Annotated in this window: 186 protein-coding genes, 1 tRNA gene and 1 riboswitch (1 of these 188 cut by a window edge); of the genes, 96 read left to right on the forward strand and 91 right to left on the reverse strand. The window is 50.5% G+C overall.

What is annotated here, in order from left to right:
- A partial coding sequence (locus JNJ77_00935) for a hypothetical protein (GenBank protein MBL8821120.1) occupies nt 1–1,360 on the forward strand: 1,360 nt, incomplete at its 5' end.
- A 70-nt stretch (nt 1,361–1,430) separates the two neighbouring features.
- Here the strand turns inward: JNJ77_00935 and JNJ77_00940 are convergent.
- Nucleotides 1,431–2,558, reverse strand: coding sequence for a lactonase family protein (locus JNJ77_00940; protein ID MBL8821121.1), 1,128 nt, complete (start codon nt 2,556–2,558; stop codon nt 1,431–1,433).
- Nucleotides 2,558–3,430 carry a methylenetetrahydrofolate reductase [NAD(P)H] gene (gene metF, locus JNJ77_00945; GenBank protein ID MBL8821122.1) on the reverse strand — a complete coding sequence of 291 codons (873 nt, stop codon included), beginning with the start codon at nt 3,428–3,430 and terminating at the stop codon, nt 2,558–2,560. Before metF ends, JNJ77_00940 begins: the two co-directional genes overlap by 1 nt.
- A gap of 335 nt (nt 3,431–3,765) precedes the next feature.
- On the opposite strand from metF, the gene JNJ77_00950 reads away from it, so the two are divergent.
- Nucleotides 3,766–5,343, forward strand: coding sequence for a protein kinase (locus JNJ77_00950; GenBank protein ID MBL8821123.1), 1,578 nt, complete (start codon nt 3,766–3,768; stop codon nt 5,341–5,343).
- A gap of 3 nt (nt 5,344–5,346) precedes the next feature.
- Here the strand turns inward: JNJ77_00950 and JNJ77_00955 are convergent, their stop codons facing one another.
- On the reverse strand, nt 5,347–6,678 hold the full coding sequence (locus JNJ77_00955; protein MBL8821124.1) for a DUF58 domain-containing protein: 1,332 nt from the start codon (nt 6,676–6,678) through the stop codon (nt 5,347–5,349).
- Nucleotides 6,675–7,640, reverse strand: coding sequence for a MoxR family ATPase (locus JNJ77_00960; protein ID MBL8821125.1), 966 nt, complete (start codon nt 7,638–7,640; stop codon nt 6,675–6,677). The genes JNJ77_00955 and JNJ77_00960 overlap by 4 nt, the downstream gene beginning before the upstream one ends.
- A 77-nt stretch (nt 7,641–7,717) precedes the next feature.
- Between JNJ77_00960 and JNJ77_00965 the strand changes: the two genes are divergently transcribed.
- Nucleotides 7,718–9,352: an iron ABC transporter permease gene (locus JNJ77_00965; protein MBL8821126.1), complete on the forward strand. Its 1,635-nt coding sequence runs from the start codon at nt 7,718–7,720 to the stop codon at nt 9,350–9,352.
- On the opposite strand, the gene JNJ77_00970 is transcribed toward JNJ77_00965, so the two are convergent.
- On the reverse strand, nt 9,290–9,745 hold the full coding sequence (locus JNJ77_00970) for a hypothetical protein (GenBank protein ID MBL8821127.1): 456 nt from the start codon (nt 9,743–9,745) through the stop codon (nt 9,290–9,292). The two genes, JNJ77_00965 and JNJ77_00970, sit on opposite strands and share 63 nt — an antisense overlap.
- Nucleotides 9,746–9,851: 106 nt before the next feature.
- A complete protein-coding gene (locus JNJ77_00975; protein ID MBL8821128.1) occupies nt 9,852–10,121 on the reverse strand; it encodes a small basic protein in 270 nt (89 codons plus the stop codon).
- A 133-nt stretch (nt 10,122–10,254) separates the two neighbouring features.
- Between JNJ77_00975 and JNJ77_00980 the strand changes: the two genes are divergently transcribed.
- On the forward strand, nt 10,255–10,701 hold the full coding sequence (locus tag JNJ77_00980) for a hypothetical protein (GenBank protein MBL8821129.1): 447 nt from the start codon (nt 10,255–10,257) through the stop codon (nt 10,699–10,701).
- 50 nt (nt 10,702–10,751) lie between these two features.
- Here JNJ77_00980 and JNJ77_00985 read toward each other — a convergent pair whose 3' ends face one another.
- The 4 genes from JNJ77_00985 to JNJ77_01000 all read right to left on the reverse strand — a co-directional run bounded on the left by JNJ77_00985 (nt 10,752) and on the right by JNJ77_01000 (nt 15,208).
- Complete coding sequence (locus JNJ77_00985) at nt 10,752–11,945, reverse strand: hypothetical protein (GenBank protein ID MBL8821130.1); 1,194 nt, start codon at nt 11,943–11,945, stop codon at nt 10,752–10,754.
- Between the two features lie 271 nt (nt 11,946–12,216).
- On the reverse strand, nt 12,217–13,044 hold the full coding sequence (locus JNJ77_00990) for an amidinotransferase (GenBank protein ID MBL8821131.1): 828 nt from the start codon (nt 13,042–13,044) through the stop codon (nt 12,217–12,219).
- Nucleotides 13,041–14,309 carry a TIGR00300 family protein gene (locus JNJ77_00995; protein MBL8821132.1) on the reverse strand — a complete coding sequence of 423 codons (1,269 nt, stop codon included), beginning with the start codon at nt 14,307–14,309 and terminating at the stop codon, nt 13,041–13,043. The genes JNJ77_00990 and JNJ77_00995 overlap by 4 nt, the downstream gene beginning before the upstream one ends.
- A gap of 95 nt (nt 14,310–14,404) precedes the next feature.
- Nucleotides 14,405–15,208, reverse strand: a complete 804-nt coding sequence (locus JNJ77_01000) for a hypothetical protein (GenBank protein ID MBL8821133.1) — start codon at nt 15,206–15,208, stop codon at nt 14,405–14,407.
- Between the two features lie 190 nt (nt 15,209–15,398).
- Between JNJ77_01000 and JNJ77_01005 the strand changes: the two genes are divergently transcribed.
- The 11 genes from JNJ77_01005 to JNJ77_01055 all read left to right on the forward strand — a co-directional run bounded on the left by JNJ77_01005 (nt 15,399) and on the right by JNJ77_01055 (nt 35,437).
- Nucleotides 15,399–16,127: a hypothetical protein gene (locus JNJ77_01005; protein MBL8821134.1), complete on the forward strand. Its 729-nt coding sequence runs from the start codon at nt 15,399–15,401 to the stop codon at nt 16,125–16,127.
- A gap of 180 nt (nt 16,128–16,307) precedes the next feature.
- Nucleotides 16,308–18,014 (forward strand): type II/IV secretion system protein, encoded by a 1,707-nt coding sequence (locus JNJ77_01010; GenBank protein ID MBL8821135.1) that lies wholly within the window; start codon nt 16,308–16,310, stop codon nt 18,012–18,014.
- Between the two features lie 263 nt (nt 18,015–18,277).
- Nucleotides 18,278–19,429 (forward strand): type IV pilus twitching motility protein PilT, encoded by a 1,152-nt coding sequence (locus tag JNJ77_01015; protein MBL8821136.1) that lies wholly within the window; start codon nt 18,278–18,280, stop codon nt 19,427–19,429.
- A 68-nt stretch (nt 19,430–19,497) separates the two neighbouring features.
- Complete coding sequence (gene tadA, locus JNJ77_01020; protein ID MBL8821137.1) at nt 19,498–21,474, forward strand: Flp pilus assembly complex ATPase component TadA; 1,977 nt, start codon at nt 19,498–19,500, stop codon at nt 21,472–21,474.
- An 11-nt stretch (nt 21,475–21,485) separates the two neighbouring features.
- The gene (locus JNJ77_01025; GenBank protein ID MBL8821138.1) at nt 21,486–22,739 is read left to right on the forward strand and encodes a type II secretion system F family protein; all 1,254 of its coding nucleotides are present in this window, start codon (nt 21,486–21,488) and stop codon (nt 22,737–22,739) included.
- Nucleotides 22,740–22,990: 251 nt separating this feature from the next.
- Nucleotides 22,991–24,058: a prepilin-type N-terminal cleavage/methylation domain-containing protein gene (locus JNJ77_01030; protein ID MBL8821139.1), complete on the forward strand. Its 1,068-nt coding sequence runs from the start codon at nt 22,991–22,993 to the stop codon at nt 24,056–24,058.
- Between the two features lie 87 nt (nt 24,059–24,145).
- A complete protein-coding gene (locus tag JNJ77_01035; GenBank protein MBL8821140.1) occupies nt 24,146–25,411 on the forward strand; it encodes a prepilin-type N-terminal cleavage/methylation domain-containing protein in 1,266 nt (421 codons plus the stop codon).
- 21 nt (nt 25,412–25,432) lie between these two features.
- Nucleotides 25,433–26,860 carry a prepilin-type N-terminal cleavage/methylation domain-containing protein gene (locus JNJ77_01040; protein MBL8821141.1) on the forward strand — a complete coding sequence of 476 codons (1,428 nt, stop codon included), beginning with the start codon at nt 25,433–25,435 and terminating at the stop codon, nt 26,858–26,860.
- Nucleotides 26,861–27,011: 151 nt separating this feature from the next.
- The gene (locus JNJ77_01045) at nt 27,012–28,307 is read left to right on the forward strand and encodes a hypothetical protein (protein MBL8821142.1); all 1,296 of its coding nucleotides are present in this window, start codon (nt 27,012–27,014) and stop codon (nt 28,305–28,307) included.
- Between the two features lie 100 nt (nt 28,308–28,407).
- Nucleotides 28,408–29,919, forward strand: coding sequence for a prepilin-type N-terminal cleavage/methylation domain-containing protein (locus JNJ77_01050; protein MBL8821143.1), 1,512 nt, complete (start codon nt 28,408–28,410; stop codon nt 29,917–29,919).
- A gap of 70 nt (nt 29,920–29,989) precedes the next feature.
- Nucleotides 29,990–35,437 carry a hypothetical protein gene (locus JNJ77_01055; protein MBL8821144.1) on the forward strand — a complete coding sequence of 1,816 codons (5,448 nt, stop codon included), beginning with the start codon at nt 29,990–29,992 and terminating at the stop codon, nt 35,435–35,437.
- Nucleotides 35,438–35,492: 55 nt separating this feature from the next.
- Here JNJ77_01055 and JNJ77_01060 read toward each other — a convergent pair whose 3' ends face one another.
- The 3 genes from JNJ77_01060 to tsaD form a co-directional block, all read right to left on the reverse strand.
- The gene (locus tag JNJ77_01060; GenBank protein MBL8821145.1) at nt 35,493–35,852 is read right to left on the reverse strand and encodes a hypothetical protein; all 360 of its coding nucleotides are present in this window, start codon (nt 35,850–35,852) and stop codon (nt 35,493–35,495) included.
- A gap of 69 nt (nt 35,853–35,921) precedes the next feature.
- Nucleotides 35,922–36,437, reverse strand: coding sequence for a 5-(carboxyamino)imidazole ribonucleotide mutase (gene purE / locus JNJ77_01065; protein MBL8821146.1), 516 nt, complete (start codon nt 36,435–36,437; stop codon nt 35,922–35,924).
- Between the two features lie 127 nt (nt 36,438–36,564).
- The gene (gene tsaD / locus JNJ77_01070) at nt 36,565–37,620 is read right to left on the reverse strand and encodes a tRNA (adenosine(37)-N6)-threonylcarbamoyltransferase complex transferase subunit TsaD (GenBank protein MBL8821147.1); all 1,056 of its coding nucleotides are present in this window, start codon (nt 37,618–37,620) and stop codon (nt 36,565–36,567) included.
- Nucleotides 37,621–37,764: 144 nt separating this feature from the next.
- Here tsaD and JNJ77_01075 point away from each other — a divergent pair.
- Both JNJ77_01075 and JNJ77_01080 read left to right on the forward strand, forming a co-directional pair.
- Nucleotides 37,765–37,847 (forward strand) — tRNA-Leu (locus JNJ77_01075).
- A gap of 139 nt (nt 37,848–37,986) precedes the next feature.
- On the forward strand, nt 37,987–38,811 hold the full coding sequence (locus JNJ77_01080; GenBank protein MBL8821148.1) for a PEP-CTERM sorting domain-containing protein: 825 nt from the start codon (nt 37,987–37,989) through the stop codon (nt 38,809–38,811).
- A gap of 76 nt (nt 38,812–38,887) precedes the next feature.
- Here JNJ77_01080 and JNJ77_01085 read toward each other — a convergent pair whose 3' ends face one another.
- Together JNJ77_01085 and JNJ77_01090 are read right to left on the reverse strand one after the other, a co-directional pair.
- Nucleotides 38,888–40,567 carry a sigma-70 family RNA polymerase sigma factor gene (locus tag JNJ77_01085; protein MBL8821149.1) on the reverse strand — a complete coding sequence of 560 codons (1,680 nt, stop codon included), beginning with the start codon at nt 40,565–40,567 and terminating at the stop codon, nt 38,888–38,890.
- Between the two features lie 200 nt (nt 40,568–40,767).
- Nucleotides 40,768–41,115: a hypothetical protein gene (locus JNJ77_01090; GenBank protein ID MBL8821150.1), complete on the reverse strand. Its 348-nt coding sequence runs from the start codon at nt 41,113–41,115 to the stop codon at nt 40,768–40,770.
- 42 nt (nt 41,116–41,157) lie between these two features.
- Between JNJ77_01090 and JNJ77_01095 the strand changes: the two genes are divergently transcribed.
- Nucleotides 41,158–42,408 (forward strand): hypothetical protein, encoded by a 1,251-nt coding sequence (locus tag JNJ77_01095; protein MBL8821151.1) that lies wholly within the window; start codon nt 41,158–41,160, stop codon nt 42,406–42,408.
- A gap of 23 nt (nt 42,409–42,431) precedes the next feature.
- Here JNJ77_01095 and JNJ77_01100 read toward each other — a convergent pair whose 3' ends face one another.
- From JNJ77_01100 to JNJ77_01110, 3 genes are all read right to left on the reverse strand, one after another.
- Complete coding sequence (locus JNJ77_01100) at nt 42,432–43,310, reverse strand: aminotransferase class IV (protein MBL8821152.1); 879 nt, start codon at nt 43,308–43,310, stop codon at nt 42,432–42,434.
- Nucleotides 43,311–43,402: 92 nt separating this feature from the next.
- Nucleotides 43,403–48,007 (reverse strand): tandem-95 repeat protein, encoded by a 4,605-nt coding sequence (locus tag JNJ77_01105; protein MBL8821153.1) that lies wholly within the window; start codon nt 48,005–48,007, stop codon nt 43,403–43,405.
- A 272-nt stretch (nt 48,008–48,279) separates the two neighbouring features.
- Entirely contained in the window at nt 48,280–49,179 is a 900-nt protein-coding gene (locus tag JNJ77_01110) for a phenylalanine 4-monooxygenase (protein MBL8821154.1), read from the reverse strand.
- Nucleotides 49,180–49,542: 363 nt separating this feature from the next.
- On the opposite strand from JNJ77_01110, the gene JNJ77_01115 reads away from it, so the two are divergent.
- From JNJ77_01115 to JNJ77_01125, 3 genes are read left to right on the forward strand one after another with little or no spacing between them, the layout of a single operon-like run.
- Complete coding sequence (locus JNJ77_01115) at nt 49,543–49,911, forward strand: VOC family protein (protein MBL8821155.1); 369 nt, start codon at nt 49,543–49,545, stop codon at nt 49,909–49,911.
- Nucleotides 49,908–50,813: an SPFH domain-containing protein gene (locus JNJ77_01120; protein ID MBL8821156.1), complete on the forward strand. Its 906-nt coding sequence runs from the start codon at nt 49,908–49,910 to the stop codon at nt 50,811–50,813. The genes JNJ77_01115 and JNJ77_01120 overlap by 4 nt, the downstream gene beginning before the upstream one ends.
- A 4-nt stretch (nt 50,814–50,817) precedes the next feature.
- A complete protein-coding gene (locus tag JNJ77_01125; protein MBL8821157.1) occupies nt 50,818–51,759 on the forward strand; it encodes a sugar kinase in 942 nt (313 codons plus the stop codon).
- A 34-nt stretch (nt 51,760–51,793) separates the two neighbouring features.
- Here JNJ77_01125 and JNJ77_01130 read toward each other — a convergent pair whose 3' ends face one another.
- On the reverse strand, nt 51,794–52,978 hold the full coding sequence (locus tag JNJ77_01130; GenBank protein MBL8821158.1) for a lactate 2-monooxygenase: 1,185 nt from the start codon (nt 52,976–52,978) through the stop codon (nt 51,794–51,796).
- Nucleotides 52,979–53,135: 157 nt separating this feature from the next.
- On the opposite strand from JNJ77_01130, the gene JNJ77_01135 reads away from it, so the two are divergent.
- Complete coding sequence (locus JNJ77_01135) at nt 53,136–53,807, forward strand: intradiol ring-cleavage dioxygenase (protein MBL8821159.1); 672 nt, start codon at nt 53,136–53,138, stop codon at nt 53,805–53,807.
- A gap of 68 nt (nt 53,808–53,875) precedes the next feature.
- Nucleotides 53,876–54,910: a class 1 fructose-bisphosphatase gene (fbp, locus tag JNJ77_01140; protein MBL8821160.1), complete on the forward strand. Its 1,035-nt coding sequence runs from the start codon at nt 53,876–53,878 to the stop codon at nt 54,908–54,910.
- Here fbp and JNJ77_01145 read toward each other — a convergent pair.
- A complete protein-coding gene (locus JNJ77_01145; GenBank protein MBL8821161.1) occupies nt 54,907–55,671 on the reverse strand; it encodes a class I SAM-dependent methyltransferase in 765 nt (254 codons plus the stop codon). The two genes, fbp and JNJ77_01145, sit on opposite strands and share 4 nt — an antisense overlap.
- Before the next feature lie 257 nt (nt 55,672–55,928).
- Here JNJ77_01145 and JNJ77_01150 point away from each other — a divergent pair, with 257 nt between their 5' ends.
- Both JNJ77_01150 and JNJ77_01155 read left to right on the forward strand, forming a co-directional pair.
- The gene (locus JNJ77_01150) at nt 55,929–57,317 is read left to right on the forward strand and encodes an alkaline phosphatase family protein (GenBank protein MBL8821162.1); all 1,389 of its coding nucleotides are present in this window, start codon (nt 55,929–55,931) and stop codon (nt 57,315–57,317) included.
- A 431-nt stretch (nt 57,318–57,748) separates the two neighbouring features.
- Entirely contained in the window at nt 57,749–59,824 is a 2,076-nt protein-coding gene (locus tag JNJ77_01155; protein ID MBL8821163.1) for a tetratricopeptide repeat protein, read from the forward strand.
- Nucleotides 59,825–59,837: 13 nt separating this feature from the next.
- Here the strand turns inward: JNJ77_01155 and JNJ77_01160 are convergent, their stop codons facing one another.
- A complete protein-coding gene (locus JNJ77_01160; GenBank protein ID MBL8821164.1) occupies nt 59,838–61,106 on the reverse strand; it encodes a DUF2029 domain-containing protein in 1,269 nt (422 codons plus the stop codon).
- Nucleotides 61,107–61,191: 85 nt separating this feature from the next.
- Nucleotides 61,192–61,833: a hypothetical protein gene (locus JNJ77_01165; GenBank protein ID MBL8821165.1), complete on the reverse strand. Its 642-nt coding sequence runs from the start codon at nt 61,831–61,833 to the stop codon at nt 61,192–61,194.
- A gap of 280 nt (nt 61,834–62,113) precedes the next feature.
- On the opposite strand from JNJ77_01165, the gene JNJ77_01170 reads away from it, so the two are divergent.
- The gene (locus JNJ77_01170) at nt 62,114–62,623 is read left to right on the forward strand and encodes a transposase (GenBank protein MBL8821166.1); all 510 of its coding nucleotides are present in this window, start codon (nt 62,114–62,116) and stop codon (nt 62,621–62,623) included.
- Nucleotides 62,624–62,650: 27 nt separating this feature from the next.
- Here the strand turns inward: JNJ77_01170 and JNJ77_01175 are convergent, their stop codons facing one another.
- Genes JNJ77_01175 through aroE form a run of 3 tightly spaced genes read right to left on the reverse strand, consistent with a single transcriptional unit; the run spans nt 62,651 to nt 65,949 of the window.
- Nucleotides 62,651–63,763, reverse strand: a complete 1,113-nt coding sequence (locus tag JNJ77_01175; protein ID MBL8821167.1) for a prepilin peptidase — start codon at nt 63,761–63,763, stop codon at nt 62,651–62,653.
- Nucleotides 63,764–63,821: 58 nt separating this feature from the next.
- Nucleotides 63,822–64,385: a shikimate kinase gene (locus tag JNJ77_01180; GenBank protein ID MBL8821168.1), complete on the reverse strand. Its 564-nt coding sequence runs from the start codon at nt 64,383–64,385 to the stop codon at nt 63,822–63,824.
- Nucleotides 64,378–65,949: a shikimate dehydrogenase gene (gene aroE / locus JNJ77_01185; protein MBL8821169.1), complete on the reverse strand. Its 1,572-nt coding sequence runs from the start codon at nt 65,947–65,949 to the stop codon at nt 64,378–64,380. Before aroE ends, JNJ77_01180 begins: the two co-directional genes overlap by 8 nt.
- 296 nt (nt 65,950–66,245) lie before the next feature.
- On the opposite strand from aroE, the gene JNJ77_01190 reads away from it, so the two are divergent.
- The 5 genes from JNJ77_01190 to JNJ77_01210 all read left to right on the forward strand — a co-directional run bounded on the left by JNJ77_01190 (nt 66,246) and on the right by JNJ77_01210 (nt 72,774).
- Entirely contained in the window at nt 66,246–67,229 is a 984-nt protein-coding gene (locus tag JNJ77_01190; protein ID MBL8821170.1) for an ATP-binding cassette domain-containing protein, read from the forward strand.
- 155 nt (nt 67,230–67,384) lie between these two features.
- Entirely contained in the window at nt 67,385–68,689 is a 1,305-nt protein-coding gene (locus tag JNJ77_01195) for a DUF1501 domain-containing protein (protein ID MBL8821171.1), read from the forward strand.
- A gap of 482 nt (nt 68,690–69,171) precedes the next feature.
- Complete coding sequence (locus JNJ77_01200; GenBank protein MBL8821172.1) at nt 69,172–69,639, forward strand: FHA domain-containing protein; 468 nt, start codon at nt 69,172–69,174, stop codon at nt 69,637–69,639.
- Entirely contained in the window at nt 69,636–71,015 is a 1,380-nt protein-coding gene (locus tag JNJ77_01205) for a PQQ-binding-like beta-propeller repeat protein (protein MBL8821173.1), read from the forward strand. The genes JNJ77_01200 and JNJ77_01205 overlap by 4 nt, the downstream gene beginning before the upstream one ends.
- A 166-nt stretch (nt 71,016–71,181) precedes the next feature.
- Nucleotides 71,182–72,774 carry a serine/threonine protein kinase gene (locus tag JNJ77_01210; GenBank protein MBL8821174.1) on the forward strand — a complete coding sequence of 531 codons (1,593 nt, stop codon included), beginning with the start codon at nt 71,182–71,184 and terminating at the stop codon, nt 72,772–72,774.
- 73 nt (nt 72,775–72,847) lie between these two features.
- Here the strand turns inward: JNJ77_01210 and JNJ77_01215 are convergent, their stop codons facing one another.
- The 20 genes from JNJ77_01215 to JNJ77_01310 form a co-directional block, all read right to left on the reverse strand.
- Complete coding sequence (locus tag JNJ77_01215) at nt 72,848–73,447, reverse strand: hypothetical protein (GenBank protein ID MBL8821175.1); 600 nt, start codon at nt 73,445–73,447, stop codon at nt 72,848–72,850.
- Nucleotides 73,448–73,591: 144 nt separating this feature from the next.
- The gene (locus JNJ77_01220) at nt 73,592–78,550 is read right to left on the reverse strand and encodes an exo-alpha-sialidase (protein ID MBL8821176.1); all 4,959 of its coding nucleotides are present in this window, start codon (nt 78,548–78,550) and stop codon (nt 73,592–73,594) included.
- Nucleotides 78,551–79,066: 516 nt separating this feature from the next.
- Entirely contained in the window at nt 79,067–79,447 is a 381-nt protein-coding gene (gene atpC, locus JNJ77_01225) for an ATP synthase F1 subunit epsilon (protein MBL8821177.1), read from the reverse strand.
- A 12-nt stretch (nt 79,448–79,459) separates the two neighbouring features.
- Nucleotides 79,460–80,905, reverse strand: a complete 1,446-nt coding sequence (atpD, locus tag JNJ77_01230) for a F0F1 ATP synthase subunit beta (protein ID MBL8821178.1) — start codon at nt 80,903–80,905, stop codon at nt 79,460–79,462.
- Nucleotides 80,906–81,017: 112 nt separating this feature from the next.
- Nucleotides 81,018–81,890, reverse strand: a complete 873-nt coding sequence (atpG, locus tag JNJ77_01235; protein MBL8821179.1) for an ATP synthase F1 subunit gamma — start codon at nt 81,888–81,890, stop codon at nt 81,018–81,020.
- Nucleotides 81,891–81,945: 55 nt separating this feature from the next.
- A complete protein-coding gene (locus tag JNJ77_01240; protein ID MBL8821180.1) occupies nt 81,946–83,658 on the reverse strand; it encodes a F0F1 ATP synthase subunit alpha in 1,713 nt (570 codons plus the stop codon).
- Nucleotides 83,618–84,247, reverse strand: coding sequence for an ATP synthase F1 subunit delta (gene atpH / locus JNJ77_01245; protein MBL8821181.1), 630 nt, complete (start codon nt 84,245–84,247; stop codon nt 83,618–83,620). The genes JNJ77_01240 and atpH overlap by 41 nt, the downstream gene beginning before the upstream one ends.
- 2 nt (nt 84,248–84,249) lie before the next feature.
- Entirely contained in the window at nt 84,250–85,005 is a 756-nt protein-coding gene (atpF, locus tag JNJ77_01250; GenBank protein ID MBL8821182.1) for a F0F1 ATP synthase subunit B, read from the reverse strand.
- A 46-nt stretch (nt 85,006–85,051) separates the two neighbouring features.
- Nucleotides 85,052–85,375, reverse strand: coding sequence for an ATP synthase subunit C (locus JNJ77_01255; protein ID MBL8821183.1), 324 nt, complete (start codon nt 85,373–85,375; stop codon nt 85,052–85,054).
- A gap of 136 nt (nt 85,376–85,511) precedes the next feature.
- Nucleotides 85,512–86,339 carry a F0F1 ATP synthase subunit A gene (gene atpB, locus JNJ77_01260; protein ID MBL8821184.1) on the reverse strand — a complete coding sequence of 276 codons (828 nt, stop codon included), beginning with the start codon at nt 86,337–86,339 and terminating at the stop codon, nt 85,512–85,514.
- On the reverse strand, nt 86,336–86,545 hold the full coding sequence (locus JNJ77_01265; GenBank protein ID MBL8821185.1) for a hypothetical protein: 210 nt from the start codon (nt 86,543–86,545) through the stop codon (nt 86,336–86,338). The genes atpB and JNJ77_01265 overlap by 4 nt, the downstream gene beginning before the upstream one ends.
- Nucleotides 86,546–86,712: 167 nt before the next feature.
- Nucleotides 86,713–86,943, reverse strand: coding sequence for an AtpZ/AtpI family protein (locus JNJ77_01270; protein ID MBL8821186.1), 231 nt, complete (start codon nt 86,941–86,943; stop codon nt 86,713–86,715).
- A 194-nt stretch (nt 86,944–87,137) separates the two neighbouring features.
- Nucleotides 87,138–88,616, reverse strand: coding sequence for a phenylacetate--CoA ligase family protein (locus JNJ77_01275; GenBank protein MBL8821187.1), 1,479 nt, complete (start codon nt 88,614–88,616; stop codon nt 87,138–87,140).
- Between the two features lie 183 nt (nt 88,617–88,799).
- Nucleotides 88,800–89,909 (reverse strand): membrane dipeptidase, encoded by a 1,110-nt coding sequence (locus JNJ77_01280; protein MBL8821188.1) that lies wholly within the window; start codon nt 89,907–89,909, stop codon nt 88,800–88,802.
- Nucleotides 89,906–91,255 carry an MFS transporter gene (locus JNJ77_01285; GenBank protein ID MBL8821189.1) on the reverse strand — a complete coding sequence of 450 codons (1,350 nt, stop codon included), beginning with the start codon at nt 91,253–91,255 and terminating at the stop codon, nt 89,906–89,908. The genes JNJ77_01280 and JNJ77_01285 overlap by 4 nt, the downstream gene beginning before the upstream one ends.
- On the reverse strand, nt 91,252–92,586 hold the full coding sequence (locus JNJ77_01290; GenBank protein MBL8821190.1) for a hypothetical protein: 1,335 nt from the start codon (nt 92,584–92,586) through the stop codon (nt 91,252–91,254). The genes JNJ77_01285 and JNJ77_01290 overlap by 4 nt, the downstream gene beginning before the upstream one ends.
- A 189-nt stretch (nt 92,587–92,775) precedes the next feature.
- Entirely contained in the window at nt 92,776–93,282 is a 507-nt protein-coding gene (locus JNJ77_01295; GenBank protein MBL8821191.1) for a hypothetical protein, read from the reverse strand.
- A gap of 298 nt (nt 93,283–93,580) precedes the next feature.
- Nucleotides 93,581–94,048 carry a hypothetical protein gene (locus JNJ77_01300; GenBank protein MBL8821192.1) on the reverse strand — a complete coding sequence of 156 codons (468 nt, stop codon included), beginning with the start codon at nt 94,046–94,048 and terminating at the stop codon, nt 93,581–93,583.
- A 293-nt stretch (nt 94,049–94,341) separates the two neighbouring features.
- Nucleotides 94,342–95,253, reverse strand: a complete 912-nt coding sequence (locus JNJ77_01305; protein MBL8821193.1) for a dihydrodipicolinate synthase family protein — start codon at nt 95,251–95,253, stop codon at nt 94,342–94,344.
- Nucleotides 95,254–95,263: 10 nt separating this feature from the next.
- The gene (locus JNJ77_01310) at nt 95,264–96,379 is read right to left on the reverse strand and encodes a serine/threonine protein kinase (GenBank protein ID MBL8821194.1); all 1,116 of its coding nucleotides are present in this window, start codon (nt 96,377–96,379) and stop codon (nt 95,264–95,266) included.
- Between the two features lie 135 nt (nt 96,380–96,514).
- On the opposite strand from JNJ77_01310, the gene JNJ77_01315 reads away from it, so the two are divergent.
- Nucleotides 96,515–98,656 carry a S9 family peptidase gene (locus JNJ77_01315; protein ID MBL8821195.1) on the forward strand — a complete coding sequence of 714 codons (2,142 nt, stop codon included), beginning with the start codon at nt 96,515–96,517 and terminating at the stop codon, nt 98,654–98,656.
- A 74-nt stretch (nt 98,657–98,730) separates the two neighbouring features.
- Here the strand turns inward: JNJ77_01315 and JNJ77_01320 are convergent, their stop codons facing one another.
- The 4 genes from JNJ77_01320 to JNJ77_01335 form a co-directional block, all read right to left on the reverse strand.
- Nucleotides 98,731–99,645 (reverse strand): hypothetical protein, encoded by a 915-nt coding sequence (locus tag JNJ77_01320; protein MBL8821196.1) that lies wholly within the window; start codon nt 99,643–99,645, stop codon nt 98,731–98,733.
- A gap of 45 nt (nt 99,646–99,690) precedes the next feature.
- Nucleotides 99,691–99,936 (reverse strand): hypothetical protein, encoded by a 246-nt coding sequence (locus JNJ77_01325; GenBank protein ID MBL8821197.1) that lies wholly within the window; start codon nt 99,934–99,936, stop codon nt 99,691–99,693.
- Between the two features lie 211 nt (nt 99,937–100,147).
- Nucleotides 100,148–101,038 carry a hypothetical protein gene (locus JNJ77_01330; protein MBL8821198.1) on the reverse strand — a complete coding sequence of 297 codons (891 nt, stop codon included), beginning with the start codon at nt 101,036–101,038 and terminating at the stop codon, nt 100,148–100,150.
- A 45-nt stretch (nt 101,039–101,083) separates the two neighbouring features.
- On the reverse strand, nt 101,084–102,313 hold the full coding sequence (locus JNJ77_01335; GenBank protein MBL8821199.1) for a sigma-70 family RNA polymerase sigma factor: 1,230 nt from the start codon (nt 102,311–102,313) through the stop codon (nt 101,084–101,086).
- Between the two features lie 202 nt (nt 102,314–102,515).
- On the opposite strand from JNJ77_01335, the gene JNJ77_01340 reads away from it, so the two are divergent.
- Nucleotides 102,516–104,033 carry a class I SAM-dependent methyltransferase gene (locus JNJ77_01340; GenBank protein ID MBL8821200.1) on the forward strand — a complete coding sequence of 506 codons (1,518 nt, stop codon included), beginning with the start codon at nt 102,516–102,518 and terminating at the stop codon, nt 104,031–104,033.
- 15 nt (nt 104,034–104,048) lie between these two features.
- On the opposite strand, the gene JNJ77_01345 is transcribed toward JNJ77_01340, so the two are convergent.
- Nucleotides 104,049–104,726 carry a methylated-DNA--[protein]-cysteine S-methyltransferase gene (locus JNJ77_01345; GenBank protein ID MBL8821201.1) on the reverse strand — a complete coding sequence of 226 codons (678 nt, stop codon included), beginning with the start codon at nt 104,724–104,726 and terminating at the stop codon, nt 104,049–104,051.
- A 303-nt stretch (nt 104,727–105,029) separates the two neighbouring features.
- Here JNJ77_01345 and JNJ77_01350 point away from each other — a divergent pair, with 303 nt between their 5' ends.
- A complete protein-coding gene (locus JNJ77_01350; protein MBL8821202.1) occupies nt 105,030–106,553 on the forward strand; it encodes an endo-1,4-beta-xylanase in 1,524 nt (507 codons plus the stop codon).
- On the opposite strand, the gene JNJ77_01355 is transcribed toward JNJ77_01350, so the two are convergent.
- Together JNJ77_01355 and JNJ77_01360 are read right to left on the reverse strand one after the other, a co-directional pair.
- A complete protein-coding gene (locus JNJ77_01355; protein ID MBL8821203.1) occupies nt 106,554–107,234 on the reverse strand; it encodes a serine/threonine protein phosphatase in 681 nt (226 codons plus the stop codon). It lies immediately after the preceding gene.
- Nucleotides 107,235–107,258: 24 nt separating this feature from the next.
- Nucleotides 107,259–108,557, reverse strand: coding sequence for a hypothetical protein (locus JNJ77_01360; GenBank protein MBL8821204.1), 1,299 nt, complete (start codon nt 108,555–108,557; stop codon nt 107,259–107,261).
- 116 nt (nt 108,558–108,673) lie between these two features.
- Here JNJ77_01360 and JNJ77_01365 point away from each other — a divergent pair, with 116 nt between their 5' ends.
- On the forward strand, nt 108,674–109,027 hold the full coding sequence (locus tag JNJ77_01365) for a hypothetical protein (GenBank protein MBL8821205.1): 354 nt from the start codon (nt 108,674–108,676) through the stop codon (nt 109,025–109,027).
- A gap of 13 nt (nt 109,028–109,040) precedes the next feature.
- On the opposite strand, the gene JNJ77_01370 is transcribed toward JNJ77_01365, so the two are convergent.
- On the reverse strand, nt 109,041–110,285 hold the full coding sequence (locus JNJ77_01370; GenBank protein ID MBL8821206.1) for a hypothetical protein: 1,245 nt from the start codon (nt 110,283–110,285) through the stop codon (nt 109,041–109,043).
- A 197-nt stretch (nt 110,286–110,482) separates the two neighbouring features.
- On the opposite strand from JNJ77_01370, the gene JNJ77_01375 reads away from it, so the two are divergent.
- The 3 genes from JNJ77_01375 to JNJ77_01385 all read left to right on the forward strand — a co-directional run bounded on the left by JNJ77_01375 (nt 110,483) and on the right by JNJ77_01385 (nt 115,495).
- Nucleotides 110,483–111,331 carry a hypothetical protein gene (locus tag JNJ77_01375; protein ID MBL8821207.1) on the forward strand — a complete coding sequence of 283 codons (849 nt, stop codon included), beginning with the start codon at nt 110,483–110,485 and terminating at the stop codon, nt 111,329–111,331.
- 128 nt (nt 111,332–111,459) lie between these two features.
- Nucleotides 111,460–112,836, forward strand: a complete 1,377-nt coding sequence (locus JNJ77_01380; GenBank protein ID MBL8821208.1) for an inorganic phosphate transporter — start codon at nt 111,460–111,462, stop codon at nt 112,834–112,836.
- 172 nt (nt 112,837–113,008) lie between these two features.
- Complete coding sequence (locus JNJ77_01385; protein ID MBL8821209.1) at nt 113,009–115,495, forward strand: DUF1553 domain-containing protein; 2,487 nt, start codon at nt 113,009–113,011, stop codon at nt 115,493–115,495.
- Nucleotides 115,496–115,568: 73 nt separating this feature from the next.
- On the opposite strand, the gene pncA is transcribed toward JNJ77_01385, so the two are convergent.
- Nucleotides 115,569–117,134 carry a bifunctional nicotinamidase/pyrazinamidase gene (pncA, locus tag JNJ77_01390; GenBank protein ID MBL8821210.1) on the reverse strand — a complete coding sequence of 522 codons (1,566 nt, stop codon included), beginning with the start codon at nt 117,132–117,134 and terminating at the stop codon, nt 115,569–115,571.
- A 281-nt stretch (nt 117,135–117,415) separates the two neighbouring features.
- Nucleotides 117,416–118,789, reverse strand: coding sequence for a BBP7 family outer membrane beta-barrel protein (locus tag JNJ77_01395; GenBank protein MBL8821211.1), 1,374 nt, complete (start codon nt 118,787–118,789; stop codon nt 117,416–117,418).
- Nucleotides 118,790–118,966: 177 nt separating this feature from the next.
- Between JNJ77_01395 and JNJ77_01400 the strand changes: the two genes are divergently transcribed.
- The 3 genes from JNJ77_01400 to JNJ77_01410 all read left to right on the forward strand — a co-directional run bounded on the left by JNJ77_01400 (nt 118,967) and on the right by JNJ77_01410 (nt 123,109).
- Nucleotides 118,967–121,423, forward strand: coding sequence for a hypothetical protein (locus JNJ77_01400; GenBank protein MBL8821212.1), 2,457 nt, complete (start codon nt 118,967–118,969; stop codon nt 121,421–121,423).
- Complete coding sequence (locus tag JNJ77_01405) at nt 121,420–122,094, forward strand: SMC-Scp complex subunit ScpB (GenBank protein ID MBL8821213.1); 675 nt, start codon at nt 121,420–121,422, stop codon at nt 122,092–122,094. The genes JNJ77_01400 and JNJ77_01405 overlap by 4 nt, the downstream gene beginning before the upstream one ends.
- Before the next feature lie 139 nt (nt 122,095–122,233).
- Entirely contained in the window at nt 122,234–123,109 is an 876-nt protein-coding gene (locus JNJ77_01410; protein ID MBL8821214.1) for an NAD(P)H-hydrate dehydratase, read from the forward strand.
- Between the two features lie 48 nt (nt 123,110–123,157).
- Here the strand turns inward: JNJ77_01410 and JNJ77_01415 are convergent, their stop codons facing one another.
- Nucleotides 123,158–124,300, reverse strand: coding sequence for a PQQ-binding-like beta-propeller repeat protein (locus JNJ77_01415; GenBank protein ID MBL8821215.1), 1,143 nt, complete (start codon nt 124,298–124,300; stop codon nt 123,158–123,160).
- Nucleotides 124,301–125,746: 1,446 nt separating this feature from the next.
- Here JNJ77_01415 and JNJ77_01420 point away from each other — a divergent pair.
- From JNJ77_01420 to JNJ77_01435, 4 genes are read left to right on the forward strand one after another with little or no spacing between them, the layout of a single operon-like run.
- Nucleotides 125,747–126,544: a DUF4198 domain-containing protein gene (locus JNJ77_01420; protein ID MBL8821216.1), complete on the forward strand. Its 798-nt coding sequence runs from the start codon at nt 125,747–125,749 to the stop codon at nt 126,542–126,544.
- A gap of 13 nt (nt 126,545–126,557) precedes the next feature.
- Nucleotides 126,558–127,316, forward strand: a complete 759-nt coding sequence (locus JNJ77_01425; GenBank protein MBL8821217.1) for a DJ-1/PfpI family protein — start codon at nt 126,558–126,560, stop codon at nt 127,314–127,316.
- A gap of 19 nt (nt 127,317–127,335) precedes the next feature.
- Complete coding sequence (locus JNJ77_01430; GenBank protein ID MBL8821218.1) at nt 127,336–128,481, forward strand: DUF1559 domain-containing protein; 1,146 nt, start codon at nt 127,336–127,338, stop codon at nt 128,479–128,481.
- A gap of 3 nt (nt 128,482–128,484) precedes the next feature.
- Complete coding sequence (locus tag JNJ77_01435; protein MBL8821219.1) at nt 128,485–128,631, forward strand: hypothetical protein; 147 nt, start codon at nt 128,485–128,487, stop codon at nt 128,629–128,631.
- Between the two features lie 45 nt (nt 128,632–128,676).
- Here JNJ77_01435 and JNJ77_01440 read toward each other — a convergent pair whose 3' ends face one another.
- Complete coding sequence (locus JNJ77_01440; GenBank protein MBL8821220.1) at nt 128,677–130,593, reverse strand: type IIA DNA topoisomerase subunit B; 1,917 nt, start codon at nt 130,591–130,593, stop codon at nt 128,677–128,679.
- A gap of 282 nt (nt 130,594–130,875) precedes the next feature.
- Here JNJ77_01440 and JNJ77_01445 point away from each other — a divergent pair, with 282 nt between their 5' ends.
- Together JNJ77_01445 and JNJ77_01450 are read left to right on the forward strand one after the other, a co-directional pair.
- A complete protein-coding gene (locus tag JNJ77_01445; protein MBL8821221.1) occupies nt 130,876–131,277 on the forward strand; it encodes a hypothetical protein in 402 nt (133 codons plus the stop codon).
- Nucleotides 131,278–131,606: 329 nt separating this feature from the next.
- A complete protein-coding gene (locus JNJ77_01450) occupies nt 131,607–132,329 on the forward strand; it encodes a hypothetical protein (protein MBL8821222.1) in 723 nt (240 codons plus the stop codon).
- Between the two features lie 73 nt (nt 132,330–132,402).
- Here JNJ77_01450 and JNJ77_01455 read toward each other — a convergent pair whose 3' ends face one another.
- The 4 genes from JNJ77_01455 to JNJ77_01470 form a co-directional block, all read right to left on the reverse strand.
- Nucleotides 132,403–133,503, reverse strand: coding sequence for an efflux RND transporter periplasmic adaptor subunit (locus JNJ77_01455; GenBank protein MBL8821223.1), 1,101 nt, complete (start codon nt 133,501–133,503; stop codon nt 132,403–132,405).
- An 18-nt stretch (nt 133,504–133,521) separates the two neighbouring features.
- A complete protein-coding gene (locus JNJ77_01460) occupies nt 133,522–134,283 on the reverse strand; it encodes an ABC transporter ATP-binding protein (GenBank protein ID MBL8821224.1) in 762 nt (253 codons plus the stop codon).
- Between the two features lie 244 nt (nt 134,284–134,527).
- A complete protein-coding gene (locus tag JNJ77_01465) occupies nt 134,528–135,670 on the reverse strand; it encodes an ABC transporter permease (GenBank protein ID MBL8821225.1) in 1,143 nt (380 codons plus the stop codon).
- Nucleotides 135,667–136,350: a CerR family C-terminal domain-containing protein gene (locus JNJ77_01470; GenBank protein MBL8821226.1), complete on the reverse strand. Its 684-nt coding sequence runs from the start codon at nt 136,348–136,350 to the stop codon at nt 135,667–135,669. Before JNJ77_01470 ends, JNJ77_01465 begins: the two co-directional genes overlap by 4 nt.
- A 582-nt stretch (nt 136,351–136,932) precedes the next feature.
- Here JNJ77_01470 and JNJ77_01475 point away from each other — a divergent pair.
- Together JNJ77_01475 and JNJ77_01480 are read left to right on the forward strand one after the other, a co-directional pair.
- Complete coding sequence (locus tag JNJ77_01475; GenBank protein ID MBL8821227.1) at nt 136,933–141,168, forward strand: PKD domain-containing protein; 4,236 nt, start codon at nt 136,933–136,935, stop codon at nt 141,166–141,168.
- A 93-nt stretch (nt 141,169–141,261) separates the two neighbouring features.
- Nucleotides 141,262–142,413, forward strand: coding sequence for a VWA domain-containing protein (locus tag JNJ77_01480; protein MBL8821228.1), 1,152 nt, complete (start codon nt 141,262–141,264; stop codon nt 142,411–142,413).
- Here the strand turns inward: JNJ77_01480 and JNJ77_01485 are convergent.
- On the reverse strand, nt 142,403–143,203 hold the full coding sequence (locus JNJ77_01485; GenBank protein ID MBL8821229.1) for a sugar phosphate isomerase/epimerase: 801 nt from the start codon (nt 143,201–143,203) through the stop codon (nt 142,403–142,405). The genes JNJ77_01480 and JNJ77_01485 overlap by 11 nt on opposite strands.
- A 141-nt stretch (nt 143,204–143,344) precedes the next feature.
- Between JNJ77_01485 and JNJ77_01490 the strand changes: the two genes are divergently transcribed.
- The gene (locus JNJ77_01490) at nt 143,345–143,992 is read left to right on the forward strand and encodes an MtnX-like HAD-IB family phosphatase (protein MBL8821230.1); all 648 of its coding nucleotides are present in this window, start codon (nt 143,345–143,347) and stop codon (nt 143,990–143,992) included.
- A 121-nt stretch (nt 143,993–144,113) separates the two neighbouring features.
- Nucleotides 144,114–145,157 carry a TlpA family protein disulfide reductase gene (locus tag JNJ77_01495; GenBank protein ID MBL8821231.1) on the forward strand — a complete coding sequence of 348 codons (1,044 nt, stop codon included), beginning with the start codon at nt 144,114–144,116 and terminating at the stop codon, nt 145,155–145,157.
- Nucleotides 145,158–145,203: 46 nt separating this feature from the next.
- Here the strand turns inward: JNJ77_01495 and JNJ77_01500 are convergent, their stop codons facing one another.
- The 4 genes from JNJ77_01500 to JNJ77_01515 all read right to left on the reverse strand — a co-directional run bounded on the left by JNJ77_01500 (nt 145,204) and on the right by JNJ77_01515 (nt 150,190).
- The gene (locus tag JNJ77_01500; GenBank protein MBL8821232.1) at nt 145,204–146,844 is read right to left on the reverse strand and encodes an RNA polymerase sigma factor; all 1,641 of its coding nucleotides are present in this window, start codon (nt 146,842–146,844) and stop codon (nt 145,204–145,206) included.
- Between the two features lie 156 nt (nt 146,845–147,000).
- The gene (locus JNJ77_01505; protein ID MBL8821233.1) at nt 147,001–147,735 is read right to left on the reverse strand and encodes a hypothetical protein; all 735 of its coding nucleotides are present in this window, start codon (nt 147,733–147,735) and stop codon (nt 147,001–147,003) included.
- 29 nt (nt 147,736–147,764) lie between these two features.
- The gene (locus tag JNJ77_01510; GenBank protein ID MBL8821234.1) at nt 147,765–148,886 is read right to left on the reverse strand and encodes a PIN domain-containing protein; all 1,122 of its coding nucleotides are present in this window, start codon (nt 148,884–148,886) and stop codon (nt 147,765–147,767) included.
- A gap of 125 nt (nt 148,887–149,011) precedes the next feature.
- On the reverse strand, nt 149,012–150,190 hold the full coding sequence (locus JNJ77_01515) for a deoxyguanosinetriphosphate triphosphohydrolase (GenBank protein ID MBL8821235.1): 1,179 nt from the start codon (nt 150,188–150,190) through the stop codon (nt 149,012–149,014).
- Nucleotides 150,191–150,364: 174 nt separating this feature from the next.
- Here JNJ77_01515 and JNJ77_01520 point away from each other — a divergent pair, with 174 nt between their 5' ends.
- From JNJ77_01520 to JNJ77_01535, 4 genes are read left to right on the forward strand one after another with little or no spacing between them, the layout of a single operon-like run.
- A complete protein-coding gene (locus tag JNJ77_01520) occupies nt 150,365–151,105 on the forward strand; it encodes a MotA/TolQ/ExbB proton channel family protein (GenBank protein MBL8821236.1) in 741 nt (246 codons plus the stop codon).
- Between the two features lie 27 nt (nt 151,106–151,132).
- On the forward strand, nt 151,133–151,837 hold the full coding sequence (locus tag JNJ77_01525) for a biopolymer transporter ExbD (protein ID MBL8821237.1): 705 nt from the start codon (nt 151,133–151,135) through the stop codon (nt 151,835–151,837).
- Nucleotides 151,838–151,891: 54 nt separating this feature from the next.
- Entirely contained in the window at nt 151,892–152,572 is a 681-nt protein-coding gene (locus JNJ77_01530; GenBank protein MBL8821238.1) for a biopolymer transporter ExbD, read from the forward strand.
- Between the two features lie 7 nt (nt 152,573–152,579).
- Nucleotides 152,580–153,353 carry a hypothetical protein gene (locus tag JNJ77_01535; GenBank protein MBL8821239.1) on the forward strand — a complete coding sequence of 258 codons (774 nt, stop codon included), beginning with the start codon at nt 152,580–152,582 and terminating at the stop codon, nt 153,351–153,353.
- Nucleotides 153,354–153,359: 6 nt separating this feature from the next.
- Here the strand turns inward: JNJ77_01535 and JNJ77_01540 are convergent, their stop codons facing one another.
- Both JNJ77_01540 and JNJ77_01545 read right to left on the reverse strand, forming a co-directional pair.
- Nucleotides 153,360–154,577, reverse strand: coding sequence for a threonine synthase (locus tag JNJ77_01540; GenBank protein ID MBL8821240.1), 1,218 nt, complete (start codon nt 154,575–154,577; stop codon nt 153,360–153,362).
- Between the two features lie 2 nt (nt 154,578–154,579).
- Nucleotides 154,580–155,842, reverse strand: coding sequence for a competence/damage-inducible protein A (locus JNJ77_01545; GenBank protein MBL8821241.1), 1,263 nt, complete (start codon nt 155,840–155,842; stop codon nt 154,580–154,582).
- A gap of 125 nt (nt 155,843–155,967) precedes the next feature.
- Between JNJ77_01545 and JNJ77_01550 the strand changes: the two genes are divergently transcribed.
- A complete protein-coding gene (locus JNJ77_01550) occupies nt 155,968–158,334 on the forward strand; it encodes a CehA/McbA family metallohydrolase (protein ID MBL8821242.1) in 2,367 nt (788 codons plus the stop codon).
- A 61-nt stretch (nt 158,335–158,395) separates the two neighbouring features.
- Here JNJ77_01550 and eno read toward each other — a convergent pair whose 3' ends face one another.
- The 6 genes from eno to JNJ77_01580 form a co-directional block, all read right to left on the reverse strand.
- Nucleotides 158,396–159,706, reverse strand: a complete 1,311-nt coding sequence (eno, locus tag JNJ77_01555; GenBank protein ID MBL8821243.1) for a phosphopyruvate hydratase — start codon at nt 159,704–159,706, stop codon at nt 158,396–158,398.
- A gap of 85 nt (nt 159,707–159,791) precedes the next feature.
- Nucleotides 159,792–160,007 (reverse strand): hypothetical protein, encoded by a 216-nt coding sequence (locus JNJ77_01560; GenBank protein MBL8821244.1) that lies wholly within the window; start codon nt 160,005–160,007, stop codon nt 159,792–159,794.
- Nucleotides 160,008–160,275: 268 nt separating this feature from the next.
- Nucleotides 160,276–161,403 (reverse strand): DUF1559 domain-containing protein, encoded by a 1,128-nt coding sequence (locus tag JNJ77_01565; protein ID MBL8821245.1) that lies wholly within the window; start codon nt 161,401–161,403, stop codon nt 160,276–160,278.
- A 194-nt stretch (nt 161,404–161,597) separates the two neighbouring features.
- A complete protein-coding gene (locus JNJ77_01570; protein ID MBL8821246.1) occupies nt 161,598–162,287 on the reverse strand; it encodes a CPBP family intramembrane metalloprotease in 690 nt (229 codons plus the stop codon).
- Between the two features lie 7 nt (nt 162,288–162,294).
- On the reverse strand, nt 162,295–163,503 hold the full coding sequence (locus JNJ77_01575) for an HD domain-containing protein (GenBank protein ID MBL8821247.1): 1,209 nt from the start codon (nt 163,501–163,503) through the stop codon (nt 162,295–162,297).
- Between the two features lie 154 nt (nt 163,504–163,657).
- Nucleotides 163,658–165,268 carry a hypothetical protein gene (locus tag JNJ77_01580; protein ID MBL8821248.1) on the reverse strand — a complete coding sequence of 537 codons (1,611 nt, stop codon included), beginning with the start codon at nt 165,266–165,268 and terminating at the stop codon, nt 163,658–163,660.
- 283 nt (nt 165,269–165,551) lie between these two features.
- Between JNJ77_01580 and JNJ77_01585 the strand changes: the two genes are divergently transcribed.
- The 6 genes from JNJ77_01585 to thiC all read left to right on the forward strand — a co-directional run bounded on the left by JNJ77_01585 (nt 165,552) and on the right by thiC (nt 172,630).
- Nucleotides 165,552–166,325, forward strand: coding sequence for a hypothetical protein (locus JNJ77_01585; GenBank protein ID MBL8821249.1), 774 nt, complete (start codon nt 165,552–165,554; stop codon nt 166,323–166,325).
- A 67-nt stretch (nt 166,326–166,392) separates the two neighbouring features.
- Nucleotides 166,393–166,833, forward strand: coding sequence for an NUDIX domain-containing protein (locus JNJ77_01590; protein MBL8821250.1), 441 nt, complete (start codon nt 166,393–166,395; stop codon nt 166,831–166,833).
- A gap of 134 nt (nt 166,834–166,967) precedes the next feature.
- The gene (locus tag JNJ77_01595; GenBank protein MBL8821251.1) at nt 166,968–168,995 is read left to right on the forward strand and encodes a thioredoxin domain-containing protein; all 2,028 of its coding nucleotides are present in this window, start codon (nt 166,968–166,970) and stop codon (nt 168,993–168,995) included.
- Between the two features lie 79 nt (nt 168,996–169,074).
- Complete coding sequence (locus JNJ77_01600; protein MBL8821252.1) at nt 169,075–170,025, forward strand: transporter; 951 nt, start codon at nt 169,075–169,077, stop codon at nt 170,023–170,025.
- A 77-nt stretch (nt 170,026–170,102) separates the two neighbouring features.
- On the forward strand, nt 170,103–171,089 hold the full coding sequence (locus JNJ77_01605) for a hypothetical protein (GenBank protein MBL8821253.1): 987 nt from the start codon (nt 170,103–170,105) through the stop codon (nt 171,087–171,089).
- Nucleotides 171,090–171,136: 47 nt separating this feature from the next.
- A riboswitch (TPP riboswitch) is annotated at nt 171,137–171,255 on the forward strand.
- A 46-nt stretch (nt 171,256–171,301) separates the two neighbouring features.
- Nucleotides 171,302–172,630, forward strand: a complete 1,329-nt coding sequence (gene thiC, locus JNJ77_01610) for a phosphomethylpyrimidine synthase ThiC (GenBank protein MBL8821254.1) — start codon at nt 171,302–171,304, stop codon at nt 172,628–172,630.
- A gap of 8 nt (nt 172,631–172,638) precedes the next feature.
- Here the strand turns inward: thiC and JNJ77_01615 are convergent, their stop codons facing one another.
- From JNJ77_01615 to JNJ77_01635, 5 genes are all read right to left on the reverse strand, one after another.
- Nucleotides 172,639–174,825 (reverse strand): GH32 C-terminal domain-containing protein, encoded by a 2,187-nt coding sequence (locus JNJ77_01615; GenBank protein ID MBL8821255.1) that lies wholly within the window; start codon nt 174,823–174,825, stop codon nt 172,639–172,641.
- A 77-nt stretch (nt 174,826–174,902) separates the two neighbouring features.
- Nucleotides 174,903–176,234 carry a FecR domain-containing protein gene (locus JNJ77_01620; protein ID MBL8821256.1) on the reverse strand — a complete coding sequence of 444 codons (1,332 nt, stop codon included), beginning with the start codon at nt 176,232–176,234 and terminating at the stop codon, nt 174,903–174,905.
- Nucleotides 176,231–176,779, reverse strand: a complete 549-nt coding sequence (locus JNJ77_01625; GenBank protein ID MBL8821257.1) for an RNA polymerase sigma factor — start codon at nt 176,777–176,779, stop codon at nt 176,231–176,233. Before JNJ77_01625 ends, JNJ77_01620 begins: the two co-directional genes overlap by 4 nt.
- A 127-nt stretch (nt 176,780–176,906) precedes the next feature.
- Complete coding sequence (locus JNJ77_01630) at nt 176,907–177,776, reverse strand: hypothetical protein (protein ID MBL8821258.1); 870 nt, start codon at nt 177,774–177,776, stop codon at nt 176,907–176,909.
- Nucleotides 177,773–178,615: a sugar phosphate isomerase/epimerase gene (locus tag JNJ77_01635; GenBank protein MBL8821259.1), complete on the reverse strand. Its 843-nt coding sequence runs from the start codon at nt 178,613–178,615 to the stop codon at nt 177,773–177,775. The genes JNJ77_01630 and JNJ77_01635 overlap by 4 nt, the downstream gene beginning before the upstream one ends.
- Nucleotides 178,616–178,799: 184 nt before the next feature.
- Between JNJ77_01635 and ispH the strand changes: the two genes are divergently transcribed.
- Both ispH and JNJ77_01645 read left to right on the forward strand, forming a co-directional pair.
- A complete protein-coding gene (gene ispH / locus JNJ77_01640) occupies nt 178,800–179,732 on the forward strand; it encodes a 4-hydroxy-3-methylbut-2-enyl diphosphate reductase (GenBank protein MBL8821260.1) in 933 nt (310 codons plus the stop codon).
- A 76-nt stretch (nt 179,733–179,808) separates the two neighbouring features.
- Nucleotides 179,809–180,990: a hypothetical protein gene (locus JNJ77_01645; GenBank protein MBL8821261.1), complete on the forward strand. Its 1,182-nt coding sequence runs from the start codon at nt 179,809–179,811 to the stop codon at nt 180,988–180,990.
- A gap of 3 nt (nt 180,991–180,993) precedes the next feature.
- Here the strand turns inward: JNJ77_01645 and JNJ77_01650 are convergent, their stop codons facing one another.
- Both JNJ77_01650 and JNJ77_01655 read right to left on the reverse strand, forming a co-directional pair.
- Nucleotides 180,994–182,799 carry a hypothetical protein gene (locus tag JNJ77_01650; GenBank protein ID MBL8821262.1) on the reverse strand — a complete coding sequence of 602 codons (1,806 nt, stop codon included), beginning with the start codon at nt 182,797–182,799 and terminating at the stop codon, nt 180,994–180,996.
- Between the two features lie 88 nt (nt 182,800–182,887).
- Nucleotides 182,888–183,862 (reverse strand): trypsin-like peptidase domain-containing protein, encoded by a 975-nt coding sequence (locus JNJ77_01655; protein MBL8821263.1) that lies wholly within the window; start codon nt 183,860–183,862, stop codon nt 182,888–182,890.
- A gap of 210 nt (nt 183,863–184,072) precedes the next feature.
- Between JNJ77_01655 and JNJ77_01660 the strand changes: the two genes are divergently transcribed.
- A complete protein-coding gene (locus JNJ77_01660) occupies nt 184,073–185,095 on the forward strand; it encodes a DUF1254 domain-containing protein (GenBank protein ID MBL8821264.1) in 1,023 nt (340 codons plus the stop codon).
- A gap of 202 nt (nt 185,096–185,297) precedes the next feature.
- On the opposite strand, the gene JNJ77_01665 is transcribed toward JNJ77_01660, so the two are convergent.
- A complete protein-coding gene (locus tag JNJ77_01665) occupies nt 185,298–185,813 on the reverse strand; it encodes a DUF1877 family protein (protein MBL8821265.1) in 516 nt (171 codons plus the stop codon).
- Nucleotides 185,814–186,260: 447 nt separating this feature from the next.
- On the opposite strand from JNJ77_01665, the gene rpmJ reads away from it, so the two are divergent.
- The 7 genes from rpmJ to JNJ77_01700 all read left to right on the forward strand — a co-directional run bounded on the left by rpmJ (nt 186,261) and on the right by JNJ77_01700 (nt 190,505).
- A complete protein-coding gene (gene rpmJ / locus JNJ77_01670) occupies nt 186,261–186,374 on the forward strand; it encodes a 50S ribosomal protein L36 (GenBank protein ID MBL8821266.1) in 114 nt (37 codons plus the stop codon).
- A gap of 12 nt (nt 186,375–186,386) precedes the next feature.
- The gene (gene rpsM / locus JNJ77_01675; GenBank protein MBL8821267.1) at nt 186,387–186,773 is read left to right on the forward strand and encodes a 30S ribosomal protein S13; all 387 of its coding nucleotides are present in this window, start codon (nt 186,387–186,389) and stop codon (nt 186,771–186,773) included.
- 169 nt (nt 186,774–186,942) lie between these two features.
- Nucleotides 186,943–187,323: a 30S ribosomal protein S11 gene (gene rpsK, locus JNJ77_01680; protein MBL8821268.1), complete on the forward strand. Its 381-nt coding sequence runs from the start codon at nt 186,943–186,945 to the stop codon at nt 187,321–187,323.
- 132 nt (nt 187,324–187,455) lie between these two features.
- Nucleotides 187,456–188,091, forward strand: a complete 636-nt coding sequence (rpsD, locus tag JNJ77_01685; protein ID MBL8821269.1) for a 30S ribosomal protein S4 — start codon at nt 187,456–187,458, stop codon at nt 188,089–188,091.
- Nucleotides 188,092–188,273: 182 nt separating this feature from the next.
- Nucleotides 188,274–189,269 carry a DNA-directed RNA polymerase subunit alpha gene (locus JNJ77_01690; protein ID MBL8821270.1) on the forward strand — a complete coding sequence of 332 codons (996 nt, stop codon included), beginning with the start codon at nt 188,274–188,276 and terminating at the stop codon, nt 189,267–189,269.
- A 106-nt stretch (nt 189,270–189,375) separates the two neighbouring features.
- Entirely contained in the window at nt 189,376–189,816 is a 441-nt protein-coding gene (gene rplQ, locus JNJ77_01695; GenBank protein ID MBL8821271.1) for a 50S ribosomal protein L17, read from the forward strand.
- Between the two features lie 125 nt (nt 189,817–189,941).
- Nucleotides 189,942–190,505 carry a Uma2 family endonuclease gene (locus JNJ77_01700; protein MBL8821272.1) on the forward strand — a complete coding sequence of 188 codons (564 nt, stop codon included), beginning with the start codon at nt 189,942–189,944 and terminating at the stop codon, nt 190,503–190,505.
- An 11-nt stretch (nt 190,506–190,516) separates the two neighbouring features.
- Here JNJ77_01700 and JNJ77_01705 read toward each other — a convergent pair whose 3' ends face one another.
- Nucleotides 190,517–191,197 (reverse strand): toll/interleukin-1 receptor domain-containing protein, encoded by a 681-nt coding sequence (locus JNJ77_01705; GenBank protein ID MBL8821273.1) that lies wholly within the window; start codon nt 191,195–191,197, stop codon nt 190,517–190,519.
- A gap of 315 nt (nt 191,198–191,512) precedes the next feature.
- On the opposite strand from JNJ77_01705, the gene recO reads away from it, so the two are divergent.
- The 5 genes from recO to JNJ77_01730 all read left to right on the forward strand — a co-directional run bounded on the left by recO (nt 191,513) and on the right by JNJ77_01730 (nt 194,595).
- Nucleotides 191,513–192,241 carry a DNA repair protein RecO gene (gene recO, locus JNJ77_01710; protein MBL8821274.1) on the forward strand — a complete coding sequence of 243 codons (729 nt, stop codon included), beginning with the start codon at nt 191,513–191,515 and terminating at the stop codon, nt 192,239–192,241.
- Nucleotides 192,242–192,283: 42 nt separating this feature from the next.
- The gene (gene bamD, locus JNJ77_01715; GenBank protein MBL8821275.1) at nt 192,284–193,396 is read left to right on the forward strand and encodes an outer membrane protein assembly factor BamD; all 1,113 of its coding nucleotides are present in this window, start codon (nt 192,284–192,286) and stop codon (nt 193,394–193,396) included.
- Between the two features lie 63 nt (nt 193,397–193,459).
- Nucleotides 193,460–194,077, forward strand: coding sequence for an LptE family protein (locus tag JNJ77_01720; GenBank protein MBL8821276.1), 618 nt, complete (start codon nt 193,460–193,462; stop codon nt 194,075–194,077).
- A 51-nt stretch (nt 194,078–194,128) separates the two neighbouring features.
- Nucleotides 194,129–194,410 carry a hypothetical protein gene (locus JNJ77_01725; protein MBL8821277.1) on the forward strand — a complete coding sequence of 94 codons (282 nt, stop codon included), beginning with the start codon at nt 194,129–194,131 and terminating at the stop codon, nt 194,408–194,410.
- Nucleotides 194,407–194,595, forward strand: coding sequence for a type II toxin-antitoxin system HicA family toxin (locus JNJ77_01730; GenBank protein ID MBL8821278.1), 189 nt, complete (start codon nt 194,407–194,409; stop codon nt 194,593–194,595). Before JNJ77_01725 ends, JNJ77_01730 begins: the two co-directional genes overlap by 4 nt.
- Before the next feature lie 70 nt (nt 194,596–194,665).
- On the opposite strand, the gene JNJ77_01735 is transcribed toward JNJ77_01730, so the two are convergent.
- From JNJ77_01735 to JNJ77_01745, 3 genes are all read right to left on the reverse strand, one after another.
- Complete coding sequence (locus tag JNJ77_01735; GenBank protein ID MBL8821279.1) at nt 194,666–196,351, reverse strand: M2 family metallopeptidase; 1,686 nt, start codon at nt 196,349–196,351, stop codon at nt 194,666–194,668.
- 109 nt (nt 196,352–196,460) lie between these two features.
- Nucleotides 196,461–199,727 carry a protein kinase gene (locus JNJ77_01740; GenBank protein MBL8821280.1) on the reverse strand — a complete coding sequence of 1,089 codons (3,267 nt, stop codon included), beginning with the start codon at nt 199,725–199,727 and terminating at the stop codon, nt 196,461–196,463.
- Between the two features lie 152 nt (nt 199,728–199,879).
- Nucleotides 199,880–201,466, reverse strand: coding sequence for a DUF1957 domain-containing protein (locus JNJ77_01745; protein MBL8821281.1), 1,587 nt, complete (start codon nt 201,464–201,466; stop codon nt 199,880–199,882).
- Nucleotides 201,467–201,840: 374 nt separating this feature from the next.
- Here JNJ77_01745 and JNJ77_01750 point away from each other — a divergent pair, with 374 nt between their 5' ends.
- The 3 genes from JNJ77_01750 to JNJ77_01760 all read left to right on the forward strand — a co-directional run bounded on the left by JNJ77_01750 (nt 201,841) and on the right by JNJ77_01760 (nt 204,593).
- Nucleotides 201,841–202,587 carry a metallophosphoesterase family protein gene (locus tag JNJ77_01750; GenBank protein ID MBL8821282.1) on the forward strand — a complete coding sequence of 249 codons (747 nt, stop codon included), beginning with the start codon at nt 201,841–201,843 and terminating at the stop codon, nt 202,585–202,587.
- Nucleotides 202,588–202,689: 102 nt separating this feature from the next.
- Complete coding sequence (locus JNJ77_01755; protein MBL8821283.1) at nt 202,690–203,376, forward strand: hypothetical protein; 687 nt, start codon at nt 202,690–202,692, stop codon at nt 203,374–203,376.
- 563 nt (nt 203,377–203,939) lie between these two features.
- Entirely contained in the window at nt 203,940–204,593 is a 654-nt protein-coding gene (locus tag JNJ77_01760) for a hypothetical protein (protein ID MBL8821284.1), read from the forward strand.
- A gap of 77 nt (nt 204,594–204,670) precedes the next feature.
- Here the strand turns inward: JNJ77_01760 and JNJ77_01765 are convergent, their stop codons facing one another.
- Together JNJ77_01765 and JNJ77_01770 are read right to left on the reverse strand one after the other, a co-directional pair.
- Complete coding sequence (locus JNJ77_01765) at nt 204,671–205,462, reverse strand: metal ABC transporter ATP-binding protein (protein MBL8821285.1); 792 nt, start codon at nt 205,460–205,462, stop codon at nt 204,671–204,673.
- A complete protein-coding gene (locus tag JNJ77_01770; protein ID MBL8821286.1) occupies nt 205,459–206,433 on the reverse strand; it encodes a zinc ABC transporter substrate-binding protein in 975 nt (324 codons plus the stop codon). Before JNJ77_01770 ends, JNJ77_01765 begins: the two co-directional genes overlap by 4 nt.
- Before the next feature lie 185 nt (nt 206,434–206,618).
- Between JNJ77_01770 and JNJ77_01775 the strand changes: the two genes are divergently transcribed.
- The 3 genes from JNJ77_01775 to JNJ77_01785 all read left to right on the forward strand — a co-directional run bounded on the left by JNJ77_01775 (nt 206,619) and on the right by JNJ77_01785 (nt 208,639).
- Nucleotides 206,619–206,996, forward strand: coding sequence for an STAS domain-containing protein (locus tag JNJ77_01775; GenBank protein ID MBL8821287.1), 378 nt, complete (start codon nt 206,619–206,621; stop codon nt 206,994–206,996).
- Nucleotides 206,980–207,510 carry a hypothetical protein gene (locus JNJ77_01780; protein MBL8821288.1) on the forward strand — a complete coding sequence of 177 codons (531 nt, stop codon included), beginning with the start codon at nt 206,980–206,982 and terminating at the stop codon, nt 207,508–207,510. The genes JNJ77_01775 and JNJ77_01780 overlap by 17 nt, the downstream gene beginning before the upstream one ends.
- A 148-nt stretch (nt 207,511–207,658) precedes the next feature.
- Entirely contained in the window at nt 207,659–208,639 is a 981-nt protein-coding gene (locus JNJ77_01785; protein ID MBL8821289.1) for an LOG family protein, read from the forward strand.
- A gap of 9 nt (nt 208,640–208,648) precedes the next feature.
- Here the strand turns inward: JNJ77_01785 and JNJ77_01790 are convergent, their stop codons facing one another.
- Nucleotides 208,649–210,136 (reverse strand): PQQ-dependent sugar dehydrogenase, encoded by a 1,488-nt coding sequence (locus JNJ77_01790; GenBank protein ID MBL8821290.1) that lies wholly within the window; start codon nt 210,134–210,136, stop codon nt 208,649–208,651.
- A 668-nt stretch (nt 210,137–210,804) separates the two neighbouring features.
- On the opposite strand from JNJ77_01790, the gene JNJ77_01795 reads away from it, so the two are divergent.
- The 10 genes from JNJ77_01795 (at nt 210,805) to JNJ77_01840 (ending at nt 226,490) form a co-directional block, all read left to right on the forward strand.
- On the forward strand, nt 210,805–213,909 hold the full coding sequence (locus JNJ77_01795) for a hypothetical protein (GenBank protein ID MBL8821291.1): 3,105 nt from the start codon (nt 210,805–210,807) through the stop codon (nt 213,907–213,909).
- Nucleotides 213,910–213,935: 26 nt separating this feature from the next.
- Nucleotides 213,936–214,805, forward strand: coding sequence for a DUF4185 domain-containing protein (locus JNJ77_01800; protein MBL8821292.1), 870 nt, complete (start codon nt 213,936–213,938; stop codon nt 214,803–214,805).
- An 870-nt stretch (nt 214,806–215,675) separates the two neighbouring features.
- Entirely contained in the window at nt 215,676–220,313 is a 4,638-nt protein-coding gene (locus JNJ77_01805; GenBank protein MBL8821293.1) for a VWA domain-containing protein, read from the forward strand.
- 117 nt (nt 220,314–220,430) lie between these two features.
- Nucleotides 220,431–220,763, forward strand: coding sequence for a PilZ domain-containing protein (locus JNJ77_01810; protein MBL8821294.1), 333 nt, complete (start codon nt 220,431–220,433; stop codon nt 220,761–220,763).
- A gap of 25 nt (nt 220,764–220,788) precedes the next feature.
- Nucleotides 220,789–221,094: a Dabb family protein gene (locus tag JNJ77_01815; protein MBL8821295.1), complete on the forward strand. Its 306-nt coding sequence runs from the start codon at nt 220,789–220,791 to the stop codon at nt 221,092–221,094.
- A 3-nt stretch (nt 221,095–221,097) separates the two neighbouring features.
- Entirely contained in the window at nt 221,098–221,520 is a 423-nt protein-coding gene (locus tag JNJ77_01820; GenBank protein ID MBL8821296.1) for a YjbQ family protein, read from the forward strand.
- 361 nt (nt 221,521–221,881) lie between these two features.
- On the forward strand, nt 221,882–223,459 hold the full coding sequence (gene rny, locus JNJ77_01825) for a ribonuclease Y (protein MBL8821297.1): 1,578 nt from the start codon (nt 221,882–221,884) through the stop codon (nt 223,457–223,459).
- A gap of 198 nt (nt 223,460–223,657) precedes the next feature.
- Nucleotides 223,658–224,308 (forward strand): ATP-dependent Clp protease proteolytic subunit, encoded by a 651-nt coding sequence (locus JNJ77_01830; protein MBL8821298.1) that lies wholly within the window; start codon nt 223,658–223,660, stop codon nt 224,306–224,308.
- A gap of 37 nt (nt 224,309–224,345) precedes the next feature.
- On the forward strand, nt 224,346–224,966 hold the full coding sequence (locus JNJ77_01835; protein ID MBL8821299.1) for an ATP-dependent Clp protease proteolytic subunit: 621 nt from the start codon (nt 224,346–224,348) through the stop codon (nt 224,964–224,966).
- 258 nt (nt 224,967–225,224) lie between these two features.
- Nucleotides 225,225–226,490 carry a hypothetical protein gene (locus JNJ77_01840; protein MBL8821300.1) on the forward strand — a complete coding sequence of 422 codons (1,266 nt, stop codon included), beginning with the start codon at nt 225,225–225,227 and terminating at the stop codon, nt 226,488–226,490.
- 7 nt (nt 226,491–226,497) lie between these two features.
- Here the strand turns inward: JNJ77_01840 and JNJ77_01845 are convergent, their stop codons facing one another.
- Nucleotides 226,498–227,760: a hypothetical protein gene (locus tag JNJ77_01845; protein ID MBL8821301.1), complete on the reverse strand. Its 1,263-nt coding sequence runs from the start codon at nt 227,758–227,760 to the stop codon at nt 226,498–226,500.
- Nucleotides 227,761–228,007: 247 nt separating this feature from the next.
- Between JNJ77_01845 and JNJ77_01850 the strand changes: the two genes are divergently transcribed.
- Together JNJ77_01850 and JNJ77_01855 are read left to right on the forward strand one after the other, a co-directional pair.
- Nucleotides 228,008–229,288, forward strand: coding sequence for a glucose-1-phosphate adenylyltransferase (locus JNJ77_01850; protein ID MBL8821302.1), 1,281 nt, complete (start codon nt 228,008–228,010; stop codon nt 229,286–229,288).
- The gene (locus JNJ77_01855; GenBank protein ID MBL8821303.1) at nt 229,272–230,189 is read left to right on the forward strand and encodes a hypothetical protein; all 918 of its coding nucleotides are present in this window, start codon (nt 229,272–229,274) and stop codon (nt 230,187–230,189) included. Before JNJ77_01850 ends, JNJ77_01855 begins: the two co-directional genes overlap by 17 nt.
- Here JNJ77_01855 and JNJ77_01860 read toward each other — a convergent pair whose 3' ends face one another.
- Nucleotides 230,190–230,588: a CoA-binding protein gene (locus tag JNJ77_01860; protein ID MBL8821304.1), complete on the reverse strand. Its 399-nt coding sequence runs from the start codon at nt 230,586–230,588 to the stop codon at nt 230,190–230,192. It lies immediately after the preceding gene.
- 70 nt (nt 230,589–230,658) lie between these two features.
- Between JNJ77_01860 and JNJ77_01865 the strand changes: the two genes are divergently transcribed.
- Nucleotides 230,659–230,686, forward strand: partial view of a hypothetical protein gene (locus JNJ77_01865; protein MBL8821305.1) — the beginning only. Its footprint extends 1,241 nt past the window's final position; 28 of the gene's 1,269 nt are visible here — the first part of the coding sequence; its start codon is at nt 230,659–230,661; its stop codon lies beyond the right edge, outside the window.

A 230,686-nucleotide genomic window follows, 5' to 3' on the forward strand; every position in this document is an offset into this window, starting at 1 on the left:
GGCCAAGCTTGGCCTCAGCATCGAAACGTGCAGCCAGGTTCAGGAACTCATTCACCAGATGGCCAAGGAACAAATCGATGCTGCCATCCGGGAGTTTCAACGCGATCTCGGCTTCGAAGCGAGCAAGCTCGACGTCCTGGCCCACCAGATGCTGCAAATCCATCGCATGCATTCCATTGGCGATTCGATGGCCCGCCGACTCAAGGAAGGTGACCTGCCCGCATCGTTCTACAACGCCTATCGTCACGTTGTCAAGGATACGTCAACGATGCTGTTGCAACTCGACGAGCAACGCATCAAGGAGAACCGCAAGACGTTTGTCTCGCCGGAAGATGCCGACGCCAAGCTCGCGGAAGAGCAGCGTTGGAATCACGTTCTGTACGCCTCATCGGAAATGAAAATCCGGAATGGCTACTATTACGATCCACGACGCGGCGTGGCGCAGCCTGCACTCGATCTGCCGATGGAGCAGGTCGCTGAGCGCGACATCATCCGCATGCGGTTTATGCCGAAAAGTCCGCGTGAGGATGCCAACATCGCCGATGCCTTGCTCGAAGTAGAAAATGAAGAAGCGGAAGCCTGGTACGAGAAAGTGAACAACATGGAGGTGCCGACCGATGCGCGGAAGTTCGACCCGGTGTTCAATGATGAACCCTACATGCAACACGCCAGGCATCGAGGCTACGTGACCACCGCGAAGAAGATCTTTCTGGAACGGCTACAACATTACAACGAAGTCTGGCAGAAGGCGGAAGAAAAAGTCGAAGGCCTGATGGAAGCCATCGGCATCAAGATTGGCTTCTGTCACGAATCAGTGGGTTTGCCGAGGAGTGTGCAAAAAGCAGCCGAGGGCGATGCGGAGGCGATCAAAGCGTTGAAGTCGGCAGTAAAAGAGATGCAGGCCAATAAGTCAAAGATCAAGAGTGAAGCAGAGAAGAAGGAACAGTTGGAATACGCACTCAACACGCCATACCACGTGCAGGCACTCGCGATTTTCCTGGCGTTCAGCAGTTTGTGGACGTGTACAAGCATGGTGTTTGCCGTGGGACACGTTTCCAACGTGTCATCGGGGATGAGTCGCCCAGGCATCGCAAGCCGCTGGCACGATACAATCGTGCCCCACGATGATGTGGAACAGGATTCCAATCCTGTTCGCGGTGACAATACGCTGTCACCGCTCGACGCTGTCAAGATTGGAATCTTGACCCACTACGGACTGCCAGGAGCAGGGGATGCTCACGAGATTCCGGACTTATTTTGCCACTTTTCTCCGCGCGGCCCCGCCCCGGGCTTAAAGAGCCCGGGGCTAAATAGAGTGTTTTTTCAGGGTTTTTCCCGTGTTTCCACTGACACCGGCTGATCGCCGTTTTGCTTCGAGTGGGACGAAATTCACCTTTTTCCCACTCAAATCAGCGGAGATGCTGCGCGCGTCACTTCACGAACAAAACACATACAGGCACGGAGACCTTGATGCTAGAACCAGTAGGCGACAATTTTCCAGTCGATTCATCAATGGCAAACGCAAACACATCGCCTGAATCCTGGTTGGCGGCGAGCAGATATTTGCCAAACAGATTGAAATTGCGAGGCGTTTTGCCTTCGGTACTGAAGTGTCCCTGGGGTGTCAGGGTGCCATCATCTTTCACCTTGAACAGAGCGATGCTGTTATGACCACGATTGGAAACATAAACAAACTGGCCACTCGGATGCACCCTGATCTCGGCAGTGCTGTTGCCTGCTACATCGTGAGGCAGCGTGGTGACAGTATCAAGCAGAGTCAGCTTGCCGATCTCAGCGTCATAACGATAGCTGCTGACGCTGGATGTCATCTCGTTGTTGGAATAGGCGAACTTGCCTTGTGGATGGAAAGCAAAATGTCGCGGCCCACCGCCGGGTGGCGTCTTGGTGGTGCCGTGTGGGGTCAGCGAAGCTTTCGTGGGATCGAGTTGATATACCAGCAGTTCATCAGTACCCAGGTCAGCAGCGATGGCGAACCGGTTGGCAGCATCGACATTAATCGAGTGAGCATGCGGGGCCTCCTGTCGCTGCTTGTTGACACTCTTGCCTTCGTGCTTGATGTACGAAACCACTTCACCCAGCGATCCATCGTCCTTGATGGGCAGCGACGAGACACTGCCTGCAGAATAGTTGGCGACCAAGACGCATTGGCCGGTCGCATCAACCGAAAGATGACACGGACCAGCGCCGCCACAAGGCTGGGAATTGATCCTGGTCAACAGGCCAGTGCCGGGTTCAATCTTGAAAGCAGTAACGCCTCCACCTTTCTTGCCTTCGCTCGTTGCCACTTCGCTGACTGCGTAGAGCAGGGGCTTGGTAGGATGCTTCGACAGGAAAGAAGGGTTCGTCACTTTGCCAGCCAACTGAGGCTGCGACAAATGCCCTGTTTTCAAGTCGAGTTCAGCCAGATAGATACCCTCACTGCCTCGGCCCGTGTAGGTGCCGAAGTAGACTCGCACTTTCTGATCATCTGCAGCGTGGAGCGTTGCAGCGGAAACGGACAAGGCGATTGCCAGTATGCGAAGCATATGAACTCCCATCAGATAACAGGGTGTTTGCCGATGTTGATCAGAATCTGTCTGACACTGTCAATGCGGTTGAGGACATAGAAATGAATGCCAGGCACACCAGCCAGAAGCAGACCTTCCAGTTGTCTGGTACAGTGAGCGATGCCGACCGCTACCTGACCAGCCGGGTCGTCTTCGTAGCGCTGCAGATCAGTCACCAGTTTCTGAGGCAGCTTGGCTTTGCACAAGGCGGTGATGCGCTGAACCTGTTTCAGACTCAACACCGGCAACAGGCCAGGAACCAGCGGAGCATCAATGCCACGCATCTGGCATTTATCTCGGAAGCGGAAGAAATCATCGTTGTCGTAAAAGAGCTGGGTGTAGATGACATCGCCACCCAGATCGATCTTGCGTTTGAGGTTATCGAGATCGCTGTCTGCAGAACTGGCTTCCGCATGCGTTTCAGGATAGCCTGCCACACCAATGCCAAACTGCGGAAATTCCGTTTTGATGAATTTCACCAGTTCGCTGGCATAGCGAAAGCCGTTAGCAGTCTGTTGAAATTGTGTCTGACCCTGAGGCGGGTCACCTCGCAGAGCCATGATGTTGCTGACCTTGGCATCGCGAGCATCGGCAAGCCATTGCCTGATGTCGTCAATGTTGGAACCGACACAAGTGAAGTGGGCGGTGACCGGTGGTTTGACGTCCTGTATCAACTTTCGGGCAATATCGAGCGATTGCGACCGGGTGCTGCCACCAGCGCCATAAGTAATGGAAAGAAAAACAGGGTTATAGCGAGCCAGTTGTCTGCTGGTTTCAAACAAGGCCGCTTGGGCAGCCTCGGTTTTGGGAGGGAAGATTTCAAACGACCAGCCTATCTGGCCTGGCCTGTAATACTGACGCATCGGCAGGTGTCTCTCATAAAGCTACTGTCTACTGCCATGTTAGTATCTTGGGAAATGACTTCTATGCAAATTCATGAGAACTATGCTCATAATTGGATGAGGGCGAATGATGAAAGATTCTGGTGGTTAACCCAGTTCCTTTAACTAAATTGAAGGTGTGAAGGCTATATCCCCCAGTTTTACATTGCTTTAGCGATTTATCGGGTTTTACCATCCTGTTTCACGAGTTCATGTGCTACAGTAGTAGTGCATCGCCGTTGCATCGGGAGCGAGAATTTAGAATGATGGATATTGCTTAAACCATCGTGAATTCTCGTCGGATTTAGAGTGTATTTATGGCTGCGCCGCTCAAAGGAACAGACCTGCTTGAACTGGTTCGGAAAAGCGGGTTGCTGGAGCAACCTCGTTTTGAAGGCTACGTTTCGACTTTGCAGCAGGATGGACCGGTGGAAGAAGATCCATCGCGGCTGGCTACACGTCTCGTAAAAGATGGCTTAATCACGATTTTCCAAGCCAGGCAGATGCTTCGTGGCCGATATCGAGGCTTTTTCCTGGGCAAATACAAAGTGCTTGAACCGATTGGTTCTGGTGGCATGGCGGACGTGTATCTTTGTGAACACACCACCATGAGGCACAAAGTTGCAGTTAAAATACTGCCTATTGACAGGTTGAAAGACCCCAGCCTGTTAGGTCGCTTCAAACGTGAAGCACAAGCCATTGCTACGCTGAATCACCCCAATGTCGTCCGTGCGTTTGACCTCGATAATGAAGGCAACCTGCATTACCTGGTTACCGAATATGTCGATGGCTGCAACATGCAGGACTTCATCAAGAAAAACGGGCCATTGCAGCCTGAACGAGCCGCGAATTACATCGCCCAGGCTGCTGCCGGTTTACAGCATATTCAGGAAGCTGAGCTGGTTCATCGTGATATCAAGCCCGGCAATTTGTTACTTGATCGCAGCGGTGTGGTCAAACTACTCGATCTTGGCCTGGCACGATTTAACGATATTGAACGACAGGATAACCTGACTCGTGATTTTGATGATGGCCGGGTTTTGGGAACTGCCGATTACATTGCACCCGAACAGGGCATCAAAGGCAGCGAAGTAGATATTCGGGCCGATATTTACAGCCTGGGAGCGACATTTTATTTCATGCTCAAGGGAGAGGCACCATTCGAGGGTGCAACGGTTACGCAAAAGCTGTTGTTCCATCAGATCAAGGAACCGCCTCCACTTCCAGATACCATTCCCGCTGAGATTGCTGAACTCGTCAGGCACATGATGGCCAAGAAACCCGCCGAGCGTGTTCAATCACCTGCAGAAGTGGTGGAAAGATTGTTGCCTTATGTGAACGAGCCAGTGCAGCCTCTGGAAGAAGAGATGCCGCCTCGCTCCTCGGTCTTTGCATCACAGTCGAAAGTAGCTGGTCCGAAGAGTTCGTCACGTCTGTCGGGTCGCCTGGCTATGACAGGCATTTCCCCATCACTTTCAGGCCCTGCTTCCGGACGAGTTTCTGGCCCACGTTCAGGGATTGACCCTGCTTTGCGTGCAACACCTCACGCCGGGGTGAACATTCCGACTGTTCCCAATCCCATTGTTACCCCGACGATTCCTGAACTGATTGAAGATGATGACGAAGTCCCGGATCGGTTGACCAGTGGCGATGATGACATTGCTGTTTCATTTGTAAATAGATACAAGTGGTATCTCATCGGCGGCGCAGTGGCGGTATTGCTCGGATGTGCCGTGCTGGTCTATACCTTGATCAGTTCTGTTTCCGGCAGCAAGATACCCATTAAATCGAGCAATTTCTCTGTTCTACCAGAGCAGAACGAAGAGGAATTAACCAAGCCTGCTTCCACTGCACCTGCTGGTGGCTCGAATAATTCCAAGACTCCAGGCAAGTGAGTATCATCGCATGGTCTGCCTGCGACAGATTTCCGCGATGGATGTTTCATCCATCAGATGACGGGCTTCAAGATTCTCGCTGGCCAGCAACTGTAACGCTGCTTCATGTGCATCGCGTTCCATCGTTATTAAAATGACTTCCACAGCATAGCCTCGTTGTTTGAGAGTACCAAGGGCAATGGCTGTTGCAGGTATAACCTGTGCCAGGATGGCTATAATCGTGGCATCACGCGGCATGTGACTTTCTGCTTCATCAATCAGATCAGGAAGTTCCAGGCCTTCGTTGAGTTCCAGTCGAGCCATCATTTCGCGAAGCAGTTGCAACTGTTCCGGTCCACGTCGTGTGGTCACGATCATAGGCTGTAGATGCGCCGTTTTCAGTTCGGTTGCAGCTTCAGCCAATGCAAGCCGTCGGCTGAGGAAGTCTGCCACGCCATCGTCCTCGTCCTTGTGCCAGCCTTCCAGACGAATGCGATCTGCAGCATCGCGACCATTGCTGACCAGGCCGATCTGCTGACCCAGCTGATACAGTGCATTGGCCAGGGATATCGCAGCAGTGACTGCCAGTTCTGATCGATAGGGTTCGCCTCGTTCATGGAATGACTGCTTGTGAAAATCGAGCAGGATGGTAGCGCCAGCGATGGTGCTTGGTTCATAAATCTTGCAGTGCAGCGATCCCAAGCGGGCCGTAGTGCGCCAATGTACGCGGTTCATGGCATCGCCAGCCTGATAGGCCCGAACACCTGCAATACGGGTGGGGTCTTCAAATAAACGATGTGTCAACCTGATCTCGCCCACTGGGCGTCGAGATGCAAGGTCGTAACCTTCCAAGGGAATAATGCGTGGGTAAACCAGCAGAAATTGTGGCGCCGCTGCTATGCGAAACCGACGATACAGACCAAATAGATCGCCACCTTCCAGAACCAGTGGTCCAAACTGGTAGAAGCCACGCATTTGCGGAGTAATCTCATACTTTAGCTTGCGGTCGCTGTTACCCCATAGAACCGTGATTCGCTGCCGTTTGCCTTCAATCTTCAGTCGCGGAGGTCTGGATCGCAGGTAGTGTTCAGGCTGATAATCCTCTGCAATGATCCAAGGAATCGGAATAGGGCCGCGGTTTCCCAGAGTAACTGAAACAGACGTCGTTTCGCCAATATCCATCTCTTTCAAGCTGGGTTTGCGGTCAGCATAAATGTTTTTACCCCATGTTAGAGCCAGGAACCGGCTGGTCAGTATCAAGCCGAGCAGGGCATACATAGAATAAGCAAGAAGTCCAAGTCCAAACAGCAGGGCTATGGCAAGAATTACCAGTGAAGCCAGTATCCAGCGGATCATGCAGTCTTCGCCTCGGTAGTAGGTACCGGAACCGCTGTCTCGCTCATGATGCTTTCGATTACTCGCGTAGCGGTGAGCTTGCGCAATCGGGCTTCAGGCTTCAGAATAATACGATGTGCCAGCACAGCGACGGCCAGTCGTTTGACATCGTCGGGTAGAACAAAGTTTCTTCCACGAATAGCAGCCAAAGCTTGGGAACTGCGGTAGAGAGCAATGCTGGCACGAGGGCTGCCTCCCAGCCTGATGTCGTCATGCGACCGGGTCTGGGTTACCAGATCAAGCATGTACTTTTTCACTTTGTCATCGACGAAAATTTCACGAACAGCTTTCTGGCAGCTTAACAGTTCTTTTTCAGAGCAGACTGGTTCCAGTTCATCGATGGGATGGCTTTTCTGAAAGCGATCCAGCATTTTGGACTCTTCATCGACGGCGGGGTAGCCCAGACTTAACCGCACCAGAAATCGATCTAGTTGTGCTTCAGGCAGTGGAAAGGTTCCTTCATGATCAATGGGGTTTTGCGTGGCAATGACCACAAACGGGCTTTTCAGTACATGGGTTTCGCCATCTACCGTTACTCGTCCTTCCGCCATCGCTTCCAGAAGTGCAGATTGTGTACGTGGCGTGGCACGGTTGATTTCATCAGATAAAACGATCTGGGCAAAGATCGGACCTGCCCGGAATTCAAACTCACCCGATTTCTGATTGTAGATAGAGGCTCCGGTTACATCGGTGGGGAGCAGATCGGGTGTGCATTGAATACGTTTGAAACTACATCCCACACTGCGAGCCAGGCTTCTTCCCAGCATGGTCTTGGCTACACCGGGTACATCCTCCAGAAGAATATGCCCTTCCGCAAAGGCTGCAACCACTGCAAGGACTACGGGTTGTCTTTTCCCAAAGATAACCTTCTCAATGTTGGCAATAATCCGGTTGGCCAGGGCGGCCACTTCTGCTTGTGCCATCGTTTATTCCAGATAATGTTAACCCATTACTATAGCTTAATGAATGCAGCAGGTGTTAGAAGCACTTTTGAGAAACTATGCTGGATAATCGTGAAAAAGGCTGGTGGTACTGGCGGACCGTGGCATGGTGCTTCGGTCTGCTTCTGATAATCCTTCCCGTCTGCATTCCGATCGCGGAACTGCTGCTTACTCGGTCTGCCTGGTCAGTTTGGAGTGAATCCAGCCGAATGGCCTGGCTGATTATTTCCACAGTTGGAATAGCGCTATCCAGCAGCTTACTGGCATTGGGGTTGGGATCAGTCACAGCATTTCTCCTGGTACGCACCAATCTGGTGGGGAAATCCATCTGGGGAATCCTGCTGGGAATGATCCTCTTTATTCCTTTACCGATGCTGTTGAGCGGCTGGTACATCATGATGCAAATGTGTGATGCAACCATGCCTGCATTATGGCCGGTTGAAGCACGATGGATGGGAACCATTCTGCTGCATGGTTTGCAGGGATTGCCTTGGGTAATACTGATTCTGGGAATAGGTTTGTTGTGGATAGAACCTGAGCTAGAAGAGGAAATGCGACTGGCAGCGCCTTTTCACCGAATATTTCATCGGGTGATCTTACCCCGCTGTTGGCCATTCGTTGGCATGTCTGTCTTGATGGTCAGTTGGATTACCTGGCATGAGATTGCTGTTACTGATTTCTTTCGCGTTCACACATTCGCAGAAGAAGTGTACCTGCAACTCAACAGTGGTGGCAAAGATCAATCTTCTCGTGCCATAGCTGCTACATTCCCCTGGTGCCTGGTTTTCGTCACAGTCACACTATGGTACATGAACTGGTGGAAACGTCGCTGCCCGCCTCAATGGCCCAGCCTCGGTAGGCTTCAACAGTTTTCATTATCTTCCAGACAAACGGCAGCGCAGTTGTGGATGCTGGGAATAATCTCGCTTTTGATTTTTGTACCTGTGGTTGGTTTGCTGTTTCGTATGGGGCATCAGTTGGATGGCAGTTGGTCGCTTGCACATTGCCTGTCCTGTTTCAGCCGGGTTTTTACTCAACAAGGCGGAGTATTGTTTCAAAGTTTGCTAATGGCAGGTTTAACCGGACTTATAACTGGTGTTACAGTGCTGATCCTGGCGTGGATTAGTCGCGGTTCCGCTCGCTGGGAAAACCTGACCTGGTGGGTCGCAGCTTTACTCTGGACACTCCCAGGTCCCATTCTGGGAATTGGATTGCTTGAGTACATCCTGTTTCTGATTCAGGTACCCGTTGGAGGATGGTTATCACCATGGCTCTACAGTGAGCCATCCCCCGTTCCAACGATGTGGGCTGCCTGGCTCCGTTTTCTGCCATTAGCATGGCTAGTGATTTGGCCTATGGTTCGAACGTTGCCACGCGAGTGGGATGATCTGGCTCGACTGGAAGGAGCAACACCCTGGCAACGATTTCGACTGCACGAGTTTGCAGTATTGCTAAAACCTGCGCTGGTTATTGCTTTTGGAATTGCATTATTAACACTTGGCGAAATCAGTGCTACCAAAATGGTCACAACCCCTGGTTACTTGCCTTTGTCGCACCTGGTATTTCAGCAATTGCATTCCGGTGCCGATGCAGAACTCGCTGCACTGTCACTCACCCTGATGATGCCTGCGTTATTTGCTGCATTTGTTACGGGCATGGTAATCCTGTTCAGATATCGTCGGCAAAGGAATTAAATCGGGTTCGACAAAGCTGGTTCGCGCTGATTCATGGAAAAGTGTCTCATGGCGATAATGCCGTAGTAGCGCTGATAACTTTCGATCGAAAAATTCCGGGAAATGCGATTTCAAATCATCAAGCTCACACGGCTTGTCAGGGCGATGAAGTTTCTTCCTTGCATCTGCAATCAAACAACAGAATGCAACTGTAATGGTTTCGTGATAGCCCATATCCTTCTTGAGGACAGCGTTATTGAATTTGTTGATTCCGTTACGAACGCGAATTACCGCCTCATCGTAAGGCAATCGTGTTACATAGAGCCAAGCCATGCGAACATGTGCTTCATGCGTCCAGGCTGCTGCAGGCAGGGTACACGTCTCAAATGCATTCAGGAATGAGTCATCGCTCATGGCTGGATCCTCCTGAGAAAGACAGGCACCTGCCGAACAATGTTCACCAAAACACAACGAGCGACATGAACTACATCATGCCGCTCGTGCGAAAAGTAACAAAAGACTATTTCTTCTTTTCGTCTTTCTTGGCAGCAGGTGCTGCAGCAGCTGCGCCGGCAGCGGGTGTTGCACCTTCTTCGCCTTCAGCAGCCTTGGCTTTCTTGGGCTTCTTGAGCACAATTTTCAAGACACGTGTTTTAGGAATGCCATAGGGGCTCATTCCCTCTTTCCACTTGTCTTCTTCTTTCATTTTGGTGATGCGTTCAACGCGTGTCAGCACACTGCGAACCTGAACGATACCGCTTTTACGTTTGAGGCTTTTGTCGATGGACATGAATGGATTTCCAGGCTAATTCTTACAGGCTAGTTAGATTAAGATAAACCGGTAAACAGGCAAGGGGCAATCATGAGAGAGGCTGATTTCCGTCCCATTTTACAGTAAGATATCACTTTACAAGGAGGTGATCGTGCAGCGAAAGAGCTTGTTTTTTTCACTGATGGCCTGCGTTGCATTGGCATGGACGGCCTGGCTTGCTTATTGGGTAGTAACTGCTGCTGATCCGGTGGTTGTATCTGCACCACAACTGCATTTTGCTTCCCTGGTAGTTGAAGGGGAAGTACAGGTTAAAGGTAACTTGGCCGAGGTCAAGATCATCAAAGTATTCAAGGACGACTTTCAGAAAACCAGACAACAGCCCTTACCCGAACTCATCCAGGTTGAATGGGAACCAGATTTTCACAAAGTAAGCAGTCAACGAATGTTGCTGGCCTGTCTAAAAAAACAGGGTAATGCAAACTCTTATTATGAGATTGCACCAATTCCGATGCCCAACGGCTTCCGCGATCCAAGGGTATACCCATTTACTGATAGTGTGAGAATTCAGACGGAACGAATTCTGGCACCTCGTAAATAAAGAAGCCGTGATGATTTCTCATCACGGCTCTGGGCGATAGTTTTATTGGCTTAGTAGCATTCAGGTACTCGGATTGCTACTTTCCGGCAGCGGGTCTCACAATAGGTGTGAGGCACCATCTGGCAGGTCGTGACTGGCACAGTGCGAGTGCACACTTCAGATACCATGCGGCAGGTGGTGACAGGAACCTGGCGTTCCATGACTTCCGGAACCATTTTGGTTCGCTGGCATTTGATCACCTGTTGACGAGGTTCAGAAACCATACGGCACGTAGTAACAGGTACTTGTTTACAGATCGTTTCAGAAACCATGCGGCAGCGGGTTTGGGTGACCATCTGTGTATGCTGTTCGCGTACCATGCGGCACGTGGTGTAGCAAACTTTGCGGGTGGTATGTACAGGCACCTGTTTGCAAACCTGGTAAGGAACCTGAACCATACGGCACTCAGTTACCATGCGGGTGCAGGGTACCTGTTCGCAAATCTGCTTGGGTACACAAACCGTTCGGTAGCAGGTGCGGGGAGGCATCTGGCAGGTAACGGTTCGGCATGCTGCAGACTTGGTGCATTTAGCGCCAGTTTTCGGATCGATGAAGCATTCACCAGGAATCTGTTCCACTCGGGTGAAACACTCGCCAGCAACGGTGTAAGGAACCTGATGGGTTTCATAAGTCATCTTGGATACAGTCACCATGTGCGTGACTGGTCGCTGATAATACTGAGGCACGGAGCGATAGCGTGTTTCTGACACGGTTTGATAGCGGCATTCCACGACATCGCGAGTATGTGTCTCATAAACAGGCTTGCACGTGGTATAGCAGTAGGGCACCTGGAACTGCTCATAAACAGGTCGGCAAACAACCTGGCGGTGTTCTACCATTTTAGTCTCATAAACCGGTTTGCAAACGGTGTAGTTCTGCACTACATCGTAGCATTCCACGACAGGTCGGCATACCGTGTACTTCTGCGTTACCATGTGTGTTTCATACACAGGCTTGCAGACCGTATAGTTCTGCTGAACATAGCAAGTAGAGTAACAAGGACGATAGACAGTGCGTGGCACTGATTCTACTACCGTCTCGTAACAGGTACGGTACCGTACCTTGGGATAACAGGTGACAGTCGGTGCACAACAGCTATTAAAAGCCGACGCCCCGCAGCCACCGAAGGCATTTGCCGTACTGGGAAGCAGCATCGCGCCCAGACTGACAACAGCAACGGCCCAACGACAGAGCGTGGACAACATGGCAGCATCTCCTCGTGAAGTGGTCCAACACAACATTGGAATCACACAGCTTGCTTCTGCAAACTGTTCTGCTGAAGTTTGCCTGATGTGATGCATCTGTCCAAATGCAGGAGCGCAATTTCCCTACACTCAGCCAATTACCTAAGCGGTACGCTCGGCAAGGTCGGATTGTTGATCAACGTCATTCATTGCAAATGTTGTGAAGTTGTAAAAGTTACAAGCAAAAAATAGAAACGAGACAATATTCCGAAGACAAAACAACGCATGACGCTTAATCCCAAACAGCGGCTTCTTCACCATCAACGCGTAACGTCAGGCATTTAGCGCTGCCGCCCGCTTTCAAGAATTCATCGAGTTCTACGCCAATTGGAAGATATCCTGCACATTCAAGAATCTGATGCAAGCCAGGACAGTTACTATTGGTTACGACTGATTTGCCTACTACTACAGCATTGCAGCCGAATCGAAATGCATCAGCTTCAGGAACGGGATACAACTTGGGCACATGCTGTTGCAGCACCTTTCTGCCATATGCGTCAAACGCATCAGGAAAATAAATCGCTTCACCGGGAGACAACGGACAGAAGCAGGTATCGAGATGATAAAACCGTGGATTAACTAGCTCCAATGGCAGCACACGCCGGTTAATGATCTTGCCGACTTCCTGATGAGCTAATGCATCGCTGCGGAAACGATACCCTGCAAACAAAATTGTGCCACAGAACAAGGCATCTCCTGCACCCTCAAAATACATTTCTTCAGGCAAATGCTCGACCTGATATTCGTTAGCCGCAAACCATGCATCGAAAAATGGTGTTTCACCAGCACGCTCGCCATGTTTGAAACGGCTGCTGATAAACTTTCGATGGAACATCAGTCCAGCATTGGCAGTGAATACCAGATCAGGTAATCCCTTTTGTGCTTCGATCAGACTGACCTTTACCCCAAGAGATACGAGCGTATCGTGTAGTTGTTTCCATTGCTGTTTTGCTTTGGGTTGGTCAGCAGGTTTTGAACGGTTCATCCATTCATTGATTTCATACTCGATGCCATAATGATCGGGCGGGCACATCAAAATATGCGGAGCAGACCGGCTCATGAGCCACTTCCTTTCCGCAGCTCGGTTACCAGTTCACGCAGGAAAGGTTCAACATCGGTTACAATACCAACCGTTTGACTGCTGCCACGATCCATGAGTTTGGTAACCGTTGCCGGATTAATATCGATACAAGCAACCTTAACACGTGCGGGTAGCAGGTTGCCGGTTGCAATCGAATGTAGTGCCGTTGCCACCATCAGGCAGAAGCCGACGTTGTCCCGCACATGCTCCCGCATCAACTCCTGGGCCTTGATGGTATCGGTGATGACATCGGTGAGAGGACCATCATCACGGATACTACCTGCGAGGATATACGAGATGTTGTGCTTGACACAGTCGTACATAATGCCTGATGTGAGAACGCCTTTCTCAACAGCAGGTTTAATGCCTCCAGCTCGGCGAATCTTATTAATAGCTCGTAAGTGATGCTCATGCCCTTCATCCATAGGCAAGCCTTTATCCATGGAAATGCCCAAGCTGGTACCGAACATGGATTGCTCGATGTCGTGAGTAGCCAGTGCATTGCCGGCAAAAAGTATGTCCAAGTAGCCCATCTGAATCAAGGCACATACATGCTCTACACCACCCGTATGAACAATCGCGGGCCCCAGTACTGCAAGTATCTTCTGTTTCGCCTTGCGTGCTGCTCGCATCGCGCCAGCTATCTCGCGGACTGTGACTCCCTTGGGTTTTTCACTGCTCACCGGGCTCGACATGAATTCGAACAGTCCTTTGTGGTGACCAGCTTCAGCGGCCTGAACACGAATCCCGCGATGGCCAACAACGATGGGCATCCCCTTTTTTACATCCAGCATGGGAATACATCGGGGCAATCCCGTGCTTGCATCAAGTGTTATTCCGCAGTCCATTTCCTGATCGGCAACATCAACCCATTTGTCGTTCATCCGAATTTGTGTGTGGTGATTTGTTGTACTGTAAAACGTCTCAGGAAATGCTCCATCCATATCAGCTGGTTCAATGGACGCATCTTCCTGGGTAATCGGCGTGGCGCCGTGATCGTGAATGACTTCAAGGATATCTTCCAGAACCTCGGTGCTTTTCGCCAGCACTTTGATCTTGGCGTAACTGGGATCCGTAGGCTTCACGCCCACATTGATCTGCTGTAATTCATATAGTCCGCCACGGGTGAGAATTTCATCCATGATCTTCGGAAGCAGCAGCGAATCAATGATATGCCCATTCAGTTCAACGATTTCTGCTACTGGAAAATCATTTGCCGTTGACTGTTGAGGTTTCACAGCCATAAGTCACCTGGAGAGAAATGATCCTCTCATTGTAGAAGCCAGGAGAGTGCTGCCAGTGGAAATGAAGGTTCATGCTGATAAAGAAATTGAAGTATCTACGCTACTTTGTGGAACAATGGTTCGTTGATTAGCTGGTAGAGTAATCGACCTGCAGACGCGTACGCTTCTAAAAGAGCAGCTTCGCCGGTAGCTGCTAATACGAACTGAGGCCTTCGGCTCATTTTTAGCAGTTGCTGTTGAAGCTCAGACCAGTTTACGTCTCCATGTCCCAGTGGTAGGCTGCGGAAGATCTCGTGACGACGCCGATCACGAAGTCTGATTTGCCCCAGACGGTGCTCTAATGTTATCAATTCGTGAAGAGGGTTGCGTCCTACAGCTATGCAATTGCCTGGATCAAAGCTAATAGATAGAGTTTTATCCATTTCTGCGAGGCTTAACGATAAATCAGCTGCCCAGTTGGTTTCCAGCGACACTTGAATATGGTACTGCTTCGCAATTTCCAATGCAGGGAGCAGATACTGATGAAAACGTCGCAGATCGCCTGGATTTTTCGGTGCAGCAGCTTCAAGCAGAGGCACATGCAGCAACGGGATTTTTAAAAAAGCTGCCGAGTGCACCAGGTCAGACAAGGCATCAACGCTGGTCAGATCAACTCGTCCTTTCCGATCAATCAGAGGCCATTCATAAGCAAACGTAGCAGAGAACGATTCCAGTGAAACGCCCATAGCCAAGGTAGTCTGATGCCAGCGAGAAATACCATCGGCGGAACTCAGCCAGCAACGGTCGCCTTGAAAAGATGGGCGAGACAATTCCAGTGCTGAAATGCCAAGCCCGTGAGCTTGTGCACACAACCGTGCATCCGTGGTTCGCAAATGATAATCGATGGCTGCCAGTTTCATATGCAGGTTCCCGCAACAGCACAAGTATGAAAGCTGGGGGAACCGGGTCAACTACAGCGGCGTGCTAAGTCAGCCGAGGATAGACAAGCCAGCGAATGATGAAGGGTTATAACGATTGCTCCAGGGTGGTTTCACCGTTTTGCTGCGAACTGCTATAACAGGTTTAACGTTACACGATGCCGAGTAAGCCATGAGTCAGGATTTCAGCCAGTACGATCAAAAGCCTCCATTTGATGGTGGTTTTCCTCAAACTGCAGCGCCAGTGCAGCAAAGAGGCAGCAGTGGCTGCGGAAAAGGATGCCTGATTGCATTGGTGATCCTGTTGATACTGGCAGGGGTTCTGGTCGGTGTCGGCATTTGGGTATTCAATCATGTAGCCAAGGGGATAACACAGAATCCAGAAGAAATTGCCCAGCGATTGAAGCAGCGTTTTGCCGGCGCGGTAATCCCTGAAGGTTACCGTGGATTGATAGGCATCAAGTTCGCGTTGGGTTTTGAGATGGATTTGATGATTTTTGGCAAAGAGAACGCGGATATTGATGAAGAGGGAAAGGTAGTCAGCGGAGATACTATGATGCTGTTCTCGTTTTCTGTTCCTGGCATGAAACAGGATGATTTGGAGGATGCGTTGCAATCAACCAACCAGAACGGCAAAGTCATTGAGAAACAGCCTTACACTGTGAAGGCTGGTGAGTACGAGTTTGAAGGATCCAAGCAAAAAGTTCAGAACCGTCGTGGCGAAGAACGGCAGACAGTGAATCAGATCATAGTTCCCCTTGGCAACAGTACCATGGTGGTAATGCAGAGCAATGAACAGGTAGACGAAGAATCATTGCAAGCGTTTCTGAAATCCGTTGCCAAGGAAAGTCCTTCAGCCAGAAAAACAGGAGAAAAGAAAGAAGAGAAAAATAAGGAATAGAAAAATCAAAGATAGGTTAGCTGAATTCACATGTATCAAACAAGGTGAATAGAATATACCAGATGCCAAATTATCAAAACCACGTACTTTGCGTTAATAAACCCTTGCAGTAACAGTGGTTAAGGATGTAGACTGTGCAGAAGACAGTCCGGCCCATTTTCTTTGAGTTAAGCACAAATCATGAGCAAAGGTCGTAGCGGAGAATTTACCGACATCCTCGTAAGAAAAGGGATCGTCGGTCGTGATCAATTGCAGGAAGCTCAGGCAGTTCAGAAATCTACGGGTGCAAAACTCGCCGATGCTTTAGTGAAGCTCGGATACTGTTCGTCCAATGATGTAATCACCGCTATGGCTGAACATCATGGATTGCAGGCAATCAATCTGGATGAAGTTACTGTACCCGCAGCAGTGGTAGAATTGGTTCCAGAATCAGTGGCTCGTGAAAACGTTGTACTGCCATTATCATCAGAAAATGGCATGCTCAAGATCATCATGAGCGACCCGATGGATCTGGACACTATCCAGAAACTCACATTCATATTGAATAAGGATATCCAGCCAGTCCTGGCGGCTCGTGAACAGATTGTCGAAGCCATCAATCGGTATTACGGCCAGTCTGAAACAGAATCAGTTGATTCGATGCTGGCGGAATTTACTGATACAGCCATTGATACTACCGAAACGGAAGCTCAGGCCGCTGCTGCAGATACCAATGAATCAGACGCTCCAATTGTGAAACTCGTTAACCTGATGATCCAGGAAGCTGTTCAATTGCGAGCTTCGGATATCCATGTAGAACCCTTCGCGGATCGAATTCGTGTCAGATACCGTATTGATGGTGTACTGGTTGAGCGAGACAGTCCTCCCAAACGCCTGCTTCCCGCCATGATGAGCCGCATCAAGATCATGGGAAGCATTGATATCAGCGAGAAACGTCGGCCTCAGGATGGCCGCATCAAGTTTCATATGGCTGGCAAGAATTATGATCTGCGCGTCAGCATCATTCCTACCAATCATGGACAGGGGGCATGTTTACGTATCCTGGATCGCGCCAATATTCAGGTGAACATTCGAGATTTGGGCTTTTCGGAAGAAGACTACACTAAGTTCCAGCAGATTATTAAGCGACCTAACGGCATCTTCCTGGTTACAGGTCCAACAGGATCTGGAAAGACGACAACTCTGTATTCAGCCTTGAACGAACTGAATCGACCTGATCGAAAAATCATTACGGCAGAAGACCCAGTTGAATACTATCTGCCTGGTATTAATCAGGTAGAAGTAAAGCACTCGATCGGACTTAATTTTGCACGAATTATTCGTGCTATGTTGCGGCAGGCACCCAACATTATTCTCGTCGGTGAAATCCGCGATGTGGAAACTGCGGAAATCGCTATCCAGGCATCATTAACTGGTCACTTGGTGTTTAGCACCCTTCATACCAACGATGCACCCAGCGCCATCACACGTTTGATCGACGTTGGCGTTCAGCCCTTCTTGGTCGCTTCGAGTTTGATTGCTGTTATGGCTCAGCGATTGGTAAGAGTCATTTGTCCGAAATGTAAGGAACCGGACATGCCAACCAAGGCTGAGTTACAAGCAGGGGGTATTACTCCAGATCAGGCAGCGAAAGCTACATTTATGAGAGGACGTGGTTGTGCCAATTGCAACCATACCGGTTATAGGGGACGTAAGGGAATCTTTGAAATGATGAAAATGAATGGTGCAATCCGCGAGATGACTTTTAAAAGAGAGTCATCAACTGTACTGCGTCGTCAAGCTCGATTAGGGGGCATGAGAACATTGCTGGAAGATGGTGTTCTCAAAGCTATGCGCGGAATGACCACCTTGGAAGAGGTGCTAAGCACTTGCCATCATGAAGGATGATAAAGTGTTGTTCAATAATGCTGCATGATAAAGATACACAATGCGTCATATTGCATAGGTGTATTTATATTTTGCGGATAATTATTTGTCATAAAACATAATGTCCAGGCAATCGTGGCGTGACATTTGTTTTTTCACACTATTTTCGAGCTAGATTTGCAAGTCGGCATGTCTCCAGCATAATGAATTAAGAGTTAGAGACTATTTGCCACTTGTCCATTTTGCTCAACGGCCAACAAAAGTAAGGGGGCGGAACAGTGGCTTTGCAGAATGTACTCATGGAAAAATTGCTGGAGACGGTATTTTCCGTCAAAGCGAGCGATTTACATATTGCAGTCGGTCAGCCGCCTGTATTAAGGGTCAACGGCCGTTTGCGTCGTCTCGAAGCGAAATTATTAGAACCTGACGATACTACTGCATTAATGAAAAGTATTACGCCTGATCGCTGCCAACAGGAATTGCAGGAGCGGGGTGGTACTGACTTTGGTTTTGCTTATGGCGATAAATGCCGTTTCCGAGTAGCGGTCTTCAAGCAAAAGGGAAGCATTGGTATTGTCTGCCGTAGAATTCCCAGTCAGTTTTTGACCTTTGAACAGCTTCGCATGCCGGATGCCATCCGCAGGCTGATTACCAGGCCTCGTGGTCTCTTGCTGGTTACTGGTCCGACCGGTTCGGGTAAAACAACCAGCCTTGCATCTATGATTAACTTTCTCAATGACAATTACGACAAGCACATCATTACCGTTGAAGATCCGATCGAGTATTATCACACACACAAGAAATCAACGGTAAATCAGCGTGAGATTGGCGTGGATGTTCCAGGCTTTGCTGAAGCGCTTAAACGCGCCTTGCGTATGGACCCCGATGTGATCCTCGTAGGTGAAATGCGTGATCTCGAAACGATTCATGCTGCATTGGAAGCTGCTGAAACCGGGCATTTGGTGTTCGGAACCCTTCATACCAGCGGTGCTGCAAGCACTATTAATCGAATCGTCGATGTGTTTCCCAAGGAGCAGCAGGATCAGATTAGAACTCAGCTTTCCACTGCACTCATTGGTGTGCTTTCCCAGGCGCTGCTACCTAAGAAGCCAGATGGCCTGGTGGCTGCTTACGAGATGATGGTAGTGACACCTGCTATTCAGAATCTCATTCGAGAAAACAAAGTTTACCGTATCGATTCAAGTATTCAGACGGGCCGTAAGCACGGCATGTTCCTTCTGGATGAAAGCTTGTTCCGTCTCTGGAAGGAAGGGATTTGCGAAAAGGAGGAAGTTCTGCAGCGGTCATCCAGACCGGCAGAACTCGCAGCCAAAATTGCCTTGGCAGAACGTGGCCAGTTGGAAGACGAAGAAGAAGAAGAGGATGAGGAAGAGGAGTACGAGGATGAAGATGAGGACGAGGAGGATGAAGAATAATGTGCTGCGATCAATCGCGAGCAGCAATTCTTGAAACTTCCAGTCAATGTCAGATTCAAAGGTGAAACATGTCAGGTCAGCCCAACCAGCCGCAGAAGCCTTCAACCCCTCCGACGGGTGCTACTCGCCCTGCGCCCAATGCACCCAAACCTGCTGCACCTGGTGCAAAGCCGGCACAACCTGCAGCTCGTGGTGCTGTCCCTCCTGCCAAGCCGGGAGCAGTTCCAGGCAAGCCTGGAACACCTGCAGGAAAAACACCCCCCAAACCAGTTGCAACCGGCAAAGGCCCAGCTAAGCCGCCACCTCCAGCTAAGAAAACAGGCCTGGCTTCCAGTGGCGGACGCAAGAAACTGGGACAAATCCTCATTGATCTAGGTCTACTGGAAGAAGATCAGCTATGGGAAGTCCTCAACGAAGCCCGCGACAATGCTCAACTACTGGGGCAGGCCGCACTTTCCCGTGGACTGGTAACTGAAGAGCAGTTGTACCAGGCTTTGGCTGAACAGTTTGGAATGAAGCTGATCAACCTGAGTGAAACGAAGTTTCAGCAGGAAGCAATCGAAAAAGTACCCGAAACGATGGCCACGGTGTATAAGGTCGTGCCCATCTCGCTGAAAGACGGCGTTTTGACTGTTGCCCTGGGTGATCCAAATCAACTGCCTGCTCTCGATGATTTGCGTAATTTCATCGGTGTCAAGGAAGTGCAAGCCATGCTTTCCTCGCCAAAGGCATTGGCGGAGGCACAGATTCGTTGCTATGCAGGCAAGCAGGAAAGCATTGTTGACATCATCAAGGAACTGGAAGCTAGCCCGGAACTGGGCAGGCTTACCAAAGAATCCTCGATCGATCTCGAAGCCCTCACCGAACTCCAGGACGCGGCACCTGTTCGTAAGTTGCTGAACATGGTGATGTTGCTCGGCATTAAGGATCGCGCTTCCGATATCCATTTCGAGCCGTTTGAAGACGAATACAAAATGCGCTATCGCTGCGATGGTGTGCTCTACGAAATGGTTCCGCCACCACGCCATCTTTCCATGGCGATCAGCAGCCGTATCAAGGTCATGTCCAATCTGGATATTGCTGAACGCCGTCTGCCTCAGGATGGCCGTATCGAACTGAATGTGGGTGGTAACCAGGTGGACATGCGTGTCTCGGTGCTTCCCACTATGTTTGGGGAAAGTGTCGTCATCCGCGTGTTGGATCGCACCGTAGTGCAGCTTGATCTCGATAAGATCGGCATGGAAGAAGACATGCTGGCGGAATTCCGCAAGCTGATCAAGAAGCCCAATGGAATCATTTTGATTACCGGACCAACGGGTGCAGGCAAAACTACCACTTTATACTCAGCACTCAATGAACTGAACGATATCACTGAAAAGATCATCACTACCGAAGACCCCGTCGAATATGACATCGATGGCATCGTGCAGATTCCCATCAATTCTGAAATTGATGTGACCTTCGCCAATGCTTTGAGAGCCATTCTCAGGCACGATCCAGACAAAATCCTCGTAGGAGAAATTCGCGATCTGGAGACAGCTCAGATCGCTGTGCAGGCATCCCTGACTGGGCACATCGTGTTCAGCACACTCCATACTAATGATGCAGCCAGTTCAGTTACCCGATTGCGGGATATGGGACTGGAGCCCTACCTCATCACCGCTACGGTTGAAGGCATCATGGCACAGCGATTGGTACGCAAGATCTGCATCGATTGTCGTACCGAGTATGAGCCATCACCAGAACAACTCATGGAACTTGGCCTGCACCCCAATGACGCCAAGGGAATCTCGTTCTTCTATGGCAGAGGATGTGATCGCTGCAATAACACCGGTTATCGCGGTCGTTCAGGCATCTACGAATTCCTGCCCATCAATGACGAAATCCGCGACTTGATCATGGCCAATGCTTCTTCGGAAGAGATCACGGTCTGCGGCAAGAAATATGGAATGAGCACACTGCGCGAAGCGGGTCTGCGTGCTCTCAATCGTGGATTGACCACGATTGACGAAGTCGCCCGCGAAACGGTAACCGATGATAGTTAGCGGAGCACCACATGCCGACCTATAAATTCGAAGCGATGTCTTCTCAGGGCGAGGAAGTCAAGGATACCATTGACGCCGCAACTGAGGAAGAAGCGCAACAGAAAATCAAGCAGATGGGCTACTTCGTCACCCGCATCCAGGAAGCGGGTGGACAGAAGAAAGGCGCTGCCAAGAAGAAGAAAGCTACCGGCAAGAAACGCAAGACCTTCGTGATCGGTGGCGTTTCTACCAAAATGCTTTGCACCTTCACCCGGCAGTTCTCCACCCTCCAGGATGCCGGTCTTCCCGTACTTCGCTCTCTGAAAATTCTCGAAGGCCAGCTCAAGCCCAGCGCCCTGAAAAACGCTCTCATCGATGTCGTCGATGACGTCGAATCAGGCTCTACGCTGAGTGAAGCGTTTGCCCGGCATCCCAAGTGCTTTGATCGCCTGTATGTCAATATGCTCAAGGCGGGGGAAGCGGGTGGTGCCCTCGAAGTCATCCTGCAGCGTCTGGCCGATTTCAAGGAAAAGGCTCAGTCGCTCAAACGCAAGATCATCGGCGCCATGGTCTACCCGATCGTGGTCATCCTGGTGGCCGTCGCCATCTTGAGCTTCATCCTGATTTACATCATTCCGAAGTTCAAGAAGATCTTTGCCGACTTCCAGATGAAGCTGCCTGCCATCACCGAACTGCTTCTCGATATCTCCGATTTCGTGCAGCACAACTGGTACGTCTTCCCGCTGATATTGATAGGCATCTGGCTCTTCATCAAGCTGGTCTGCCTGTTCAAGAAGGGGCGGTATGTGTGGGACTGGATCAAGCTCCACATTCCCATCGTCGGAGGTATCATCGAGAAAACGATTATTGCCCGAACGACGCGAACGCTCGGTACCCTGGTGAGTTCCGGCGTGCCTATTCTTGAAGCTCTGTCGATTGTGAAAGAGACCTGCAATAACGCAGTCTTCGAGTACATGTATCAGCGTGTCTATGAATCGATCCGTGAAGGTGAAACGATTGCAGCGCCCATGAAAGAAAGCCGCCTGGTCGACGATATGGTCGTCAACATGATCGACGTCGGCGAGGAGACAGGCGAACTCGACAAGATGCTCTACAAGATTGCTGAAGTCTACGAAGAAGAAGTCGACGTTCTGGTGGAAAGCTTGATCAGCTTGCTCGAACCGCTGATGGTCGTGTTCCTCGGAGTCTGCGTCGGCTTCATCGTGGTCGCCCTCTTCATGCCGATGCTCGCCATCCTGGAGAAACTGGGCGGCGGCGGTAAATAGTCAAGAGTTGGCTAGTAGCTAACAGTCTCCCCTCTCCCCCGGAGGGAGAGGGGTTGGGGGTGAGGGGGCAGCGGTGGACAGTGTTCTTGCTGCTTACCAGTCAAATAAACTCAAACGCAACTCTTGGCACAAGAGATGCACTAACAGGGCGGTTGACTCGAAAGCCCTGATTTTGACCAGATTTCTGCTGAAGTGAGGATATTATGCGTCTCTCCTGTGTACAAAATCGCAACATTCAGATGTCTTGGCGGATGTCCAGTGCCAAACAAAAAGGCTTCACTCTGGTGGAACTCTTGGTGGTCATTGCCATCATCGCCATTCTGATGGCGCTTTCACTGGGTGTTATCAGCAAGGTTTACCTTGCCATCGATGAGATGCGAACAGGCAGCGATATCGAAAAGCTCAGCGAATCGTGCAATTTGTTTAAGAGTACGTTTGGTCGGTATCCTCCGAGCAAGATCATTCTGTGCGAGAATCCTGCACATTATTCCTGGCTGATAACAAATGGCACAAACGGATTATCTCAGATTGCGACATATTCTTCAGAATATCTGAGTAATGTGTTCCCAGGTTCTCTTACGACAGGTAATCATATTGATTGGACCGGATTGTTACCCGGACTTAACACCACGCCAACCTCAAGTGGAACACCAACTCCAGGACCGTCGAACGGTTCTAGATTTTTTGTTCTTGAAGGTCATGAATGTTTAGTGTTCTTCCTGGGTGGAATCCGTCCGAACTCCGGTTCGGGGCCACGTTCTTTAGCAGGTTTCAATACTGATAAGAGCCGGCCATGCGTTATGTCCACAGGCCAGCGCTTGGGGCCATTTTACGAGTTCGATGCTGGTCGCCTGAAGGATACTACAAATCCATTCAGTCTAGGCCAATTCCAAGCCTATGACGATCACTATGGCAAACCCTACGCCTACTTTGCAGCGCGTACCCCAGGGATGAACAACTATATTCATCCGGGCTGTCCTTTGTTGGTTGGTCAGCCTGCATTGACCATTCAACACATGTCAGATTGCTACACTCTTACTTTGAACTATGTACCACTTTGGAAGAATGTTGTTGTAAACCCACCGCTTCCTCCAACGGGCATTACCTACCACAAGGCTGATACTTACCAGATTGTGTCTGCCGGCAAAGACAAACTTTACGGCTGTGGAGGTCGCTGGAACCAGGCAGATCCCGAAACCAGCGATTTTATGTACATGAACTGGCCAACTCCTAGCGTTGCTGCCACTCCAATCGAGGATAGGCAATACGTCTACGACAACATCACTAACGTGAGCAACGGCCGCGTGGTGCCCAAGTAATCACATTTAGCCCCCGGCTCTTCAAGCCGGGGGTGGGTTCGAGCGGATGTAAGTGTGTTCTGTCTGTGTGCAGTGGAGATGTGACCCATGCGACCGATCCCAAGCCAGAACCGACGCAGTGGCTTCACACTGATCGAACTGATCGTGGTGATGACGATCATCGTCGTAATCGCCTCCCTCACCCTGGGCGTGGTCAGCAAGGGCTTCGGCTGGGTCAAGCAGAAGAACACTGAACAGACGATGACGAAAGTCATGCAGCGATTACAGAATCGTTTAATGGCAAACATTCAAAAAGAAGTAGATGACTGGAGTGTGAATTCACCGGTCTATCAGCAAGCTGAGTTTAATGTTACTCGCGATAAGGTTTTGAAGATTAAGTATTTGACTAAATGGCACTTTCCAATGACCTATGCAGAGGCTTTCCACAATGTACAGGAAAGTCGTGTACTTTATGGGCCTTTGGGGTACGCTCCTGCAGTTGCAATTCTTAATAAATTACGACGCGGGGCAACCTTTATTCCTGATCCATTCTCAGTTCCATTTGCAAATCTATTAAACGATGCTGCAATACCAGCCGGACCCTATTGGCCCGGCGGGACAATTCCGGCCGCACAAGTCCCAAGCCAGAATGCAGCATGTCTGCTTGCAATTTTTGAAACAAGCTTTGGTAGTTCGGGCGATGAATTAACCTCAAACGAAATCTTTGTGGATAGTAGCGTTACATCAGGTGATACCAATCCAAGAATGACCGATGCATGGGGTACCCCCCTAATGTTTTTACGCTATGGCAATCTTTCACCTACTTGCACATTGGGAATGGTTGGAGCGGTTAATCCACTAACAGCACTTTTCGCTGATACTGGAACGCTCACATTGCCATTTAATTACTCAGCTACGCCACCAAACCAATGGAACTTGAACCTTGCAACTCGAACTTTAGTTATTAGGGCGCATAACGTATTTCCCGATATGCAAGCCAGGCTTGGTGGTGCTGGATCTCTTCCCGGTAAAGATCCAGATGATCCTGAAGCAACGTTAGTTACGGGGAGGTTTTTCACTGGAGTAGATACATATTACCCATTCCCTTCGCCAGCAGTTGCAGGTGTAGGTTGGTTATTATCACCTCCATGCCGATGGCTATCACCCTCAGTAGCAGGATTAACCAACGGGACGTATTTCCAAAGTACATTTGGGTATTCTCTCCCAATTGGTTTTCCAAATAACGCGGCTCGAAATTACTCAATCTATGCCCCACTGGTCATCATCTCTGCAGGCGGTGACAAATTGTGGAATACATGGGACGACAACCTCGATAGTTATCGTCTTAAGGTCAATACCAGTGGTCAACAGTAAGCAATTGAGTAGAGGCAAGTCATGAATAAGACCGCAAATCGCAATGGCTTTACCCTGGTTGAGATACTCATCGTCGTGGGTATCATCGTACTGGTGGCTGCCATCTTTGTGCCGGTGATTTTGAACCTTACTGATCGCAATCAGGTACCCAAGGGCGCCAGCCTGCTGGAAAATGCATTGTCCATTGCCAAGACAAAAGCAGTTGAATTGAAACGCCCGTACGGTGTTCGACTATTGGCAGCTGCGAATAATACCAGAGCAACTGCATCTGGGAGCATGATGGCCTGGTATAATCAACTGCAGTTTATTGAAAATCCACCTGAGTATTCAGAACGATGGGTTTGGACAAGTGTAGGCGAATCAAGCACAATGTTTATTCCATTTTGGAATACCAGATTCGCAGATCCTACATCTCCGCCTGCTGGTGTTGATTCGATCAACGCACCAAACTTAAGTGTCTCCTTACCAACTATTCCAGCTGCTATTCGAAATCAATTACAACTAACCTTTGGTGGCGGTCCCGCTCCACCCAATCCAGTCTATAACTATCGCAGACATGTATTGTTTTCACCAATAGTTACATCGACTGGTTGGTTTGGGAACGCCAATATAAATCGTTTTTCAGCGGCAACAAACTTTCAATACAACGATGGATCACCCGATCTGGTTTTTGCTGGCGATTACATTGAATTAAACGGTACTGGCCAAATCTACAAGATCATATTCGTAAGTACGGGGACTTTTCTACTTCCAATTACACCACTGCCTGGCAATAACGCAGCAAATGCTCGAGTCCACTACTTGATTTTGGATCGTCCATTACCAAATGAGATCGTTACTCCACTTAACGGACAAAGCAACTTTCGAATTGTACGGTCGCCACGAGTGGTTGCGAATATCCCCACCATTGATCTTCCACAAGATGTAGTTATTGATGCGAATCCTAGTTTTCTGGTTGGTGGGGTGAAGAATCCCGTAGATGTAAGCGGGAATATCTTCATGAGCGGTGTCGGTAATGGAAATGCAGTACCCAGTGCTATCGGTTCTGGAATAACTACATCCGAGATTACCGGACTGACAACAGTTACTGCTGCTCAAGCTGCACCTATGTTTATTGATATTTTGTTTTCGCCAACTGGAGAAGTACTTCCTACTTCTCAAACAAACGGTCTAGTTGCTCCGCAGGGGCAAAACGCAACTTTCTCCGTCGGTGCCTCTGGTCTGATTGCTCTCTGGGTGCATCAGCGGGGTGATCCGAACTTGTGGGCGGCCCGGCAGATTACTGCTGCCCAGGGCAATGCCGACAACCAGGCTCTGGTTGCCATCAATACTCGTACTGGATTCATTGGTTCCTATCCGATTAATCTCACGCCTGGCCCCAGCGGAGTAGACCCACTCTACAACGCTCGTGCCGGCAAAGTAAGAATCTCAGCGGATACGGGACCGTAGTTCGCAGGGGTGAGTGGTCAGAAGTCAGGGGTCAGAAATTTGTCTTGCTGATGACTGACGGCTGACAGCTTTCCGAAGGAGTGATGTGATGAAACTTTTATCCGAAGCCCGGTTATCGCAGCGAAGTGGCTTCACGCTGACCGAAGTACTGATGGCCATGTTTGTGATGGCTATTGGAATGATCTCCCTGCTGGCCTTATTCCCAGTAGGATTTTTGAACGCCCGCTGGGCGCTCGATGCCGAACAAGTCTCCCGCGGCGCCGCCAATGCCCAGGCGATGACGGAAATGCCGAGGGCTGCTGTGGACAATTCCTCTGGTTTTCCAGTGGTCAGCCAAACGCAGCAGAGTATTCGCAACGATGATAACTATCATCCGGAAGGCGCTACAGCATGGCAGGGGCTTCCCAATTTATCTACCACTCCTTTCGGTAGAGACGTTTTTTTAAAAGATGGCACAAGATGGACATTTATGTGGCGAAATATCAATGGATCGTTGCCAGGAATGCCCGGTGCGAAGTTCAAATTGCCCCCTGTGTTTGTTGATCCTTTCGTTGCATTTAATCCATTGTTAAAGGACACAGCTGTTACCAATCTTCCGTTTCACATTGGTGTTAACAGAGTCGATGACCCGGGTCGTATATTTGTTCCATTTGCACACAATGCCAATGCTCTTCCGGTACTTGCATCGAGTTTTAGACCTGCATGGTCTGTGGGCATTCCAAGGTTAAGTTTGTCGCAATACCAACGCGATCTTGGTGCCGTCAAGCTACGATTGCAGACAGAAACCTCCATGGGGGATGAGATAGACTTTGCATCTAATGGACAACCCAATGTAATTGCAGGTCAGTTTGGCGCTCAGCGACGGTTTACATGGGGCTACATGTGCCACTGGTATGACTACAACATGCCTAATGTATGTGATGTCTCGGCAGTGATTTTTAACAGTCGACCTGATGTCCCTTCGCAATTCCCTGTTGGTGAGGACAGCTACTCCAGCAACCCTGACGTTTTAACCCTAGAGCCCTTTGGACGCTTGTTTGTGAAGGGGTTGAATCAGGCGATTATTCCACTTCCCACGCCTGAACCCATGAAAGCAAAAGTGGGGGATTGGATACTTGATAACACGTTTATTTTGCCCGATTACGATTCAGCTTATCCTAATGAAGTGATGCCTTTTCTTGATCAGTTCGATCCGGCTTGGACTTATACCTATGTGGTATCAGCACAACTACCGGTAGTATCTGGTAATCCACTACGTCCAGGTTTGTGTGGCGGACACTTCTACAAGATTCTGGACATCAGCTCAGTTAGAAGTACTCCATCAGGCATGTTCTTCCAAACCATTACACTGGATCGCCCTGCTCGTTCCGATGGTTTTACTGCCTGCCTGATGCAGGGCATAGCAGATGTCATTGTGAAGGGTGTGGGCCAGTTGCCACAACGATAATTTTTCCTCGCTCCCCTGGAGGGAGAGGGGTTAGGGGTGAGGGGGAAGAGTAAACGGCGTTTGAAAATTGATCGCTGACAGTTTGAACGCCAGGAGCAGAATGATGAGATATCGAAGTACAACAACTGATCGACGCAAGGGGTTAACCCTGGTCGAAATGATGATTGCCCTGGCTCTCTCCATTTTCATCATGGCGATCCTCTCGGAAGCGTTCATCACAGGACTTAATGCGTTTGGTAACTTCAAAGCGCTGGCTGATCTCGATCAACGATTGCGTACGGCTGCCAATATCATCCGTCGTGATCTGAAAGCTCCCCACTTCGACGGCAGTAGGAAACTGAGTGAATGTACCGTGTCAGGAAGACCCATGCCGATGTTGGATGGACTAACGGGATTGCCAGCGGCAAACGGTATGCTGACAGCTGCACAAGCAACTGCTCTGCACCGTCAGTTAAGTCAATATCGGTTTAAATCTCCATTGGAAGGTTTTTTCTCTATTGAAGAATGGCCTAATAGACCGGTTGGAGCGACAATGGTCTTTGAAGGACAGGACTCAAGCGGTCGGCCTAGTTATCGCGATCAGCCAAGTGTAGATTCTACTGGCAATATTGTAAACTTTTCCGATGTCCTACACTTTACCTCCCGATTGGAGGGTAATGAACCTGATAAGTTCTTTTTTGGACGAATTCGAGGAGATGTACTTCCAGGTTTCCCCTCACCCTTACAAAACATTGGACTTTCAGGTGGTTCAACGCGATATGGTTCTCCAGGCCTCTATACTTCTCAGGCTGCAGAATTACTCTATTTTCTAGGATTAGATGGAACTGAAAGATTGCCCGGTGTAACAATTGCAGGTGGTCCAGTTCTTACATTTAACCTTTATCGACAGACATATCTGCTGGTTCCAGATCGCTTTAGTAATGGAGCGCAACCGCCAGATGATACATACTATGGCAACAATGCAGATAATTACTTTAACGGCGTAGTTGCTTCACCGACACTCACTGTTTCAGGCAATGATGTTAGCGCACATCCTACGACGACCCCAAGCATGGCATTCAACACGATGGGTTCAATTCAACACAGATTGAACCGTCGGGGATCACTTTCGTTTCGAATGCCTAAGCATCTGCCTTCGTTGCCTGCCGCATTAGAAGGCAGTGATCTTATGCTAACTAATGTCATCAGCTTTGATGTAAAGGTCTTTGATCCATTCGCATACAAAATACCAGTTAATGCGCTGAATCTTAATCCTTCACTGCCTACGCATGGTCCATTAACAGGTCGTGGTGCCTATGTTGATATCGGAGACGTACTTGGAACTACCGTACCTGGTGGGGTGAATCCTCATCCAACAGCCGCTGGGTTACCGGCAGATGGACTTCAGCCATTATTCGGTGGTCCTTTAAATCCTGCACCTGGTTCTGAACCAGTTGGATTCTTTGATACAGGCACATTACGTTTCGAAGGCCCTCCAGGCGGAACGACTTTAAGACCGCAAGATACTCCTGCAACCCATGCGTATCCGTTTCCATCGATCCAGATAACCATCCGCGTGTTTGAGCCTAAGAGCAGACAGACGCGGCAGATAACCATTATTCAGGACATGTAATTCCGCTGGTTTTATCCCGGGCATATTGCCCGACATACGCCCCCAGCGACACAGATTCTCGAGGTGAGTCATGTTATACCGCAATCACCAGCAACGGCCCCGGCAAGGTATCATCCTGCTGGTTGTGCTTGCCCTGCTCACACTGTTCGCCTCCATCGGCGTGGCCTTTGTTTATTTCTCGGAAGCGGAGGTCAACAAATCTGCCGGACAGAAGACCGGCGAAACCGTCAAGTTGCCCGATGCTGACCTGCTTTTTAACATCGTGCTGAAGCAGATCATCTTCCCGACGAATAACACCAGCTCGGCGTTATTTGCACAGAGTTTGCTTGAAAATATGTACGGGAGAACAACGCCGAATGGTCCAGCAAACATTAGTGCATTCAATGGTACGGGAAGACTACCTCTATTCGATCCAATTACTGGGCAAGATATGTTGTACCGTCTGAATTACCAAGGCGGAATTTATAATGAACAGATGCATGGCAGTTTGAATCCGACATATACCTATCCCGATCACAAGAATCCGTATTTGGGTGCTGTTGCAGCAAACTGGCGCCAGCCTGATTTTACAAACCATATTATCGGCATACCTCATGGTCCTGTGGCAATCGCCCGGTCGTTTGCACGGGAAATGAAATTCAGAATTGCTTTTACTACATCAACTGGTGCAGGTTTCCATGAGATCATTTTGAATCCATACTCTAACGCTGTTTTTCCGAGTGGTCTTCCACACGCCGCCTTCTGGTCCAGCACAGGGCCACTTCTCATTGGCGATTTGCCTAATGTTCCTGACCCTGGTATCCCCGATCCTCGAACCTATGTTCCAAACACCACTGTGACATGTGCTCCAGACGGAACCGGTGCACAACTGATAATCACGCCACAAACGGCGTTACAGCATTCACTTCGTCCGTCCCGTTATACCAATCCGCTGTTCCCCCCCCCTGGTGATCTGGGCGGTGATGTGAAGAACCTGCCCCCAGAAGTGAAGACCCTGGTGGGTTTCAATGGTACAACACCAGTCTTTGCCAATAACGACAGCTACTGGGTGGACTTTGGATTTCCTGCATTGCCCTGGTCGAACAACCGCAAGATTAAGCCGATGGCTGCTGTCTTCATCAAGGATAATGACGGTAATGTCAACCTCAACGTGGCCGGCAATATTCGCGGGCGAAGTGAACCTACGGTTCTTGATCCCAATGCGACTCGTCATGTTTCATCACATGGTTTGGGACCATGGGAAATCAATCTGCTGAAGCTGGGCATACCCATCTCTGAAGTCCGACAACTGATGGCGGGAGCACAAATTGGCTCAAGCTATATACGTGGCAGAGCAGGTATATCAACTGCCGATAACGATCCGATAACAATCACCAACGGCTATTGGCCATTAGTTCGTGGAGCGCCTCCCTACGCCTCTTATAATTTAGATGGCAGTAATGATGGGCCATTAGCAACAGATAATTGGCGAGAATCCAATCCATGGTTACTGGCAGGAGACGTATTGCCACCGAATGAACGCTTATTTCGTCGATTCCCATTCTTTTACAACCCTTTACCGCTACCTTATCTACCGCCTGCACTCACGGTCAATAACGGCTATAACTCCGGCGTTCAAGGAGAATACTACCGTAGCGGTTTCCCCCGCAGCCCGCTATTCATCTCCCCCTTTGCACCGCCCCAGGTAGTAAACAATCTAGCTTCATCGGGAGGCAATAGTCCGCAACGCCGCTTTGGCTTTCATAATCAAGAAAGCCTCTATCGCTTGAACGATACAGGCACCGACAAACTCGATGGTGAAATCCGCAAGCTGATGCCGACGGCCTTTTCTTCACCGCAGCAGCGCTGGCAGATGACGACAATTAGCAATGATATGAATGTAAGGGGATTATCACCATGGTTTAACAATCCAACTGGAGACTATACACTTTCAGCAAATCCACTTACGAATGGTGGTACAGGTCCTTCCCAGCAATTATTGACAGGAAACCAGGCAGAGTTTACGCCTAATCCACCATTTTGGCGATCTAAGTATGGTGGAATGACTCGACTCGATATTTCTAGACAATTACCAGATTATCCAATCCCGGCAGACAATAATACGCAGCTTGTTTATGCAACGGATCCTACTGTACAAGCCCGATATAAGATTGCACTTTATGCGCGGCAAAAAATGGCAGATGAAATTTATAATAATCTCCGTGAGTTAATGCATCCTGCTCCAGGTAACGAAGATGCATTTCGTTACCTGGGACAGATAGCTGTCAATATCGTTGATTATATTGACAACGATGATTACCCCACTTGGTTCCACGTACCTGATATCGGAGCAACTAATTCCACGTCGATTGTTTGGGGAACCGAACTGCCTCGATTAGTGCTCAATGAAGTTTACGTTGAAGCTGTCAATAATCCTGGTGATCCCTTGCCAATGAACCAAGCACAGAATGACTATGATGTCAGACATTGGGTAGAACTATACAACCCACTGATGAGTGGGGAATACCAGGGAATCTGGCCAAGATCAGCGGGTGCACCCTTACCACCAGCGGCAGATCCCAATGCATCAGAAGCGCGTCTGAATGTTGGTGGATCATCAGCTTATCGCTTGATAGTTGCTCGTAATTCTATCAGTGCTAATGTCACTAATATGCGTGCTAATGGCAATACTCTGGGTTATCCAACTGATTTATCAGATCCTCAAACCAAGGTAGTTTACTTTCCACCTGGATCAACTGTATTGCCTTCAGACACTAATTATGGAACTGGAGAAACTACAGCAAACAACGGCTTTTATCTAGTAGGGCCAGCGACTCCCAATCCAACACCTCCACCCGCATTTTTACCACAGCCACCCGATGGTGCTACAATTGGAGCTCCAGTACCTCCTACTGATCCATTAAATTTCCCAACACCACATCACAGTGATGTTGGAATGATTCAGTCTGAACGTATAGCAAAAACAAGTGGACGTTTTCCTGATGATGAAGTCAATCGCTCTGCGATTATCCTACAGCGATTAGCAAATCCTTATCTGCCACATAATCCGTTAAATGATCCTGCTGTTCAATTGACTGGTGAGATGCACGATAGTGGTTTGCCATACAATCCTTACATAACAATTGATTATGTTTCTCATATCCGCATCAATCATGCTGTTAGCCGTACTGATTCTGGATCGACAGCAGACTATGATCCTGTGGTAAACCGTACTTCGATTGGAAAGCATCAACCCTACACAAGTATGAATGAACCGTTAAATCCTGCTTCAAATAACATGCAGGGTTTTTGGATTACTCAACGTCCTGACCGCGATAATAATACCGCAAATGTACAACCATTAACCAATCAACCACAACATACCTTTTTACGGCATAACGGTGTAGAGACTGACAGGCCCAATGGCGCTATCATTCCTAATCCAACTCCCGACGCCAGCGGGTTGACCTACAACAATACACTTCGTTTACCATTTGATTGGTTGACTCACCTTGATCGTTCGCCTACCAGTCCGGCAGAACTGTTGCATGTTAGTGGGTTCAAACCGCACGAGTTAACACAACAGTTTAATAGGTTGACATTACTTAATGGAACCACGTATACACGTATAAATCCACCTGCGGCTCCTCCCCCCGATTTAGCCCCGGGAAATAAAGTCGAAATTACTGCGACAAAACCATTGTTACCAAATCCGAACACAAACAGTGCGTTTATAGGGACTGAAAAAGGCAGCCCCTATTCGCTTAAAGAAAATGATCTCGTCTTTGTCAACTGGCTCACTCCCACAGGAAATATATCTGAATGGGTACGTGTACTTTCGTTACTTGAAGACCCATTATCTCTCAATCATTATGCATCGAATACTACCAGTACATTCCGTGCTCTGACAAATGTTACAGCAACCGGAATTACCGGTGTTGAAGTTCGACTGATCGTACCGTTTGCGCATTACGCGCCATGGTACAGAGCACAACAGAATGTAGATGTTCAATCTACGAGCAGACTCTACCGATTCCTAGAGACTGTTGCAGTGCGCAATCCTGGTGTGGATATTGGTCAATACAGATTTACTGTCAATAACCCTGCCAACATTATTCCATCAGGTGATGGTTATTCAGTATGGCTACAACTTGATAGTGGTACAGGTATCCCAAGTAATAGCACAACCTATTTACTTTCTAAAAATGATGCAATTCTGAATGTAAAAGCAGGTGATGCAGCAGCACTAGTTACCAATGCAACTCTGCCACCAGCCATCGGAGAAACGCTAGTAGTCAACGCTAATGCTGGCAGTGAAGGTGACCGAGTTATGGTATTGGAGATCGACCCTTTAAACTCAAATCGAATCCGAGTGTTACTTAATAATCCATACCCATTGCCAACTGTCTTAAACCCGATGACTCTCGACTACACTTATGTAGCAGGTCGTCAACCAGGCAGAATCAACCTGAATACGATTTGGGATATCGAGACTTTCCAGGCATTGGCTGATGCGCAACCTATGAACTCGTTTTCGAACGTAACTATCCCCCCACTTCCAGCACCACCATATTTTGATGATAACAAAGTTGATAGTGTATTTCATCGACTACTTCAGCAACGTCAACCTCAGTACTTCTATGGCCCGCGATTGGTTGGTCATACTGGCAGTAATGGGCTTACGCCGGAAGACCGTCCTTTGCAGGGGATGGGAACTGGAGATATTGCTGCCTCGCCAGTAATTCCTCAACAGGGTATTGGCAATACCTTCTTGAGTGATCGTTACCAGGAAGCGGCTGGTGGATTCGTGCCATTGGCTGCAGGTGCACGATCTCTGGACATGAATTCGCCGATCGGCCCTGATATTGGCGACCCTCACCGTTTTACCCGCACGCTGTTTGAAGTCGGTGCACCGGGATTGGCACATCCGGCCCGTCGTTATGAGTTGCTTAGCAAGCTCTGGAACAATTCCACAGTTCGCAGCAATACATTCTCGGTCTGGATCACTATTGGTTTCTTCGAATATGATGAAGCCAACAACTCCATCGGTGCCGAACTCGGACAATTGCAAGGCAAGTACGTGCGTCACCGCTTCTTTGCGGTTGTTGATCGCAGTTCAATCGATAGTTGGCTCCAAAGCTGGAATCTTCATGCACCAAATGGTAGTCCTCAACCTGCTAGCATTAACTTGTTCATGAATTCCAACTTGTTCCCAACGCTTGACCCTCGGCATGAGACGTATCCGACGCTGAATATGTCGCCCAATGCGATGGCAGTAGGAGGAGCAGCAGTTCTGGTTTCGCCTGGAATTTATGATGTAACTGTGACCGGAACGAATCCATTCGCAGCTTCCGATGTGGGTCGATTGGTCCAGGTAGAAAGTGGCCCAGCAGTTGCACCAGTAACTGAAATTGGACAGATCATCTCGGTAGCAGGTACGATTATACGGGTACGCTTAACAACGCCTCCAGTAGATGTGGTTGTGATCCGTCCACTGCCCGTGCCTCCAACGGTACTGCATTGGTCGCAGTTGAAATAATGACAGTGAAGTTAACAACTCACGAACCCACAGACTTCGATCTGTGGGTTTTTGTTTATTCGTTGCTGTAAAGTCCGTTGACAAATTCTTCAGCCTGGGCGGCATTGGCTTTGGTGACTTCGAGTTCAATTTTGCCGTGTGTCATTCCAGGAATGTCTTTAAACGTTTCAAACGAGCTGGCCTGCATGACGACTTTCACACCCATCCAAGTGGTGCCCAGCCAGCCTTTGATTAATTGCACCGAGGTGATTTTCTGAACAGGTATTTTTACCTGTTTCACGGCACTTTTAATTATGCCGCTGATACTGTCCTTGATTTGATACTCAAACCGGAAATGATCGCCTTCGTCGTAGACGATACCGTGACATTGTCCCAGACCGAACAGCGATGGAATAGTAAAAGGGACAGATCGCACGGGTAGATCCTTTCTTGAACGCTGAGAGTGTATTCGCATTCTGCAAGCAATTATTTGTTCCTCTGGCTCTTAACTTCCACCTTCTGTTTCAGGAAGTGTTTGCCCCAATACCGTTTCCGTTTGCCAGCGACGATATTCCTCAAGAGCTAAACGGTAGGCAGGGTATTTATTGCCCAGAATGGCAATCGCCAGCAGTGCTGCATTGCCTGCGCCAGCAGTGCCGATTGCCAAGGTGCCCACTGGAATTCCCACTGGCATTTGCACAATAGATAGGAGGGAATCAACTCCCCGAAGAACTTTGGATTCAACAGGCACACCCAGCACGGGCAGTGAAGTCTTGGCTGCTGTCATGCCAGGTAGATGAGCTGCTCCGCCAGCCCCGGCGATCAACACTTCCAATCCACGAGGTGCTACATTACTGGCATATTCAAACAAGAGGTCAGGCGTTCGATGTGCTGAAACGATCCGGGTTTCAAAAGGCACTTCAAAACGCTGCAGCATCTGGGCAGCATGCTTCATGGTTTCCCAATCTGAAGAGGAACCCATGATGATGCCAACCAGGGGAAGTTCAGGAGGTGCAGCCATGTCGAGCTTCTCGTGATGAGGTGCATTACTCTAAGGTAATTATTAATGTAGACGATTTATTGTCACTTCAGAACAAGACATGACTTATTTTCACGTTGGATCAGTATTTTTTAACATTAAACCTGTTTCAATCCCTGTTTTGTCTGCGATTCGCTATCTTCCTGGCACTCCACTGAGGTTCCGCATCAAGGTCGAGACTGGCAAAATCACCCTGATAATAAGATTCGACTGCTAGCGCAGCCATCGCAGCGTTATCGGTACACCACTCCATGGGGGGGATTATTAGTTGGTAGCCGGCCTGGGTTGTCATATCGATCAGCGAGTTACGAAAAGACTGGTTGGCAGTGACCCCGCCGCCTACTGCCAGTGTCTTCAGGTTTTGCCGTTGAAGGGCCTGTTTGCACTTGGCTGTCAGGACATCGATAACGGCCCGTTGAAAACTGGCAGCAATGTCAGCGCGAACTTGAGCAGTTATTGTTGTTCCAGTAGTTTCCAGATCACGCAGGCAATATCTGACCGCGGTCTTCAGGCCTGAAAAGCTGAAATCAAGCCGTTCTTCCCTCAGGAAACTTCGGGGAAAGTTGTAGGCAGAGCTATTGCCCGATCTGGCAGCACGTTCCACGTTCGGACCACCCGGAAAGCCCAGTCCTAATAGTGCAGAGATCTTGTCGAATGCTTCGCCTGCAGCGTCGTCAATGGTGCCACCAAGGGGTCTACACTCCAGCGCGGAATCACATCGGAAAAGAGTGGTATGCCCACCACTGACAACCAGGCCGATACAGGGATAAATATTCCTTCGAGCAGCCAGGCGGCAGGCATAGAGATGTGCATCAATGTGACTCACTGCAATCAGGGGAATATTCAAAGACCATGCCAATGCCTTGGCAGCGGAGACACCTACCAGCAACGCACCGACCAGGCCAGGACGGTTCATAACCGCTACGGCTGAAATCTGTTGCAGTGAAACGCCTGCTTCCTGTAATGCTGCATTCAAGACTGGGAGGAGCTGCTTCAGATGTGAACGGGCTGCCACTTCTGGTACGACGCCCCCAAATCGAGCATGCAGCGGCATTTGGGAAGCCACTACACTCGAAAGTATGTTCGGCCCTGCTTCCGGAGTTCCTGCCTCAAAAATAGCAACAGCCGTTTCATCGCAGGAGGTTTCAAGGGATAGAAACAGCATGGGGATTTAGACAATTGATGTGTTGAAGACAAAGTACAGCATAGGAACCGCAAGAATCTGACACTATGCTTCTTGCTAACAGGGCGGTATTTTTCTATCGTTGGAAATATGAACATGACAATGGCTGAGGTGTCATAAAAGAATGCCGAAGTGGCGGAATGGCAGACGCGACGGATTCAAAATCCGTTACTCGCAAGAGTGTGTGGGTTCAAGTCCCTCCTTCGGCACTCAAAGCCCTGCAAATGATGCTGCAGGGCTTTGATTTTTTAAATTAAAGTTTCGAAGCAAGTTGAAGTTTTCTATTGCCTAGCCTTAAATATTGTTCTAATTTACTCTTGTCAGAATCAACTTGGAGATTAGTCTTTTATGCTCAAGCGTCTACTTCTTTCGCTCGGATTTGCTTTTGGGTTAGGTTCTGCATCTTTTGCACAAACCATTATCATTGATTCCTTTACTTCGGGCACTCTCCCGAACGGCTACAATTTCAATATCAGCCAGACAGGTTTAGGCAGTACCTCAGATAATCCAGGAGCTGTTCATGCAGCTTCGAGCGTGATCAATCCAATTGGAGGTGTTAACCAGGGGCAACGCATCGTTCGTGCTCACGTAACCGATGGTGACACCACACTGAATTTGAATAACAATATAGGCATTTCCAATCAGCTGAATGTTGCACTTGGTGCAGGTGCACAAGGACATTTTCATCTGTATTACGGTTACAGCAATTACAATCCCAACAATGCACCTAATGATCAAGCAGGAAATTATGCAGATCTTGGCAGGGATTTAACTGTGGGTGGCAATAATGTACTCCAGATTTCTGTTCTTGATCCAGATCATTCTGGCGCCATTGAAATCATGATTATGAGCCACCGCGGTAATAACGGTGGTACTGAAGCATTGGCATTTGTGAGCAAACCATACACTTTTGGGCCTGGTGTACAGGTATTGACCTTTAACTATTCCGATTTTGTAGGCGTTGATTTTACACAGGTCGATCAAATCATCGTTCAACCTCAAGGTGATTTGCAAAGTGCAGCAGATCTAGGCTTGGATACATTTATATCTACGATTGCAGTACCAGAGCCAACCACCTATGCCTTAATGGCTGGTGTGAGTCTCCTTGCTGGTGCAGGTTATTATCGTCGTCGTCAGATGGTGAAAAATGCATCGGAACAGGTGTTGGCATAATTTAACATTGAATTCATTATAAATGCCCGCGAACAACAGTTCGCGGGCTTTAATTTTTTGGTACTACTTTGCGAAATTACATTTCTCCAACGCCTTCTTCAGCCAGGTTTTTCAGTTTGAGCAGGCCGCGTGCTTCGATCTGTCGCACTCGTTCCTTGGTAATTCCTTCACGCTGTCCGACCTGTTCCAGAGTCATACCACGTTCGCCGTTGATGCCATAACGTAGTTGCATGATCCGTCTTTCCCGGTCGTCCAGACGATCCAGAAGTTCATGTACCTGCCTTTTCTTGCTTTCGGCAGTAATCATTTCCCGCTGCTCATCCGTGCGATTATCTGCCACTCCATCGAATATTTCGTCGGAACCGGTCAGGAATCGATCCCGTTTGGTCTTTTCGTCTGGCAGACTCCGAGCATAGTTTTTCATGATAGCCCAAGAGGCATAAGTTGAGAACTTATTGCCCCGGCTGTAATCAAACTTCTCAACAGCTTTAATCAGGCTGAGATTGCCATCAGATAGAAGTTCATAGAAGTTATCCGTGGGCCGAGCATGTTTTTTGGCAATGGAAGCAACCAGGCGCATGTTGGCATTGATCAATTGATCCTTCACCTTTTGTGCCTGCTTGAGCAGTTCTTCCAGGCGATCCATGTCGGATGCTCGTGCCTTGTCTGGATCAATACTCTTCTGTAACTGGCTTGCCTGATGTTTCAGGAAATTCATCTTGCGGAAAAGATGTTGTTCCTGTTCCTTTGAAAGCAATGGAGTTGAATACAGGGGAAGCAACTCGGCAGGTACGCCTGCATGGTTCTGAGCCAAGAGCTTAGCCTGAGCGAGCTGATATTCTGCCTGCTGAGGCATATTGCCCAGAATTTCAGATGCCTTTTTGGCATTTGCCTGTTCCAATTCCGGTGAGCTTATGTACGAGACTGGCTCCTTCAACAGGCGATGAGCACGTACTTCATTGACGATTCGCAAAACCGCAGTTCTGGTTCGCTGGAACTTGCTGGCCAGTGCTTCCACAGAGATGCCCCGTCGGAAGGAACTATAAATAGCTGAACGATCATCATCCTTGATCTGGGCTCGCTGCTGTGGAAAAACCTGATCAGGCTGAGTTTGATCATGACGTTTGATCGTGTAGCGCACCGCTTCGACCGAGCGACCAAACTTCTTGGCTACTCGTCGGCAGATATCCATGAAGCGGTTTGGATTAGCTTTGGCCAATCGGCGAGCACGATTCAGGATGGCTGAACGTTCTTCATCGGACATTTGTGAAAAGCGAGCGCCTTTTTCGACATCGTCCTTGTGCTGTTCCAGGAACCGGCTCAGCAGAGATTGTCGAACAGCAACTTTGCGACGACCGTTGCATAGAACCTTGCGAGTCACCAGACCTTTATCACGCCAGCGACTGACAGTCTTAGTGGAAACTTTGAGATTCTTGCTGACTTGGTCTAACGTCAACATCGGTTCGGAGAGATTATCCGCCGGTACTGGTGGAACCGTTTCGTTGAGATCTTCAATGAACAGATGCAGATCGTGTTCAAGTTCGGCACTGTCAATGAGCAATTGAGGATTGGCATCCGTTCGGAAACCGGTGATGCGGAAGCAAACGTATTGATAGGGGTATTGCTTGCCGGGAATGATTTCCGTCAGGAGTTTTTCAATGCGGTCGAGTTGTCCCAGCCGTTTTTCAACAGGTGCAAAACGTACCTGCTGATCTTTCAGTTGTCGAAGTGCAGGATGTCGATAGTCCTTCATCATGGGTTGAACCCTTTATAATAACGACGTCACTAGGGTGAGCGTCGGTTGAAATTGCAGCCAGAATAGCGAGAGACTTGTTGTTAGATGAGCCTGAGGGTATTGATATACCAGGCCCTAATAGTTATTCGTTCGAGGGCTAACAGGTTGCGCGATTCTCATCAAGTTTTCGGTATTGAGTTGCCGATACTTGTGGATCGCTTTCAGTTAGACACCAGAGTGCCAAAAAAGTTCTCTGAAACAGGTGCATCACGTAACTCCCGGTAGAATACAGGATTACGATCCCTGAACGATGCGTTGTCGGGTGAAATTCCCGCAGCACAATGAAATACAATGCAAGCTTCGCGCCAAATCATCCAAAACCACCCAGAAGCTGATTTTTCCAGCAGATCATGACCTGCCTGCATCAACAAGGCAAACTGTAACGGTTCTGATGCAGGACTTTTTCCGATGTCAATCGCAGAGTTGACTTGGCTGTGTATACTGGTGTGGACACTTTTACACTGACTGGTCATATTTTCAAAATCATGCTGCAATTCAAGTTCATTCATGCATCTGGTCGATATTGCACACTTGGTGTTGCAATGTGGTGCATGCTGCTGACGACCTTAAGCAAACTGCCAGAACAGGAAAAAATCACTCTACGTGAAAGTTATCGAGTGGGTGATTTGTACCAGGTAGAAACAGCAACTGAACAGACCGGTGTTCTTGATACCATCCCCGATCCTCAACAACCCAACCTGCCAAAACGGCTTGCCAAAACTGGCAAGGCAAAAAGTCAGTATGTTGAAAAGGTCTTATCACTTGATTCGGAGCGATTAGCCAGCAAAACCATTCGTCGCTATTCGATTCTCGAAGCGGAGCAGACTATAGGTTCTGACGTGACTCAAGCTCGATTACGTCGATCCATACAGCACATTGTGCTGGATCGTGGAAGTCAGGCGGTTACATTTTCACCTGATGGCCCGTTACTCCTGGGTGAGTTGGAACAGGCTCGGACCGATATCTACCTTCCACGTCTTGCCGGTCTGTTACCAAACTCGACAGTCAGCCAAGGCGACTCATGGAAAGTCAGTAACCCAGCTATTCTGGAATTGACTGATCTACAGCAAATACAAACCGGTTCACTGGAATGTACTCTCACCAAGATTGAGGATGGCCAGGCAATAATCAGGTTTTCTGGTCAGGTATCGGGTACAACGCCGATGGGCAGCAATCAGCAGACGATTCAAGGGCATTATCGGTTTGATATCAAATTGCAGAAAATTATCTCGCTACAGTTTGAAGTTACCAGCCTGCTGAGAGATAAGCAGCAGAAACAGGTAGGAGACATTACAGCAAAGTTTCAATTAACCCGACAGTTTGCTGGCCTGCAAGAAATAGACGGATCACGCTTGAAGCTGGAACCTGACGAGGACAACACTCTGCTGCTGGTGCAAGAGCCACGACTGGGGCTGGAACTGGTTCACTCACGTCGATGGGTACCACGCCCGGTAAATGATAAATCGTGGATCATCGATGGGCCTTCAGGATCAGGATTAACCATTCAGTTTGAACCAGCTCAGAATATTCCCGCAGGAGAAAGTGTACGCAAACAGATTGAGTCAACGTTGATGCGTGCTGCAGATCGTCTCAAACCTCTGCCCGATCCGCCTTCGTTTGGAGATACTGTCCGTTACAGTTGGAGTGGATCACAGAACGGCAAGGAATTTGTATTCGAATACTACCTGTGGAAACAAGGCAGTCGTGGTGCAATCATCGCAGGTCGATATTTTGCTCCAGAAGCAGGACTTGCTATCAAGGATGCAGAACGAATGATTAAAAGTTTGAAACTTGCACAGTAATACAACGTAATGGTCACATTTTATTAATGCAGTACATATTCATCCCATGCTTGGCGAAGTTGAGTGAATATTGGCCCATGAAGTGGTAATGTTCTGTCTTCGAACAATCCAATCGGTGCAATGCCATAGGGGGTACTGGACAGGAAAGCTTCCTCTGCCTCTCCAATATCCTTTTCAGTTAGATCAGTTTCCTCAAAATGGATGCCACATAGCTGACAAAGTTCTTCAGTCACCTGCAGGCTGATGCCATGGAGTATGTTGTTTCGACGGGGTGAATAGACTTTGCCTTGACTAACCAATAACACGTTAGCGCTGGCTGTCTCGGTGAAATGCCCTTGTGAATCTAAAAGCAGTGCCTGAGCCTGTGGATGGCGGGATTTAATTTCGCGTTCAGCCATCCACCAATGGATTCTGCTACGTTGCTTGATCTGTGGCGAGATGACAGATGCTGGAACACTTTGCGTGGTACGAGATAGCATTACCGTTGCCCCCTGCGTGTAGTAAAGGGAAAATCGCTCCGTCTGTAATGGATAACTGTAAGCCAGGAAATGGGGCTGGGCTTCCATCAAACCACCTGGCCTACCAAGAAAATAACCAACATCGCCGGGAGTTAGCAACCAAGTGAGGGTCCATTCAGCCGCAGGAAGTTGTTTCCTGTTGCGTTCAAGAAGTTCTTGCAGGATCGCTCCGATTCTTTCGAAGGAATATGGGACCGGCATACCCACCAGGCTGGCACTTCGAAAGAATCGGTGAAGATGATCGTACAGTCGAAACGGCTTTTGACGATAGGTTCGACATTGATCGGTGATAGTTGCACCGAAGGTAAAACCAGCATCAGCGGGACTCAGTATAACCTGATCCAAGGGCAGAAAATGATCATGTTCAAATGCCCAGAACGTCATGTGAATGCAACGGGAAGTACATTGAAAACACAAACCCACAGACCAAATCTATGGGTGGTCTGTGGGTTTGTTGTATGAACTGTTTTCAGGCATTAGAATGGAGGTGGAACGACTAATCCTTTCTTAGCCAGAGCTGCAGTGAACAAGCCACCTTTGAAGTCGTTACCATAGTTGAAATCACTGGTACCGAACATCTCGAGCAGCGTTGTCGCATCATATATACGTGCTCTACTATTCAAACTGGTATTGGAGTTGGCAATACCTACAACAATGTCGAGTACCCCGTCGCCGTTAATATCACCAACAGCTACGCGTGCAGGGCCTGTGGTATTGGCAATCGTCAAATTCCGAGTAGGTTTGGACGTGTTGCCGTAGAAAATGCGTACTTGCCCATTTGCGTTGGCAGCTGCACCGGTTATGATGTCAGCCTTTCCATCACCATCCAAATCCCCCACTGCGACAAAGACACCGCCTGCAGGCATGGTGGTATAGGCATTAAAGCTGCGTAATCGTCCTGCAGTAGCAGTACTCGCGGCGGGGTTGTAAACCTGAACTACCGGCGTAGTAGAACCTCGCGAGACAATAATGTCATCGCGACCATCGCCGTTGACATCACCTGATGCAACGCGCACACCGCCCGTGAACGGTGTGAAGCCTCCTCGCCACCCAGCGAACTGTGCGCCGTTGATCCCGTTATAGGATCTGAACCAGGGCTGGCTTGATCCGGGATTGGCATCAGCGCCAGCAAGCAGATCCAGGGTACCATCTTTGTTGAGGTCGCCTACTGCAACATTAATTCCACCACGATATGTCGGGGCAAATGGCAGTATACCAGTTCCCAGAATTCCACTGAACTGATTTCCAGTAACGCCATCAAATACTCTAATTCCAGGTACTTCTCCTGAACCCGTATGGGGACCGGGTGCAGTGATGATATCGGGTATACCATCGCCATTCAGATCACCGGTTGCAACTCTTACACCGCCAGTGAAACTAGTCCCATACGGATTCAACGTAAATATTACCTGTCCCGTTTCGCCAGTCATCACTTTGAGTTCGCCACCATTATCCTGTCCAAGAATAATGCGACGTGCCGGGTTTGATGGAGGCGGAGGAGGCGAACCGACTGTAAGAGTTACGGTAGCGATGTTACTTAAAGCAATTCCGTCGCTGGCTCGATAGGTGAAGGAGTCCGTGCCCTGGAACCCTGGCAATGGTGTATAGCTGAAACTACCATTGGGATTGAGAAACAGAGAACCATTTAGCGGGCCAACAACCAATGATGCTGTCAGCAGGTTGCCATCAGGGTCACTATCATTCAGAAGAACGCCAGGTGCGCTCTGGAAGAAATTGATGTCTGAAGGCAGGCTATAAGCATCGTTGTTGGCAACAGGCGCTCGATTAAGCGAGAATACAGAAATGGTGACTGTGGCAGGTTCACTGAAACCAACACCATCACTTACTCGGTAGCTAAAAGAATCTACGCCGATGAAGCCATTGAATGCCGTATAAGTAAAACTGCCATCCGGATTGAGTTGTGCAGTGCCATTCAATGGTTGAGAAAGCAAAAGTGCAGTGAGCGGACCTGCATTTGGTGTAGAATCATTTGCCAGTACACCAGGCGCAAGCACATTGAGGGTTGGCTGGAATGTAGTGTACGAATCATCTAATGCATGTGGTGTATCTTGAACGGTGATGGTGACAGTAGACAGATTTCCGGTCAGCATACCGTCGAAGGAACGATAGGTAAATGAATCGATGCCTACAAAGCCAGGGTTGGGAACATATTTGATATAGCCATTTTCTGCAAAAGTAAGTGTGCCATTGGATGGGGAACTGACTAAATGAGCTTTGAGAACATCGCCAAACAATGGAGTATCAACATCGTAATCGTTTTGCAGAATACCAGGGTAAAAAAGTTCCAGGATGTTATTGCGGAGAATGGTGAAGTCATCCGGAACAGTAGTTGGCCGACGATCTACACGGATTGTTACGGTCCCAAGATTCCCGATTTGGTCAGGATTGCTTAAATTGAAGTACGGATCATTCCCACGGAATGTGAAAGAATCAATTCCAAAGAATCCTGGATTAGGCGTATAGGTGTAAGAACCATTGGGACTGAGGTTGAGAACTCCGTTGGTAGTTGAACTTACCAGGTTTGCTGTGAATACATCATTATCAAAGTCTGTTGCGCCACTTAGTGCATTCCCTGAAAGTGGAACACCGATTTCGGTAAAGACATTGGCACTTTGTACTACAGGTGGGGTATTTAACCGCAGATTGACTGTTGCCGGAGCACTGAAACCCTGTCCATCGTAAGTTCGGTATTGAAACGAATCGAGTCCTGAAGCGAGTGTGGGAAGGAAGGTAAAACTGCCGTTGGCACTAAGGTTCAAGGTGCCATAGTTGGGAGCGGACAGTAGCGAAGCGGTCAAGTTGCCAAAGGGTGTATCGACATCAAAATCATTACTCAATAAGCCAGGAGCATTTAGAGTAAAAAGGCGACCCGGTCGTGTGATGTAAATGCCATCATTGATGGCAGTTGGTGCATCATTCACAGAAGCGATGTTGATGTTTACCGTGGCCATGCTGGTACCGAATGAATTCGTGGCCATGTAGGTGAAACTATCGGAACCAAAAAAGTTGAGATCAGGTAAGTAAGTGAAAGAACCGGAAGGATTGAAGAATAGAGTACCATGGGAAACATTAGAAATTAGTTGTGCCGAAGTGGCGAATGCATCGTTGCCGAGCACACCCGGTGCATTGACAAAAAGTGGATTATCTTCGTTGATAAAGTAGTTATCGTTTGTGGCAACGGGAGGCGTTGCAAGGATTTCTCCGTAGAAATCGAGGCTGAATGAATTCAGCACTCCTTCGTCTAGGCCAACTGTATCAATGATCTGTAAAGTCCATGTCCCAACGGGGCTTTCACCCCAGTTGCGAACGGTCATGAATTTCCAATTAGACAAATCATCAATGCTGTCTGAAGGACGGGGTTCCACTACTGATACAGTTCCAGATGGTGACGTTAGAATGTACTTCAGATCACCGCGCCATGTATGTGAAACATCGACCGTGAATTCTACATGCTCAAGTATCATATCTTCAGTGGCATTAAAGGTAACCGTAATACCAGTGGGATCGGCATCTGGTATTGTGAGGCCTGAGAAGATAGTACCAGATGTTGCGGAAATCTGAGGGTCAACATGTTGCCAGTTAATAGCGGCATTGACTGCAGCCTCTGCATCGATCATTCCAAATCCATATTTATCATTGATCCAATAACCTGTTCCACCATTGTTTCGTGACCAGCCTGGATCAGTTGGATCTACTTGTCTAGCTGTTTCAGCAAGAATGTGTTGTACATCACGAGCAGTAAGATCTGGTCGTGCTTCGAGCATCAGAGCAATGACACCTGAAACAGCAGGAGTAGCAGATGAAGTGCCACCGAAGCTATTGGTATATCCTGGAACATTTGTACCAGCTGTTGTGGTGATACCCAGAGACCCGCCATCAGAAGGTGCGGAAATCAGGATATTTGCTCCACGTTCGCTGTAGAAGGAATGAATGCCATCGTTGGCTACGGCAGCTACACCAATGGCATAGCGAGAATTGGCAAAGCCATCATAATTCGAGTTATCTCTGTTGGGGCCGAAGAAATCACCATTTCCGCCAGCCCAAACATAGATAGAACCCAGCCCACCCCGACCATTTACATAATTATCTGCCATCGCAGCGAGCAGCAGAGGTCCGGGCCCGAATGCACTGGCACCATCATCAGTAGGCCCCCAGCTATTGGAATATATATCGGTGATATCACTGTGAAAAGAGAGAGCTGCAGCCATGGTTGCATCAGAAATACCACCTTCGATAAGGCGGATACCCATGATTTGAGCTAGAGGGGCTACGCCGCTGATTCCAACATTGTTATTTCCTCGACCTGCGGCAACACCTGCGACCGCAGTACCGTGATCGTCAAAGAGTGGCGTTGGATCATTGTCAGAATCGTTGAAATCCCAGCCGTACAAATCATCAACGAGTCCATTACCATCGTCATCGAGGCCGTTATTCAATTCACCAGGATTCACCCAGAAGTTTGGCTGTAAATCGGGATGAAGGAGTGTAACGCCCGTGTCAAGTACGGCAATCTGAACATTTTGACCCTGATAGGTATCCCAAACATTTACAACATTCATATCGATGCCAGGCTGCCCACCACCTTGACCGGTATTGAGCAGATGCCATTGGCTATTGAACAATGGGTCATTAGGGATGAATCGAGGTTGGTATTCGTGAGCCAGCAAAGGGTAGTAGAAATCGATCTGACCAGTATTTACACGTGATTGTAGCCAGCTTGAGATGACAGTAGGGGAGAGGTCATCCGAGAAAGTCCATTGAAAGGCATTTTCAATGATGCCGGTAGCACTAAATCCGGAAGTGCCTGCGGCGATGGAAAGTTGATGAGCATCTTGATTCTGATGCACTCCAACAATCCAATTTCCATCGTATCCACTGGATGCCGGTTGGCTAATTAGCCTTTGGAGTTCTGCAGACATCCACGAACGAGCAGATAAGTCAGGAATGTAAACACTGGCGGTCAGTAATGTTCGATCTTCCAGTGTTTCTAAACGAGGCTTAAAACGACGCAACGATAGGTCTAAATCCGCTGACTTGAAACGGCGATTCTGACGCAACATGGCAGCACTCCGGCGGGCGAGTCTTGTGAATAAATATGAAAATTGCGAGACTATAGAATCTCAGATTTGGAAGCTCGATGCAAGTATTTCAAATCTGTAATAGGCGAAAAATAGGTAAATATTATCGGTTGTAACGAGAAATCAGGGGCATAGTGCCACCATTTCATGCTGGTCGATGATTCAAAGAAAAATCCTAGTGCGAGTTGTAATAGAGATGCCATCGATAATGAAATCCGATGGTATTTATCATAATTAAGCGGTGAATAACGTTGTTACATCCCAGGAAGAACGGGAATGTTCAGTTTGCGGATGAGCTTTTCTATTTCCCTTCTCAGGAAGACAAAAGATGGGGCAATGAAGAGGTGATCCTGCATGCGCGAGGGGTCGTAATCGGTTTCGATTACTTTTTCTGTCACAAAGGGTTCGCGAATCACATCTTTGCCGAACAGCGAATTGGGGATTTCGCCAGTCGAGGAGAGTATGCCGGCTCCAAAGACTTTGGTTTCGCCCTGTTCTTCCATGAGGCCGAACTCGATACTGAACCAGCTGAATCTTTTCAGAAACAGCACATGGGCGGGATTCTTGGTGGTGGTAGCCGCTTTGCCGATGAGTGTCAGTAGCTCAGCATAGTCCTGATTCATGAGCGGAGGCACATGCCCCAGGCAGTCGTGAATCATGTCGGGTTCGGGTGTAAATTCCGGATGCGAACCATGGCGAATAAACTGAGTTACTGGAAAACCGCGCTCAGAGATGTAGCCATAAAAAGTTCGGTATGCAATGGGTCCCTCGGCAGGCACCAGGTGCATGTTCGTGACTTTTTTTACTTGATCGCTCAGCAATCGCAGTTGGGGGATTTCCGTTTCACTGATGCCCAGTTCACGTTTGGCCTTCAGGTAAATGGAACAGGCGTGCTTGACGTGGAGTTCACCCAGCAATGGGCTGACTTCCCGCCAGATGCGGGTTTCCTCGGGCGTGTATTCAATCATGGGTGGCCCAAGGTTCTGCAGTCGATGCTTGCGGCACAGGTCAAAGAGGTAATTACGTCGGGTAATGTAGTCCTGGTCATGTTCGCCTGGATGATTCGCTTCCAGTTCCAGAATGTCCGGATCGGGAGGCTCAATCATCTGATTGGCATCAATGACGACTCCATATTCGGTCAATGTTTCTTTCATGCTTACTTACCCGCAGAGGTCCCTAGACATGATACTAACCCGCAACAATAACTATGCGGCGAATTGGCACGGTTAGCGTGAGTACACGCAAACCGTGGCACCCGTTTCGCATGACTTCCTATGCGTGGGCACTTAGTAATATATTCATTCAATAACACAGTAGCCAGAAGTCTGACAGAGCAGTTTGTTCACTCATCTAAGTTAGTGTGCAAGAGTGACTATGCGAACTGCTTTAGAGCGTCTCGTAAACGTACACCCCTCACCCCAACACCTCTCCCTCTTGGGGAAAGGGTAGAGGTATTTCTATTTGTTTTCCATGTTCACCCTGATTAGACTCGATGGATACATTACCAGGACGTTGACATGTTCCTTGGCTTGCGAACCGCACTTTATCCTGCTCCTGATCTTGAACGAGGCAAAGCCTGGTACAGTAAAGTGCTTGGCGTCAAACCCTATTTTGATCAGCCTTTCTATGTTGGCTTTTCCGTTGCTGGATATGAACTAGGCTTGGTGCCTGATGCAGAACCAGGGATAACAGGCACACAGGCTTATTGGGGTGTAGCAGATGCGGAGAAAGAACTAGAACGGCTGATGAGCCTGGGAGCATTATTGCATGAGTCTCTCAAGGATGTGGGAGAGGGAATCAAGGTTGCATCCGTTCTTGATCCTTTTGGCAATGTTTTCAGCATCATTGAAAATCCGCACTTCAAATTAACTGAGGTTCGTCCATGATTCCCTACTTCAAAGGCCAGCCGACCGATTACATCCTCCGCTATTCCGGTGGTCGACTTAGTAATAGTGGACTTGGGTTGGCGTTCTTCTATTGGCGTTACAACACGCAAGTGGTTGCGGTTCCCACACAAAGCCAGGATGCCAGCTTTGTGTTTAATGAACTGACCAGCGATTTTCAGGAAGTTACGCTGCAGGGGCAAATTACTTTTCGCATCATCAATGCCAAGCTCACTGCTGAGCTGTTTAATTTCACCATTGATCCGATGAAGTATCGTTATCTGAGTGAAGATTACGACAAGCTGGGGAAGCGACTGACGAATCTGGTGCAGCTTGAGACCCGTGCAGAGGTTTCGCAAAGAACTCTGCAGGAATCGTTGCGTGATGCATCGAGACTCTCGAAAGTAGTGCTGGAGAAACTGCGATCTGGTTCGCTGCTTACCAATCTGGGCGTGGAGATGCTCAGTGCTGATTTCCTTTCGGTGCGTGCCAAGCCTGAAGTGGGTAAGGCTCTTGAAGCAGAGCTCCGGGAAGCATTGTTACGGAAAGCAGATGAAGCGATCTATGCACGGCGTGCTGCGGTGGTGGATGAGGAAAAGCACATCAAGGAAAAGGAGCTTGCTTCGGACAAGGCACTCGAAGATCAGCGTAAGGAACTGATTGCCTTGCAGGGAGCCAATGCGTTATCGGAAGCAGAGAACAATGCTCGCGCTCGCGAGGTTTCTGCCGAAGCAGAAGCCAAGGCAGCGGAAATGCAGATGGTTGTCTTCAAAGACATGGATCCCCGCAAGCTGTTAGCTTATGCGATCAAGGAAATGAGCCAAGCGAACATTGGGCAGTTGACTATCACTACTGAAGTTCTCGCCAACCTGTTGCAGGAAGCTCCAGGCAAGGCACAACGGTAACAACATGCCATTGGTGACCAGCTTTCAGAAAGTTGTTATCGTCACGCGCAAAACGCAGCTCGAGGAATTGATCGAGCAGCATGGCACGCGTGATCAGGCGGCATTTATCCTGCAGCGGCGCGGCCAGTCTATTAACGATGTGCTGGATTCCCATCACCGCTATTCCCAATCGCTGGCCCAGTTGAAAGCAGCGATACCGTCTCAAGTTCGGCAGCAGGTGATTGAGCGACAATTTCTACCTAATTTTCTGTTCGGTCCGCATGACTTGATCATGACACTGGGGCAGGACGGCGTCGTCGTCAACACTGCCAAGTATCTGCAGCAACAGCCTATTTTGGCGTTCAATCCCGATCCTGGAAGGATTGACGGCGTGCTGATTCCTTTCAAACTGGATCATGTTGAAGATGCTGTTATCAGTGCCCTGAGTGGCAAAATGCCTCACAAGTCCATTACTCTGGCTCGTGCCGAGTTGGAGGACGGCCAAACGCTTGAGGCAGTCAATGATCTGTTTATTGGAATACAAAGCCATGCATCTGCCCGCTATCAGATAGCGTTCAATCAGAAGAAAGAAGAACAGTCTTCGAGTGGCATCATCGTTTCCACCGGTGCTGGTTCAACCGGTTGGTATCGTTCCATTCTGACGGGAGCTTATGGAATCTCGCAGAATTCGAGGGGTGCGTTGAACTTTCAGGACAAATATCGGTTTGCGGTTGATGCGAGAGAGTTGCGGTTCAATGTCAGGGAGCCATTCATCAGTCAAACTTCACAAGCGAATCTCATTTCTGGTCGAATTACAGAAAAGCAATCGCTTGAAATTGTGTCGCGTATGCCTCAGCATGGGATCATTTTCAGCGATGGCATGGAAGCAGATTTCCTCAGGTTTGACAGTGGCATGCGGGCCAACATTCGAATTGCCGACCGTTCGGTGACGATGTTCTGGAAGTAAGTCTCGGACTTATTCGAACAGACTATCCTACTTGTCAACTGTTTCTTACTAGGTGATTGCGAGATAATTCTGACAAACTGGCACAACCCATCAGGCCAAGTGTCAGGTCGGTATCTGCCAGCAGATTCATCATGATATTCTGAATTCCTGATGCGCCATCGAGAGCCAGGCCATAACAATAAGGCCTGCCTACGAGAACAGCTTGCGCACCGAGTGCCATGGCTTTGATGACATCAGCACCGCGACGGATACCACTGTCAAAGAGCACAGGAATTTTTCCCTGTACCGCATCGACCACATTCGGAAGGGCATCGAGCGATGGGATAGCTCCATCGAGTTGACGGCCTCCATGATTGGAGACAACGATTCCGGACATTCCCAGATCGATAGCGCGACGGGCATCTTCCGGGTGCAGGACGCCTTTCAAAATAATTGGCAACTTGGTCTGTTGGCGAATCCACAGCAGATCATCCCAGGTAAGGGCAGGGTTCGAGAACACTTTCGCAAAAGTCAGTATGGCTTTACGAGGATCAGTTCGCGGGTCGCCCCCGACCAGCTTTTGGAATACTGGATCGCTGAAGTAATTGGCCAACCCAGCCCCTTTGAGAAAAGGGAGATAGGCTTGTTGCAGATCACGCTCGCGCCAGGCAAGCAGATATGTATCGAGAGTTATCACCAGTGCAGAATAGCCAGCCTGTTCGGCACGGTGGATCAAGCTGGCAGCCAGGTCGTTGGAAGCAGGCCAGTATAACTGAAACCAGCGCTGACCATTGCCCGAGGTCAGGGCCACCTGTTCAATCGGCTTGGATGAAACTGTGCTGAGCACAAATGGAATGCCCAAGGCGCCTGCAGCCTGGGCGACTGCGAGTTCCGCTTCGGGGTGAACAATTTCGAGCACTCCTACCGGGCCCAGGATGACTGGCCAAGGGTGGTGATGGCCCAGGAGTTGCACGCTAAGGTTTCTCTGCTGAACGTTACGTAGGAAACGAGGAACGATTCTCCACTTTTTGAATGCACCCACATTGGCACGGGCGGTATCTTCGCTACCTGCACTGCCTGCGACATACCCGAATGCTCCTGGATTCATTTTGGCCTGTGCCTGCTTTTCCAATTCTTCAAATGACAGAGGAATACTCGGCAGTTGTCCCTGTAAGCCCTGCTGGTATATCTGCATCTGCCTGTCTATTCCCCAGGATATTGGTGGAGTTGCTTCAGCCATGTACTTTCCTTTCAATGAACTTGCCTCCATGCTAACGCTCTATGCTGCAGGATCAATGAGATTTCGATGACTTTGTCATTCCAGTGACTGTGCCTCTATCCTTGCAGTGACTAACAGGTTACACTGCAAGATGTCCATCCCATCGAAAGGAATAGCCATGACTCCCATGTTTCCTCCTGTGCAACGTCGTCATTTCCTCGCTGGTTTGGGAGTTGCTGGGTTGGCACTGTTCACACCCGGGGTAATGGCGGATGAACTGACCAAGACGCCGAAGATGACAGAAGGTCCTTTCTATCCTGACAAGTTGCCTCTCGATACAGACAACGATCTCATTATCATCAATGACCAGTTGACCCCTGCTGTCGGGCAGATTACCCATCTCACAGGAAAGATTTTGTCTGCCAACGGCAGCCCACTGCGTAATGCAGTCGTGGAAATCTGGCAGGTTGATAATCACGGGGCTTACATCCATTTAGGTAGCAACAACGGCGGCAAGCGAGATAAGAACTTTCAAGGTTTTGGCAGATTTGTCACCAGTTCCACCGGCGAATACTATTTCCGCACCATCAAGCCGGTACCCTATCCGGGGCGTACGCCTCATATCCACATGATGGTGAAGGTCAAAGGACAGCCTAAGTTCTGCACGCAGTGTTTCATCAAGGGTGAACCACAAAATGATCGCGATGGTGTACTTCGAGGCATTCGCGATCCAAAGGCGAAGGAATCGGTCATTGTCGATTTTGCTACCGTTCCTGGTTCAAAACTGAATGAAGTGGCAGCCAGGTTTAATGTGGTTCTGGGATATACGCCGGAGGATAAGCACGGGTAGGCAATCTTCTCGCCACGCATGATGCAATCGGCTATCATAAGTTCGTCGTAGTTACATGGTATCGACCCATGGAAGCCATCACGCGCAAGTTCATATCCAATCCAGTTATCACGGTACAGCAGCACATCCTTCAGGAACAGATGCGTTTTCCTGAAGCGTCGGGTGAATTCTCCTGGCTGCTTTCCGGCATCACGTTGGCGACCAAACTCATTCAGGCCCGTATTCGGCGGGCAGGGCTTTCCGATATCCTTGGCGAGCATGGTAATACCAACGTGCAGGGAGAAATGCAGCAGAAGCTCGACATCTATGCTGATGAAGCCCTGATGCACAGTCTGGGTTGTCGTGGCAGCATTGGTGTGATGGCTTCTGAAGAAAACGAAAGCCCGATCATTCTCAAACAGCATAGTTCCCCTGAAGCCAAGTATGCGGTGATATTCGATCCACTCGATGGGTCTTCGAATATCGATGTCAATGTCAGCGTAGGTACGACGTTTTCCATTTTCCGCAAGCCTCACGATGGCCCTGGTGGTGATCCCGTCTCCTGGTTTCTGCAGCCTGGTTCCAAGCAGGTTGCTGCAGGTTATGTCGTGTATGGCTCATCCACCATTCTTGTTTACACTGCCGGCAAAGGGGTGCATGGCTTCACGCTCGACCCAGCCATCGGCGCGTATGTACTGAGCCACGAGAACATCAAGATGCCTAAGCAGGGCAGCTACTATTCGGTAAACGAAGCGAATCGCGAAGGTTTTCCCAAACCTTACCGAACATTTCTGGAAAACCTGCGACTGGGGAAACTGAACCGGAGCTATTCCACGCGGTACATCGGCTCGATGGTGCCTGACTTTCATCGCACTCTGCTCAAGGGTGGTATCTTCCTTTATCCACCCACGAAGAAACACCCCGATGGCAAATTGCGTTTGCTCTACGAAGCCGACCCGGTTGCGTTTATTGCAGAGCAGGCAGGGGGCATGGCAACAAATGGCTCGCAGCGCATACTGGACATCAACCCCAGCAGCATCCATCAGCGTACCAGTTTAGCGGTTGGCAGCGTGGTAGAGATGGAAGAATTGGCGAGGTGTATGCGGGAAGCAGTCAGTAGCTAGACGGCGATTCTTCCCCAGTGTATCCACACTTCTAAATCGAACTGTACTTTGCCATCGATGGCGTTTGCGTCAAAGAGTTGCTTCATCTCATTCATGAACGGTGCATAGTTGGCATCGGTGGGCTTGGGGATGTATGATGCGGATTGAATACGGGCATCGAAGTATTCCCAGTTGAGCTGCTGTGGGTTAGGCAGCGTGGCATCATGGTAGCCGTTGATGAAGAAATGAGCAGAACGCTCAGGGCTGCGGTAGAGTTCGGCGAGCTTGTGATATTCCGGGCAGTACTTTCTCAGGATAGCTTCGTAACCCTGGTGCAACGGTGATGCGTTATGGTTGCGGTGGTTCCACATGGCCACGAACCAGCCGGGCGGCTTCAGGATTCGCTGCATTTCGGTTCGCGTGGCATCGAGATCGAACCAGTGAAACGCCTGGGCAGCCATGGCGACGTTGACACTTTGGGCCGGCAGCGTGGTGGCAGTAGCGGTGCCTTTTACGGATTGAAAGTTCGTGTAGGTTTTCAGGAACGTATCCCCTTCGGCATGCATGGGATCATTGGGTTCAATACCAATCACCGAGTACCCTGCATGCAGAAAGGGGAGGGCAGACAAGCCAGTGCCGGAGCCGATGTCGGCAATGATGGAGCCGGGCTGAATGACGTGATGTTGCTGGAGGAAGGTGACAACCGAATCGGGATAGCGAGGCCTGGCCCTGGCGTAGACTTCGGCCTTGGTGCTGAAACGGGTGGTGGCGTCGGTGAACATGGGATAATGCACAGGTGAAAGTTCTTACGGCTATGAGGTTTATTCTATGGTTTGTAGTCCTCACGCTCCGTCGTGAGGACGCGGTGATGAGCGTACGTTGCATTAGAAACAAAACAGCACGCGGCAGCCACAGTTTCTGCAAGACGTTGAAGTATCAAGTTACTGACGCACACTATTGCACGTCCCGTCATCTCGACGGAGCGAGATGACTACAATCAATGGCGGATGAGTACAAATCGGTTTCATATTCTAATGGGATGAAATCGAATACGCCGCTGATCCTGATCAATGCCGTAGGACTGACACGTCGATGGCTTGATGATGCGCCGGTGCTGGCATCGCTCGCGGAATCAGGCTGGGTATCTACTCTGAAAGAAGTTCTGCCTGCGGTTACCTGCACGGCCCAGGCTTCCATCCTTACCGGCAAATCTCCTCAGGAGCATGGCATCGTTGCCAACGGCTGGCTGTTTCGCGACACCATGGAAGTGCGGTTCTGGCAACAGTCGAACCATCTCATGCAAGCGGAGCCGTTTTATGTGACCGCAAAAAAAGAGGCGGATAAAGAAGGTCGCCGTTTTCGATGTGCCAAGCTGTTCTGGTGGTTCAATCAGGGGGCGGATGTTGATTTCAGCATTACGCCCAAGCCACATTATGGTGCAGATGGCAACAAGGCATTCGGCATCAGTGGTCAGCCTGATGGTTTGTGTGAAGGCATTGAGCGGGCAATAGGCAAGTTTCCATTTCCGAGTTTCTGGGGGCCTAAATCCGGTATCAAAAGCACAGCATGGATTGCCCAGTGTGCAGCGAAGGTGGTGCGTGATCATCAGCCTGAATTGACACTCGTTTATTTGCCTCACCTGGATTATGAACCGCAACGGCGTGGGCCTTCAGGCTGCGACATGAAAGCTCAGGTCATGCAACTGGATGATAGTTTGCAGCCGCTAGTCGAGGCAGCGGGAAAGATTGGCGCACGCATCTGGGTGGTAAGTGAGTATGGCCACTGCGATGTGGATCGGCCTGTCTTTCTCAACCGGGAGTTGCGAAAAGCAGGTTGGTTGCAGGTCAGACTGGGGCCATTCGGTGAACAGCTCGAGACGTTTGCCAGCGATGCGATTGCAGTGTGTGATCATCAACTGGCTCATGTCTATATACGCAAGCCAGAGTTGGTAAGCACCATCCGTGACAGATTGGCGAGTATCGCTGGTGTTGATCGGGCCTTGATGGGTGCGGAGCGGGCAGCGATCGGGTTGGATCACCCGCGCTCCGGCGAGATCATTTTATTATCGAAGCCAAACGCCTGGTTTGCTTATCCGTTCTGGCTGGAGGATAAGCTCGCTCCCGACTATGCCCGTTGCATCGACATTCATCGCAAGCCGGGGTTCGATCCCTGTGAGTTGTTTTTTGATCCGAAACTGTTGTGGCCCATGGGGCGGGCCATGCGTCGATTAACACAGAAGAAGTTGGGGTTCCGAACATTGTTCGATGTGATTCCACTGGATGCAAGTTTAGTGCGGGGCAGTCATGGATTAGCTGCTGGGCATGAGTATGATCGGCCGGTGCTGATTGGCGATGGCCCTTCGCCCGGAAGTGAGATGTCGATGCTGGGGGTGCGAGAAGTCGTTCTGTCGGCGTTGCGGGACGGATAAAAAGAACCCCTCACCCCCAACTCCTCTCCCCTCCAGTGGAGTAGGGAGAATAGAAACAAACAGGTAAGCGGTACTGCCGCTTACCTGACGAGGTCCTGAGCGTAAAAAATCTTACTTGCGGTGCCTGATCTTGGCTCGCATACGTCTCTTTTTGCTGCCAACTTTTCGTCGGCCTTTGCCCCTTCGCCGTGCCATACGCTTTACTCCTGGTGATAAACCCTCATTTTCGAGGTTTATCCATCAATACAGACAAGATTATTGCGAAAGATCATGGTATCGAGTACGCCAACATTGACAATAGGTGCCTGGAAGTTGTCAGATAAAGTGGGAATTACGTGAGAGTGGCATTTAGCCCCTTCTCCCGCTCCGCTGCATGTTTTAGGATACAGGTTCACGGAGAAGTTGAAGAACGCTCACCGAAGGATAGATCGATGGCGCTTGATGCGTATAGTCCCTGTTTGTGTGGCAGCGGCAAAAAATTCAAATGGTGCTGTGCTCCCATTTTTGAGCAGGTCGAAAAAGCCTTCGCGCAGGAACACAACAAGCAGCATGCGGTGGCTCTCAGTCAGATGCAGCAGTTAACCACCCAGCATGGCAAAAACAGCGCTGTCTGGTGTTACCTGGCCGATCTGCTCATGATGCAGAATCAATTTGAAGAAGCAGCAAAAGCCCTGGAACAGGCTCTGCGTCTGGACAGTAATAATGCGAAGGCTCATTATCTTCAGGGAGCCTTGTTCCACGAAAAACAGCAGGTGTCTGAAGCGCTACATCATTATCGCCTGGCAGCTGATGCCTGCGACCCCGCTGCGTCGGAAATGATGGCAGACATTCATCTGGGTATCGCCCAGTGTGAAACCATCAGGCATCATCCATTTGCAGCCAAGGCTGCTCTCGATGTGGCTCACCGATGCATGCCCAGTAACGAAGCCATTCAGGATTATCTGAACCGTTACTATGGGGTGAAGAGCGAGTATCCTGCGATTGTTCGAAAGAATCATCCGTTCAAAAAGATGATCAAGAAGGATGCATTGCCCCTGGATGTGCAGCAGGCCACGCAAGGCGGCAAGCTCGGAAAACTGCATCAGTTGATGGAGGGCCTGGTTCAAAGGCTGTCTTACGATCCTGCGTTCTTTTATAACCTGGGACTCACCAGGGCCTGGGTTGGCGAGAACCAGGGCGCCATCGATGCCTTAGATGAATATGTTCGTCAGGCAAGTGATGAGCAGGAAGCCATTGAAGCGTGGTCGCTGGCGGAAGCCGTGCGACTGGATGGTGGTCAGGATGTTGCAAGTGACTATCCGCTGCACTTTATTCTGTATCAACTCAAGGATGCAAGACGATTTGTATCGAAAGTGCAGCATGACCAGCGTGTGGTCGATGCCAATCAGAATGAAATGATTGTGCAGTTCAATAGGTTAGATCGGCCTATGCCAGCTGTTTCCGAAAACCTGGCAACTTTTGATTTGCCGATTGTTACCCTGCGGTTTGTTTTTCACATTACCTCAGGCGTGTTGATGGCTTACAGCCTGGATGCCAAGTCACTGGAACTGGGCAGACAGGATTTTGAAGCAGAGTATGGCAGCCTGATTGAAGTGCAGAAAACTTTTGAGCAGCCTGGAACCTACCTGCATGTTACGCAAGGTATTTTCGATGTGCGTTTGCCGGAGGGACTGACACCAGAGCAGAGTGATCGCTTGCTCAAAGAGAAAATGCGGTCTTATTTTGAAGACAAGTGGTGCCAGCGTCCACTGCACTCGCTGAAAGGCAATACGCCGCTGGATGCTGTCGGGCATCCGGTGCTTCGCCGCAAAGTAGCGGGAAGTATCCTGCTGATTGAACAGTTGTTGAATACGCTCAGCGCTAAACTGCCATACACAATGGATGAACTCCGTCACAAGCTGGGGTTGGATCAGGCGCTAAATGGCGGGGATTTACCCGTTGTGACTTCCATTGGAAACATGAATGCTGCGGAGTTGTCGGGGTTATCGATAGAATCCATCAGCGATGAAGAATTGAAGCAGGCATTTACCGCAGCTAAGCGACTGGATGCCAACGAGCTGGCCACACGGTTTGCCCAGGAGTTGGTGAATCGTGGGACAAGCAATCCAGACATTGATTGTTTCATCTACGACCAGCACATTATTTTCCAACTGCTTGGTGAAGATCGTGTGGAGCGGGCCTATGCCAGTACTTTGAAGATGATCGACCGCGACGCGAAACAGAATGGCGGCAAGCGTTCGGCAGATTATCGCAAGTTGCGAGTGAAAGTGTTGCTGGCAGGGAAGCGGTTGCCTGAAGCACGGCATGAGCTGGACAAGTTGCTCTCTGAAAAAGGGGATGACCTCGATTTGCATGTTTTTGCTACCGAAGAACTGTTACGGTTCGGTCATAAGGAACTGGCCAGCAAATATGCTGGCGGGGGCAAAGCAGTGGCGGCCAGGAAACAAGATCGCGACAGGCTTGGATTCTTTGAAGATATTCAGAAAAGATACGGTGAGAAATCGTAACCTGCCAAAGGAATCAGGCTGCTCGTGCCAACGGAATGGTTTGCTGGGGTAAGTCAGTAGACTGCACCTGACGGTGCAATGTTCTAACCGACCAGATTTGCATCCCCCAGAGTAGTAATGCAGAAGCCAGGGGGATACTCGCTGTACCGGGTTGATTCACCACTAGGGAAAGTAACAGCCCGCTGCTGGTGAGCAACAAGCCAAGTAACCTCCAAGGTGTAACATTCATCAAAGAAATCATCATGGCGGGAAGGAACAGTAGCGCATGGTGTAGTTCATAAACCGGACTCGCCATAACCAGGATGATCAGCAGTGAACAGCCTGTCTGAAACAGTTGCAAAGATGATGGACGTACAGTACGCCATGACAGAAGAGTAATCGCTGTCAGCAGGCCAATCATGCCGAGGTGCGAAAACGAAAAGTAGTGTGGAGAGCCACTGTTGCCTAGTGTGCGAAGTAATCCAGCAGAGAGTGAAGCATTGGTACTACTGGTGGCAATGTGTTGTAATGGTTGCTCAATGCTCTTGAAATAGTGTTCATTGAGTCGGCTGGTTCGCTGGAAGCCGAAGAAAATACTGGGAAGCAGAATCAGGGACAATGCCAATCCAAGAGCGGTGCCGAGCGTCATCAAGCGGTCACGGCGATAGATAGCCAAGATCAGCAGATAAACGGGAAACAGCTTGATGGCAATGGCCCCGGCCAGCCAGCAACCCGATTGAAATGATCGATGCCCCACGGCTGCCAAAAGCCAGCCCGTCAGGAGGAAGAGCATAATAGCATCACTTTGAAATTGAGAGAGCGAGGCATAAATCGGCCCGGCACATAAGAGCATGGGAGTCAGGCGATGATGCCACCATGTGAAAGTGGTTGGTGATGCTTCCTGTTGTGATTCCAGATAACAGGCCAGCCGATGAAGAGTCAGGCATAGCGCAGTCGCCAGCAACAACAGCAACAGGAAGAGCGCGATTGGTCGGGGAAGAATTCCTTCCGTACTGGATTGTGCCGGTGGTTGCCCGAGGGGGGACAGCAGGATAGCAACCAGTGGGGCGCCGTGGAAAACTTCTCCATGATCATCGGAAACGTGATAGATGTTCTGATCAGCACGCACGGCCCAACCTGCACTCAAGGCAGAATTCAAAGATGGTGTAGCTGTGGCGTTGAAGTAGAGGATGCAGAACAGAAAAATCAGGCTGAGAATTGCCAGAACAGTGAGAAATACGTTGCGTATAGACCATGACAAACCGTAAAACGGCTGGTTCATCCAGCGAATGAGCGTTGTCACGGTGATGCACTGCTCCGGGAGAGTATCTACTTCTCTCTCGGCAAAACCCGTGCCCCATTTGAGTCTGTTTAACGAATCTCAGGAATTAGTGGGGCTTGTCCAGTTGTTCAACTATGGCAAGCAGCGCATCCGCTTCAGTCACGCCCTGGGCTTCAATGCGTCGCAGTTGATCAGGCTTGTCCGGTGTCGGGAAATGGCCTACTGCTTCCCATGAGCCGTTTCCTATGGGCTTGGTGCGTAGACCGACAACGCCATGTTGTATCATTCGCTGCTTGTATTCCTGAACGATCTGTGGATTGCTGGCAGGAACATACCCTTGGGCTGGTTGTACCTGGCTGTCCTGCACGGGTAGTGGCTTCACTTCTTTTACCTGGTTCGTCAGATTGGCAGTGCCTGGAGAGATGCCAGCAATCGGTTCAGTTGGTGGTGGAGATGATGGTTTCTGCTGGAAGTTAAGTGGCCCAATGCGTTCCGCGGAGGTCGGCTGACGTTGACCGGTTGGTGTAGCTGAAACCGGGTTTGTAGCACCAGGCGGAGCACCAACTGTGGGTTGAGCCTGGTTACTGGCTACAGCAGGTGGTGCAGACTGCCCGGCAGGTGGTTTGGAGGTTCCACTAAACAATGGATCAGGATTATCCACTGCAGTGGCAGGAATACGATCAGAATGGGGTGCCTGGCAGCCAATCATCAGCGACAGCATTATGCAGCCAGTAAACATGCGGGTCATGTGACCATCCCCGTGAATAAACTTCAAGCCGGGGGATATAGCCAGTCTGGCGAGTGTTGTCAATGTGGTTCGCTAAGCTCAAATTGGTTATCGAGATGGGTACAACGGTTTCGTCGTACTCTACGTAACCGTGCTGAGTTAACGTGGCGAGGTACACAAAGTCACAGCAAACTTGCATTGTTACGCTGAGTACAGCGAAACAATGAAGTTATAGGAAGCCGAGGCACCGGACGAGTAAAGCGAAGTTACCAAGCAACACCTCTCGTACGGAGTCCTCGGCATGGCTCATGCTTACATAGCTCTCGATACTCATTGTAGCACCACTGACATGGTAACTATCAATGCCTCTGGCAAAGTGATCAAGCAGGATCGATTCTCCACCACGATACCTTCCTTGCTGCAGATGATCACGTCGGTTCCCCGGCCACGGTCGGTGACCTTTGAAGAAGGCCCGCTGGCAGGTTGGCTGGCTCGTCATTTGCGTGGTGTGGTTGATGAACTGGTGGTCTGCGATCCGCGAAGCAATGCGTTGATTGCCAAAGACAGTGACAAGGACGATCCGCTGGACGCCATGAAACTGGCACAGCTCTTTCGTGGTGTTTACCTGAAGCCTGTTCATCAGGCGGCTACCGAGGAACGTGCTCTTTTGAAGCAACACGTAGCGCTCTATCACGACCGGGTGCGTGACCGCGTTCGACAAGGGCATCAGATCATTGCTCAACTGTGTCGTCATGGCGTGATGGCATCCATCGAGGAGGTCATCGAGGAATCTGCCCGTGGCACCCATTAAGCATGCCAATGGAGTGTTGCAGGTGCCCTACTTAGCGGTCGCAATCGGGCGAAAGGCCACGCGGAGGAATCTGATTACCATGCAGGCATTGAAGCACATGAACAGGAAAAAGAACACAGCTCCTGCGACATAGAGTGAATTGAAGAAATAGGGCTTGGACAAATCGTGCAGACGGACAAAGTCGAAGAGTACCAGCACCGCGCCGCCAGCCAGAGGTGGCCCAAAGGGCAGTTCACTGGTGCCTTTGAACAAAAATGAAACGAGAACGTAAATCAAACCAAGAATAATGGCATAGCCCATGACCATGACCAGCGCCTGCCAGCCCAGGAATGCCCCAATGAGCATCAGCAAATCAGCGTCACCGAGTCCCAAGGCTTCCTTTTCGTAGGCCCAGGAAAAGAGGCTGCGTAACACACGGATCAACGCTGTGCCAGCCAGCGCACCAATCAGTGAAGTCAGGAAACCAACGTACCATGCATAGGGCTCTGGTGTGCCAACGAATGGCAGCGTAATATCGGAAAGTGGTGCCCAGAATGGCCAATAATGTAACCCACCCATGAAAGTGGTCTGTACGGTTGGATTGTCAATGGCGAGCGGCCAGGGCCAGCCAACGAAACTGCCTCCGATAATTCCAATCGCGATACCCGGAACAGTAATACGGAGCGGAATTTCCCGATGATCAAAATCGGTGAATGTTGCAACGATCAGGAAACAAAGAAACGTAATGTGATAAAGCCACATCAGGAACAGCTTCATGGCAGCTACGCCACGATAGGGAGAGTCAGGAACAGTGGTGTTGCGCAGATCCAGGTACCAATAGAATGTGACAGCAAACAGAATGGCAGTGAAGAGTTCAATCCAGAAGTATCGGCTGGAGAACTTCACGCCGCACGACCGGCATTTGCCGCCCAGAATCCAGAAACTGAGCAGGGGTAAATTATCCGATTTGCGAACAGGTTGAAAACACCGGCTGCAACGAGAACCTGGCCACCACATGCTCTTTTCCAGAGGCATGCGGCAGATACAGACATTCAGCAGGCTCCCCACCATGGCTCCGAGGATAAAGATGAACGGCACAAGTACGATGGGGTATTCAAATGGCTTGGAAAAGAACAGATTGAATGAACTGTAAAGATCCATGCACTATGCCCTGTCAATTAATGTTGTGATTGCATTACTACTATGAAAATAACAGCAATTATGCACGGTGTATAGCGTTGTCGGTGGTTAAATAACTGATAACTTTTTCAGCCAGTTCATCCAGCGTGTGATGTTCAGTATCGAGCACCAGATGGGCTGTGGATTCATAATGTTTCTGCCGTTGTTTCAATAGAGTCGTAATTTCGTCAATCAAAGGCAATGATGTCAGGGCGGGGCGGAGTGTGGGATCCTGCTCAATGCGATGAACCAATGTCTGTGGACTTGCCTTGAGCCAGATGACAATCCCGGTGGATTGAAGCAATTGTCTGTTTGCTGGATCAAGGACAATGCCGCCGCCGGTGGATACCACCAGCGAATGATGGCTTGCAATATCAGCCAGCACTGCAGATTCCATTTTGCGAAAGGCTGATTCGCCTTGAGATTTGAAAATATCAGAGACGGAAATCCCTTCCAGGCTTTCAATGAGGTAATCCAGATCAACCCATTCACGGCCCAGTCGTTTGGCGATGAGTGGAGCAAGAGTCGTTTTCCCTGCTCCGCGATAGCCGATCAAGTAGAGATTTCCGGTTCCTAATGGAGAGTGTTTTTCAGTATTAGTCATCGAATTCAAGATAATCTGATTCAATGGATTCCAGTTCAGGTTCCGGTGGTTTCATGGGCAGTGCAGGGTTGGGTGAAACAGGGGAGATCTGTTTGCGCACTGCATCCGTCATCACTTCAATGGGGGCAGCCTGGCCAGTAAAGAGCTGGAACTGTTCAGCTGCCTGGCGGATGAACATTTCTACGCCGGAAACCACTCGACAGCCACGGTCGCGAGCTTCACGGATCATCATGGTTGTTTCTGGATGATAGACACAATCCATGACAACCAGGCCGGGGCGAAAGACGCTGGCATGCAACGGGCTTTCATCGACGTTGGGGTGTTGACCTATGGGAGTGCAGTTGATAATGATTTCACAATGCTGGGCATTGCGGGCGTTCCAATCAACCGCTCGGCAGCCGATTTCATCAGCCAGGCCCAGACCTTTTTCAAGCGTACGATTGGAGATGATGACCAGCGCGCCGGCCCGGTGCAACCCATGCGCCAGCGTTCGGGCAGTGCCTCCTGCTCCCAGAATCAGCACTTGTCGGCCATGAACCGAATCGCCTGATTCCATGGTAGCCATGGCATTGCGTAATGCAGCAAGTGCTGCTGGAAAATCAGTGTTGTAGGCTCGGAAGCCTCCAGGAATGGGAATCAGTGTGTTGCCTGCCTTGCATGCGGTAACGATTTCATCCCGCTCGTTGCTGAAATCATGCACCGCTTCCTTGTGCGGCATGGTAACGCTGTAACCACTGACAGGAATTTTGGAAAGGGCCTGCAGCGTATCAAGAAAATCGTTGCGAGGCACTTTCATCGGAACATATACGGCATTGATGCCCAGATGCTGAAAGGCGGCATTATGGGCCACCGGGCTCATGCTGTGCTCGATGGGATCACCCATCACGCCATATACTTTCGTCTCACGATTGATGTTGTCGTAGAAATAGACATCGCGCATTTCTTCAAACGAAAACATTCCAGGCGCAATCCCCCGTTCCTTGTTGAAGGCGGCGTAGGTAAATGGTGCACCATACTTCGCACCCAGAATGCGGCTCGGTAAACCATAATCACCCATGGCAATGGCTACTGTTGGGATTTTGCCATGCTTCATCAGGCGAATGACGCGCCAGACATCCTGGGGCTTATCGATCTTCACTGCGACTTTCAGAACATCTGCATCCTGGTGATGCATCTTCTCGAAAATCTCTTCCAGATTCTTGGGTATCTCGACGGGATTATGGTAGCTGACGATGCGTTTCACTTTGCCAAATCGTTTGACCTTGTCAGCAATGTCTGTTTCGATGTCGACCCAGTCAAAACCTCCGACGATGGCCAGGCGCATCAGCATCTGCCGTTCATCCTCTGTTTTCGACCATCGGCCACCATCTTCACGTCGCCGTATGGTAGCCACCATGGGACAGCGTTTTTCAGCCATCAGTCGCTTGAGATCAATAGACCGAGCCAGAAAATCCATACGCAGTTCAATCATCTGGGCACCAGCTTCAGCGGCCAGTTGACATTCCAGCATCATCATTTTGTGGCGAGTGCGTCCAATGCTGACGCAGATCATAATCTGCTCCATGCTCCATGAGTGTGGCTGATTATCAGCATAACTTAAGATTATCGAGTATTCATCAATGTTTTCACAATTGAAGCGTGAAAAAGCCAAGAGTAATGTCAGATAATTCCAACTATGACACTGTTTGTTGTGTGGAATGAATCATGCAGTGGAATAATTGCATTCACGCTGGGGTTGGCAAGGTTAGCGTGAGTACACGCAAACCATGCACCCGACCTGTCGTGGAACCCAAAAGGCAATGGTTTTCAGACCCCTCTCCGCTATATCAACTGGATACTCACGTTTCAGGTCGGAAAGATATGTCATTTTTGCACGTGCATCAGTTGTCGAAAATTTACAAGGTTTATCAGAAGAAAACAGGTTTACTGGGTGCCATGAAAGGGCTTTTTCACCGCGAACACAAGGAAGTGAAAGCGGTGGCGGATGTCAGCTTCACCATAGAACCGGGTGAAATGGTGGCTTTCCTTGGGCCAAACGGCGCTGGCAAAACGACGACACTCAAAATGCTGGCTGGATTGATCTATCCTACAACTGGCACGGCCCAGGTGATGGGGTTCACGCCGTGGGATCGAGTCGATGCTTTCCGCCGACAGTTTTCGCTGGTTATGGGGCAGAAAAACCAGTTGTGGTGGGATTTGCCCGCTGCAGACAGCTTTCAACTGCACCGTGAAATCTATTCGCTTGACAAGTCGGAATGCGACCAGACTATTGGTGAATTAACCGAACTGTTTGGAGTCAAGGAATTGACTCGCCAGCCTGTCAGAGAATTATCGCTTGGCGAGCGTATGAAAATGGAGTTGATAGCGGCACTGCTGCATAAACCCAAGCTGTTGTTGCTTGATGAGCCTACTATTGGCTTGGATGTGGTGGCCCAGGTCAAGATTCAGGATTGCCTGAAGGAGTACAATCGTACTCGTGGCGTGACCATGCTGCTGACCAGCCACTATATGCGCGATGTGGAAGCACTGTGCAAGCGGGTGTTGGTGATCAATCACGGGCAACTGGTCTTCGATGGCCCGCTGGCAGGCATCGTCGAACGCTTTGGTCAGGAAAAAATCATCAAGTTGCAGTTTCATGAGCATGTGCCTGATTCACTCAGTACATTCGGTTCGCTCTTGTCAAGCAAAGGGCCTACTGCAGAAATCAAGGTTCAACGAAGCAAAGTGGCTCAGGTTTTGAACAATGTGCTCGATCAGTTTGAAGTGGTTGATGTCAGCGTCACTGATCCACCTCTGGAACAGATGATCGCGCAGGTGTTTGCGGAAGGGGCTAAAGCCACGTGATCATAGGAATACAACTGTCGGGCAGAGCCAAAATGGCCGATTCTATGTTAATAATGAATTGACCCGTACCGGCCCAGCGTTATAGTAGATTATCCCTCCTGCTGCCGTTCGACTCGGTTGCAATTCCGCCAATTTACTTGATCGGTAAGTCAGTCATGTTCACACTATTCAATCAGCTGCGAAATCAAGCCTGTGATGGTTCGAGCCGTCGTGACTTCCTTAAGGTTGGCACCCTTGGGCTGAGTGGCATTGGTCTAGCTGATTTGCTCAAGAGCAAAGCCCATGCAGCGGAGTTGGGAAAATCTTCACCATCAAAATCAGTGATCTGGCTGTGGCTGGGCGGTGGCGCGAGCCATGTCGAAACGTTTGATCCCAAGATAGATGCACCCATCGAGTATCGCAGCGTGACGGGTGAATCCAAAACCAGAATCCCAGGCGTTTCTATTGGTGGTACGTTACCTCGCATTGCCAGTGTTGCGGACAAAATGATTTTTGTCAGGTCATTTAACCATAATAATGCTGGCCATGCTGGTGGCACTCACTGGGTGATGACCGGTTTCAATCACGCACCTGCTGATAATGGTGCTGCTCCGATTAAGCCGTCATTGGGTTCTGTGGTATCGCGTATGCGCGGGCCTAATAATGACCGAGGCATACCTACCTATGTCAGGCTGAATGGAATCTACGCAGACGGCCCGGCTTGGCTGGGTCATGCCTATGCGCCATTCGATACCAGTGGTCGGGCACGGAGCAACATGAACCTGAAGATGTCTGCTAGTCGATTGGAAGACCGCCAGTTGTTATTGAATTCACTGGATCAGATGGATCGAGACCTGGACAGTACAGGTTTGCTGGAAGGACTGGATAGTTTTGAAAGCCAGGCATTTCAATTGATCAAGAGCGGGGCACGCGAAGTCTTTAATCTGGAAAAGGAAACGCCAAAACTCCGAGAGCGCTATGGCCGGAGCAATCTGGGTACGCAACTCCTTTTGGCCCGTCGATTGTGTGAAGCAGGCTGTGGATTTGTTACCGTTCAGTATGGCGGTTGGGATATGCATACTGACATCAAGCGAGGCATGAACCGCACCAGCCCTGCACTCGATACCGCAGTATCAGCATTAATTGAAGATCTGACTGTTCGAGGCATGCTCGACAATGTCCTGCTGGTTATTACTGGTGAGTTTGGTCGCACGCCCCGCATCAATGCATCGGGTGGCCGCGATCACTGGTCGCGATTGAGTACACTGGCCTTGGCTGGTGGCGGCTTGAAGCTGGGGCAGGCTTACGGTGAATCAACCACGAAGGCTGAAGCGCCCCGCAGTAAACCTGTTTCTCCCGAAGATCTGATGGCAACGATTTGCCATGTCATGGGAATTAATCATCGTGAGCAATTCAAAGATCCTACAGGCCGTCCGGCTTATCTGGTTGAAACGGGTAAGATCATTGAAGGTATTGTTTAAACTGTAATCGATGCGTTAGGTTATCAGCCTGCACTATCTGGTGCAGGCTTTTTTTGGATGGCTACGAGTTATCAGTCCCAGATTGACAGACAGTTGAAATGCACTGACGCAGGAATTGAGCTGAGGTCATGCCCCGTTTTTGTGCCTGTTGCGCCAACAATGCAATCTGTTGACGGGATAGTAACAGTGAAACTTCTACGATATCGCTACCAACAACCTCATTGGATGCAGATGCACGGGACAGGCTGGAATTGATTAGGTTCATGGGAACATCCCTGAATGTGGGCGTTGCTGCCAAATGAGAGTGCAAAACAGATGCCGCAATGAATTGACATTGTGAAATCGTGCCAGGTTCATTGATATTTGGCTGTTTTTGCGTGCTTCTTGCCCGGCAATAGACTACAGTAACGAAAGAGAGTGCATATTTATAGGGCTATGCTCGCCTGCTTTGTAAGCGTTACCCACCTGGTTGGAATTCTTACATGACTCCTTTAACGCTGGTTTCATTAAACGGGGGCAAGCAGCATTCGCTGGCTAAAGACCTGATATTGGTCGGCAGACAGGAAGGCAGCGACATCCACATCGAACATAAAAGTGTTTCCAAGCAGCATTGTGTACTGCTCGTTCGTGATGAGAAACTCTGGCTGCGTGATCTTGGTAGTACCAATGGATGTCATGTCAACGGTAAGCGGGTGCGGCGCTCGCTGGTGAAACCGCACGACATTCTTGGTTTTGCTGGGTTTAATTTCCGCGTTACCAGTCCTGCGGATAAGAAGAAATCGAGAAAGCAGAGTGCTGGAACAGCCAAGCTCGATCAAGAAGAACTGAAACGTCTTGAGCAACGCATGAAAACCAGTGACCTGATTGCACCGAAGGAAGGAACGGTGGTGCAGGTCAATAAACTGCCAGATGAATACACGCCTGTTGCAGAGGATGATGAAGAAGCATGATGCGATTGATCTTGCTGCCTCTTATATTGATGCTGATGGGAACTGCTTCGGCAAGGATGCTGCCAAACCAATCTGCTGCTCAACGAGGCGTAGATTGGCCCCGATTTCTTGGGCCATCTGGGGATGGCAAGTCTACTGAAAAAGGTGTGAAGCCATGGCCGGCGGCAGGCCCGGAGCTGAAATGGACAATTCCGGTAGGAGAAGGATACTCAGCTCCTATTGTCGTTGAAGGCCGATGTTTGATTTTTGATCGCGCTGGTGGGCAGGTACGATGTCGATCACTTGACCGGGAAACGGGCAAGGAGCTATGGGCATTCCAATACTCTTCGAGTTATCAGGATAAGTACAATTACGACGGTGGGCCACGAGCATGCCCGGTTACCGATGGTGAATTGGTATACCTTTACGGCCCTGAAGGACTGCTTCATTGCATTACTCTGGCAGAGGGCAAGCTGGTTTGGAAACTAGATACCGTAGCTCAATTCGGTGTGGTACAGAACTTCTTTGGCGTGGGAAGTACGCCGATACTGTTCGGAAATAAACTGCTGGTTCATATCGGTGGCAGTCCGCCTGGCAGCGACAAGATTGAATTCGGAAGTCTTCCCAACAACGGCTCCTGCATGGCAGCATTTGACAAGAAGACCGGCAAACTGCTGTTTCAAACAGGAAATGACTTGGCCAGCTATGCTTCTCCTCAATTGGCAACGTTGAATAAGAAAGAGGTCTGTTTGATGGTTGCACGGGAAGGATTGCACGGTTTTGACCCTGAGCAGGGACAGGAACTGTTTCACCTTCCTTTCCGTGCGCGGATGCTCGAATCAGTGAACGTAAGTAATGCTGTAGTAGATGGTCAGGAACTGATGCTGACGGAATCCTATGCTGTTGGCTCGAAGCTACTCCGTGTCAAAAATGACTGGTCACTGGAAGAATGCTGGAATGCTGTGCCGCGTCGCCGAGATCAGGGTATTGCGGCACACATGAATACACCGATCAAAGTTGGCCAACACGTGTACGGCTGTACTGGCAGACAACCTAACGATGCGGAGTTGCGGTGTATTGAATGGGAAACGGGCAAGGTAACCTGGCGCGAGAAGCCTCAACTGGGTGACTATATCGCTGGCCGGGGTACTGCCACTTATGTGGATGGCTATCTACTCTATCTGGCTGAAGAAGGCGTGCTGTTTTTGATCAAAGCGAATCCTTTCAAATATGAACTGATATCAACCTGGGATGGCAGGCGAGGTATTAAAAATGGCCCGCCTTTACCCATGCTGCCTGAGCCTGCCTGGGCGGCGCCGGTGGTTTCATCAGGCTGCATTTATTTAAGAGGGCAAGGCAGGCTGGTTTGCCTATCCGCCTATGTGCCCCATCAATAACTTTCGCCTTGATACTTGCTGCATTCCTTTTAATGATCAATAAATAATGGCAAAATGCATGGGGAATACCCATTGATTACCCTACTAATATGCTATTATTCATGTTTGCACGGATCATCCATTTTATTCAACAATAACTTATTCGTGCTTTGCCGGAGTCAAACAGATGCCGCCATCACCTGACAAGGACGATCTTGATGCGATTGCAGAAGCAGCCAGTCAGGCTGACGATACGCACACAGGTGATAACCCACATACTGCCAATACTGAAACGGGAAAACATGCTCCGCAGAGTTCGCGGCCTTCTGGACCAGTCGATGCTTACACCCTTTTGAAAGAAGGTGCACAGCCGGTCACCCTGGGCGATTACCAGATGACCAAAAAGCTGGGGCAGGGTGGCATGGGAGCTGTGTTCAAAGCCAGGCAGATCAGTCTTGATAGAGATGTCGCTTTGAAAGTGCTGGCCAGGCACCTGGCAGATGATGAGAAGTTTGTCAGCCGATTTCAGCGTGAAGCGCGAGTGATGGCCAGGCTGGATCATCCCAACATCATTCGCTGTTACAGCGTCGGTATTGAAAATGGTCTGAATTACCTGGCGATGGAATTTGTGGATGGATGCAGCCTGCAGGATCTCATTGAAAAGCATGGCAAATTCTCCGTTGGAGACGCGCTTTTCGTCACACTGCGTGTTGCTGAGGCGCTGGAATATGCACATGGCTTGAACCTGGTGCATCGTGATATCAAGCCGGACAACGTGCTGGTGAACAAAAAAGGCGTCATCAAGCTGGCTGATCTTGGACTGGCCAAGCCCATGAATGATGACTTGTCCATGACAGCATCGGGAGTGGGTGCAGGCACGCCGCAGTACATGGCTCCGGAGCAGATGCGATCGGCCAAGGATGTGGATGGCCGAGCCGATATTTATGCACTGGGTGGCATGCTCTATGTCATGCTGACGGGCAAAAAACCGCATGATGGTGAAACGCTTGTCAAATTGCTGGAGCAGAAAGAAAAGGGACGCATTGAACCGGCACGCAAGTTGAACCCGAACGTGCCGGACAGGCTCGATCTGATGATCGATAAGATGCTGACCAAGAGCCTGACGGCCCGTTATCAGACCTGTTCCGAAGTTATTCGCGATCTGGCAGGCTTGGGAATTGCCAACGATTATCTGAGCGTGATGCACCCCGATGGGCCGCCCGTTGGCCTGGCTTCGAAGTCCAATATTCCTCCGATGAAAAGCCAGAAGCCTGCCAGCACACCTACTGCAGAAGTACCGGTGACGCCGCGTGTTCTTCCACAGCGGCGCGAATCGGATGTCCCCACAGGGGATGTTTGGTATCTTGCTGCTGGAGTAACGCGCGATGGGAAAAAGAAAGTTCGCAAGCTGACCTATGCCCAGATGAAAGAACTGATCAAGAGCAAGCAACTGGATTCCACTATGGAAGCCAGCAAACAACCTGGTACGGGCTATCGTGCACTGGCTACTTTCAAGGAATTCGAACTGCTCTTCCGTTCACAGGTTGCACAAAAGAAGCTGGAGCGCAAACAGGAAAAGCTGCAGGACAAGTTTGCTGAGATAGCAGCTGAGGTGGAAAGCTACGAGCGAAAGAAATGGTGGAGCCGGTTTTTTAACAGCGTTGGCGGCTGGGTAGCCCTGGTAATAGGTCTTGCGGCACTAGGCGGGTTAATCTTCCTTATTGTTAAGTTCGCTCCTGTTATCATGGACTTCTTCGCCAAGAAAGTTGGAGCCACTTAACTTGGTAATTAAACACCAACAGCCGCGTGATGAGTCATCACGCGGCTTTCTTGTTGGTGAATTGAAATGCAGACTAAGCTACCTGTGCCTTTCGAGCTAAAACTCGTCGGCGCAGATGCATGCCTGCTAGCCCCAAGGCGCCCATACCAGCCATGATAAAACCGGCGGGTACGGGAACGCAGACTGCTACGTCATCAATAAAGAAAAAATGAGGATCATTGCCAAAATTGAAACGGAGTTCTTGCGGAGAACCATCTCCGATTACCGTGAACACAAAATGTTCCCAATTCGGACCATCATCTGGTCGATCCGTTTCGGAATAAAGTAAAACTCCATCAAAATACACTTCAAAAAAATTGGATTCGGGATTGTCATCCCAGCAATTTAAGTAAAACGAAAGCTCATACTGAATACCAGCTTGGGTATTGATCATCTGCCAAAGTGAACCTGGGCCATCAGGAAGTCCTGTGGTTGAACCTAATGCCGCACTATAGGTACCAGTGTGCGGAAAAAAATCTGAGACACTGTTAAAAGGTCCAGAGACGTTCCAACCGGTAAAATCTCCCGTTTCAAAACCACCATTAGCAACGAGGTTGATTTCTCCAGCAGTTGCCTTGCCCGTCGCAAACAGGCATAGCACTGTGGCAAGTGAAGCTAACATCAGACTTCGCATAGCAAGCTCCTAACGAAAGAAGAACAACAGGATGCATCAGGGCGATGAATGCGGTTGTAAGTTTTGATAGATACCACCCTGGCTAGTAGCCAGGGTAATATTGGGGTTAATTCAGCACGAGGCAACTGAGCCCTATTGGCTTGTCTATGCCAGCGTGCGTGTGATCTTCAGCATGGCCTGGTCAGCCAGGCTCACGGCCAAGGCAGCATCACTGACGGAAGGCTTGTTCTTCTGCACGAAGAAGTGAGCCAGCGCTTTCTGGTCAAGACCGCCTGTCTTGCGGGCAGCAGTCGCCAGCAGGGCATCAGTCATCGCTTTGGATTGAGCAGTCTTCTTGCTGAGGGTAGAAGAACTTGTCAACAAGGCTGATGATGACTTGCCGCTGGAAGAAGTCAGCAGGCTTGGCACCAGTTGGCCACCGCTGGTGGATGGGCTAGTGGAGATTGCCGAGACGCTGGTTACTCGACCCGCATTGGCGATATTCACACCCATGAAGTAAACACCAGTGCTTCCACCCTCAGCCCTGACACGAGCACGGTAGGTGCCCGCGAGCGTAGTTTTAAGGATTTTTACAATTTCATTACGACCGTCAGCCAGATTAGCTCCAGCAACCAAGTTTCCATTGGGATCATAAACTTCCAAATCTGGATTGAGAAGAACCTGAGGCTCGCCGGGGCCATCGCCAGGTGTACTGGTATCGACTCGCAGATACTTGTTGGCATCCACGTAGAAGGAATACCAGTCTTCCGCAGGAGGCAGCGTCAGGCTGGTACTCTTGCCAGTACCCACAAAGGTGTTGCCACCGGGTACATTAAAGCCCAGCAGAACCCGGTTGGGTCCCTGGGTTCCTGCAGCCTTGATGCCCACCGTGGCGCTGCCACCGTTGTTGCCTGCTGCAGAGCCGGAGACCAGATCCTGGTAGTTAAACCTGACCGTGCCGTCAGCTGCGTACAGAACAGCCTGGAAAGTCAGGGTGTCGCCAGTTGTTCCACCCGAGAAGAAGGAAACCTGGTTCCACTGAACGACGAGTCGCTGAGTTGAGCCGGATCCCAATACCTGGAAGAACACATTGGAATTGGCTCCACCGCTGACAATCAGATCATCCCAGAACGGAGCAATGCCTGCCAGTGAAGGCGAAGTCGTAAGATCAGCATTAGTGAAGGAGGAATCACCACCACCAAATGTCATCAGACCATTGCTGCTGACAAATACGGTGTTTTGTGTGGTGTTGTAGAAAGAGAAATTGAACCCGATGGAAATTGAAGCTGATGCATCATCCTGACCGCTCAGTGCCGAGATCACGGTACCAGTGGAACTGATATCTTCAAATCCAAAGGTCAGTACGTTGGGTGTATACACCGTACTGCCGCTGGCAAAGATAGCACCCAAAGCACCTTTATTACCTGCAATGGGTTGTGCTGTTGCCAGCGTATCGTTGGCTTCACCATCGAATGCAGTATTGTTGCCAACTACTACACTATAAGGCACATTGCTGGCACCACCTACTCGCACATAGTAAGTACCAGTAGTGGTGATCTGATAGTTGCTGATCATACTGGTGACATTGGTGAAACCACCTGCACCAGTTGCCAGCACTGCATCAGCAGCATCACGCAATTCCACAGTGACATTGCTGGCTGTCAGGGCGGTAGCAGCAATGTTGGCGAACTGACCAGCCGTGAAATTCACAGCATAGTAATCGCCCGTGGGATTGGGAGGACTGATCAGCGTGCTCTGACCAGTTCCTACAAATGCATTCGGGCCGTTGTTGAAGGCCAGAAGCAGTCGGTTTGGTCCCTGCGTGCCTGCTGCCTTGATGCCTACCGAGGCGCTGGCGCCGTTGTTACCGGCAGCTCCGCCAGATGCCAGGTCGAGGTAGTTAAACCTTATTCTGCCATCCACGTAGATCTGGGCCTGGAAAGTTAGCGTATCGCCGGCAGTTCCACCCGAGAAGAAGCGGATGTTATTCCACTGCACCGTCAGGTGCTGATCGTTGCCAACGCCAGTTACCTGGAAAAATACATTGGAACCTGCCACGCCGCCCGCAGTATGCAGATCATCCCAGAATGGCATGATGGCAGCCTGCGTTGGTGCTGTGGTGAGATCAGTATTGGTGAATGAAGTATTGGCGGAACCAAATACCAGCGAACCATTGCTGCCAACAAACACGTTCGTATTGTTGGTGCCATAGAACGGGAAGCTGAATCCGATGGGGATGGATACGCTCGCGTCATCCACGCCGGTCAGCCCTGCAATGACAGTTCCAGTTCCACTGATGTTTTCAAAACCAAATGCCACTGCGGAAGCAGTGTAATTGGCATTGTCGGTAGTACCCAGTACAGCACCACGGGATGCGGTGGCAATGGTCGAGGTCAGATTAATGACGCTGCCGTTGATATCCTGTGCCGTGGCAACGGTATTGTTAAGCGCACCCACGACATTACCTTCGAGTTCAAAGGCAGCATTTAGGATCACTTCTACCGTGTAATTCCCAGTAGTTCCACCAACGCTGCTGACCTGGATGCGGTAGGTACCCCCTGCACTAATGGTCGTAGTCTGGAATCCAGTGATCTGACCAGGAGCAGGAGCTGAAGCAAACCCCATCGAGAAGTTAGCTGGATCAAACAGATCGACACGAGGTTGAAGTCCAGCACTGGTAGGTCTGACAATAATGGTCAGCTTCTGATTAGGATCAATATTGATCAGGAAGCTGTCGGTATCAGCAGCAAAGTTCACTGTTCCGCTGGCAATCGGATCATAAATGAGTGAGCCAAGCGGATTCTTGGGTGCCAATGGCGTTGGGTAGGGAACAACACCAATATCAACACCGTAGTTAGCAGAGAAATTGCTGCCAGGGTTATCGAACGAATCGGTAATGGCATTGGCAGCAATGCTAGCGGTCAACGTTCCTTCCTGGGTGATGCCACCGATGGTGAATCGCACCGTGGTATTGCCTGGAAGAACTACAGCACCTGTTACAACTGCACCTGGAATGCCGGCCAGGACCAGATCAGTGGTCTGTACTGATGCAGGATTGATCGGTTCGCTGAAAGTCACATCGTAGGTAAATGGTCCAGGGAGCGTGAAGATGCCGTTGGGGAACGGTGGATTGGTAGAAACCACGCTCATCAGGTTGGCATCGTACAGGAATGTGCCGTTGAATTCAAAGACGGGGTTGCCATCGGGGTCACGCAGAAATGCTCCTGCGTCAATGTGCATAGTCTGTACGCCTTGAGCAGTAACTGGCGAACTGTTGAAGGTAAAGATCAACTGCGTAGATGTATTCACTAATACACTGTCTGCAGGAATGCCATTCACTTCAAAGTCACTGGCATCTACCGTGCCGGCTTGCACAGGATCACTGGTGTTTACAGTAAACACTGTTGTCTGCGTGTTCTGAATACTTCCAACAGCGGGCACTGTTGTGGAAACTGCCAGACCTAGTGCAATCTTCTCGTAGTAAACATTGGGATCTTTGCGAGGTGCTCCACCGGGAAGGTCATTGCGATTATCTGACCAGATGACATGGAATGCACCTGGTGTAGCGACGGCAGTATCGTAATCACCCATGTAAACAGAATTGACTACTGCATCACGACCGAATTCCGGCAACGATGCGACATCACTGATGGCAAAACTCGGGGCAAAGTTTAAGGTGCCACCGGAGATGGTTGCAACACGGCCATAGTACTTGTACAAATTGTTAGCGGTGTCTTCCTGCCGACTGTAGTAGAAGATACCCAGTTTGCCACCGTCTGGTGTCACAGCCAGTGTTGGCTGCCATTGATCAGTAGTAGTGGCATCGTCATTGACTCTGGTAGGAGCGCTCCAGGTTGTGCCGCCATCAGTTGAAACAGTGACAAAAACGTCAGCCTTGTCGACACCAGCTGGATTGTTGGCAAAGGTTACATAGATGTGTCCACTGACTGGATTGACTACAGCGTGTGGGAATTCATTGCTGCGGAAACCGGAGAAGGTACCAGTACCTTGTCGTAGACCAGTCAACCCCAGATCGCCATTGGTTCCACCAACTAATCCGCTGGCCACTGTGATTGGAGAGCTGAAGGTGTTGCCAAAGTCTGTGGACCTCCTCATCTGGATAGTCGTGCCAGCATACCAATAGACCTGTATGGAGTGATCAGGAGCCACGGTAACAAATGCGCCTTGATTGCCAGTGACAATCAATGTTCCGCCGTTCGGTCCGAATGTAGCTCCACCATCAGTTGATTTGAAGAAGTAAATGCCAGGACCTGCTCCGAATCGACGTGAAACCATATAAACGTTGCCATTGCCTGCGCCAGCATAGTTGTCGACCGTGTGCCATTGCTTATCTTCCGAACTACCGCCTGGTGTTGCATTGGTCGGTGCCATCCAGGTAGCACCACCATCATCCGAACGGAACATCTGAATGGTGCCAGCACCACTGAAACCAAGTGTGGAGAAATAGATTCTACCTGTCGTATTGTCGCGAGCCAAGACAGGGTCGCCTGCATCACCTATTGCGCTGGTTGGAAGTGTTCCACCATCAGTAAATGTAGCACCGCCATCGGTGGATCGCGCCCATCCAGTGAACTTATTTGTTCCACCTGAGTTCGATCCAGAATCATTGAAACCAATTACAACATTGTTCCCCCAGGCGACCAGACTGGTTTCACTCTGGGTGAAGTTAGCTGTTCCAGTTGAACCTGTGTTATTATTACCGAGGGAATCGTACGGATCACCGTCAACCGTACCGCCATTGTCACCCCCATTATTTTTCAACTGACTCAGGTAGGTATCGTAGTCAAATGGGCCGTATAGATTTTGTGATCGTGCAGCGGCTGGTTGAATCTTGCGTAGAGTTGCAGGATCCTGAGCAATGTAATCTTCAACATGAGTAAAACCGGGTACTGTTTGAAGAGTATTGACAACTTGCGTTTGATTAAGACTGGGGTCAACTTTCACAAGATACGCGCCAGATAAATCCATCGCACTGTGGACTTCAACAGTGCTGTTGGAAACTCCACCCATCTGGAGCAGGCTTTGCCCTAGAATTCGTTGTTGCTCAACATTGCTGGCACCGGTCATGCCGCCGAAGTATGCCACCCACAGCCCATTGGCCATCAGGTTTCTATCCTCTAAGAGCTCCAGTAAAGGTCTGTACTTGCGTAAAGGTAGAGCGGATGAGTCTCGATCATGTCTGGCAAACCTTGCACGTAACATTGAAACACTCCTTCAGGTTCCCACTTTTAGAATGCATTGACGAAGAACATCGCCGTACTCGGGCTTGTAAGGCGTGCTCAATTTCTGCTTGACCTGTGGTCTTTCAGTGCCAGATAAAAGAAGGGCGATGAATCCGGCTTATGCTGAAATTCTCAGGTTGCGAGTCAATGTTGAATGAGAGTGCGGGCAACCCTCATTTAGGGCGGAGTGTAGTTCAAGAAAATTACGATTGCAACAAAAAACTGAAAATAATTTTCATTTTTGCGTTAACTTAGGATAAATATTCTGAAAATACGGCGTTTTTGAGAGAGATAATTATGTGAATTCTGGTTGTCTCAAAACAACTCAAAAAACTCCACAAACAAAAAAGGCCGTCTTCTGATGACCTTGGAAAATTCTTGAAACAGTTTAATTTGATCAGTGTGTGGCAGGTGCTTTTCCTGCTACATGCAATTGTGCTTTGGCTTTGGCTAGTGCACTTCCAGCAAGACCGCTGAGTTGAGATTCCAGTGCAGCAACCTTGATGTCACCAACAGCCACTGCTTTCGGCGTCAGAATACTGACAACATTGGATCGCACCTGAACGAATCCACCTTCGATGTAATAACGACTGGTTTTGCCGGAGTGCGTTGTACGGAGTTCACCAAAACCCAGGCGGCCTGTCATGGGGGCACGATCAGCCAGAATACCAAGTTCGCCATCGAACATGGGGACAGCAACAAACTCCACCGTCTCATCCAGCACTACACGTTCCGGAGTGACGATCATGCATTTCAGGCTTTTGGCGTTCGAATCCATAATCACCTCAGATTAGCCAGCGGCCAGTTTCTTCGCCTGTTCAACTGCCTCATCAATTCCGCCAACATACATGAAGGCGGCTTCGGGCAGAGTGTCGTGTTTGCCTTCGCAGATTTCCTGGAAGCTGCGGATGGTTTCAGCCAGCGGAGTGATCTTGCCTGGGCGGTTGGTGAACGCTTCAGCCACAATGAACGGCTGTGACAGGAATCGTTCGATACGGCGTGCTCGTGTCACCACCTTTTTGTCTTCTTCACTCAATTCATCAACACCCAGAATGGCGATGATGTCCTGCAGTTCGCGGTAACGCTGCAGGTAGCCTTGCACCATACGGGCAACGCGGTAGTGTTCATCACCCACCACCTGTGGATCAAGGATACGGCTGTTGGAGGCCAGTGGATCAATCGCAGGATAGATACCCTTTTCAGAGATCTTTCGTTCCAGATAGATGAACGCATCCAAGTGGGCAAACGTGTTGGCAGGAGCAGGATCGGTTGGATCATCAGCAGGCACATACACGGCTTGTACCGAAGTGATAGCACCTTTGCTGGTGGAGGTGATGCGTTCCTGCAGTTCACCCATTTCCGTGGCCAGCGTTGGCTGGTAACCCACGGCACTGGGCATACGTCCGAGCAAGGCGGATACTTCCGAACCTGCCTGCGAGAAACGGAAGACGTTATCTACGAAGAGCAGGGTATCTGCTCCGGTAACATCACGGAACCATTCGCACATGGTGAGTGCGGAGAGGGCGACTCGCAAACGGGCACCAGGCGGCTCGTTCATCTGGCCAAAGACCATCGCTGTCTGGCTTAACACCTGGCGGTCGGTCTTGCCAATCTTGGTTTCCTGCATTTCGAGCCAGAGATCGTTTCCTTCACGGGTACGTTCACCCACACCGGCGAACACCGAGTAGCCACCATGCTGGCTGGCAACACGGGCGATGAGTTCCTGCAAGATAACGGTCTTGCCCAGCCCAGCACCACCGAAGAGACCAGCTTTACCACCGCGAACCAGCGGGGTGAGAAGATCGATAACCTTGATGCCTGTTTCGAAGATTTCCGTCTTGGCGGAGAGATCGGCCAGCTTGGGTGGCTTCTGGTGAATGGGGCGGTTTTCCTTGGCATTGACTGGGCCACGGCCATCAATGGGCTGGCCAAGCAGATTAAACACGCGCCCCAGTGTTTCCTTACCTACAGGTACCGAAAGAGGAGCGCCGGTATCGACAGCATCGGTGCCTCGAACCAGACCATCGGTAGTGCCCAGGGCAACGCAGCGGACGCGGTTGCCACCGAGGTGCTGCTGTACTTCGCCCACCAGGTTGAACTTGATAGCCTTGGTGTCAATCTTCACATTGACGGCGTTGTAAATTTCAGGCAGGTGACCTTCGCCAAATTCGACATCGAAAGTGGAGCCGATAACCTGCACCACTTTGCCGGCGATTTGTTTTGCAGTTGCGACCATTTCGGGACCCTTCGTTCTTGCTTGACTTTTCAGTTCTGGTGAGTCCTGAGTGCTGAGTCCTGAGTGCTGAGAATGCAGGCAGGGTTCGCTCTTGGGACTATTGTGACTCGGCCTATTTCAATGCCTCTGAACCACCGATCAGTTCGGCAATTTCCTTGGTGATCTGTGCCTGGCGAGCACGGTTGTACTCCAGCGACAGGTCACGGATCATTTCTCCAGCGTTTTCCGTGGCGGCTTTCATGGCTACGCGACGGGCAATCTGTTCGCTGACCGCTGCATCGAGAAAACACTTGAACAGTCGTGCCTTGAAGGCAGCTGGTAACAATTCTGTCAGGATATCTGCTGCATCGGGCAGGTATTCGTATTCCAGTCGTGGCCCGCTGACTTTACCTTGAGCCGTCTCGGCATCGAGTGGCAGCAGTGTTTCAACAACGGGCGTCTGCCGGGCTGGATTGATGAATTTCATGTAGGCTACATCGATGCGATCTACCTCGCCTTTGATGTACATCTGCAGATACTTTTCAGCAATTTCATCTACCTGATCGAAACTTGGCTTGTCTTCAAACTGCGTGTAGGCAGCCTGGGTAGGAATGCCCTGAAATTTGAAGAAGGCGATGGCTCGCTTGCCGGAAAGCTCAACAGGATTGTTGCATCCAGCAGCCTTGATTTCCTTCATACGATTCTGGGCGATTCGGATGATCGAACCGTTGTATCCGCCGCACAAACCACGGTTGGCGCAGATAACCAGAAGAAGGTGATTCTTGATTTCCGAACGTTTCTCAAGAAGCGGATGGGATACTTCGCCGGCGCTGGCGGAAAGGTCTGCAGCCAGTTCGCCAATCTTGCGTGTATAGGCAGCAGCTTCGGTTGCCCGATCCATCGCTTTCTTGAAACGTGCCGTGGCAATCAGTTCCATCGTCCGCGTGATTTTGCGGATGTTTCGGATGGCCTTACGGCGATTGACCAGGAGTCGAAGATTTGCCATGTGTTATCGAGTTCCTCCGGCAGCAGTTGCCGCCGGCTCGTTTTAAGGGTTTTGATTAAACGTTGGTTGGTGTCTTGAATTGGGGGACGAACGTTTCGATCGCCCGGGTCAATTCCTTCTCCACTTCATCCGTCAGTTTCTTTTCCTTGATCACGAGGTTGCGGACTTCAGGAGTCTGTTCCTTGAAGAAGGTCAGGAACTGCTGTTCCCAGGCGTTGACGTACTTGCGATCCACCTTGTCGAGGTAGCCCTTGGCTCCAGCGAAGATGATCGCTACCTGATCGGCAACGTGCATGGGTTTGAACTGTCCCTGTTTCAGGATTTCCACCATGCGATAACCACGATCCAACTGCTGTTGAGTCGCTTTATCCAGTTCAGTACCGAGCTGTGCGAAAGCTTCCAATTCGCGGAAGGCAGCAAGATCGAGCTTCAGACTGCCTGCAATTTTCTTCATAGCAGCAGTCTGGGCATTGCCACCCACGCGGGAGACTGACACACCCACGTCAACCGCGGGACGTATGCCTGAGAAGAACAAGTTAGGCTGCAGATAGATCTGACCATCCGTGATGGAGATCACATTGGTCGGAATATAAGCCGAGACTTCGCCTTCGAGGGTTTCGATGATGGGCAGAGCGGTGAGTGATCCGCCTGTTCCAACCACCTTGGCCACTTTGGTGCCAGGAAATTTCTTGACGGTTTCTTCGGCTTCATGCTTATCGAGCGGGCCGACATAAACTTTGCAAGCTTCCTTGCCTTCCCGTTTCTTGTTGGGATCAGCAGCTGAATTGACACCCCAGTCTGCAGTGACTTTGGTAACGTCTGCAGTATCAGGAACGATGACCCACTTTTCAGCAAGCTTGGCGGAACGTTCCAGTAAGCGGCTGTGACAGTAGAACACGTCTCCAGGATAAGCTTCGCGGCCTGGAGGACGACGCATCAGCAGCGACAACTGGCGATACGCAGCAGCCTGCTTGCTTAAATCGTCATAAACACACAGTGTGTCGCGGCCTTTGTACATGAAGTACTCGGCCATGGCAGTGCCAGCGTAAGGGGCGATATATTGGAGAGGAGCAGAAGCAGCTGCGGAAGCTACAACAACAATGGTATAGTCCATCGCTCCGCTTTGGCGAAGTCGCTCAATGACAGTAGCAACCGTCGATTCCTTCTGACCCACAGCGACGTAGACGCAGATCACGTCTTCTTCACGCTGATTCAGAATGGTATCGATGGCGATGATGGTTTTACCCGTTTTGCGGTCACCGATGATGAGTTCACGCTGTCCGCGACCGACTGGGGTCATCGAATCGATGGCCTTGATACCAGTCTGGAGGGGCTGACGCACCGGTTGGCGTTCTGCCACGCCGGGAGCATTCGATTCAACCAGGCGGTATTCCGAAGCCAGGATCGGGCCTTTGCCATCGAGCGGGTTACCAAGTGGATCAACCACGCGGCCAATCATGGCATCGCCTACAGGCACGCTCAAGAGTTGACCTGTGCATTTGACTTCATCGCCTTCGCGGATGCCGAGGTAATCACCCAGGATGATGACACCAACGGAATTCTCTTCGAGATTGAAAGCCATGCCACGTACGCCAGCGCGGGTAAACTCGAGGAGTTCACCTGCCATGACGCTGGCCAGGCCGTAGACGCGGGCGATACCGTCGCCCACTTCGAGCACACGGCCTACTTCGCTGGCGGCCAACTGGCCCCGGTACTGGCTGATCTCGTTAGACAGTACAGAAACGATCTCGTCTGCCTTGAATTTCATGACTGCTTCTTTCCAGGAGCTGGTTCTTAAGCTGGTTGAGGCGGGCCTGAACGGTACCGTCGAATTGCCAATCGCGATAACGGACCAGGAACCCGCCAAGCAATTCCGGATCGACCTGTTCATCGAGCATCGGCTCGATATCGAACATGGCTTTCAATTGTTTCTTCAAGCTCGTGCGCTGGTTGTCTTCCAGAGGTACTGCCGACTTGACCACCACGCTCGCACGCTTGTTCTTTTCATCCACCAACTGCTGATAACCAGCAGCGATGGCGAACAGCAGATCGAGTCTGCCGTGATTGTTGATGACCTGCAGAAAATTGACCAGGGTTTCGCTACCTTTGCCACGAAAGTTCTTGTCGATAAACTCGGCTTTGACTTTCTTGTTGATGGTTCCTGAGGCAAAAAACTGAGCAAGAGACGGTTCCTTGCGGTATGCCAGCTCAACCAGTTCCCTGAGTTCTTCGTTCAGGGAATCGGCTTCACCCTTGGGAGCAGCATCAAAAAGCGCCTCAGCGTAAACGCGGGCAATACGTTCTGCGCTGACGTCGACTTTCTTGTGCAGCTTGGCATCCGCCAGTGGATTGCTCATGATCAGGCATTCCCCAGTTTGGCAGCTTTCATTTCCTGAAGCGTCTCATCGAAGAGCTTCTTGTGATCTTCCGGTCGCACTTCCCGTTTGATAGCCTTGCTGGAGAGCATGGCTGCCATCTGAGTTGATTGATTCCAGAGATCTAGCAATGCCTGGTCACGTGCGGTTTCGATTTCCCGTCGCATCCGGTCACGTTCTGTGCCGATTTCCTTCTTGGCTGCGCTGAGCATGTCTTCCTTAGCGCTCGTTGCGTCGCGGCGTGCTTCATCCATCATGGCGCGAATGTTGTCATTGGCCTTGGCCATTTCAGCAGCGAGTTCCTTCTGAATCCGTTCGGATTCGTTCTTGGCGTTCTCGGCAGCAGAGATGGCGTCAGCAATGTTCTGCTCGCGTTTCTTCAAACCATTCAACATGGCAGGCCATGCGGTCTTATTGAGTATGAACAGCAACAAACCGAATACAACAATGGTCCACAAGCCCAGATCCCAGCGAAGGGAAGCCATCTGTGTGACTGTCGGGATATGCTCCAGCTTTGCCTTTTGCACTTTCCCTGCAGCCATCAGCTTGTCGAAAGCCGCAACGTCTTCCTGCTTGGTAAAGTCGAAAACCTTGCTGGCCTCATGGCCATCTTCGTTGACGTACTCCACTTCATATTTGACGCCATGGCTGCCGCCATCTCTGGCCAGCGTATGACCAGGCAGGGCGCACAGCATCAGGAGAGCCAGACAGCTCATCCCCCAAGCCCAACCACGAGACATGGTAAATCTCCTCGAAGGATACAACCCGTACCAGGGCACAGGATGCTTAACCAATGAAGAGACCGAGCAGACAGAAGATCAAAGCGATAATGCCGGCACCTTCGAGCAACGCGGCAATGGTGATCATGTTCTGAGCCACCTTGTCGGAGACTTCAGGCTGACGCGCCATGCTTTCCAGGGCAGAGCCGCCAATGCGACCGAGACCCAGACCCAGGCCGAGAACGACCAGGCCGCAACCCAGGCCCACGCCAACTGCCTTGGGTACTTCGGCAAACAAGGCAGCGCCACTGGTGCCATCGGCTGCCGAAGCAGGCGCAGCGGTGAATGCCAAGGCAGCAAGAGCGATCCAGCAGAGATTCAGCACTTTCATGTTAAACACTTCTCCAGTTACGATGCCCGGCACAGGTGTCAGTCAGGAGCCAGCAGAGGCGGACCGGGCCGGGTGGGCCGCTTGCCAGGCAATGTCATTTATGTGTCAATCGCACGCACATCATCAGATTTATGGATCAATGATGTGGATGCAAAGCACTTCCCAGAAACAAACTGGTTAAAAACGTAAAGACATAGGCTTGCAGGAATCCGACAAAGATTTCCAGCAGACTTACGCCAATAACAATCAGAATGCTTCCTACAGTGATCGGTGCAAACAGGTACCAGCCCAGGAATTTGGACATGGCAATGAAGCCCAGAATACTGGACAACACCAGGTGACCTGCAAACATGTTTCCAAAAAGTCGAATAGCCAGTACCGCGCCTTTAATGAGTGCACTCAATACCTCAATCGCAGAGACCAGTACGGTTACCGGAATCGTTAAGCCAAATGGTAGATGACCCAGATGGGGCACATAACTGCGGCAATATCCTGCGAAACCAAGCTTGGCGATGGCACTGCCATGAATCAGCAGGAACGCGAACAGAGCCAGTACGCCAGTGACAGCGAGACTGCCGGTGGGCGAACCCAAACCAGGAATCATGCCTAACAAATTGCAGAACAGAACGAACAGGAAAATAGTCCAGAGAAATGACACATACTTATCAGCATCGTGTTCGCCAATCGTTGGCTTGGCGATTTTTTCACGTACGAAGGTAAGCAGTACTTCAAAGGTGTTCCACATGAACCCTTTGGGGGCGCCGCCATTTTTGGCTGATCTGGCAATAGGCAGATAAATGAGAAGAATCAGCAGGGCGGCAATCACTTCGAGCAGCATGTACTTGCTGAGCCAGGGTGGCAGATGAATTCCGAGAAATTCAAAATTCTCCAGCCAGCTAATGTGGTACCCATCCACCACATGGTGAAAGAGGTCGGCTGCAAAGAGTGGAGTCGCAAAACTCATACGTTTAATTCAGTTTTATGTGAATGAGACCTGATTTCCCGCACATGAAGCAGCAGGCCAGCCTGATAACAGGCTGCCAGGCTGAGCCAGAATGCTACTCCCCAATCTGGATAAGTCAGGCGAAACGCGAGAGCTGCCAGTACCAGGGTTAAGAGCATCCGCCACGCCATCAGGCGAAGCTGTTGCGATAACCAAGCAGTGCACATCTTAGAGACGCTGTGACCACTGGCAACTTTGAAAAATCGAGTTATCTGAAAAGTAATCAACACAATAAGGCCAGCCGCCAGACTGCTGAGGGCATCATTGACACTACCTAGGCAACCACTAAGAGTTACGCCGACTCCAATCGTGAAGAGCCAGACGAGAAAAGGAATCATTTTTTGGAAGAATTGGAATCAGCGGGTGGGTTCAGCAGAGACATCAAGTGAATAAATCCGAGAGTGGGGCCTAGCAATGCACCAATAATGGTGCACCAGGGCATGGTTCCCAGCCAGTAATCCAAGCCAACACCAACACCGACCGGGACAGCCATTTCCATCCCAATCTGGCTGAGTTGATAGTATCGAGTCAGTCTGCTGATCTCTTCCTTGCTAGGCTGGGTCATCTGTTTACAGTACGGTTTCCGTTGCACAAGTGGAGATGTGAGTCACATAAGCAAGCCTTACCATACTACTTGAATTCTTGGCACTCCTTGGCCTCTTGGCGGTTTATTTTTTTAACCGCCATGACGCCAAGAAGACGCCAAGAGATATTCGTCAATGTGTGTCAAATCGCTGTTTCAAGCGTGCCCTACCATAACTATGGAGCAGTAACCAGTTCTCGTTCTTCTCGCCTAACTGAGTGTGTTATGCGCGGTTGATCGAGATCGTCGGGAATGCCCACCTGGCTGATGACACGACGAAGTTTGCCGGTACGTGGATCCGGGCCGATGTGGTCAACGATTTCGATATCGACATGGATGATGTCAGTCAGTTCTTCGTATGCCAGCTCTCGATCTGCAACGGCTTCGACTTCTTCCATGTGGATATTCATATCGGGCCGGGGTTCCACTTTGAGAACAAAACGGTTGCGTTCGGGTTGATGCACCTGGAATTCTGCCACTGCAGGAGAGCCTGCTGCAATTTTCTTGAAGAAGAACATGGCAATTTCCTGGTAGCTGTTGCCTCGGCGATACCAGAGACGGTCGTTGCTGCGGCCTGCAATGTCTGCGACGAGTGGCAGTTGGCTGCCACAGGGGCAGGGAGTGCTGCTCATGGTGATGACATCATCCACTTCATAACGAATGAGTGGCTGAGTGAAGTTGAGCAGATTCGTCACCAGGACTTTATCGCCCGGTTTGCCTGGAGGTACGGGGCGGTATTGACGGTCTACCACTTCGAGAATTGCCAGATCAGGATTGAGATGTGCACCATGGCCTTCGGGGCAACCTAAGGTCAGACCCAGACACTCACCCATGGCATAGTGGTTGGCAATCGGCACGTTCCACGCACGGGTGATGTACTCACGTGCCATGTCGTTCATCGGCTCACTGATGCTGGTGACATGCTGCAGGCAGCCTGCTTGCCTGAGTTTGAGCTTACCCTGCAACTCGGCACGTGCCAGGTTTTCCAGCACATGGGCGTATGCCGTAATAATGTTGGGTTTGAATTCATTCAGCTGTGCCAGGTTTTCTTCGAACGGATCGTTGATGTTCAGTCGTTGGATGTTGGAGAGTTTCCGCAGCGCGTCCGGTACATTTTCAAAGGCTGCACCACTCGGAAAAAAGCTCTTTCGAAAAAGAACTACTGACATTCGCAGCTTGGATCCCGTCAGTTTCTTCCACAGGGTGGCCCAGCTTTTGGGCATTGAATGGCCTCTTGCGGCCTGCATCGCAAATGTCTTTTCGACGTCACTCATCGATTGAACCAGCAGAGCCGATTCACCCTGGCTGCCAGAGGTATGGCAGACGACATATTTCCCCAGATATTTTTTGCCAAGGTTACCGGGGTCCTGCATGAATTCATGCACTTCATCCCGTTTGATGTTCTTGTCGGTAACGATGGAATCGAAATGAGCGATGAATTCCCTCTTGGGCAATACGGGCAAGTCGCCGACGCAACATCGATCCAGGTTGAGATGTGCAAACTTCTCGCGATAGAACGGCGAATGTTCCGCGGCATGCTTAATCAATTTTCGAAAGCGGTGCTCCTGGACGGCATCCCGTTTGGCAGGAGAAGATAAACGAGCCAGCACATCCGATCGCCGGATGTGATAGATAAAGCGCAGGGTATCCAACATGAAAAAGCCCCAGGAGAAGGACTATTTTGAAAAGGCGAAGATAAAATCTACCATTCTACCTGGATTACTTAAACGTTATAGACTTCCTATTTATCCAGATTGACTTCGTAATAAACGGTATAAACGGACTAGTTTAACAGATTAAGGTGTTGAATGAATGACGTCTGAGTTGCAAGAGCCGATTTACCGAACTGATTTTTCGGCCCAGGCTCGCGATAACAGATCAATCCAGTTGCAATGAAAGATGCCTTCAATGGCTGATTCGGAGTACCCACGTCGTGTCAGAATTGGATGTAACTTCTGGAGATCGGCGATGGTATCCAGGTCGGATGGAGATTGCTCGGTACCGAAGCCACCATCAAGGTCTGATCCGATGCCACAATGTTTAGCTGAACCTGCAAGCTGGCAGATGTGATCAATGTGATTGGCGACATCTTCCAGCGTGGCAACCCTCCTGATATTGCCCGGCCCCTGGCCACAACCTGCATCGAGCATCCAGCAATCGCACACAACGCCGATGACGCCGTCACGCTTCACAATTTTCTGGATGTCGCTGTCACGCAGTTGCCTTTGTCGATCCACCAGCGCCCGGCAGTTGTGATGGCTTGCCAGCAGTGTTCCGCCAAACATGTCGAACACCTGATCCATAGCCTCATCGGCCAGATGGGTGACATCCAGGATCATGCCTTGTTGCTGCATAGCTTCGAGCAGCTTCGGTCCTGGTTCATTGAGCGGGCCGGGCGAACCGGTGCCATGGCTGTAGAGGCTGTTGCCGTAGTGTGACAGACTCACGATGCGCAAACCTGCATCCCACCAAGCGGGAACATCTTCTGGAGTCAGAATCGGATCGGCTCCTTCCATGCTGATAAGAAAGCCGAGTGGCGGAGCAGGTTGTTGAGTGTCTTTCAGATAACTTTGCCATTCGGTGACGTGTTGGTTGAGAGCCTGAGCATCTTTCAAAATGCGAATATGCCCATGCCGTTCGAGGGCGCGGTAATAGTTCAGTTGCCCCATCGCTGCTGCATAGGATGCTTCGGCAGAATCGTAACCAGACTTGGGAATGAAAGAGAGTTGCACGCCATCCTTGTCGTAACGGGCGAGCAAGGTGGCGGAGACGATGGCCAGTTGTCCTTTCCGCAGTGCAGGCAGGCTGACGGTGTTGCAGCCTCGGCCTGGACCTTGATATCCAGCTTGTCGTTCACGTTGACGGATTTCCTGCACCGGGAGTGTCAAGTTGCGGTTCCACTCCAATGCGTTCCATGCCAGGTCAAGGTGCATGTCTACCATCATCATGATTTGGCTTTCTCTCCACGTCGATGAAATGTCTGTGATGGATCAATCAAAAACCACATGGAGGCAGCGGCCAGGAACGCGCAGGCATAGACGACGAACAGTGGATTCCAGCCAAACGTTCCGAAAATCCATGCGCCGATGCGAGGCTGAATGGCATTCCCCATGTTGCCAAACATATTGATGAACCCTGCAGCGGTGCCTGCGTACAAACCGCCGATATCGACTATGCTGGCCCAAGTCGCCCCTTGTCCGAAATCGAATGCAGCCCCTGCTACACACATCAGAATGACAGCATCTTCCGGGTTGTCAACGTAAGGCACACAGAAGATGGCGATAGCTGCTGTCGTCAATCCACAAAGTGGAAAGATCGCCCGGCCAAGCCACTTGCGACCCGTGCGTCGAACCAGCCAATCGCTCAGCGTTCCACCCAGCAGGCAACTGATGCCGCCGTACAACAGGGGTTGTTTCCAAACACTCTCAGACAAATCAAAGGGGAATTGATGCACGTCTTTCAGATAGCGTGGCATCCAACTGACAAAGAATGACCAGCCAAAACTGCCAAACAGATAAAAGCCGATGATGGCGAGCAGGCTGCGATTGGCGAGCAGATCACGCCAGAGTTCTCGAAAGGGGACGTGGTGTGCAACATCTTTTTCCCGCCCAGTACGAATGAGTTGTAACTCTGCAGCATTCACCGATGATTTCTGTTCAGGAGTATCGCGGAACCAGAAGTAAAACCAGATGCACCAGATGAAGCCGATCAGCCCGGCGACACCGAAGCCGATCCGCCAACTGGATACGCCTTGCAGACCGGGAACGGCATCGAGCCAGGAGCGAACCGCAGCAGTATCAATCCAGCGGATGATGGCTGCAAACAGGAACGGACTGAACGCACCGCCCCAGCGTGCTGCCAGCCAGAGCCAGCCACCAGCCCGGCCACGCGCTTCTTTCGGCAGCCAGTTTGACTGCACCCGTGCCATGTTCGGAAATGCACCAGCTTCGCCAACACCAAACAGAAAGCGAATGACCAGAAGCGAAATGAAGCCAGTAGCAAAGCCGGTGAGTACGGTGAAAAGCGACCAGAAAAAAACAACGCGAGTGAGAGTCAGCCTGGCTCCAAAGCGGTCACCGAGCCAGCCTGCCGGTATTTCAAAGACTGAGTAAGCCAGCCAGAAAGCACCGAGAATATACCCCATCTGTTCATCAGTGACGAAAAGTTCGCGTTGAATCTCGCCTTGAACGCGGACGATGCAGACACGATCAAAATAAGTGAGAAATGACACAGCCAGCAGAAACGCCATCACCTGGTATCGGACATGCGTGGGAGATTGAGCGGGTGATCTCATCGCGCCTCCTTGCCCAGTCGATCCATACCCTTTGGCTCAACGGTCTGCTCGTTGACAAGTTTCCACGATGCTCCCATCTCGCGAAACGCCCGAAAGTCGATTGGCTGATACCGGATATTCAGATGCTCTGTTGGATAGGTGGTGTCTCCTGCGTGATGCGATTCAACCCCAGCAGCCACCATGCCGGTCGTGAGCAGTGTCCGTTCCACGGGGTATGGAGCTTTGCCTTGGCGAAAGAAAGCCTGAATGGCATGTGAGAGCGCTTTGAACAGGCAACGGTTGTTCCACGGGCCAACATAAAAACTGGTTGCCAGCGGCTTGGGATCATCAGCTTTCCGACAAGCGAAATGCCAGCGGGTTCCGTTTTGCCTGGTCCTGGCAACCATTGCTTTCAGGCCATCGCGATATTGAATATACAGTCCCCAATCGACAACGGTTTTCAACTTCTCGATGTCGATATTGCCTTCCGTCCGATCAGGCTCGGCATTCAGGGCAGCGATCAGAAGATCAGGTGACCATACACCCCGCTCAGCGGTTTGCCAGAGTACATCCTTGGCCATGTATTTGACGCTGGTTACACCTGTTTCGCCACCGGCTCGGTTTTCCACCATCGATTGCAACACTTCCAGACCGTGGAAATCGTATGAATCCAGTCCGCCACCATGCGTTGCCACTGCTTCCCTGAGTTCTGTTCCAGCAGGTAAATCCATAGGCGGTATTCGCTGTGCGAGTGGAACGGAACTGCCAGCCATGAAAGGAATCTTCAATTCCTGGGCGGTGTCATACATCTCCTTCGCCCAGTCCCAGCGGTAGGAAAGGTGTTTGTCGTTAAACACGGGTGCAACTTTGCCTGTCTGCCGAAAGACTTTGACTGTTTCATCAAAGAAACGTTTGCGGGGGTATTCACGCTGCCCTTTGGGGTTGAGTGGGTAGTTGCCGTGTTCGCCGATGCAGAGCACAGCGTCAACGGCAAGGGTGTTGCTGCCCATCGTGAGTGCTTCGTGAATCGTTGGACAAAGTTTAATGCCATAGTCTTTTGCGACTTGTCGAGCCATGTCACGCTTGTCAGGAAATTGGTCACAATACATGCTGACAACTTTGCAGTCTGAATGCGTCACCTGTCCGTTGAAGTAGTACGGCTCCAGAAAGTTTTCGAGAATGACATGAGCATGACTGCGATAGGTCATCTCGGTGATGATGGCTGCAACTTTGACTTGTCGTGGACCTTGAGCAAGGCCGCTCGAAAGATGGCATCCACCTGCCACCAGAGTTGCAGCAGTCTGCAGAAACTGTCGGCGATGGGGTTTGGAATGCGGATGGTGAAATTTCATGTGAACGCAACTGGCAGGGGATAAAGGCAGGATGTGCCTAGGTTACACGAAACGATTTGAGAAATGAATCAAATTCTGACAAGCATATCGCTGAGGTGCCACGGAAATGTCGTACTCGACTTTTCCGTGGAGGGTGGAGAGTAGCTGTACGTCGAACAGGGAGGTCATCAATCTTCCTAGCACGGCATACTAATAAATGATAAAGTTCCCATCGGCCAACTTCTTGCTGGTCCAGCCGCACGGGAAACGCCCCGATAGTATTAACTTAAATGCGGTTACAAAGAATGGACAATTGTATAAGTTTGAGAATTGCACATTCAGCAATGTATGCATGATGTACCATTGTATTTCTTCAGTCACATGTTGAGGAAAGTCCATTCCTGACTTTTCAATTACTTCCTCCCTTAGTTTTTCTGCCAATGGTAAGATTGTACGAGAGCATTTTAAAAAACTACCTTTGTAATCGGTAGTATTTACTTCCGGTTTGACTTTCTGCAATTCCTTCCACACATGCACTCTGACCTCATCTGTCAATTTCAGATAAGATCTCTTCTTAAAGTTTTTGAATGCATCTTCCCAAGAGTCAACAAGCTCAAAACACTCCTCTGTCTTGCGTAAAGGTTTTCCTGCTCTGGAAAACCAATTTGCATCGCGGAGTCGTTGCAAAGCATCCTTCGTCCTTTCAGCAAGAATCATTACTAAGCTCCTAATCCACGAGGGGGGAAGTCCTTCATTGCTGGAATACCATATGCCATTCTTTGCACTTGTTCCATTGTTTGGTGGTAGGTACGGCTAACTATGCTGGCTTGGCGAAACACTCTCGTCAACTTTCATCGCGTTTTTCTCCGTTATCAGAACAACGAAGTGTATTGCCTGATGATTCAGTCAGGAACTGTTCATGCAAACTTGTCTCGAAGGTTGGCCACTTACTTTGTGCGTGGCTCTAAAGCACTCCTGTTTCGCGACGCAAGCAGTGCCACCCACCGTTCGTATTTCACGGTTCCACTCCGAGCCAGAGTGGGTATTGCGGGTCGCCTTCTTCGAAGACGATCCAGACCGTGTCGCCGACGGAGGGCAGCGATCTTGGTCCGGGAACGCTCACTGCCCATGCAGTCTTGTCACCCGCAACGGTTGGCACTTTAACCTGAATCCGTGATTTCCCTGCAGGGTCCTGCGTACTCATGCAGATTCCAGCATAGACACCGATGTAATTCACGGTTGCTGCCGCGCGTTGTTCGAACCGCATCCAGACCGGGTAGTCGGCGTTTCCCCCTTCGAACATGACCCAGAGCCTATCTCCTACGGAGGGCATTACCACACTTCCCGTCGGCCAGACACAGGCTCTCGCCCACGAAGTCATTTCGCCCAACACTGCTGGCACCTTGACCTGTAACCGTGATCTGCCTGAGGAGTCTTTGTTGTTCTCGCAAATTCCAAGATAGCTGCCGTGGTATCGCGCCATGGATGACACTCACTTTCTTTTCTTCGCATTGCACACTGGAAGAAAGAGTATGGTGGGTCGAGCGATAAAGCATCGAAGCAATGGTGATCTCGTTGTATCAAGCTCGCCCCACCATACGATTGCAGCCGCTGGTGGGGCGAGCTTGGTTTTGCAAGCGACACATCGCTGGTTACTTAGCGCTCGACCCACCTTACTTTCACTTGGCCGGGCGAAGCACCCATTCTAACTTCTATCGCCCGCTTTTTCAGCATTATTCATTACGCAGGCCACTTACTTCGTGCGTGGCTCTTTCGTTAAAACTCACTTTCCTGCCTGAGTTCAGCGAGAGCATGTCGCAACTGTTCCCGTTGTTCGTTGTTCATGGGATGAAGTGGTTCCGCGAAATGTTCTTCGCACAAGCCCTGCAGTGCCAAGGCTGCTTTCAGCCCGACGAGCCAGCCGTTGGTGCGAGGCACCAAGCGCAGCACATGTTGATGGAACCAGTGCATCTTTTCCTGCAACTGGTTTTGTCGATTGATATCGTTGCTGCGAACCGCATGGTAAAGTTGCACCAGTAGCCTGGGATAGAGATTGGCTCCGCCGAGCACGCCGCCATGGCCGCCCCAGGTAAGGGCATCGACAAATAATTCTTCGGGCCCTACCATCACCGACCAGTCTTTGCGCTGCTCGCCCAGTTTCAAAAGCAGGCGAAGGTAAGAGCGATCTCCCGAGCTGTCTTTGATGCCCAGGATGCCTGGTTCCTGAATGGCTCGCTGCATCAGTTCCATGCCCAGGCTCACTTTCACATGGCTGGGCATGTTGTAAAGGTAAACAGGCAAGGGGAGTTGTTTCAGCAGGTTTTTCAGGTAGAGCCAGAGGTCTTCCTGATCGAGCGGAAAGTAATAGGGAGCGGTAACAACGAGTGCCGTGGCGCCTGCCTGTGCTGCCTTCTGAGCCAGCGTTACTGATTCCGTGATCGAAGTGTCACTGATATTCACCAGAACGGGAACGCGTCGATTGACGAAATGGCAGGAACGTTCGACCAGTTCCTGTTTGAGTGCATGACTGAGGCTTGGCCCTTCACCAGTGGTTCCCAACAGAAAGAATCCATGCACGCCTCCGTCAAGCTGATACTCAATCAACTTCTCGAGGTGAGCTGCGTCCAGCTTGCCCGGTTCCTGCAGCGGTGATATGAGTGGTGGAACGACGCCTGACAGCGGTGCCATGTGTGGGTTCCTAGCTTTTTTCACGCCAGAATGAAAACATGCGTTTCCACGGAGATGAAGGTGGATCCTGCTGTTCTTCAGTGGCGGATGTACTGACGGTTGATTCTGTTGGAAGTTCCGAGCCTGATTGGATTGCTTTAAGGCATGCAACGACATCATCCATGCTCTGGTATCTGTCAGCCTGTTCCTTGGCAACCATGCGCTGGTAGAGTTGTTCAATCGAAGCAGGCAGATCGGGAAGCGTGGTAAGCAGGCTGGGTGCAGGCTTTTTCTGATGTGCCAGCAACTGGTGCATGATCGTCTTTTCTGTGAACATCGCCTTGCCGGTCAGTGTGAAGTAGAGCGAACTGCCCAGGCTGTAAATATCTGAACGATGATCCGCATGGCGAATGCTTATGGCCTGCTCCGGCGACATGTAGGCTGCTGTGCCTCGCACGGTACCATCCAGGCTGCTCGCCATGTTGGAGATGCCTTTGAGAAACTTGACCAGCCCGAGGTCAAGGACTTTCACTTTGCCAGTTCGGCTGACCATAATGTTGCCTGGCTTCACATCTCGATGCACCATGCCGAGGCTATGGGCATGTGCTAGCCCCTTGGCAGCTTCCAGGTAGGTATGCAAAGCCTGCTCAACCGGGATTGGTCCTTCGCGTTCAACAATTTCCTGTACGTTCTTTCCGTCGATTAATTCCATGGACAGGAAGTAAGAACCGTGATGCTCACCAGCCTCGTAAGCCTTGATGATATTGGGATGATCAAGCTGGGCGGTGGCCTGGATTTCCCGGAGGAAGCGGGCATGGTTCTCGCTGCCATCGGCTTCGGGAACAAAGACTTTGAGAGCCGCCATTCTACCCATGATACGATGGCGCACCTTGTAGACCATGCCCATGCTGCCATGCCCGAGTTCATCGAGCACAACGTTTTGTCCGACCAGTAGAGCATCGCCACGACCGGCACTGAAATGTCCAGCCTGATAGGGTGTCAGCCAGCCTTGCTCTTCAAGTCGATTAGCGACTATCTCGACATTTTTTCGATGTTCAGCTGGCAGGGTGGAAAGCAATTCCTGCACCGCACCGGCATTTTGTCCGGTCAATGCAACAAGTAATTCGGGAGAGACGGATGCACTCATGGCAGAAATTGACCAGGTTCCATGATTTCCACTCCTCTAACATATTACAAAGTGGAACGAGTAACTTCTCTTCTTGCTCTTTCGCTTTTCCCCTGTTTAATGGGAGTATCACTTCCTGCTTGAGGATTCTCCCCGATGCGTATCCTCGTATCACTTGCACTGGCACTTATGTCTACTACGCTGGCTATCGCTGATGACAAACGCCCTATGACGATCGATGATCTATTCGCCTTCAAGCGAATCAGCGATCCGCAGATCAGCCCAGATGGAAAATGGGTTGCCTACGTTGTCACTACCGTTGATCTGCCTGGTAACAAGACCAGTTCAAACCTCTGGCTGGCAGCGGCTGATGCCAGTTCACCCTCCAGGCAATTGACCACAACGACCAAAAAGGATCGTCACCCACGCTGGAGTCCTGATGGCAAACGCATCCTGTTTGAATCGAGCCGTAGTGGTTCCAATCAACTCTGGATTATTGACCTGTCTGGTGGTGAAGCTCAGCAGATTACTACGATCAGCACCAGTGCCTCCAATGCCATTTGGTCGCCTGATGGTAAAAAAATCGCTTTTGTTTCTTCCGTGTTTCCTGAATTCAGCTCGTTGCCTTTTGCAGAGAGTGACAAAAAGAACCAGGAGAAACTGGATCAGATTGAAAAGAACCCCGTGAAGGCACGCGTTTTTAAGAAGCTCTTTTACCGTCACTGGGATGAATACGTTGAAGACAAGAGGCAGCATTTGTTTGTCTGCAATGCCGATGGCACTGATTGCAAAGATGTAACGCCAGGCGACCGCGATGCCAATCCAACTTCATCGACGTTCAGCGTGGGGGATGATTTTACCTTCAGCCCTGATGGCAGCCACCTGCTGTTCAGTGCGGTGCCAGCGAAAAATGAGGCCTGGAGCACCAATTACGATATCTGTAGGGTAAGCATCACGAACACCAGTACAGAATGGGAAACGCTGACACGCAACCCAGCTGCTGATGTCTATCCCCGGTTCAGCACAAATGGCAAGAAGTTAGCCTGGCGGGCACAAAAGCGGGCTGGATATGAGGCAGACAAGTGGGATATTCAGGTGGTGGACTGCAATCCGGATGGCAGCTTTGACCGTACTCCCAAAAACCTCACTGAAGGTAAAGATATTTCGGCAGGCGAATTCAACTGGACACCAGGTGAAGACATTGTTTTCGTTGCCGAAGAGAATGCTTCCAGTTCGTTCTACACCGTGAATCAACAAGGAAAGATCACCACGGGTTTGAAAATGGGGACTGGTGACAACTATGCATACCCCAAAGGAAGTGTTGGCCAGATTGGATCACTCAGCAGTGATACCAGCGGGCAGAACTGGGCTCATACTCTTGCACATCTTACCAGCCCGTCTGAAGTTCGCGGTGTCCGATTCATGAAAGGAACCGATGGCCCCACTGCGATTTTCTACTCCAGACTCAGCCTTTTCAATGAGGCACTGCTTTCCAAGCTGGATCGTCCACAGCCTGAATCGGTTCAGGTTGATGTGGAAGGCGGCAAGATGCAGATGTGGATATTGAAGCCGCCTGGGTTTGATCCCAGCAAGAAGTGGCCGGTGGCATATCTGGTGCATGGTGGTCCACAGGGTGCGTGGGAAGACAGTTGGTCCAATCGCTGGAACCCGATGTTATGGGCAGCACAAGGTTATGTCGTTGCACTGCCTAATCCGCGAGGCTCCACAGGTTTCGGGCAGAAATTTACCGATGAAATTTCAGGCGACTGGGGTGGCAGGTGTTTTCGTGATTTGATGGCTGGTGTCGATTTCGTCGAGAAGTTGCCCTACGTCGATAAGAATCGCATGGGCGCTGCAGGGGCCAGCTTCGGTGGCTACATGATGAACTGGTTTGCTGTCAGCACCGGAAGATTCAAGACGTTGATCACTCACTGCTCAGTCTGGAACTTCGAAAGCATGTGGGGAACCACGGAAGAACTCTGGTTTGATGAGTGGGAACATGGCGGTTTGCCTTGGGAGGTTCCAGGCAAGTACCGTGAATTTTCGCCTCACACCAAGGCTGCCAACATCGGCAAATTCAAAACGCCTATGCTGATTATTCACAACGATTATGATTTCCGTTGTCCTATCGGTCAGGGGCATGAACTCTTCAGCACACTGCAGCGTCAGGGAGTGCCTAGCCGGTTTGTCAACTTCCCCGATGAGGGGCACTGGGTGTTAAAACCTGCCAACAGCAAGTTCTGGCATGAAGAAGTATTCGGCTGGTTGAAACAGCATGTTCCACCAGGCGCGAAGTAACCCCCCTCACCCCCAACCCCTCTCCTTCCAGGGGAGAGGGGAGAAAGCATGGGAGTGGGGAGTAAGAATAATAGTTATTTCCCAGCACGTTTCAGATAGACTTCTTTCGCACGATCGTAGGCAGCCTGGATGACTTCGATCCTGCCTCCATGTAGTGGTGCGGAATAGTTGTCCAGTTCGGGGTTCTCGTAAGGCATGCCTTCATGTGCCGCTGCCAGGTAGCATCGCCTGGTGAGATGATCATCAGGCAGATTCTCGACAACCCAGCACCAGTGGTAATAAGCACTAGGCTTGTCTTCGAGAAAGTAGTACCCCACTCCAGCAAGGAAGTGCATTTCGCTCATCCGTTGCGATTGCGGGCAGGCCTTGATGGCATCCTCCAGAGATTTGCATAACTGGTCGTACTGTTTTCGGGCTTTCAGAATGTGTGCCTTCTCCGTGACCACGTCGGCATTGATCTGCAGTTGTGCAAAATTAGGCCTGGCAGCCAGCGATACACACAAGGCATCCAGTGCATCCCATTTCTTCTGATACTTCAGCATGCGAAGCAAACCACGCGATGCATCTGCGACAGCAGGAGTTGCCTTTTCTGCAGCAAGTATCCGTTCGTAGTATGGCCTGGCTTTGGCATACTGTCCGAGTTCTTCGTACAGTTTGCCTGCCTGCAACTGGGCTTGAGCATTGGCTGGCTGTTCCCTGGCTGATGCCAGAATCTTTTCTTCATCCGAAGTGAACCGGTTGAATTCAGGATTCTGCTCTAACAGGGCACACAGAAAATCGAAAACATTATCCTTGGATGAATAGACATCAGTCACACCCAACGGTTCTCCACGTGCCGAGAAGGCCGCGTAGAAGGCATATTTGTTTTTGACTTTGCCTTTGACAAATTCCTTGGCCAGCGGGTCTTTGCCCTGGTACTCTGGTTGAGGCGGTCCGGAATCGGTGTTGTAATAGAAGTTGATGAATCGGCGATTCAGAAGCTGAATCACGCGGGGCTCAGCGAAGCAACCTGCTCGCATGGGTTCAGCGCCCGGTCACCAGTAGCCCTTGGTGGCATTTTTGGCGCCGACATGATCAATGCCGAACGCAATGCCTTTGATCATGATCAAGCGTTGTTTCTGTTCTGCGAACTTGAGAGCCTGGTCAAACTCGCCGGGCAACACCCACTCAATGGCCAGTGTGTTTTGGCAGGTTTTCAAAGGTCCCTTTTCATCTGCGTCAAGCCGGCTTGCTGCAACAGTAGTCAGTGCAATGCAAGCCAGTAACAACATCGGTTTCATGTATTGCTCCTTCTTTGTGATTGCTGTGTGTGGAAAGGACTATTGTGGAGTAGCACTCAAGTTGGGTGCCACGGTTTCGTCGTACTCGACTTAACCGTGCTGGGTTACCATGGTGTGGAAGAAAGTTCGCATTATCAACAGCAAACTTGGCATTGTTACGCAGAGTACAGCGAAACAATGGCACCCATCACGGTTCAAGGCCAGGAAACACTTATCGAATGAGTGCCGGTGGCGGACCCCAGTAATCCATGTACTGTTTACGCTGGGATTTGGTCAAAATGCGATCCAGGCCGGCTCGCCACTTGTCATTCAGACTGGCGCCTTCTTCAATGTGTCCTTCGGTTTTCGCCTTCATCTTGGCGGTTGCGTCCTTCATCCATTTCTGCAGTTTGTCGAGATGTTCCTTCTGCTTGTCGCTCATTCCAAGCTGACTGAAAATGGCTTCATCTGTCTTCTTGGCTTTAGGATTGGGCTTGGTGACTTTGGGAGCTGGCCCGAGTTCTTCTTCAGTAGGAGTGGCGCCATAGAGCTTGAAGTATTGGGTGTATTGATCGCGTGTAAAAATCGCACGAAGGGATTTGCGCATCCACTGGTTCAGTTCCGTCCCCTTTTTGATCAGTTCCGGGGTAGGTGGTGTGTCCTGAAACTCCTTGGATTTTTCTTTCATCTCCTTCATCACAGCCTGGGCCAGTTCTTTCTGAAGTGGCGAAAGCAGAAGCTTGTCAAAGGCTTCTTCATCCGTTATCTGATCATCACGCGATAGAACAGTGGCTTTCTTGACCTGCATACTCGGCTTGGGAGTGGTTTGCGTGGAAGTCAGTTTCAAATGCCCTTTTTCATCCATCCATTTCCACGTAGTTTCGTAGGCTTTTTCATACTCAGTTTTGGTGCCTCGATAGAGCAAGGTATCGGGCGATCCATTTTCCGGGACATAAACACCATGGAAACCATGTTCTTTCAACTTGGCCATGAGGGCATCACGCTGCTCTGCTTTAACCTGAAACAAACCGATAAAGACTCGTTCATCGGCGATTAGAGGAGAGAAACATAATAGCCAGGCGAGTCCTGTGGTCAGGCTGAGTAGAAACCATCGACGTAGCATCTGCGCACTCCTTAAGAGGGTGTAAAGTGAAATGGGTTTGTTGGGTTAGCGCTTCATCGCGTAGTACGTGGGTTCGTGAGTAGCCCAGTAGGCACGGTACTGCTGATACTGTTCATCGGTGAAGATGCCTCGCAGTTCCTGGTTCCAGCAGGAGTTGAGCATTTGGCCACGTTCGACGAATCCTGTTTTCATCTGGTACATTTCCTCGCAGGCAGCTTTCATCATCGACTGTGCCCGCTGAAATGCTTCGAGTTGTTCGGTTGTCAGATTCAGCTGCGAGACGATTTCTTCTTCTGTGCCTGGGTTAACAGGTACTCTCATTCTCATTGGCGAAACTGCCCGACGTATTTTAGCATGAACAACTGCTTGTGCTTCTGTATTTTTGACAGGCCTTTCAGCAGAACTGATGAACACAGGTTTACTGTGGATATCAACAGATGGTGTAATCCAGTCATCAGAAGCGGCACCGGTGCCAAGAATACCTGCAAGGAGTGCGATCACTGCCAGTTTGCTGAGCGATGATTTCAAAGCATATTGCATCAGAAGTGCAACTTTGGTGGTGACCCCCGCTGTGATACCCGAAGCAACCTGACCTGCTGAAGAAGCTGTTTGACTGAGCGTTTCTAGAGGTATTGCATGGGCGAGAGCCTGTTGTGCCATGACAGTTGTCAAGATTGCAGTAGGCGCCTCGTACCCGCGCATTTTCAACCGACGTGCCAGTATGGCCCTTGCCCGCGACAATCCGCTGGCAACGGTGCCCGCGGGAATACCCATCAGCCTGGCGGTTTCCTGTCGCGTACGCTGCTGCAGATCACACAACACCACCATGCGACGATAACGTGCTGGCAGCTTTCTGATCTCTTCATCGAGCACGGACAGCCATTCGCTGTTCATCTCGTCCATAACAGCTTCGGAGCGGGCAACCTTCTCTTCTTTGCGACGTCGATGCGCTTTCATGGCTCGAGCTTTCAATGCCGTGTGATAGGCAACTCCGTGCAACCAATCGCCCACAATGGGACGGTGGCATAATTTTTCGGTTTTCTGTACCAGAACTAGGAAAGTTGCCTGGAATACATCATCCATATCCTGCGGGCAATGGAGGAGCCTGCGGCAGATTCCATAAACCATGCAACCATGTCGTTGCAAAAGTGTCGAAAAGGCGGATTGATCTCTTTCCTGTGAGAACCGGCGCAGGAGTTCGCCATCACCCAGTGTGTGCAGCCTGTGTTCCTGATGCTGATTCAGCAACATTCCGATCTTGCCTGACGTTGTCATGATTCCCATCCAGCACACTAGGTGCTTCTAAGTACATAGTTCCACGACGAGGCTGCTTTGGTTCCAGATGTTTGAAAAATAAAATAAAAATGTCGCAGACGAGAGTAGTGAAAATGGTCTGATTTCTTTCCAGTTGACTCGCACGGGGATTCTGTCACGATGTTTCATCAGGATTAAATTATTTCAAGGTAGTGAATCAGCTATGAGCGATATTAAACAGCAATACGAAACATTTCCCTACGATTCATATCCCTTCGCGCAGACCCATCCGGTGCATCTGGCAACGCGGGCACGACTGCATGGATTGACACCAGCGGATCCGCGCAAGTGCCGTTACCTCGAAATTGGCTGTTCGAATGCGCGAAATCTGATCGATATCGCCTGCGGTTTTCCCGAGAGTGAATTTGTGGGCATTGACCTGGCCGAAAACGCCATTGCTGAAGGTCAGAAAGTAGTAGACAGGCTTGGACTCAAGAATGTACAACTGATCGCTGGGGACTTAACGCATTATCCGCTGGATGACGCTCCTTTTGACTACATGGTTTCACACGGATTGTATTCGTGGATACCCACGCCGGTTCGGGAGTATCTCTGGCTGATGCACCAGAAACTGCTTGCCCCGCAGGGAATTATGTACCTGAGTTACAATGTGTACCCAGGCTGCTATCTTCGACGCATGTTGCGGGAGATGATGCTGTTCCATGTTCATCAATATGAATCGCCAAGGGAAAAAGTGGGTCAAGCAAATGCATTCTTGAGATTCCTGAACGACGCACTGGCGAGTCAGAAGGATGTTGGCCTTGATGCCCGCAAGGAAATTGACGAACTACTTCATCATCGTCGCGACAGTTCCATCTATCACGATGATTTGTCGCCGAACAATGAACCGATGTACTTTCATCAGGTAGTCGCCAAAGCGAATCAGTTCCAACTTCAGTTTTTATCAGAGGCAACATTTCTGGATTCCACCAGTATTTATTTCCCTGAGCCCATTCAGCAGCATTTACAGAATATTGAAACCACCAGTTATCTCATGAAGGAACAGTATCTCGATTTTCTCAAACTCCGGAGATTTCGGTCTAGCCTGTTCTGCCGTCATGGAAACAAGATTGATCACCATATTGCAATTGATCGACTGGTAACCATGTTCTTTTCTTCCAATGCCCAACATGAGGGCGAGTTAAAATGGGATAAAGAAACGGCACTCAGGATTGTTTCGCCCAACAGTGCAACTATCTCACTGAATCATCCTCTGAGCAAAGCAGCCATGTATTCGATGATGCAGACATTCCCGCGATACTGGTCGGTTGCGGAATTACGGACGCACGCTGAGGAGTTATTGAAGACTCAGGGTGTATTGGCAGAAGATGAACAGGAACTTCATCGAACGTTGAAAACCTGCTATGAAGTTGGGCTACTGGACGCTAAATGCATCAAGCCCAATGTTGCCAGCCAACTACCTTCTCGACCAAAGATATCAGCAAACATGCGAGATCAATTGTCGCGAGGTGAAACGGTTCTCACCAATCAACTGCATATACCGGTTGAATTTGATAAGTATATGATCGATTTTCTACTATTATGCGATGGTACACGAACCAGACGGGAATTGATTGATGCACCAATCACTTTACCCGATTTGGAGAATTTCTCCCATGAAGAAAAATTAGAACGCATGTTAAGTAAATTGATAACACTTGCTATCTTCGAGGCTGAATAGTTTCCCGGTCGCTGTCTATTTCTGCTGCTGTTCAAGATTCAGCAGCCATTCCTTGCGCCACATTCCACCGCCATAGCCGCCTAGTTGCCCATCCTTATTGATGACACGATGGCAGGGGATGATGATGGAAATGGGGTTAGCGCCATTCGCCAGGCCTACAGCACGGCTGGCAGTTGGCTGACCTATCCGAGTTGCAAGTTGTTCATAGCTCCAAGTAGAGCCAAATGGGATTTCCCGGAGAGCCTGCCAGACCTTTTCCTGAAAAGGAGTGCCGATGGCTTTCAGGGACACCGTGAATTCCTGTCTGTTGCCTGCAAAATAATCGCTGAGTTCTTCTTCGGCTTGTTCAAGCAGGCGATGAGGTGCAGCGCGAAGTGGCTTCTTCAACTGTTGCTGCAGGCGTAACAATTGCTCCATCAATCTTTCTGGCTGACCGAAATAAACGAATCGCAGCGATTGTTCCTGCACCCCCAGAAGCAGTGGTCCTACTGGGCTGGGCATACAGCTGATTTTAATTGTACCAGGCTGGTGATTATCGCTGCTGAGATTTTCGATCTCTTCCATAGTGCTGAGAAAGAGGTCAGAAATCGAAAGTTCAGTAGCAGCATAAGTGTCCGAAGCACTAAACAAACGGGGCTGAAGTACGGTGGACATGTTACGTCTCGCTCGTTGCTCATCTAGATGCGAGGTCATTGTCACAAATTGACTGTTGAAGTCCAAGGCTTTTCTCCTGAACTGTCAAGAATGACAGTCAATGATATTGCGAAAGGTAATGAAGGGTTGAAATATTCAGTTTACTCGTAAACTTCGGCCTGCCTTTCATTTTGAAATGACTGAATATTCATCTCAGAACGTGATTCCTTCTGGCAACTGAATCGTTTCTTGCTACACTTTCATGACAACGAGAAGCAGAGAATCAACAGCAGTGTGCTGTCCGAAGATTTCCTGTAAACAATGTGGTTGTTATACTCGTCGAGATGACATGACAGAGCGCACATGGGTCAACTGCGTTTTCAGATTCCTGCAACGTTAACACCTGAGATTCAGGCTGGCCTTTCCCAGGGTTACATCGCTGCTTTGCCTGATTTCATGCCTTGGCCAACACAGTGCCAGATTGAACAGGGTATGTACCAGGTGGAAAAGGAACCCGCTGAAAGTGGGTCGCTTTATGTACCCTGGCCCATCACTTTACCGAACCAATCCATTCCATGGCTCGGAGATCAGCAACATACTCTTGTCTGCGGAACAGCAACTCTTGGTGAACGTGCCCAGCCATACCATCTTTTGACCGAGCTGGCTCGAGGCAAGGTCAACCAGGTGCGTAACCAGGCAGCAGACTGGCAAAGTCTCGGTCTTTTGCTATCAGATGAAATGCTTCAATCGCTCAAGGCATCGAGCCTGGCTTTTGCTCATACCGTTTGTCAGCCTAATTCACAGGAAGATGCTGATCGTCTTGGTCTCCATGCCTTGACGACAGGTATCCAGACTGGTGAAGCGCTGATCGATACCTACCTGGAGCAAGTGCTGCAGACCCGCAAAGGCAACCAGGGCACCATTCCTTTTTACCTGAGTTGTGCACTGGATGCGCCTCTTTCCGGGCAGGCTGAAGAACTCTTCCTCTCTACTTTCAATTCAGTCCGCATTCCGTTTAACTGGAAGCTGATCGAACCGCGGGAATCATCTTACCAATGGGATCGGTACGATGCTCTCGTTTCCTGGGCGAGGCAGCACAGGTTGCAGATTGAAGGTGGTCCAGTGGTTGATCTGTCTCCATCGCGAATGCCTGGCTGGCTGGATCAGAACAAGGGGGATTCGCAAAGCCTGGCGAATCTCCTGCTTGATTATCTGGAAGCAACGCTGTTGCGATACAAAAGTGATATCGCTTTCTGGACCATTACCGCCAACGCTCACGATACCAGCCAGTTAGCCATTGATGATGAAGACCAGATATGGCTCAATGCACAGTTGCTATCTGCAGCTAAGCAGGTTCACCCTGATGGCCGTTTCTGTGTTTCACTCTCTCAGCCTTGGGCTGAACATCTGGCACGGGGCGACCGGATGTATTCGGCGTTCGTATTCTCTGATGCCTTGCTGAGAAGTCGCGTCGAGTTGACGGCACTCAACCTGGAATGTGTCATGGGCTGGAAAAAACGTGGCAGTTGGCTGCGTGATTTTATCGAAACCTCGCGTATGCTTGACCTGTATGCCCTGTTTGGCGTGCCGATCACCATCTATGCAGGTATACCATCGGGGCCTGCATCGCAGCAGACTTCAGATTTTGAATATGATGTAATGGATGATGGCAACCCCTGGTCGCCTGATTTCCAGGCTGCGTGGGCAACGCGGTTGCTGGCGCTTATGGTCTGCAAGCCCTACACGTTGAGCTATTCCTGGCTGCAATGGTCAGATACGTCCGATTCACTCTTTCCATTGAGTGGTATGATTGATGCCAATGGACAAGCTAAGCCAATACTGACAGCGTTACGGAAGTTTCGGAAAGAGCATTTGCGTACACCTTAGCTACTTTTCGAGTTGACCACGACGAACCTGTCCCTTCTGGTTGGCTTGAACATATTCATAGCTTCCCAATTCCAGAGCAGTCAGCCAGCCGGTGCCATACACCCAGGTATCAATGCAGATACTGTGTCCAACTGTAACGGGGATTCCACCCGGCTGATGTGTATGTCCGCAGATGACGATGTTGCCTGAACAGTGAGGCTGTGGATCATCCCATCGCTGCCAGCGCAGTTCGTTCCAATCCTGGTCTTCGAGTGGTTTCTCTGGATCAATGCCTCCGTGAATCATGATGTGGTTCTGTTCCAATACTGCATCTACCAGTCCGTCACGAAGAAATTGCCAGTGTTCAACCGGCACTGCCTGCGTCCAGCCAGGCTCAACACCATGTTTCCAGCCATACGATGCCAGAGTTTCCTTTCCACCGTATTGCTGCCAGGCTTTGGCGTAGCCCGGCAAGTCGCGGGAAATCAGCATCATCTCTTCATGATTGCCTTGCACGACATGAACCACACGAACCGCGCGCAATTCCAGAATACGATCAACGACACCGTGGCTGTCTGGTCCACGATCCACCAGGTCACCAAGAAAAATCAACTGGTCATCGGTTACCAGTTGCAGTGCATCAACCAGGGTATTCAGTGCTTTCAGGCAGCCATGTACATCGCCTATAACCCAGGTACGCATAAACCCGTTCTGTAGTTTACATGTTTAAAGATGGGCGAAACCAGCCTGATGCTGGGCGAGCAACTGTCGGCCAGCACGAATGTCTCGCACCTGGGGTGCGCGTGCATCGCCTCGAAATTCAAGCTCCCAACAACAGTGTAGTGCATAAATATCTTCGGGGGGCATCTTCGGGGAAGTTTCTCCCAGGAGCGAGAACGTGATGGAGCCTACCATGCCAACGCCTTGTTCGTATGGGTTGGCATGTAATTCCTCAGCCTCAGCGTCCACTGCATAACGATAAGCAAAAAGCCAGACCCGTCGGCGATCATTAGTTGGTGGCCAGTAGAGTTCACGCATATCAAATAAACGAATTTCATCAGGCGGATGGCCAAATTCCTCCGGGTGAGCCAGCCAGGCGACCAGTTCAGCCTGTGCAGCAAAGGCAGGATCAAGCACATCGTTCGGAATGGCTTCGGGCAAGTCCAGTTCACGTAGATATTGGCAAGCTTTCTTGCTGTATGCAGGATCTCGACACAGACGGGCGAGGATATTGACACCCGCAGCACTACCCAGCTTCGCTGAAGCCCAGGCACCTTCCATCTGCACATCCGTGCTGGCATGGTCTAGTGCCAACGCCAACAGCTCCTGCCGTGAAGCATCATGAAGGAAGGGCAGACTGGCCGCTGCACTTTGGGCATAGCTGTATCGCTGCGGGTCGGAATCTGTCAGATACTGCTTCAGAAGTTGTCGGCCGGAATCGGTATCAAAAGGATGAGCATCCAGCCTTTCAGCAAGACAGAAAGCATTGATCCAGTCGAGATATGCAACTGCTATAAATCCACCAGGTATTGGGTTACTTAATTCGTTCAGAATCAGTTCGCCGTATGGATGCTCCAGTTCCAATTGACGAAACACGATCGACCAGAATCTGCTGTCAGCATGCAGTCCATCGCGGGCGCCTTGGATAATCCTTTCACTGCCCTGCCTGTTCTGGTACAGGGCAAACAATTTGAGCAGATAGAGCAAATCCAGTTTGGTGGAACGCTCATCAAACAGACGGATGAGTTGCGGCAAGCCGTACAGTTGAAGCACATCAAACGCTTCGCGTGTTTCCACCTGCTGAAAGAGTGCAGCGAGCCAATCGAGAGCGGTGCGGGATGGAACAGGCAGTTCAGGCATTTCCGGTGGCAGTTCAATGAGCCGCGCTAATGCCAGGCAGATGGCATGGGCACTTGTTGCTGTACGAACTTTGTAATCACTGAGCTGGGCCAGTTCATGGATCAGGTCGCCATTGGGCGCTAGTCCACGAGCCAGTGCGGATTCCAGCTTGCCTGCTTCTGCCATCTTCTGGATAAACCTTGTGCCGGTAAATGAACTTTGCTTTGTTGTAGTTGTTCGATTTATAATTGGTTAGCCCAACTGATAATTAACTGTCGGGTAGTTCACTGGGAGATGAACCCATGATCCGCGGCATGCACGGCATGTTTTACACTTCAGAACCTGAAGCGCTGCGTGAATTTTTTCGAGACAAACTGGGCTTCACTGGTTTTGATGTTGGCGATGGCTGGCTGATCTTCAATATGACAGAAGCAGACCTGGGTTGTCATCCTGCTGAAGATAATACCGGCTGCCCTTCAGGTACACCCAGCATTTCCTTTTACTGTGACGATATTGAACAAACCGTCAATGAACTGAAGGGCAGAGGAGTTGAATTCATGGATGAAATTGCCAATCACGGATACGGGTTGGTGACTCACATGAAGGTGCCAGGCAACTTCAGCATCCAGCTTTATCAGCCGCTATATCAGAAGTAGTGACATGTTTCTGTCAACGTAACAGGCGTTGTATATCGATAGGCGTTGGTCGGTCTGACCCGGTCTGTTCACTCCACAGCCTGCTTTCGGCAGTCTTCTTCAGCGATTCCTGCAGATAATCTTCCAGGGCCTTGGGAACGTCCAGTGTGTCATTCATGAGGAGCTTTATTCCAGTCAGACTGGTCTTGAAAGTCTTTACGCCGGAATTCTTGTAGCGATATTTATCATTAGCCGGCTTCACCCAACTGCTGGCCTTGTTCCAGAAAGCAACGGATTCCTTATCATTGGCTCCGTACATCGCCATGGTAGCTACTTGCCGTTCACGCAAGAATGTGATCCATCGCTCCATGACAGCCAGGCTGATCGGCTCACTCAATCGGTTGGATGTGGAAATAGGGACGATGCAGACAATATCCTCACCTTCAAAGCGGGGGATGTTGCCTCCAGGGTTATTACCTTGATTGCCAAGGCCTTGATTCCCAAACCCCTGGTTTCCAAAACCGGTATTTCCGAAGTTGGGATTGTTGAATCCTCCGCCGGTGTTCAACATGGTGCGGTTGCGGCTGCGATAGTTGTCGGTATGTTCGTTGGCTGCCCAGGCCATAGCGATCAGCCCGGCTTGTTCCAAGCCAATGATACCTACGACATGTGAATTGCATTCCTTGGCATTGTTCTTGGTGTTGAGCCAGATTTTGAGTGCGGTCAGATCATACATCAACTCGAACAATTCGAGTGAGGTTGCATAATCTTTGGCTTCAATGACATCAAGAACCCTGGTTTTGGGTCGATGTGTATTCCAGAATTTAGATTCAACCGTTTTGCTTTTGCCGTAACCACGGAAATCGATGACTGCAACGGCATAGCCTTGTTGCTGCAGTTTGGCAGGCAACTTGTCAAAGTCGGCTCTGCTGGCATTAAAGTGTTTCGGCCCGACAGGATGGAGAAGGATCAGGCAAGGCGTGGTCTTTTCCTTGCCTTCTGGAGCAGGGTAGTAATCTCCTTCAATGCGTACGCCATCGAACGTGTACGTGACAATCGTTTCCGAAGTGCTGGCTGCTGGTTGAGTTTTGCGACTGGTCTCTGTTTTGGCAGGAGCGTTCTTTTCTGGTGCGGTGGCGGTCTTGCCTGGTGGCTGCGCAGTCTTATTGTTGGCAGGTGGTTGTGCAGCTTTTTTTGCAGGCGGTTGCTGGGAAATCAGTGAGCCAGCTGAAAAACATAACACAGCCATGAGTGTGCCGAGGCCGAGCGTGATCTTCATGCGATCACCTCCAAAAGGAATACCATTGCATCATAGTCGATAAGTTGCATTTCTAGCAAGCGACATCTGAAAACCCTGCGTTTCTCCAGTTTTTGTTGCATAGGTATGGGCTGAGCGTTATGATTGTCGAACGTCATGAAGTTGCCCAGCTATTTTTGAAATAAACTTGAATAATTGCCCTGCAGGAAGGTATGTCCATGCGTTCAATATTGGCAAGGTTAGCATTGATCATTACTGCATGTTTAACCGTATCTGCCTTGGCAGATGACAAAACTGCGTCCACCACCGAGGTTGCGAATAAACAATTTCAGGAGATGCTGGAATCCGAAAAAGGTAAAGTCCAAGCGGCGTTCGATCAATTGATTGCCTTGGCAGAGAAGGCGAAGAATGTAAATGCTGCAGATCGTGCCACGATCATCCTTGATTTGAAAGATGCAAAAAGTGCCTTCCAATCCAATGGCAAACTGACACCCATCATGGCAATGCAATCCTCCTATGGACAGTTCATAGTCAATGTCCGCAAGGCATTCTTTGGTAAAACGTTGCCGACATACGAAAAAGCAATCAAAGCACTTTCTGCAAATGATACGCAGCGAACGGCGTTGCAGAAAGAACTGAAAAACATGCTGGAAGAAATCAACAGTCTGGATGCACTTCAGGTTGGTAAAGTCTGGGAAGGTTACCGCAGTGATCTGAAACCACCTGCACAATTGAAATTTGATCCATTTGCCTGCAGGCGGTTTCGTATTCAGGTGGTGCAGCCTGCCGCTGCTACTGCTGAGTGTACTTTCATGGTAACCAAGCGCCAGGGTACCGCGATAGTGGGAGAGATATCACAAAATAAAGGGGCAGCTATCTGGGAGGTTGCTGGTACTTTTGACGGAATCAATCTTAAACTTAATACTCGCAAAATGATCAAGAACGTTGAACGCCATTTTCAATATCAGGGGCAGGTTATCGGTAATCTGGGATTTCTGAGAATGTGGGGATACAAGGCGGATAAAAACTACACCGAAGGGAATATTTTACTGGAAATCAAGGACTGATTGGTTTAGTTTTCCGTGACTTACTATACATCAGCTGTCTATTTTGTCAGGTTGGTGACCAGACAGTTCGACCATATATTAAGAATCGTTGAAGACGCTCTCTCCCCGTTCACGAGGCAGTTGCAGTAATGGCTTTCTGGGATGCGGTTAGTAGCCTGGCCACACCTCAGATGTGCTTCTTCTGTATTGCCATCATCATTGCGTTTGGCTTTGAATTCATCAACGGTTTCCACGATACCGCTAATGCAGTTACCACGGTCATCTACACGCGGAGCATGAGGCCGACGGCTTCGGTCGTCTATTCGGGTTTCATGAACTTTTTTGGCGTGCTGTTCGGTGGCACTGCGGTTGCATTCAGCATTGTGAACCTTTTGCCGGTCGATCTGCTGGTGGATGCCAAGTCAGCAGCTGCGCTCGAAATGGTGCTTTCGATTCTGCTTGCGGGAGTAATCTGGAACCTTGGCACCTGGTATTTCGGGCTACCTGTTTCCAGTTCCCATACCCTCATTGGTTCCATCCTCGGTGTAGGCCTTGCCAACAGTCTCTGGCAGGGCAATGGCATCATGGGCATCAACTGGGTGAAGGCTGGCGAAGTCGGGTTGGCTTTGCTCTTTTCGCCTCTCATTGGTTTCATTGCAGCAGGGTTGTTACTCCTGCTTATGAAATGGTTGATCCCGAACCGGAAACTGTATGAACCCCCGGTGGGAGAAGACAAACCGCCTACCTGGATTCGGGCAGTTCTGGTAACTACCTGTGGTGGTGTCAGCTTTGCACATGGCTCTAACGATGGCCAGAAAGGAATGGGTTTGCTGTTGCTGGTGCTGATCGGGTTTCTGCCGATGTACCATGCTCTCAATACCCGCAATCCTGAAAAGGCTCGTGATGTTCATGATGCAGCGGTGCAGATACGCAAAATCATTGGCGGAAACGATCAACGGCACAGCAAGCTGATCCACGATCTGGACTTTCTTGACGAACGACTGGAGAAGCTGTCTTCACTCGATGAAGTTGAGAAAGAGGACCGTTGGGAAGTCAGGCAAGCCATTTTCCGTGTAACACAATACCTGCATAAAACGCCTGAACTGAAAGAACTCGAAAACCAATGGAAGAAACCGCGTCAGCAGTTGTTGAGCGCGATTGAATATGTGCCTCTCTGGGTGGTGATTGGCACGGCATTGGCGTTGGGCATCGGTACCACGGTTGGCTACAAGCGCATTGTCGTAACGGTGGCAGAGAAAATTGGAAAGTCTCACCTGACCTACGCTCAGGGTGCTGCTGCGGAGTTGGTGGCAGCGCTTACCATCTTGCTGGCAACCTACACAAAGGCTCCTGTCAGCACGACACAAGTCCTCAGCAGTGGAGTGGCGGGCACCATGGTTGCCAACGGATCAGGCATTCAACCCGGCACCACCCGCCGCATTCTTCTTGCCTGGCTCATGACTCTGCCTGCCACCATGATGCTGGGCGGCTGCTTTTTCGTGTTAGGGAGGTATTTCGTGAAGTAAGTTTTCATTTTATCGTGCATCCAATCATTCCTTTCCGCTTGCATTTGGCTGTTGATCGAGTAAACTTTCCTTTGGTACAGGAAATGTCGCTGGCGACCTCTAGCCTACCTTGTCGCTGGCTTTTCCGAACACCAACTTAGTTCCCACCCGCTACCCGCCTAGGTACGCTGTAATGAAGTGGATGATTCCCCTTGCTGCATTAGCAGTCTTCACTGCATGTGTTCTGCCTGCACCCCAAACGCAGGCGAATGAAAAAACTGCCAACACGCTCGCTGTTTTTCCGCAGCGTATCTCCCTGACCGGCAGTGATGATTCCAGGCAACTCGTCATCACAGATCAGCAGCCCAACCTCGCATTGGATGTCACCAATAAGGTCAAGTACACCATTGGAAATCAGACCTTGGCCAAGGTGTTGCCCGATGGCCGTGTAATTCCCCTGGCCAATGGCAAAACTGAACTCATCGTGGAACTTGCAGGCCAGCAGCAGAACATACCTGTTGAAATTCAACATGTTGGCGACAACCTGCCAATCAATTTTCCAAATCAGATCGTTCCCATCTTCACCAAACTTGGATGTAACGCTGGTGGATGCCACGGCAAGGCGAGCGGGCAGAACGGCTTCCGTCTGTCATTGCTCGGCTTCGAACCTGACCTCGATTTTCAAACTCTAGTGAAGGAAGGACGCGGTCGCCGACTGTTTCCCGCTGCGCCCGATGAAAGTCTGTTGCTGAAAAAAGGCGCTGGCTTGATGCCACACGGCGGCGGCAAGAAACTGGAGAAGGATAGCGATGAATATAAAATGCTTCGTCGCTGGATTGCTGCCGGCATGCCGTATGGTGAAGAGAAAGATCCGACGGTCACGAAAATCTCTGTTCATCCAGAACAACGAGTAGTCAATCGCCAGGGTAGGCAGCAAATTGCTGTCATGGCCCATTATTCCAATGGAGCGGTGGAAGATGTCACTCGAAGGGCTCAGTTTGAAAGCAACGAAACCGAAATCGCCACGATTGATGCCAATGGCCTGGTGAATGTTGGCAATGCCAGCGGTGAAGCTGGCATCATGATTCGATACCAGGGCTTGGTCACGGTGTTTCGTGCCACAGTTCCACTGGGAGTCAAGATTCCTGATTATCAATTCCCCATCAACAACTTCATCGACACTCATGTGCTCAGGAAGTTCAAGCAACTGGGGTTGGTGCCTTCTGATCTGGCAAGCGATGCAGTATTCATTCGCAGGGTCAGTATTGATGTCACAGGCACGCTACCAACGCCTGCTGAAGTAGAACGGTTCGTGAATGACAAAGACCCGCAGAAACGGACCAAGCTGGTCGATCAGTTGCTGGAACGCCCGGAATATGCCTACACTTTTGCCAACAAGTGGGCTGATATTCTGAAAGTTAAACGCAACGGCGTACCAACCCGTGCCCCAGGCACACATGCTTTCCATGCCTGGATTATGCAGGCGATGGCCAGCGATATGCCTTACGACCAGTTTGTTCGATCAGTTATTTCCGCAACGGGCGATGAAACGACGCATCCGCCGGTGGTCTGGTACAAGGAAGAGCGAGACCTGGCTAATCTGGTGGATGACACATCGCAGGTGTTTCTGGGTCAGCGACTGGCCTGTGCCAACTGTCACCACCATCCCTTTGAAAAGTGGAGCCAGGATGATTACTGGGGCATGGCTTCCTTCTATGGTCGGGTAGCCCGCAAGAACATTCCCATTCCCGGTGCTCCCAATAACCGAGGCGACCAACTACTTCGCCTGTGGGTGAAGCAGGATGGTGCTGCGACCAACAAACGTACTAATAAGCCTGCTGCCATCAAGGCTCTCGATGCACCGGTTGCCAAGGTGGAGACTGGTGATGATCCCCGCAATCACCTAGTTGACTGGATGATCGATCCGAAGAACCCGTTTGTAGCCAAGGCTATTGTCAACCGTTACTGGGCACATTTCTTCGGCAGAGGAATTGTTGATCCTCTTGATGATATGCGTGTGACCAATCCGCCTACCAATCCTGAATTGCTCGATGCACTGGCTGAAGATTTCAAAGCCAACGGCATGAGCCTCAAGCGACTGGTTCGTACCCTGGTAACCAGCCGGGCATATCAGTTGAGCGCCATTCCGAATGAGTTTAACAAATCTGACAAACAGAACTTTACCCGGTTTTATCCACGTCGCCTGGGTGCAGAAGTATTGCTCGATGCTCTCAGCCAGGTTACCGACAGCCCCAGTACTTTTGCCGGCATGCCAACTGATACGCACGGGCCGCGGCGGGCACTCATGCTGCCTGATGAAAACCACGGCAGCTACTTCCTGGAAGTGTTCGGCAAGCCGGCCCGTACTTCGTCTTGTGAATGTGAGCGTACCAACGATGCCAATCTGGCCCAGGCACTGCATCTCTTGAACAGCGATGAGGTTCAGCAAAAGCTGGCTCGCGCCGGTGCCCGTGCTGACAAACTCGCTTCGGACAAGGCACGTGACGATGCTGCCAAGGTGAAAGAACTGTTCCTCTGGTGTTACGGCAGGCAGCCTACCGAACAACAGTTGAAAACGTCACTGGATCATATCAAGAAGATCGATACCAACCGCAAGCAGGCCTATGAAAACCTGTTGTGGGCACTGGTGAATACCAAAGAGTTTCTGTTTGTGCAGTGATCGAATAATTGCGTTTAACACCAGAATCCCTCACCTCCAGCCCCTCTCCCTTCAAGGGAGAATCGGTGTTTATTTACGCACGAATCACGCCAGCTTCTTCCATCTGAATCCAGGCGGCGGCTAGTGATCCTTCAACGTCAATACCTCTGCAGCCTGCTTCGATGACGGTGACTTCAAATCCGAGACGTCTGGCATCCAGGGCTGAATAGGCCACGCAGAAATCGGTGGCCAGTCCAACCAAAAACAGTCTGGTCAGTCCTCGCTCACGCAGATACCCGGCGAGGCCGGTTGGTGTCTGCCTGTCGTTTTCGAAGAATGCCGAGTAGGAATCGATCTCGCGATGGTATCCCTTACGAATCACCAGTTCGCAATGGGCGACATCGAGCTTCGGATGAAATGCTGCACCATCAGTGCTTTCGACGCAATGGTCAGGCCAGAGAATCTGGTCGCCATAGGGCAGTGTCACACGTTGCAGAGGTTTTTTGCCCGGATGGGATGATGCAAAGGAGAGATGATCTTCGCAGTGCCAGTCCTGCGTCATGATAACGTGAGCAAATCGCCGTGACAGTTTGTTAATCACCGGTACCACTTCGTCGCCGCCTGGTACTGCCAGTGCACCTTGCGGGCAGAAATCATTCTGAACATCTACCACCAGCAGAACACGGTTCTCAGTAGGTACCGCTGGGCGGATGTCCTGCCCTTTCGCTTTGATCCTGGGAATGATGGAGGTCTGTGAGATTCCACTGGTTGCGGTGGTTGATGCTGCCACATCGTGACGCACTGATTCTTCTGTTACTCCGAGAGATCGCTGACAACTTTGCAGGGCATCAATGAGTTGCGAATAGTTCTGGTATCTGTCGTCTGCGCGTTTGGACATCAGCTTTTCAATCACTGCCTGTACATCGCGAGGTGTGTGGTCGGGCAGGGGATCAGGATTGCCCTCTTCTACTGCCTTGAGCAGCTTCAACATGGTATCCCCCTCGAAAGGAGGTTTTCCTACCAGCATCTGGTAAAGCGTGGCGCCGAGTGAAAACATATCGGCGCGATGATCGACCTGACTGGCATCGGCAAACTGCTCGGGTGACATGTACTGCGGCGTGCCCATGGCGGTGCCCGCTGCTGTCTGTGCTGTGGTGGACTGATGATCGACCAGCTTGGCCAGCCCCAGGTCTGCCAGCTTGATGTGTCCGCTGCGGGTGATGAGGATGTTCGCAGGCTTGATGTCGCGATGAATCATGCCGATCTGATCTAGCGCTTCTTTCAAGGCACGGGCCACTTCTTCAGTAATCTGAAGCGCCCGGCTCACTGGCACTGTGGATCGCTCCTTCAAATGATCTTCCAGCGATTGGCCATCCACGTATTCCATCACGATGTAACACTGGTTTTCTTCGGTACCACAGTCGAATACCCGTACCATACCGGTTGACTGGAGCTTGGCTGCCAGGCGGGCTTCACGGATGAATCGTTCTGAAACCAGCGGTTTTTGAGCCAGATGATGATGAAGAAATTTGACAGCAACATCCAGATCGAGTTCCCGATGTCGGCCTCGATAGACAACGCCCATGCCACCTTCGCCGAGCCGGCCAGTCAATTCACATCGCCCGATGTTTTTCAGTTTCAGGTACGGATCATCTGCCATGGGAAGCCTGTTATCATCTGGTGCATGCTATTCCATTAAGTTTACCAAGCAGAACTTGGTGTGACATCACAACGCAAAAACTGAAACAGGCAAAAAGAAACAACCGGTGATGTTTTCACCGGTTGGCTGCTATCAGATTTGGAGCCTAAGTATGCCTGAACTGGTAACTATGCGGTGAATTGGCACGGTTAGCGTGCGTACACGCAAACCGTGGCACCCGGCTCGTATGATTCTGCAGGTCAAGTCCTCTCTCGGAGAGAGAGGACTACAATCATTCACATTTAGTAGCGTATTTCCAAACCCAGCGACAGAGTGTTCAAATAGAAGGTGCTTGTTTTGTTCAACGGTTCTGGCAGATTGGGGCCGCCGGTCTGGCCGTTGAAGATGTTGGGGTTGATGCGGTTATCAATCTGATCTCCCGGGCGCACCACGTTGGTCATAGCCATGAAGTTGTATCCCATGGTAAACCGCCAGTGATCCCAAAAATAATAGCCTAAGGCAATTTCAATTTCGGGAACTACGCCGAAGCGTATATCCGTAGTACGGCCTACATTACTAGCCTGAGCATACAAACCACCTCGTTCTGTATTAATGATGAACTGTGGAGGTACTGCAGTTTGCGTGTAGCCATCAATCGTGATCGTTCCACGCATAGCGCCCAAGCCCAGTTTGCCTGTGATGTCCAGCGACCAGGTGCTGCCAAAATACCACTGAGACCGTAGGCCCAGGTTCAAGCCGTAGAAATTGTTGGCGGTGCCGAAGTCATCCCAGACATGAGATTGTGCACCATTGACCTGTTGCTGGCGATAATCGGTGAATACGGTTTCATCTAGTTCGATCCAGCGGAAACCCCAGGTCCAGTCAAGCCGTGATCCCACTCTGCGTCGGATGTTGTGAATATTATTGAACTCAGCACCCTGAATTCTGCTATGGGTGCCAAAGTCGACAATGCCAATCAACTGGTCAAGTGATCCATCCTCCAGTTCCTCATTGGCAATGGGAATGGCACTCTGCTGGCCGGTGAGTGCATCAATATAAGGCGAAGCTAGCAACACGCCACCCTGCGAAAAGCGATGGTAATAAGTACTGCGGTTGGAAAAGAAGAAATAACTGCCTTCAAATCCCCAGGATTGCGTTGGATCCAGCCAGAACCCACCCGTGACTCTTGGTCCTAGATGTGTCTGCAGATCGATGTCACCACCAAAAAGAACACGAGTACCTGGCTGGCCAATGATGCCTCGCGATGTCTGTGGTGAACTAGTAGTGATAAGTGCAGGAGTACTGGCTTTCTTGAACCAGCCCCACATCAGATCAGCACGGAACCAGTAGGGATCTTCCAGATCGCTGGTCATCAGGTCGCCGTCAGAGTTGACGTAACCATCGAACCAGGAAAATGTCAGCGGTTTGAAGAGTGCTTCACGAAAACCAGCCATGCGTTCACCAAAGCTGGGAGTGTATTCGCCTTCCATGACAACGGCGCCGTCAACAGCGCCCATGTCAGCAGTTGCAGGCGGCAAGCCTGGTTCCACCTGCTTGGCCGGGACCAGTCGGCCCGTATCGGGAACCGAAGGAACTATGCGTGATTCCTGGGCGAGGAGTGTTGCAAAAGGCAATATCGCCAAAAGCAGCGCCAAGACCATACGACGACGATTCATCACCCTTCCCCCACTATGGAACGGGAGCGCACTCAGCCGACCCCGCCTCTTCTGTTAAATCGGCTAAACTGTGCAGGAACTTGCCGGATTTTCGGAACGTTCCGATTCTTCCAAGGTAAACTGGTCAAACTGGGTGAAACACCCACTTTCTCATCGTTTGAATTCAAGAAAACTCTCTTGACCAGACTTACACTTTCTGGCATGGCGACATGGTTCGTCGAATGGGGATATTATCGACGGCACAGGGGCAACGGGGGAAGCATGTTGCCGGGGCATCACAGCGGAGAACGTCCGTCACGCACCCGACAGCCTCGCTGGCGCGAGGTCTGGCAGATACCCTTGTTTCTATTGGGCCTCTTTTGTTGCATATCTGCCTGGTGGTGGTCACCAGTTTTCTGGCCTGATCATCAGGCGGCACGTGCCCGCTACCAACAGGTTCTTGATGCGATTGATCAGCACAATCTGGAAGCTGCAAAGCAGTTGATCACAGAGTTGAAACAGGGCAGTTATCCATTTCAGGAGTATGAATTTGCTTATCTAGAAGGCAATCTCTTTCTGGCCGAAGCACAACAGCTTGCCCCCATTGCGTCTGCTTCACCTCTCTCACGTGATGCTTACCTCAAAGCACAAACAGCATTTGATAAAGTTCTGAAGGTACAATTGAAAGACCCACCAGCCAGACTGCATTATCAGATGACACTGGCACGACTGGGCACGCAACCGCTGGATATTTCGTTGCTGACTGCCTTGGAACAAACGCTTGAGAATAATCGTCAGGATCGAATGGCTGGTTATTTGTTGCTCACGCAACTGCGCCTGAAATTGCAGCCACCCGATGATCCAGGTGCGCTGCGAACACTCGATCTTTACATCAATATGACAGAAAAGGCTCAGCAATATCCACAGCGTTTGCTGAAGGCTGAGATTCTCGCACGGCTTGAACGATGGGCGGAGATTCCCAAATCGCTTGCCCCTATTCCCCCGGAAGCGACCGAATACTGGCAGGCTGTGCATTGGCAGGCGCTGGCTGTGTATCACCTTAAACAATGGGGCGAAGCAGCAAGGCTTTGGGGCATGCTCCCACCCCGTAATCTGACTCCACAGGCCTTGCTGGCGTATGGAGACTGTCAACAACAACTCAAGAACCTGCCTGAAGCGCAACGGTTATGGGAGCGTGTCTGGAGAGAATATCTGCCAACGCCGGAAGCTTTGGTGGCTCAGAGCAGACTTGCTGAATTGGCTCTGGAACAGCAGCGCTGGCATGACGCTGTTCGCAGCCTGGTCACCTTACTCTCAGCAAAAAAAGCATTGATTGCTTCCGACTCCCAATTTACCCCAGCGCGTCTCGAAGAACAGGTCACACAGTTGGCTGGCAAGCTGATTCAATTGCGCCGCTGGGACGATTTACGCATGCTGGGTGAGGCGGCTGCAGCCTGGTCATTCAAGGGGAAATCAGATGACTGGCTCAGCCAGGCCTGGCATGCCCTGGCACAATCACAACCTCAGGATGGCCCGTTGCCCATTCCCAGCGCCAAGGCTTATTCACTGGCTGCTGAGTTTGCCTGGAAGGCGGCTCAACAATCGCCCAAATCAGACAAGGCACGATTGCTCTGGCAATCCGGTCAGGATGCCTTGCAGGCAAAATCCTGGCAACTGGCCCAACGTGCCCTGGGTGAATTGCTCAGTCTGAACCCGGCGGAGCCTGCCAGGCCTTTGATTCTACTCGGCCTGGCTGATGCGCTGCAACAACAGAGGCAACTGGTGTTTGCTGCAGATCGATTACGGGAGGCATTGCAGTCGCCCGGCCATCACGAGGCAGCGATCAGGTTCAGGCTGGCACAGTTGCTATTTCTGGATGATCGACACAGTGAAGAAGCAGGCAAGCAACTGGAACTGGCTGCTGGTCTGGTATCACGTCCAGACAGTGGGCCGGAAGCCCGGACAGCGTGTCATCAATTTGCTACTTATCTTTATAATGCTGTGATTATTCTGCGTAATATTCCAGCACTCCGAGCCATTCAGGCCTGCGAACGTGCATTACAGGTGGCTGTGCCTCATTCTGAAGCGGCACAAACGCGGTATATGCTGGCGGAATTACTACTGGCCGAAGGACGACCCTCTGCCGATCTGCAAATGAACCTGCAGGAACCATTGTTGCGCAGACAAGCCGACCAACTCTGGCAGGCCTGTAAGAACTTCCAGATTGCTGCTGAAGAACTTGGCAAGAAGGAGGTTCAATTCACGTCCATGTCTCAGCGTGAAAACTTCATTCGTTATGCCCGATTTGGGGAGGCGGAATGCTGGATGAATCTGGGTGTTCTCAAACCCTTGGCGCCTGCTGAAGTGCCTGCTTCGGAAATCTGCTGGCAGAAGGCGGCCGAATTGTACGAAGCGTTAATTGGTCATTCAACTCATCGTGTTGAAACACTGCATGCCTATCTGCTCCTGAGTAAAAGTTATGGTAAGCGAGGGCAGTTCCGTGAAATGCGGGAGACTCTCGAAGATGCGAGAGAGCAACTGAAGAAGTTGAGTGATGAAGAACTGGCATTGCCTTCGCGATTCACACCACTGAAGCGAAGCGAGTGGGAATCACTGTTGATTGGAACCAGCCTGACCGACCGGGGGCAGCCATGAACCATATGGATGAGGTTCAGGTAGCTCATGAGACGGTAATTCCTGAAAGCTGGCACCTGGACGTGGAACCTGAGTTGGAAACAGTCTCTACGACTGGTGAGCAGATCGAAACTGCAACTAATGCGGAACGGGTCAGTTTGCGGCCTGAAGCTGAAGCTCCACCCTCACTGGAGAGTATTCTTGAAGCTGTTTTCTTTGCAGCACGTGAGCCTTTGAGTGTGGAATTTATTTGCTCGCTGATACGCCGGATTGATTCCCATGCGGTGCTTGCATCGATTCGCAATCTCAACCATCGCTACCAAAGCCAGAATCGGCCTTATGCAATTATCCGTGAAAAGGAAACGTATCGACTGACACTCCACCAACGGCATCGGCACATTCTTGAATGGCTTTATGGTGGTGTGAAGGAAGCTCGATTATCTCAACAGGCTATCGAAACACTTTCGATTATTGCGTATCGTCAGCCTCTCACTCATTTTGAAATTGAAGGCATACTTGGCCAACCGTGTCTGACACCACTCAGACAACTGATCCGCCGTGGCATGGTATCGGTGCAAGGGTATAACGATGAAAAAGAGTCACTCTACGTAACCACTCAGCGGTTTCTTGAATTCTTTCATCTTTCCAAAATTGATGATTTACCCCGGGCCGACGATCTGGAACGCTTGTAAACCCGGCATAATCTCACCGACCGGACGATATCCATTCAGTCTGAGTTCTTTATCGGTTTGATTGACCCTGAATGCAGTTCTTAATCGTAGTACTGTAGTTGAGCCCGTAAATGCATGCACTTCGTTTGGGTGTAATTTCATGCTTCGCTCTGTTAGCAGCCTTCCGCGATTGCCTGTCAGACCTAAAGATGGTCATAAGGGAACTTTTGGAAAAGTATTAATCGTTGCGGGCAGCGTGGGGATGAGCGGAGCAGCGGTCCTTGCGGGAATGGGTGCATTGCGAAGTGGCGCCGGACTGGTGCAGGTGGCTTGTCCACAGTCTGTTCAGCTGGTAGTTGCTGCAGGCAATCCATGCTATCTTACTGCGAGCTTACCTTGTGCAGAGGATGGTTCACTGGCGGAAGGTGCCGGGCAGAATTTATCAACGCTGGCAGCTTCGGCATCCGTGGTAGCTTTTGGCCCTGGGCTGGGTACCACTCCGGCCATAGCTATCGTGCTGCAAGCTCTGTTAGCCAGCTACGAAGGACCTATCATCATTGATGCTGATGGCCTGATTGCCATGACAGAACTGCGACTGCAGGGCAAACTGCCTGACAGGCACATACCCCTGATCTGCACACCGCATCCAGGGGAATTGGCCCGGATGATGGGAACCACAGCACAGGTTGTTCAGACTGATCGCAAGCAGCACGCCATTCGATACCTGGGTGATCACAAGTGCATCCTTGTTCTCAAAGGTAAAGGCACCATTGTAACTGATGGTCAGCGAGTCTACGTCAATACCACCGGCAACGCTGGCATGGCCAAGGGAGGCAGTGGAGATGTGCTTACCGGCATGATCGCATCACTCATAGCCCAGGGCATGAACACCTTCGATGCAGCCCAGGTTGGAGTTCATCTGCATGGCCTGGCCGGCGACCTGGCTGCTTCCACGCTGGGTGAACAAGCCATGCTGCCTACTGATTTAGTAGATGCACTCACCGTGGCATTCAAGAAATATGTGCCAACGATTTGAAAAAGCCTGGGAGTATTACTCGCAGGCTGATTGAATGAAAAGGATACTCTACTGCTTGATGCAATAAACGTAATCCACACTTCGCAAGAACACGGCGCCATCAGCTACAGCAGGTGATGCCCAAAACATTTCATCCAGGGCATTCTTGCTGACCACTTTGAAATCAGGTCCGGCTTGCAGTACATGTGTGGTGCCGCCATCATCGAGGCAGTAGATTTTTCCGCTGCCCGCCCAGGGCGATGCCCAGAAACTCTTGGCTCCGGGGATACGTTCACGGTAAACCTGCTTGCCCGTCTTGGCATCCAGGCATGTGACGACTCCACCATTACGGCCCAGCACATACAAGTGGCCTTCGTAAACCAGTGGCGATGCCATTTCCACACCGCCACGTGCTACCGACCAGATCACGCCACTGCTGGTGGTCTCGCCAGCTTTCGGGCTGATATCTCCACTGGCTCCAGCTTTGATGGCAAACAGGGTGCCTGCAGAGCCACTTCCTCCGATGCTGCCTCGACCCTGACCTGGTAGACGGCCTTCTTCTCCTTCTTTGTTTTCTTCCTTATTACCGCCTCCACCACCCCCACCTGGGCCGCCACGCATGCCACCCCCGCCTCCACCCATATTGGGTGATGAGCCGACGTACAACACATCATGAGTGCCCACTGGTGTTGCGCAGCATCGACTGCCACCGTTATTGAGCTCCCAAAGCAGTTTACCATCGTCTGGGTTGTACGAGCGGATTTTCTTGCCACCCAGCGTGATCAGTTCGGTTCGCTGGCTGTTCTTCCAGACCATGGGTGTGCCCCAATTGGTCTTCTCGTCGCGCTCCACGCGCCACAGTTCTTTACCCGTCTTGCGATCCAGTGCCACGAGGAAAGACTTCTGTTCATTATCAATCTGAAGGAAGAGCTTCTCGCCTTCCAGCACCGGTGAACTGGCTGTGCCCCAGCCAGCCATCATCGGAAATGAACCGAGGTCTTTTTGCCACAGAAGTTTCCCATCCAGATCGTAGCAGAACACACCCATCATGCCGAAGTAGACATAGAGTCGTTCACCATCGCAGACCGGCGTTTCGGTAGCAAACGTGTTGGAACCATGCGTGGGAATACGAGGCTTGGCTTCGAGCGCCTGCTGTTTCCAGATTTCCTTGCCGGTTTTCTTATCGAGGCAAATCACTTGCCATTGATACAGAGCATTGGGTGGCTGAGGATTTCGGCCATAGCCACCCGGTCCGCCTTGCCCACCGCCGCCACCACGTTGGAAGCCACCCTTGTTCGGTGGCCCATTGCCTTGCTTGCCAGCTTCGCCTTGTTTGGTTGGCGGTCCACCAGAACCACCACGTCCACCACCGGGTCTGCCTCCTCCACCACCGCCCATGCCGCCACCCGATGGCTTGCGCTGATTCTCGGTGATGGCTGTGGTGATAAATACCTTATCGCCCCACACTATGGGCGATGACCAGGCTACGCCGGTGACCTTGGCTTTCCAAAGGATGTTCTTATCCTTGCCCCACTCCATCGGCACACTGACGCCAGTGGCCAGGCCTGAACTGTTTGGTCCGCGGAACTGAGGCCAATCTTCGGCTTGGGCCAATGAAAACAAACCAGTGCCCACCAATCCCAGTACTCCGACTTTGGTTAAGCATTGCATGAAAGTTTCTCCTGATAAATCGCATGACGCTAATCACAGTACCCGATCAACCATGAAGAAGGCATGAGAGTACGGCATAATCAAGGGCTCCAATATCGAACCCCGTAGTGCTGCATTTGTTTTCCTTAAGGGTTGTGGCAATACCCACTATTGGAAAAAGCATTGACTGATTAACTTCTTGCATACGGTATTGAATTTGCTAAGTTCATTGGTATGGCTGAAAGGATCATCTCATTGCCGAGATTGACACGACAGAGCATTGCTTTGGTCTGTCTTTTGTTGATGATGTTCATGGTCATCGGCTTGCCTGTCCCACCTTCCAATGGAAAAGACCTTAGTACGCCTTTTATCTGTATGGAATCCCGTTGCGGATGCATGACTGCAGAGCAATGTTGGAAATATTGTTGTTGTCATACGAACGAAGAAAAACTGGCTTGGGCCAGGCAACACAACCAGCCCGTCCCCGACTTTGTTGCCCAGGCAGACGTTCAGCTATCTGGTAAATGTGAATCCTGTGAACAGGAATCCAGGCACGAGAATTGTTGCGAAACAAAGAATGAATCGTGCAACTCGTCCTGTTGTGAGCATCAAAATACTTCTCAAACCTCCAGGCCATCAAAAAGTTTGAAATGGATTGTCATGATTCATGCCCACCAATGTCAGGGGCATGATGGCTGGAGCCTGCTTGCAAACACCATTGTTGTGCTTAAATGCGAATGCGCACTCGATCTGCTGGCCTGCTTGAATTCTGAAAATGTCGTTATCGCCCCATGCGAACTATGTTCACATCGTACCGCACCTGAATCGCCGCCTCCCAAGCATCTCTAGATCGTAAAAGTTGAAACAAGCACACGGGGACCAGGCACCTGCCCGGACTTACGTGCACATTATCTTCATTCATGGTGCAAGCACAGCATCGTTTAGCGTTGCGTGAGTGGTTATTGCACATTTCGTGATCAACAAGAATCAACACCTACGAGGGATGTGATGGCTCGTCTTTTTTGCGCCACGATTCTCGGCGTATTCGTGATATCTACTTTATCAGCCCACGATGTGTGGCTGCAAACCAATACCGCCATCGTTCGTACCGGCGAAGGCATCCATATCGACCTCATGCTCGGCAATCATGGCAATGATCACCGGGATTTCAAGCTGGCTTCCAAGATTGGTGTGGATAAGGTTCAGCACCTTCAAGTTATCTCGCCCCATGGAAGAAAAACTGATCTGAAACCACTGCTGACCGACCTGGGTTACACGCCCAAGGAAGGGTTTCACTCGGCACGTTTTGTTGCTGCAGAGCCAGGACTCTACACCGCAGCCATGTTTACTGATGGCATCGTCAACCATGGGAAAGCGGTACGTTCGGTTCGTAGCTCCAAGGCTTTCTTTCTTGCCAGCGAGAAGCTGGACAAACTTGGCGACTCATCTGGGTTCGACAAGCCACTGGGCCATGCCATCGAGATGGTGCCCCTCACCAATCCCATCACGCCGATGGGACCGGGTACTCCAGTCAAACTGCAGTTGTTGCTTCACGGCAAACCACTTGCAGGTGTGAAGGTCAGCTTCATTCCTCGCGGGGTCACTCTCAAGGAAGGACTCGATCAGGATTACGAACGCGTTTCTGATGCTCAGGGGCGTGTCAGCTATGAACCCAAACTCGGAGGCTACTACCTGATTGTGGCACACCACAAGACGGACGAGAAGTCTGCGAATTATGAACTCACTCAATACACCGCAACCATGTCGCTTCTCGTTCCAGAGAAGTGCCCCTGTTGCGATGAATAATCAGGAGATGACAATGAATCGACGCGAAGCGATTGCTGCGCTAGGTGCAGCAGTCACGGCAACTGCCGTTGCAAAGGATGATCCACCAGCGAAGAAGCCCACCCAGGCCTTGATGCTGGCATATCCCCAATTCACGTTGCTTGATCTGGTCGGCCCTCATTCGATACTTTCGATGGTGGCTGGAATTCAGGTCAAGATCGTGGCCAAGACCAAAGACCCGATTACGACAGATACCGGCGTGACCTTACTTCCACAGCAGACGCTGAAAGACACCACCGAAGAGCCACTGCTGATTTTTGTTCCAGGTGGCACTGCAGGTACGCTGCGAGCCATGGAAGATAAAGAAATCACTGAGTTTCTGAAGAGCCGTGGTTCGAAGGCCACCTATGTCACCAGTGTCTGCACCGGTTCCCTGGTGCTTGGTGCTGCGGGGCTTTTGAAAGGCTACCAGGCTACCACGCACTGGGCAGCCATGGACTTTCTCAAGCCGCTGGGAGCTATCCCGACAGCCAAGCGTGTCGTTGAAGATCGCAACCGCATCACCGGTGCTGGCGTGACTGCAGGCCTCGACTTCGGCTTGCGGCTGGCCGCCAAACTCAAGGACGACCGATACGCACAGAACGTTCAGTTAGCGATCGAATACGATCCAGAACCACCTTATAAGTGTGGCTCACCAGCATCAGCGAGTGCGGATCAGGTGAAGTATGCCCGCACGCACTTTTCCTTTTTTCTTAAACAGGCTGACACCGTGGTTAAACGGGTTGCTCAGTAATCACATACCGGAGATCAACATGAAGCTTTCACCACGACGGGCATTTACGCTCATTGAACTATTAGTTGTTATTGCCATCATCGCCTTGCTGATGGCTCTGCTACTACCTGCTATTCAGAAGGTTCGCGAAGCAGCGAACAAGATGCTCTGCGCATCGAACCTGCGACAAATCGCCACGGCTGCCCATAACTATCACAATGATTTCAGCAAACTTCCGCCTGGTTATTACGGTGCAGTGAGGGCGAATGGTGGCACTACGTTGCCGGTCGATTTCACTCGCGGCCCGAACATTGGCATCCTGGCTATCCTCTTGCCTTACTTGGAACAGGACAATCTCTTCAAGCAGTTAGCTACTCCACAGATGACATTCCCTGTGCTGGGGCCACCATCCGGAACAGGCATTCAGCCGTTGAACATTCGACTGGACTCCGAATATGCACCCTGGTGGACTGCCTTGCTGAATGTTCAACCCAACACAGCGCAGGCACAGTTCAAGATGTTTCAATGTCCGAGCGATCAGACGACGGAAGACAGTAGCTTTTCCGATCAGATTGGTATCTACGTGGCAAACGGTGTCTTTCGACACACACATTTCTTTTCAGGACTGCAGGTAAAGTGGGGCCGAACCAACTATGTGGGGGTAGCAGGCTGTGCCGGGCCATACGAAAGCCCATCACCAACTGATCAGGTATTCGCACAGTTTGAAGGTACTTTGTTCAATCGCTCCCAAGTGACTCTGGGACAGTTGACAGTTCAAGATGGCACCAGCAACACGTTGCTCTTCGGCGAAGGGTTGGGTGGCTTGTCATCCAATGGGGCGCTGAAAAGTGCAGCATGGACATGGATGGGTGTTGGTGCCATGGGTACTGGATATGGCGTAGGCCGAGGGAATGCATTCTCCGTAGGAGGGCCAATGCCACCTGCATTTGGTGTAGTTTTGACCAACGGTAACGTCGGCTGCAACTGGTATCGCTTTGGCAGTCGCCATGCTTCGGGTGCTCAGTTTGCCTTCGGTGATGGCTCGGTGCGAACCATTCGTTATGGCAACACGACGGTGCCCGATATTTCCAACAATGCCAATAACACGTCCGACTGGGCACTTCTGCAGCAACTGTCTGGACGCCGCGATGGACTCATCAACGATACTTCTTCCATTCTGGAGTAATACATGACTGCTAGATTGGTACTGTTAATGAGTGTAATGTTCATGTCTGGTTGTTCTGCCAAACCTGATATGGAACCCGGAACCGTGAAAATTACTTCAACGGCAGACCTGGGTGTTGCAGCAGGTACTGGCAAGCGGCCTGCAAAATAGATTTATCATCCCGGTGGTTTGACTTACCCACCGGGATTTCAATCGCTACACGTCGAGTTCTTCCATGGATGCCATCTCTGCTGAGTTCATGATGAAATCATAACGCAGGGATGGATCTTTCCCCATTAAACTGTTAAACGTCTGGTCGGCTGCCAGGGTATCGTTGATTTCTACCTGCAACAGGGTTCTACTGCGCGGGTTCAGTGTAGTTTCACCTAGCACCGCTGAATTCATTTCACCCAGTCCCTTGAACCGGGTTATTACCGGCTTGGCGTTGCTTTTGAGCGATTTCAGAATTTCTTCCTTGTGTACATCATCTCGAGCCCACTGAGCTTCCTTACCTACCACAATACGATACAGCGGAGGCTGAGCCAGGAACACACGGCCATCACGGATAAGTTGTGGAAGGTAACGGAAGAAAAAAGTCAAAAGTAGCGTGCTGATGTGATGACCATCGTAATCCGCATCCATCAGGAGTATGATTTTGCCGTAACGCAGTCGGTTGATATCAAACTTGTCGCCGATGCCAGTGCCGAGAGCTGCGAGCAGATTGCTGATTTCCTGGTTGAGGATCACTTTGGAAACCGGCAAACCTTCTGAATTGAGAATCTTGCCTCGCAGTGGCAAGATCGCCTGCGTCTTGCGGTTGCGTCCACCAATGGCTGAACCGCCTGCAGATTCACCTTCAACAATGAACAGCTCTGTTTCATCGAGATTGGTGGAGGTGCAATCAGCCAGTTTACCTGGAAGATTGAGCCGCCGTTCCGAAACGGATTTGCGTTTAATGTCTTGAACTGCAGCCCGCGAGGCTTCACGGGCGCGGGCCGCCAGGATGATGCGACCCACAATGCGATCTGCGGAAGCCTTGTTGGCATTGAGCCAGGCTTCCAGTGCAGGGCGAACCACGCCATCCACATGCGAAGTCATTTCTTCGTTGTTTAACCGCTCTTTGGTTTGTCCCTGAAACTTCGGCTCACGTACAAACACGGAGAGCAGTCCGACCACACCTTCGCGAATATCTTCCGCAGTAATTGATAGGCCCTTGATTTTGACATCGTGCGTCTCGATGTAATTGCGGATGGCTTTGACCATTGCTGCCTTGAAACCGTTCTCGTGCGTTCCGCCGCTGGGGGTGCGGATGCCATTTACGTAACTGCGGATCGATTCTTCGGTGCTCTCCGTCCACTGCAAGGCACATTCGACCTTGGCTTCACGCTCGCCACCTGTGCGGGGCAAGTGAAAGATGATGTCAGTGACAGCAGGCTTCTGGCTCTCTTTCACCAGATTTCCCAGAAACTCCTGCAACCCACCCTGATGCGTGAGGTCAAGAGTCTCATTCTTCTCCTGGTTGATGAAGATAACCTTCATGCCGCTGTGTATGTACGCCATCCCATCGAGGTGTTCGCGGATGGTGTCAGCATCGAAGGTCGTGGAACGGAATATTTCCGGATCAGGTTCGAAATAGATGTTGGTGCCATGCCCGCGTGCCGGGCCAACCTTCTTGATCGCACCTTGGGCTTTGCCTCGGGCAAAGGATTGCGTCCATTCATATCCATCCCGTTTGATGGTTGCTACCAGCTTTTTTGAAAGTGCATTCACCACGGAGGACCCGACGCCATGCAAACCACCTGAATGGAAGTAACTGTCGCCGTCGCCAAACTTCGCACCACTGTGCAAGGTACTCAGGATCAGTTCCAACGCCGATTTCTTGTGTTTGGGATGGATATCAACCGGAATGCCCCGACCGTTATCCTGCACGGTGACTGCATCACATTTCTTGTGCAGTGTTACGGTCACCGAGTCGCCATGCCCGTTCAGGTATTCATCAACACTGTTATCAACAATTTCCCATACCAGGTGGTGCAAACCCTTAACATCCACCCCGCCAATGTACATGGAAGGCCTGCGACGTACCGGCTCCAAGCCTTCCAGTACTTGAATATCCTTGGCTGTGTAGGTCATAACTTCCTCATAACTCCATGAGGGGATAGAGTATCAAGGAAACACCGATAAACCAGAAGTTATTCATGGAGATGTTAACAATCGCAAAGGATGAGTTTTTGCTTTGATACTTTCAACTTTTTCATTCGTATCAAAATTTCCGAGTATTAATCAGATGAGATTTGTGAGACCTGTTATTGTGAAGATTCGTGGTGCCGATTATAAATAATAGAGGTATATTTGAAGTACCAGTCAGCTCAGGCTGGTGTCAGTGGAGATTCGTCGATGCCACCACCCGATGGTGTGCCCCAATCGAGCTTGCAGAATGAAGGGTTGCAGGCTGCCTTGAAGCATCGCTGGATTGCCAGTGAGCAGGCAGGCCGTGACTTGGGCGAAGAGTGTATTCGCCGCTGGGTGCATGAGCACTGGAATGGTTTCCTCCGTGCCCGCTGGATGGAACATCTGCAAGGCAAAACCTACTGGATGGAACTCAATCGCAGCGATTTCGGTTTGTTGCTCAATGAATTCCAGCAGGATGAGCAATTGCTTGACCGCATCCTTGAACGGATGAAGGAAGGCAAGGAAAACCTAGACGTTATCCGCTGGGCGATGGACTGGGGTATTCCTTCTGATCGCGTTATCCATATCCTCGAAAGACTTGATGTCAATAGTTGCAGATTGAGTTGTCAGTTTTATCAGCAGTAAGTTTCATTTCTTCCACCTCCATCCTTTGACTTTCTTCCCCCTTTTCATGTGGATAAGATTCCCTGATTCAATGCGTTAGTTGACCACGATGGCTCCTTTGCCTTTTGAAAAGTTATCCATGCAACTTTGTATTACAACTTTCCATTTAACATCTGCAACTGGTCAGCCTTGACACTGAAGGTATCATCCGCGTTGAGCGCCAGTTCGCTATGTGTGTGCAAAAGATTTTCTGATGTTAAGTGGTCACATATCTAATTTGACGGAAATCTGTTACAGTATGGCACGGTTTGAAACCTGTTTGTGTCCATTTTCAAGTGTTGCAGACTGCCATGCCATCATCCACCTTTTATCAGAAGCGTTTTACCATCCTGCTGTTAATGCTGATCTGTTTCGTCCTGTTGACACCCATGTTATTGCAGACCACAGATAGCCCACATTCCCTGACGGTACGACTTCTCTGGTTTGCATTCTCAGTCTCCTGGGCGGCCTCTGCTACCTATGCTGTCAGTGGTGACCGACGGATTACCATGGTAGCTGTTCTGCTGATGACGCTTTCCTTAATGCTGGAACTCCTCACCGCTGTCATACTTTCGGATATTTCAGAACTGGTGTTCCACCTACTGCGCATTTTGTTTCTGAGCTTCATTATCTATCTGCTATTCAGGCAGATTTTTTCCCATGAGGCAATCACGTTTGATACCATCAGCGCCTCCATTTGTATTTATCTACTGCTGGGTGCCCTGTGGGCACATATCTACACCATACTGGAACTGGCTACTCCGGGTTCGATTGCATTTTCAGCAGCATCGCACCCACCATCGATTAAGGAAAGTGAACTGGCCAGGTCGTACCACATGCTCTATTTCAGTTTCGTGACGTTGAGTACGGTTGGATATGGGGATGCCGTGCCTACGACTCCAACTGCACGCATGTTTGCATCTGCTGAAGCATTGATCGGACAGATTTATCTGCTGGTGATGGTGTCCAGACTGGTAGGTCTGCAGATTTCACAGAGTATCAATTCGAAATCGGTGAATAAGCCAAGCGTTTAGCAAGAAGAACCCACTCATCCCCAACCTCTCTCCCTCCAGGGGAGAAGGGAGAAAAACACTTTTCTTAGTGCTCTTATCGGGATTGGGCCTGGGATACTTCTGCTTTGTCGCCGATATCAATGAAGACATCCACCTGCTGACCAACATAGAGACGTGGAGAATCCTGGCTGGCAGGCTGTACGGCGTAAATCACCTGCAGCACCCGAGTATCAATCCGTTCGGTGGTGTTACCTGTGAGTGATCGTTTAGGTACGACAAAAGGCTCGATGCGGACAAAGCGAAGCTGATGAAACTGGTTGGCATCGCCTCGCGGGTTGGCTCGAGCGATGGCCCCAGACTTAAACCGTGGAATATCGTGTTCATCAATATCCACACGCACATGCAGTTGATCGACATTGCCAATTACGACATACGACTGACCCTGGCCTGGTACGTTGCTGACATACTCACCGGGGCGAACATTGACCTGCAACACTTCGCCGGAAACAGAAGCACGAACGATGGTGCGTTCGATTTCCGTTTTGACCATGTCGAGTTGTGCTTGAGCTTGAGCGATCGTTGCACGAGCCACAGCTTTGTCGGCTTCCCATGCTCCAGCGAGAAGCAATTTCAAATCAGCCTGGGCAGCGAGTTCCTGCTGCTGTGCCATCTCGTAGGCCTGCCGTCGGCGGATGTACTCTTCTTCCGTGATCGCGCCTGATCGTCCGGCGGTTTCGTAGAGTCCTTTGGAGCGTTTCCACAATAATTCCTGATCAGACAGGTTTGCCTGGGCTTCGCGTAACTTGGCCTGTTTGACTGGTATTTCTTCGGGCCGGGGCATGGACATCAGTTTATCCAGTTGCGCCTGAGCTGAAAGAAGTTCCGATTCACGGGCTTTCTTCTGGGCTTCCAGATGGCGATTATCGACAGTGAACAGAGGTTGACCTTGCTGTACCTTCTGTCCCACTTTTACCTGCAGTGCATAAACCACCCCGGGAACCGCAGCGCCAATATTGATGTTTTCGGTGGTTGGCTCTACCAAGCCTGCAGCAGCCACGGTACTGCCATAAGGCGAACGGGCGGGTGGCACCGATGGATCAAGCTTGGGTGGAGTCTTCTGCATCCCCAATACATGAGAGATTGCAAACACCAGCAGCCCTGTTGCGAAAAGTGGCATTCCGTATTTACTGAGCATGGCAATACTCCTGTCAACTTAATGACCAATCAAATGCACTTCATCCCGGTTGTAAATCCGTTTCACCGCTCCGTCTTCCATTTCCACAATGCGGTCGCCAAAGGAAAACACGCGGCTGTCATGTGTCACCACGATGACAGCTCGGTTTGACTGCACTGCAACCTGGCGAAGTAGCTGCATCACCGTCTGTCCGGAGCGGGCATCGAGCGCTGCAGTTGGTTCATCACACACCAGCAGTTTGGGATTGATGACTAGCGAGCGGGCGATGGCCACACGCTGCTGTTGTCCACCGGATAACTGTGAGGGCAATGATCGTACTTTGTCAGACAAGCCGACCAGATCGAGACATTCCTTGGCTCGTGAGATAGCCTTCTTTCGCTCCCAACCCGATATCAGCAGCGGTACAGCAGCATTTTCAGCAGCATTCAACGCGGGTAGAAGATTGTATTGTTGAAATACAAATCCGACGTTTTCGCCTCGAAACCGAGTCTTGCATGAGTTGCCTATGGTATTGAGATCATAGTTGAGAACTTCAATGGTTCCCGCTGTGGGATTGAGAAGGCCGGCAATGATGCTGATCAATGTTGTCTTGCCACACCCGCTTGGCCCGATGAGCAAAGTCATTTCGCCATAGTTGACGTTCAGATCGACGCCACTGAGAGCAGTAACCTTGCTATCACCACTGCCGTAATCCTTGGTTAATGCATTGCAGCAGACTGCAAAGCGATCGAGAGATAGCTTTGTGGAGGCTGCAACAGGGGTTTCAAGCAAAGCTGACATGCACCATTCCAGCTGGAATCAATGGTTATCGGGTTCTAATTGCATCAAAAAGAACCCCCTCACCACCAAGCCCTCTCCCTCCAGGGGAGAGGGGAGAAATACATTCCTGCATAAGAATCATGGGCAAGGAGTTGTTTCCTGTGCGAGTCCAGATCAGTAATGAACGCTCTCCAATCCAAGACTGATTTGAGAATGTTTTCAGGAAACAACCCCTTACCCGCGACCCTCCAGCACGAATTCTGGTTCATTTGAAAACCACCGCTGGTTCCAGCAGCAGCACTTTGCGCATTGCCAGGAAACTGGCACAGATGGCGATGACCGAAACCGCAATGGCAACAATCACTGCAATCTGCCACATCAGATAGAACCCAGCCAGGTGCACCTGGTTCTTGGTTCCTTCAAAAAATGCTGCACAAAGGCCCATGCCAATCGCATATCCAATGATGGAGACAATCACCACCTGAAAAAGGATCATGGCAATAATGCGGAGGTTGCCTAATCCCATGGCTTTCAGAGAGCCAAATTGTTTCAGGTTCTCGATGACAAACAGGTAAAATGTCTGGCCGGCGATGGCTGCACCCACAAAGAAGCCGAGGAAAATCGTGATACCAAAGTTGATGGGAATGCCAGTTGATCGCAAGTAATACCCTATGGTTTTCCAGTACATGGAATCATCATCATTGGCGGATAAGCCAGTCTGGTCTTGGATGCGCTGACAAACCTCACTGCTGCTGACGCCATCTTCAGCGTGTGCAAGAATGGCGGAAAGCTGGTTGCGTTCTGGCGGTGCATATACTCTCGATTGGCTGTATCGCGTAAACAACACTGGCAATGTCTGAAAAGTGGGCAGACAATCGCATACGCCCACCAGCACTGCCCGTCGATCATTGATCTCGACAATCTTGCCTAACTGATACTGCCCCTTATCCTCAGGCCACAGGAAGGTGTAGCCAGCTTTGTCAACAATGAAGGCATCGGGTTTGCGCAAGTCTGCCAGGCTTCCTGCATACATGGTGGTTGGTGCACCAATCAATGTTGCATCATCGATACCGATCATGAGCACATTGCGGAACGACCCGTCACGGAAACGAATCTGAATCTGATTCTTCATATAGGGAACTGCCCAAGCCACGCCGGGCACGCCGCGCACGCGGTACAGGTAGGTATCAGGCATGGGCTTGAGTTCTTCGACGTAAATCACATTGGGTTGGGTCACCCAGATTTCTGCTTCCCGTACATCAACGATTCGCCCCGCGGTTCGCCGCATGATCCCGCAGAAGATGGACATCTGGTGTGCCATCAGCAAGCAGGCGAAGGCAATGCCGAAGATCAGGCCGAAGTATTTGGCCCGGTCGCCTGTCAGCATTTTCCAGGCTACCCAGTTCATAATCTTCGCTCCCTGGCAATGGCACGGCTGCGTGTATGAATGACTTTCTTGCCCGGATTGGACAACAAAGGAGGTGTCAGGCCTAGTGCGGCACCTGTGAAGTTGCAAATATGCTGAGCAATCACCTGCGGAGTGAGTGCACTGAATCGTTCTTTGCCCATGAGTTGTTCGCCAATAGGTCGGTTTTGCCGATAATAAAGACATTGCCCGACAATGCTGAAGCCGATGCAATAGAGTTGATCATCCACCACCGGTTTGTTCGACAGTTCTGCGAGTATGGATTTCAAAGTATCAGCGAGTGGTTGAACGTAGTCGCGAATCCACTCCAGGCATGCTGAGCTTGGTTGGGCCATTTCCCGCATGATGATCTGCGTTTGCCAGGGCTTGTTCTCTGGATCAGTCAGGCGATTGACGAAAGTAGTGATGAAATCCTGCAGCCTGTTCCATGCCGGTGTTTTTTCGGGCCATTGGGGCATGGGGTACTTAGTTGCTGATTTCTCACAGGCATATTTGACCGTTTCGGCATAAAGTCGCTCTTTATCGCCGAAGTAGTAATTGACGGAAGCGATATTAAGCCCGGCAGCCTGGCAGATATCCCTGACAGCAGCGCCAGCGAACCCCAGTTGAGCAAAGGCAGCACCTGCAGCATCCAGCAAGCGATATTTCGGTGAATCATCCATTAACTGTATTCCGTTCCGGTATTCAAACGATTGTTTAATACAACTATATCAAACAAACGTTTGAATAACAAGTGATTCTGTCATGCGGGTAGGTTTATTTCACCATTCTTCACATGAAATTCATGACGTTAACAGAAGGTACAGAGTGCTGCATTGGTGTGTCGTCATCTCGAAACGGTTCCATGTGGAGTTGATGGTTGAGATCAGGAGGCGGAGTCCAGATGCTATGGCAATCATGTTAATATTGGTAATTTGCATGCTCTGGTGATTATGTCGATGGCTCAGAAATCCTGCCCACAGTTGTAACATTGAAAAAGCGAAAAATCCTTCATTCGTTTTATTTGACACATCAATTGCAGAACCTATTGTTGCTCAACTCGGAACCATGTTGCCCACACTTCTTCATGGTGCGAGTTGATCGCAACCTGTTGATGTCGACCTCCTCCGCCAGGTCCTTCTACAACCTTTGCGTTCTGCTGATTTTTCAGCAGCCGCTGAGGGTGCGCCCAGGAAAGACGAATCCATGTTTGCACCTCATTATCAATCGTTGCATACATGCGATTCACAACCGGAGTTCACTGAATGTCGCGTAAGAAACAACAACAATCACTTTCATGGAAACCTGTGATTGAGGTGCTCGAAGATCGCTATGTGATGGATGCCTGGGGATTAGCGCTCGATTTTGGAACACCGACCTCACCGGTTGATCAACTTTTCGACCAGTACGGAACAGATGTCTTTACTGCTGATAAAGGCAAGGGCTGGGCCAGCGCAAACGGATTGCAGGCTTACGACACAGGAGTTGGCACGGATCTTACCCGCGATGGTGTTCGGGCTAAACGCAACACATTTGTCATGAAGGTACCCAATGGTACTTACAAGGTAACTGCTACTCTGGGCGACGGCATTACTGTATCTGATCGTATCAGCATTTATGTGAATGGCACCAAGGTCGTCAATTCGTTCACTAACACCAAAGAACAGATTACCAAAATCAGTTTTTCCGCCAAAATCACCAAGGGCGAGTTACGACTTACCTTTGCTGATGAAGGTGGCAAAAACCAGTATTTCTCGCTGGCCGATCTGGAAGTTCAGCAAGTTGTCAAACCAAACGTAAAACCGTTGGTTGCAAGTATTGAAGCTCCGTCCGTACTCGATGAAGGAACTCAAGCAGTTTTCAATGCCAAGGTGACTGGCGGGAAAGGCCCGTATAAATACTCCTGGAATTTTGGCGATGGGAGTGCAACAAGCAGTTCTGCAAACCCAGCATACACATTCAAGGATAATGGTACTTATAAAGTTCAACTCAGTGTGAAGGACGCCATTGGGAAGATCGTTCGACATACCACGGAAATAGTCGTTAACAATGTAGCTCCGAACGCCACCATAGGCGCGTCGAATAAGGATTCGAGAGACAACACCTTCACATTCAATTCAATAGTTAACGATCCGAGTCTCGTCGATCAGCAGGCAGGATTCACCTACCGTTGGAATTTCGGTGATGGTGGCACAAGTCAACTGGCCAATCCAAGCCATGCATTCAGTGCCCCTGGTACTTATACTGTTGCGTTGGTGGTAGCAGATAAAGACGGTGGTTCATCTACCTCCACTACCACAGTGCAGATAGACGGTAATTCAACGCTGACTGCATCCATTGTGCCCAGCGTGGCTAATCCATCTGAAGGTCAACCTGTTAACTTTACAGCCCAGGTTTCCGGCGGCGTTGCCCCTTACACCTACGTTTGGAATTTAAATGGCCAGGAAGCAACATATTCCAGCTCCTACAACTATACGTTTGATGACAATGGCAGCCGGACTATTTCACTTACAGTAACCGATAAGAACCAGGTATCCACAACAGTACAGTTGCCTGTCAATATTTCGAATGTTGCACCGACTGCTATTTTCACGGGAACTGTAACCGGTGCCGCTGATCGCAATACATCCCCCACGGGTTCCGTGGTATTTCAGAATGCAACCGATATCTCAGCAGCCGATCGTGCTGCGGGCTTCCGATACAGCTTTGATTTCAACAAAGATGGAATTTTTGAAGTTGTAGATTCGACATCAGCCACCGCCCAGGTGCCAGGCAGTTACCTGCTGCCTGGTAACAATACCGTGCGCGGGCGGATCAAAGACAAAGATAATGGGTTTACCGACTACAACGCTGTGCTGGTAATTCCAGGAACGGGTGGTGATACTCAGGCGCCCACCGTCAATCTGACAACACCAACACCTCAATCGACCGTGACTGGTGTTATTCAGATTGCAGCGCTGGCTACGGATAATGTCGGCGTGGTGGGCGTCAGATTCCTGCTGGATAATCAGCAGATCGGCGCTGAAGTGACATCTGCTCCCTTCACGATGTCGTGGAATTCTGCTCAGGTCGGCAATGGTACTCATACTCTGAAGGCAATCGCCCGCGACGCAGCAGGCAATACAACGACGTCCGCTGTGGTGCAGTTTACCGTCAATAATGTAACATCCGTCGATACGACGGCTCCGACGGTGAACCTGACATCACCTGCGCCTGGATCAACAGTCTCGGGCATCGTGAATATTACTGCCAACGCATCGGATAATGTTGGCGTGGTAGGCGTGCAATTCCTGCTTAATAATCAGCCACTGGGTGCGGTAGATACATCAGCACCATATTCGTTCTCGTGGAATTCATCTCAAGTGAGTAACGGCACACATACATTGAGTGCGGTAGCACGTGATGCAGCGGGGAATACGACGACTGCCAGTGTGGTGCAAGTGACTGTCAACAACCAGACGGACACTGTAGCGCCAACCATCACGTTGACTTCACCAACTCATCTGTCGACAGTGACGGGTACCATTAACATCGTTGCCAACGCCAGCGATAATATTGGTGTAACGGGCGTTCAGTTCATGCTGAACAACCAGCCGTTGGGAGTGATGCAGACATCCGGGAACTACACCTACTCCTGGAATACAGCATTGGTGACTAATGGTACCCACATGCTGACGGCAGTAGCTCGTGATGCTGCAGGCAATACGACAACTGCAGGGACCGTGATTGTGACAGTCAGCAATCCTGTGGACGACGATCCGATTAATAAGCCGCTTCTCAATCAGGGGGACTTTACCTATTTAGGGTCGTTTAATCTTCCCAGATCTGCAAATGGATGGAGTTCGGCGTATACGACGGGTGGCTTAACGCATCGCTATGTTAACGGAAATCTTCAGTTCTTGACAACTAGCCATGTGTATTCTGGAGGGCTGGTTTATGAATTCAACTATCCTGGAATTGCTCAGGGGACAACATTACCAAGAGCAACAGTTGTAAGAAACTGGGGTGATGTCTATACAGGCAACAAATGGGTTGGAAATGATGGAGGAACTTCACAAATATCTGCAGGAGCTCCCACCTATGGTTTATACTATGATCAGAATCTTGGCAGACTCTACTGGAATTACGGGCATTGGTATAACGCTACTCATCCAAACAATCCCAGCATGGGTTATTCAATTTTAAATGACACAACTGGAATAGCTACTGGCGTTGGTGCCTGGAGACTCGAGAATCGTCCAGAGAAATTCAGTCGCGGGGGTACGCTTCGAATCCCCCAATGGTTTGCAGATGAATACACCGATGGGAAATCGCTTGGTGTCGGTTTTGGTGGCTATTTTTCAATAATCAGTAGTGGTAGCTTTGGTCCGTCATTAGCTGCTGTAAATGATCCTGACATAAATGCCAATCCTAATCGTTCAGCATTAGAAAATACACCTCTTGCTGGATACCCGCATGGCGCACCTGCTCGTGGCGAACGAAATCCCAATTACTATAGTACATATGATGGTGGAGCCTGGAATCCTGAAAATGGAGTGGGACATTGGACATGGAGTGACATCATCTATGGTAGTGCGACCTGGATAGATAATTCCAATTATGGTGGATTACTCTATCTGGCGAAAACAGGAACTGGAAATGTCTACTACCAGAATTCAGACCGACATGCGAGTGGATTCGTTTATGAATGGATGATTTATAATCCAAAAGATCTAGCGGATGTTGCATCTGGAATTAAGCAGCAGTGGGAAATCCAACCTCAATATCGATGGGTAGATAACGTACTTCCAAGTAGTCAAAATCCATGGTCTGGAGATGGATTAAGCCAGGTTGGTGGTGTCACTTTTGACTCGACAACCAATAGACTTTACGTTCTTGTCAATGCAGTTGATCGGGATTTATATGAATCCTTTCCCCGTATGTACGTATACCAGGTCGGCTCCATCACTGCCCCTAGTGGCATCAGTGAAACCGTTCCTGAAAATGTGATGCAACCTGAAAAGGCTGTTCAGGCAGATGCATCGCTGGTAAACAGTCTGGTCAAGCCGGTTGAGCAAACAAAAGTTCAACATCGCTTCCAGTTCGGTCTCAGTGATGCACCGACCGTGGAAGGTTATCAAAAAGTCTCCAAAACCAGTACTTTTTCAACAGATGTTGGCTTTGGCTGGCTCACCAAGGATCTGTGGAATGTCAAAAATGGGTCAGGTGATTCATTTGCAACTCAGGGACTCGGCACATCGAACGGTACCTTTGCTGTGAATTTGCCTAATGGTGAATATCGAGTCACCATCAGATTGGGGCATCCAACTCAGGCACTCAGCAAGATGGGTGTCTATCTGCAGGGCAGCAAAGTTCTGGAAGCCAACACGGCTGCCGGACAAAGTACGCCACGAACCTTTTCGGTGAAAGTGCATGATGGCAAACTGATGCTCAAGCTGGCAAACCTCAGCAGCACCACGAAAAACGTTGTGATTCAGTCGCTCGATATCGTCAGCAAGTAACATTGTACTCCATTGATGATTCCAAGCCTGCTAAGGATTCAGCAGGCTTGTTTTTTTGGATACCTGAACAGAGGTTGCCACTACACTATCCCCATGAACGATGAAACACGCCTGCGGCGCTGGCGTTTGATATTGGGTAGTGATGCCGGACCTTCTTCCGGTGAAGGACTTGCAGTTACGCTTTCCGAATCAGAGAGCCAGATGGATCGCATTCTCCAGGCTCTTTACGATTCCGATCGCAAAGCGGGGTTGGGCAATTCTTCGCCTCATGTCAACCGCTGGCTGGGTGACATTCGCACCTACTTTCCCGCTTCAGTAGTTAGAGTCATGCAGCAGGATGCCTTGCAGCGGCTCAAACTCACACAGTTGCTGTTCGAAAAAGAAACGCTTGATACTATTGTGCCTGACATCCACTTGGTCAGCACGTTGTTAACTTTGAAGAATGTTATTCCCAATAAAACCAAAGCAACAGCCAGGCTGGTGGTTCTGAAAGTCGTTGATGAGCTACAACGGAAGCTGCAGCAACCTCTCATGCAGGCAGTGCATGGATCGCTTCATCGAGCCAGTCGCACCAATCGACCTCGAGACAACGAGATTGACTGGCACCGAACGATACGGAAGAACCTGCAACATTACCAGCCTGATTATCGCACGGTGATTGCAGAGAAATTGACAGGTTTTCGGCGGAGAGCATCTGCCTTGCAGGATGTCATTTTGTGTGTTGATCAAAGTGGTTCCATGGCGTCTTCCGTAGTGTATTCGAGCGTATGTGCTGCTGTGCTGGCTTCGTTGAAAACATTGGCCATCCGCCTGGTGTTCTTCGACACCGCGGTTCTGGATATGACTGAATCGCTGCACGATCCTGTCGATATTCTCTTTGGCGCCCAACTGGGTGGTGGCACCGATATTCATCGTGCAGTGGCCTACTGTCAGCAGCACATTACCCGACCTGCAAAAACCACGATGGTTCTGATAACCGATCTGGTAGAAGGAGGCGATCGGCAGCAATTGGTGCAGCGTATCAGAGAAACCGTGCAGAGCGGAGTCCTGGTCATCTGCCTGCTGGCGCTCAGCGACAGCGGTGCAGCCTGTCATGATGAAACACTGGCCAGTGCTTTCGCTTCACAGGGTGTTCCCTGCTTTGCCTGTACGCCAGACGTTTTTCCAGAACTGATGTCTCAAGCATTACAGCGGCGCGACATTTCACAGTGGGCAGCACGAGAAAAACTGGTGCTTAAGCAGTAAAGACGGTACCGACCCCGAGTTTTCGCAGGAAGTTGGCTGCTTCACGAGCTCCATGAACAGGTAGTTGTGTAGCAGTCTGGCGAATGGTCATCGCTCCCTGGTAGCCACTGGCCTGCAAGGTGCCAAGCCAACTGAGCCAATCGATATCGCCATGCCCAACTGGCACTTCGCGTGCCGGGCGATCAATGCGACGAGGCACCGCATCGCGGGCATAACTGTGCAGCAAATGACCGCGCGTTGCCAGCAGCGTTGATTCAATAGGCTGCTTTTCCATTAACAGAGTTGCAGGATCAATTGATATACCAACATTTCCAGCCTCCAAAGAACGAACCAGGCTCAGCAGTACCTGAATTGGCTCTAGGCCAGCATCAAGTGCAATTTGACAGCCGATGCGATCACTGAATTGAGAGAGTTCTTGCAACGCCGTTCGCATCCGCAATCGCACCGGAGCATCGTCCTCTGCTGGTACTTCACCAATCCCCAGTAGAATCAGACGAGCGCCGAGATCAAACGATAACTGCATGGCTTTGCGCAGTCGTTCTAATCGTTGTTCCAGCCCATCCAGTTCTTCCAGTCCTCGTCGCAAGGGGCATCGCAAAGCAAACAGCTTCAGCAGATGTGAACTGAGTAGATGTCTGACTTCTCGGCGTGCTGTATCGCCCAGTGCATCCGGCCCAAGTGGGCCGACAGCGTCAAACACCATTCCCTGCAAACCAGCCTGCGCTGCGGTGATGACTGCTTCGCGCAGAGGTTGACCGAGCGATTCCAGTGTTATGCCCAGTGAAAACATCGTGATTCCAACCCCCTCACCCCTGGTCCCTCTCCCTCCAGGGGAGAGGGGAAAAGTCTGATGTTGATATTATCCTACACCCAGTCAGCCTGTTCTGTATCCTACCCCAACAAAGACTTCAGGATTTATGCGCAGATCCCAATGCTCCTTATTACCGATTTCGATGGCACTCTGGCCCGGCAAGATTTCTATCAACTGGTTGTTGCACATCTCCTGCCAGCCAATGTCCCCAATTACTGGCAGGATTATCTGCAGAAAAAACTGACGCATTTCGAAGTGCTCAAAAGTTATTTCGCTGAGATTCGATGCAGCGAGGCCGAGGTGGATAAGCTGCTGCAACGGATGGAACTGGAGCCGGAACTACCTTCGCTGTTGCAGCAACTCCACGAGCAAGGCTGGGAGGTAGTCATCGCTTCAGCAGGGTGTGCCTGGTACATTCAGAAACTGCTCAGTCATCTGGAGAGAGTTCCACCCATCCATTCAAATCCTGGTCGGTTTGTCGAAGGGCAGGGGCTTCTGATGAGTTTGCCGCACGGCATGCCCTTTTTCTGCCCCATTAATGGCATTGATAAAGCTGCTATCGTCAAAGCTGGCATTGCTAAGGCAGGGCAAGCACATGTTGCATATGCTGGAGATGGATTGACTGATGTCATACCTTCACTATTGGTAGATGAAAAATATCGTTTTGCCCGCGGTGATTTGTCAAGAGTGCTGGATGATAAGGAACAGAGATATCATCCGTTTGATCGCTGGCGTGATGTAGTTGCCCAGCTTCTCAAGTCTAAATAGCCAAATACTTTGATGAAAATCGCTTCATGATAATGGTCTAAATCACCCGGCATCATGTAATGGTAGAAACAGAATGTTTCCATTTTAATCGTGGAAAATTCACAATGAACTTGGAGTTACCATGTTGCGTTATTGGCTGAGTCTGACCCTGGTAGCATTGTGCTGCCTGTCGCTTGCCGCACAGGAAAAAGCAGGCAAACCGGAAACAACATTGAACATTGGCGATCCCGCTCCGAAGCTGGCGATTACCAAGTGGATGAAAGGGGATGCAGTTCAGGCTTTCAAGCCTGGCAATGTGTATGTTGTTGAATTCTGGGCGACCTGGTGTGGGCCATGCATTGCCTCCATGCCTCACATTTCCGAATTGCAGTCTGAATATCGCAGCAAGGGCCTGACCATCATTGGTCTCACTTCCAAAGATCCCAACAATTCGGAAGAACAGGTCACTGACTTTGTCAAGAACCGTGGCGACATCATGCAGTATAACGTAGCCTGGTGCGAAGATCGAGCTACCAACGATGCTTACATGAAAGCTGCTGGACGCAATGGAATTCCCTGTTCATTCGTTATTGATAAGCAAGGCAACGTTGCTTTCATTGGTCACCCTATGATTCTCGACGAAGTGTTGCCCAAGGTCATTGATGGCACCTGGAACGCCAAGGCAGAAGCCAAGGCTTTGGAAGAGAAGCTCGAAGCCACTTTTGAGAAACTACAGAAGGCTGGCCAGGATAATGAAAAGGGCTTGGAAATTTTTGCCTCCATCGAGAAAGACACTCCTCGACTGGCAACTCAGTTCGGCGATTTCAAACTCATGCTGCTCTTAAAGAACAAAAAGAGCGCTGAAGCTGAAGCACTTTTCAAAACTCTCTTCGAAAAATCAGCCAAGAAGAAAGATGCCAACAAGCTGACTTCCATCAGTCGCATGTGGGGCAATACCAGCATGAACACGGAAAAATACAAACTGGAACTGGCTGTTGAAGCTGCTGAAGAAGCACAGAAGCTGGCAGGCCCCAAGGATATCGGCAGTCTGCTGGCTGCAGCCCAGGCTTACGATGCAGTAGGCAACAAAGCCAAAGCTTCTGAAGCTGCTGACAAAGCCATTACAGCAGCACCTGATCAACTGAAGGATCGGATCAAGCAGATGGTTGAGAAGTATAAGAAGTAAACTGAACGTTTTAATGATCATGCCCACGGACTGCGGTTCGTGGGCTTTATTTGTTTGTGACCGGAGTTAAGTTGAAAACGTGCTGCTTTCCCACATGGTACTTAAGCGTCAGGGTTAACGGCCTGTTTAATCGCAGGAACACATAGACATATTCCTTTTCTTGAATGACAGTGCGTTTTACCGCCAGCACTTCAATGTTATCCGCCAGTTTTTCTGTCTTGGATATCCCTTGTTCTGATTTTACTTCTACTTCAATTTTCAGTCGATCACCTTCCTTGATCTTACCAGCTCGTTCAACATCCAACTTGAGTCCATGGACGACATCGCCTGGTCGCAGCATCGCACTCAACTTATCTTCCAATTCATAGCTCAATTTCATGCGACGGAAAACGACAACTTTTTTTGCTTGCTGTGGCGAGAGAGGCAGAACCACTTCACGATTGGCAATTGGTTTCCCGTCACCATCCAGCTTATAGTGAATTTTGCCATCGAAAGTGATTTCCAGAGTTTCGCCTTGTTGGACATAGCTACCCATAAATCGTTCAACTAAATGAGTAGGCCACTCAGAAGGCTTATTCTCACCTTGGAGTAATGCTGCATCATTATTGTAATCAACCAGTTCGATGCGCTTCTGTTCAGGTAGAAGTTTGAACGTTTTCAGCTCAGTGACCTTGGGTTGAAATGATTTTGTCCCATCCATTTCCATCGGATGGTAACGCATGCGATAGGAATTTCCTTCAAAGATAATATCTTCTGCAGCTACAATCTTCCCCGTGACCTCGTTGAGAATGTGCCTGGTCCAGGCACCCTGCAGCTTGGCCAACTCTGCAGGTTCCTGTGTATGCAGTTCGTGAGTTATCGGAGAGATAATCATTGAATCGGCAGCAGGTTCTTCTTGAGCAAGCACTTTCCAGCCAACGACCAAGCCGCAGATCAGTAGTGCGACTGATACAACTATGATTGATCGGAAGGTAAACACCATTAGTATGGCTCCATGCGCCAATGTAATCACGGATGCAGAACTGCCTCCTTGAATGGCTTGAACAGTTCGTGAAATCAATCCTGCTGGCAGTGATGCATAGACTTCAGGTAGCAAAAGAGCATGCAGTGCTGCTGGAACGCAACCTTGCTTCATCAAGCGTGAACGTAACAAAGATTTGGCACGTGAAAGACGGCCAGCCACCGTCCCAACCGGCCAGCCCAGGATTCTGGCTGCCTGTTGGTGAGTTTGACCCTGCAAACAGCAGAGAATCAATGGATCACGATAATATTGCGGCAGATGATTGACCGCACTATCCAGTTCCTCGAAATCATTACCTGCGTTGTCGAAAACCGCTTCGGTGCGAGCTATTCTTTCTGCACGTTGCTTTTCACGAACTTGCGTGCGTTGAAGACGTTTTGCTATTCGCAACGTTATTCCATAGAGCCAGCATGCCAGTGAAGAACGTTGCTGAAATAATTTTCCCTGTTGACAGAGCACCAGAAAGACTGCCTGGAAGACATCTTCCGCATCAGCCTGACTGAGCCGCATCCGACGACAAACGCCCCAAACGAGCGGTCCGTGCCTCGAAAGTAGTAACGTGAATGAATACTCATCGCGTTTCGATAACCACAATGCAAGTAGTTCTGCATCAGTCGAGGTACGATGTCTTGAGATTGATTGAACAATGGTCGTGGTCAATGTCATAAACGGACTCATTCACGTTACGGATATGTAATAGTTCCCAAGAGTGTTGAGATGCATACACCAGTATTATCATTATTTTTGGGAGTAATAGATATCCAGAAATTAAACCCACGGACTGCGGTCCGTGGGCTTTTATTTGGGTGATGCACTTATTAACTACGGCGTCCCATTTCCCAATTCCATTAGTCGTTTGCGGGCTTCATCTTGCCGCTTCGGATCAGAAGTCCGGCTCATTTCCTCACGATATAACTGCACCGCTTTACTGCGATCATTCAGCGTCCGGTCATACAATCGGGCAGCTCGCAATCTCGCTTCATTCGTCGTCTGGGAGTTCCACTGGAAGCTGCGTTCGTAATACATCGCAGCCCGGCGGTATTGCTTGAATGAACGGCTTTCGTACACATCTCCCAGATGAAAAGCAGTTTCAGAAAGCTTATCACTCTGTGGATAAAGATTGATCAACTGTTGAAGCAGCAATTCAGCTCGACGGTAATTGTCATCAGATTCCTGCCCCCAGCCTTTCGACTTGAAAGCCACGGCCCGGCGGAAGAGTTCATTGGCTTCCGGGATATTCTGATTCGGAGTCAGAGTAGGAGGGGGAACATCGAGTTCCAATCGGTAAGCACGTTTGGAGATGCGATGGTAGCTGAGGAGTTCTTCTTCGACCTGTCGGACACGCTCAAAGTCTCCCATCTTGAGATAGAAAGCGCGCAGATCTTCCATGGAAGTCTGATATTCATGGCGGGCAGCGAGCAGACGTTTCACGGCAACTACATCATCGTTTGCCTGGTTGGCATTGGCTTCCTGGCCTGCTTTACGTTCCTGTGCCAGTAGCGCCAGCGGAGAAATTGCCAGCAATGTGAGGATAACAATACGTGAATGATACGTCATGATGCACAATCCCCGTAGCTGGGGCTGCATCATGTCGCTTTCACCTCTTCTGGTGCTCCCAATGCCGGGTGCGAGGTGGATGACAGCCCCGATTTACCATCCGTTCTGCCGAAGATCATACGACCGGCAGAAGTCTGTAGCACGCTGGTAACGGTCATGTGAACATCCTGGCCAATCAAGGCCCGGCCCTGTTCCACCACCACCATCGTGCCATCGTCCAGGTAACCTACGCCTTGGCCGATCTGGTCGCCTGGTTTAATGAGTTTGACCTTGAGCACTTCGCCGGGCAGAGCAACCGACTTCAGTGCATTGGCTAACTCATTAATGTTGATCACTTCCACGCCTTGCAACTGGGCTACCTTGTTCAGGTTGTAATCGTTAGTTACAACCCTGGCGCTCAGCGTCTTGGCGAGAACGACCAGCTTCTGATCAACTTCATGCACATCCTGCAGTTCCGGAATATTGCCTTCATGAATGATCAGGTCTACCTTGGGGTTGGCCTGCATTCGCTTGAGCATATCCATTCCGCGCCGACCACGGTTTCGCTTCAGCTTATCCGTCGAGTCAGCAACGTTCTGCAGTTCCTGCAGTACGAAGCGTGGCACAATCAGTCTTGTGTCGATAATCTTCGTATCGCTGATATCGGCAATGCGGCCATCAATAATGACACTGGTATCCAGTACCAGAGCCCTGCTGCCTTTGATCTGTTTGGAAAATTCCACGTAGGGAATGATAAACCGGAAATCATCTTTAGTCTGATAAAGCGTGCTGACACAGATGTAACAGAAAAACAGGGTAATCAGAATGCGCAGCGGGGTATTCAACCAGCGAGATGCGTCCGTTTCCACCAGTGGGAAAATGGCGGAACTGAACAGATGGCCAAATAACAAGCCTAGAAGCAGGCCGAAATAAATGGCTGAGATGGTGGTGATTTGCTTGTTCTTGATGATGATGTCGAGTGCGACAATGCCGATGCCCAGCAAAACGATCATGACTAGATAAATAAAGGGGATGGCATAGAAACCACCACCCGTTGCTTTGGGATCAACCTGGGAAGTGCCTTGTATGGCAAAACCGGTTGCAACTCCCAATATGCAAAGCAGAAATACGCCACGAATAATCCAGATAAGGATCGATCCGGGTTTCGTCATGGGACCCCCGTTATTTCATCCTGGAACAGACCATGCAACGTCCCTGCAAGCAGGGTAAGTAAAATAATGGTGTTCGTAAGGCTACGCTGCGAGTCTGTCGGTGGGATAAAAAGCCAGCCTCACGATCATATTACTATCTTATCCGATTTTTCATGAGATTGGTATAGTTTATGATATTCTGCCACAGCCAGTCGGTCCGTCATGCCAGCCAAATAGTCACTGACAGTACGATAGGTATTGCTTACTTTTGCTTTTTCTGCATGAAAAGAAGGCATTTGCGATGGATCAGCTGCATAGGCAGCAAAAAGCTGTTGAACGATAACCTTTCCCCGGCTTGCCATCTTCAATACCTGTGGATGATGGTAGACCTTTTCGTGTAGAAAATGCCTAAACTCATCGACCATGCTAGTGATTGCATCTCCTTCGCTGACGATAGGCTCAGCCAGTTGTTTGGCATCGTAAGGTGATTGAAGCCTGGCGTTGACAATGCGTTGTCGGGTTTGTTCCAGCATGGCTCGTTCACGTTGCGCAAGGAGGTTGCGAAGCACGGTGGGAATCAGTCGGTTGGCAGGGAGTTTACCAAACTGTTTTTCGACGTGTTCTTCGGCATCGCTCCAACATCTCAATTGCCTGATTTCATCCAGCGTGATCAGGTGCACGCCAAAGGCATCATCAATGTCGTGTATGTCATACACAATACTGTCCGCTGCATCGACCACCTGTGCTTCCAGTGTAGGTTGCCTTACCATTTCCGTTTGGGGTTGTGCGTGATGGTTTCGATACTGTGCCACCTGAGGCACCAAAGGACGCTTGCTATGGAAAGCGAGAGATTCACGCAGCTCCCATGTGAGGTTCAATCCTGGGAAGGTGGGGTATCGCTGTTCCAGTTCTTCTACAATCCGAAGGCCCTGCCAGTTGTGCTCAAAGCCACCATGCTCCTTCAGGCATGCATCCAGTGCAGCTTCGCCTGCGTGGCCAAAGGGTGGATGTCCCAGATCATGAGCCAGTGCAATGGCTTCGGTCAGGTCTTCATTCAGACGAAGTTCACGGGCAATGGTGCGACTGACTTGTGCAACCTCGAGCGTGTGTGTCAGTCGGGTGCGATGGTGATCATTCGTGCCCCAGACCAGCACCTGAGTCTTGGCTGTTAACCTTCGAAATGCAGAAGCATGCAGTATGCGATCACGATCACGTTGATAAAAACCCCGATACGGATGGCCAGGCTCATCATGAAGCCTGCCTAAAGAATCGGCTTCACGCATGGCATAGTTCGCCAGGTCTTTTTCATGTCTGGAATCACTCATATTGAAATCGTATCAAAACTTATCGGTCAGCAGTCTGTAAATCGTGTCTGAATGTAAGAAACCTGGCGAAAACGAACTGGAAAAATGCAAGTAAGACTGTTGCACGATGTCGCTGGTAAGATAGGATAAAGTATCAACCCTGTTTCAGAGTCTTATTTAGTTGGAACACCAACGATGCCCCATTCGTTTTTATTTGCAGAAAGTGCCTTCATCAAGTTTGTCACTCATGACACGCTCTTTGCAGTAATCCTGTTCGCAATGACCTTTATCGGTGCAACCTTGGTGGTCTGGCGACTTTGGCTGAATTATAACGCTAAGACTGATCTGAATCTGTTTCTCCCCAAGTTTCAGGAAATTCTGAACAAGGAAGGCATCGATGGAGCATTGAAGTTCTGCAAAGCTCAGCCCAAGAACGAACACATTCCCAGTACACTCTTTGTTGCTGGATTGGAAAAGCACAAAGAGGGTCTAGCAGCTATGCGTAAAGCCATGGCGAATGCTGTCGATCTGGAAATTATTCCCGCACTGAATTTCCTGCTTCCCACCATTCTGGCTTTTGCCAAGATTGCAACCATGGTTGGGTTGCTCTTTACCATTATCTCGATGATTGGAACCTTCTCGGCATTGGGTGAAGCCAGTGAGAAGGGGACCGGTGGACAGGCTCAGGCGAGTGCCGAAATCGGTTTGGCACTCTTTGCAACGATGCTGGGATTGCTCACTGCAATTCCACTGGTGTTCACTCACACGCTGTGCAAAGCCTGGACACACAAGTTCGAGATCAAGATGAAGAATGCCGGGCAGAAGTTACTGTTGCTGACCCAGGCAGCCAAGACCACGCCACCCATGCAGGGTGCTGCAGTGCCCATGGCGGCAGCGGTAGCCGGCCGGCCGATGGCTGCTCAAACGGTTCGCTAATCTTTCTCTTGCGAGTAATGCATCAAGATGCCCGCAGACACCCCCCGTTTCTTCAATGTCTGGCTTGTTCAGCCTAACACCGTCTATCGGGGTGTGCCTTTTTCTGTCGTCTGCGACTGGATACAGGAAGGCAGGCTACTTGGACGTGATTGTGTGCGTACTCCCGGTGCACCCGCCTGGGAATATCTCGATGCCCACCCGCTGTTTCAACCTTATTTTGGCCTAGGTGGGTTGCCCACAGCACAGGATGCTGCGGAAGCGCTTGAACCTATCGAGATCGATTTTGCAGCAGCCAAAAAACCGGAGGAAGAGGATGAAGATGTTGACATGATTCCGCTGATTGATATCAGCATGGTTCTCCTCGTGTTCTTCATGATGACGGCTCAGAATCTGATTACCGCTGCACCCTTCAAGATTCCGGCTGTCAAGATTTCGGAAATCTCTGACAGGCAAGGCAATGTCACCATCAGTGCCCGTCGCGATGTGGATGATGAAACTAAAATAGCTTATCACTTTAAGGAAAACTATACCGACAAATTCACTGAACAGGAAGTGCTGGACAAGGTGCGGGAGGAAAAGGCTGGTGCCGGTATGCAGTTGAAGATCGTACTGCAGGTTGAAGCTACATTACCTTTTGAAAAGGTACAGTCGCTGATGATGGGGCTGGAGCGTATGGGAATCAAGAATTATGTTGCCAAGGTTGCACCAGCAGCCCAGGCAGGTGGAGAATAGTCCCCGTGATTCATCGCGGGTTTTCGAACGGTTACGCTTTCAAGGAATAACGGCATGTCGTGGCGATTACGTCATGAAGGTTCACCGCAGCCGATTGCTCAGCCTCTCACCACTGAGCAGATCGTTGAAGGGCTGAAAGATGGCGTTTATGCCACGACCGATGAAGTGCGTGGCCCCAGCGATTCCAACTGGGTTCGTCTGGAAAATCATCCATATTTTGCAGAAGTCTCAGAAGTCATTCAGGACATCGAAAGCGAAGCTACGCACGAAGCGGATGATAACAACATCGATATGAATCCGCTGATCGACGTGTGTCTGGTATTGCTGGTGTTTTTCATTCTTGCCACCACCATGTCGGTCATGGAAAGGGTGATGCGTCTGCCTGCGAACCAGAAAAATGATCAGGAACCGCGTGTACTTCCACCCGAACTGACGCAGAAGTACATCATGCTCCGCGTTGAGAAAAAAGGGGCTGCCACCCAATTCAAAGTGAATGAATACGTGGCAGATGATGATGACAAATTGCTTCGCGAACTGGAACGGCTTGTCCGCGAAGGCAAAACGGAACTCATTCTGGATATTGGCCCTGGCGTTGATTTTGGCAGCTACACCAAGGCTGTTGAAAAAGCGGGTGAAGCTCGCGTGACGCGTATTCTCACGAAAGCGGTGGCGAAACCCGGGAAACGAGGCGCTGGTCCGCCGGCAAAAGCTGCTGCTCCGGCGCCAGCCAAGTAGGCTGTTCATGCCCGCTGTTGTTACGTTACGTCATCCCCTGATTTTAGTACATGGCCTGTTTGGCTTCGATTCTTTCCGAATCGCTGGCTGGCAGGCCATGAACTATTTTCGGGGCATCGGGGAAGCACTCAAAGCGAAAGGTCACCGTGTCACTGCGCCGCGGCTTAGTCCGATGGGTGGCGTGGCAGATCGTGCCAGGCAACTGACCGAGTTCATTCAACAGACACATCCCAACGAAAAAGTGCATCTGATGGCTCACAGCATGGGTGGGCTGGACTGCAGGTATGCAGTGACCTGCCTGGGGCTTGATCAACATGCTCTTTCACTTACCACCATCGGCACACCACACCAGGGCACCACTGCTGCAGATATTGGCGTCAGCAGGCTGGAAGGCTACATCAAGCCCTGGCTTCGCTATCTCAACATTCCGCACAATGCCTTTTACGATCTGATGACCGATCGCTGCCAGGCGTTTAACGAAAAAGTAATAGATGTTCCGAGTATACAGTACTATGCGGTGGCTGGTCGCAATTCTGGCGCCTGGCTCAGCCCCGAATGGTGGGTTTCCTACGGCATCGTAATGCTTCGCGAAGGTGCTAACGATGGCATCGTTTCCATCAAGTCTGCGGTGCATCACTATGAGCATGAAATCTGGGATGGTGACCATTTGAGCCTGGTCAACTGGCCGAATCCTCGAGCCATCGCCCAGGGCATCTGGCGAGCCAGGCAGGATCAGTATTTTGCGCTGGTGGATCGATTGTCGGATTTCGAAAATATGTAACCAGTATTACATCTTATTCCAATCCATCGCCTCATCCTTGTTCAACTTCGGCAACTTGAGCGGCACAGCTTCCAGGTACTTCTGGGCAGCACCAGTGTTGAAGACCACAACGTGTTCTGATGGGTCAATCAGACTCTCTTTCACCAATCGGTGTAATACATCGAGGCAGATAGCCGTTTCCGGACACAGGCTGATGCCTTCCAGCGAACCGGCCTGTTTCATCCAGTGGCCGATGCTGTCTTCTGTTCCCGTCAATGCTTGCCCACCACTGGCACGAATGGCATCCAGCATCATGAAATCTCCAACAGCTACCGGCACACGCAATCCGCTGGCTGCCGTGTGTGCATTGGGGAAAGGCTCTGCAAACCGTTCCCCCTTGGCAAAGGCAGTGGCGATTGGCGAACAGCCTTCACTCTGGCAACTGTACAATCGTGGAAGCTGTTCGCTCCGTAACCAGCCCAATTGTTTCAGTTCGTCAAACGCTTTCCACATGCCGATAAGGCCTGTACCGCCACCGGTTGGATAAAAGATGGATGCGGGCAACTTCCAGTCCATCTGCTCCGCCAGTTCCAGCCCCATTGTTTTCTTGCCTTCCAGCCGATAAGGCTCTTTGAGTGTGGATAAGTCGAACCAGCCCATAGGCTCTTTTCCCTGCTTGACGATCTTGCCACAATCGTTGATCAAACCATTGACGAGAAAAACACGCGCGCCCAGCAAAGCTGCTTCAAACTGGTTGACTTGCGGAGTGTCTTCAGGCATGAAGACGAATACTTCCATGCCTGCACGAGCACCATAGGCTGCTGCAGCGCCACCGGCGTTGCCTGCTGTGGGCAGGGCCACTCGGCGGATGCCAAGCGCTTTGGCCATGCTGATGGCTGCAGTCATTCCACGCGATTTGAATGAACCGGTAGGCAACTGCGATTCATCCTTGATCCACAATTGTTTAAGGCCAATTGCCTGGCCCAGTCGTGGGCAGGGCAGCAATGGTGACATACCTTCACCCAGCGTCACCGGTTCAAACTCACTTGGAAGCGGGAGCAGTTCACGGTATCGCCAGAGCGATGGTTCTCGCCGGGCTATCTCTGTGGTTGTTATCGCCCGTTTGATGGCAGGCAGATCGTATCGCACCCAGAGCGGCCGATCAGCATGCATTCCCAGAATCTGCATCGGCTCAAACCGGGTTCCATCGATCGCACTTTCCAGATGGGTGACAAAGCAAGACATGGTTATTCCTTGAGTAAAGCAAGTCGCAAGGCATTGAGTGCGACCTTGGCAACACGGTTCATTACGTCGAGCCGGCCATGAGCCAGGGCATTGACCTGGTGGCTGATGACGCCAAATGGCCCGGCAACACCGATGTAGGCCAGCCCCACGGGTTTGGTAGGTGTAGCACCGCCCGGTCCGGCAATGCCGGTGGTGCTCACCGCCCACTGAGCGGCAAATTGTTCGCGAGCACCATTCGCCATCGCCTCAGCTACTTCAGCACTGACTGCGCCATGCTGAGTAATTAACTCGGCTGGTACACCGAGTTGTTTAACCTTGGCATCATTGGCATAGGCCACGCAGCCTCCAAGAAAGAACTCGCTGATGCCAGGAATCTGGCACAGCCGGTTCATCACCAGGCCGCCGGTCAGACTTTCTGCAACAGAGAGCGTTGTCTTCTTCAGTGCCAGGAGATGAGCAACGGCGTGTTGCAGTTCTTCGTCTCCGGTGCCGAATACCATGTTGCCAAAGCGTTCACGAATGGTTGTTTCAACAGGGGCTATCTGTGCTAATGCTTCTGCTTCATCCTTCCCTGATCCGAAAATGCGTAGCGAAATGGTTGCATCACTCGCGGTAATACCCACTTCAGGCACATGTCCTCGTCGAGTGAGATCCATCACTTTCTCTTCGACTGCAGCTTCGCCCAGGCCGAAGAGGTTCAGCTTGCGTTCGAGAATGATGCCTGCGTGGTCTGTAAACTGCTCACTGATTAGCGGTTTAGCCTGCTCCTGAAACATTCGATGCATTTCACGAGGTACGCCGGGCATGGCGAGAAATACGGCAGGTGATTGATCCTGGCGAGGAACAGCAAGCCAGATACCAGGAGCTGTGCCGACCGGATTGGGCAACGGTTTGGCACCGCTCGGGAAATAGGCCTGAACGCGGTTTCGCTCGGTCATCTTTCGGCCAATTTTTTCAAACAACGCAGCGATGGCATCCAGGCAATTTTGATCGAGGACCAGTTCCACCCCTGCCACTGCAGCAAGCACTTCGCGAGTCAGGTCATCCTGTGTTGGTCCCAGTCCTCCCGTAATGACAATCAAATCTGCACGTTGCAGTGCCACACGAAACGCTGTAATGTTTTCATTCAGGTCGTCGGCGAGAGTTGTGTGAAAGCGGACAGGGATGCCCATCGCCTGCAGTTCGCGGCTTAGCCATTGTGAGTTGGTATCGAGATTGCGACCTGAGGTGATCTCGCTGCCAATAGAGATGATCTCTGCTTTCATGGTAATCTCGAACAGTGTTCTGTTGTGCCGTTTGCACTTTGGCGGGTTTTCTCATTACATCATAGCGTTTGCAGCGATATCACGTTAGACTTACTGAAATAGTCCCATGAAAAGAGAGGTGTTCCATGTTGTGGAGCATGAATGCATTACTTTGCTTACTGTTAGTCACTAGTGCGCCTGACATTATCCAGGATGTGGAGCCGCAACCCCTGTCGGCTCAGGTGGAACGACTGGTGCAGGCACTCGATTTTCTGGGCAAACCTCTCGATGCTGCCAGCAAGCCAAAGATTCTGAAGGCCATTACTGATCGTAATGTTGTCGCTTTGCAGGAAACGCTCGATCCCCATGCATTGCTGGTGGTAAACATTAATCCTGAAGCAAGAGTAAAAGTCGCTAGGGGTCCAGCGAGTGCTGTGTTACAACAATCGGGGTATACGCCAGTGCTTATCAAAGTTGTTAACGAAAGCACGGTGAAGAAGCCGCTACGCATCAGCAGTCCGCAGGCAGGTACCGTTTATTCCGGGGCAGGTCGTAATGAGCGAGCCCACGATGCTGATGCGAAAATCGTTCAGCGATTCGCAGAACTGGAAATGTACACCGCACCACCCATGACTGCAGAACTCAGTGGCTTGAAAGTGGAATACGCTTTGGCACTGATTTACAGCAGTGAAGCAGGCAAGAGGGAAATTACCATCAGTTTTGACATTGGACAGGGTACACAGGATCTGGGTTTTCGTGCTGAGGTTCCTGTTCTCTTTGACATCAAGCCTGCTGTTCCAGTCAGTATCAGAGTATCAGATGTGGATGGTTCTCCCACGGTAGGTCGATTCACCTTCAAAGACAAGCAAGGGCATATCTATCCGCCTCAAGCCAAGCGATTGCGGCCCGATCTGTTCTTCCAGCAGCAGATCTACCGTGCTGATGGTGGCACCGTTCTGCTCCCGCCCGGGGAGTTTCGAGTCGAATATGGCCGAGGGCCGGAGTACGATCTGAAAACCATGAATTTCACGGTGAAGGCAGACCAGGGCAAGCAGGAGTTAGCAGTCAAACTTTCACGATGGATCAACCCGGTTGATTTTGGCTATTACAGTGGCGATCATCACATTCATGCAGCAGGATGTGCTCATTACACGAATCCAACAGAAGGTATCTTCCCTGAAGACATGTTCCTGCATGTCAAAGGTGAAGCATTAAACGTAGGCTGCTGCCTCACCTGGGGGCCTTGCTACAACTTCCAGCGTCGATTCTTTGCTTCCGAGCCTTGGAAAAAGAGTGAGCCTTTCACGGTGCTGAAGTATGATGTGGAAGTGAGCGGGTTCGGATCGCAAGCCATGGGGCATGTTTGCCTGCTGAATCTGAAAGATCAGACGTATCCTGGATCCGAAGGCACCAAGACGCGAGGCTGGCCCACTTGGACCACTCCTCTGATGCGCTGGGCCAAGGCACAGGGTGGCGTGACCGGCTATGCGCACTCTGCAAACGGCTTGGGTGTGCACACGGAAAAATCTACCCGCCGACTCATGCAACTGCTTGATCAGAAGAAACAGGGGTACTTCACCAAGGCTGATGCGAGTTCCGTTCGCTGGCCATTACCAGAGGCTTTTGAAAAGGTCGATGCGGATGGTGATGGGCAGGTGATCGAACGGGAACTGATGCAGAGTACTCGCAGAACTTCGACGCAGTTGCCCAATCTGGTGATTCCCGAAATGAACGGCATCGGGGCACAGGAAATTTGTGTTACGACGTCACTGGGAGTCTGCGATTTTATTTCAGCGATGGATACCGAACGTGTGCCTGAATGGAACTGCTGGTATCATCTGCTTAATTGTGGCTTCCCTTTGAAGGTTTCAGGGGAAACCGATTTCCCCTGCATCAGCGGTGGCCGGGTAGGGCAGGGGCGTGTTTATGTCAACCTTGGCAAGGTCAGCAGTGTGAACTTCGCTGACTGGTGCCAGGGTATTGCCAAGGGGCAATCCTATGTTTCCGATGGCTACGCCCATGCCTTTGATTTTGAACTCGGTGGCGTTGCCTTGGGTGAGGGAGAAAAGCACATTGCATTCCCAGGCATTGTTCATGGCAAAGCGAAAGTCGCCTTCCAGGGCGATATGCCACTCGGTACTGCAGTCGGTGGTCGTGTAGCAAAGAGTTCAGAACGCACGGTTGAACTGATCGAAAATGGGCAAGTCATTGCAAAACATGTGGTTCCTGCAGATGGGAAGGTGCATGACGTGGCATTTGATATTCCGGTGAAAATGAGCAGTTGGTATGCACTTCGCTGCTATCCGCAACTGCACACCAATCCGATCAATGTCATCGTAGGCAAGAAGCCTATTCGGGCTTCCAAAGAAAGCGCCAAATGGTGCATCGGCGTCATTGAGCAGTTATGGGCTGTGCGTGAGAAGGATATCAGGGAAGAAGAACGACCCGCAGCGAGAAAAGCATTTGATGAGGCATTGGCGATATATCACAAGATAGTAGCCGAGGCAGAATAGTTCACGTTATCAAAAAAGCCTGCAGGTTGGTGCTGCAGGCTTTTCTAAATTCAAGTGGATTCTATCGTCCCCACAGCTCCGCGCCAAACCTCGCGGCACTTCCCAGATCATCTTCAATCCGCAGCAACTGGTTATATTTGGCGGTTCTATCTGTGCGGCTGGGTGCGCCGGTCTTGATCTGGCCGGCATTGGTAGCCACTGCAAGGTCGGCTATGGTAGTATCTTCGGTTTCGCCACTTCGATGGCTGCTGATTACGCCAAAGCTGTGTCGTTTGGCCAGTTCAATGGCTTCCAGAGTTTCGGTCAGGGTTCCGATCTGGTTCACCTTCACCAGGATGGCATTGGCGCTCTTCTCTTTGATGCCTCGTGCCAGCCGCTGCGGATTGGTGACGAACAGATCGTCGCCCACTAACTGAATCCGGCTGCCCAGTTTGCTGGTGAGTTTCTGCCAGCCTGTCCAGTCGTCTTCCGCCAGGCCGTCTTCAATGCTGCAGATGGGGAACTTGTCGCAGAGTTTCACCCAGAAATCAATCATTTCATCCGTGCTAATGACCTTGTCGGGTGCGCTCTTAAAGAAGCAGTAACCGGCCTTGCCCTTTTTCTTCGCTTCTTCAAACAGTTCTGTAGTAGCAGGGTCAAGTGCGAACTGAATCTGGTCACCCAGCTTATATCCTGCCTTCTCGGTGGCAACACTCAGCACTTCGAGTGCTTCTTCATTGGTTTTCAGGTTAGGGGCAAAGCCACCTTCATCACCTACGGCTGTTGAGTAGCCACGATCTTTCAAAACGTTCTTGAGATGATGGAAGATTTCCGTGCCCCAGCGAAGTGCTTCGCTGAAACTGCGGGCACCCAGCGGCATCACCATGAATTCCTGCAGATCGACGTTGTTGTCAGCGTGCTTGCCACCGTTCACCACGTTCATCATGGGGACGGGCAGCACGCGGGCGTTGGCACCACCCAGGTAGCGGTACAGGGGTATGTTCAGTGCATCAGCGGCGGCGTGGGCTGTTGCCAGCGACACACCCAGGATGGCATTAGCGCCGTACTTGCCCTTATTCGGTGTGCCATCGGCTTGCAGCATCTGCTGATCGATTGCAGTCTGGTCGAAAGCATTCTTGCCCACCAGGCTTGGGCCGAGGATGGTGTTCACATTCTTGACTGCAGTCTGCACGCTCTTGCCGAGGTATCGTTTCTTGTCGCTGGTGTCACGCAGTTCTACTGCTTCATGCTCACCGGTGCTGGCGCCGCTGGGCACTGCGGCCCGGCCAAAGGCTCCGCCTTGCAGTTTGATTTCCACTTCCAGTGTTGGGTTACCCCGGCTATCCAGAATTTCACGGGCATGAACATGTTGGATTGCTGTACAAATCGACATGTATTGTCAGTCTCCTATCGAAAAAAATGATCAAGCGTGTCTGACACCCTTGCCAGCACGTTACATGTCCATGTTTGATATAGCATTACTTGGACTTGCCAGGCTTAGCTGAAGGCGCCAGTCCACCTGATTTTGCTGCAGGTGCTGGGGCACCCATATCTGGAGTTTTCAATTTCGAGAGTTTTACATTAGGATCAACAGGAACTTCCCCGCCTTTTTCTACTTTACCTTTATTATCCCCACAACCTGAAAGAATCAGTAGCAGGAATGAGCTAATAAAAATGGCCATGGTGTAACGCATACGCAACTCCAATACGATACTAAGTACAGTTATACAATTATAACTAACTCAAGCTGAGCACTTTCAGAAGGAGAGCCTGTCTAAAAGGCGATTTACCATCATATTGATGTGGTTCGCATCGTTGGCAGAATAGTGCATTCCTTGCCGCAAACGCTTGTCACACTTACTGTTATGGAAAACCATCCGTCAGATTTTGCTCAGTTTGAGTAACTAACAAATAAGGGGAGGAATATCCTCCCCAAATAGGTGAATTACCATCGTCATGTGTTTAAGGTTCAAGATTGCTGATATTAATCTGCGCACCATCACGCCATCCCCCTAGAGATTGGAGCGTAAACCATTCAGTAGATCCGCTGATATAGGGGGGGGTGTTAAGAAAAGTTCCGCCATCATTAGTATTTTCAAATTTGAGAGTACGCACAGAATTGTCCCCAAAACAGAACTGTGATCCCGCAGTATGGGTGCTGCCAAATTTGTACCATTGTGATGCATCGTTTCCAGAACGTTTGGCACTACCATTTCCCCAGTAAGTCTGCAATGCACCGACACCAACCCACGACAGTGCAGTGTCACGACCAGCAGCTAGATTAGCTCCAATGGTTTCACCAAAAATAATCGTATTGCTCGTGCCATCTTTGTTCGAAATCTGACCTAGCGTTAAGCTGCTGCGATTGGTCAATACTCCAACGTACTTATTAGCGGCCAATGCGGACGAGTCAGAAGAAAGAGTAACTTCTCCCAATAAGCCTGCGCATCCAACATAGTTGGTTCGTCCTAAGGCTTCGCCTAGAGCGCCAGTCAGTGTATCTGCTTGTTTATAGACAAGTAAGTCTGCAGGATTATTGGTAGTTATTAGATACACTATAGTCCCATTGGTAGTTGTTTCTCTTACCGTATCCGATGGGCATTCAAACATTTTCATCTTGGCTTGAGCTGATAGTTGATTCGCCGCAAGCGTCCACCATGGCAAGCGCGCTTCATTGATGTTCAGATTCATCTGCGTGGTGCTTAACGGTACTGGCCCGACAGGTAGCGGAAACATTTTCTGGGTATCGAGAATGCTCGCACGAACAGAATCGAGTTCCAGATATGGAAGCAGTGTAACCAAGACACCAACATAAGGACCGCCATTGGCTAAATCAAAATTGGGGTAAGTAGGCATTCCTACCACAGAATTGTAACTGCCTGGAGGGCACTTCTTGGTATCGTTGTGGTAATTATGCATGGCCAAGCCGATTTGGCGAAGATTGTTGGCGCACAACATCGCGTTGGCTGCTTCGCGAACGCGCTGCACCGCAGGTAACAGCAGGGCCATCAATAAGCCGATGATGGCGATGACCACCAGTAATTCAATCAGTGTGAAAGCTGACCGTCGTGAAGATGAGGCATGCTTCATCCAATGTTCTCCCATAAAAATCGGTTCAAGATGATGCCATGTTACCCCGGCAACATTACCAGGTAAATACCTTTGCGAGCCAATTGCATCTTTATTGAATACCAAACCTTTAGTACGAAATAAACACACTGGCTCATTTTGCTGTTGCACTTTGATACCATTTGTGCAGTTACAGCTTCGATGAATCCAACGATTTATCCTAACAAACCAACCAACACATTGTAAGCACAATGTGTGCCAACTGCGATACCTAATCCGCGATAATGAAACAATAGTCCAAAATAAACACCACCCATGCTCCGAAACAGGCAGATTTTCCATTCCCATGCTTCCCCTTGTGGCCCCAGGCAATGGGCTGCTGCAAAACCAAATGCAGAAATCATCAAGGATAATACCAAGGCTGTACGATCCTGCACCACACTTTTGAACAGCCAGTAGAGCAATCCAAAGCCCAACAGTCTGAAGAGAATCTCTTCAAAAATACCACTGCCCATCAACGCCACAGCCTGCAAAGTGCGAGTGTTAATACTCAGATGGGACAATTGAGAAGTCACCACAACTCCCAGCCCCCAGAGAGCCAGGGATAAGGCCAGACTTTCCAGAAACATGCCCGCTACTAATGTCCACGATTCGGGAGGCGATCTGTCCCACTTCACAACCGCCCAGCCAATACCGATGACTGCTATCATCAGACTGGGTAAATACTCTGCGGGCATCTGGTTCTGTTTGCACAGGTTCGCGAGCCACTGGTCTATCCCTGCCCGGTATGGCTGCATTCCTTCCATGGTCTGGTACAGCATGCTGCCTTCGTAAATCACCAGCAAAGGCAGGATGAAGAGCAGGCATGGCCAGGGATGTCGGGTTGATGACCAGTAGAAATTCATGAAATGGTTACACCACCCTTATGATGTGTCTGTCGCGCACTACATCGAGGTCGAGAAATCTAAGAGATTCGTGGTTACTGCCCATGACGATGATCGGCTTCCAATCACCCGAAGTCGCCAACTGGTTCCAGGCAATGATCTTTCCGGTTGAACCATCCGCCAGTTCAACCAGACTACCCACGGGTGCACTGGCCCATGGCAACAAGAGCAATGCTGCAATCTGGTCCAGTCTTCCTTGCCTGGCCTCCTGCAACACCAACTGCACCGCTTTGCGTGTGGAATAGGCTTCACGATGAGGACGAGGCTGGCAAAGCGCTGCATAACTGTCTGCCACTGCCAATTGTCGTCCCAGATCAATCAATTCCTGCTGCTTCAGTTTCATGGGGTAACCACTGCCATCAAGCCGTTCGTGATGCTGAGCAATGGCGAGGGCTACATCAAATTCTTCAGGCTTCAAATAGGGTCGCAAACGTTCTGCCAGCCAGGGAGCGTGATGCCGCCATTGTTGACGGGTGGTGCTGTTGGTCTGTTCCTGGGCAGCCAGTACTTTCACGGGCAGCCTGGTCATACCTAAATCGTGAAGCAGCCCTGCGAGGATGGCATTCTGAATATGCCTGGACGAAAATCGCACGGGATGCAGCATCCGCTGCAATACCTGAGCTGTGTTCAACCCATGCGAAGCTGCCCAGAGAAATGGTTCATCGGGTGTCGCCTGGTACCACCACAGCGGCGGAGCCTGCAACAGATATTCCCGGTACAAATGATTGGCTAACTCTCTTACTCCATCGAGTGGCCAGATGTCTTTCTGAATGGCATTCTCGAACCATTCCGTGAGCTGGCTGCGCTGGTCTTCATGGTTGTTAAGGATGCGCCGCTGCTGGCTTTGCAGATTCAAGTGCCGAGTCACTTCATCAAGCACCAGGCGGATATCCTGAAGTTGAGACTGGTTCGCTTCACCAGTTTCCAATGAGCGTATGGTCAGGCGAAGCATCGCCAGGTTCTGCTGCAGTCCGGGCGTATCGGGTGTCTGTCCCAGGCCTTTCAGCTGTAACAGTAATTGCTTGGCTCGCAGCAACTGCTCGCGCAGGCCCATCTGCGGCCCGGTATCTTCCGGATCGCTGTCTACCAGCGAAGCAGCGCTGGCATGAGACAACAACCGCAGCCGGGGAGGCAACGACAGCGTTGGCGTGGTTTGATCTGTCGGGAATTGTGCCATAAGTTTTCTGATGCCAGTCTGGATGCAGATTCTCGCATCGCTTACTTCGACTGGATGCAGGTGTGACTTGATTGTCCGGTTGCGTTTTCAGGAAATGCGATGGCAAACTGTAACAGTTCCGCGACGTGTAGGGATCGCACAGCACCTTGATGGTTCAATGATTGCCCGAACGAGTGAAGAAGCTCCGTCGTACTATGACCCACGCCAACCAGAACCAGGGCAACATCGCTGCAGTTCGGCCCCACCATGGGGAGTGCAAATGCAATGGAAGCTCAAAACAATAAAGCGATCCTTCAGAAACGATTCTGTCCAAACTGTGGAATTTCTCCATGTAAAGTTTGGAGAGCGCTCCTGGAGCGCCTGTCACCGGGCGCATGTCAAATGTGTGTTCACGGCGATTACCTGGCTGATCATCTACCATGGTGGTGTACATCGCTTTGGCAATCGTCGGCTTCACCCGTGCCACCAGGTTGTTGAGTATAGCCCACTTGCCTTCAAGTAATTCCAAACGTTTAACCCAGGGAGATCGGGTGAGCAGCAAATACTGATACGATCCAGGCAACCAGTTGTGGAAAGAGATTGTGGTGGAATACGGTAGTACGATCGTACATAGATTTATCAGTTGACCATCCTGAATGGCAAAATGGTAATGTGTTTTTTCTGGATGCTCTTCATAGCTTTCGCCGCTTAGTTCGTTTCCCGAGACATAGAGTTTCATGTTTGTGTTGTGTAATTCTTCTGAGAACGGCACTCTCTGAAATCCCTGGTCATCCACTTTGAAAATGCTGTATTGAGAATAAAAGGAGTTGCTAAAGAGGTTTTTGTTTCGGTTTGCAGCACCTTGGTGAATCTCATTCAGTGTTAATTGAATGTGAGGCTCAGTAGCCAATGAAAAGGTTATAATATGTGGCCCTTGCCAACTCACACATTTTAAATGCGCTGTTTTATCGCGGTAATGCTGGATGCATTTGCCAGTGGTGGTATCGTAGAGAAGCAATCCTTGGGAATCTGGTCGAAACAGATTGAAAAGTTCATCTCCTTCAAACACTTTGCGACCTTTAGCAATGGCTCGTTTCTCTGCCACTCTTTCGTCGCCCCAGGATTCTGTTACAACAGCACGCTTACCATCGTCTGAGAATTGCCAGTGAGCATGAAGGCGATTCTTGGGAACCGGCCATTGCGAGAGCATTTTCAAAGGTTGATCGGGATGATCTGGTAACTGCCATGCCTCGTACCATGCTGGCAATTCAACCGATAAAGAATTCGCGAAATACTCCAGGGCATACGACAGGAAGGGATTGGTTGGATAAATAATCTGCAGAAAACGCTGCGACCAATTGTAGCGAACAAAAAGAATCTTACTTTTGATGGGCCAGGCAATTCCATGCGAAAACGCACCAGGATAGTGCCAGGTGTGAACTGCTTTTTGCTTGTTGTCTTCCTTGAATCGCCAGGAATAGAGCACGTAACCGATGCCGTTCCCGGATTTCTCCATTGCAGGCCACCAGACAACATCATCGTGAATTCTGGGAACGAAAAGAGTTTCCCCTCTTCGAAGAATGTTGGGATCACTGGTTGATAGTCGATAGAGTTCGCGACCTGTCTGTTTGTCAAGTATCACTAAACCCAGAATGTGAACATTCCCAGCAACCTGACCAAACTGATACTCAACAGCCAGCAGATACGGGCCGTTCTCCTGTTCAAATTGAGGATACAACACTTTTCGTTCAGGCAGCGTAATGGACCAAAGTGGGCGAGGTGACATCAACTTATCGACACCCCACCAAAGGAAACATGAAGCAGCAACACAGGCTACTACATGCCCTATCTTTAACCAAGGCTTGTGAATCTTCGACCTGTTGTCCGTCATGAATTCGAGATGGATAGATTTATCATCTGCATAATACCGTACCTGTAAGACTGGAAAAAGAACATTTGTCAGATGCCCTCATTTCGATGGCAACCGGATGTATAATCCACTATCTCCCAGGCAAGTTGCAGAAGAAAAGTCGGCTGGATGTTAAGCTGAATGATAAGTGGGTTTTACCATGAGTTCTGGAGAGATACTCAACGATCAAGAATCAAAGTTACCCAACTATGGCCGCAACCATTCGATGTATGGCACAGGATTGCGGTGGATGAGCATTGAACAGGTTTCGCCTGACAAGGTCAATGCAACGCTTTGGGTGAGTTTGATTTTTATCCCACTCATACCGCTGCGGCGCTGGCTTTGCCGTTTCGCAGGATACGATGGCAGCCTGGTATTCCTGGCGCATGAAGTAGAATCACCCTTGCTTGAAAAGCTGGAAAGAACGCCGGTGACTCTCAGTTCTGTCCTGTCCACTTACGTCTGGGCTTTGGTTACTTGTTGTTTTCTCTTTAGCCCCATTGCGTTCATGATCTGGTGGACGAATCAGCGGGCAGCGTTGCCTTTCGAGATCGTTCTGATCTTCTTCTGGATTATTGTCGTTGGTTTGTTCCCCTTCTGGAATGTGAAACGTGAGCGGGGCATCCTCGAAGCAATCCGCGGGCAGGAATATGCACAAGCCTGTGAGTTTCAGCGGCTGCAAACCAAAGAATACAATAAACGTAACTGGGAACAAACTCATTACTTTCCACTCTGGGTCTATTTCATCGCAGGTATCGCTGCGTTCTTTATCGCAAACGAGTTAGCAGACTTCCTCGGCTGGAACAACAAGGAAGTGAAATCAGTCTTCTGGGTTGCTTTCACTATTCTCCTCAATCTTCCGGTCTATTGGCTGGATCGATATCTCAAGAAACAACAGTTGGCCAGAGAACAGCAGGCTTCTGATATATACTGATTTTGGCTGACAAGAAAGAACCCCCTCACCCCCGACCCCTCTCCCTCCAGGGGAGAGGGGAGAAACTATGTCCAATCAATCAGATCGCATCTTTGGTCAACGCATTGACGGCGTGGAGTACCAACTTAGGCCAGGCAGCTATGTGGTGATCCAGCACGAGGGTCGCGTTGCCATCGTGAAAGCAACCAGCGGATATTGTTTGCCGGGCGGTGGTGTGGAGCCGGGCGAAACTCCCGAAGATACCGCCATCCGCGAATGCTGGGAAGAAGTTGGCCTGCGTGTGAGGTTGATCAGATTGCTGGGCTACGCGGACCAGCTTGCCTACGGCATACCCGAAGAACGCTACTTTCAGAAACAATGCACGTTCTTTCTTGCTGAATTGGCTGAGAGCGAACGAGGGCCAGGGGAACACGATCACGAACTGCACTGGATGACGAGGGATGAAGCACTTAACAGTTTGGTGCATGAGAGTGAGAGGTGGATACTCGCTGAACATTCACTGAATTAGTTCAGTAGGACATGCTGTTCATGTCTCCCCGAATCAGGTGATGCCACAACAATGCATTTCACCTAGCGCACAAATCTTTTTGTTACCACAAGCGATGGTGAGGCACGCACAGCGTGCCCTACTACAATACCTCCATGAACCATCTAGCGAACGAAACCAGCCTGTATCTGCGTCAACATGCTTCCAATCCGGTAGAGTGGTATCCCTGGGGTGATGCTGCTCTCAGCAAAGCCAAGGCTGAGAACAAGCCTATCTTTCTCAGCATTGGTTACTCGGCATGCCACTGGTGCCATGTCATGGAGCATGAGAGCTTTGTCGATCCTGACATCGCAACGATGCTCAATGAACATTTCATCAACATCAAGGTCGATCGCGAAGAGCGTCCCGATATCGACAACATTTACATGAATGCCACGCTGGCTCTGAATGGCCATGGCGGCTGGCCGATGAGTGTTTTCCTTACGCCTGATTTACAGCCTTTCCATGCGGGCACCTATTATCCACCAGAGCCACGCTACCAGATGCCTAGTTTCAGGCAGTTGCTGACTGCGGTCATCAATGGCTGGCGAGATAAACGCGAGATGCTCGTTCAGCAGGCTCAGAATGTGACCAATGCCGTCGTGGAACATGTCAGCCGTGAAGTGACAGGCAATGTTGAGCTTGGTGAAAACCTGCTCCGTGGTGCCGGGACCATGCTCAACAAGGCTCACGACATGCGCCACGGTGGGTTTGGTAGTGCACCCAAGTTCATGCACACGCTCGATCTCCGGCTGTTGCTGCGGCTTTCGGCACGATTCAACGATGAAGATGCAAAACAGATAGTTCTCTTCACGCTCGACAACATGGCTCGAGGCGGGATCTACGATCAGATCGCTGGTGGGTTTCATCGCTACAGCACCGATGCCCGCTGGCTGGTGCCTCACTTTGAGAAGATGCTGTATGACAATGCCTTACTGGTGCCTGTGTATCTCGAAGCGTTCCAATCAACAGGCAACCAGGAATTCCTGCGTACTGCTGAAGAAACACTCTCGTGGGTGGAAAGGGAGATGACCAGTCCGTCTGGTGGCTTCTACAGCACCACCGATGCTGACAGCGAAGGAGTGGAAGGCAAGTTCTTCGTCTGGTCGCAGGCAGAATGCAACGAGGTGCTGGGCGAAGATGCTGACTTTGCTGCAGGGGTGTTCGACATTACGCAGGCAGGCAACTGGGAAGGGCACAACATTCTCAATCGTCCGAAAACCCTGCATCAGGAACTGGTACTCAACAAGATTAGCGAGAAGGAGTTTCACGACAGGCTGGCACGCATCAAGATGAAACTGCTTGCGGCCCGCGAGAAGCGAATCAAACCCAACCGCGATGAGAAAATACTTGCAGCATGGAATGGACTGATGATTGCAGCTTATGCGCAGGCTGCACAAGTCACCGGCAACAAGCATTATGCCGACATGGCCAGCTGGGCTTCAGACTTTGTGCTCACTCGCATGCGCCAAGTCGATGGCAGGCTGTACCGCGCCACGCTGGAGAATGGCCAAGCAAAGTTAAATGCGTACCTGGAAGACTATGCCTATGTGATAGATGGATTGCTTCACCTGGTCGAAACAACCTGGCAACCGCGTTGGTTGCAGGCTGCCAGGGAACTTGCTGACATTATGATTAAACAGTTCTGGGATGCATCTTCACCAGGGTTCTTCTTTACAGGTAATGATCATGAATCATTGATCTACCGTGAAAAGCAGATCAACGATAATGCAACTCCGAGTGGAAACTCTGTGGCGGTAACGGTGTTGTTGAGGTTGGCAAGAATCACGGGCGACAATCGATATCTGCCTTACGTGGAGAAAGTATTGCGGCATTACGCTCCACTGATGGAAAAGCAGCCTATGGCATTGGGACAACTGTTCCTGACGTTGGATGATTGGCTGGGGCCAGTCGATGAGTATGCCATCTTGCCGGGCATACAGGCAGACGACGCTGAAGCGGCTTTACGATTGCTGCATCGAAAGTACATGCCTCGCAAACTGGTGGTCGGCCCGCCTTTGAAAATTCCATTGCTTGAGCATCGCAATGCAGTGGATGACCAGGTAACAATCTATCATTGTGTGAATCAGACTTGCGAACAGCCTTGGGTGGGAGTGCAGCAGATTACGAGCAATCTAAACTAATCCGTTTGCCCATATCTCCTGAACTTGCATCGTTCAAATTGCCGATAGCGATAAAGACATATTCTTTATGGTCGATAATATGTTGCGGTATGTTTTTACAGGAGTTGGGCTGCTTTTATTCGTGCTGCCCACATTTGCTCAGGATTTGTTTCCAGTCAGACCCAATACCAATGAGGCGAGCGCTGCACCAACAATGATGATGCAGCAGGAAATAGATCGCGGTTCAAGGATCGATTCACTGTGGACCATTCGCCGGCCACGCCGCGATGCACTGGGTCAGGAACAAGGAACCCAAGGAAGCTTTGAACGGCCTGATGAAATTGAGACAGATCGTGATTCATTTACTCCTGCTGTTACGACGGTAGCTCGTCATCGAACGATCCTGGAATCAGCATATACTTTCACTGATTTTCGACATGGTGGAGAAGGGCATAGCTTTCCAGAGCTGTTGGTGCGTTATGGTCTCACGGATCGCTGGGAATTGCGTTTGGGTTGGAACTATGAAATCGCTGGCATACCAGCACTTGATGGTGAAGGTGCCGCTTTGCCTGACGAAGGCGGAAAAGAGTTTGGCAATCGCGTAACGTATGGTTCTAAATTCCGACTGACCGAAGCGGAAGGCTGGATGCCCGGCAGCGCGATCATCCTGGCTGGTGCCACTCCGACAGGCGGTCCGGCAACAGATACACACTTCATTGCTACTTATGTTTTCGGATGGGAATTTGCTAACCGATGGAAGCTCGACGCTTCATTCCGCTACGGCACCGGTAGTGAAGAGGAAGACCGCTTCAACGAATGGGCGCCTTCTCTTGTGTTGAAAGTACCGATAGGGGAGAAGATCAACACCCACGTTGAATATTTCAGTATCTTCTCCACTGGCAAGGAAGAAGCGATACGTGCTCACTACTTCAGCCCAGGCGTGCATTTTCTGGTTACAGAGAATTTCGAAATCGGTGTGCGAGTTGCCTGGGGATTGAACGAGCAAGCTACTAACTTCTTTGCCAATGCCGGTATCGGCTGGCGTTTTTGATCGATATGTTGTAGTCAGTTTTCTTTGACTACCATTACATCATGCCTTAGCATGGCAAGATACACCGGGATGTCATCATGAAGCTGTTTACTATTATTGTTGCTTTACTGAGCACTTTACCTGCATGGGCTGAGGACAAGCCTGAGTCTACGTTTAAATTGCTGGGAGGTTGGCGTATCGCGGGTGAATTTGCCCGTGGTGGTATCGCGATTGATCACGCGAATCGCAAATTGTATATGGTTGGTCATGCACAGCGAAATGAGGTGTATGAATATGAGTTGCCTGAACATGGAATTGGTAATGATCCAGCATCGTGGCCAAGGGTTAATATTGTACGCACCATTAAAGGCTGGTGGGAAGGTGGCTATGCAAATAGCCTTGCGTTTTATGAGGGAAAGCTTTGGGCTGCCCCACGAATGTTCTATGACATGAAACCGCCTCGCAACCTCGTACTTTATGCCATGTCAGGAGAAACTAAAAATGTCTTCTTGCCTCGACAGCAGTACGGTGGATTCGTCAAATCGGCTGGCAAGTTTCCTGAAGTAGGAGGCGGTGGTTATGAATCAGGGCAAGGCACATCATTTGGACCTACACTTGGCACACTGGATGGAAGAAAACTGATCCATCACGATTTCAGTGGGAAATGGGATACTCGTGAAAAGCGAGAGCCCAATTATTACCCTGTTACAAATAAAGATGGATGGACCGCACTTATGCCTCGCGAACTCAATGGAAAGAAGGAAGGCCGTTGGGCTTGCGACAGGATTTACGCTGGTGGCATACGGTTGCCCTCAGGAATCTATTACTGGCCTAGCATGGGAATTGGTGACATCGATTACAATCGGCAGAATGAAACCTTCGCAGCGAAAAACCTGACATATCAGTACCGCTATAACCCCGAGAATTATCAATTGATTGGCTGGAAACTGCTTCCGGACATGGGCATTGTGATTGGCCAAGAATTGTCTCCTGATGGCAAACTCCTGTATTTGTGTATTCGAAGTATCTGGAAAAGCGGTATGTACAAGGTAGACAACGCAGTCATGGTTTTTGAAGTGAAATAGTCAGCAATTGTACACGTTGTCTCTTTTATTAATAATCCAATATCATAACACCACGCTGGGGGTGTCTTTCCCTATTTGCTGAAAGCGGATAGCTGAAAGGCTGAGAGCATACCCCGACTGACCCGATCCGGATCATGCCGGCGTGGGCAAGCGACTTACTGAACCGTTCTGGTTCCTGTTGCTTCCTCGTGCCGTCATTGGAGGAAGCATCCATGACCACGCAACTCATCGCTGCCCGCGCTGGAAAAATCACTAACGAGATGGAATTCGTCGCGCAGCGCGAAAACCTTAAACCCGAGCTCATCCGCGATGAAGTAGCCCGTGGCCGCATGGTCATCCCGGCCAACATCCATCACCTGGCAGGCCACCTTGAACCGATGTGTATCGGCATCGCTTCCAGATGCAAGATCAACGCCAACATCGGAAATAGCGCTGTGACGGGAAAGATTGACGACGAATTGGAGAAGTTGCACACCGCAGTTCACCTCGGTTCAGACACTGTGATGGACCTCTCCACAGGCGGCAACATCGACCAGATCCGCCAGGCTATCATCGATGCGAGCCCGGTTCCCATTGGTACCGTGCCCATCTATCAGTGCGTGCAACAGGTGAAGGACGCCAAGGATATCACGCCTCAGCAGATGCTCGATATGGTAGAGCACCAGGCGAAGCAGGGTGTTGACTACATGACCATTCATGCCGGTGTGCTGATCCGCCATGTGCCGCTTACTCGCAACCGTGTGACAGGCATTGTCAGCCGCGGTGGTTCGCTGATGGCTGAGTGGATGATTGCTCACCACAAGGAAAATCCCTGGTACACTCACTTCGATCAGCTTTGTGAGATCATGAAGGCTCACGATGTCACTTTCAGCCTGGGTGATGGGTTGCGTCCTGGCTCACTGGCTGATGCCAATGACGATGCTCAGTTTGCTGAACTCGAAACGCTGGGCGAACTGACACTGAAGGCCTGGTCGCATGGCTGCCAGGTGATGGTCGAAGGCCCAGGGCACATCCCCATGCACCTGGTGAAGATGAATGTCGAGAAGCAGATGAAGGTCTGCCACGAAGCGCCGTTTTATGTTCTTGGCCCGCTCGTCACCGACATAGCACCGGGCTATGACCACATCACCAGTGCTATTGGTGCTGCGATTGCCGCTGAGGCCGGTGCTGCCATGCTCTGTTATGTCACGCCAAAGGAGCACTTGGGCCTGCCTAACAAAGATGATGTCCGCCAGGGTGTAATTGCCTACAAGATTGCCGCACATGCCGGCGACATTGCACGTGGCCGACCAGGCGTGCGTGACCGCGATGATGCTCTCAGCAAAGCGCGATTTGATTTCGACTGGAATAAACAGTTTGAATTATCTCTCGATCCTGAAACCGCTCGCAAGATGCATGACGAGACCTTGCCTCACGATGTCTTCAAGAGTGCAAAGTTCTGTTCGATGTGCGGCCCGAAGTTCTGCTCGATGCGCATTACCCAGGATGTCCGCAAGCTCGCCGAAGATGCAGAGCGTGTGAGTTTGAATCTGGTGGGTTAAACGAACTCCTAAGGCTGCTTCACATTCTCAAACCGAGCAGATTTCAGTGTCCAAGCTTTGCCTGAGACTAGTTCTGCGCTGCCGCCTTGGGCGAAGAAACGGGCCTGGGTGGCGCGTTCGCCTTGAGGGAAAATCTGCTGGGTGACGCATTGCCTGCCGTTGGCAAACACTTCCAGCACGGGGCCATCAATAAATATTCGCAGCTTGAGCAGTTCATCCGGCTTCAGTTCAAGTGGAGCATCTACCGTCAACTTGGGTGCATGATGGCTGCCATACCCATCGAGTGGGCCAGCGGAGTACTTTACATCCTTGCGAAGAGTTGACTTGCTCATGTCAATACTGATGGTCTTCTTCACTGGTGAATACCGAATGACGGTTTCCTCTTTCGTAACAGGATCGCAGAATACCTTGATGCCGACTTCACTGGCGGTGCGAACCCTGATGTTTGCTTCGATCTCCAGCGATTTGCCATCAACCCGGCCCAGAGGCAATTGACCGTTCTGTGTTCTCATGTAATTGAGCTTGATTTCATTCTCGCGGAGTGCCTGCAGTTCGGGAACAGGCTCAATGGTTAATTGACCATCTGGAGATAAGCCCAGCACTCTCGGCATGCTCTGTACTCCAGAACCAGTTGCCCGTTGTGTGGTCATCTTGCGTGGATCGGTAATCCAGGCCCAGAATATCCTTCGACCTTTATCATCCAGCAGGCTTTCAGGGGCAAAGTAGGTGCCACCGGGCCAGTTCATGCGGATGTGTTGCTCCGGGAAGAATTTTTCCTTAGCTGGATCAAATGTACCCAGATACACACGTGCCCCGACTTTATGACTGATGCACAGCAATGCATGCTTGTTGCCGATTTTGAAAAAGTCGGGACAGGAGCAGTCCTCGCCATCTACCGTCCAGTTCATTTCTTTATGTTCAAAAAAGGCGTGCTTGGGTGTCCAGTTGACTAAATCGGGTGATGTGCACAAGTAAAGCGTGTCTTTTTTGTCGGGCAAATTGTTCCCGCCCAGCAGACACCAATACTGTCCACCTTCAAACCACAGGTATGGATCCCATACAGTGTACTTCCCGAAGTTCGGCTCACCCTTTTTGGGCATCGGAACGACAGGATTGTTGGCATGCTTCTTCCATTTGATCAAATCATCATCCTCTGCGGTGGCGACACACACACCGCCGTTGATGCCAAACCAGCAAAGCATCGGCTTGCCTTCTTTGTTGATAAAGGCGTTGCCTGAAAAAATACCGACATCCGTGCCATGCAGTTCCGAAAGCAGTGCAGGGGGATGGAACGTCCAGTTCACCAGATCAGTGCTGGAAAGGTGTCCCCAGCAATGTCCGCCATGAGGCCGCTTCGGATCCTGATAAATGTACATGAGGTGATACTTACCCTTCCAGAAGATGCAGCCATTGGCATCGTAAGGCAACGCCACCCCTTCGTGAGGCCGAGCAGTAACGTGCCATGCTGGCCACAGTTCTGTTTCACGGGTACGAGTCGGCATACCACCTACCTGGAAAAAACTGACGCCGCCAGGCAAACGCAATGCCCCCGATTCCAGTTTGGCTTGACCAAGTAATTTACCAGTAGGGAACATGCCCATACGGTCATCCAGTTTGCCGGTGCTGAAATCCCACCATGCCAGAGGTTTGATGTTGGTGAGTGCACCCGGTTTCATCACGCCCAGTGCATCGGCAGAGAGTGCATGTGAGTAGATACGAGCATCCACAATGCTGCCAGCAAAGCATGCCCTATCGCTTGCATCGAGATGACGCAGCCCCATCACCACCGTGCTTTGCTCATCAAAACGAACGGGTTCTGAAACTGCGCTTTCTGAAATAGTTATGCCATCACGGATGATGCGTACAGTTTTCCCCTGATACACGATGGCAATCTGAACCAGTTGATCCGTCTTGGCAGTCTCAGCAGGCCACTTGGATTGATCCGTTGGTGTGCGATGAAAAAACTCGCTGCCCGGCATCCATTTCGCAGGCTCCTTCTCGCCGAATACGATGGCATCAAAAGCCCCGTCGCTGTTTTCAATGGTCAGTACACTTCCGCCTCGTTGCGTAAGGCTGTCGATCTTCACCCAGGCTACCAGAGTCTTGTCCGTCAGCAGCCAGGTGCGGGAAAGCTGAGCGTGTGCAGGAGTAAAAAAGAGAACGAAAGCCAACAGGCCGAAGAGATACTGTTGCATGATAAGCCCGGCAAGTGTGAGTTCTTCTCAGTGTAGAGGAAGATAGCCCACTGGGCAGTAATGAATATGCGTGTACGTCACTTCCCATCCACAGCACAGCGAGATTGATTGTCAGCCCACCACTGCTGCCAGGTTTTCTGCATCGATTGGCAACTCATTGGCGCTGCGGCTTGCCAGGCCTGGGTGGAATATCCAAGTTCCTGACCTGTCAACCTCTTCAACCCTGCTGCGATGCCAGCCCGCACTTGTGGATCGCGGTCTGTTAACAATGGAATGAGTTCACCAATGGAACGTGGCTGTGCCAGATCAGCCAGCAGGCGAGCCGCTTTCCTTCGTTTGAAATCCTCATCACGGGATCGATCAGATTGCAGATACCGTATCAGCGGAATTACAGCGTGATCGCCCAACAGACGAATCTCCTCATCCAGCAGGAACTCCATCTTGGTATGGCCAATGCCTGCAAAGATATCATTGATGCGGCGGGACAATTCCGGGTTATCTCGCCCTTTGAGCACCAGAATTTCATGTACCCAGTTGGTTGCCTGGCATAATTCAAATTCCTGCTTGGGTAATTTACTTTCCTGCTGCTTGTCCACCAGAAATTGATGCCCTGAGCCTACTTCGAAAATCTTGCCCTGGTTCTCCACCCGAGTGTTACCTTCCAGAACCGAGAGCATGGTTCGATCAGGCAAATGTGCAAGATCGAACTGAGTGCCCAGCGCTGTCACCGTCATCGTGGCGGCAAAAACCTGGAAAGGATCAGGCGCTTTCGCGACCGTTGACCAGACCTGCCCTTTCTGCAATCGAATTTGTCGTGGGCTATTGAACACCATCTCCGTGCCATGATTCAACCTGACTTCAGAACCATCGGGCGTACGAAACTCACACCGGCCTCGTTCTGACGTGCGCACTGGAACTCCACACCCAACCAAACCGCCGGTGGGCATTGCCGTCCAGTTGCCGTCTTTCTGTATTTCCACTGCACCGCTGGCAACTGTGAGTTGCATTGTTGACGCAGGAGAAGGGTTCACATTAGCTAGGTCTTGAGCCGGATTGATCTGTCCTGCAGCTGGACGGGGCAGCCACAGCCAGGCGAGGAGAAACCCTGCCGCTGCAGCTGAGACAGCCAGCAACCATGTTCGCCAAGGGGTAGTACTGATGGACTTATTCTGCCATGGAACTATGACTGGCTTCACTTCAGCCAGAACCGCCTCAGCGATTTGATGGGCATGCTGTTGATACGGCTGCATTTCTAAATGCAAACGCTGATCAAGTGTACGCAATTCCTCAGCCAGTGCTCGGCATGCATCGCAGCGCTGAACGTGCGTGGCAACCTGTTGCTGCAGTTCTGTAGGCAATTCGTCATCGATCCATGCGCTCAGATGTTCAATGATTGAGTCGCAGTTCATGGTCTGGACTCCTGGGGACAAAGTTTCTGTCGTAATAGCATCCGAGCTTTGGTCAACCTGGCATTCACGGTTGCAGAAGAAACCTGCAGAACGGTTGCCAGTTCCTGGTATGTCACATCCTGGTAATAGTAAAGGAGCAACACTTCACGAGACTCCTCAGGCAATTCAGCCAGTGCCAGTGATAATTCTTCCTGATGTTCTTCCGCTGGGCTGATAGGTCGGCCGGGTATTTCATTAGCCAGGTTGGTTTGGCCGTTCAGAGAACTGAATGGCACCGTGGTGCGTGCCTTGGCTTTCAGCCAATCAAGGCAAACCCGGCGGCCAATGCCCCGCAGCCAGGCGCCAAAATGTTCAGGCACCTGCAGCGTGTTCAGGCTTCGAATGCCGCGCAATAAGGTTTCCTGAGCCAGATCGGGAGCAACATCTCCCCGCCGTACCAGCGCATGACACTGCGCAAGGATTCTCCCCGACCAACGGTGCACGAGTTCCGTCAGTGAAGCAGTATTGCCTGCCCAGATTTGACGGACCAGCTCACCGTCCGTCATGAATGCTCCTTAAAACCTTGCCAGTTTTCGGTGTACACTCTCAAGGTACGCCTTCTTAGTAGAGCATCATGACAAAGTTATTAGGAAAAATGCAGAGAATAATCTGCCATGCAACAGAAAGTACATTTCATCTTTTCTGAGTATCTATGATTTGCCACTTCTCCAACTGCCTTCGCATCGCAGGCAGGCTCATGCTGACCAGGGTGAATTCGCCACCACCTGCTAATATTCCTACCACCTTGCCTTGTTGATCAATGAACGGCAGGCCGACCAGTTCTTCAAAATCAAACCGTTCCAGGGGTTGAAGGTACATTATTTTATCATTGACATTCATGATCCGGCATCGATAAAGCTGCTGTGGCTTTTTCATCGGATCGCCCACCAGCCAAACCAATTGATCCTTGCTCGATTCTTGCGCGAGCGACAAGCCAGGCAGCTTCACCGTGTTGGGTAATGGCCAGTCTGCCATGTCTTTTCCCATGTCAGGATTTTCGAGCATGTTCACCGGACGATCTTCTGTGTGTTCACCCAAATGTTGCGGTGGACCTTGCAATTCTTCTAGTCGCAAACTTAAAGTGGATGCCAACCGGATGCGCTTCACCCTTTCCCATTCAGCTTGGCTCATGCAACTTGCAGTGGTGACTACATACTGCTTTCCGGAATGAAGAAGAAACGCATTCACAGTGAGTGGCTTATCTTGTGCCTCATACATGGTGAGCCTGAGAGTGGCACCCTCAGGCAGCGGAGGAAGTGTCAAGTTCGTGGTTGGTTTGGTTTCTTTCTGTGGTGAAACAGATGCGATCGGTTTGGTATTCAATGGCTCCGTATTGGTATTCTGACTGAGTGAGGTTGTTCTTGGAATTACGTTTTGCTGAATCAAACGATAGACCAGCACAATAATCAGAAGAAACGCAAGAAGAAAAGCAACGAGAGCGGGCAGGCTTACCCAAAACCCGCGTCCATCATCACGTGTTCTCGATGATCCCGAATTACTCATGCTTTCCAGTGCTTACGAATGAAGTCGTAACCTTCCTGGTAAACTTCTTCGCGTGAAGTGAAGAAATCACGCCAGACACGGGTGGCTGCTGCCAGTTCAGGCAGTGCCCGGCCAAAGGCTTCGATGACCATCCAGCCATCGTAACCCGTCTTCTTGATGGCCTTGAACGAATCGGCCCAGCGGACTTGGCCTGTGCCCGGCGTGCCTCGATCATTTTCACTGATGTGGACATGGAACAGATGCGGAGCCACAGTGGCAATGGCACTGACGGGATCCTTTTCTTCGATGTGAGCATGGAAAGTATCGTACATGCAGCCGAAGTTGGGATGATTAACCTGCTTCACAAAGGCTGCGGTATCGACGGCAGTATTGATGAAATAACATTCAAACCGGTTGAGGTATTCAATCGCCAGTCTGACTTTCGCCTGTGCAGCATATTCAGCTACAGTACGCAGGGTCTCTGCTGCAAACTTCTTTTCATCCTTCGTGGCGCCGGTACCACTGAATACGCCTAGCGGTGAATGGTAAGGCCCGCAAAGCGTTTCGCCGCCAAAGGCATGAATCATATCGATCACCCACTTCAGGCGATCAACGGCGGCCTGGCGAATGGCGGCATCGCTGCTGCTCGGATTGGTTTCTGGTCCGACCACCGTGACTGCTGTGGAACGCAATCCCTGGTTCTTAAGCTCTCGGCCTATGTTCTGGTATTGGGCGAGGGTGCCATCAAAAATAGGTAACTCCACGCCATCAAAGCCGGTAGCTCTGATAGCTGCGATCACAGGGAAATGTTCTTCGGTGACCTGGGAAGTCCACAACAGCAGATTCATGCCAATGTTCATGGAGGAAAGCCCTGAAGTAATTCAATCGTTGAAACTCAGATGGACATCTTACATGGTTCAGTGGGAAAAGGTGATGACAAAATATTGTTACATCGGAGATGTGATGACTACAAACCAATGTGATGACTACCAACCATGCAGCCTGTAGAATGTAATGGGATAATTAACTTGTCTGCGAGACAGTATGCGTGTGATTCTTGCCAACCCGCGGGGCTTCTGTGCGGGTGTGAATATGGCGATTGAAGCACTCGATCAATCCATCAAACAGTTTGGCACGCCGCTCTACGTCTATCATGAAATCGTTCACAATCGATACGTGGTTGACCGTTTCAAAACGCAGGGAGTTACCTTCGTTAACGAAATTGCGGAAGTGCCTAATGGTGGTACGGTTCTTTATTCCGCTCATGGCGTCTCGCCAGCATTGAGGCAGGAAGCCAAGGCTCGGCAGCTACGGGCCATTGATGCGACCTGTCCGCTCGTTACCAAAGTGCACATGGAAGCGATCAAATTTGCCAAAGACGGTTACCATATTCTGCTCATCGGCCATGCAGATCATGATGAAGTGATTGGCACCATGGGCGAAGCGCCAACCGTGATGACGTTGGTCGAAACAGTGGAAGATGTAGAGAAACTTCCTTTCACTACTGAGAGCAAGCTGGCGTATCTCACGCAGACTACGCTCAGCGTCGATGATGCAAATATGATCATTTCGGCCTTGAAAAAGCGGTTTCCGCAACTCATCGGGCCGAACAAGGAAGATATCTGTTACGCCACGCAGAACCGCCAGGAAGCAGTAAAAGAGCTAGCCAAGGAAGTTGATCTGGTACTGGTGCTTGGCAGTCAGAACAGTTCGAACAGTCAACGCCTGGCAGAGCTTGCCAAACTGATGGGCAAGCAGGCGCATTTGATCGATACGGTGGCGGAACTTGACCCGGCGTGGTTACTTAATGTAAAGTCGGTGCTGGTCACAGCCGGCGCGAGCGCGCCTGAAGTGGTGGTGCAGGACCTGATCGATTACCTGATCCGTTGCTACGGCGCCAAGGTCGAAACGCACACGGTAAGGGAAGAACATGTCAGGTTCCCATTGCCGAAAGAACTCAGGTTAGTTATGGCATAGTATTAAGAGAAGAAGTATAGTGAGCGTGATGCTATGGATGGCATTACGGCAATACCTTTTGCTGAGAGATGACAACATGTCGGAACGTATGGATGCAGCCGACGGCACTATCCTGTCGATGGTGCATCACCGCTTGAGTCGACACAACGAGCCTATGGCACGCAAAGGTCTCCACATCGCTCTGGTCTACAACACCTTTCAGGACAGTGCGCCTGAGAACCCGAACGACCGTGGTGGCATGGGCGATCTTCGCGCCATGATCCGCCGCCAGGCACGCGGGTTGCGAAAAGCTGGCTTCCAGGTCACTGTGTTGCCTCTCGCCTCGGATCTGCTGGCGTTCCAAAGACGTCTTCGCCGTCTGATGCCTGATGTCGTTTTCAACCAATATGATGATGTGGTTTACGGCGCCAAGTATGAAATGAGGCTGGCTGCTGTCGTCCGTATGATGGGCTTTCCGATCAGCGGTTCGCCAGCACTTGCGTTGGGCTTGTGCCGGGAGAAATACAGCACAGCTTGTTTGTTAGCCGGACAGGGCATTCCCATTCCGGGCGAAACTGCCATGCTCAGCAGCATCAAACAGGTGGATGAGCGTGATTGGCAATTCCCACTCATCGTACAGGCGAGTCAGGAGCATTGTGGCCTGGGGCTGGATCGCAACAGCGTGGTACATTCCAAGCGTGCCTTGCGGGAAAAAGTGCGACAGGTGGTGCGTGAGTTCAATCAACCGGCATTAGCGCAAAAGTTCCTGCCTGGCAGGGAGTTCAACGTCGGCCTGGTAGGTGGCAACAAGCTTCGCATCATGCCACTGGCTGAGGTTGATTACTCTCGTTTGCCGAGCGAGATTCCACCCATCATGTCGTATGCCGCTAAGAACATGGAAAACACGGTGGAGTACAAGAACACCTCGGTAGTGTGTCCTGCCCAGAATGTCGAGCCTGAGGTTGCCAAGCGTATTGGCCAGGTGGCAGCCCGGGCTTTCCGTGCAGTTGGCGGTTGGGGCTATGGCCGTGTTGATGTCCGTCTTGATGAGGATGGCACACCTCGCGTACTTGATATCAACTGCAACCCGCTACTTGATGAAGGCATTGGCCTGGCACGCAGCGCGGAGAAAGCAGGCCTCAGTTGGCCCAAGCTTCTGAAATTGATTGTCAATGCAGCGCTGGAACGCATGCCACACGATATCAGTGTGCCCATGCTGCCCCATAATAATGGCATGGCACGGGGCGCCCAGTTGATGACAGCGGGGAGTGTTGGGTAAATACTACTTTGACTTCTCTTTCGCTTCCGCGGCTTCGGTGCGGGTACCGATGATTCTAGCGGCCTGCTTGGCTGCCAATCCTACATGGGGATCGTTATACAGCTTGCGTAATGGCGGCAGGCTTTCCTTGGTGCCGATTCGGGCCAGAATCTCGATCGCCAGGTGACGTGTCTTCGGTTCGATATCGTTCAAAATGGGAATAACGCTCGGTTCTGCGCCAGGTCCCATTTCGATAAGGGCATCAGCAGCTTCCTTGTTGTCAAACGAACGCTCCTTAAGGCTGCGGGCAATCTCCTTGCTGGCCGAGATCACTTTGTTTTCGCCGTACCAACGCATAGCTGATTTTTTGAGGCCAAAGTCGTTGAGAAAAACGCCAGCATATTTGCCAACCATTTCTTTTTCTTCCTGGGTCTTTGCCCACTTCTTGAAGACTGGGAACAAATCGTCATGGTGACTCTTCAGATCAGATGACTCCATCATTTCGCAGGCTGTCTCCAAGACATCCTTGCGCAAATCATCGGAAACAGGCAGTGATTGCAGCATTCGCATGATCTCCAGTTTTTCATGGAACTTTGCATGCTTGAATGCCTTGAGCTGTTCTCGGGGACTCATGTTATTGAGATTCAAATCGGGCCTGGATATCGTTGGTGAATTATTCTCCGCTCCTCTGCCTCGACTCCTCGGCCTTGTTCCAGCCAGGTTCGTTCCCACCTGGGGAATAGTCACAACAAACTGACCGTAGGTTAAGCTATCCAACTTGAGATCACTGTACTCATCGGAGCTTTCTGCCATCGCTTGGCGAAAATCTTCTCTGGCAAGCATTCCGCTGATCAGAGTCTGAATTTTGGAGACCAGTGTCTGGCATTCTGCATCGTATTCGTTACGTTCCGCGAACGACAATCCGATGAACCGCAGATTCTTCTCCCGCGTACGGTCTATCAAGCTGTCCAGTTGGTCTTTGTACTTCTCGAATTCATCTGCAAATTGACGCAGTTGAAACGGAACACGAATCACTTCAGCCTGAAACGCAAGTGTTCGCAATGCCTGAACGCATTCCAGGAAAATTTGCTGACGCCCGCCGTTTTCATAATCCTCAAATTCATCTCGCAAAATGTTGGAACGAGGATTTCCTCGCTTCTGATTTGGCGAAGACATGACTCCACTGTACAAAGGGCTGACGCCTGCCTGAGCTATTGCCTGGCTGAGCAACGGGTTTGCGCTTAAACGTTCCTGCACTGCTTTGAACCGCGCTTCAAGAGGTCTCATCCTCTGAGCTATGGTGATCAATATCCTGCCTGCTTCATCCATGTCTTTGCTGTTCCGCGCACGCGCATCCAGGCGAGATTGAACCCGACGCATTTCGGTGCCAATGTTATCGAGAGTTTTCCTTGAATTGATCACGTCTTCAGGCGTGTTGATTTTTTCCAGTTCGCCAAGCATCATTTCGATGAGTTGGCACATACGATCCACCAGTGCATCGCCTGATAAATTTTCAATATCCTCCTTCTGCATGGCAGCAATCTGCTTGGTGGCACTGCCCGAAGATATCAGGAAATAGATGCCAATGCCGAGACCAGTCAGCGCTAAAAGACCGAAGCCGACACCAAGTACTATCGCCGCTGGAAAGGCGGATCGCCGTCGGATCGTTTTCTTGGCTCGTCGCAGAGTTGCAGATTTTTCAACGACTTGATGATTCGCTACGGAGACTAATCCCTGGCACCCGGCACAGCGTACCATGGGATGCTGCCGAGTCATCTCTTCACTGATCTTGACCACAGCTTTGCAGGCTGGGCATTGAAGGCGGACCATTGCATCCAACTATTTACTATTTTGACACAATATCTTGCCTGATTATCTTGGTGATTGCAAGCCGTCGTTATGCAGATTCATGACCGCTCTATGCCCACTTGGGTTCAACGCTGACTTCGCGCAGTTGCTGGTCGCGTATCACTTCCAGCATGACACCCTGGCCTGGAGGCACGCTGGCCAGCACGCGGTGGAGATCGTCCATGCCTGCAATGACTCGCCCTGCCGCAGTGACGATGACATCGCCTGCAGCCAGGCCGGCACGATCCGCTGGTTCCTGGGGAATCACCTCCACTATTTCGACTGCATGATCGCTGAGCAAATCCAGGTCGCGTGACAGCCAGCGGGGGACCAGTGCCGCTGAGACTCGTATGCCGAGCGACAGTCGCCGAACAAGACCATGACTGAGCAGTTCACTCACCACCCATCGGGCCGTGTTGCCTGGCACTGCGAAGCCCAACCCTTGCGCATAAGCAATGATGGCAGTATTTACACCAATCACTCGTCCGCGTGAATCGACCAGTGGTCCGCCACTGTTGCCTGGGTTTAGTGGAGCGGTATGCTGAATAATGTTCTCAATCAACCTGCCGGCCTGGCTTCGCATAGATCGCCCCAGTGCACTGACCACTCCTGTTGATACGGTAGAACGGAACCCAAACGGGTTGCCTACTGCAATCACCAGTTGGCCAGCGACCAGCAATTCGGAATCGCCCAGTTCAGTGTGGGGCAGATCGCGTGCTGCCACTCGCAGCAATGCCAGATCGGTAGCAGGATCATTGCCGATAAGATCAGCGCTCAGCTTGTCGCCATCTTCGGTCGTTACCTTCAAATTCCGTTGTCCCTGCACAACATGATTGTTGGTGAGGGCAATGCCATCTGGCGTAATCATAAACCCGGAACCGGTGGCTTGTTCTATTTCGCTAGTCACGGTCAGCACCGCAGGGCCTACCTGTTGCACCACCTGCACGACAGCCTGGGAATAGGCATCCAGCACATCGGATTCGCGAGACTGTTTGCGAACGGGTTCTTCGCTGGAACGGGATGTTGATATCCAACTGCTTAGCATGGTTGTTCCTTCAGTCACATAGAGCGTCTGACAGCATGAACCCCCTCACCCCCAACCCCTCTCCCTCCAGGAGAGAGGGGAGAAAACGGAGATCATGTCTGTATGAATGGTAAGGGAAACCATGCTGTCGCGTATTTGCTTGGGATATGTGGATGCAATAGACTGGCTACACGTAGATTTGCTGTGCACAAAACCTGTGGGAGTTCAATTATGCGATGGATGTTGCTTTCTGGTGTATTGGCTTTGATGACAACTTTGACTTCTCTGGGACAAGACACCCAATCGATGCGAGTCACCGTTGAAAATTTCAAGCGGGCTGAATCTGATCTCTATTTCGCCAAATTCGAGAAGGATGGTGGCTTTGGCAAGTTCCACCACGAACGGGAACTGGCCTCCATTGATCACCAGACAGTTATCCGTCTGAACCGTGATACGCTCTATTCGTTTGGCGTATTTGATCTTGATGCTTCACCGGTGACGGTGACACTGCCTGACCCCGGCAAGCGATTCATGTCCATGCAGGTGATTAACGAAGATCATTATGCACTCGATGTCTTTTATGCACCGGGAAAGCATTCCTTCACCAAAGAACTGGTTGGCACACGCTATGTCTGCCTGGCCATTCGCACTTTTGTAAATCCCAATGACACAGCTGATGTCAAGGAAGTGCATGCATTGCAGGATGCATTGAAAGTTGAACAGCAGAGCACCGGCAAGCTGGAACTGCCTCACTGGGATCAGGTCTCGCAAAAGAAAATCCGGGATGCGTTGCTGGCCCTGGTTGCTGCCAATGGTGGCATCGATTCCTCGAAAATGTTTGGCCGCAAGAACGAGGTTGATCCGGTGGAACATCTCCTTGGCACGGCAGCAGGGTGGGGTGGAAACCCACGCACCGCTGCACTCTATGCTGGGTCTGAGCCAAAACACAACGATGGAAAAACTGCTTACACGCTCACCGTCAAGGATGTACCTGTCGATGGCTTCTGGTCAGTGAGTGTTTACAACAAGGAAGGTTTCTTTGTCAAAAATGCAAAGAATGCCTACACGTTGAATAACATCACGGCCAAGCCCGCTGCCGATGGTTCTTACACCATACATTTTGGCGGCGATGAGAATGTTCCGAACTATTTACCCATCATACCAGGCTGGAACTACACGGTACGCATGTATCGCCCACGAAAGGAAATTCTGGACGGGCAATGGAAGTTTCCAGAGGCTGAAGCGGTGAAGTGAACCGAAGCTTATGGTGCGGATCGCTTCATGCCCTGCAGAGACTGTCGCAGGGTCGTAACGGTACTCTGTTTCTTAGATGTAATGTCGTTGCAAATGCACAGGGTCGAGTAGAGTACCACACGACCCTGGCACAGCTCCTTGGTTCGATTCGCGCGAGTGCTAATGACAAGATTTCCCGGCGTGGCGACACACCCTGCATAAGCTATTGGTCAACTGCGAACACGATTGCAAGTCCTCGGTGCACGGCTGCCCGATAGAAATTCTTCACTTCAACAAAATACTCCCACGTGTACTCGAAGTCGGTTTCGGTCAACTCAATTTCGTAACGATGGACCATGAATCCTCTTGGAATTCGACCAAGGGCGAAATATTGCGACCTGAACCAAGGTTGCTCAATTGCGTTGATTGCATTGTTGACGCGCCGAACTAGGTCTGGGTCGACGTATGAAATGATCCAGTTAGCCTGATTCGAGAGTTGTCTCGCGCCCATGACGCAAGATCGCATTGATTCGTCACTATGCTTGGCGTCGAGCCAACCACCGCATAAACAGCGATGCATGGCGTCCCATGACTTATCGACTAATAAAACGCGTCCATCATTTTCAGCTATAGCAAACAATGAATTTATGAATTCAAGGCGCTCATCAACCGATTTCAGTTCCAAAAGAGTTGCTGCCTCTGGAAGTTGCAGCGCAGTGAAGTAACCACGGCAAGCCAAATTACACCTGCTAACTGAAATTGGATAGAAACTTTTCTGCCAAACCCACACGGCTTTGCCATTAGGCTAAATGCTGCATTGTTCTATTGCAAGTTATAATTGTCCAAGCCCACACCCCTACCGGGGTGTGCAGGGAGAAAATTCACTCTCTCCAATTCCCGTGGCATCGCTTCGCTCAACCAACCGGCTACCATCTGGTCATCCATATCGGGATTAACAGAATTCACGGCAAAGATATCGAAGTGTGGCAACACACCCCGCATATGCTTTTATTTTCAAGGGGGCGGTTACTATAGGGCGGCCTCATTTATTGTGGGATTTGCGAAATGTAGGCCCTGATGCTCCGAAAAACCCAGTTTCTCCCTTGCCAGCCCACTTATCACCCATAATATTCACTTTCTCCCCTTAATCCGGGGAGATTTTTTCGTCTGAACAGGCTGAACGACTATGAAAGTACGATCCAGCGTTCGTCGTATCTGCAATAAGTGCAAGATCGTACGACGACACGGCAAGGTATATGTGATCTGCACGGATCCTCGCCACAAACAGCGGCAAGGCTAAGGGAGAGTTTGCATGCCCCGTATTATGGGTGTTGACATTCCGCCAGATAAGCCCACGCATATTTCGCTGCGCTATCTGTACGGCATTGGGCCGACTACTGCGGTCCAAATCTGTCAGCAACTGAACATCGATCCACAACGTCATGCCCGCGAATTGGGTGATGATGAAATTGCACGCATTGCCAAGATGCTGGAAAACGAATTCAAGGTAGAAGGTTTCCTTCGCCGCGAAATCCAGCAGAACGTGGCCCGCTTACGAGATATCGCCTGCTTCCGGGGCTTCCGCCATCGTCGCGGTCTGCCTGTCCGAGGCCAGCGAACCCGCACCAATGCCCGCACCCGCAAAGGCCCCCGCAAGACTGTGGCAGGCAAGAAGGGTGTGAAGGAAATGCGTGGGTAATCTAATAGCTGCTAACCTGTGGCTAGTAGATGAAAGAACAACTTAACCGCTTGTGAATGATGTAGCTCTCCACTGTGACCAGCTACACGGACAAGCAAGCACCCAAGAGCATAGATCGCGCTCCTGGGTCTTTTCATCGAATCACTGATCTGGAATTCAAGGCAGTAACATGGCCAAAGCAAAGAAGAAAAAAGCCAGGCGTAATGTGTCGCGAGGAGTCGCACACATCCTCGCCACCTTTAACAACACCATTGTCTCCATCTCCGATACCAATGGCGATGTGCTGACTTGGGCATCCGCTGGTACGGTTGGCTTCAAGGGCAGCCGAAAGAGCACGCCGTTCGCTGCTCAGCGAGCCAGCGAAGTCGCTGCAGACAAGGCCATGAAGTACGGCCTGCGTGAAGTGGAAGTCCGCATCAAGGGGCCAGGTTCAGGCCGTGAATCTGCAGTCACAGCACTGCAGGCAGCAGGCCTGGCCATCAAGGCGATCGAAGACATCACGCCGCTGCCCCACAACGGCTGCCGACCACCGAAGAGACGACGAGTATAGAAGCTATTAGCTGTCAGCTATCAGCTGTCAGCGATGCAGAATAAGAAAACAAGAACCAGAAACTCGAACATTTGCACCTGTTTGGCTGATAGCTAAAAGCTGACAGCTGACAGCTAAAAACGACGGAAAACCATGGCACGATACATTGATTCAGTTTGTAAGCTTTGCCGCCGGGAAGGGGAAAAGCTTTATTTGAAGGGCGCCCGCTGCGATTCACCGAAGTGTGCAGTGGAACGCCGCAAGACTGCTCCCGGCATGCACGGCATGAAGCGGGGCAAGCTCAGCGAATACGGCGTGCGTCTGCGTGAAAAGCAGAAGCTCAAACGCTTTTATGGCATTCTCGAACGGCCATTCCGCCGCGTCTTCGAGCTTGCCAGCCGCTCAACCGCCAACACCGGCGAGGTGCTTCTGGCCCTGATGGAACGTCGCCTCGACAACGTCGTTCACCGTCTGGGCTTTGCCATGAGCCGGGCAGCCGCTCGTCAGCTTGTCACACATGGCCACGTTTATGTCAATGGACGCCGCTGCAATATTGCCAGCTTCCTGGTCAAAGCCAACGATGTCATCACCATCAAGGATCGCAAGGAAATTCGCGATCTGGTGAAGATGTCCTTCGGCCAGAACCCGCCAGCAGTGCCCGATTATCTGCAGCGCACCAGCGAAGAACCACCCGAAGGCAGGATGCTTCGTATGCCCAGCCGCGATGATGTTGATCCACGTATCAAGCACATCAATGAACAATTGATCATTGAAATTTCGACGAGATAGTCTGACTGGACAAATCGTTCGAATTTGCTAAAAAACATTGAAGAACCCAGCGGGAATACTCCCGCTGCTTTTGTCTTTATGGAAGGCAAAGTCTCGGCTTACAGGGATGATTTCTCAGGTAAGCAGGGCCCAGGCACAGATGCCGAGCACTGTGCGACACAACCCTGCGGAGGTACAGAAATATGCGTATTCGTTGGCGCGGGCTGGAATTGCCCAGCAAAGTCATTGCAGATCAGTCAACCCTTACCGATACCTACGGCAAATTTTCGGTTGAGCCTTTTGAACGAGGTTTCGGCGTGACCGTCGGCAATAGCTTACGACGCGTGTTGCTGAGCAGCCTGGAAGGATCTTCTGTCACCCGCGTGAAAATCCACGGCGTGCAGCATGAAATCAGCACCATCCCCGGCGTTGTCGAAGATGTCACCGACATCATCCTCAATATTAAAAGCCTCATTGTCAAGAACGTGAGCGATCAGCCTAAGGTCATCAAGATCGAACGCCATGAAAAGGGCGTGGTCAAAGGCGCTGATGTCATCACCGATGAAGCCGTCGAAATCGTCAATCCCGAACATGTGATTGCCACGCTGACTGCCGATGTTCCCTTTGTCATTGAAATGACCGTGGAAAACGGCCGTGGTTACCGCACTGCAGAAGAAAACGCAGGCCGCGATCGCGAACTGGGTATGATCCCTGTCGACTCCAGCTTCACACCCGTCGTGAAAGTGAAATACGAGACGGAAGAAACCCGCGTTGGCCAGAAGACCAATTACGACAAGCTGACGATGGAAATCTGGACGAATGGCACCACCAAGCCTGAAATGGCACTTGTGGAAGCTGCCAAGATTCTCCGCAAGCACCTCAACCCATTCATCCACTACTCGCATCCCGATATCTCGGTACCAGTGGAAGAACGTGTTGAGCCTCAGCACTCTGCAGTCGATGTCGAACTCGAACGCAAGCTCAACATGAGCCTGGCTGAACTGGAACTCTCCGTGCGTGCTACCAACTGTCTCGAATCGGAAGGCATTGCCACCGTTCGCGATCTGGTGAGCCGTACTGAAGAAGAACTGCTGGAGGTTCGCAATTTCGGCGAAACCACGCTCAAGGAAGTGACCCAGAAGCTGGGCGAACGCCAGATGCACCTGGGCATGAAACTGCCCGCCAGCCGCAGAATGTAAATTCAACATCAAGGTTGCAGGGAACCCGCTTACCAACCTGCAACTCTTGTTACTTAATCGGTAAGTCTCGATCCCAACGGATCGATTGTCCAAAAGGACTCTTGTCATGCGTCACCAGAAGTCAGGAAGAAAGCTTAATCGCAACAGCACCCATCGCCGGGCGCTGATGCGAAGTCTCACCATTTCATTGGTGGAACACGAATCCATTACCACCACGGTTGCCAAGGCCAAGGAACTGCGTGGCTTCATCGAAAGGCTGATTACTCTTGGCAAGCGTGCTCAAAACGCTGCAGCTGAGGGTGATACAGCACAGGCTATTGCTTATCGCCGCATGGCAGTGGCCCGCATGGGGAACAACAAGTCATCCGTGAAGAAGATATTCGACACGCTTGCTCCACGCTACCAGGATCGCCCAGGTGGTTACACCCGCGTATTGAAGCTGAGCACTCGCCGACTTGGAGATGGTGGTCTACAGGCTGAAATCTCACTGATGCCTGATACCAAAGCGACTGAAGCGGCAGCACCCGCACCGGTGAAGGTGAAGTAGCTGTCTCTGCAAAATCCATGAAGAGCCTGCGGTTTCCCGCAGGCTCTTTTGTTTCATGGCTAACCTTGCTCTAGGCTGTTTCGAACTTGCCTGTTATGCTTGAAGTTCACTTGAGGAGGTACTTCATGAGTACCACAGTCTCGGCTCCTGTCAGGCTCATCACTGCTGAGGAGTTTGCTCAACAGTACAGCGATCACCATGCAGAACTGGATAAAGGCAAGGTGGTGGAGACAGTCATGCCTTGGATATTACACGGAGTGGTTTGCGCGAATATGGCCCGACACTTAGGCAATTTTGTGGAAGAGCATCGATTAGGGCGAATAGCAACCAACGATTCCTGGGTTATCACGCGAAGAAACCCTGATTCGGTACGAGGCCCGGATGTTGCGTGGTATAGTTATCAGAGTTTGCCAGCAGGCAAAGTTGCCGATGGTTTGCTCGAAGCGGTTCCGGAACTGGCCATCGAAATTCGATCTCCCAGCAACTCTTGGCAGGAACTCCTCGCCAAAAGCAGTGAGTATCTGCAAGCAGGCGTTAAAGTCGTCATGATTCTTGATCCTGAAAAATCTGCAGCAACACTCTTTCGCGATGCAGAATTGCCTCAAACGCTTCACAACGGCGATAGCATCACCATTCCCGACCTGTTGCCTGGCTTCAGTATTCCGTTGAGCAAAGTTTTTGGGCAGTAACTGAAGCGGCATCAACTAGCAGAATGCCTTGCTTCAATTTTCGCAAGCTGATGTTCCAGCCCACTCATCAATCGCTCCATAGCTATTCTCGGCAGCGGGTTTTCATCACTACTAGCTTTCATGGGCACGGACAAACATTCATAATCTATTTCCACTCGAGGAGCACGAACGCGTCCGAGCCTCTTTTGAATACTCTCTCGCGATGTAGCCTTGTCTGGTGGATCGTCAGATGGGCAATAACACTTACCAACGGACATCCCACCTGAGGTTGATTCACTCGGAGGTAACGGTGGGGCGACGTGATGAAACAACCCACGCATATCGATTGCTTGAAACTCGGCCATTTCTGCTGTCAGCGGTGTGTCATCGAGCAGCACTGGCGAGAGGAGTTTTCCCTGCTGCAACGCCTGCGTGTATTCCCGCTTTACTTCTGCAGAGGTGGCAGCGTGATGGCACCAGAACAACAGCAGCAGTTGACAGTTTTCCACTGCTTCGATCAACACAGTTCGCCAGCGCGTTCCGGGGCGAATGTGATCTGTATCGCGGAAGATGCCTGTGCCACTCAGTCGCAGCATCTGCACCAGGGGCGTGACAATCTCGCTGTCGTTGCGGCTATAGGAAACAAAAATGTGATAGTCCTGCGTGGTGACTGCAGGCTCAGGCTTTCGAAATAGCCAGTGGAAAAGTCGCATGAGAGAACCCTCCCCTTCAGCGAGCGTCGATCTTTCACGGAAGGTATGATCCACTGGAGCAAGAATAAGGGATGCCTTGATGTAAACCAAGATTATTTCACAACAATGCAGCTCCTATGACTGAAACATCTGGCAAAAGTACCTTTGCTGTGAATTGGCACGATTAGCGTGAGTACACGCAAACCGTGGCACCCGGCTCATATTTTTAACGTGGTCAATCACCGAACCAATTATGTTCGGCTGTGGCAAGCATCAACATGCCCACGTCGTTATTCCATATCCTGACTCCTGATTCCTGACTTCTGGCTCCATGCATTGTCTCCGCAAAAAGCATCCGCACTGATCATTCGCTTCACTGATTTCAGTGAAACCAGCCGCATTGTTACCTGTTATACCCGTGAACTGGGCAAAATAAGTGGACTGGCCAAAGGGGGGCGTCGGCTCAAGAGCAACTTTGAATCTGCACTTGACCTTCTCACCGTGTGCAGTATCGTCCTCCTCCGCAAGCCGTCCCGTAACCTCGATCTCATCATCGAGGCTCGCGTGACGGAGCGGTTCAGCGTCCTCTCCAGGAAACTGGAGGCACTGTACGCCGGGTATTATCTCGCGGAACTTCTGAACGATTTCACCCAGGAGGATGACCCACACCCCGCACTGTTCGATCTTTCCCTGGATTGCCTCAGGCAACTGGGAACGAGTGTCAGCGTGGCGGAAGTCGTCCTTCACTTTGAAACGCAGATGCTTCGCGAATTGGGGTTCGCCCCGTTATTACACCAGTGTGCTTCGTGCCACAGGCCGCTGCCAGATGAAGGATTGATGTTCGACCCACAACTGGGTGGCATTGTGTGTCCGCTGTGCGAAAGCAGAGCCCGCTATGCCAGAGTCATCAGTCCGGACGCCTGGCAACGACTGATGGACATTGAACAGCGCGGCCCGCAAGGCAGCTTATCGCCTGCCCTGCAAAGCGAACTGCGGAGCCTGATGAATCACACCATCAGCCACCTCCTGGGACGCCGGCCTCGCACGATGCAGTATCTTCACTGATGATTGCCTCAGCATGAAGCTGAGTTCACGGAGGTCGGGGGTATGATGCCAATACAACGCATTCTCTGGCTCATCGTCGGCCTGGTCATATTGCCTGGTTGTTCCTCGATTTCCACTCCCAGTGAGATGTGGGATGGGTGGACAAAACCGAGCGCCCAACTGCCTCCACCACCACAGGAAACGGTGCTTCGTGCCGGTCACTGGGATGCCAAGGATGCACTGACGCCAGGTACGCTGGCTGGCGATTGTGCTTCGGCAAAGCTTCTCATGCAGCAGAACCAGTGGGAAGATGCCGAGAAATGGTTCAGCTGGCTGGGCAAGAAAGCTGAAAAGCAGAAGAACACCGAAATTCACGAAGAGTGCATCTTTAATGAAGCAGAGTGTCTCTTCGCCCAGGGCTACTATCCCAAGGCACGTGATACTTATGCTAAGCTCGTAAAGACATATCCCACCACGCGCTATCGACGAGAATCCATCGAGCGGCAAAGTTACATTGCTGAACACTGGCTCGAAGATACTCGCCAGGAAATGCTGCAGCGCGAAGAAGTAGCGGAAGGCAAACGATGGTTTGTCACACCTAAACTCTTCAACTGGGAACGAGAAAAGCCAACCTTTGATGAAGAGAACCATGCAGTGAAAGCGTGTGAAGCGGTCTTCACGCAGGATCCCAGTGGCCCGCTGGCACCGCAGGCTCTCTTCCGTGCTGGTGGTGTGAATTTCTACCGCGAACGCTATGAAGATGCCGATCTCGATTACAGTCTGCTGGTTGATCAGTATCCTCGTTCGCCATTGGCTCCTGCTGCGATGGAACTGGCTATCCAGTCCAAGATTCGCCAGGTGGGTGGCCCGGAATATGATGGCCGCAAGCTGACTGAAGCCCGGCAAATGGTCGACAAAGCCGTCCGCAGTTTTCCTGAACTCAACGACAAGAAAGCCTTCCTCGACCGCACGCTCACCAGCATTAACGAACAGCAGGCCGAGAAAGATTTCAAGGTTGCTGAGTTCTACAAGAAAACCAAACATCCAGGCGCTGCTCATTTCTATTACGAACTAGTGCGGCTGCGATACCCTGGCACCCAGTGGGAACAGAAATCTCTCGAACGGCTCAACGAAATTCGTGAACAGGTGGAAGCAGAACGGGCAGCCAACCAATAAGGTTTGTAGGCATCACGGAACATCGTGATGACTGGGGCGAGTGGAGAACAAGGTGGAACCAGTATGAAGAAGATGACGCTATTTCTGACATTGGTTCTCCTGGCCGGCTGCACTGCAGATGCCATGCGCGATTACACCGTCTTTGGCTACCAGATCGGCTCGCAAGCACGGCCGGATATTAAAACTGTTCGTGTACCCATCTTCCGCAACACCACATTCTTCCGTGACATCGAATACGAACTGACCCAGGCTGTGATCAAACGCATTGAAGACACCACACCTTACAAAGTCGTTAATGAGAATGCCGATGCACAACTGACCGCTGTCATCAAGTTAGGTACATCCCACGTGATTCTTCAGAATGAACTCAACGAAGGCCGTACACGCGACTTCACCTTAGTCGTCGAAGCGAGTTTTGTGGATAGCCGAACTGGTCAGGATTACTTCATTCCCACGACGCTGCTGCCTGCCATGTCAAGCGCCCCGCCACCATCACCACAAACGGATGTGCTGGCGCCCCCACCCGGTGTTCAGCCTCCACCTGCAACTCTCAAACCAAGACTTTTCGCCAGAAACACCATGTATTCTCAGGAACTTGGTCAATCCTTCGCCCTTGCCAAACAGAAGGTGATTGATGAGTTAGCGATTGCGATTGTTAATAGCATGGAGAAGACGTGGTAGCTTATTGCGCATTGAGCATCTCGTTACTCTAGCATGTGATACAATTCATTTATGATTATTTACAAAGCTGCTTATCGCTGGGAAGAGGAACTGTGCCTGGGTGAAGTGTTGGATTTCCCTGGCACCGTTTCGTGTGGGCGAACCCTTGATGAAGCCAGGCAGAATCTTGCAGCTGCACTTCTGGATATGGCTGAAACAAATCTTGAACTGGGTGAATCGCTGCCTAAACCGCAGCCCGGCCTTACGCAACCTGATGCCGAGGTGGAGGAACCTATTTATCTCGTTCTTCAGGCAAGCCATAAGGTGAATATTCATGCTGAGGTTTTGGCGTGAAACGGCGAGACTTTCTGCGGCATGTGAACAGCAACGGTTGTATCATACAACGAGAAGGCCATAGCCACACCATTCTGGAACACACTCAAAGCAAGAAACGTGCTCCGCTACCTCGTCATCGCGAGATACCAGAACCACTCGTGAAAGTAATATGCAAGCAACTAGGCATTCCACGGCCAGGATGATTGCACTGTTCCTCAGACGGCATAAACTTTGCATATAGAAACAGGATAGCAGTTCCTCCGCGTATTATACTTACCTCCCAAAATCCCCCGCGAACGCCTTCGCGTTCAGTTCCTCCCCCGTAGCAAACTTCGTGAGTTCATTCCAGGGCATGGTGCGGCCGGGGTGGAAGACTTTTTCTTTCATCCATTTGCCAACATCCAGGTTGCCGGTGTATTGGGCTACCAGCGGGGTGGTCTTGAGCACATCGCGGCACAGGGCGTGGTGTACCTGCGAGGCGAACAGTTGCCCCATCATGTAATTGTGGTAATACGCCGGGGCTGAGCAGACGTGAATCTTAGCAGCGTAATCGGGGGCGCTGCGGGCTGTGGGGTGTTTGAGCCCCTGGTATTTTTCCACCAGATCCCACCAGAGTTTGTTCAAATCCTGATCGGGGTTGGCATACAGTGCTGCTTCAAACCGCAGCATCACCTGGCACCATCGGCTGAAGATGAGCAACTGGTTTCTCATCATCTTCTTCGCTGTTACATCGAAGGCTTCAGGTTTTTCAACCTTGACTCCCATGCTCGCCAGCCAGGCAGCGCTCTTGCTGAACTTCTCAAATTGCATCGCCACGCCTTCGGTGCACAGGATGTGAGCTTCGCCTCGCAGCACGTAAGGCACACTTTGCGGAATGTTCTTGCTGCTGTAAACGGCATGGCCCAGTTCGTGCAGCATGGTCGCCATCCAATATTCATTCGGAACAATGTTGCCGAGCACGCGGACATCGCCTTCACGGTCGATATCGGTGCAGAACGCATGCGGACTCTTGCCAGACTTCTCGTACAGATCGCTGCGGGCCAGCACATCATCAATAGGCAAACCGATGCCTGCATAAAACTGACGACATGCCTTGAGGATATCCACCTTGGCATAGGTATCATCGAGCGAAACATCATAGATAGCAGGCGGTTCCTGGAAGAAGGGATCCTGGTAATGCCAGGGCATCAGTTCTTCCGGCTTGAGGTTGTAATGCTTCGCCAGTGCTGCATCTATCTCGGCCTTGGCTGCATTGAACGGCTCGCGAGTGAGTTCATCGAGCTCATCAAACAGTGCCAGCACCTTTGCCTGATCCTGTTCGTTCAAATGCAGCATCATCTTGTGGTAATCAGCAAATCCCAATTGTTTAGCAGCCTGGTTGCGCATCTTGGCCAGTGCTTTCAAATCCACTTCGACGTTGGCGCCAACTACTTTGCTCGCTTCCCAGACTTCCTTGCGGTAGCCTGAATCACGATCCCGCTTGAGCACTTCGCGTACCTGCGAATCGGTCAGTTCCTTACCTCGCACCTTGGCTCGGAATACATTGAATGCCTGCTCCACTGCGTTGGCCTTGGCAGTCATCTGGCGAAGGAGTTCCTTGTCCACCTGCTTTTCCATGTATTGCAGGTAGAGAACATCGATCTGCCGGGCTAGCAGTTTATCCTTGGGTGGCTTGGTTTTCAGTTGCTTCAGTTTGGCAAAAGGTTCGCTCTCGCCGAGCATGGCATCGAGTTTGTTCTGGGCTTCTTCCTTTTTCTTGAAGTCGTCGTCCTTGCCGGTGATGTTGGCATTCCACCAGGCGATGGCACTGATCTTTTCGAGTGGCTTGATACGGGCTTCATGTTCCTTGATGAATGCCTTGGCTTGTGCATCTGGATCATTCGGGGCAGATTGAAACGCAGCCATCGTAACAGTTCCCAGCAGAAGAAAGAACGTGGAAAACCCCAGCCAAAGGTTCATGGATTAAGCCTCAGAATTGATGCCAGAAGTGCAATTGCACAAGATACTACAGCACGAATGAGCGAGAAGCTAGAGGGAGTTAACGGGTACCTGCTGAAATTCTGCAGTGTTATTTTGATTGAATGGTTACTTTCAGCAGTTCCACCCTGCCACTATCGCATGCCACTGCCAGGTAGCGGCCGTTGGGGGAAACATCCAACCCCATGATTTTTTCTTTCAAATCAAGGCGAGTCAACTCCTGCCCGTTGGATGCGAGCCAGAATCGTATAGGCCCGGTCTCTCCACCGGTTACAATGGTCTGCATGTCCGGCGACAATGTGAATGCCTGCAGTGTGGTGTCTGGGTCCTGCATCCTGCGATCGGGTTTGGCTGTAGCAAGATTCCAACGGGTTACCAGGTATCCTCCGCCCGCTGAATAGAGAGTATTCCCTTTCAAATGCAGATGCCATACTTCCTGAGTTTCTCGGAACATTCGCAGGTTGGTAAGTGTCTGCAAATCCCAGGTTTTGATGCGATAGTCTTCACTGGCTGAATAAAGTGTGCGGCTATCCTCGGAGAACGTCAGAGATCGTATCGTATTGTCGTGTGCGTCCCACTTCTTCACCAGTTGACCAGTCCGGGCATTCCACACGGCCAGGCAGGCTTTACCATCAGGCACCTTTTTGAGTTTGAATCCTGCTGCCACCAGTTCACCATCGGGTGAATATGCCACGCAACGGATAATCTCATGCGACAGAGTTTGTGTCCAATGCGGCTTGTGGCTTGTCGCATCCCACAGGTTGAGTGTGCCATCGTAACTGCCAGTCAGCAGGTTTTGCCCATCATGTGAGTATGCAAGACCCGCAATCAACTCTGATCCCGCCCTGATCTTGCCAATGCTTTTGCGCGTGGCGACATCCCAGAAGTAGACACACCCATCATCGCCTGCGGATGCCAATGTTTTCTGATCAGGTGCAAATTTTACCGCCCAGGCGCTCATCTCATCATGCTTCATAACAGGAGTTGAAGTTGCTACCTCCATGTTCCACACTGCGAGTCGACCATCTTGACCGCCAAGAACCGCACGGAATGGATTCGCAAGAATTGCACCGTGTGACAAAAACGCATAATCCATCTTTTTGAACACAGTGGGAAGTGCATAAGACTTGATTATTTTTTTTTCTAGCCGATCAATGTGGTGAGCTTGCTGCAAATCAAAGGAAAGAATTTCATTCTGATTACGTTCCAGGATTAAGTGCACCATGGAGCGATGCTTCGCCAGTTTGGTTTCCTTTGCAGATTCGAGATCCAGTTCCACCACCTCTCCATCCTTGCAGCCAATCACCCATGTGTTAGTAGCCAGCCAGGGTTTGCGATAGTGCATGACCACGTTCGATTTACTCATTGCCGGGCTACGATACTCTTTCACAATTTTCCGATTCTCCAGGTCGATCTTGATCATGTTGCCCTGTCGATAGCCGCACCAGCAGCTATGCAAGTGAAAGGATAACATTTCATGGTTGAGATGTCTGTTCTCCATGATCTTGCTGAACTCATGAGGACGATGCAGGTCCCAGAGATGGATGCCTTCTTGAAACAGCAGGACAAATCGTCCATCGGGACTGAGTTTCAAACCTGCTGATCCCAGCATGGGTTCCGGTGCAGAAGGCCAGGGGACCGTGTAGCTGATTCCAGCTTCTGGCAACATCACATACATGGAGTTTCTTGAGACAGCAATCACCGTGCGAAGATCTTCCGTGGCACGGATATCGATGATGCCATCAGGTATTTTATCATCCTGAATCGTGCGAATTACTGGCCGCTGTATGTCGGAAATGTCGCAGAACCGTAGTGTTTTGTAATCGAAATCCACGATGGTATTGCGTGATGCACTGTAGGCGAAGCAGGTGATCTGTGCATCATGACGGACGAGGATATCCTTCAGAGTCTGATGTTTGATATCCCAGCAGCAAATCTGATTATCTGCAGCAGTCAGTATCAGGTCACGATCCTTGTCGACATTAAAATCATGAATGGTGTAGGCTTTGCGGGGCAGGAGCATCAGTGGTTGATTCCACAATTGCCGATGCAGCAAACGCCAGCTAAGTTCACGCCTGTCCGGGTCACCAGCTTTCTGGGGAGCCAGATGTTCCAGCTTTCCGATGGCTACATCACTTTTCCCATGTTGAATCAATTCGGTAATTTCGCGCATCGAAACAGCATAGAGCATGTCAGCCTGCTCTTCAGCACGCTGTTCGAGCATGGACTTGGCTGTACGAACTTGTATTTCGTAATGAACCACCATGCTGATGATAGCAACCGCCAACACACTGACGAATGCCATGGCGGCTGTGGTACGTGGATGCCTTTTGCACCAGCGGTAGGTTCGTTCCCAATTGCTGATGGGAGTGGCAACGGTAGGCTTGCCCTGCAGAAACCGCTTGAGATCATCGGCTAACTCCGATGCATGTCGATAACGATCTTGAGGTGATTTTGCTAGACACTTCTGGCAGATTCCTTCGAGGTCACGGGGCACTTCCTTGCGTTGTGCCCGCAGCGAGGGGACTCCGCTTTCGACAATCTCGCGCATCAGATCGACATCAGAAATACCCCAGAATGGTTTCTGACCAAGCAGCAGTTCATACAGAATCACACCCAGAGCATAGATATCTACACCCAGGCTGATTGGTTTTCCTGATGCCTGTTCAGGCGCCATGTATGCCACCGTCCCAAGAATCGAACCGGTGGTAGTAATGTTCTGATCCACTTCCTGCGATAAGCCAAAATCGGTGATACGAGGCACACCCCAGTTTTCACACTTGCCACGCTCTCCACCCTCCAGCAACACGTTGCTGGGCTTGAGATCACGATGAATAATCCCATGCTCATGCATGTACTGCACGGCTTGCACCAGGCAAAGAACTATTTCAGCTGCAGTTCTGCATGGTAAAGGCTTGCCTTGGAGTGAGGTCATCCATTCCGACAATGACGGGCCATGAATGTATTCCGTGACGAGGAATACTCGGCCTTCCACTTCTCCGGTATCAAAGACGCTGACAATGTGTGGATGCTTCAGACTTGCTGCCAGCCTGGCTTCACGATCAAAGCGTCGGCGCTGACTGGGGTCGAACAGGGTATGCAGGCGTGGAACCTTGACGGCGACATCTCGCTTGAGCGAAGGATCGTATGCCTGGAACACCTGTCCCTGGCCGCCGCCCCCCAGGAGCCGACGAATTTCAAAACGTCCCAACCGGTTGGTAGTTACTAACTGCAGATCAAGTATCGTCTCGTTCACTTCACCAATGCCATGCCTGGTAATTTCAGACTTGGCAGGCAAAGGCGAGCCGTTTGGCATCATGGAAGCTGAGTCATCCGAAGATGGAGGAATTACTGACATCAAATCACTTCCTGCAAAGGATATCCCAGCATGTATTTGAGGTTTCGTTCAGACAATAATGAGGATGTGATTAGTTTACGTTATGCAGCAGGCGAACGCAATTACATAGCACATGCAATGTGGGCCAGAATTCCAGTTCAGACGTGGGCTATCTAGCGATACAGCCGCCAATCAAGTGTGGGAAACAGCGTGCTCTTCCACTCGAGTTCACTGAGCGTTTCCTCGCTGATGGTATCATCCCCTAGCTGTGCATAAATCTTGTTGAAGTTGTCGACATGCTCCTTGGTGCGTTTGTGGGCGTACTCAACCACGGTGCCAGTCTTCATGATGAAAGCCCAGTCGCTCGCTTGGGCGAGCAGCAGTTCCCGTGCTGCTACCGTCAGTGCCCGATCCTGCAGATCGGTCGGCTTCTCATATCTTGTAGCCAGCTCACTCATTCGTCGGGCTGCTTCATGCAAATGGGGATAAATCCAGTCGTTGGTCGGGTTGAGCCAGACTTCCGCAAAGCCGCCAGCTCCCCAACTGGATCGCAGAGGCTGGCACACCTGAATCACCGGATGCTTTTCCATGTACTCCGGAATCGTAATCATCTTCACCACATGCTGGTCATGATGTGTCTTGCGGAACAGGAAGTCGAGGAACTCGGGCCCTTCGTACCACCAGTGGCCAAAAAGTTCTGCATCATACGGAGCAAGAATCAATGGCGGACGATCATCCATCAAATCATGCAGTACGCCGGTCTGTTTGATGCGGTGATCCAGAAAATGCCCGGCATGTTGGGCAGCCCGGTCGAGTGCCACCTGCCGGTTGTACGGGTTCTTCTTCTCTTCGCCGGTGATGGCATAGTACTTCATGCCCAGGTGCGTGCGGATGCCAATCTCGTGCAGGTGAGGCTTGATGTATTCTTCCTCAGCATCGAACCCGACATCGCGGTAGAACTCACGATAGGCCGGGTCGCCCGGGTATCCTTCAATGCTGCTCCAAACCTGTTTGGATGATTCAGTATCGCGTGCCACAGCTGCCACGCCTGTTCCTGGACATAACACCGGTGCAAAGATGCCATAACGAGGTCGCGGCGTGGCAAACAGCACACCATGCGTATCGACAAAGAAATACTTGATGCCACTGTCAGCCAGCAGTTGATCGACTCCCTCAGCGTAGCCACACTCAGCCAGCCAGATGCCGCGAGGCCTGTCGCCGAAGTGCCGCTGGAACTCGCGTGCCCCCTGTTCAATCTGCACCCGAGCAGCTTTGGGAGCCTGGTCGATCATCAAAGGCAGGAAGCCATGCGTTGCGCAACAGGTGATCAGTTCCAGCTTGCCTGTTTGATAAAACTTCCGAAACCCATTGAGCAGGTTGCGGTCATACTTCTCAACGAAGACCGATTTGCAGATTTGAAATCGCTCGAAGTACATTTTCGCCAGCTTGTGAAACGCCGGCTCAAACCGCGCCCGCCGTACCTCTTTCTCAGACAAGCTCAGCAGGTTGTCGATGTTGCGAACGTAGCGACTTTGCAGCAGGGGATCATCAAACATGGCTGCCAGCGTTGGCGTGACTGACATGGTCAGCCGCCAGTCGATGCCGTCACGTTCCCACCCTTCCATCATTTCCAGAAGTGGCACGTAGGTTTCGGTTATGCCTTCGTAGAACCAGTCTTCTTCCAGAAAGTCGTTATGCTCCGGATGCCTGACAAAAGGCAGATGGGCATGCAGCACAAAGCAGAGATATCCGGAAGGCATAAACGATGAACCCGCTTTCTTTTCTTGTCTCCTCTCCACTAGGAGGGAGAGGGGACGGGGGTGAGGGGGAAGTCGCGTGAGAGTATCGCGTTTGATTCCGTTCACCCGGTCATCTCGCGGAGCGAGATGACTACAAACGAAAGACTACAAACGTTAGGAGAGTCTAAGGCCTTTCGCCGATCAGGGGAAGCACGGTTTCCTCGGAACATTCAGACTTACCAGCTAACACAACCCATACGACAGGCAGAATCGTGCCACATGTTTACTTGCTAGACACAAGGTTAAATCGTAAAGTGTTGATAGGCTTAAGTCCTTCATGATTGGCCTTTTCGTTACGCTCATTCAATAATCTTCTCTCCGGTTTTGAACTATCCGTGATTGCCCTCATCAGCGACATTCATAGTAACCTGGAAGCCTTGCAAGCAGTTCTCAAAGATATTGCAACGCAAAATGTGGATAAGACCTACTGCCTGGGCGATATCATCGGTTATGGCCCCAATCCCCGCGAATGCATTGATGCCGTGATTGACTTGCCAGTAGTCATACTTGGCAACCACGATCAGGGTGCCATGTTTGATCCCGAAGGATTCAATCCCGGTGCTGAACGGGCCATTTTCTGGACGCGTTCCCAACTTGAGTTGGCTACCGATAACAAGGAAAAAAGGGAACGTCGCTGGGAATTCCTTGCTGAGAGACCTCGAACGCACCGTGAAGATAACGTCCTCTTTGTACACGGCTCAGCACGCAATCCGCTCAATGAATATGTGTTCCCCGAAGACATCTACAACCCACGCAAGATGGAACGCATTTTTGCCTACGTCAATGGAATCTGTTTCCAGGGGCATACCCATGTGCCAGGCGTCTTTTCAGAAAGCCTGCAATTTTACAGCCCTGAAGATATCTCCAATGAATACACCTACGATGGCCGCAAGACCATGGTCAACGTGGGTTCCGTTGGCCAGCCCCGCGATGGCGACTGGCGTGCGTGTTACGTTCTCTTCGATGGCAAAACCATCAAGTACCGCCGAGTAGAATACGATATCGATACGACAGTCAAAAAGATTTACGATATACCGGAACTGGAAAACTTCCTTGGCGACCGCCTCCGCGACGGACGGTAGTAGTAGTACTTGGCTTACTTTTTTTGAAAGAACGCATCTCCATTGGCCATTCAATGGTTGATCAGGCTTATAACTGATCACCCTCCCAGATGGAGTTTGCCCATGATCAGTTCAGCTTCAGTTTTGGCATTTACCCACAGAACGAACCAGGAATTTCGATTTGAAAGATTTATGAAAGATAGCAAATTCATGTGGCAAGCTGCATGTACTTTTGAAGTCAGAATTCAATTAGATCCCAGGATGGATTTTCAGGAGTTAATGAATATTGAATATCGACAGTTTATTTCTGGCGGCGTTTGGGTTCGCCAGGGTAATCGACCTTGGACGGCGGACGATAACCCAAATGCCAATGATAAATTCTTAATTCCGCCTTACGCCGGCCAGACGAAAGTATCGGGTATTCCCATGCGGGCTGTACGAGGTAAAGGATTGAGTTTAATGTATTGGAAAGAAGATGGCAAAGATGATGGTACAAATCCAGTGGTACGTTATGGTCATCGCAATGCAAATCCAACCAATCTCGGTTATGAAGTTGATAGATGGAGTCCAGGCCATCTCGACGGTTTCGCCTTTACGTTAAAGGACAAGCCTGCCATATGGGGTGAATGGCAGATACCTGCGGAGAAAATAGAAGTCTGGGTAGAACTCTATTTCAAAGGATTTGTTGTGCAAGTTGAGCCAAATGAAAATGGTGATTCCATCCCTATCAAGATTTTGAAAGAGAAGGAATGGAAGTACTTCTGGCCTGAGAAAACACTCCACCGTTGGCATGATGCAACGGCTATTTGATAGACACCAGGAACTTATCTGTTAGGATTCCGAAATCAACAATCGGAGTATGTCTTGATAGAGGGTGTCATGAAATTGATCTGGTCTTGGATTATTACACTCCTATTCTTTTCTTTTAGCTACGCACAGCAGCCCAACCGCTAGATTAAGCAAAGTCTGGATAGCAAAACGTTTGAGAAGTAAACTGTAAGTAATGTAACGGTTGCAAAGAATATTCGGTGAACCTGAATGATGAAAAATTTCGCTGTACGAAAAACGGGCATAATTGGACAGCGATTTCTCAAAACTGCTGATATAGAAACATTTTCAAGAATTATACTTATTTTTTCTTGACAGGTGTGAAAACGTGACCTAATATGATGGCTTGAAGTTCCGCAATCGAAATTCGCCCCCAGAGAAACGGTAGGTGCAGTATGGATAGCCGCCGCCCCTTAAGAAGTTTGCTTGCCCTACTACTGATCTTGCCGATTGCAAGTGCAGTACAGGCTGGCCCGGTTACCTTCAGTGGTTCCTCCGGAAACCTTGCTGCAAGTGTCACCTTCGCTCACGCAGGAGGTGGCAACTTGAGTGTTACTTTGACCAATACATCATTGATTGGTTGCAGTGTACCTGCAGATATTCTTACAGGTGTATTCTTTGATGTAAGTGGAAACACAGCCCTCACGCAAATTTCTGCAATAATTGCGAATGGAAGTTTCAGAGTAAATACTAATGGTAACGCTCCAGTGGCTGGCAATGTAGGTGGAGAGTGGGATTACGCTCGAGCGAACAGTGGCACTTTGTCTGGTGTTTCCCAAAAACAAGGCATCAGTTCTTCTGGATTAGGGATATTTGCAGATGGCAGTTTCAATGGACCAGAATTGGATGGTCCGCCTAATGGAGCCGTAGACGGAATGCAGTATGGGTTGTTAAGTGCAGGTGGTAGAGCTTTGAATGCAAATGCCGCTTTATTCTCAAATGACTTTGTGCAAAACTCAGTTGTGTTCACATTGTCTGGGATTGCCAACTTAAATGACAACACTAACCTGGCAGCCTTGTTCAGCAATATCCGCTTTCAATACGGAACAGATTTGAGTGAACCGAGTTTTGGTGGAAACCCAGATGGTGGCCCGAACCCCGTTCCCGTTCCCGCTGGCGTTTTGCTGATGGGTCTGGGTGGCATCTGCCTGGCTGGTTACAAAGTTCGTCGTAACCGCAAGGTTGCCAAACTGGCCTAAGTGATCGGCTTAATCTACAACCAAAAGCGAGGCGTTACCTGCCTCGCTTTTTTCGTTCTAATGTTGCTTTTTACTTGTTAATGCCGATGTGCATACACTCCCGCATCGGCACCGAATATCTGCTTGATCATTTCACCGGTGATTATCTCTTCGCCAGAACCTTCGCACAAAATAGCTCCATCCTGCATGCAGAAGACCCGATGAGCATATTTGCTCACCACGCTCAGTTCATGCGATACCAGGATCATGGTGATGTTCGTCTCACGGTTCACCTGAGCAATCAGGTCGTAAAAGTCATTCTGACTTCTGAAATCAATACCCTGGGCCGGTTCATCAAGCAACAAGAGTTCAGGTGCCGGTTCCAGGGCCATCGCCAACAGGACACGCTGTAATTGACCACCAGATAAACCGCCTACAGGAACGTCCAGCAGGTTTTCTGCATGTACTCGCGTGAGCAGCTTCAGAATACGCTCACGCGTTGCCTTACTGATGCCCAGGAACATCGGCTTGGACTGTAGTCCCAGTGCGATCAGTTCAACCACTGTTAAAGGCTGATTGACATCAAACTGCAGCCTCTGGGGCACATAGCCAATGAGGTGCGGGTAAGGCTGTGAATGATCATGCCCGCAGCGCCATTGCACTTTGCCGGTGTAGGGTACTTCCTTCAGCAGCGCTTTCAGGAAAGTTGTCTTGCCTGAACCATTGAGGCCAATGAGTGCCGAGATGCGGCCGCGCGGAATGTTGGCACAGAGGTTTTTGAGGATAGTCTTGCTACCCAGTTGTACTGTCAAACCATCCACCACCAGCAGCGGAGAAACGGCTGAGTTAGCGTTCGATTTCGGAATGTGGTTTGGTTCAGCCTGGTTCATTCGTATGCTTTGTGCAGGTTGCGGAGGTTCTGTTCAATCTTGTCAAAAAAGTAATTGGGATCAACCTGGTACGGTGAGCCCGGCAGCGAAGGGCCGGTTTCGAGCGGATCAAGCTCAATGATCTTCGTCGTTGCAGCGTTGATTTCGCGGGCCAGGTTTTCCGCCACTCCGCGTGGAAACTGTGGCTCTACGCCAATGACTTTTACGCCGGCTTTGCTGAACTCAGCGGCCTGTTCACGCAGAGCTGCCGGGCTTAAAGGCTGATCGCCTTTCACATCGCGAATGGTCCCTGCAATGGTGATGCCGAACGATCGGCTGAAATAGCGGAACGAATCGTGAAACGTGATTAATCCACCCTTGGCATTCTTAAGTCGTTCGCGGCCTGAAGCCTTCAAATCTGCCAGCTTTTTCTTGACCGCTGCAGCCCGCTGTTTGTAGCCATCGGCATTTTTTGCATCACGATCAATCAGGGTGTTGGCAATCACATCGACCATATGCCCGGTTTCATCCATACCGAGCCAGACGTGAGGGTCTACACCTTTATGCGAAACCAGTTTGTCGCCATGATAATGGGGTTTTCCTTCAGCTTCGAGCCGCATTTCCAATGGTACAGCCTGGCCTGCACGCAGTACTTTCAGCTTGCGATTATCAGCGTTGCGAACCATACCATCGAGAAACGACTCCAGATCGAACCCGACAACGATGAACAAATCAGCCTGGGCCAGCACTTTGACATCATCGCGTGTTGGCTCAAAGTCATGTGGGCCATGTGCAGTCATCAGGCAGAGTACTTCGGCTGCATCGCCGGCAATCTGGCTGGTCAGGCATGCTACCGGCACAATGGAGGTAAGCACTTTGATCTTGCCTGTCGATTTCCAGGGCGAGCCGCTGGTTGCAGTGCCAGGCTGCGTGTTGCAGCCTGCCATTAGCAGCGCCAGCAGCCACAAATACTGGGCAAAGGTCTTGTGCATGGAGTAAAATTCCTTCCAGCAAATGGTTATTCTTCGTTATACACATTACGATAGATAGTGGAAATCAGTTCAGAGCATTGAACCGGTGAACTTTCGTAACGAATAACAATTGGCACTTGCGTTGCAGGGAAAACGCTTTAGGATAGGGTCACTCAAGTAACGGAGACAAGGGTATGACAGCACCGATGGGTTCTAAAGGCAATGCAGGTCCTGCTTTCATTCAGATTGAACGGCATGGCGATATCGCGGTCATCGTTCCGACTGCTGATGTTGAATCCATGCAGTGGGATCTGATTGAACAGGCTGCTGACATCGTGCTGCAACCACTCAAGAAAGAACCAGCCAGTGGCGTGATTGTCGATCTCAGCCAGGTGGCTTACTTCGGCTCGGTCTTCCTGTCGCTACTCTTGCGTTGCCACAAGCTGGTCAAACAGCAGGGCAACGAAATGGTGCTGTGCGGCGCTTCTGAACGTGCCAAGGAACTGCTCAAGCTGACGGCACTCGATACCCTCTGGGCTATCTACCAGGATCGTGAAGAAGCACTCGATGCGATGGTGGCATAAAATCCTCCCTGATGGGAGATGGAGATTGCTGCAATTGAGGTGGATATCACTCACCATTGTTCTGGCCTGTTCTTCCTGTTCAGATAACTGGAAGCCACAAGAATTAGCAGACTACCTTGCTCCGATTTCTGATGCTGACAAAGTCACGCTTTATTCGATAGATGGTAAGGATCCGGAAGGGAGCAAACCCTCAAACAAGGGTGCTGAAAAGTTTCATGGAACTCCTGTCTTAGGAACGATTGAGATCAAGGATTCGCAAATACGTGAACAACTGGTGCAGGCGTTACTAAAAAACATGCAGGTGGAAGGAAAAGCAATTCCGGCATGCTTTATTCCCCGGCACGGTATTCGTGCCGAGAAATCAGGAAAGACTACAGATTACGTCATTTGTTTTGAGTGTTACCAGGTTGAAGTTTACAGGAACACCATGCGTTACAAGCTGCAAGTTGAAAGGCAGCCTCAAGAACTTCTTAACCGATTGTTGAAAGAAGGTAACATTCCCATTGCTCCGTAGAGTTTGTACAGGTCAGCGAGTTCATGGGATGTCCTGTTGTAGAATCACTCATTCATGAACAATGGACAATCAGGTCAATGGGATTGACACTCGCTTGCATTGCAGTCTGCCATAAAATAAACATATCAATTGTCTTGGATACCTTTACATGGATGCCCCCACACCACGGCCTTATATCACCAACGAAAACTACATCGATCAACTGAAACAGACGGCGGACAAGTTCCTCGCCGATGGTGCCAGCCGGGCTGATATCAAAATGGTGGTTACTGCAGTCAAGGAACTGCGGTATGCCCTCAAGATGTTCGCTCCATTTCGGCAACGTCACAAGGTTACCGTCTTCGGTTCTGCTCGCATCGATCCGGATCATCCCAGTTACGAACAAGCAGTCGAACTCAGCCAAAAGCTGGCGGAGCAAGACTACATGGTTGTTACCGGTGCTGCCAACGGCATCATGGAAGCTGGCCATGTAGGTGCGGGGAAAGAAAAGAGCATCGGTGTCAACATCCTGCTACCCTTCGAGCAGGCATCCAATCGCATTATTCATGGCGATGAGAAGCTGGTGCACCTGAAATACTTCTTCACGCGCAAGCTCATGCTGGTGAAAGAATCACACGGCGTGGCCGTCTTTCCTGGTGGTTTCGGCACGCATGATGAACTGTTTGAAATTCTGACTCTGATGCAGACTGGCAAGGCAGCACTTATTCCCGTGGTGCTTGTGGAAGAACCTAATGGCGACTACTGGCACCTGTGGCTGCGCTTTGTAACCGAAGTACTGCTGCCTCGAGGCTACATCTGCCCTTGGGATGTCTCATTCTTCAAAATTACTCAGGATGTGGATGAAGCCGTAAATACCATTACCAGGTTCTACCACACTTATCACAGCATGCGTTATGTGGGTGATCACCTTGTTATTCGTCTCAAACGGAAGTTGTCGGTCACCGAAGTGCAGTATCTCAATGATCGCTTCGCTGATGTCCTCAAGGAAGGAACCATTGAACAGACAGGGGCCCAGCCCGATGAGCATCAGGATACCCACCTGGCTGATTTGCCTCGATTGAAATTCATTTTCAACCGCCAGCGGTTAGGGCGGTTGAGGCAGATGATTGATGTCATCAATAACAATTAGTGCTGAGCACTACTTTTTCCGAACGATTTTGTCGATCCCCTGCCCATTGGCTGAAAATGTCAACAGATATGTCTCACCGTCTTCATCTTCGCCAAACGACATGATGGGCAGGCTGCGGTGCTTGATTTCACGGTTGGCTACCACACGCTTCTGGTCGAAATCGTACTTGAGAGCCCAGATGCGGGCTGAAACGTAATCGGCATACAGGTACATGCCATCGAGTTCAGGGTAGGCTTTGCCTCGGTAGACATTTCCACCCGTGATGGATTTGCCCACATCGTGATGATATTCCCAAATTGGTTCAATCATCTTGTTGTTGGCTGCCTGTGATGCAGCGCCGAAGGGATGGAATGATTCACGTGGGTTCCAGCCATAGTCGGCACCTTTGTAGAGCAGATTGATTTCCTCGTAGAGATTCTGTCCCACTTCTCCGAACCACCCTTGTCCTGTTTTGCGGTCAAAAGCCAGTCGCCAGACATTGCGGATGCCGTAACAGTAGATTTCAGGCAACACACCGTCCTTGCCAACAAAGGGATTATCAGCAGGAATGCCGTACGGCTTGCCATCCGATTTCGAATCGACGTCGATGCGAAGAATCTTGCTGTGGAACGTGTTCATCTTCCGGCTGTTCTTGAACATGTCGTTAGCGCCACCACCATCGCCCATGCCGATGTAAAGGAAACCATCGTGGCCAAAACAGACCGTGCCGCCGTTGTGGTTCCACATGGGTTGCTTCAGGGTGAAGAGCACCTCTTCGCTTTTGGGATCAGCCTTGTCAGGGTCATCCTTGCTTACTTTGAAGCGTGAAACGACAGATAACAGCCCAGGCTTCTTGGTGTAGTAGACAAAGAACTCGCCGTTCTGCTTGTACTTGGGATGAAATGCCATGCCGAGGAAGCCTTCTTCGTTTTGAGTGTCCTTGTAAGTCACCCGGTCCTGGATGTCGAGGAAGATCTTGGTCTTCTTTACGTCAGGCTTATTGGGGAAAACGTGTATCACGCCATGTTGCGTGGCGACAAAAGTTCTGCCTGATTGATCATTGGCATGGGTCAGGACAATAGGCCGTAGAGGGACGGGTACGCCTTTGTCATTGACCGGTTCCCAGCCTGCCCATTCGATGTTGGGAAACGCCGGAGCAACTGTGAAGGGCAGAGGAGACTCATCGACGGGTCGAGCAGGGTCGCCTGTTGGAATCGAGATGACCTTGTTCGTTTTGGCATCAATGGCCTGCAAGCAATTTCTGGCTGGATCATAGGCAACGGCAACGATGTTTTTTTGGGGTAGGCTCTGAACACGATTGCCTGGATGAGTTTGTACAACAATGCAGTTTTTCGATTGATCGACGCCATAAAGTCTCCCGAAGTGATCGTAAGTCAATGAAGTCACGTTCCCTAACGGAATCGAGCCGATGATTTTCTTTTGCAGTAGACAAAGAATTTCACAGTGATTCTTGCCTTTGCATTGAATCAAAAGTGACGATTCTCCTGCGATGGTCATGGAAACAGGCTCTTTAATCTCATCCAGAACACCATCAGCCATCAACTTTGTGAGAGTGCCATTTTGATTACGTTTCAAAATTGCCGTGCGAGAGTTCTCATCGGTGACCAGGAGATACATCTGGCCATTCGCATCGAATGCCGTCGTTTGGATTGCACATGCACTTTCCATCGTTTTGACAATAACGTCGTTGCCAATGAGCTTGCCTTTATTCAGTTGCCAGAACTCACCGTTAAGGATGTAGTAGACATTGTTCTTGAATACTTTGAGAGACTTTGCACCAACTGCATCAATGCCGTTTTCTTCGTCTGAATATCCAGGAACTTTGCTGTCTTCTGACTGCTTCTTGAAAACTTGAAGTATCTTACGTGGTGTGCAGACAAAACCTGATCCATCCTCAGTAACTGCGATCTCAAGAAAAACATCTTCGTTTGAGCTAACTAAACTGCCGGAAAGCGTCTGATTCCAAGCAAAGAGAAGTATGCCAAAACAAACTGACGCAATTACCTTTATCGTGTGCCGCATTGTTGCCAACTCCCTGAAACAACCAGCCCGCTTAAACGGTATCTGTCTTGTCCAGACGAACCGCCGTTGCATAAATCCCTCTTTTTGTCTATGTGTTGATGTTCGTCTTGTCATCATTATTGAAAAACTAAGCCAGGATCAGCATGTCTCTTCGTAAGTGGATCATTCGTGGCATTCTGTTGTTGATGACCCTGATGCTGGGCGGGGCTTACTACGTTTATGGACAATACACCAATCCCGAAGCAGTCGCCCAACTGGTTCTTGCTGAGTTGAAACAACATTTTCCAGAAGCTGACATCCAACTCGGACATGCTGAATGGCGATTGTTTGGTGGCGTCGAGCTGAACGATTTGAAAGTGACGCCTCGCGATCAACCCGGCCATCAGCCTGCTGCTATCCTCAGGCAGACCAGGCTGAAGATCGATAAGGCACAACTGGCACAAGGCAAATTTGAACTGCAGAAGGTTATCCTCGATCAGCCCATTCTGAATCTCGATCGAGATGAACAAGGCCGCTGGAACGTCTTGAGCCTGCTGACTGCCAAGCCAAAGGCATCTGGAACTATTCCTTTTGTATTTCTCAGCAAAGGCACTATTCGTTTCCATGATCGCCGCCTGGACTTTCCCATCCTGGAATTGAACAACGTGGAAGCCAAGCTGAATCCGCAGCCTCAGGGCATGCTGGTAGGCGAAGGGCATGGGCAATCTTCGTTGTTGGGACAGATTCAGTTTCGTTTTTCGCACGACCCTGTCAAAGACTGTACCGAATTGTCTTTCACCATTCCGGGAATCGAGTATCAACCCAAACTGGAAGAGATCATTGTCAAACTGCTTCCATTCTGGCGTGAGCAACAGATCCGTGTTCGAGGCAAACTTGCTCTGGATACCAGGCTGACCTGGTATCCGCATCAGGATATTCCCGTTATTGAATCGACGCTCAGGTTGCAGGATGGTGAAATCCGTCATCCTCGACTGCCTGTGCCTCTGAAAGAAATTAAGGCAGATATTGAATATCAACCCGACTTGTTGCTGATTCGGTCCATCACTGCCCAGGCTGAGCAGGGTTCATTGAGTGGACAGGGACGCGTCAATCTCGCTTCCGATATCCGCTTGCTGAAGGAACATAAGGCTGTCCTTCATCTGGAATATCAGAATATTCACTTGCATAAAGGTGTCTATCCGTCTTTGCCGCCGGTGCTGCGCAAATTCTGCGAAGAGATGCAGACAGCAGGCATGATCAACGGTTCTCTCGATGTTACCTGGCAAAACCAACAGTTAGGTATTGGCTATGTGCTCAGGCCTTTTCAAGGCGCCTTTACGGCTGATGACTTCCCTTATCCTGCCAGCAATGTGACAGGTATGCTCCAGTACACCGAGCAGGGCGAAACCCCTCTGCTTCAGGTTGATCTACGAGGCGAGTTCAGCGGCAGGCCATTCAAGCTACAGGGTGAACTGCACGGATCAGGACTGCGACCTGATAACAAACTCAAGCCGGGCATCAACCTGCAAATTATCGCGGAGGGAATGCCACTCGATGCTAACTTGTTGCGTGCCTTGGAGCCTTACCCCGAAACGCTGCGTGTGATCAAGCAGTTTCATGCTGCTGGATTTATCGACTGTGATATTCGGCTGCAACGCAATGCCGGGCAACACGACGGGGATAAGCCACTGATACAGCGTTGGGTAAAAGCACAGTTGAAAGATGTACGGTTCCGTTTTGATCCATTCCCCTGTCCGGTTGAGAAAGCCAGCGGCAGGCTGGATATCAACCCAGATAAGTCATGGCGCATCACGCAATTTAAGGGTGAACACCGTGGTGGCGCTGTCACAGGCCAGGCCTGGATGGCCGGTACCAGTGCTGGCGATGTTCTGCATGTCGATCTGCACGCCAAAGAGTTGCCCTTTTCCAATGATCTGTATGAAGCATTGCCGGTTGAAGTCCAGACTGTCTGGAAGCATATGAAGCCAGTTGGTCGTGCTGATTGTCATGTAACCTTTGAGAAGCTGGAAAAAGGTAAGCCTGTTATTGATGTAGACTTGTCTACCAAAGGTATTTCGATTCAACCCACATGCTTCCCATATCAGATGGATAATTTGCAGGGCAGTTTTCGTTTCGCCAATCAACAGGTTCAGATTGGATGTCTGACTGCAACGCATGGCCAGACTGCGATTTCACTGGATGGCGGGCATGTCACGGTGCGTCCGCATGCGGGATTTCTGGTTCAATTGCATGGCATGAACCTCGATCAGGTTGCCGTAGATGACGATTTGCTCAAGGCCCTGCCTCCCATGCTGCGCGACAGTGTGGCAGCACTTAACCCCGATAAACCATTCAAAGTGCGATTGAATATGGATGTGGATGAGCCAGGTGATGAGAAGCCGGTTCGAATGGCCTGGAACGGAAGCCTGGAATTCAACCAGACGCAGTTCCAGTGTGGTACACAACTGAAAGATGTTACAGGGGTGTTGCTGATCGAACAGGGGAACTATGACGCTGGCAAAGTCAATTGCACTGGGCAACTCTACCTGCGATCTATGGATATTGCGGGAAAGCAGACTATTGGCCCAGTCCATTCCAAAATCCTGCTGACGCAGCATGCGCTGCAACTACACGATGCCCAGGCCAGAGTGCCGGGTGGCGGTGTGCGTGGTTTGATTGAAGTGAAATTTGGAGCTGCACATCGGTATCATCTGGATCTCACTGCTGATGTCATGCTGGAACAGTTTTTCGCGCAGAACCGAGAGTTGAAGGGGCGAGCTTTAGCCAAGCTCAGGCTGAACGGCGAGGGCAGTAACCTGCGTAATCTGTATGGCGACGGTTCCATACTGGTGGAGCAGGGGGCGCAACTGTATCAGTTGCCTTTACTGATTGACATCTTCAATCAGTTCAGTCAGATGTTACCCAAGGCAACGAATTTCCAGACAGCCAAGGTGGACTTTGCAGTTCAGGGAGATCGGGTTACTGCCCAGAAACTGCAACTGCTCGGCGATGCTTACAGCATTGAAGGTTCAGGCAGCGTCAAGCTCGATGGCAGGGAACTGAACCTTGTTCTGACCATGGTCATGGGTGGAAGAACCTTGCCTTTGATGCCTGCAGCGCTCGATACACTGAACAAAACAATTGCCAAAGGGCTGATGAAAGTCAATGTCACTGGTTCCATCGATAAAGTGGAAGTTCATGTCGCGCCTGTTCCATTTTTAACTCAACCCATCCGGGATATGATTCAGTCTGTCGGTGGCAGGAATTAAGTCCAGACTCATGGTTGATGCAGGATATGCATACACTGCTTTTCTTATTGCTCTTATTCACCGCCACTCAGGCCGGTAAACCATTGCCTGAGTTGGATCAGTTGTTTCAGCAACAGTCAGGCTGGATTGGTGGCGATGGATTTTATTCAGTCAGGTTGTCGCCTCATAAAATTGCCTGGCTGTTCAGTGATACTTGGATCGGTAAAGTCGAAAACAAAAAACGTACGGATGCAACCATTATAAACAACACGGTTGTCATCGAAGATTGTTCCAGCGGCAAACCAGTGATGAGTTTCTGGTATCAAAATCGCGAAGGCAAGCCGGAAGCGTTGTTCAAGCCTGCCAGAAACTCCAGGGATTGGTACTGGTTGCAATCCGCAACCATGACTGGCAGTCAGCTTGCTGTGTTCATGGCAAGGATCGAAAAGACAGACGACAAAAGCGTCTTCGGGTTCAAGCAGAATGGGCAATGGCTGGCGATGGTGAGTAACCCACAGGAATCTCCACAGAAATGGAAGTATGAGCAATGCGAAGTGCCTCATTCCAAGTTTGAGAAGGATCGTTCTGTCTGCTGGGGTGGCGCAAATTGCCAGGTGGGCGATGATCTTTACGTCTACGGCTTTGTTGAACAGCGCAAGCTGAAGTTGTTAACTAGATCGCTGGTGGTCGCCCGAGTACCTGTCCAATCTGTGAACGACTTCAAGCAGTGGCGGTTCTATGGTGCCGGTGATTGGCATTCTGATCCAGAAAAGGCTTCACTCATGGCAGGTGGAATGTCTCCAGAATTTTCGGTAAGTCGTCTGGGAAGTGAGTATGTGTTGATTTACACGGAGAATGGTTTGTCCGAGCGCATTCTGATGAGGAAGTCTGCCAACCCGTGGGGGGCCTTGGTCTGAAGCAAAAGTGGTCTACGTCTGCCCGGAAATGAGGCAGGATAAAAAACTGTTTACTTATGCAGCCAAGGCGCATCCACACTGGTCGTCAGAAAAACAACTGGTGATTTCATACGTTGTGAACTCGCTTGATTTGTGGCAGATTGCACGTGAGGCACAGTGGTACTGGCCACGATTTGTTGGTGTTCCGATGCAATAGTTACAACTGTCAAAGTTTGCCCAGTTTCAAATGCAACGTGATCGTTAAGGTCAATGCACAATCCGCCAACCTGTCACAACCGATTCAGGTTTTGATGGATTCAATTGTTGACCACTGATTTTTACTCTACATTTTGCCTGTATCATGGCAAACTAGGTAGGAGACGTGTGTGGTTGATCATTCACACTGAGCAACCGGTGCAGCAAAAAGTGAATGCTTGCATCGTGGTTGGGCAGCGTGAAGTCGACGCTGTGCCACGTAGTGTTATAGGAAAACTTGGGAGGAGCTTTCTCATTCTTCAGGTCCGTTGAGACTTGCAGTTCCAAATCGTTCAGCAGCATTGTTCGGATATTAACTCATCCAGCAACGCAATCTGTACCGATTGGATTGCTGAAGCAATTCAACAGCCTATTCAGGCATGATCTTACGTTATCAGGGATAACCGGTCGCGTAAGCAGCTGAAAACAATGAGAAAGGTACGGTAGCGACGCGAGGGAAATGAACAGATTTAACAGCAGGTGATCATTAAACTTGAGCCACCTTGCGAAATCGGTGAAATTTCTCTAGCCTTCCACCCCAACTTTCTGCTATACTACCAACACAACTCTAGGAGCACCCTGTCTTGGGGCTCCCACTATATCACGTCTGTCTGTTTCACATATCGGAGTCTGGACATGATCTCTGTCCGTCGTCAGCTTTTCTTAGGCGCAGTCCTGGCTGCTACCACTGCAACTGCTTCTACAGCACTCCTCGGCGATCAAGGCGGTCGTCCCGCGAGCACGTTGGCTGCATTCCCACAAAACCTGAGCAAGCTCAGTGAACGTTTTGTGCAGGCCAAATTCCTGGAGTCAGGAGTTCATACCTATCAGACTGCATCAGGCGAAAAATACTTCGCCTTGAAGCTGCAGCCTGAACTTGCTGCACACACAGCACCGGTGAAGACCGATGTGCTCTTCCTGGTCGACTCCACTGCCAGCCAGGCTGGCATTCCCTGGCACACTGCCAAGGCACTCACCAAACAACTGAGTGAGAAATTCGGCAGCGAAGATCGCGTAGCCATCGCCTCCGTTGCTGCCAAGGTTTCACAACATACTGGGTGGGTATCAGCCAAAGACGCCAAGGTAGAAGGCGCATTGAAGGCATTAAACGATGTTACCCCGATGGGCGTTGCTGATCTGAAGACAGCCATCCAGACCGCACAGAACCTGTTTGATGGTTCCCATGATCGCCGGAAATTGGTGGTCTACATTGGTGATGGCGTTAGTGCACTGAATCCGCTGCAGGCTAGCGATCGCGCCAACCTGTCCAGCAACCTGCTCGGCAAGGAAATTCAATTCTTTGTCATTCCAGTTGGCTTCAAGCCTGATGTTCTAGATATGAGCGGCATCGCATCAGCTACTGGTGGCGCTGTGCTTCGTCTGGCCAATCAGGAAAAGCCTGAAGCAACTACATCCCGCTTCTTCAAGAGCATGACTGCACCTGTCATGCGTAATGTTGAAGTTCAACTGCCTGCGGAAGTCACTCTGGCTTTGCCTGGCAAATTGCCACCGCTGCGTGCCGATCAGCCAACGCTGGTAGTTGGTGAATATCAGAATAAGCTGAATCAGTTTGCAGTCACTTGCAAAGGCCAGGTCAACGGACAGGCTGTCAGCGTTACTCAGAACGAAAAAGTATTGACCAGCACTGCTGATTGCTTCTTCCTGCCGAGCATGGTACGCCAGTGGAAACTGGACCAGAATGCTCCAGCACTGGTACGTGCTGACCTTGCACTGGTATTTGCCAGTTCACAATCTGCATTCGCCAAGGAAGATTTACTCACCCAGGCTGCATTTGCTGTGAAAGGCAATCAGCTTGATCTGGCTTCTCAGTTGTACTCGGAAGCTGCCAAGCTTGATCCACAGGATGCTGACGCGCAGGCTGGTATCCGCCTGGTTTCGACCTTGCAGAAGAATCCTGCTAACAATGCCAAACTGTTCGCCAAGCAGCAAGGCAGTGGCAACAAACAGGAAGACGATCTGCTCAAACGAACTCAGCAGGCTGCTGATGTTGAAGCACAGCGTGTCAAGTTGAGTGTTGAAGAAACACTCAAGCAGGCTCGGAAAGACCTGGCAAGCAATCCTGTTGATGCACTCAATCGCCTGCGCTTGCTCGAACAGGAAGTGCGAACCGATGCCAATATCAGCGAAGATCTGAAAAAACAGATACGTTCACAATTGGAAGGTGAAATCCGACTGGCACAAGTCAAGTCAGAACGATTTGAAGCTGAAGCTGCTGAAAAAGAAGCTCTTCTGGCAGCTGCCAAGGCACGCGAAGCCATTGCCCGCATTCGCGAAGCAACTGAAGAACGCCTGCGTACCAGCATGGCACAGTTCGATGCGTTAATGGCCAAAGCCCGTTATGAAGAAGCAGTCATCAAGGCTGATGAAGCTCGACGTTATGCAGCCAGCCTGTCACATCCACGCTACACCGAAGTGGCAGTTGCTGCACGGGAACAATCCGACAGCGCCTATCAGCAATCGCAGTGGGATCGCATTATCGCCATCAAACGCGATAACTTCCTGGCAACGATGTTGACGATTGATGAATCGTCCATCCCGACACCAGATGAACCACCGTTGTATTATCCACAACCTGATTCGTTCTTCTTCCGTGGTCGCAGACAGCGAACCTGGCTGGAGTTGAGCGATTATCGAATCTCACGCTGGACCGATCCCTATTATGGGATGCCCGTAGCCAAGGAAGCCAGCCGTCTCCAGGAAACGCTGTACAAACCAACGAATCGATTTGAAAAGTACTTCGATCAGGAATTCCCACTCACTGAGTACATTGATTTCATCAAGACTGCATTCGATATCACATTGGTTATCAACACGAATGCTTTCCGTGATCTTGAGCCAAATATCAAGCAATCAGATATTCGTGATATCAAAGTGACGATTCCGCGCATGAAGGGAGTGTCACTGGCAACCATCCTTACCTACCTGTTAGCAGATCTGAAAAAAGGTGATCTGGCTCTGACTGCAACCTACATCATTCGTGGTGATTACATTGAAATCACGACGCAGGAACGAGCTCTCAGTGAACGCATCGTACGTGTTACGGATGTTGGCGCTCTCGTAATGCCTCCAGTAACCATGACCATCGCCTTCGGTGGTGGTGGCATGGGGGGTGGTGGTATGGGTGGTGGTATGGGTGGTGGTGGTATGGGTGGCATGGGCGGTGGCATGGGTGGAATGGGTGGCATGGGCGGAATGGGTGGTATGGGTGGAATGGGTGGCATGGGCGGAATGGGTGGTATGGGCGGAATGGGTGGTGGTATGGGTGGTATGGGAGGTTTTGGTGGTGGTGGAATGGGTGGAATGGGTGGTGGTATGGGCGGTATGGGTGGTGGTATGGGAGGAATGGGCGGTATGGGTGGCGGTATGGGTGGGGGTATGGGCGGTGGTATGGGTGGCATGATGGGAGGCGGTGCCTTCGTCAACTTTGCCAGTCAGGGTACACGTTTCATTCAATCATTCATGCTGCAAAACCTTATCCGCGTCGTCATTACTGATGCTGATTGGGACGATGAAACCGCACAAGCGGGTGGCGGTTTAGGTGGTGGTGGCGGACTTGGTGGTATGGGTGGCGGCGGCCTTGGGGGTATGGGAGGCGGTGGGCTTGGTGGTATGGGCGGCGGCGGTATGGGTGGAATGGGCGGTGGCGGTATGGGTGGCATGGGTGGTGCTCCTCTTAAGGGCAACCCCGATAAAGATCAGATGTTCTACTATGATCAATCGCTTGCCATGGTCTTCCGTGCACCTTCCAAGCGCACGACCAGACTCCCTTCGCCATACAAACGCATTGAAAAAGAAGGTGGTCCTGCAGGCCCTGGTGCTGGCGGTGGCCCTCCAGGTGGCGGTTTGGGTATGCGTGAACGCAACGGTGGAAACCTTGGCGACGCGCTGGCCAACAAGGATAACAAGAATCAATCAACAATGGTTGCTTCGAAACCATCATCACCAGATGTCAATCCAGGCAGCTTCTGGGATAATACCATTCAGAAGAGTGGCACTGAAAATAGTCTGACGATAGCTGCTGTCGATTTCCTGGTTCAGAATGGCAAAGCGGAACATGCTGCTGCATTACTCAAGGCAGCACTGAAGCACTCAGTGGCACCTCGCCCCTGGATGTACGATGCTCTCGCATTAACTCTGGAAATGTCGAATGGCAATCCAGAAGAAATCGAGCAGGCCCTTTTGTCCGGTGCTGATCTGAAGCCAGGCAAGGTTGATGGCCTGCTTCAGGCTGCCAAAGCCATGGCTAAGCACAGTAAGTGGCAGAAAGCAGTTGAGTATTGCCGCAAGAGTGCAGATCTGAATCCTCAGAACCCACAACCATATCTGGAAGCATTGAGCTATGCTCAATCCGCCAAGGATGTGGCTGGCATGACTTGGGCTGCTGGCGCTCTCCTGTCACAGGATTGGCCAACGGACGCAGTCGATCTGCATGGCAAGGCTCGCCAGGCTGCAGAAAAGCTGGCTACTGCACTGTCTCAGGACGGTCGCAGCACGGAAGCCAGCAAAATGCTACAGTCGTTTGAAACCAAGGCTCAGCGTGATCTGGTTGTGAAACTCACTTATCAGGGCGAAGCAGAACTGGAACTGGAAGCAACCGATCCAACCGGTTCAACCTGCTCCACAGTGTCCAGCCAGTCCATTGGTGGTGGCACACTGGCTATCGATAAGGCCAGCGGTGCTCGTGCCAAGAAGTACAGCGTTGCAGAAGCCTTCGCTGGCAAGTACGCCTTCACCGTTCGCCGCGTCTGGGGACGTACTGTTGGTGGCAAGGCAACTCTGGAAATCATCCAGAACCAGGGCACAGCTGACGAGCGTGTTGAACGCACGACGCTGACACTCGACGATGAAACCACTTTGAGCTTCGATCTCAAGCAGGGTCGCCGTCATAACCCAGCCCATCTGGCATCACCAGATACCTTCCGTCAACTGGCTCAGGAGAGACGCTTGAACCAGGCTGCAGCCAACAACACCCAACTGGATACACTGGCATCGCCAGTCATCCTCGGTGGTGAAGGCAAGGTGCAAGCAGTTCAAGGTGTCAAGGCGCTGACTGCCAAGGCAACCGAAATGGAAAAGTTGGCTCTGCTTGGGCAAACCGAAGTCGATCTGCCTGCACAGGGCGGCGTGGGCCTGGCTACCAGCATCCGCTCCACGGCTGATGGCAAGAACGTCAGCTTGAAAGTGCAGCCGGTCTTCGTCAAGCAGCAGGTTGAATCAGCCAAGCTGCCTGTCATCCCCGGCAGCGGTTCATAAGTAACCAATAATTCAATAAAACCATGCCTTATCATCTCAGATGATAGGGCATTTTTTGTATTGATGACCGTGCGAGGTTGTTTAGGATAGAGGTATGCTGTCCCCTCGGAAAAAGTCATGACGACATCAGATGCCAACCGGCGCAGTTCTATTCGCAAGCGGCCTCGCGGCTGGCTCTTGGCTGAATGCCGCAAGCGTGGCACCATGGGGCCGAACATTGCTGAAGTTGTCTGGGATGTATCACAGACCGGTCTCTGCATGGTAACCAATGCCGAATTGAAAGTCGGGCAGGATCTCGAAGTGCAGATCACCAGTACCAGTCTCACGCAAAAACTCAAGACCAACGGTACAGTGGTCTGGGTTGATCAGCTCGACAGCACCAAGTATTCGATTGGTGTTCGTTTTGAACAGATGTTGCCCTACCAACAGATCTGCCAGTTGACGATTTAACAATATCCCAGCACAGGAATTCATCATGATCGGCCACATGGTCTATTTCACTTTGAAAGAACGTACTCTATCAGCCAGGCAGAAACTGGTATCGGCATGCCAGAAATACCTGAAGGGTCATGAAGGCACGGTTTATTTTGCAGCGGGAACCGTGGCAGAAGAATTCAGCCGCGAGGTCAATGATCGTGAATGGGATGTGGCACTGCACCTGGTGTTCAGGGATAAGGCAGCTCATGATGTGTACCAGGATCATCCCAGGCACGCTCTGTTCATCAATGAAAACAAGGATACCTGGCTGAAAGTGCGCGTGTTCGATTCCTTCATCGAGTAGATCATGAAATCACATACGCAATATCTGACGCTGAACCTGCCCACGAAAATGGGCTTCATCAATATCACACCGGATATACAGCAAGCAATCGATGCCAGTGGTGTGCGTGAAGGGCTGGTGCTGGTGAATTCCATGCACATCACCAGCAGCGTGTTCATCAATGATGATGAACGCGGACTGCACCACGACTTTGGCAAGTGGCTTGAGAAACTGGCGCCGTTCAATCCTGATCCGAATCATTACCACCACAATCGCACCGGCGAAGACAATGCTGATGCCCACATGAAGCGCCAGATCATGGGCCGGGAAGTAGTGGTGGCGATCACGAAAGGCAAACTTGATTTCGGCCCATGGGAGCAGATATTTTACGGCGAGTTCGATGGGCATCGGGCTAAGCGTGTTCTGATAAAAATTATCGGTGACTAAAACCGGCAGCGATACTGCTTCCCCTCCAGAAGATTCTCTTTGCATCTGTGTGGTGAAGCGGTATCATGCCGGTAGTGACTCGTTTAACCATGTGCTTGAAACTATTCTGCACATGCTATCCATAGCCGCCAGAACCTGACGTATCGATTGACGGGGCGCGAGCCCCATTGACACACACAAATAGGCAGAACATTACAGGAAAACATGCCCGTCCTGCTCGTGAATATCATTTGTACTACCATTTCCCGGCAAACCGATCGGATGCCGGGGCAGTACCGTAGCAGGCTGTCCGAAACCGTGTCTCACCGCGAAACGTCTGGTCCGTCGGCTTCATTTATTGCCGTAAAGGACTTGACTGAACATGTACGAACTAGCCATAGCTGGCGTTGCCCTCCTGCTCGGCCTGGCCGGCGGGTTTGGCATCCGACAGTGGGCCGATCGTTTACGCAAGGCAGGCTTCCAGAAGGATGTCGATGCCATGCTCGAACAGGCTCGACGCGATGCTGAAGTGATTATTGCCCAGGGGAAAACCAACGCCAAGGAAATTGAACAACAGGCCAAGGATGGATTATTTCAGAAACGGGAAGAATTCAACAAGGAACTGCAGGGAATTCGCAATGAACTGAAAGACCAGGAACGCCGCATTGAAAAACGGGAAGAATCTCTTGATCAGCAGCAGCAGGCCCTGCTCAAGAAAGAGAAGATAGTTGACAAGATCAAGAAGGAAGCGACAGAGCGCCGGGAGCAACTGGATCGTAAACTAACCGATCTGCAGAAAGCGGAGAAAGAACAAACCGACAAGCTGCTCGAAATCAGCGGCATGTCGCGAGAAGAGGCAGGCTCTCAAGTATTAGCCCGTGTGGAACAGGAACTTGCCCAGGAAATCGGCAAACGCATCCAGAAGCACGAAGAACAGCTCAAATCGAAAGTGGAAACGCGGGCACGCGAGATCATTGCCACTTCCGTGCAGCGTTATGCTGCTGCCCACACTGCTGATACGACCGTCAGTACCGTGGATATCCCCAGCGATGAAATGAAAGGCCGTATCATCGGTCGTGAAGGTCGCAATATCCGTACCTTCGAGAAAGCTACCGGAGTTGATGTCATTGTCGATGATACGCCGGGTGTCGTGGTGGTATCTGCGTTTGATAATGTCCGTCGCGAAACTGCCAAGCTGGCGATGCAAAAGCTGATTGCTGATGGACGCATCCACCCCACACGCATCGAAGAGATCGTCAACGAAACCAAGATGGAGATGGAAAAGTCCATCATGGAAGTAGGTTATCGTGCTGTGCAGGATGCCAATGTCGGCCCTGTGCACGATAAGCTGGTGGAACTACTGGGCAGATTAAAATTCCGCACCAGTTACAGCCAGAATGTTTTGTTGCACAGCATGGAAGTAACCCATATTGCGGGGTTAATAGCAGAAGAACTGGGTTACGATGGCAAACTGGCCCGGCGCTGCGGTCTGCTTCATGACATCGGCAAGGCTGCAGACCATGAAATGGAAGGCGGGCATCCCCAGATTGGTGCCGAACTTGCCAAGCGGTATGGCGAAACCAATCCGCATGTGCTGCATGCCATTGTTGGGCACCACGACGATATCACCATCGATCATGTGTATACCGTTATCGTGGCTGCTGCTGATGCCATCAGTGCTTCGCGTCCCGGCGCTCGACGCGATACGCTGGAAAAGTATGTCAAGCGACTGGAAGAACTCGAATCGATTGCCACCAGTTTCCATGGCATCGATCAAGCCTTTGCCATTCAGGCCGGTCGCGAAGTGCGGGTGATTGCCAATTCTGAAAAGATCAGCGATCAGGAAGCACAGAAAGCGTGTCGCGATATCGCCAAGGCTATTGAAGAAAAGATGAACTATCCGGGTGAAATCAAGGTTTCCGTTATTCGTGAAACTCGCTTCGTGGATTATGCACGATAGTACAGTCAATCAATACTTGGTACCCGCAGTACGGGTGCCAGGTTTTCTCTGTTGTTTTTTCGACCAAATCCAACGGACATCAGGTCTGGTCATCATTACCAGAAAGCACGCTGTGCTGACGTGCTGACTGGCATTTGCAATCTGGTGGTCTGCCGTATAATGCGGGTGTAACAGATTCTTTCGTAATTGGGCACGAAGATGGTACCAATCATTGGTGATGAGTTTATTCCTTCGCAGATTCAGCTGCCTCCCAGCATTCAACGGTATCGCGATTATGCCAGGCAGCGACAGATGTCGCTTGGCGATCTGCTGCTGGAAAACAGGATCATTTTCCTCGCTGGCGTCATCAATGACATTTCCGCCATTGAAATCGTCATGAAAATGCTCTACCTGCAGTACGAAAATCGCACGCAGGAAATTCATTTCTACATCAGCAGCCCTGGTGGTATGGTAACCAGCACTTTCGCGATTTACGATACGATGCAATTCCTCGAATGCCCGGTAGCAACATATTGCATCGGCATGGCTGCCAGTGGTGGAGCTATCCTCCTGGCTGGTGGCAGCAAGGGGAAACGTTATTGCCTGCCCCATTCCAAGGTCATGGTGCATCAGCCTCATGGCGGCATTGGTGGCCAGGTGTCCGACATTGAAATCCAGGCTCGTGAAATCGAGGCTGACCGTCACAAGCTGAACGTGTTGCTGAGCAAGCACACGGGCCAGCCCATTGAAATCATTGCCCGAGAGACGGAACGAGATCGTTACTTTGGCGCCCAGGAAGCCAAGGAATTTGGCCTGGTGGATGACATTCTGACCAAACCACCGGTCGAACTGCCTAAGACCGCATCATAACCAGGCTTAACCATATATCAGGACAGGATACCTTGACATGCCGCTAGTACCCATAGTTGTTGAGAAAAGTGGACGCGAAGAACGGGCGATGGATATTTACTCCCGCCTGCTCAAGGATCGTATTATCTTTCTGCAGGGCCAGGTGGATGATCACATGGCTAATATCATTGTGGCCCAGATGCTGTTCCTGCAATTTGATGATCCCAAGAATGACATTCATATCTACATCAACAGCCCCGGCGGATCGGTTACCGCTGGACTGGCGATTTACGATACGATGCAGTTTGTCAGTTGCCCGGTAGCAACGTACTGCATGGGCCAGGCAGCAAGTATGGGGGCTGTGCTATTGGCTGCGGGAAACAAAGGCAAACGGTTCTGTCTTCCCAATGCCCGGGTGATGATTCATCAGCCAATGGCAGGCAGCGAGGGCACCGCCACAGAACTGTTGCTGCACACTAAGGAATTCCTGCGTCTCAAAAAGAGATTGAACGAAATTCTTTTCAAGCACACTGGTCATCCTCTGGATCAGATCGAAAGAGATACTGATCGTGACAAGTTCATGTCAGCACAGGAGGCCATGGAATATGGCTTGGTGGACAAAGTTCTAGAACGCATTCCCATGCCCGTGATGAAAGCTGCTTCGGAATCAAAGGATTAACCAATTAGAGAATTGGAGATAGTTGTAATCTAGGTAAACTGAGCAAACTGAGTTTCTTGCCTGTTTTGACAATTGCAACATTATCGAATCTGAAACAAGGCTTCCCCGAAGCCTTGTTTTATTTTATGCCGATAAGAATACTGTGCGTCTTTCGGGGGAGAAGACCAGATCGTCATGCGCCTGTCGTCTGGATTCTTACAGTGGTGTTGCGCCGTTCAACCTTCTCTGCAACGGGGAATGGTGCTGCTTGTTTGTTGCATGGCAACAATGGTTCAGACGGGTTGCAAGTCTTTAACAGAGAAGCGAGAGCAGCAGGATATTCTGGAAGCTGAACTTCGACAACAGGAACGGCATATTCAGGAACTCAAGGCAGAGGTAGATCGCAAGGAATTCATGATCCAGGGAATGGATCAGGAAATTGAACGGATGCAGCACGCCGCTGCTGGCAGGCAGAGGGCTGGTGAACCGCCGGTTCCTGGTGTGGTGAAAGAAATTGTTCTTGGACGGTTGACTGGTGGGTTTCGCTCAAATCCCCGCATTCCTTTTGACGATGCGCTGCAATTCCTGATTGAACCACGCGATTTGGATGGTCATTCGATCAAGGCACCTGGATCAGTCCATATCGAAATATTTGAAATAACATCAGCAGGTTTGAAAGTACCACTCTCTGCGTTTGATATCTCTCCGAAGGAACTCAGGCGATCCTGGGATCAGCCTATGTTGGGTTCTCCCTCCTACCGAATTCTGATTCCATTCAAGGCCATGCCCACGCAGGAGAAGATGCGTGTCGTCGTTCGCTTTACCACACTCGATGGCAAGCTGTACGAAGCGGAACGTGATTTCACGATTCGATTGCCTGGCCCGGGCCAAGCTCCCATGATGCCTAGGGGAGCAGCAGTCCCCGGGGGGTATACCGTTGTTACTCCCGGCCACATGATTAATGGCACCCTGGTTGGTCCGCTGAATAATCTGGTTCCTGCTGCTTCGCCGCTTCCTGCTCCTGCCAACCTGAGCTCTGCACCAGCAGAAGCGGGCCGCATACCTGCACAAATTGAAAACAAATCGGTTAACACACCGCCTCCTGTGCCACCGGAGTCTAAACCTACAGCCCCTGAGTTGCCTTTGCCCAATCAGCCCGATAAGGACAGCGGCAGCTCTTCAGTTATTCCTATCATTCCGCTGAAGCCACGAGAAGAACCATCAAGCTTACCTGGCACACCTATTACACCCAATAAGATCAATCAGGATGGTCCACCGCCTCTCCCGGCACCACCAACGCCACCTGAATTTGAAAAGAATATCCAGCAGACAGGGTATGAAACCTTGCCTTCGCCCAGTGAGCAGCCTCGAACTCCCCGTCCGCTCTTCCCGAGCAACATATCGTCAGAAAATCAGGCTGGACAGTTGGTTCCAGTTACAGCCTCACCACCTGCAGTATGGCGACAGCAGCACTCAGCAGTGCAAGTAGTCAATCAAGCGGAAACACCTGCCATCAAGCTCTCCAAGCCAATCCGCGTTCAATAACACGTGATTATTGGATTTTGAGTTTTCTGCTCTTACCCAACACAATCAGGTTCACTTCATCTCGGGCGCCTGCGGGTATCTCGCAGATGCAGTTGACATTCCAGTTGAGCCCGATTTCATTCGGCTGCTCCAGGTCTGAGTAGATGATGTGGCCTGACGATCCTTCATTCCATTTGACATGGATGTATCCTTCCACACCACCTGTCAGGCCCTGCTGATTGCCTAGAATTTTCTTGCCTGTGACATGTTCGAGGATGTTGCCTCCGCCACCATCCTGTCGCTGGCTGCCCACCGAGATGACAACCTGCATGCCATTCTTGTTTTCAAAAGTAATAGTGTCATCGTACTCTTTGAGGGTGCCTTCGTGCGACCAGTTGCGATCAGGTGGCTTGGGACCAATGTAATCTCGCAGCGATACTCTTACACCTTCCTGTTGAGGTGGTTGATAGCTCAACTGAAATTCGCCTGCAGCCATATTGTCATCCTGAATAAACATGACATCCTTTTTCACCCCGTTGGCTTCCACTTGAATGGCTTCTTTGGTTAGATAAATTCGGGTTCGAACGCCTTGGAAGACGCGATCGATTTCGGAGTACGGCACTTTCAATCGCAGTAACAGGAATTTTCCTTGTGGATTCGGCCTGGCAACCACAATCTGTCGGGGGCCTGGAATGCAGTATGCTGCGGTTTCCGAGTTCATCACTCGCACGCCAACATTGTTGTATCCCATTCCATTGATAACAGTATACACATCAACAATCTGTGCTTCAGGTGCACTCGCGAACATCTTTCCGAAGGGAACAAACATGAAGATCAGTGTGATACCGGTCACGCAAAAAAGGAAAAGGGCAAGAAGGACAAAGAACATGCCGCGGCTGATTTCTGTGCCGCCAATTCGCACCGTTGCGCCTGCGAGCTTTGCCTTCTTCTTTTTCTTTTTGTTTTTCTTCGGTGTTGATGGAGTAGGTTCATCATCCACTACTTCGGGTGGGGGCGGAGGAACGGAGCTGCGAGGCTTGCTGGGAATGGGTGCCGGTGTCGCTCTAACAATCGGCTTGGCCATGGGTTGAGTGCTGCCAGGTTTTGCAGTCTGGGTAGGAACAACTTTAGCCTGTGGCACAATAGGCTTTGCCAGGGGTGGATTCGAAGGCGATCCTGGATACTTCATCACCTTCTGACAGGCAGGGCAGCGTATCGAAGTGCCAGAGGCGATTCCGGCTGGCAACGTTAATGCCTGGCGACAACTGGTGCACGCAATCATACTAGCCATGATACTCTCACTTGAACCTGCAGAGGATTCCACCACATCATGGTCAGATGTTGATCGAGTTGCAAGTATTCAGTTTGACAAAATGGATAACTCAGGGTCAACTAAGTAAGCCCGCAAAAGTAACTATGCGGTGAATGGGCACGGTTAGCGTGAGTACACGCAAACCGTGGCACCCGACCCGCATGACTTCTTAAGTGTAGGCACACACGCATGGTACACTCTCTGCTAGTAACAAGGCATGCAGTTTATGAAAGATGTGATCAGCTTGATTCTGGGTGGAGGACAGGGCACCAGGCTCTATCCTCTTACGAAATATCGCAGTAAACCCGCGGTACCCATCGGGGGCAAATACCGCCTGATCGACATTCCCATCAGCAACTGCCTGAACTCTGGTCTCAATCGTATTTACGTGTTAACGCAATTTCTCTCGGCAAGTCTTCATCAACATATCACACGCAGTTATAACTTTGATGTGTTTGGCGGTGGCTTTGTCGAAATCCTGGCTGCCCAGCAGACCATGGATTCCACCAGTTGGTATGAAGGCACCGCTGATGCGATTCGCCGTAATTTGCAATACATCGATCAGCCTGGCACTCGAGAAGCATTGATCCTTTCAGGTGATCAGCTTTATCGCATGGAATATGAAAAGCTGATTGAAACGCATCGGAAAAACAATGCTGACATAACCATTGCCGTTATCCCCGTAGAGCGAAGTGCTGCTTCAGCATTAGGCATTATGAAACTGGCAGAGGATGGTCGCGTAACAGCATTTGTGGAAAAACCGAAAACCGATGAACTGCTCGATCAGCATCGCACGCCAGCTTCATCTATTGAACGGAACGGCATTGCAGCTAAGGGCCGTGAATACCTGGCCAGCATGGGTATTTACCTCTTCAAGAAAGAAGTTTTGATCGATCATCTGCGTGATCCCTTGAACACCGACTTCGGCAAACATGTCATCCCCAACAGTATTAAAGAACGGAAAGTACAAGGCTTTCTTTTCGATGGTTACTGGGAAGATGTCGGCACCATAGCCGCCTATTTTGATGCGAGCCTTCTGCTTACGCACGATAAGCCGCCATTTTATTTTCAAAGCGAAGATGGCCCGATTTTCACCAGGCGTCGGTTTCTACCTGCTTCCAAGGTCATGTCTGCCACCATCAGTCGGGCATTGCTGAGCGATGGCTGCCTGATTCAGGAAGGTGCTGTGGTGGAACACTCCATCATCGGTGTGCGCAGCATCATTGGCAAAAAGGCTGTTGTAAAAGACTGTATCATCATTGGGGCAGACCGTTACGAGTCGGACGAAGAGAGATCTAAAGTAACGCCACATTTCCCGCATATCGGTATCGGCGACGGTTCCCATGTGGAACGCGCCATTGTCGATAAGAATGTGCGCATCGGCAAAAATGTCCGCATCCTCAACGAGAAAAAACTGCAGGACTGTGATGCACCGCTTTACTGCATTCGCGATGGTATCGTTGTCATTGCCAAGGATACTGTGATTCCAGATGGCACTATTATCTGATGACCGACGTTACTCACATTACAAGGCCTGTTCGATGTATCACTCAATCAGTTCAATCACGCTACTGTTTCTGCTGAATGGCATAACTTATGCCGACACGTTTGACCGCTATACCAATTCAGTATTATCCAAGGCAGTTGAATCATCGCAGGTGGTGGCTGTCGAGAAACTGTTACCATCCCAGGTGGTCAAGCACAATACGCTCTTTCAGGAAACGGGTGGCGCACTGCTGATTGTCAAAACCAACCAAGGACATCTCGCCAAGGTGCTCGTGCAGTTTGCCCGCCAGCGCAATCAGCAGGAAACAGTGCCCATGGCACTTTTGGAACGCGCTACTTCCTATAAGCTTGGACAGGAGCGGGCGATACAGGCCTTCTCCGCTACGGTGCATCTCTACGATGGATTTCAATACAGTTTCGATCTGGGACAAGTGGTGCCGACAGCAATTGGCGGGGACGTGCGCTACCGTCATACAGTCGAAGGCATATACCTCGAAGCAGTAGGAAAAGCTCGATTGTACCTGGTAACGAAGCATCCGCCGGGAGTTGAGGAACAGAAAACAGCCAGGAAGTCAGCAGCGGGAACCGCATTCGACTCAGCATCCATATCAGGTAGATACAAACTTTATGATGATGGCAGACGCACGGCCGAACTAGTACTTTCCATCGCAGAAGATGGTACCGTTACAGGCACCTATACTTCTGAACAATCAGGGAGGGGGTATGAAATCAGTGGGAAGGTGCATCCTACCGTGAAGCATCAACTGAACTTTACTGTCAAGTTTCCGAACACTACCCAGGAGTTCACCGGTTTTGCCTTCACCAAACAGGCCGATGTGATTTGTGGCACTACCCGCATGCAGGGGCAAGAATTTGGTTTCTATGCACTGCGGGAAAAGTAATTACATCAACCGTTCATGCTCTTTCAGAATGCAGCGATCCATGACCACCAGCAGACCTGCATCACTGGCCTGGTCAGCAGCGTCCTGGTGAATTACTCCCTCCTGCATCCAGACTGATTTCGCGCCAATGGCGATGGCATCATCAACAATAGATGGTACAGCATCTGATTTTCTGAAGACGTCTACCATATCTACTGGTTCCGGGATATCGCGAAGCGTGGGATAGCATCGTTCTCCAAGCACCGAAGTAAGTGTCGGGTTAACCGGGATGATGCGATAACCCTGCGCTTTCATGTAAGCAGCCACGTGATGGCTGGCACGGTGTGGCTTGTCGGACATGCCGACCACTGCAATCGTTCTCGTATTCTGCAGCAGTTGTTTGGTGTCAGAATCATTCATGGCAGATTTTCCCGGAATTTGATAATCTCATTCTATACTTTTGTAGCAATGCCATCGAAGGTTGCTTCACGTGCGACTCATTACCTGCCTGTATGGGC

The organism is Planctomycetia bacterium, assembly GCA_016795155.1.
In the GTDB taxonomy this organism is placed as follows: Bacteria; Planctomycetota; Planctomycetia; order Gemmatales; family HRBIN36; genus JAEUIE01.

Coding starts and splice junctions, on each gene's coding strand:
- JNJ77_00940 (MBL8821121.1), bottom strand. CDS start 2,558: ATGGGAGTTCATATGCTTCGCATACTGGCAATCGCCTTGTCCGTTTCC.
- metF (MBL8821122.1), bottom strand. CDS start 3,430: ATGCGTCAGTATTACAGGCCAGGCCAGATAGGCTGGTCGTTTGAAATC.
- JNJ77_00950 (MBL8821123.1), top strand. CDS start 3,766: ATGGCTGCGCCGCTCAAAGGAACAGACCTGCTTGAACTGGTTCGGAAA.
- JNJ77_00955 (MBL8821124.1), bottom strand. CDS start 6,678: ATGATCCGCTGGATACTGGCTTCACTGGTAATTCTTGCCATAGCCCTG.
- JNJ77_00960 (MBL8821125.1), bottom strand. CDS start 7,640: ATGGCACAAGCAGAAGTGGCCGCCCTGGCCAACCGGATTATTGCCAAC.
- JNJ77_00965 (MBL8821126.1), top strand. CDS start 7,718: ATGCTGGATAATCGTGAAAAAGGCTGGTGGTACTGGCGGACCGTGGCA.
- JNJ77_00970 (MBL8821127.1), bottom strand. CDS start 9,745: ATGAGCGATGACTCATTCCTGAATGCATTTGAGACGTGTACCCTGCCT.
- JNJ77_00975 (MBL8821128.1), bottom strand. CDS start 10,121: ATGTCCATCGACAAAAGCCTCAAACGTAAAAGCGGTATCGTTCAGGTT.
- JNJ77_00985 (MBL8821130.1), bottom strand. CDS start 11,945: ATGTTGTCCACGCTCTGTCGTTGGGCCGTTGCTGTTGTCAGTCTGGGC.
- JNJ77_00990 (MBL8821131.1), bottom strand. CDS start 13,044: ATGAGCCGGTCTGCTCCGCATATTTTGATGTGCCCGCCCGATCATTAT.
- JNJ77_00995 (MBL8821132.1), bottom strand. CDS start 14,309: ATGGCTGTGAAACCTCAACAGTCAACGGCAAATGATTTTCCAGTAGCA.
- JNJ77_01000 (MBL8821133.1), bottom strand. CDS start 15,208: ATGAAACTGGCAGCCATCGATTATCATTTGCGAACCACGGATGCACGG.
- JNJ77_01005 (MBL8821134.1), top strand. CDS start 15,399: ATGAGTCAGGATTTCAGCCAGTACGATCAAAAGCCTCCATTTGATGGT.
- JNJ77_01010 (MBL8821135.1), top strand. CDS start 16,308: ATGAGCAAAGGTCGTAGCGGAGAATTTACCGACATCCTCGTAAGAAAA.
- tadA (MBL8821137.1), top strand. CDS start 19,498: ATGTCAGGTCAGCCCAACCAGCCGCAGAAGCCTTCAACCCCTCCGACG.
- JNJ77_01025 (MBL8821138.1), top strand. CDS start 21,486: ATGCCGACCTATAAATTCGAAGCGATGTCTTCTCAGGGCGAGGAAGTC.
- JNJ77_01030 (MBL8821139.1), top strand. CDS start 22,991: ATGTCCAGTGCCAAACAAAAAGGCTTCACTCTGGTGGAACTCTTGGTG.
- JNJ77_01035 (MBL8821140.1), top strand. CDS start 24,146: ATGCGACCGATCCCAAGCCAGAACCGACGCAGTGGCTTCACACTGATC.
- JNJ77_01040 (MBL8821141.1), top strand. CDS start 25,433: ATGAATAAGACCGCAAATCGCAATGGCTTTACCCTGGTTGAGATACTC.
- JNJ77_01045 (MBL8821142.1), top strand. CDS start 27,012: ATGGCCATGTTTGTGATGGCTATTGGAATGATCTCCCTGCTGGCCTTA.
- JNJ77_01050 (MBL8821143.1), top strand. CDS start 28,408: ATGATGAGATATCGAAGTACAACAACTGATCGACGCAAGGGGTTAACC.
- JNJ77_01055 (MBL8821144.1), top strand. CDS start 29,990: ATGTTATACCGCAATCACCAGCAACGGCCCCGGCAAGGTATCATCCTG.
- purE (MBL8821146.1), bottom strand. CDS start 36,437: ATGGCTGCACCTCCTGAACTTCCCCTGGTTGGCATCATCATGGGTTCC.
- tsaD (MBL8821147.1), bottom strand. CDS start 37,620: ATGCTGTTTCTATCCCTTGAAACCTCCTGCGATGAAACGGCTGTTGCT.
- JNJ77_01080 (MBL8821148.1), top strand. CDS start 37,987: ATGCTCAAGCGTCTACTTCTTTCGCTCGGATTTGCTTTTGGGTTAGGT.
- JNJ77_01085 (MBL8821149.1), bottom strand. CDS start 40,567: ATGATGAAGGACTATCGACATCCTGCACTTCGACAACTGAAAGATCAG.
- JNJ77_01090 (MBL8821150.1), bottom strand. CDS start 41,115: ATGAATGAACTTGAATTGCAGCATGATTTTGAAAATATGACCAGTCAG.
- JNJ77_01095 (MBL8821151.1), top strand. CDS start 41,158: ATGCTGCTGACGACCTTAAGCAAACTGCCAGAACAGGAAAAAATCACT.
- JNJ77_01100 (MBL8821152.1), bottom strand. CDS start 43,310: ATGACGTTCTGGGCATTTGAACATGATCATTTTCTGCCCTTGGATCAG.
- JNJ77_01105 (MBL8821153.1), bottom strand. CDS start 48,007: ATGTTGCGTCAGAATCGCCGTTTCAAGTCAGCGGATTTAGACCTATCG.
- JNJ77_01110 (MBL8821154.1), bottom strand. CDS start 49,179: ATGAAAGAAACATTGACCGAATATGGAGTCGTCATTGATGCCAATCAG.
- JNJ77_01115 (MBL8821155.1), top strand. CDS start 49,543: ATGTTCCTTGGCTTGCGAACCGCACTTTATCCTGCTCCTGATCTTGAA.
- JNJ77_01120 (MBL8821156.1), top strand. CDS start 49,908: ATGATTCCCTACTTCAAAGGCCAGCCGACCGATTACATCCTCCGCTAT.
- JNJ77_01125 (MBL8821157.1), top strand. CDS start 50,818: ATGCCATTGGTGACCAGCTTTCAGAAAGTTGTTATCGTCACGCGCAAA.
- JNJ77_01130 (MBL8821158.1), bottom strand. CDS start 52,978: ATGGCTGAAGCAACTCCACCAATATCCTGGGGAATAGACAGGCAGATG.
- JNJ77_01135 (MBL8821159.1), top strand. CDS start 53,136: ATGACTCCCATGTTTCCTCCTGTGCAACGTCGTCATTTCCTCGCTGGT.
- fbp (MBL8821160.1), top strand. CDS start 53,876: ATGGAAGCCATCACGCGCAAGTTCATATCCAATCCAGTTATCACGGTA.
- JNJ77_01145 (MBL8821161.1), bottom strand. CDS start 55,671: ATGTTCACCGACGCCACCACCCGTTTCAGCACCAAGGCCGAAGTCTAC.
- JNJ77_01150 (MBL8821162.1), top strand. CDS start 55,929: ATGAAATCGAATACGCCGCTGATCCTGATCAATGCCGTAGGACTGACA.
- JNJ77_01155 (MBL8821163.1), top strand. CDS start 57,749: ATGGCGCTTGATGCGTATAGTCCCTGTTTGTGTGGCAGCGGCAAAAAA.
- JNJ77_01165 (MBL8821165.1), bottom strand. CDS start 61,833: ATGACCCGCATGTTTACTGGCTGCATAATGCTGTCGCTGATGATTGGC.
- JNJ77_01170 (MBL8821166.1), top strand. CDS start 62,114: ATGGCTCATGCTTACATAGCTCTCGATACTCATTGTAGCACCACTGAC.
- JNJ77_01175 (MBL8821167.1), bottom strand. CDS start 63,763: ATGGATCTTTACAGTTCATTCAATCTGTTCTTTTCCAAGCCATTTGAA.
- JNJ77_01180 (MBL8821168.1), bottom strand. CDS start 64,385: ATGACTAATACTGAAAAACACTCTCCATTAGGAACCGGAAATCTCTAC.
- aroE (MBL8821169.1), bottom strand. CDS start 65,949: ATGGAGCAGATTATGATCTGCGTCAGCATTGGACGCACTCGCCACAAA.
- JNJ77_01190 (MBL8821170.1), top strand. CDS start 66,246: ATGTCATTTTTGCACGTGCATCAGTTGTCGAAAATTTACAAGGTTTAT.
- JNJ77_01195 (MBL8821171.1), top strand. CDS start 67,385: ATGTTCACACTATTCAATCAGCTGCGAAATCAAGCCTGTGATGGTTCG.
- JNJ77_01200 (MBL8821172.1), top strand. CDS start 69,172: ATGACTCCTTTAACGCTGGTTTCATTAAACGGGGGCAAGCAGCATTCG.
- JNJ77_01205 (MBL8821173.1), top strand. CDS start 69,636: ATGATGCGATTGATCTTGCTGCCTCTTATATTGATGCTGATGGGAACT.
- JNJ77_01210 (MBL8821174.1), top strand. CDS start 71,182: ATGCCGCCATCACCTGACAAGGACGATCTTGATGCGATTGCAGAAGCA.
- JNJ77_01215 (MBL8821175.1), bottom strand. CDS start 73,447: ATGCGAAGTCTGATGTTAGCTTCACTTGCCACAGTGCTATGCCTGTTT.
- JNJ77_01220 (MBL8821176.1), bottom strand. CDS start 78,550: ATGGCCAATGGGCTGTGGGTGGCATACTTCGGCGGCATGACCGGTGCC.
- atpC (MBL8821177.1), bottom strand. CDS start 79,447: ATGGATTCGAACGCCAAAAGCCTGAAATGCATGATCGTCACTCCGGAA.
- atpD (MBL8821178.1), bottom strand. CDS start 80,905: ATGGTCGCAACTGCAAAACAAATCGCCGGCAAAGTGGTGCAGGTTATC.
- atpG (MBL8821179.1), bottom strand. CDS start 81,890: ATGGCAAATCTTCGACTCCTGGTCAATCGCCGTAAGGCCATCCGAAAC.
- JNJ77_01240 (MBL8821180.1), bottom strand. CDS start 83,658: ATGAAATTCAAGGCAGACGAGATCGTTTCTGTACTGTCTAACGAGATC.
- atpH (MBL8821181.1), bottom strand. CDS start 84,247: ATGAGCAATCCACTGGCGGATGCCAAGCTGCACAAGAAAGTCGACGTC.
- atpF (MBL8821182.1), bottom strand. CDS start 85,005: ATGTCTCGTGGTTGGGCTTGGGGGATGAGCTGTCTGGCTCTCCTGATG.
- JNJ77_01255 (MBL8821183.1), bottom strand. CDS start 85,375: ATGAAAGTGCTGAATCTCTGCTGGATCGCTCTTGCTGCCTTGGCATTC.
- atpB (MBL8821184.1), bottom strand. CDS start 86,339: ATGAGTTTTGCGACTCCACTCTTTGCAGCCGACCTCTTTCACCATGTG.
- JNJ77_01265 (MBL8821185.1), bottom strand. CDS start 86,545: ATGTGCACTGCTTGGTTATCGCAACAGCTTCGCCTGATGGCGTGGCGG.
- JNJ77_01270 (MBL8821186.1), bottom strand. CDS start 86,943: ATGACCCAGCCTAGCAAGGAAGAGATCAGCAGACTGACTCGATACTAT.
- JNJ77_01275 (MBL8821187.1), bottom strand. CDS start 88,616: ATGTTGGATACCCTGCGCTTTATCTATCACATCCGGCGATCGGATGTG.
- JNJ77_01280 (MBL8821188.1), bottom strand. CDS start 89,909: ATGATGATGGTAGACATGCACCTTGACCTGGCATGGAACGCATTGGAG.
- JNJ77_01285 (MBL8821189.1), bottom strand. CDS start 91,255: ATGAGATCACCCGCTCAATCTCCCACGCATGTCCGATACCAGGTGATG.
- JNJ77_01290 (MBL8821190.1), bottom strand. CDS start 92,586: ATGAAATTTCACCATCCGCATTCCAAACCCCATCGCCGACAGTTTCTG.
- JNJ77_01295 (MBL8821191.1), bottom strand. CDS start 93,282: ATGATTCTTGCTGAAAGGACGAAGGATGCTTTGCAACGACTCCGCGAT.
- JNJ77_01300 (MBL8821192.1), bottom strand. CDS start 94,048: ATGGCGCGATACCACGGCAGCTATCTTGGAATTTGCGAGAACAACAAA.
- JNJ77_01305 (MBL8821193.1), bottom strand. CDS start 95,253: ATGGCACCGCTGTCAGGCGTCGTTCCACCACTCATATCACCGCTGCAG.
- JNJ77_01310 (MBL8821194.1), bottom strand. CDS start 96,379: ATGAGTGCATCCGTCTCTCCCGAATTACTTGTTGCATTGACCGGACAA.
- JNJ77_01315 (MBL8821195.1), top strand. CDS start 96,515: ATGCGTATCCTCGTATCACTTGCACTGGCACTTATGTCTACTACGCTG.
- JNJ77_01325 (MBL8821197.1), bottom strand. CDS start 99,936: ATGAAACCGATGTTGTTACTGGCTTGCATTGCACTGACTACTGTTGCA.
- JNJ77_01330 (MBL8821198.1), bottom strand. CDS start 101,038: ATGCTACGTCGATGGTTTCTACTCAGCCTGACCACAGGACTCGCCTGG.
- JNJ77_01335 (MBL8821199.1), bottom strand. CDS start 102,313: ATGACAACGTCAGGCAAGATCGGAATGTTGCTGAATCAGCATCAGGAA.
- JNJ77_01340 (MBL8821200.1), top strand. CDS start 102,516: ATGAGCGATATTAAACAGCAATACGAAACATTTCCCTACGATTCATAT.
- JNJ77_01345 (MBL8821201.1), bottom strand. CDS start 104,726: ATGACCTCGCATCTAGATGAGCAACGAGCGAGACGTAACATGTCCACC.
- JNJ77_01350 (MBL8821202.1), top strand. CDS start 105,030: ATGGGTCAACTGCGTTTTCAGATTCCTGCAACGTTAACACCTGAGATT.
- JNJ77_01355 (MBL8821203.1), bottom strand. CDS start 107,234: ATGCGTACCTGGGTTATAGGCGATGTACATGGCTGCCTGAAAGCACTG.
- JNJ77_01360 (MBL8821204.1), bottom strand. CDS start 108,557: ATGGCAGAAGCAGGCAAGCTGGAATCCGCACTGGCTCGTGGACTAGCG.
- JNJ77_01365 (MBL8821205.1), top strand. CDS start 108,674: ATGATCCGCGGCATGCACGGCATGTTTTACACTTCAGAACCTGAAGCG.
- JNJ77_01370 (MBL8821206.1), bottom strand. CDS start 110,285: ATGAAGATCACGCTCGGCCTCGGCACACTCATGGCTGTGTTATGTTTT.
- JNJ77_01375 (MBL8821207.1), top strand. CDS start 110,483: ATGCGTTCAATATTGGCAAGGTTAGCATTGATCATTACTGCATGTTTA.
- JNJ77_01380 (MBL8821208.1), top strand. CDS start 111,460: ATGGCTTTCTGGGATGCGGTTAGTAGCCTGGCCACACCTCAGATGTGC.
- JNJ77_01385 (MBL8821209.1), top strand. CDS start 113,009: ATGAAGTGGATGATTCCCCTTGCTGCATTAGCAGTCTTCACTGCATGT.
- pncA (MBL8821210.1), bottom strand. CDS start 117,134: ATGGCAGATGATCCGTACCTGAAACTGAAAAACATCGGGCGATGTGAA.
- JNJ77_01395 (MBL8821211.1), bottom strand. CDS start 118,789: ATGAATCGTCGTCGTATGGTCTTGGCGCTGCTTTTGGCGATATTGCCT.
- JNJ77_01405 (MBL8821213.1), top strand. CDS start 121,420: ATGAACCATATGGATGAGGTTCAGGTAGCTCATGAGACGGTAATTCCT.
- JNJ77_01410 (MBL8821214.1), top strand. CDS start 122,234: ATGCTTCGCTCTGTTAGCAGCCTTCCGCGATTGCCTGTCAGACCTAAA.
- JNJ77_01420 (MBL8821216.1), top strand. CDS start 125,747: ATGGCTCGTCTTTTTTGCGCCACGATTCTCGGCGTATTCGTGATATCT.
- JNJ77_01425 (MBL8821217.1), top strand. CDS start 126,558: ATGAATCGACGCGAAGCGATTGCTGCGCTAGGTGCAGCAGTCACGGCA.
- JNJ77_01430 (MBL8821218.1), top strand. CDS start 127,336: ATGAAGCTTTCACCACGACGGGCATTTACGCTCATTGAACTATTAGTT.
- JNJ77_01435 (MBL8821219.1), top strand. CDS start 128,485: ATGACTGCTAGATTGGTACTGTTAATGAGTGTAATGTTCATGTCTGGT.
- JNJ77_01440 (MBL8821220.1), bottom strand. CDS start 130,593: ATGACCTACACAGCCAAGGATATTCAAGTACTGGAAGGCTTGGAGCCG.
- JNJ77_01450 (MBL8821222.1), top strand. CDS start 131,607: ATGCCATCATCCACCTTTTATCAGAAGCGTTTTACCATCCTGCTGTTA.
- JNJ77_01455 (MBL8821223.1), bottom strand. CDS start 133,503: ATGCTCAGTAAATACGGAATGCCACTTTTCGCAACAGGGCTGCTGGTG.
- JNJ77_01460 (MBL8821224.1), bottom strand. CDS start 134,283: ATGTCAGCTTTGCTTGAAACCCCTGTTGCAGCCTCCACAAAGCTATCT.
- JNJ77_01465 (MBL8821225.1), bottom strand. CDS start 135,670: ATGAACTGGGTAGCCTGGAAAATGCTGACAGGCGACCGGGCCAAATAC.
- JNJ77_01470 (MBL8821226.1), bottom strand. CDS start 136,350: ATGGATGATTCACCGAAATATCGCTTGCTGGATGCTGCAGGTGCTGCC.
- JNJ77_01475 (MBL8821227.1), top strand. CDS start 136,933: ATGTCGCGTAAGAAACAACAACAATCACTTTCATGGAAACCTGTGATT.
- JNJ77_01480 (MBL8821228.1), top strand. CDS start 141,262: ATGAACGATGAAACACGCCTGCGGCGCTGGCGTTTGATATTGGGTAGT.
- JNJ77_01485 (MBL8821229.1), bottom strand. CDS start 143,203: ATGTTTTCACTGGGCATAACACTGGAATCGCTCGGTCAACCTCTGCGC.
- JNJ77_01490 (MBL8821230.1), top strand. CDS start 143,345: ATGCTCCTTATTACCGATTTCGATGGCACTCTGGCCCGGCAAGATTTC.
- JNJ77_01495 (MBL8821231.1), top strand. CDS start 144,114: ATGTTGCGTTATTGGCTGAGTCTGACCCTGGTAGCATTGTGCTGCCTG.
- JNJ77_01500 (MBL8821232.1), bottom strand. CDS start 146,844: ATGACATTGACCACGACCATTGTTCAATCAATCTCAAGACATCGTACC.
- JNJ77_01505 (MBL8821233.1), bottom strand. CDS start 147,735: ATGACGTATCATTCACGTATTGTTATCCTCACATTGCTGGCAATTTCT.
- JNJ77_01510 (MBL8821234.1), bottom strand. CDS start 148,886: ATGACGAAACCCGGATCGATCCTTATCTGGATTATTCGTGGCGTATTT.
- JNJ77_01515 (MBL8821235.1), bottom strand. CDS start 150,190: ATGAGTGATTCCAGACATGAAAAAGACCTGGCGAACTATGCCATGCGT.
- JNJ77_01520 (MBL8821236.1), top strand. CDS start 150,365: ATGCCCCATTCGTTTTTATTTGCAGAAAGTGCCTTCATCAAGTTTGTC.
- JNJ77_01525 (MBL8821237.1), top strand. CDS start 151,133: ATGCCCGCAGACACCCCCCGTTTCTTCAATGTCTGGCTTGTTCAGCCT.
- JNJ77_01530 (MBL8821238.1), top strand. CDS start 151,892: ATGTCGTGGCGATTACGTCATGAAGGTTCACCGCAGCCGATTGCTCAG.
- JNJ77_01535 (MBL8821239.1), top strand. CDS start 152,580: ATGCCCGCTGTTGTTACGTTACGTCATCCCCTGATTTTAGTACATGGC.
- JNJ77_01540 (MBL8821240.1), bottom strand. CDS start 154,577: ATGTCTTGCTTTGTCACCCATCTGGAAAGTGCGATCGATGGAACCCGG.
- JNJ77_01545 (MBL8821241.1), bottom strand. CDS start 155,842: ATGAAAGCAGAGATCATCTCTATTGGCAGCGAGATCACCTCAGGTCGC.
- JNJ77_01550 (MBL8821242.1), top strand. CDS start 155,968: ATGTTGTGGAGCATGAATGCATTACTTTGCTTACTGTTAGTCACTAGT.
- eno (MBL8821243.1), bottom strand. CDS start 159,706: ATGTCGATTTGTACAGCAATCCAACATGTTCATGCCCGTGAAATTCTG.
- JNJ77_01560 (MBL8821244.1), bottom strand. CDS start 160,007: ATGCGTTACACCATGGCCATTTTTATTAGCTCATTCCTGCTACTGATT.
- JNJ77_01565 (MBL8821245.1), bottom strand. CDS start 161,403: ATGAAGCATGCCTCATCTTCACGACGGTCAGCTTTCACACTGATTGAA.
- JNJ77_01570 (MBL8821246.1), bottom strand. CDS start 162,287: ATGAATTTCTACTGGTCATCAACCCGACATCCCTGGCCATGCCTGCTC.
- JNJ77_01575 (MBL8821247.1), bottom strand. CDS start 163,503: ATGGCACAATTCCCGACAGATCAAACCACGCCAACGCTGTCGTTGCCT.
- JNJ77_01580 (MBL8821248.1), bottom strand. CDS start 165,268: ATGTCACCTCGCCCACTTTGGTCCATTACGCTGCCTGAACGAAAAGTG.
- JNJ77_01585 (MBL8821249.1), top strand. CDS start 165,552: ATGAGTTCTGGAGAGATACTCAACGATCAAGAATCAAAGTTACCCAAC.
- JNJ77_01590 (MBL8821250.1), top strand. CDS start 166,393: ATGTCCAATCAATCAGATCGCATCTTTGGTCAACGCATTGACGGCGTG.
- JNJ77_01595 (MBL8821251.1), top strand. CDS start 166,968: ATGAACCATCTAGCGAACGAAACCAGCCTGTATCTGCGTCAACATGCT.
- JNJ77_01600 (MBL8821252.1), top strand. CDS start 169,075: ATGTTGCGGTATGTTTTTACAGGAGTTGGGCTGCTTTTATTCGTGCTG.
- JNJ77_01605 (MBL8821253.1), top strand. CDS start 170,103: ATGAAGCTGTTTACTATTATTGTTGCTTTACTGAGCACTTTACCTGCA.
- thiC (MBL8821254.1), top strand. CDS start 171,302: ATGACCACGCAACTCATCGCTGCCCGCGCTGGAAAAATCACTAACGAG.
- JNJ77_01615 (MBL8821255.1), bottom strand. CDS start 174,825: ATGCAACAGTATCTCTTCGGCCTGTTGGCTTTCGTTCTCTTTTTTACT.
- JNJ77_01620 (MBL8821256.1), bottom strand. CDS start 176,234: ATGAACTGCGACTCAATCATTGAACATCTGAGCGCATGGATCGATGAC.
- JNJ77_01625 (MBL8821257.1), bottom strand. CDS start 176,779: ATGACGGACGGTGAGCTGGTCCGTCAAATCTGGGCAGGCAATACTGCT.
- JNJ77_01630 (MBL8821258.1), bottom strand. CDS start 177,776: ATGAGTAATTCGGGATCATCGAGAACACGTGATGATGGACGCGGGTTT.
- JNJ77_01635 (MBL8821259.1), bottom strand. CDS start 178,615: ATGAACATTGGCATGAATCTGCTGTTGTGGACTTCCCAGGTCACCGAA.
- ispH (MBL8821260.1), top strand. CDS start 178,800: ATGCGTGTGATTCTTGCCAACCCGCGGGGCTTCTGTGCGGGTGTGAAT.
- JNJ77_01645 (MBL8821261.1), top strand. CDS start 179,809: ATGTCGGAACGTATGGATGCAGCCGACGGCACTATCCTGTCGATGGTG.
- JNJ77_01650 (MBL8821262.1), bottom strand. CDS start 182,799: ATGGTCCGCCTTCAATGCCCAGCCTGCAAAGCTGTGGTCAAGATCAGT.
- JNJ77_01655 (MBL8821263.1), bottom strand. CDS start 183,862: ATGCTAAGCAGTTGGATATCAACATCCCGTTCCAGCGAAGAACCCGTT.
- JNJ77_01660 (MBL8821264.1), top strand. CDS start 184,073: ATGCGATGGATGTTGCTTTCTGGTGTATTGGCTTTGATGACAACTTTG.
- rpmJ (MBL8821266.1), top strand. CDS start 186,261: ATGAAAGTACGATCCAGCGTTCGTCGTATCTGCAATAAGTGCAAGATC.
- rpsM (MBL8821267.1), top strand. CDS start 186,387: ATGCCCCGTATTATGGGTGTTGACATTCCGCCAGATAAGCCCACGCAT.
- rpsK (MBL8821268.1), top strand. CDS start 186,943: ATGGCCAAAGCAAAGAAGAAAAAAGCCAGGCGTAATGTGTCGCGAGGA.
- rpsD (MBL8821269.1), top strand. CDS start 187,456: ATGGCACGATACATTGATTCAGTTTGTAAGCTTTGCCGCCGGGAAGGG.
- JNJ77_01690 (MBL8821270.1), top strand. CDS start 188,274: ATGCGTATTCGTTGGCGCGGGCTGGAATTGCCCAGCAAAGTCATTGCA.
- rplQ (MBL8821271.1), top strand. CDS start 189,376: ATGCGTCACCAGAAGTCAGGAAGAAAGCTTAATCGCAACAGCACCCAT.
- JNJ77_01700 (MBL8821272.1), top strand. CDS start 189,942: ATGAGTACCACAGTCTCGGCTCCTGTCAGGCTCATCACTGCTGAGGAG.
- JNJ77_01705 (MBL8821273.1), bottom strand. CDS start 191,197: ATGCGACTTTTCCACTGGCTATTTCGAAAGCCTGAGCCTGCAGTCACC.
- bamD (MBL8821275.1), top strand. CDS start 192,284: ATGATGCCAATACAACGCATTCTCTGGCTCATCGTCGGCCTGGTCATA.
- JNJ77_01720 (MBL8821276.1), top strand. CDS start 193,460: ATGAAGAAGATGACGCTATTTCTGACATTGGTTCTCCTGGCCGGCTGC.
- JNJ77_01725 (MBL8821277.1), top strand. CDS start 194,129: ATGATTATTTACAAAGCTGCTTATCGCTGGGAAGAGGAACTGTGCCTG.
- JNJ77_01735 (MBL8821279.1), bottom strand. CDS start 196,351: ATGAACCTTTGGCTGGGGTTTTCCACGTTCTTTCTTCTGCTGGGAACT.
- JNJ77_01740 (MBL8821280.1), bottom strand. CDS start 199,727: ATGTCAGTAATTCCTCCATCTTCGGATGACTCAGCTTCCATGATGCCA.
- JNJ77_01745 (MBL8821281.1), bottom strand. CDS start 201,466: ATGCCTTCCGGATATCTCTGCTTTGTGCTGCATGCCCATCTGCCTTTT.
- JNJ77_01755 (MBL8821283.1), top strand. CDS start 202,690: ATGATCAGTTCAGCTTCAGTTTTGGCATTTACCCACAGAACGAACCAG.
- JNJ77_01765 (MBL8821285.1), bottom strand. CDS start 205,462: ATGAACCAGGCTGAACCAAACCACATTCCGAAATCGAACGCTAACTCA.
- JNJ77_01770 (MBL8821286.1), bottom strand. CDS start 206,433: ATGCACAAGACCTTTGCCCAGTATTTGTGGCTGCTGGCGCTGCTAATG.
- JNJ77_01775 (MBL8821287.1), top strand. CDS start 206,619: ATGGGTTCTAAAGGCAATGCAGGTCCTGCTTTCATTCAGATTGAACGG.
- JNJ77_01780 (MBL8821288.1), top strand. CDS start 206,980: ATGCGATGGTGGCATAAAATCCTCCCTGATGGGAGATGGAGATTGCTG.
- JNJ77_01785 (MBL8821289.1), top strand. CDS start 207,659: ATGGATGCCCCCACACCACGGCCTTATATCACCAACGAAAACTACATC.
- JNJ77_01790 (MBL8821290.1), bottom strand. CDS start 210,136: ATGACCATCGCAGGAGAATCGTCACTTTTGATTCAATGCAAAGGCAAG.
- JNJ77_01795 (MBL8821291.1), top strand. CDS start 210,805: ATGTCTCTTCGTAAGTGGATCATTCGTGGCATTCTGTTGTTGATGACC.
- JNJ77_01800 (MBL8821292.1), top strand. CDS start 213,936: ATGCATACACTGCTTTTCTTATTGCTCTTATTCACCGCCACTCAGGCC.
- JNJ77_01805 (MBL8821293.1), top strand. CDS start 215,676: ATGATCTCTGTCCGTCGTCAGCTTTTCTTAGGCGCAGTCCTGGCTGCT.
- JNJ77_01810 (MBL8821294.1), top strand. CDS start 220,431: ATGACGACATCAGATGCCAACCGGCGCAGTTCTATTCGCAAGCGGCCT.
- JNJ77_01815 (MBL8821295.1), top strand. CDS start 220,789: ATGATCGGCCACATGGTCTATTTCACTTTGAAAGAACGTACTCTATCA.
- JNJ77_01820 (MBL8821296.1), top strand. CDS start 221,098: ATGAAATCACATACGCAATATCTGACGCTGAACCTGCCCACGAAAATG.
- rny (MBL8821297.1), top strand. CDS start 221,882: ATGTACGAACTAGCCATAGCTGGCGTTGCCCTCCTGCTCGGCCTGGCC.
- JNJ77_01830 (MBL8821298.1), top strand. CDS start 223,658: ATGGTACCAATCATTGGTGATGAGTTTATTCCTTCGCAGATTCAGCTG.
- JNJ77_01835 (MBL8821299.1), top strand. CDS start 224,346: ATGCCGCTAGTACCCATAGTTGTTGAGAAAAGTGGACGCGAAGAACGG.
- JNJ77_01840 (MBL8821300.1), top strand. CDS start 225,225: ATGGCAACAATGGTTCAGACGGGTTGCAAGTCTTTAACAGAGAAGCGA.
- JNJ77_01845 (MBL8821301.1), bottom strand. CDS start 227,760: ATGGCTAGTATGATTGCGTGCACCAGTTGTCGCCAGGCATTAACGTTG.
- JNJ77_01850 (MBL8821302.1), top strand. CDS start 228,008: ATGAAAGATGTGATCAGCTTGATTCTGGGTGGAGGACAGGGCACCAGG.
- JNJ77_01855 (MBL8821303.1), top strand. CDS start 229,272: ATGGCACTATTATCTGATGACCGACGTTACTCACATTACAAGGCCTGT.
- JNJ77_01860 (MBL8821304.1), bottom strand. CDS start 230,588: ATGAATGATTCTGACACCAAACAACTGCTGCAGAATACGAGAACGATT.